General features: G+C 52.1%; 181 protein-coding genes, 1 other RNA gene, 7 pseudogenes and 1 other annotated feature (2 of these 190 cut by a window edge). Of the genes and pseudogenes, 73 read left to right on the plus strand and 116 right to left on the minus strand.

Annotated features, from left to right (window positions below; all coding sequences use genetic code 11):
* From ACK8NJ_RS17305 to glsA, 5 genes are all read right to left on the minus strand, one after another.
* On the minus strand, window positions 1–1,509 hold the 5' portion of the coding sequence (locus ACK8NJ_RS17305) for a type I secretion system permease/ATPase (RefSeq protein ID WP_411961827.1). 654 nt of this gene lie to the left of the window's left edge; 1,509 of the gene's 2,163 nt are visible here — the first part of the coding sequence; it begins with the start codon at window positions 1,507–1,509; its stop codon lies off the left edge, out of view.
* A 3-nt stretch (window positions 1,510–1,512) separates the two neighbouring features.
* Window positions 1,513–22,290 (minus strand): BapA-related adhesin SiiEA, encoded by a 20,778-nt coding sequence (gene siiEA, locus ACK8NJ_RS17310; RefSeq protein ID WP_411961828.1) that lies wholly within the window; start codon window positions 22,288–22,290, stop codon window positions 1,513–1,515.
* A 102-nt stretch (window positions 22,291–22,392) separates the two neighbouring features.
* Complete coding sequence (locus tag ACK8NJ_RS17315) at window positions 22,393–23,748, minus strand: TolC family outer membrane protein (protein ID WP_411961829.1); 1,356 nt, start codon at window positions 23,746–23,748, stop codon at window positions 22,393–22,395.
* A gap of 337 nt (window positions 23,749–24,085) precedes the next feature.
* A complete protein-coding gene (locus ACK8NJ_RS17320; protein WP_000982143.1) occupies window positions 24,086–25,378 on the minus strand; it encodes an APC family permease in 1,293 nt (430 codons plus the stop codon).
* Window positions 25,379–25,380: 2 nt separating this feature from the next.
* Window positions 25,381–26,313 carry a glutaminase A gene (gene glsA / locus ACK8NJ_RS17325; RefSeq protein ID WP_411961830.1) on the minus strand — a complete coding sequence of 311 codons (933 nt, stop codon included), beginning with the start codon at window positions 26,311–26,313 and terminating at the stop codon, window positions 25,381–25,383.
* Window positions 26,314–26,575: 262 nt separating this feature from the next.
* Here glsA and copA point away from each other — a divergent pair, with 262 nt between their 5' ends.
* The 3 genes from copA to ybaK all read left to right on the plus strand — a co-directional run bounded on the left by copA (window position 26,576) and on the right by ybaK (window position 30,986).
* Window positions 26,576–29,080: a copper-exporting P-type ATPase CopA gene (gene copA / locus ACK8NJ_RS17330; RefSeq protein ID WP_411961831.1), complete on the plus strand. Its 2,505-nt coding sequence runs from the start codon at window positions 26,576–26,578 to the stop codon at window positions 29,078–29,080.
* A 428-nt stretch (window positions 29,081–29,508) separates the two neighbouring features.
* Window positions 29,509–30,303, plus strand: coding sequence for a TraB/GumN family protein (locus ACK8NJ_RS17335; RefSeq protein WP_409023481.1), 795 nt, complete (start codon window positions 29,509–29,511; stop codon window positions 30,301–30,303).
* A 203-nt stretch (window positions 30,304–30,506) separates the two neighbouring features.
* Window positions 30,507–30,986, plus strand: coding sequence for a Cys-tRNA(Pro)/Cys-tRNA(Cys) deacylase YbaK (gene ybaK / locus ACK8NJ_RS17340; protein ID WP_000186631.1), 480 nt, complete (start codon window positions 30,507–30,509; stop codon window positions 30,984–30,986).
* Window positions 30,987–31,022: 36 nt separating this feature from the next.
* Here ybaK and ushA read toward each other — a convergent pair whose 3' ends face one another.
* Window positions 31,023–32,675, minus strand: coding sequence for a bifunctional UDP-sugar hydrolase/5'-nucleotidase (gene ushA, locus ACK8NJ_RS17345; RefSeq protein WP_409023482.1), 1,653 nt, complete (start codon window positions 32,673–32,675; stop codon window positions 31,023–31,025).
* Window positions 32,676–32,892: 217 nt separating this feature from the next.
* Between ushA and fsr the strand changes: the two genes are divergently transcribed.
* Together fsr and ybaL are read left to right on the plus strand one after the other, a co-directional pair.
* Window positions 32,893–34,113: a fosmidomycin MFS transporter gene (gene fsr, locus ACK8NJ_RS17350; RefSeq protein ID WP_001251634.1), complete on the plus strand. Its 1,221-nt coding sequence runs from the start codon at window positions 32,893–32,895 to the stop codon at window positions 34,111–34,113.
* Window positions 34,114–34,350: 237 nt separating this feature from the next.
* Entirely contained in the window at window positions 34,351–36,027 is a 1,677-nt protein-coding gene (gene ybaL, locus ACK8NJ_RS17355; RefSeq protein ID WP_000546253.1) for a YbaL family putative K(+) efflux transporter, read from the plus strand.
* Between the two features lie 88 nt (window positions 36,028–36,115).
* Here ybaL and ACK8NJ_RS17360 read toward each other — a convergent pair.
* A protein-coding gene (locus ACK8NJ_RS17360) for an IS3-like element IS1397 family transposase (protein ID WP_411961832.1) occupies window positions 36,116–37,464 on the minus strand; the annotation gives its coding sequence in 2 pieces (ribosomal slippage) (window positions 36,116–36,984 and window positions 36,984–37,464; 1,350 coding nt in all).
* Between the two features lie 131 nt (window positions 37,465–37,595).
* Window positions 37,596–38,900 (minus strand): inosine/guanosine kinase, encoded by a 1,305-nt coding sequence (gene gsk, locus ACK8NJ_RS17365; protein WP_000671574.1) that lies wholly within the window; start codon window positions 38,898–38,900, stop codon window positions 37,596–37,598.
* 151 nt (window positions 38,901–39,051) lie between these two features.
* On the opposite strand from gsk, the gene aes reads away from it, so the two are divergent.
* Complete coding sequence (aes, locus tag ACK8NJ_RS17370; RefSeq protein WP_000764314.1) at window positions 39,052–40,011, plus strand: acetyl esterase; 960 nt, start codon at window positions 39,052–39,054, stop codon at window positions 40,009–40,011.
* Here the strand turns inward: aes and hemH are convergent.
* The 8 genes from hemH to ACK8NJ_RS17410 form a co-directional block, all read right to left on the minus strand.
* The gene (gene hemH / locus ACK8NJ_RS17375) at window positions 40,008–40,970 is read right to left on the minus strand and encodes a ferrochelatase (RefSeq protein ID WP_242791821.1); all 963 of its coding nucleotides are present in this window, start codon (window positions 40,968–40,970) and stop codon (window positions 40,008–40,010) included. The genes aes and hemH overlap by 4 nt on opposite strands.
* Window positions 40,971–41,101: 131 nt before the next feature.
* Window positions 41,102–41,746: an adenylate kinase gene (gene adk / locus ACK8NJ_RS17380; protein WP_001220233.1), complete on the minus strand. Its 645-nt coding sequence runs from the start codon at window positions 41,744–41,746 to the stop codon at window positions 41,102–41,104.
* A gap of 180 nt (window positions 41,747–41,926) precedes the next feature.
* Window positions 41,927–43,801 carry a molecular chaperone HtpG gene (htpG, locus tag ACK8NJ_RS17385; RefSeq protein ID WP_000678201.1) on the minus strand — a complete coding sequence of 625 codons (1,875 nt, stop codon included), beginning with the start codon at window positions 43,799–43,801 and terminating at the stop codon, window positions 41,927–41,929.
* A 109-nt stretch (window positions 43,802–43,910) separates the two neighbouring features.
* On the minus strand, window positions 43,911–44,516 hold the full coding sequence (recR, locus tag ACK8NJ_RS17390; protein ID WP_001195025.1) for a recombination mediator RecR: 606 nt from the start codon (window positions 44,514–44,516) through the stop codon (window positions 43,911–43,913).
* The gene (locus tag ACK8NJ_RS17395) at window positions 44,516–44,845 is read right to left on the minus strand and encodes a YbaB/EbfC family nucleoid-associated protein (RefSeq protein WP_000467098.1); all 330 of its coding nucleotides are present in this window, start codon (window positions 44,843–44,845) and stop codon (window positions 44,516–44,518) included. Before ACK8NJ_RS17395 ends, recR begins: the two co-directional genes overlap by 1 nt.
* A gap of 52 nt (window positions 44,846–44,897) precedes the next feature.
* Window positions 44,898–46,829 (minus strand): DNA polymerase III subunit gamma/tau, encoded by a 1,932-nt coding sequence (gene dnaX, locus ACK8NJ_RS17400; protein ID WP_411961833.1) that lies wholly within the window; start codon window positions 46,827–46,829, stop codon window positions 44,898–44,900.
* Window positions 45,501–45,565 (minus strand) — a sequence feature (DnaX frameshifting element). It overlaps the preceding gene by 65 nt.
* 128 nt (window positions 46,830–46,957) lie before the next feature.
* The gene (apt, locus tag ACK8NJ_RS17405) at window positions 46,958–47,509 is read right to left on the minus strand and encodes an adenine phosphoribosyltransferase (protein ID WP_000127356.1); all 552 of its coding nucleotides are present in this window, start codon (window positions 47,507–47,509) and stop codon (window positions 46,958–46,960) included.
* A 152-nt stretch (window positions 47,510–47,661) separates the two neighbouring features.
* Window positions 47,662–48,039, minus strand: coding sequence for a DUF454 family protein (locus ACK8NJ_RS17410; RefSeq protein WP_001188905.1), 378 nt, complete (start codon window positions 48,037–48,039; stop codon window positions 47,662–47,664).
* A 69-nt stretch (window positions 48,040–48,108) separates the two neighbouring features.
* Here ACK8NJ_RS17410 and priC point away from each other — a divergent pair, with 69 nt between their 5' ends.
* Window positions 48,109–48,636: a primosomal replication protein N'' gene (gene priC / locus ACK8NJ_RS17415; RefSeq protein ID WP_001589812.1), complete on the plus strand. Its 528-nt coding sequence runs from the start codon at window positions 48,109–48,111 to the stop codon at window positions 48,634–48,636.
* 13 nt (window positions 48,637–48,649) lie between these two features.
* Window positions 48,650–48,811: a pleiotropic regulatory protein RsmS gene (gene rsmS, locus ACK8NJ_RS17420; RefSeq protein ID WP_000051146.1), complete on the plus strand. Its 162-nt coding sequence runs from the start codon at window positions 48,650–48,652 to the stop codon at window positions 48,809–48,811.
* A gap of 211 nt (window positions 48,812–49,022) precedes the next feature.
* Here the strand turns inward: rsmS and mscK are convergent, their stop codons facing one another.
* Complete coding sequence (gene mscK, locus ACK8NJ_RS17425; protein ID WP_000177742.1) at window positions 49,023–52,385, minus strand: mechanosensitive channel MscK; 3,363 nt, start codon at window positions 52,383–52,385, stop codon at window positions 49,023–49,025.
* A gap of 127 nt (window positions 52,386–52,512) precedes the next feature.
* Complete coding sequence (gene acrR / locus ACK8NJ_RS17430) at window positions 52,513–53,160, minus strand: multidrug efflux transporter transcriptional repressor AcrR (protein WP_000101736.1); 648 nt, start codon at window positions 53,158–53,160, stop codon at window positions 52,513–52,515.
* 141 nt (window positions 53,161–53,301) lie between these two features.
* Between acrR and acrA the strand changes: the two genes are divergently transcribed.
* The 7 genes from acrA to pdeB all read left to right on the plus strand — a co-directional run bounded on the left by acrA (window position 53,302) and on the right by pdeB (window position 61,854).
* Complete coding sequence (acrA, locus tag ACK8NJ_RS17435; protein WP_001295833.1) at window positions 53,302–54,495, plus strand: multidrug efflux RND transporter periplasmic adaptor subunit AcrA; 1,194 nt, start codon at window positions 53,302–53,304, stop codon at window positions 54,493–54,495.
* A gap of 22 nt (window positions 54,496–54,517) precedes the next feature.
* Entirely contained in the window at window positions 54,518–57,667 is a 3,150-nt protein-coding gene (acrB, locus tag ACK8NJ_RS17440) for an efflux RND transporter permease AcrB (protein WP_001132469.1), read from the plus strand.
* A gap of 545 nt (window positions 57,668–58,212) precedes the next feature.
* Window positions 58,213–58,587: an Hha toxicity modulator TomB gene (tomB, locus tag ACK8NJ_RS17445; protein ID WP_000344800.1), complete on the plus strand. Its 375-nt coding sequence runs from the start codon at window positions 58,213–58,215 to the stop codon at window positions 58,585–58,587.
* Window positions 58,588–58,612: 25 nt separating this feature from the next.
* The gene (locus tag ACK8NJ_RS17450) at window positions 58,613–58,831 is read left to right on the plus strand and encodes an HHA domain-containing protein (protein WP_001291435.1); all 219 of its coding nucleotides are present in this window, start codon (window positions 58,613–58,615) and stop codon (window positions 58,829–58,831) included.
* Between the two features lie 171 nt (window positions 58,832–59,002).
* Entirely contained in the window at window positions 59,003–59,554 is a 552-nt protein-coding gene (maa, locus tag ACK8NJ_RS17455; protein ID WP_064225671.1) for a maltose O-acetyltransferase, read from the plus strand.
* A 115-nt stretch (window positions 59,555–59,669) separates the two neighbouring features.
* Complete coding sequence (locus tag ACK8NJ_RS17460) at window positions 59,670–60,140, plus strand: YlaC family protein (protein WP_000136192.1); 471 nt, start codon at window positions 59,670–59,672, stop codon at window positions 60,138–60,140.
* A 163-nt stretch (window positions 60,141–60,303) separates the two neighbouring features.
* Entirely contained in the window at window positions 60,304–61,854 is a 1,551-nt protein-coding gene (gene pdeB, locus ACK8NJ_RS17465) for a cyclic-guanylate-specific phosphodiesterase PdeB (protein WP_064225683.1), read from the plus strand.
* A 41-nt stretch (window positions 61,855–61,895) separates the two neighbouring features.
* On the opposite strand, the gene ACK8NJ_RS17470 is transcribed toward pdeB, so the two are convergent.
* Both ACK8NJ_RS17470 and ffs read right to left on the minus strand, forming a co-directional pair.
* Entirely contained in the window at window positions 61,896–62,249 is a 354-nt protein-coding gene (locus tag ACK8NJ_RS17470) for a DUF1428 domain-containing protein (RefSeq protein WP_000878140.1), read from the minus strand.
* Between the two features lie 119 nt (window positions 62,250–62,368).
* An RNA gene (ffs, locus tag ACK8NJ_RS17475) (signal recognition particle sRNA small type) lies at window positions 62,369–62,465 on the minus strand.
* A gap of 162 nt (window positions 62,466–62,627) precedes the next feature.
* Here ffs and ACK8NJ_RS17480 point away from each other — a divergent pair.
* Entirely contained in the window at window positions 62,628–62,939 is a 312-nt protein-coding gene (locus tag ACK8NJ_RS17480; RefSeq protein ID WP_000409911.1) for an MGMT family protein, read from the plus strand.
* 30 nt (window positions 62,940–62,969) lie between these two features.
* On the opposite strand, the gene ACK8NJ_RS17485 is transcribed toward ACK8NJ_RS17480, so the two are convergent.
* Window positions 62,970–63,542 (minus strand): YbaY family lipoprotein, encoded by a 573-nt coding sequence (locus ACK8NJ_RS17485; protein WP_000779831.1) that lies wholly within the window; start codon window positions 63,540–63,542, stop codon window positions 62,970–62,972.
* A gap of 216 nt (window positions 63,543–63,758) precedes the next feature.
* Here ACK8NJ_RS17485 and tesB point away from each other — a divergent pair, with 216 nt between their 5' ends.
* On the plus strand, window positions 63,759–64,619 hold the full coding sequence (gene tesB / locus ACK8NJ_RS17490) for an acyl-CoA thioesterase II (RefSeq protein WP_000075876.1): 861 nt from the start codon (window positions 63,759–63,761) through the stop codon (window positions 64,617–64,619).
* 48 nt (window positions 64,620–64,667) lie between these two features.
* On the opposite strand, the gene amtB is transcribed toward tesB, so the two are convergent.
* From amtB to cof, 6 genes are all read right to left on the minus strand, one after another.
* Window positions 64,668–65,954 (minus strand): ammonium transporter AmtB, encoded by a 1,287-nt coding sequence (gene amtB, locus ACK8NJ_RS17495; protein ID WP_191651491.1) that lies wholly within the window; start codon window positions 65,952–65,954, stop codon window positions 64,668–64,670.
* Window positions 65,955–65,983: 29 nt separating this feature from the next.
* Complete coding sequence (glnK, locus tag ACK8NJ_RS17500; protein WP_000780338.1) at window positions 65,984–66,322, minus strand: P-II family nitrogen regulator; 339 nt, start codon at window positions 66,320–66,322, stop codon at window positions 65,984–65,986.
* Window positions 66,323–66,502: 180 nt separating this feature from the next.
* Window positions 66,503–68,284, minus strand: a complete 1,782-nt coding sequence (locus ACK8NJ_RS17505; RefSeq protein WP_411961834.1) for a SmdB family multidrug efflux ABC transporter permease/ATP-binding protein — start codon at window positions 68,282–68,284, stop codon at window positions 66,503–66,505.
* A complete protein-coding gene (locus ACK8NJ_RS17510; RefSeq protein WP_089705541.1) occupies window positions 68,277–70,049 on the minus strand; it encodes a SmdA family multidrug ABC transporter permease/ATP-binding protein in 1,773 nt (590 codons plus the stop codon). Before ACK8NJ_RS17510 ends, ACK8NJ_RS17505 begins: the two co-directional genes overlap by 8 nt.
* Before the next feature lie 29 nt (window positions 70,050–70,078).
* Entirely contained in the window at window positions 70,079–70,537 is a 459-nt protein-coding gene (gene decR / locus ACK8NJ_RS17515) for a DNA-binding transcriptional regulator DecR (RefSeq protein ID WP_000884589.1), read from the minus strand.
* 152 nt (window positions 70,538–70,689) lie between these two features.
* On the minus strand, window positions 70,690–71,508 hold the full coding sequence (gene cof, locus ACK8NJ_RS17520) for an HMP-PP phosphatase (protein ID WP_001305489.1): 819 nt from the start codon (window positions 71,506–71,508) through the stop codon (window positions 70,690–70,692).
* 99 nt (window positions 71,509–71,607) lie between these two features.
* On the opposite strand from cof, the gene ACK8NJ_RS17525 reads away from it, so the two are divergent.
* Both ACK8NJ_RS17525 and queC read left to right on the plus strand, forming a co-directional pair.
* Window positions 71,608–73,308 carry an SgrR family transcriptional regulator gene (locus ACK8NJ_RS17525; RefSeq protein ID WP_411961835.1) on the plus strand — a complete coding sequence of 567 codons (1,701 nt, stop codon included), beginning with the start codon at window positions 71,608–71,610 and terminating at the stop codon, window positions 73,306–73,308.
* A 64-nt stretch (window positions 73,309–73,372) separates the two neighbouring features.
* On the plus strand, window positions 73,373–74,068 hold the full coding sequence (gene queC / locus ACK8NJ_RS17530; RefSeq protein ID WP_000817227.1) for a 7-cyano-7-deazaguanine synthase QueC: 696 nt from the start codon (window positions 73,373–73,375) through the stop codon (window positions 74,066–74,068).
* 51 nt (window positions 74,069–74,119) lie between these two features.
* Here queC and fadM read toward each other — a convergent pair whose 3' ends face one another.
* From fadM to bolA, 9 genes are all read right to left on the minus strand, one after another.
* The gene (gene fadM, locus ACK8NJ_RS17535) at window positions 74,120–74,518 is read right to left on the minus strand and encodes a long-chain acyl-CoA thioesterase FadM (protein ID WP_411961836.1); all 399 of its coding nucleotides are present in this window, start codon (window positions 74,516–74,518) and stop codon (window positions 74,120–74,122) included.
* Between the two features lie 93 nt (window positions 74,519–74,611).
* Window positions 74,612–74,983, minus strand: a complete 372-nt coding sequence (locus ACK8NJ_RS17540; RefSeq protein WP_094308354.1) for a helix-hairpin-helix domain-containing protein — start codon at window positions 74,981–74,983, stop codon at window positions 74,612–74,614.
* A 150-nt stretch (window positions 74,984–75,133) separates the two neighbouring features.
* Window positions 75,134–77,005 (minus strand): peptidylprolyl isomerase, encoded by a 1,872-nt coding sequence (gene ppiD, locus ACK8NJ_RS17545; protein WP_000969372.1) that lies wholly within the window; start codon window positions 77,003–77,005, stop codon window positions 75,134–75,136.
* 191 nt (window positions 77,006–77,196) lie between these two features.
* Window positions 77,197–77,469 carry a nucleoid-associated protein HU-beta gene (hupB, locus tag ACK8NJ_RS17550; RefSeq protein WP_001043542.1) on the minus strand — a complete coding sequence of 91 codons (273 nt, stop codon included), beginning with the start codon at window positions 77,467–77,469 and terminating at the stop codon, window positions 77,197–77,199.
* 208 nt (window positions 77,470–77,677) lie between these two features.
* Window positions 77,678–80,032, minus strand: coding sequence for an endopeptidase La (gene lon / locus ACK8NJ_RS17555; RefSeq protein ID WP_001295325.1), 2,355 nt, complete (start codon window positions 80,030–80,032; stop codon window positions 77,678–77,680).
* Between the two features lie 187 nt (window positions 80,033–80,219).
* On the minus strand, window positions 80,220–81,494 hold the full coding sequence (gene clpX / locus ACK8NJ_RS17560) for an ATP-dependent protease ATP-binding subunit ClpX (RefSeq protein ID WP_000130305.1): 1,275 nt from the start codon (window positions 81,492–81,494) through the stop codon (window positions 80,220–80,222).
* 125 nt (window positions 81,495–81,619) lie between these two features.
* Entirely contained in the window at window positions 81,620–82,243 is a 624-nt protein-coding gene (clpP, locus tag ACK8NJ_RS17565) for an ATP-dependent Clp endopeptidase proteolytic subunit ClpP (protein ID WP_000122253.1), read from the minus strand.
* A gap of 245 nt (window positions 82,244–82,488) precedes the next feature.
* Complete coding sequence (gene tig, locus ACK8NJ_RS17570) at window positions 82,489–83,787, minus strand: trigger factor (protein WP_001198386.1); 1,299 nt, start codon at window positions 83,785–83,787, stop codon at window positions 82,489–82,491.
* A gap of 343 nt (window positions 83,788–84,130) precedes the next feature.
* Complete coding sequence (gene bolA, locus ACK8NJ_RS17575) at window positions 84,131–84,448, minus strand: transcriptional regulator BolA (RefSeq protein ID WP_000973449.1); 318 nt, start codon at window positions 84,446–84,448, stop codon at window positions 84,131–84,133.
* 304 nt (window positions 84,449–84,752) lie between these two features.
* On the opposite strand from bolA, the gene ACK8NJ_RS17580 reads away from it, so the two are divergent.
* The 8 genes from ACK8NJ_RS17580 (at window position 84,753) to ACK8NJ_RS17615 (ending at window position 93,618) form a co-directional block, all read left to right on the plus strand.
* Window positions 84,753–85,331 (plus strand): lipoprotein, encoded by a 579-nt coding sequence (locus ACK8NJ_RS17580; protein ID WP_001295326.1) that lies wholly within the window; start codon window positions 84,753–84,755, stop codon window positions 85,329–85,331.
* 43 nt (window positions 85,332–85,374) lie between these two features.
* Window positions 85,375–86,850 carry a muropeptide MFS transporter AmpG gene (gene ampG, locus ACK8NJ_RS17585; RefSeq protein ID WP_000098415.1) on the plus strand — a complete coding sequence of 492 codons (1,476 nt, stop codon included), beginning with the start codon at window positions 85,375–85,377 and terminating at the stop codon, window positions 86,848–86,850.
* Between the two features lie 459 nt (window positions 86,851–87,309).
* Window positions 87,310–88,257 carry a cytochrome o ubiquinol oxidase subunit II gene (cyoA, locus tag ACK8NJ_RS17590; RefSeq protein ID WP_407228080.1) on the plus strand — a complete coding sequence of 316 codons (948 nt, stop codon included), beginning with the start codon at window positions 87,310–87,312 and terminating at the stop codon, window positions 88,255–88,257.
* Between the two features lie 21 nt (window positions 88,258–88,278).
* Window positions 88,279–90,270: a cytochrome o ubiquinol oxidase subunit I gene (gene cyoB, locus ACK8NJ_RS17595; RefSeq protein WP_000467180.1), complete on the plus strand. Its 1,992-nt coding sequence runs from the start codon at window positions 88,279–88,281 to the stop codon at window positions 90,268–90,270.
* The gene (locus tag ACK8NJ_RS17600; RefSeq protein WP_000179819.1) at window positions 90,260–90,874 is read left to right on the plus strand and encodes a cytochrome o ubiquinol oxidase subunit III; all 615 of its coding nucleotides are present in this window, start codon (window positions 90,260–90,262) and stop codon (window positions 90,872–90,874) included. The genes cyoB and ACK8NJ_RS17600 overlap by 11 nt, the downstream gene beginning before the upstream one ends.
* Window positions 90,874–91,203: a cytochrome o ubiquinol oxidase subunit IV gene (locus ACK8NJ_RS17605; RefSeq protein WP_000019869.1), complete on the plus strand. Its 330-nt coding sequence runs from the start codon at window positions 90,874–90,876 to the stop codon at window positions 91,201–91,203. Before ACK8NJ_RS17600 ends, ACK8NJ_RS17605 begins: the two co-directional genes overlap by 1 nt.
* An 11-nt stretch (window positions 91,204–91,214) precedes the next feature.
* Window positions 91,215–92,105 (plus strand): heme o synthase, encoded by an 891-nt coding sequence (gene cyoE / locus ACK8NJ_RS17610; protein WP_000971336.1) that lies wholly within the window; start codon window positions 91,215–91,217, stop codon window positions 92,103–92,105.
* A 148-nt stretch (window positions 92,106–92,253) separates the two neighbouring features.
* A complete protein-coding gene (locus tag ACK8NJ_RS17615) occupies window positions 92,254–93,618 on the plus strand; it encodes an MFS transporter (protein WP_001000953.1) in 1,365 nt (454 codons plus the stop codon).
* Between the two features lie 127 nt (window positions 93,619–93,745).
* Here the strand turns inward: ACK8NJ_RS17615 and yajQ are convergent, their stop codons facing one another.
* Complete coding sequence (gene yajQ / locus ACK8NJ_RS17620; RefSeq protein WP_411961837.1) at window positions 93,746–94,237, minus strand: nucleotide binding protein YajQ; 492 nt, start codon at window positions 94,235–94,237, stop codon at window positions 93,746–93,748.
* Window positions 94,238–94,404: 167 nt separating this feature from the next.
* Between yajQ and panE the strand changes: the two genes are divergently transcribed.
* A complete protein-coding gene (gene panE / locus ACK8NJ_RS17625) occupies window positions 94,405–95,316 on the plus strand; it encodes a 2-dehydropantoate 2-reductase (protein ID WP_000705837.1) in 912 nt (303 codons plus the stop codon).
* Window positions 95,279–95,869, plus strand: coding sequence for a protein deglycase YajL (yajL, locus tag ACK8NJ_RS17630; RefSeq protein ID WP_001276309.1), 591 nt, complete (start codon window positions 95,279–95,281; stop codon window positions 95,867–95,869). The genes panE and yajL overlap by 38 nt, the downstream gene beginning before the upstream one ends.
* Window positions 95,870–95,922: 53 nt before the next feature.
* Here yajL and ACK8NJ_RS17635 read toward each other — a convergent pair whose 3' ends face one another.
* Window positions 95,923–97,371, minus strand: a complete 1,449-nt coding sequence (locus ACK8NJ_RS17635; protein WP_000668662.1) for a tRNA 4-thiouridine(8) synthase ThiI — start codon at window positions 97,369–97,371, stop codon at window positions 95,923–95,925.
* A 205-nt stretch (window positions 97,372–97,576) separates the two neighbouring features.
* Between ACK8NJ_RS17635 and xseB the strand changes: the two genes are divergently transcribed.
* The 5 genes from xseB (at window position 97,577) to ACK8NJ_RS17660 (ending at window position 103,437) form a co-directional block, all read left to right on the plus strand.
* Complete coding sequence (gene xseB / locus ACK8NJ_RS17640; RefSeq protein ID WP_001124935.1) at window positions 97,577–97,819, plus strand: exodeoxyribonuclease VII small subunit; 243 nt, start codon at window positions 97,577–97,579, stop codon at window positions 97,817–97,819.
* Window positions 97,819–98,718 carry a (2E,6E)-farnesyl diphosphate synthase gene (gene ispA / locus ACK8NJ_RS17645; protein WP_000347217.1) on the plus strand — a complete coding sequence of 300 codons (900 nt, stop codon included), beginning with the start codon at window positions 97,819–97,821 and terminating at the stop codon, window positions 98,716–98,718. The genes xseB and ispA overlap by 1 nt, the downstream gene beginning before the upstream one ends.
* Window positions 98,719–98,742: 24 nt before the next feature.
* The gene (dxs, locus tag ACK8NJ_RS17650; protein WP_000006831.1) at window positions 98,743–100,605 is read left to right on the plus strand and encodes a 1-deoxy-D-xylulose-5-phosphate synthase; all 1,863 of its coding nucleotides are present in this window, start codon (window positions 98,743–98,745) and stop codon (window positions 100,603–100,605) included.
* Between the two features lie 54 nt (window positions 100,606–100,659).
* On the plus strand, window positions 100,660–101,634 hold the full coding sequence (gene yajO / locus ACK8NJ_RS17655) for a 1-deoxyxylulose-5-phosphate synthase YajO (RefSeq protein WP_001199800.1): 975 nt from the start codon (window positions 100,660–100,662) through the stop codon (window positions 101,632–101,634).
* Window positions 101,635–101,865: 231 nt separating this feature from the next.
* Complete coding sequence (locus ACK8NJ_RS17660) at window positions 101,866–103,437, plus strand: pentapeptide repeat-containing protein (RefSeq protein WP_411961838.1); 1,572 nt, start codon at window positions 101,866–101,868, stop codon at window positions 103,435–103,437.
* A gap of 176 nt (window positions 103,438–103,613) precedes the next feature.
* Here ACK8NJ_RS17660 and pgpA read toward each other — a convergent pair whose 3' ends face one another.
* From pgpA to nrdR, 6 genes are all read right to left on the minus strand, one after another.
* On the minus strand, window positions 103,614–104,129 hold the full coding sequence (pgpA, locus tag ACK8NJ_RS17665; RefSeq protein ID WP_000154043.1) for a phosphatidylglycerophosphatase A: 516 nt from the start codon (window positions 104,127–104,129) through the stop codon (window positions 103,614–103,616).
* Window positions 104,107–105,084, minus strand: a complete 978-nt coding sequence (gene thiL, locus ACK8NJ_RS17670) for a thiamine-phosphate kinase (RefSeq protein WP_001558704.1) — start codon at window positions 105,082–105,084, stop codon at window positions 104,107–104,109. Before thiL ends, pgpA begins: the two co-directional genes overlap by 23 nt.
* A gap of 77 nt (window positions 105,085–105,161) precedes the next feature.
* Window positions 105,162–105,581 (minus strand): transcription antitermination factor NusB, encoded by a 420-nt coding sequence (gene nusB, locus ACK8NJ_RS17675; RefSeq protein WP_000801125.1) that lies wholly within the window; start codon window positions 105,579–105,581, stop codon window positions 105,162–105,164.
* Window positions 105,582–105,600: 19 nt separating this feature from the next.
* The gene (gene ribE, locus ACK8NJ_RS17680) at window positions 105,601–106,071 is read right to left on the minus strand and encodes a 6,7-dimethyl-8-ribityllumazine synthase (protein WP_001021161.1); all 471 of its coding nucleotides are present in this window, start codon (window positions 106,069–106,071) and stop codon (window positions 105,601–105,603) included.
* Window positions 106,072–106,159: 88 nt separating this feature from the next.
* Complete coding sequence (gene ribD / locus ACK8NJ_RS17685) at window positions 106,160–107,263, minus strand: bifunctional diaminohydroxyphosphoribosylaminopyrimidine deaminase/5-amino-6-(5-phosphoribosylamino)uracil reductase RibD (protein ID WP_411961839.1); 1,104 nt, start codon at window positions 107,261–107,263, stop codon at window positions 106,160–106,162.
* A 3-nt stretch (window positions 107,264–107,266) separates the two neighbouring features.
* Window positions 107,267–107,716, minus strand: a complete 450-nt coding sequence (nrdR, locus tag ACK8NJ_RS17690) for a transcriptional regulator NrdR (protein ID WP_000543535.1) — start codon at window positions 107,714–107,716, stop codon at window positions 107,267–107,269.
* Between the two features lie 150 nt (window positions 107,717–107,866).
* On the opposite strand from nrdR, the pseudogene ACK8NJ_RS17695 reads away from it, so the two are divergent.
* A pseudogene (locus ACK8NJ_RS17695) lies at window positions 107,867–107,995 on the plus strand (DUF3251 domain-containing protein); the annotation flags it as partial.
* Window positions 107,996–108,039: 44 nt separating this feature from the next.
* On the opposite strand, the gene ACK8NJ_RS17700 reads toward ACK8NJ_RS17695, so the two are convergent.
* Window positions 108,040–109,248 (minus strand): RNA-guided endonuclease InsQ/TnpB family protein, encoded by a 1,209-nt coding sequence (locus ACK8NJ_RS17700; protein WP_411961840.1) that lies wholly within the window; start codon window positions 109,246–109,248, stop codon window positions 108,040–108,042.
* 7 nt (window positions 109,249–109,255) lie between these two features.
* On the opposite strand from ACK8NJ_RS17700, the pseudogene tnpA reads away from it, so the two are divergent.
* From tnpA to tsx, 3 genes and pseudogenes are all read left to right on the plus strand, one after another.
* Window positions 109,256–109,681: pseudogene (gene tnpA / locus ACK8NJ_RS17705) on the plus strand (IS200/IS605 family transposase); the annotation flags it as partial.
* 62 nt (window positions 109,682–109,743) lie between these two features.
* Window positions 109,744–110,154, plus strand: a pseudogene (locus ACK8NJ_RS17710) (DUF3251 domain-containing protein); the annotation flags it as partial.
* 297 nt (window positions 110,155–110,451) lie between these two features.
* Window positions 110,452–111,336, plus strand: coding sequence for a nucleoside-specific channel-forming protein Tsx (gene tsx / locus ACK8NJ_RS17715; protein ID WP_001295328.1), 885 nt, complete (start codon window positions 110,452–110,454; stop codon window positions 111,334–111,336).
* Window positions 111,337–111,373: 37 nt separating this feature from the next.
* Here the strand turns inward: tsx and yajD are convergent, their stop codons facing one another.
* The 6 genes from yajD to queA all read right to left on the minus strand — a co-directional run bounded on the left by yajD (window position 111,374) and on the right by queA (window position 117,315).
* Window positions 111,374–111,721: an HNH nuclease YajD gene (yajD, locus tag ACK8NJ_RS17720; protein ID WP_000974813.1), complete on the minus strand. Its 348-nt coding sequence runs from the start codon at window positions 111,719–111,721 to the stop codon at window positions 111,374–111,376.
* 128 nt (window positions 111,722–111,849) lie between these two features.
* On the minus strand, window positions 111,850–112,821 hold the full coding sequence (gene secF, locus ACK8NJ_RS17725; protein ID WP_000046637.1) for a protein translocase subunit SecF: 972 nt from the start codon (window positions 112,819–112,821) through the stop codon (window positions 111,850–111,852).
* A 10-nt stretch (window positions 112,822–112,831) separates the two neighbouring features.
* Window positions 112,832–114,679, minus strand: a complete 1,848-nt coding sequence (secD, locus tag ACK8NJ_RS17730) for a protein translocase subunit SecD (RefSeq protein WP_000934822.1) — start codon at window positions 114,677–114,679, stop codon at window positions 112,832–112,834.
* Window positions 114,680–114,706: 27 nt separating this feature from the next.
* Complete coding sequence (gene yajC / locus ACK8NJ_RS17735) at window positions 114,707–115,039, minus strand: preprotein translocase subunit YajC (RefSeq protein ID WP_000007629.1); 333 nt, start codon at window positions 115,037–115,039, stop codon at window positions 114,707–114,709.
* Between the two features lie 22 nt (window positions 115,040–115,061).
* Window positions 115,062–116,189, minus strand: a complete 1,128-nt coding sequence (gene tgt, locus ACK8NJ_RS17740) for a tRNA guanosine(34) transglycosylase Tgt (protein ID WP_000667319.1) — start codon at window positions 116,187–116,189, stop codon at window positions 115,062–115,064.
* Window positions 116,190–116,244: 55 nt separating this feature from the next.
* The gene (queA, locus tag ACK8NJ_RS17745; protein WP_001266492.1) at window positions 116,245–117,315 is read right to left on the minus strand and encodes a tRNA preQ1(34) S-adenosylmethionine ribosyltransferase-isomerase QueA; all 1,071 of its coding nucleotides are present in this window, start codon (window positions 117,313–117,315) and stop codon (window positions 116,245–116,247) included.
* 295 nt (window positions 117,316–117,610) lie between these two features.
* Here queA and acpH point away from each other — a divergent pair, with 295 nt between their 5' ends.
* Window positions 117,611–118,192 carry an ACP phosphodiesterase gene (acpH, locus tag ACK8NJ_RS17750; RefSeq protein ID WP_001009884.1) on the plus strand — a complete coding sequence of 194 codons (582 nt, stop codon included), beginning with the start codon at window positions 117,611–117,613 and terminating at the stop codon, window positions 118,190–118,192.
* A 20-nt stretch (window positions 118,193–118,212) separates the two neighbouring features.
* On the opposite strand, the gene ACK8NJ_RS17755 is transcribed toward acpH, so the two are convergent.
* The 6 genes from ACK8NJ_RS17755 to phoB form a co-directional block, all read right to left on the minus strand.
* A complete protein-coding gene (locus ACK8NJ_RS17755) occupies window positions 118,213–119,670 on the minus strand; it encodes a hypothetical protein (protein ID WP_220418419.1) in 1,458 nt (485 codons plus the stop codon).
* 187 nt (window positions 119,671–119,857) lie between these two features.
* Window positions 119,858–121,675, minus strand: coding sequence for a maltodextrin glucosidase (gene malZ, locus ACK8NJ_RS17760; protein ID WP_281989077.1), 1,818 nt, complete (start codon window positions 121,673–121,675; stop codon window positions 119,858–119,860).
* Between the two features lie 155 nt (window positions 121,676–121,830).
* Window positions 121,831–123,204 carry a proline-specific permease ProY gene (gene proY / locus ACK8NJ_RS17765; protein WP_001295329.1) on the minus strand — a complete coding sequence of 458 codons (1,374 nt, stop codon included), beginning with the start codon at window positions 123,202–123,204 and terminating at the stop codon, window positions 121,831–121,833.
* A 75-nt stretch (window positions 123,205–123,279) separates the two neighbouring features.
* Window positions 123,280–124,599, minus strand: coding sequence for a branched-chain amino acid transporter carrier protein BrnQ (gene brnQ, locus ACK8NJ_RS17770; RefSeq protein ID WP_000149639.1), 1,320 nt, complete (start codon window positions 124,597–124,599; stop codon window positions 123,280–123,282).
* Between the two features lie 406 nt (window positions 124,600–125,005).
* Window positions 125,006–126,301, minus strand: coding sequence for a phosphate regulon sensor histidine kinase PhoR (gene phoR / locus ACK8NJ_RS17775; RefSeq protein WP_000893603.1), 1,296 nt, complete (start codon window positions 126,299–126,301; stop codon window positions 125,006–125,008).
* A gap of 57 nt (window positions 126,302–126,358) precedes the next feature.
* Window positions 126,359–127,048: a phosphate response regulator transcription factor PhoB gene (gene phoB, locus ACK8NJ_RS17780; protein WP_000113933.1), complete on the minus strand. Its 690-nt coding sequence runs from the start codon at window positions 127,046–127,048 to the stop codon at window positions 126,359–126,361.
* Window positions 127,049–127,237: 189 nt separating this feature from the next.
* Here phoB and sbcD point away from each other — a divergent pair, with 189 nt between their 5' ends.
* From sbcD to araJ, 3 genes are all read left to right on the plus strand, one after another.
* Window positions 127,238–128,440, plus strand: coding sequence for an exonuclease subunit SbcD (gene sbcD / locus ACK8NJ_RS17785; protein WP_411961841.1), 1,203 nt, complete (start codon window positions 127,238–127,240; stop codon window positions 128,438–128,440).
* Window positions 128,437–131,580, plus strand: coding sequence for an exonuclease subunit SbcC (gene sbcC, locus ACK8NJ_RS17790; RefSeq protein WP_411961842.1), 3,144 nt, complete (start codon window positions 128,437–128,439; stop codon window positions 131,578–131,580). The genes sbcD and sbcC overlap by 4 nt, the downstream gene beginning before the upstream one ends.
* 125 nt (window positions 131,581–131,705) lie before the next feature.
* On the plus strand, window positions 131,706–132,890 hold the full coding sequence (gene araJ / locus ACK8NJ_RS17795; protein ID WP_024193078.1) for an MFS transporter AraJ: 1,185 nt from the start codon (window positions 131,706–131,708) through the stop codon (window positions 132,888–132,890).
* Window positions 132,891–133,025: 135 nt separating this feature from the next.
* Here the strand turns inward: araJ and mak are convergent, their stop codons facing one another.
* Window positions 133,026–133,934 (minus strand): fructokinase, encoded by a 909-nt coding sequence (gene mak / locus ACK8NJ_RS17800; RefSeq protein ID WP_001219310.1) that lies wholly within the window; start codon window positions 133,932–133,934, stop codon window positions 133,026–133,028.
* A 124-nt stretch (window positions 133,935–134,058) separates the two neighbouring features.
* Here mak and rdgC point away from each other — a divergent pair, with 124 nt between their 5' ends.
* Entirely contained in the window at window positions 134,059–134,970 is a 912-nt protein-coding gene (gene rdgC / locus ACK8NJ_RS17805) for a recombination-associated protein RdgC (protein ID WP_001298537.1), read from the plus strand.
* A gap of 77 nt (window positions 134,971–135,047) precedes the next feature.
* Here rdgC and ACK8NJ_RS17810 read toward each other — a convergent pair whose 3' ends face one another.
* From ACK8NJ_RS17810 to ACK8NJ_RS17840, 7 genes and pseudogenes are all read right to left on the minus strand, one after another.
* Window positions 135,048–135,131 carry a protein YkiD gene (locus ACK8NJ_RS17810; RefSeq protein ID WP_120795376.1) on the minus strand — a complete coding sequence of 28 codons (84 nt, stop codon included), beginning with the start codon at window positions 135,129–135,131 and terminating at the stop codon, window positions 135,048–135,050.
* Window positions 135,128–135,469, minus strand: a pseudogene (locus tag ACK8NJ_RS17815) (DUF2773 domain-containing protein); the annotation flags it as partial. The gene ACK8NJ_RS17810 and the pseudogene ACK8NJ_RS17815, both read right to left, overlap by 4 nt.
* 147 nt (window positions 135,470–135,616) lie before the next feature.
* Complete coding sequence (ppnP, locus tag ACK8NJ_RS17820) at window positions 135,617–135,901, minus strand: pyrimidine/purine nucleoside phosphorylase (protein WP_000941942.1); 285 nt, start codon at window positions 135,899–135,901, stop codon at window positions 135,617–135,619.
* Window positions 135,902–135,972: 71 nt separating this feature from the next.
* Window positions 135,973–136,650 carry an AroM family protein gene (locus ACK8NJ_RS17825; RefSeq protein WP_001276411.1) on the minus strand — a complete coding sequence of 226 codons (678 nt, stop codon included), beginning with the start codon at window positions 136,648–136,650 and terminating at the stop codon, window positions 135,973–135,975.
* A 257-nt stretch (window positions 136,651–136,907) separates the two neighbouring features.
* The gene (gene yaiA / locus ACK8NJ_RS17830; RefSeq protein ID WP_001142439.1) at window positions 136,908–137,099 is read right to left on the minus strand and encodes a protein YaiA; all 192 of its coding nucleotides are present in this window, start codon (window positions 137,097–137,099) and stop codon (window positions 136,908–136,910) included.
* A 49-nt stretch (window positions 137,100–137,148) separates the two neighbouring features.
* A complete protein-coding gene (gene aroL / locus ACK8NJ_RS17835; RefSeq protein ID WP_000193395.1) occupies window positions 137,149–137,673 on the minus strand; it encodes a shikimate kinase AroL in 525 nt (174 codons plus the stop codon).
* Between the two features lie 182 nt (window positions 137,674–137,855).
* Complete coding sequence (locus ACK8NJ_RS17840; RefSeq protein WP_411961843.1) at window positions 137,856–138,314, minus strand: YaiI/YqxD family protein; 459 nt, start codon at window positions 138,312–138,314, stop codon at window positions 137,856–137,858.
* Between the two features lie 119 nt (window positions 138,315–138,433).
* Here ACK8NJ_RS17840 and proC point away from each other — a divergent pair, with 119 nt between their 5' ends.
* Window positions 138,434–139,243 carry a pyrroline-5-carboxylate reductase gene (proC, locus tag ACK8NJ_RS17845; protein WP_001295331.1) on the plus strand — a complete coding sequence of 270 codons (810 nt, stop codon included), beginning with the start codon at window positions 138,434–138,436 and terminating at the stop codon, window positions 139,241–139,243.
* 16 nt (window positions 139,244–139,259) lie between these two features.
* Here the strand turns inward: proC and adrA are convergent, their stop codons facing one another.
* The 5 genes and pseudogenes from adrA to ACK8NJ_RS17870 all read right to left on the minus strand — a co-directional run bounded on the left by adrA (window position 139,260) and on the right by ACK8NJ_RS17870 (window position 143,076).
* Complete coding sequence (gene adrA, locus ACK8NJ_RS17850; protein WP_000484048.1) at window positions 139,260–140,375, minus strand: diguanylate cyclase AdrA; 1,116 nt, start codon at window positions 140,373–140,375, stop codon at window positions 139,260–139,262.
* A 101-nt stretch (window positions 140,376–140,476) separates the two neighbouring features.
* Window positions 140,477–140,797: a phosphate starvation-inducible protein PsiF gene (psiF, locus tag ACK8NJ_RS17855; RefSeq protein WP_001295332.1), complete on the minus strand. Its 321-nt coding sequence runs from the start codon at window positions 140,795–140,797 to the stop codon at window positions 140,477–140,479.
* Window positions 140,798–140,915: 118 nt separating this feature from the next.
* A complete protein-coding gene (phoA, locus tag ACK8NJ_RS17860; protein ID WP_042063842.1) occupies window positions 140,916–142,331 on the minus strand; it encodes an alkaline phosphatase in 1,416 nt (471 codons plus the stop codon).
* 100 nt (window positions 142,332–142,431) lie between these two features.
* Window positions 142,432–142,692 carry an anti-adapter protein IraP gene (gene iraP, locus ACK8NJ_RS17865; RefSeq protein WP_000792975.1) on the minus strand — a complete coding sequence of 87 codons (261 nt, stop codon included), beginning with the start codon at window positions 142,690–142,692 and terminating at the stop codon, window positions 142,432–142,434.
* Between the two features lie 181 nt (window positions 142,693–142,873).
* A pseudogene (locus ACK8NJ_RS17870) lies at window positions 142,874–143,076 on the minus strand (hypothetical protein).
* Window positions 143,077–143,153: 77 nt separating this feature from the next.
* Here ACK8NJ_RS17870 and ddlA point away from each other — a divergent pair.
* Entirely contained in the window at window positions 143,154–144,248 is a 1,095-nt protein-coding gene (gene ddlA, locus ACK8NJ_RS17875) for a D-alanine--D-alanine ligase (protein WP_000413676.1), read from the plus strand.
* A gap of 23 nt (window positions 144,249–144,271) precedes the next feature.
* Here ddlA and ACK8NJ_RS17880 read toward each other — a convergent pair whose 3' ends face one another.
* Window positions 144,272–144,484 (minus strand): DUF2754 domain-containing protein, encoded by a 213-nt coding sequence (locus ACK8NJ_RS17880; RefSeq protein ID WP_001295334.1) that lies wholly within the window; start codon window positions 144,482–144,484, stop codon window positions 144,272–144,274.
* A 259-nt stretch (window positions 144,485–144,743) separates the two neighbouring features.
* Here ACK8NJ_RS17880 and ACK8NJ_RS17885 point away from each other — a divergent pair, with 259 nt between their 5' ends.
* Window positions 144,744–145,052, plus strand: a complete 309-nt coding sequence (locus ACK8NJ_RS17885) for a YaiY family protein (RefSeq protein ID WP_000763151.1) — start codon at window positions 144,744–144,746, stop codon at window positions 145,050–145,052.
* A gap of 57 nt (window positions 145,053–145,109) precedes the next feature.
* Here ACK8NJ_RS17885 and yaiW read toward each other — a convergent pair whose 3' ends face one another.
* Both yaiW and sbmA read right to left on the minus strand, forming a co-directional pair.
* On the minus strand, window positions 145,110–146,204 hold the full coding sequence (yaiW, locus tag ACK8NJ_RS17890; protein ID WP_000092043.1) for a surface-exposed outer membrane lipoprotein YaiW: 1,095 nt from the start codon (window positions 146,202–146,204) through the stop codon (window positions 145,110–145,112).
* Window positions 146,205–146,216: 12 nt separating this feature from the next.
* Complete coding sequence (sbmA, locus tag ACK8NJ_RS17895) at window positions 146,217–147,437, minus strand: peptide antibiotic transporter SbmA (protein WP_411961844.1); 1,221 nt, start codon at window positions 147,435–147,437, stop codon at window positions 146,217–146,219.
* A gap of 351 nt (window positions 147,438–147,788) precedes the next feature.
* Here sbmA and ampH point away from each other — a divergent pair, with 351 nt between their 5' ends.
* Window positions 147,789–148,946 carry a D-alanyl-D-alanine-carboxypeptidase/endopeptidase AmpH gene (ampH, locus tag ACK8NJ_RS17900; protein ID WP_000830741.1) on the plus strand — a complete coding sequence of 386 codons (1,158 nt, stop codon included), beginning with the start codon at window positions 147,789–147,791 and terminating at the stop codon, window positions 148,944–148,946.
* Here the strand turns inward: ampH and iprA are convergent, their stop codons facing one another.
* Together iprA and ehaB are read right to left on the minus strand one after the other, a co-directional pair.
* Window positions 148,947–149,570 (minus strand): hydrogen peroxide resistance inhibitor IprA, encoded by a 624-nt coding sequence (gene iprA, locus ACK8NJ_RS17905; protein ID WP_001295817.1) that lies wholly within the window; start codon window positions 149,568–149,570, stop codon window positions 148,947–148,949.
* 85 nt (window positions 149,571–149,655) lie between these two features.
* Complete coding sequence (ehaB, locus tag ACK8NJ_RS17910) at window positions 149,656–152,604, minus strand: autotransporter adhesin EhaB (RefSeq protein WP_042063847.1); 2,949 nt, start codon at window positions 152,602–152,604, stop codon at window positions 149,656–149,658.
* A 525-nt stretch (window positions 152,605–153,129) separates the two neighbouring features.
* Here ehaB and hemB point away from each other — a divergent pair.
* Window positions 153,130–154,104 carry a porphobilinogen synthase gene (gene hemB / locus ACK8NJ_RS17915; RefSeq protein ID WP_001521979.1) on the plus strand — a complete coding sequence of 325 codons (975 nt, stop codon included), beginning with the start codon at window positions 153,130–153,132 and terminating at the stop codon, window positions 154,102–154,104.
* Between the two features lie 39 nt (window positions 154,105–154,143).
* On the opposite strand, the gene tauD is transcribed toward hemB, so the two are convergent.
* Genes tauD through tauA form a run of 4 tightly spaced genes read right to left on the minus strand, consistent with a single transcriptional unit; the run spans window position 154,144 to window position 157,558 of the window.
* Window positions 154,144–154,995, minus strand: coding sequence for a taurine dioxygenase (tauD, locus tag ACK8NJ_RS17920; RefSeq protein ID WP_000004027.1), 852 nt, complete (start codon window positions 154,993–154,995; stop codon window positions 154,144–154,146).
* Window positions 154,992–155,819 carry a taurine ABC transporter permease TauC gene (gene tauC / locus ACK8NJ_RS17925; RefSeq protein ID WP_001599448.1) on the minus strand — a complete coding sequence of 276 codons (828 nt, stop codon included), beginning with the start codon at window positions 155,817–155,819 and terminating at the stop codon, window positions 154,992–154,994. Before tauC ends, tauD begins: the two co-directional genes overlap by 4 nt.
* Window positions 155,816–156,583, minus strand: a complete 768-nt coding sequence (tauB, locus tag ACK8NJ_RS17930) for a taurine ABC transporter ATP-binding subunit (protein ID WP_001586727.1) — start codon at window positions 156,581–156,583, stop codon at window positions 155,816–155,818. Before tauB ends, tauC begins: the two co-directional genes overlap by 4 nt.
* A gap of 12 nt (window positions 156,584–156,595) precedes the next feature.
* Entirely contained in the window at window positions 156,596–157,558 is a 963-nt protein-coding gene (tauA, locus tag ACK8NJ_RS17935) for a taurine ABC transporter substrate-binding protein (RefSeq protein ID WP_072648451.1), read from the minus strand.
* Window positions 157,559–158,166: 608 nt separating this feature from the next.
* Here tauA and ACK8NJ_RS23895 point away from each other — a divergent pair.
* Window positions 158,167–158,529, plus strand: a pseudogene (locus ACK8NJ_RS23895) (PIG-L deacetylase family protein); the annotation flags it as partial.
* Window positions 158,530–158,703: 174 nt separating this feature from the next.
* Here ACK8NJ_RS23895 and ACK8NJ_RS23900 read toward each other — a convergent pair.
* The gene (locus tag ACK8NJ_RS23900) at window positions 158,704–158,823 is read right to left on the minus strand and encodes a hypothetical protein (RefSeq protein WP_123059036.1); all 120 of its coding nucleotides are present in this window, start codon (window positions 158,821–158,823) and stop codon (window positions 158,704–158,706) included.
* Between the two features lie 24 nt (window positions 158,824–158,847).
* Between ACK8NJ_RS23900 and ACK8NJ_RS17945 the strand changes: the two genes are divergently transcribed.
* The 6 genes from ACK8NJ_RS17945 to fghA all read left to right on the plus strand — a co-directional run bounded on the left by ACK8NJ_RS17945 (window position 158,848) and on the right by fghA (window position 163,907).
* Window positions 158,848–160,044 (plus strand): glycosyltransferase, encoded by a 1,197-nt coding sequence (locus ACK8NJ_RS17945; RefSeq protein WP_001521974.1) that lies wholly within the window; start codon window positions 158,848–158,850, stop codon window positions 160,042–160,044.
* On the plus strand, window positions 160,022–160,603 hold the full coding sequence (locus ACK8NJ_RS17950; protein WP_282647623.1) for an acetyltransferase: 582 nt from the start codon (window positions 160,022–160,024) through the stop codon (window positions 160,601–160,603). The genes ACK8NJ_RS17945 and ACK8NJ_RS17950 overlap by 23 nt, the downstream gene beginning before the upstream one ends.
* A 1-nt stretch (window position 160,604) precedes the next feature.
* Window positions 160,605–161,378: a YaiO family outer membrane beta-barrel protein gene (locus ACK8NJ_RS17955; RefSeq protein ID WP_411961845.1), complete on the plus strand. Its 774-nt coding sequence runs from the start codon at window positions 160,605–160,607 to the stop codon at window positions 161,376–161,378.
* A gap of 184 nt (window positions 161,379–161,562) precedes the next feature.
* Entirely contained in the window at window positions 161,563–161,838 is a 276-nt protein-coding gene (gene frmR / locus ACK8NJ_RS17960) for a formaldehyde-responsive transcriptional repressor FrmR (protein ID WP_001141271.1), read from the plus strand.
* 34 nt (window positions 161,839–161,872) lie between these two features.
* On the plus strand, window positions 161,873–162,982 hold the full coding sequence (gene frmA / locus ACK8NJ_RS17965) for an S-(hydroxymethyl)glutathione dehydrogenase (protein ID WP_411961846.1): 1,110 nt from the start codon (window positions 161,873–161,875) through the stop codon (window positions 162,980–162,982).
* Between the two features lie 91 nt (window positions 162,983–163,073).
* Window positions 163,074–163,907, plus strand: a complete 834-nt coding sequence (gene fghA, locus ACK8NJ_RS17970) for an S-formylglutathione hydrolase (RefSeq protein ID WP_411961847.1) — start codon at window positions 163,074–163,076, stop codon at window positions 163,905–163,907.
* Between the two features lie 122 nt (window positions 163,908–164,029).
* Here fghA and ACK8NJ_RS17975 read toward each other — a convergent pair whose 3' ends face one another.
* The 8 genes from ACK8NJ_RS17975 to ACK8NJ_RS18010 all read right to left on the minus strand — a co-directional run bounded on the left by ACK8NJ_RS17975 (window position 164,030) and on the right by ACK8NJ_RS18010 (window position 172,332).
* Complete coding sequence (locus ACK8NJ_RS17975; RefSeq protein ID WP_001096703.1) at window positions 164,030–164,569, minus strand: DUF2058 domain-containing protein; 540 nt, start codon at window positions 164,567–164,569, stop codon at window positions 164,030–164,032.
* Between the two features lie 101 nt (window positions 164,570–164,670).
* Complete coding sequence (gene mhpT / locus ACK8NJ_RS17980; RefSeq protein WP_089573867.1) at window positions 164,671–165,882, minus strand: 3-(3-hydroxy-phenyl)propionate transporter MhpT; 1,212 nt, start codon at window positions 165,880–165,882, stop codon at window positions 164,671–164,673.
* Between the two features lie 179 nt (window positions 165,883–166,061).
* A complete protein-coding gene (gene mhpE, locus ACK8NJ_RS17985; protein ID WP_001013507.1) occupies window positions 166,062–167,075 on the minus strand; it encodes a 4-hydroxy-2-oxovalerate aldolase in 1,014 nt (337 codons plus the stop codon).
* Window positions 167,072–168,022 (minus strand): acetaldehyde dehydrogenase, encoded by a 951-nt coding sequence (mhpF, locus tag ACK8NJ_RS17990; protein ID WP_000044314.1) that lies wholly within the window; start codon window positions 168,020–168,022, stop codon window positions 167,072–167,074. The genes mhpE and mhpF overlap by 4 nt, the downstream gene beginning before the upstream one ends.
* A complete protein-coding gene (mhpD, locus tag ACK8NJ_RS17995; protein WP_411961848.1) occupies window positions 168,019–168,828 on the minus strand; it encodes a 2-keto-4-pentenoate hydratase in 810 nt (269 codons plus the stop codon). The genes mhpF and mhpD overlap by 4 nt, the downstream gene beginning before the upstream one ends.
* Window positions 168,829–168,837: 9 nt before the next feature.
* The gene (gene mhpC, locus ACK8NJ_RS18000; protein ID WP_411962547.1) at window positions 168,838–169,704 is read right to left on the minus strand and encodes a 2-hydroxy-6-oxonona-2,4-dienedioate hydrolase; all 867 of its coding nucleotides are present in this window, start codon (window positions 169,702–169,704) and stop codon (window positions 168,838–168,840) included.
* A 17-nt stretch (window positions 169,705–169,721) separates the two neighbouring features.
* Window positions 169,722–170,666, minus strand: coding sequence for a 2,3-dihydroxyphenylpropionate/2,3-dihydroxicinnamic acid 1,2-dioxygenase (gene mhpB, locus ACK8NJ_RS18005; RefSeq protein WP_000543457.1), 945 nt, complete (start codon window positions 170,664–170,666; stop codon window positions 169,722–169,724).
* 1 nt (window position 170,667) lies between these two features.
* Window positions 170,668–172,332, minus strand: a complete 1,665-nt coding sequence (locus tag ACK8NJ_RS18010; protein ID WP_411961849.1) for a bifunctional 3-(3-hydroxy-phenyl)propionate/3-hydroxycinnamic acid hydroxylase — start codon at window positions 172,330–172,332, stop codon at window positions 170,668–170,670.
* A 190-nt stretch (window positions 172,333–172,522) separates the two neighbouring features.
* Here ACK8NJ_RS18010 and ACK8NJ_RS18015 point away from each other — a divergent pair, with 190 nt between their 5' ends.
* The 5 genes from ACK8NJ_RS18015 to lacA all read left to right on the plus strand — a co-directional run bounded on the left by ACK8NJ_RS18015 (window position 172,523) and on the right by lacA (window position 179,694).
* On the plus strand, window positions 172,523–173,356 hold the full coding sequence (locus ACK8NJ_RS18015; protein WP_001305468.1) for a DNA-binding transcriptional regulator: 834 nt from the start codon (window positions 172,523–172,525) through the stop codon (window positions 173,354–173,356).
* A 76-nt stretch (window positions 173,357–173,432) separates the two neighbouring features.
* Window positions 173,433–174,515, plus strand: coding sequence for a DNA-binding transcriptional repressor LacI (lacI, locus tag ACK8NJ_RS18020; protein ID WP_000805904.1), 1,083 nt, complete (start codon window positions 173,433–173,435; stop codon window positions 174,513–174,515).
* Window positions 174,516–174,637: 122 nt separating this feature from the next.
* Window positions 174,638–177,712: a beta-galactosidase gene (lacZ, locus tag ACK8NJ_RS18025; protein ID WP_411961850.1), complete on the plus strand. Its 3,075-nt coding sequence runs from the start codon at window positions 174,638–174,640 to the stop codon at window positions 177,710–177,712.
* Between the two features lie 51 nt (window positions 177,713–177,763).
* The gene (lacY, locus tag ACK8NJ_RS18030) at window positions 177,764–179,017 is read left to right on the plus strand and encodes a lactose permease (RefSeq protein WP_000291549.1); all 1,254 of its coding nucleotides are present in this window, start codon (window positions 177,764–177,766) and stop codon (window positions 179,015–179,017) included.
* Between the two features lie 65 nt (window positions 179,018–179,082).
* Entirely contained in the window at window positions 179,083–179,694 is a 612-nt protein-coding gene (gene lacA, locus ACK8NJ_RS18035; RefSeq protein WP_411962548.1) for a galactoside O-acetyltransferase, read from the plus strand.
* Between the two features lie 87 nt (window positions 179,695–179,781).
* On the opposite strand, the gene cynX is transcribed toward lacA, so the two are convergent.
* The 3 genes from cynX to cynT are packed head-to-tail and all read right to left on the minus strand — an operon-like array spanning window position 179,782 to window position 182,129.
* A complete protein-coding gene (cynX, locus tag ACK8NJ_RS18040; protein WP_000927942.1) occupies window positions 179,782–180,936 on the minus strand; it encodes a cyanate transporter CynX in 1,155 nt (384 codons plus the stop codon).
* 32 nt (window positions 180,937–180,968) lie between these two features.
* Entirely contained in the window at window positions 180,969–181,439 is a 471-nt protein-coding gene (gene cynS / locus ACK8NJ_RS18045; protein WP_000616241.1) for a cyanase, read from the minus strand.
* Window positions 181,440–181,469: 30 nt separating this feature from the next.
* Window positions 181,470–182,129, minus strand: coding sequence for a carbonic anhydrase CynT (gene cynT / locus ACK8NJ_RS18050; protein WP_048970492.1), 660 nt, complete (start codon window positions 182,127–182,129; stop codon window positions 181,470–181,472).
* Between the two features lie 109 nt (window positions 182,130–182,238).
* Between cynT and cynR the strand changes: the two genes are divergently transcribed.
* Window positions 182,239–183,138, plus strand: coding sequence for a transcriptional regulator CynR (gene cynR / locus ACK8NJ_RS18055; RefSeq protein WP_000952490.1), 900 nt, complete (start codon window positions 182,239–182,241; stop codon window positions 183,136–183,138).
* A gap of 39 nt (window positions 183,139–183,177) precedes the next feature.
* On the opposite strand, the gene codA is transcribed toward cynR, so the two are convergent.
* The 6 genes from codA to prpB all read right to left on the minus strand — a co-directional run bounded on the left by codA (window position 183,178) and on the right by prpB (window position 191,462).
* The gene (gene codA / locus ACK8NJ_RS18060) at window positions 183,178–184,461 is read right to left on the minus strand and encodes a cytosine/isoguanine deaminase (protein WP_001308426.1); all 1,284 of its coding nucleotides are present in this window, start codon (window positions 184,459–184,461) and stop codon (window positions 183,178–183,180) included.
* Window positions 184,451–185,710: a cytosine permease gene (codB, locus tag ACK8NJ_RS18065; protein ID WP_000076233.1), complete on the minus strand. Its 1,260-nt coding sequence runs from the start codon at window positions 185,708–185,710 to the stop codon at window positions 184,451–184,453. Before codB ends, codA begins: the two co-directional genes overlap by 11 nt.
* 236 nt (window positions 185,711–185,946) lie before the next feature.
* Entirely contained in the window at window positions 185,947–187,833 is a 1,887-nt protein-coding gene (prpE, locus tag ACK8NJ_RS18070; protein ID WP_411961851.1) for a propionate--CoA ligase, read from the minus strand.
* A gap of 39 nt (window positions 187,834–187,872) precedes the next feature.
* On the minus strand, window positions 187,873–189,324 hold the full coding sequence (prpD, locus tag ACK8NJ_RS18075) for a 2-methylcitrate dehydratase (protein WP_411961852.1): 1,452 nt from the start codon (window positions 189,322–189,324) through the stop codon (window positions 187,873–187,875).
* A 33-nt stretch (window positions 189,325–189,357) separates the two neighbouring features.
* Window positions 189,358–190,527 (minus strand): bifunctional 2-methylcitrate synthase/citrate synthase, encoded by a 1,170-nt coding sequence (gene prpC, locus ACK8NJ_RS18080; protein WP_001285909.1) that lies wholly within the window; start codon window positions 190,525–190,527, stop codon window positions 189,358–189,360.
* Between the two features lie 44 nt (window positions 190,528–190,571).
* Window positions 190,572–191,462, minus strand: a complete 891-nt coding sequence (gene prpB, locus ACK8NJ_RS18085) for a methylisocitrate lyase (protein WP_000052172.1) — start codon at window positions 191,460–191,462, stop codon at window positions 190,572–190,574.
* Between the two features lie 238 nt (window positions 191,463–191,700).
* Here prpB and prpR point away from each other — a divergent pair, with 238 nt between their 5' ends.
* Window positions 191,701–193,287 carry a propionate catabolism operon regulatory protein PrpR gene (prpR, locus tag ACK8NJ_RS18090; protein WP_411961853.1) on the plus strand — a complete coding sequence of 529 codons (1,587 nt, stop codon included), beginning with the start codon at window positions 191,701–191,703 and terminating at the stop codon, window positions 193,285–193,287.
* A 100-nt stretch (window positions 193,288–193,387) separates the two neighbouring features.
* On the opposite strand, the gene yahO is transcribed toward prpR, so the two are convergent.
* A complete protein-coding gene (yahO, locus tag ACK8NJ_RS18095; RefSeq protein WP_000691953.1) occupies window positions 193,388–193,663 on the minus strand; it encodes a DUF1471 family periplasmic protein YahO in 276 nt (91 codons plus the stop codon).
* Window positions 193,664–193,809: 146 nt separating this feature from the next.
* Between yahO and ACK8NJ_RS18100 the strand changes: the two genes are divergently transcribed.
* Window positions 193,810–194,481 (plus strand): LysE family transporter, encoded by a 672-nt coding sequence (locus tag ACK8NJ_RS18100; protein WP_000976977.1) that lies wholly within the window; start codon window positions 193,810–193,812, stop codon window positions 194,479–194,481.
* 16 nt (window positions 194,482–194,497) lie between these two features.
* Here ACK8NJ_RS18100 and yahM read toward each other — a convergent pair whose 3' ends face one another.
* The 14 genes from yahM to ACK8NJ_RS18170 all read right to left on the minus strand — a co-directional run bounded on the left by yahM (window position 194,498) and on the right by ACK8NJ_RS18170 (window position 209,645).
* Window positions 194,498–194,743 carry a protein YahM gene (gene yahM, locus ACK8NJ_RS18105; protein ID WP_000290610.1) on the minus strand — a complete coding sequence of 82 codons (246 nt, stop codon included), beginning with the start codon at window positions 194,741–194,743 and terminating at the stop codon, window positions 194,498–194,500.
* Window positions 194,744–195,155: 412 nt separating this feature from the next.
* On the minus strand, window positions 195,156–195,971 hold the full coding sequence (gene yahL / locus ACK8NJ_RS18110; protein WP_001558667.1) for a protein YahL: 816 nt from the start codon (window positions 195,969–195,971) through the stop codon (window positions 195,156–195,158).
* 242 nt (window positions 195,972–196,213) lie between these two features.
* Window positions 196,214–197,263: an NADPH-dependent aldehyde reductase YahK gene (gene yahK, locus ACK8NJ_RS18115; protein ID WP_001558665.1), complete on the minus strand. Its 1,050-nt coding sequence runs from the start codon at window positions 197,261–197,263 to the stop codon at window positions 196,214–196,216.
* An 86-nt stretch (window positions 197,264–197,349) separates the two neighbouring features.
* On the minus strand, window positions 197,350–198,306 hold the full coding sequence (locus ACK8NJ_RS18120; RefSeq protein ID WP_001558664.1) for an ABC transporter permease: 957 nt from the start codon (window positions 198,304–198,306) through the stop codon (window positions 197,350–197,352).
* Complete coding sequence (locus ACK8NJ_RS18125) at window positions 198,303–199,274, minus strand: ABC transporter permease (RefSeq protein WP_000818889.1); 972 nt, start codon at window positions 199,272–199,274, stop codon at window positions 198,303–198,305. The genes ACK8NJ_RS18120 and ACK8NJ_RS18125 overlap by 4 nt, the downstream gene beginning before the upstream one ends.
* Window positions 199,267–200,751: a sugar ABC transporter ATP-binding protein gene (locus tag ACK8NJ_RS18130; RefSeq protein WP_000447333.1), complete on the minus strand. Its 1,485-nt coding sequence runs from the start codon at window positions 200,749–200,751 to the stop codon at window positions 199,267–199,269. The genes ACK8NJ_RS18125 and ACK8NJ_RS18130 overlap by 8 nt, the downstream gene beginning before the upstream one ends.
* A gap of 48 nt (window positions 200,752–200,799) precedes the next feature.
* Window positions 200,800–201,783, minus strand: a complete 984-nt coding sequence (locus ACK8NJ_RS18135; RefSeq protein ID WP_001042105.1) for an autoinducer 2 ABC transporter substrate-binding protein — start codon at window positions 201,781–201,783, stop codon at window positions 200,800–200,802.
* A gap of 253 nt (window positions 201,784–202,036) precedes the next feature.
* Window positions 202,037–202,447: an ASCH domain-containing protein gene (locus ACK8NJ_RS18140; RefSeq protein ID WP_001595371.1), complete on the minus strand. Its 411-nt coding sequence runs from the start codon at window positions 202,445–202,447 to the stop codon at window positions 202,037–202,039.
* A gap of 297 nt (window positions 202,448–202,744) precedes the next feature.
* Complete coding sequence (locus ACK8NJ_RS18145) at window positions 202,745–204,127, minus strand: amidohydrolase family protein (protein ID WP_411961854.1); 1,383 nt, start codon at window positions 204,125–204,127, stop codon at window positions 202,745–202,747.
* A gap of 9 nt (window positions 204,128–204,136) precedes the next feature.
* Window positions 204,137–205,087, minus strand: a complete 951-nt coding sequence (locus ACK8NJ_RS18150) for a carbamate kinase family protein (protein ID WP_085008420.1) — start codon at window positions 205,085–205,087, stop codon at window positions 204,137–204,139.
* 94 nt (window positions 205,088–205,181) lie between these two features.
* Complete coding sequence (locus tag ACK8NJ_RS18155; RefSeq protein ID WP_001558661.1) at window positions 205,182–206,600, minus strand: DUF1116 domain-containing protein; 1,419 nt, start codon at window positions 206,598–206,600, stop codon at window positions 205,182–205,184.
* Window positions 206,600–208,147 (minus strand): acyl-CoA synthetase FdrA, encoded by a 1,548-nt coding sequence (gene fdrA / locus ACK8NJ_RS18160; RefSeq protein WP_411961855.1) that lies wholly within the window; start codon window positions 208,145–208,147, stop codon window positions 206,600–206,602. The genes ACK8NJ_RS18155 and fdrA overlap by 1 nt, the downstream gene beginning before the upstream one ends.
* On the minus strand, window positions 208,137–209,000 hold the full coding sequence (locus tag ACK8NJ_RS18165) for a DUF2877 domain-containing protein (RefSeq protein WP_001309284.1): 864 nt from the start codon (window positions 208,998–209,000) through the stop codon (window positions 208,137–208,139). Before ACK8NJ_RS18165 ends, fdrA begins: the two co-directional genes overlap by 11 nt.
* Before the next feature lie 39 nt (window positions 209,001–209,039).
* Window positions 209,040–209,645 (minus strand): ankyrin repeat domain-containing protein, encoded by a 606-nt coding sequence (locus tag ACK8NJ_RS18170; RefSeq protein WP_001521940.1) that lies wholly within the window; start codon window positions 209,643–209,645, stop codon window positions 209,040–209,042.
* Between the two features lie 257 nt (window positions 209,646–209,902).
* Here ACK8NJ_RS18170 and ACK8NJ_RS18175 point away from each other — a divergent pair, with 257 nt between their 5' ends.
* Entirely contained in the window at window positions 209,903–210,400 is a 498-nt protein-coding gene (locus ACK8NJ_RS18175; RefSeq protein ID WP_001013882.1) for a DUF1097 domain-containing protein, read from the plus strand.
* 91 nt (window positions 210,401–210,491) lie between these two features.
* On the plus strand, window positions 210,492–211,424 hold the full coding sequence (locus tag ACK8NJ_RS18180) for a LysR substrate-binding domain-containing protein (RefSeq protein ID WP_001084390.1): 933 nt from the start codon (window positions 210,492–210,494) through the stop codon (window positions 211,422–211,424).
* A 41-nt stretch (window positions 211,425–211,465) separates the two neighbouring features.
* Here ACK8NJ_RS18180 and ACK8NJ_RS18185 read toward each other — a convergent pair whose 3' ends face one another.
* From ACK8NJ_RS18185 to betT, 3 genes and pseudogenes are all read right to left on the minus strand, one after another.
* Complete coding sequence (locus ACK8NJ_RS18185) at window positions 211,466–212,554, minus strand: EAL domain-containing protein (protein WP_328115288.1); 1,089 nt, start codon at window positions 212,552–212,554, stop codon at window positions 211,466–211,468.
* Between the two features lie 141 nt (window positions 212,555–212,695).
* Window positions 212,696–216,679, minus strand: a pseudogene (gene ehaA / locus ACK8NJ_RS18190) (autotransporter adhesin EhaA).
* Between the two features lie 573 nt (window positions 216,680–217,252).
* Window positions 217,253–219,286 carry a choline BCCT transporter BetT gene (gene betT, locus ACK8NJ_RS18195; RefSeq protein ID WP_328117077.1) on the minus strand — a complete coding sequence of 678 codons (2,034 nt, stop codon included), beginning with the start codon at window positions 219,284–219,286 and terminating at the stop codon, window positions 217,253–217,255.
* 128 nt (window positions 219,287–219,414) lie between these two features.
* Here betT and betI point away from each other — a divergent pair, with 128 nt between their 5' ends.
* The 8 genes from betI to ykgH all read left to right on the plus strand — a co-directional run bounded on the left by betI (window position 219,415) and on the right by ykgH (window position 230,056).
* Window positions 219,415–220,002 carry a transcriptional regulator BetI gene (betI, locus tag ACK8NJ_RS18200; protein WP_096132926.1) on the plus strand — a complete coding sequence of 196 codons (588 nt, stop codon included), beginning with the start codon at window positions 219,415–219,417 and terminating at the stop codon, window positions 220,000–220,002.
* A 13-nt stretch (window positions 220,003–220,015) separates the two neighbouring features.
* Window positions 220,016–221,488 carry a betaine-aldehyde dehydrogenase gene (gene betB / locus ACK8NJ_RS18205; RefSeq protein WP_000089090.1) on the plus strand — a complete coding sequence of 491 codons (1,473 nt, stop codon included), beginning with the start codon at window positions 220,016–220,018 and terminating at the stop codon, window positions 221,486–221,488.
* Window positions 221,489–221,501: 13 nt separating this feature from the next.
* Window positions 221,502–223,190: a choline dehydrogenase gene (gene betA / locus ACK8NJ_RS18210; RefSeq protein ID WP_411961856.1), complete on the plus strand. Its 1,689-nt coding sequence runs from the start codon at window positions 221,502–221,504 to the stop codon at window positions 223,188–223,190.
* A gap of 1,066 nt (window positions 223,191–224,256) precedes the next feature.
* Entirely contained in the window at window positions 224,257–224,820 is a 564-nt protein-coding gene (gene ipbA, locus ACK8NJ_RS18215) for a tyrosine-type DNA invertase IpbA (protein ID WP_001295805.1), read from the plus strand.
* Between the two features lie 329 nt (window positions 224,821–225,149).
* Window positions 225,150–225,944 (plus strand): LuxR family transcriptional regulator HyxR, encoded by a 795-nt coding sequence (gene hyxR, locus ACK8NJ_RS18220; RefSeq protein ID WP_328115074.1) that lies wholly within the window; start codon window positions 225,150–225,152, stop codon window positions 225,942–225,944.
* A 153-nt stretch (window positions 225,945–226,097) separates the two neighbouring features.
* Window positions 226,098–226,859 (plus strand): protein HyxA, encoded by a 762-nt coding sequence (hyxA, locus tag ACK8NJ_RS18225; RefSeq protein ID WP_411961857.1) that lies wholly within the window; start codon window positions 226,098–226,100, stop codon window positions 226,857–226,859.
* A 41-nt stretch (window positions 226,860–226,900) separates the two neighbouring features.
* On the plus strand, window positions 226,901–229,204 hold the full coding sequence (gene hyxB / locus ACK8NJ_RS18230; RefSeq protein WP_328115070.1) for an outer membrane autotransporter HyxB: 2,304 nt from the start codon (window positions 226,901–226,903) through the stop codon (window positions 229,202–229,204).
* Between the two features lie 183 nt (window positions 229,205–229,387).
* Window positions 229,388–230,056: a protein YkgH gene (gene ykgH / locus ACK8NJ_RS18235; RefSeq protein ID WP_328115068.1), complete on the plus strand. Its 669-nt coding sequence runs from the start codon at window positions 229,388–229,390 to the stop codon at window positions 230,054–230,056.
* 242 nt (window positions 230,057–230,298) lie between these two features.
* Here ykgH and ACK8NJ_RS18240 read toward each other — a convergent pair whose 3' ends face one another.
* Window positions 230,299–230,686: the 3' portion of a LutC/YkgG family protein gene (locus ACK8NJ_RS18240; protein WP_024216461.1), read on the minus strand. 308 nt of this gene lie beyond the right edge of the window; only the last 388 of its 696 coding nucleotides appear in the window; its start codon lies off the right edge, out of view; its stop codon occupies window positions 230,299–230,301.

Genomic DNA, 230,686 nt, shown 5'->3' on the forward strand with positions numbered 1-230,686 from the left:
CTCTCCGGCCTGAATGTTGAGTTTGCCAATCGCCACATCGGCAATTTTCTCTTCTTCGTCGTAATAAAACACCGCGTTGCTGAACTGATAATTGCCATGCAGCACCGCTTTATGCACCAGTTTGCCGTGTTCCGGCTGATCCACCGGGCGCTTCATCAGTTCATCGAGGCCGTTGCGCGCCACTTTTGCCTGCTGCCAGCGCGAGAGCACGCCGGATATCTGCGACAGCGGCGCGATGGTGCGCGAAGCCAGGATCGTCGTCCCGACCAGTGCGCCGGTAGTCATGTCGCCGTTCATCACCATAAAGCAGCCCACCAACAGCACCACCACGTAGACGATGGATTGCACTTCCTGGGTCCAGGTGAGCAGTAGCCCGGTGAGAAAACGTTGCTTCATGCTGATGGACGAGGCCACATCGTTGGTGTGGTTCCACTGATTCTGAAAACGCTGTTCGGCGCGCAGCAGTTTAATATCTTCAATCGACTGCACTGCTTCCACCAGCGTAGCGTTGCGTACCGCTGACTCGCGCATTCCTTCGTTCGCCAGCCGCGCCAGCGGGCGTTGCACCAGCAGGCCGGGGATCACCAGCAAGGGCAACGCCAGCAAAACCACCAGCACCAACCAGCCGCCGATCATCCACAGAATAAAGACAAACAGCAGGAAGAACGGCAGATCCGCCACCGCGCCGATGGTAGTGGAAGTAATCAGCTCCCGCACCGATTCCAGCTCGCGGATCTGCGAGATAAACGATCCGGTAGATTTCGATCGCACGTTATTTTTCAGCCGTAATGCGTGACCAAAAACGCGATCCGAAATGCGCAGATCCGCCCGCTTACCGATCACATCGGAAAGGTGCGTGCGCACCATACGCATACAAAACTCAAACAGGATCGCCATCATCACCCCGGCGAACAGTACCCACAGCGTCGGGTAGGACTGCGCCGGAACGACGCGGTCGTAAACCTGCATCGAAAAAATCATCGCCGCCAGCGCCAGCACGTTCGCCACCAGCGAGGCCAGCATAATATCGCCATAGCGCCGCCAGTCTTTTAGCGAGAGATTCCAGAACCAGTTCGCCTGATACGGTCGAATATAGTCATCTACCCGCGCGTCAGGGATGGCGCTGAGCGGGCGCAGTAGCGCCAGTTCAACGATGTTATCTTCAATATCCGCAACGTTGAGCGTGGTTTCCAGCCCTTCGTCACCGCTGAACTGAACGCTGATATTGTCGTGGTTGTCGCGGCGGGTGATCACGCCAATCTGCTGATTATCAAACACGGCGATCAACGGCAGTCGCCACGGATTAAGCGAATCGGCGGAAAACTCCACCAGCCGTAACCCCATTCCCAACTGCCGCGCCATATCGGTGAGCAACTCTTCCCGCTTGCTGTCGCGCTCCCAGTTGACGGTTGCGCGCACGTTCTCCTGAGAAAAATCGAGGCGGTAATAACGCGCCACGGCGATCATCGCCTCCAGCCAGGCTTCCACGGACTGGGCATTTTTTTTCATTCTCTACACCACCATCAACTGATGATTCGCCAGCAAAGTGGCAAGGTCGGTATGCACGCCCGTCAGCGTGACCACGTTAGTTGTCGCAAAAGTGCCGCCCGTGCCGTCGCGGTCGATCTGCACGATGGTGTCGCTGCCGCTCTGGGTGACTTTGACAAAATCACCGATGTTTCCGGCCTGCGCATCCAGCGTTGCCACGCCGTTGACGTAGCTGGCTTTGCCGTTGCCGGTGTAGCCGCTGCCCTGTAACAACTCGCGGATATCAATGCGATCGGTGTCGGCGGTGCCTTCCCATGTCCCTACCGTAAAGCCATTCACCACATCCGAGCCGTTACCCCCGGTGGCGTCGCTGGCGTTGAGCAGTTTATAGAGCAAGGTGTCGTGACCGCCGTTGCCGATGTTGAGCGTGTCGTTGCCGCCGCGCCCTTCCAGTTGGTTATCGCCGCTGCTGCCGGTCAGAGTGTCGTTAAAATTCGAGCCGGATATCCCTTCGATATTGGTAAATGTCGAGGTGTTAAAGCCGGTGGCCTGCGCGGCGGTGCTGCTTAAGTTCGCGGTCACGCCCACCGTCGAGAGGCGGAAATCAACCACGTCCATGCCGCCGTTCGCAAGCCAGGTTCCGGTGCCGGAGCTGTACACCCAGCCGCCGGAACCGTCGTAAGTGTCGGTGCCTGCGGTGGCAAAGAAGGTGTCGTTATAGCCGGTGCCGACAAACTTGCCGTTGTTGCTCGCGGTACCCGCTTCGGCGCTGAGGTCGTAAGCGTGAGTGGCATCGGTGGCCTGTAAGCCGCCCCAGCTGGTGTTGACCGTCTGGTCGATATTGCTGGCGGTGGTGCCAGTGGATTTGATCAGCACCGCGTTGTAGGTTTCTCCGGCATTCAGCCCGTAGAAGTTGACCAGCGCCGAGGTGTCGTTAACCCCCATCCCCGACTGCGGGTTAATGATTTGCGTGGCGACCAGCACCCCCGCCGAGTTATACAGTTTTACGGTATTACCGTAATAGACGTTAATGCCGTTGGGATCGGTGATGCGCAGGTGTAGCGAAGTGCCGTAGCTCACCGTGTTGGTGTTGCGGATCAGGAACACGCTGCCCGACTGTTTGGTCACCAGTACATCCACCGCGCCGTCCCAGTCGTAGTCCATTGCCGCCACGCCGCTGGTGGTACCACTCTGGCTGCCGCCGAGGGCCGATTGTGTCCAGTTGCTGGCACCACCAACGTTGGTGTAAAGATACGATTGTCCGGTCTGGGCGATACGGGCGATATCCATCAGGCCGTCATGGTTCCAGTCCACCGCCAGGCTAAACTGGCTGGCGTAGGTGGTTGCCGTAGCCCCCACCGCCACCGGACTGCCCAGCACGCCGTTGGTGTTGAATAACAGGGAGCCGTAGTTAGCTCTTCCCTGGCTGGCGGGCAGGAAGAGATCCATATCGCCATCACCATCGAAATCGGCCCAGGTCATGGAAACGCTGCTGCTCATAGCGCCACTACCCGCCCCGCTCAGGAAGGTATTGGTGGTGTTCTGCCCCCAGACAAACGTGCCATTCCCTTGGTTGATGAGCGAAGACAGTGTGTAATAGTTATTCAGGTTATAGGTGTGCTGAACCAGGTCGATCCTGCCGTCATTATTCAGATCGACGCCAGAACCTTCGTTGAGCGAAAGATACCCTGTCACCGCCCCGCCCACCGTGGCGCTACCGCCGCTGTTCGACGTGGTGGAGTTACCTACCAGCGTACCTGCGTTGTTCCACAAGAAGGTGTTGGAGTCCGGCCCGCCAGCATCACCAATCCAGAAGTCGAGATAGCCGTCGCCCTCTTTATCAAATGCCACAATCGAGCCGTACCACGTCAGGGTGCCGACGGTGACCTGAATAGCGCTGGAAAAGGTGCCATCGCCGTTATTGGTAAAGCCGTTGATATAGCCTGTACCGTAGTCATCACGGGTGATAAACAGATCGCCCGTGCCGTTACGGTCGTAATCGGCGATGGAGCTGGTGGCGTAGTTGTTGCCGCTCTGATACAGCGTCAGCGCGGTCTTCGACCAGGTGAGTGGGTCAGTCGATTGCATTACCTGCTGGTTTGCCAGCACCGTCCACATCCCGTGCGAGTCGAGGCCGTAGGTCAATCCCCAGGCGGTGGTTTTGCTGACGGTGGTCCAGGTCGGTGTGTAATCAATCGCTGCGTTAACCGTCACCGTGCCGTTGCTAATATTGGCGTTATTGCCGTTACCCGCCGAACTTTTTACCTGCGCAGTAACGGTATAGGCGGTCGCGGAAACTGTCAGCGCATCGGTATCCGGCAACTGTACATACCAGGTGTTGTGCGCCGGGTCGACCACCACTGCGCCGCCCGGTTCAGAGGTGTAGGTTTTGCCGTTGATCACCACTTCAACATACTGCCCACTGGCGAGTGCCGCCGTGATTACCCCGCTGATAATCGGCGTGGTATCGCGCGTGGTCTGGCTGGTAATTTGCGCCAGCGTGGTTGGAATAGAGGTATCGACCGTCAGGACAAAATCACTGGAGGCGGTGATATTCCCCGCCAGATCCACCACTCGCGCACTGTAGGTGTAGGCACCGCTCACCAGCCCGCTGTCGCTGTAGGTCCAGTTCAGTGCGCCTACCATCGTTACCGCGCCTAACAGCAGGCCGTTACGGTAGAGGTAAACCACTTCACCGCTGGCAAGCGGGCCGGAGAGCACGCCGTTCAGCAACGGCGTAGTGTCGTCGGTGGCCTGCGAACTGCTTAACGTCCCCTGCCGCTGCCCGACGTCATCAGTGTACGACACAATGGTCGGCGTCGCGGTGGGGTTAATCGTATCGACCACCACCGTTTTCGACACCACCGGGCCAGTATTCCCCGCCAGATCCAGCACCCGCACCTGGTAAACGTAGCTGCCGTCGGTCAGCGTGCGGCTGTCGGTGTAAGTCCACTGCGTACCGTTGGTGGTGAGGGTGATCCAGGTCGCGCCGCCATCGAGGCTAATCTGCGCCACTTCGCCGCTGGCAAGCCCCGCCCCCAGCGAACCGGTTAGGGTGAGCGTGGTGTCACTGGTGATAAAGTCAGTTGCCGAACTCCCCGTGTCGGTGCTGATGCTGGCGATGGTCAACACCTGCGCCGGGTTAACGGTGTCGATCTGCGCCGACTGGCTGCTGGTTGCGCCAACGTTACCCGCAAGATCGACCACCCGCACCTGCCAGGTCGTCGTGCCATTCGTTAGCGTGCGTCCGTCAACGTAACTCCAGTTCAGGCCGTCTGCGGCGACGGTCACGTTCACCCAGGTTGCGCCGTTGTCGGTACTGATTTGCGCGAACTCATTAGCGCCGAGCGCCGCGCCCAGCACGCCGCGCACGGTAAGCGAGGTGTCGCTGGTAATAAAATCGCTGCTGCTGGTTCCGGTGTCATCGCTGATACCGGTAATGGTGATACTTTTCGCCGCTTCCGGGCTGGTGGTGTCGACCACCACGTTTTGCGTCGCAGTCTGCCCGACGTTCCCCGCCAGATCCACCACCCGCACCGTGTAGTTCCAGGTGCCGTCGGTCAGTGTGCGACCATCGGCATAGCTCCAGCTGGTGCCGATAACGGTTAAGGTGGTCCAGGTAACGCCACCGTCGAGGCTGATTTGCGCCCGTTCATCGGCGGCAAGCGCCGCGCCGAGCGTGCCGCGCACGGTCAGCGTGGTGTCGCGAGTAACAAAATCGCTGCTACTTAACCCAGTGTCATCGCTGATGCCCGCAATGGCGATGGTTTTGCTCGCCAGCGGCGCGGTGGTGTCCACAGTGACTATCTGGCTGGCGGTCGCGCCGATATTTCCGGCGGTGTCGATCACCCGTACCTGATAGTTGTAGTTGCCGTCGCTCAGCGTGCGCCCGTCAAGATATGTCCAGGTCAAACCGCTTACCGAAAGATTCTGCCAGGTGGTGCCGCCGTCGATACTGATTTGCGCGAACTCACCGGCAGAAAGCGCCGCACCCAGAGAGCCGCTCACCGCAAGCGTCGTGTCGCTGGTGACAAAATCGTTAGTAATCAATCCGGTATCGGTGGTGATCGCGCTGATGGCGATGGTTTTCACCGCTGGATCTGGCGCGGTAGTGTCGATCACCACATTCTGGCTGTCGGTGGCCCCGACGTTGCCCGCCGCGTCAATCACCCGCACCTGATAGAGATAGTTGCCATCGGTCAGCGTGCGGCTGTCGTTATAGCGCCAGCTCGTGCCAGTGACGGTAAGCGTGGTCCAGGTTACGCCGCCGTCGATACTGATTTGCGCCGTCTCGTTACTGGCAAGCGCGGCGGTGAGCGAGCCGTTGACCACCACCGGGCTGACGCTGGTGATAAAGTCGCTGGCGCTAAGGCCAGTGTCGGCTTGCAGGGAATCGATATTAATGCCCATCGCCGGGGCGCTGAGATCGACAGTAATGGTGTGATTGCTGCTACCGGTATTGCCAATGGCGTTGCTCACCGAGGCGTTAATCACATAGGCATCGCCGTCCGCCAGTGCGGTGACATCGGCGCTGCCGAGGGTGTAGCTCCAGCTACCGCCCGTTTGCACCGTAGTGGTGTAGGTTTTGCCGTTTAAAGTCAGGGTCAGCGTCTGCCCGATGGGTGCGGTGGTGGTGCCGCTGATCACCAGCGACGAGCCGTGCTCCGCTGCATTCACCACATCGTCGCCCGCAAAGGTGTTGATGGTGACGGTAGGCACATCGCCGTTCAACGTCACGCCACGGCTGGCGCTGCCGGAGTTTCCGGCCTGATCGCTGACCGTCGCGCTAATGGTGTAGCTGCCGTCGCTTAATCCAGCAAACTGCTGCGCCGGAATAAACACCGACCAGCTTCCGCCGCTGCCGACCGTGGCGGTCCAGGTTTGCCCGTTAAAGGTAACGGTCACCGTCTGGCCCACTTCGGCGGTGGTGGTGCCGCTGATGGTCTGCCCGGCAAGCTGCTCGGCGTTGTTGATAATATCGTCACCCGCCACCGTGGCGATGGTGACCGTTGGCGCAACGGTATCGACGATCAGGGCGTGCGTGGTTTGACCGGGATTGCCCGCGCGATCGTTCACGCTGGCGGTAATAGTCTGTGCGCCCTGCCCGAGCGCGGCAAGATCCGCCGCAGGCACGTTAAGCGCCCAGGTGCCATTGGCGGCAACCGTGGCGGTATAGGTTTTGCCGCCAAAGGTGACGGTGACCGTCTGCCCTACTTCCGCGCTGGTCGAGCCGTTAAGGGTTAACGGCTGCTGTTGTTCGGCGGCGTTGAGTCGGTCGTCCGTCGAAACGGTGTTGATGCTGATAACCGGCGCGGTGAGATCCACCGCCACGCTGCGCGAGGCCGTGGCGCTGTTTCCGGCGCTGTCCTGCGCGGAGGCGCTAACCGTGTAGCTGGTGCCATCCGCCAGTGCTGCAACGTCCGCCGCAGGCACGTTCACACTCCAGCTCCCGTTGTTCTGAATGGTAGCGCTGTAGCCTTTGCCGTTAAGCAATACGGTCACTACTGTACCTGCGGCAAAGTTCGTTCCTGTGCCGCTCAGGGTCAGCGCACTGCCCGCTTCGGCGGCGTTAATAATATTATCGCCGCTGATGGTGCTGACCGAGAGCGACACTGCCGCCGTGTTTACCTGCACGTTGTGCGTCTGCGTACTGCTGTTGCCTGCGCTATCGGTAATGGTGGCGCTGATGGTCACCGTGCCGTCCGCAAGGCCGGAAATCACGCTGGCAGGCACGCCGACGCTCCAGTTGCCGCTGGCATCGGTGCTGGTGACATACTGCTGCCCGGAGATGGTCACCACCAGGCGGTCGCCCGCGACCGCGCCCGTGGCGGTACCGCTGATAATCTGCGCCTGAGTGTGTTCGACGTTGTTAATCACATCATCGCCCGCCACGGTGTTAAAGCTGATGACGGGCGCGGTGGTATCGACGGTCACACCTTTGCTGGCGCTGCCAGGGTTACCCGCCAAATCGCTGACCGAGGCGGTCAGGGTGTAGCCGTTATTGGCAAGTGCGGTTAAGTCGCTGGCGGGCAGCGTTAAACTCCAGCTGCCGTCTGCCTGCACCGTGGTCTGGTAGTTAGTGCCGTTAAGCGTGACGATCAGCGTCTGCCCCGTCTCCGCCGTGCTGGTGCCGGACACCGTTACGCCCGCCGCCGCTTCGCTGGCGTTGATGATGTTATCACTGGCAATGGTGTTGATGGTCACCGTTGGCGCGGCGCTATCGACGCTGTATTCATGCGTTGCCGTGGCGCTGTTGCCGTTGACGTTAGTCACCCGCACCTGGGCGCTGGCATCGCCGTCACGCAGGGCCGCCATATCCGCCGCCGGAACGGTGGTGCTCCAGCTACCGTTTGCCGCCACCGTGGTGGTGTAGGTTTTACCGCCAAAAGTAATGGTAACGGCTTGCCCCGCTTCGACGCCGGACGTGCTGCCGGAGAGCGTTAATGCCGCGCCTTTTTCGGCGGCGTTAATCACATCATCGCTGGTGATGCTGTTTATGCTGACGGCGACGGTGGTGAGATCAACTGTCAGCGGATGGGTAATGCTGGTTTGCGTTCCGGCACTGTTCGCGCCGCTAACGGTAATGTTCAGCGTTCCCGCAGGCCAGTTGCTGACATCCGCCGCCGGAACGCCGACGCTCCAGCTGCCGTTTGCCAGCACCATGGCGGCGTAAGTTTGGTTATTAATCACCACCGTCAACGCCGTACCTGCGGCAAAACCGGAACTGCTGCCAGTAATCACCTGCGCCTGGGCGTGTTCGATAATATTCACCACATCATCGCCCGCGACGGTATCCACCCGCAGGCCGGGTAGACTGGCATCGATGGTGATATCGCGCGTGCCGCTACCGGTGTTGCCAACGGCGTTGGTCACCGAGGCATTAACCGTTAACTCACCGTTACCCAGCGCCTGCCAGTCGGCGGCAGGTACGCTCACACTCCAGCTTAAATCAGCCTGCACGGTGGCGGTGTAAGTTTTACCGCCCAGTTCAACGGTGACGGTGCTGCCCGCCGCCGCACCGGTTACCTGGCCGCTGATGGTTTGTGCGCTGCCCGCCTCTGAAGCGTTGATAATATCGTCCGTCGCCACCGGATTAATGGTGACGCCCGGCAGCGCGGTATTGACCTGCACGTTATGGCTGGCGGTACTGCTGTTGCCCTGAGCGTTGGTAACGCTCGCCGTGACGCTATATGTGGCTTCGCCCAGCGCACTGACCGCCGAGGCAGGAACGGTGACGCTCCAGTTGCCAGAGGAGTCGGTGGTGGCGCTGTAGTTTTGTCCGTTCAGCGTAACGGTGATCGCCGTGCCCGCAGGCTGATCGCTGGTGCCGGAAAGCGCCAGATCGGATCCTTTTTCCATCGCGTTGATCACATCATCGCCCGCGATGGTGTTGATGCTAATCACTGGCGCGCTGAGGCTGACGGTCACGGTGCGGCTGGCGTCGTCGCTATTACCCGCCCGATCGCTGACGCTGGCGGTGATGGTCTGTGCGCCGCTACCGAGTGCCACAACATCCGCTGCTGGAACGCCAACGCTCCAGTTACCGGAGGCATCCAGCGTGGTGGTGTAGGTTTTGCCGTTGAGCACAACGCTCACCACATCGCCCGCTTCCCCGCCGCTGCTGGTGCCGGAAATCACCAGCGCCTGGGCGTGTTCAGCATCGTTGATGATGTCATCGCCTGCCACGGTGTTAATGGTGAGAACCGGCGCGGTGGTGTCTACCGCCAGATTATGGCTGGTGCTGCCGGGGTTGCCCGCTTTGTCGTTGACCGTGGCGCTGACGGTGTAATTGCTTGCGGTCAGCGCGCCTAAGGCTGAAGGGGGAACGCTGACGCTCCAGCTACCGTCTGCCTGCACATTACCGCTGTAGGTTGCGCCGTTAAGGGTTACGGTGACCGTCTGCCCGGTTTCGGCGGTGCTGGTGCCGCTGATGGTGAGCGGGCTTCCCGCCTCCGTGGCGTTAAGAATATCGTCGCTGGCAATGGTGTTAATGGTGAGCGTCGGTGCGCTGGCGTCAACGCTGTACGCATGGGTCGCCGAGGCACTGTTACCGCTCGCGCTGCTGACACTGGCCTGCACGTTCGCCGCGCCGTCTGGCAGAGTTGCCAGATCTGCCGCTGGAACGTTCACACTCCAGCTACCGTTGGCGGCGACGCTTGCAGTGTAGGTTTTACCGCCAAAAGTGACGGTAACGGTTTGCCCGCTTTCAATTCCGCTGGTGCTGCCAGAAAGGGTCAGGTCGGTGCCTTTTTCGGCGGCGTTAATTACGTCGTCGCTGGCAACGGTGTTGATGCTGATTGCCACCGCCGTTAAATCGACGGTGAACGGATGGCTGACGCTGACCGGATTTCCGGCGCTGCTCTGGCCTGCCACGTCAACGGTTAACGCCCCCGCAGGCCATGCGCTGACGTTTGTCGCCGGAATGCCGACGCTCCAGCTCCCGTCTGCCTGTACCGTGGCGGAATAAGCCGTGCCGTTAATCGTGATCGTCAATGGCACGCCTGCATTCAGGCCGCTACTGCCGCCAGTGATCACCAGCGCCTGCCCGTGTTCAATGCTGTTGACGATATCATCGCCCGCTACCGTATCCACGCGCAGCCCTGGCAGGTTAGCGTCAATGGTGATATCCCGCGTACCGCTGCCCGTATTGCCATTCGCGTTGGTGACCGAAGCGTTAATGGTCAAATCGCCATTGCCCAACGCCTGGAGATCGGCTGCCGGAACGCTGATACTCCAGCTTAAGTTGCCCTGTACCGTGGTGGTGTAAGTGTTGCCGCCCAGCGTGACGGTAACCGTATCGCCAGCGGCGGCACGAGTGACCACCCCGCTGATGGTTTGATCGGCCCCGGCTTCGGCGGCGTTGATAATATCATCGCCCGCCACGGTGTTGATGGTAACGCCCGGCAGGCCGCTATCGATCAGTAAATTCGCCTGGCTGCTGGCGGTGTTACCCGCCGCACTGGTGGCACTGGCGCTGACGGTATAGTTGGCCTGACCTAGAGCCGCCAGATCGCTCACCGGCACGGTTAAGGTCCAGTTGCCCGCCGCGTCGGTGGTGGCGCTGTAGTTATGACCGTTGAGCGTGACGGTGACCTCTGCGCCGGTCGCCAGCCCCGTACTGCTACCGCTAATGGTCAACGGCTGGCCTTTTTCATCGGCGTTCAGGACGTTATCGCCGCTGATGGCGTTAAAGGTAATTGACGGCAGGCCAGTATTGACCGTCACCTGATGCGTGGCGCTGCCGCTGTTTCCGGCGGCATCGGTGACGCTGGCGTTAATGGTCACCGTGCCGTTCGCCAGCGCCGAGACGACGCTTGCCGGAACGCCGACGCTCCAGTTACCGCTGGCATCCAGCACGGTGGTGAAGGTATTTGTGCCGATAGTCACCGTCACGGTGCTACCGGTTGTAGCACCCGTGGCGGAACCGCTGATAATCTGCGCCTGGGCGTGTTCCGTCGCGTTGATCACATCATCGCCTGCCACCGTGTTGATGGTGACGACCGGAACGGAAGTATCCACCGTCAGGTTGTGATTAACCGAGGCCGGGTTTCCGGCTTTGTCGCTCACCGCCGCGCTAACGGTGTAGTTGCTGGCGGTCAGGGCGCTTACGTCGGCTTGAGGCACACTGACGCTCCAGCTACCGTCCGTTTGAACCGTGCCGGTATAGTTTTCGCCATTGAGGGTGACGGTCACCGTCTGCCCCGCTTCCGCAGTGCTGCTGCCGGTGATGGTCAGCGCAGCTCCGGCTTCGGCAGCGTTAAGAATATCGTCACCCGCAATGGTGTTAATGGTCACCGTTGGCACGCTGGCATCGACGCTGTAAGCGTGAGTCGTGGTGGCGCTGTTGCCGTTAACATTGCTGACGCTGGCCTGTGCGCTGGCATCGCCATTACGCAGGGCCGCCATATCCGCCGCCGGAACCGTGGTACTCCAGGAACCGTTCGCAGCCACCGTGGCGCTGTAAGTTTTGCCGCCAAAGGTCACGGTGACCGTTTGTCCGGCCTCCACACCAGAAGTGCTGCCGGAGAGCGTTAACGCCGCGCCTTTTTCAGCGGCGTTGATGACATCATCGGCGGTAATGGCGTTGATGCTGACCGCCACCGCAGTGAGATCGACAGTCACCGGATGCGTAACGCTCACCGGGTTTCCGGCGGTGGTGTTGCCGCTCGCCGTAATTGTGACCGTCCCCGCAGGCCAGGCGCTGACATCTGCCGCCGGAACGCCGACGCTCCATGAGCCATCCGCCAGTACCGCCGCAACATAGGTTTGCCCGTTAATGGTCAGCGTGACGTTGCTGCCCGCTGCCAGATCAGAGCTGCTGCCGGTAATCACCAGCGCCTGATCGTGCTCGATAATATTGACCACATCATCGCCCGCCACGGTATCGACCCGCAGACCTGGCAGATTCGCGTCGATGGTGATTTCGCGCGTGCCGTTGCCGGTATTGCCTACGCTGTTTGTCACCGAGGCCGAAATGGTCAGTTCACCGTTGCCCAACGCCTGTAGCGCGGAGGCCGGAACATTAACGCTCCAGCTTAAATTCGCCTGCACCGTGGCAGTGTAAGTCGCCCCGCCGAGCGTGACGGTTACCGTGTCGCCCGCCGTAGCACCCGTCACCTGCCCGCTGATAGTTTGATCTGCCCCTGCTTCGGCAGCGTTAATAATATCGTCCGTTGCCACAACGTTAATGGTTACGCCCGGCAGCGCGGTATTTACCTGCACGTTATGGCTGGCAGAACCGCTGTTGCCATCGGCGTCAGTGGCGGCGGCGGTTACCGTGTAAGTGGCTTCACCGAGGGCGCTCACCCGTGACGCCGGAACGGTCACGCTCCAGTTACCGGATGCATCGGCAGTGGTGGTGTAATTTTGCCCGTTGAGCGTAACGGTTACCTGCGTGCCCGCAGGCTGGTCGCTGGTGCCGGAAATCGCCAGATCCGCGCCTTTCTCCGTGGCGTTAATGATGTCATCAACGGCAATGGTGTTGATGGCAAGCACCGGAGCACCGAGCGCCACGGTGACAGTGTGCGAGGCCGTGCCACTGTTGCCTGCGGAGTCGGTAACCGTGGCGGTAATGGTGACATCACCCTGCGCCAGTGCGGAAATCACGCTGGCAGGCACGCCGATGCTCCAGTTGCCGTTGGCGTCCAGCACGGTGGTGTAGGTGGTCGTGCCAATCGTCACGGAAACCGTGTTTCCCGTAGTCGCGCCCGTTGCTGAGCCGCTGATAATCTGCGCCTGTCCGTGTTCCGTGGAGTTAATGATGTCATCGCCCGCTACCGTGTTGATGGTAACGACCGGCGCAACGAGATCCACCGTCAGGTTATGCGTCGCCGAAGCCGGATTTCCGGCTTTGTCGCTGACCGCCGCGCTCACCGTATAGGGGCTGACGGTAAGGTTGGCTAAATCGCCAGTTGGTACGCTGACGCTCCAGCTCCCGTCTGCCTGCACGTTGCCGCTGTAATTGACGCCGTTTAGCGTCACGGTCACCGTCTGCCCGGCTTCCGCCGTGCTGGTGCCGCTGATGGTCAGCGCCGATCCCGCTTCGTCGGCGTTAAGAATATCGTCCGTGGCGATGGTGTTGATGGTAACGGAAGGCGCGGTGGCATCGACGCTGTAAGCATGCGTTGCCTGGGCGCTGTTACCTGCGACGTTGCTGACGCTGGCCTGGACGTTTGCTGCGCCGTCAGGCAAGGTTGCGAGATCGGCTGCTGGGATTGTCAGCCCCCAGGTGCCGCCCGCGGCAACCGTGGTGGTGTAGCTTTTGCCGCCGAAGATAACGGTGATGGTTTGCCCCGCTTCCACATCGGAGGTGGTGCCGGAGAGCTGCAAATCGCTGCCTTTTTCGGCGGCATTAATCACATCGTCAGTGGAAAGGGTGTTAATGGTAATCGCCACGGCCGCGAGATCGACCGTGACCGGATGGCTAATGCTGGTTGTGGTTCCGGCGGTATTGGTGCCAGAAACGGCAATATTGACCGTTCCCGCAGGCCAGTTTGTGACATCTGCCGCAGGAACACCGACGCTCCAGGTGCCATCGGCGAGTACCGTTGCGCCGTAGGTGACGCTATTGATAACCACCGTCAACGCCGCCCCCGCCGCCAGTCCGCTACTGCTACCGGTGATCACCAACGCCTGAGTGTGCTCAATGCTGTTAATCACATCATCGCCTGCCACGATATCGACCCGCAGGCCAGGCAGGTTGGCATCTATCACGATATCGTGCGTTGCGGTGCCAGTATTATTTGCGGAATTGGTCACCGAGGCGCTGATGGTCAGTTCTCCGTTGCCCAGCGCCTGCAAAACGTTCGCCGGTACGCTGACGCTCCAGCTTAAATCTGGCTGCACGGTGGCGTTGTATTGATTGCCGCCAATAGTGACAATCACCGTATTCCCCGCAACCGCTGTTCCCGTGACCTGACCGCTGATGGTCTGCGCCACAGCGATTTCAGCGGCATTGATAATGTCATCGCCCGCCACCGTATTAATGATCACCCCAGGCAGGAGCGATTCGACATTCACCGTATGGGTGGTGCTGCCGTTGTTGCCCGCGCTGTCGGTGGCACTGGCGCTAATCTGGTATACCGCCTCGCCCAGTGCGCCGACCGCCGAAGCAGGCACGGTAACGCTCCAGTTACCGGAACCGTCGGTGGTGGCGCTGTACGCCAGGCCGTTCAACATCACGGTGACCGTAGTGCCTGCCGCCAGACCGCTGGAGCCACCGCTGATGGTCAGATCCTGGGTTTTCTCTGCATTATTAATAATGTCATCACCGGAGACGGTGTTAATAGTCAGCGTCGGGCCGCTGAGATCAACGGTGACATTATGGGTAGCGCTGTCGCTGTTGCCCGCGCGATCGCTCAGGCTGGCAGTGATGGTCTGGCTTCCGGTTGCCAGCGCCGTCACATCTGCCGCCGGGATACCGACGCTCCAGTTACCAGAGGCATCCAGCGTGGTGGTGTAGTTTTTGCCGTTGAGCGAGACGGTCACCACATCGCCTGCCGCCGCGCCCGTGCTGGTGCCGCTCACCACCAGCGCCTGCCCGTGTTCGATAGCGTTGATGATGTCATCGCCCGCGACGGTGTTAATGGTGAGATCCGGCGCGGTAACGTCCACTGCCAGCGCATGATCGGCGCTTGCCGGGTTGCCCGCTTTGTCGCTCACCGTCGCAGTCACGGTATAACTGCTGGCGGTTAATCCGCTTAAATCCGTTGCCGGAACGTTCACGCTCCAGGTGCCATCCGCGAGAACGGTGGTCTGGTACGTGTTGTTATTGAGCGTGACGGTCAGCGTCTGCCCGGCCTGCGCCGTGGTGGTGCCGCTGATGGTGATCCCCGCGCCCGCTTCGCTCACGTTAAGAGTATCGTCGCTGGCGATGGTGTTGATAGTAATAAGCGGCGCGGTGGCATCGACGCTATACGCGCGATCGGCCTGGGCGCTGTTGCCGTTAATATTGCTGACGCTCGCCTGCACGTTGCCCGCGCCGTCCGGTAGCGCAGCGAGATCGGCAGGCGGCACATTCACCGTCCAGCTGCCGTTGGCTTCCACAGTGGTGGTGTAATTTTTACCGCCAAAGGTGACGGTCACCGTCTGCCCAGCTTCCACACCGCTGGTGCTGCCGCTTACGACCAGCGTTTCGCCTTTCTCCACGGCGTTGATCACATCATCGCCGGAAAGGGTGTTAATGGTGATGGCGACCGCCGCCAGATCGACGGTAACCGGATGGGTAATGGTAGAGGTTGTTCCGGCGCTGTTGGTGCCGCTTACCGTAATATCCACCGTACCCGCAGGCCAGTTGCTGACGTCTGCCGCCGGAATACCGAGGCTCCACGTGCCGTCGGCTAATACCGTCGCGCCATAAGTAACGTTGTTAATCTCGACCGTTAACGCCGTTCCCGCCGTTAACCCGGTGCTGCTACCTGTTATCACCAGCGCCTGATTGTGCTCAATGCTGTTAATAACATCATCGCCCGCCACGGTATCGACCCGCAAGCCAGGCAGATTGGCATCGATCGTGATATCGCGCGAGCCGCTGCCGGTGTTGCCCACGCCATTGGTGACCGAGGTGTTAACTGTCAGGTTGCCGTTACCCAGCGCCTGAATATCCGCCGCCGGAACGCTGACACTCCAGCTTAAATTGGCCTGCACTGTGGCGGTGTAGGTGTTGCCGCCCAGCGTAACGGTAACCGTATCCCCCTGCGCTGCGCCCGTCACCTGCCCGCTGATAGTCTGGGCATTTCCCGACTCGGCATCGTTAATAATATCGTCGGTCGCCACCGCGTTAATAGTGACGGCAGGCAGCGCGCTGTTGACCAGCACGTTATGGCTGGCGGAATTGCTGTTGCCTGCGCTATCGGTGACGTTCGCGGTTACCGTGTAGTTGGCTTCCCCCAGCGCGCTAACCGCCGAGGCTGGCACCGTGGCGCTCCAGTTGCCGTTGCTATCGGTCGTCGCGGTGTAATTTTGCCCGTTCAACGTCACCGTAATGGTGGTGCCCGCAGGCTGATTACTGGTGCCGGTAATTTGCAGATCCGCGCCTTTTTCCGTGGCGTTAATCACGTCATCGCTGGCGATAGTGTTGATGCCAATGGTTGGCGCGGTCAGATTCACGGTGACCGTGCGGCTGGCATCATCGCTGTTGCCTGCCGCGTCGGTAATGGTAGCTGTGATGGTTTGCGGGCCGCTGCCCAGCGCGGTGACATCTGACAGCGGAACGCCGACGCTCCAGTTGCCGGAAGCGTCCAGCGTGGTGGTGTAGGTTTTACTGTTTAACGTGACGGTGATGACATCGCCCGCTTCCCCGCCAGTGCTGGAGCCGGAGATCACCAGCGCCTGTCCGTGTTCGGCGGCGTTAATAATGTCATCGCCGGAGACGGTGTTGATGGTTAATACGGGAACGGTGAGATCCACCGCCAGCCCATGAGTGGCGGTTGCCGGGTTACCCGCTTTATCGTTGACCGAGGCGCTGACCGTGTACTGGCTGGCGGTCAGATTGCTGAGATCCGCCGTCGGCACGCTGACGCTCCAGCTCCCGTCCGCCAGGACGGTGCCGGTGTAAGTCACGCCATTAAGCGTGACAGTTACCGTCTGCCCCGCTTCGGCGGTGCTACTGCCGCTGATGGTTAGCGGATTGCCCGCCTCGGCGGCGTTCAGAATATCGTCGGTGGCGATGGTGTTAATGGCAAGCGTCGGTGCCGTGGCATCGACGCTGTAGGCGTGGGTTGCAGAAGCCGTGTTGCCGTTAACGTTACTGACGCTGGCCTGCACCGAGGCGTCGCCGTCGCGTAACGCGCTGAGATCGGCGGCAGGCACGGTGGTTGTCCAGCTACCATCGCCCGCTACGGTAGCGGTGTAGGTTTTCCCGCCAATGGTAACGGTGACCGTTTGCCCCGCTTCCACACCGGAGGTGCTGCCTGAAAGGGTTAAATCTGCACTTTTTTCAGCGGCATTAATCACATCGTCGCCGGAAACGGTGTTAATGGAGATCGCCACAGCTGCCAGATCGACGGTGACTGGATGGGTGATGGTGACCGGGTTTCCTGCGCTAGTGGCACCTGAAACCGTGATATTCACCGTACCCGCAGGCCAGTTGCCCACATTTGCCGCCGGAACGCCAAGGCTCCATGTGCCATCGGCTAATACTGTCGCGCCATAGGTGACGTTATTGATCACCACCGTCAACGCCGCGCCCGCCGCCAGCCCGCTGCTGCTACCAGTTATCACCAGTGCCTGACTGTGCTCGATGCTGTTGACCACATCATCGCCCGCCACGGTATCGACGCGCAGGCCAGGCAAATTAGCGTCGATAGTAATATCTCGCGAACCGCTGCCGGTATTGCCAACACCGTTGGTCACCGAGGCATTAACTGTCAGGTCGCCATTGCCGATGGCCTGAATATCCGCCGCCGGAACGTCCACGCTCCAGCTTAAATTGCCCTGCACGGTAGCGGTGTAGGTTTTCCCGCCAAGCGTTACGGTAACCATATCGCCCGCCGCCGCACCCGTCACCTGGCCGCTGATGGTCTGCGCCACGCCCGATTCGGCGGCGTTAATAATGTCGTCGCTCGCCACCGGATTAATGGTGACGCCAGGCAGCGCGGTATTGACCTGCACGTTATGGCTGGCGGAATTACTGTTACCCGCGCTGTCGGTGACGTTCGCCGTCACCGTATAACTGGCTTCGCCCAGCGCACTGACGGCGGAGGCTGGCACCGTGGTGCTCCAGTTGCCTGCGGCGTCCGTCGTGGCGGTGTAATTTTGCCCGTTAAGCGTCAGCGTAATTGTGGTGCCTGCTGGCTGATTACTGGTGCCGGAAATTTGCAGATCCGCGCCTTTTTCGGTGGCGTTAATCACGTCATCGGTAGCAATGGTGTTAATGCCAATGGTCGGCGCAGCAAGGTTAACGGTAACCGTGTGCGTCTCGTTATCGCTATTACCCGCCGCATCAGTCACCGTGGCGGTAACAGTTTGCGGGCCGCTGCCCAGTGCCGTGACATCCGCCGCCGGAACGCCGACGCTCCAGTTGCCGGAAGCATCCAGCGTCGTGGTGTAGGTTTTACTGTTTAGCGTGACGGTGACGACATCCCCCGCTTCTCCGCCAGTGCTGGAACCGGAAATCACCAGCGCCTGCCCGTGTTCGGCGGCGTTAATAATATCGTCGCCCGCAATGGTGTTGATGGTAAGTACCGGAACGGTGAGATCCACCGCCAGATTATGCGTGGTGCTCGCCGGGTTGCCCGCTTTGTCATTGACCGTGGCGGTCAGGGTGTGGCTGCCATCGGTCAATGCCTCAAGATCTGCCGCCGGAATATTGATGCTCCAGCTGCCGTCCGCCTGCACCGTTGCCTGATAGGTCTGCACGGTCGGGCTATTGAGCGTTATCGTAACAATCTGCCCTGCCTCGGCAGTGGTGCTGCCGCTCACCGTCACACCCGCATCGGCTTCGCTGGCGTTGACGATATTGTCGCTGGCAACGGTATTGATAATGATGGTCGGGACACTGCTGTCGACGCTGTAGTTATGCACCGCCGAGGCGCTATTGCCGTTAATATTGCTGACGCTGGCCTGCGCGGAGGCGCTGCCCTCTGGTAATGCTGCCAGATCGGCGGCGGGAACGGTGGCAGCCCAGCTACCATCGCTCGCCACGCTGGCAGTGTAATTTTTCCCGCCAAAGGTGACGGTGACGGTTTGACCGGATTCTACGTTAGTGGTGGTGCCGGAAAGGGTTAAATCAGCGCCTTTTTCTGTGGCGTTAATCACATCATCCGTGGCGATGGTGTTGATGGTGATCGCCGCCGGAGTGAGATCGACCATAACCGGATGCGTAATGCTCACCGGATTTTCGGCGCTACTTTCCCCGGACACGGTAACCGTTACTGTTCCCGCAGGCCAGGCGCTAACCTGCGCCGCCGTGACGCCCACGCTCCAGCTACCATCGGCCTGCACCGCAGTGGTGTATTCCACATTGTTAATCGTAACGGTAAGCGGCGTGCCTTCAGCCAGCCCCGAGCTGCTGCCGCTGACCACCAGCGCCTGCCCGTGCTCGATGATATTGACCACATCATCGCCTGCCACCGTATCGACCCGCAGACCGGGCAGATTGGCGTCGATGGTGATATCCCGCGTGCCGCTGCCGGTGTTGCCGTTTTGATTGGTGACCGAGGCGCTCACCGTTAAATCGCCATTACCCAGCGCCTGAATAGCGTCCGCCGGAATGCTCACGCTCCAGCTTAATCCCGGCTGTACGGTGGTGGTGTAGGTATTGCCACCCAGCGTAACGGTTACCGCGTCGCCAACGGCGGCTCCAGTCACCTGCCCGCTGATGGTTTGCGCGACGCCCGCTTCGGCGGCGTTAATAATATCGTCGGTTGCCACCGGGTTAATGGTCACGCCGGGCAGCGCGCTGTCAACCAGCACGTTATGGCTGGCGGTGGCGCTGTTGCCGATATTACTCGTCACCGCCGCCGTTACCGTGTAGTTGGCCTGGCCCAGTGCGGTTACCGCCGATGCCGGAACGGTGACGCTCCAGTTGCCGGAGGCGTCGGTCGTGGTGGTGTAATTTTGCCCGTTCAGCGTCACGGTGATGGCGGTATTGGCTGGCTGATCGCTGGTACCGGTAATCTGGACATCAGCCCCTTTTTCGCTGGCGTTTATCACATCATCGCCAGCAATGGTGTTAATACCAATTACTGGCGCGGCGGTATTGACCGTGACAGTCAGTGACTGGCTGCCCGTGTTTCCGGCGCGGTCAGTCACTGACACGTTGATCGGATAACTGCCATCCACCAGTCCGCTGACAACGGAAGCCGGAACGCCCAGGCTCCAGTTGCCGGAACCATCCACCACCGTGGTGTAATCCACATTATTCAGCGTCACGGTGACGATATCGCCCGCCTGAGCGCCAGTAACCGTGCCGCTGATGATTTGCGCCTGGGTGTGCTCCGGCGTGTTGATGACGTTATCGGTCGCCACCGGATTAATGGTTACCACCGGCGGCGTGGCATCGACCAGCGCCACGCGTGAGACGCTGGTCGGGTTACCGGCGATATCGTTCACGCTGGCGGTGACGGTGGCGTTGCCGTCAGCCAGTGCGCCAACGTTGGCGGCGGGAACGGTCACGCTCCAGGTGCCGTCTGGCTGCACGACGCCCTGGTACGTCTGCCCGTTCAGCGTCACCGTTACCGTCTGCCCCGGCTGGGCGTCGGTGGTGCCGGTGATTTGCAGATCCTGACCACTTTCGGCGGCGTTAATGATGTTATCAGCGGTCAGTGGATCGATACTTAAGGCCGGGGCCTGGCTGTCGACGGTAATGGTGCGAGAGGTGTTGCCGGTATTGCCGCTGAGATCCGTCACAGAAGCGGTAATCGCCACCGCGCCGTCAGGCAGATTTCCCATCGCGGCGGCAGGTACCGTCAGACTCCAGGAGCCATCAGCCTGCACGGTAGTAGTAAAACTCTGTCCAGCCAGGGTTACTGTGACGGTTTGTCCTGTCTCGGCCTGTTGAGTGCTACCGGTAAGGGTCAGTGGCGCACCTTTTTCTGCGCCACTGATAATGTCATCGCCGGAGACGGTGTTAATGGTGATTAACGGAGAGACACCGACCAGCGTGATTGCTCGAGACGCCGCGCCGGTATTTCCTGCAGTATCTGTCACGGTGACGAAAATCGTATTGGCTCCGCGATCCAGCGTGCGGGTTACCGCTGGGTCCAGCGCCACATTCCAGCTGCCATCTGCCAGCACAATGCCCGTCAGGACATGAGTGCCCAATTTCACCGTTACCGTATCGCCAGGAGAAGCACCGCTGACTTGTCCGGAGATGATCTGCGCGACGGCCTGCTCAGCATTATTAAGAATATCGTCGCCCGCTACGGTATTAACACTGACCACGGGTGCTGAGGTATCTACCGTGAAATTCGCGCTGTGGCTGGTGCTGTTCCCAGCCCGATCGCTGACACTGGCATTGACAGCGTAATTACCCTCCGCCAGCGCCTGGACTTCCGTGGCTGGCAGCGTCACTTGCCAGGTTCCGTCGCTACCGACGGTTGCTGTATGGCTTTTCCCGTTGACGGTCAGTGTTACGGTTTGCCCCGCTTCTGCATTCGACGTGCCGCTCAGTACCAGCGCGACGTTATGTTCCGCAGCACTGATGATGTTGTCCTGAGCGATGGTGTTGATGGCAAGCGTTGGCGGTTGGGTATCGACCGTTAAAAGCTGCGCGCCGGTGACCGTATTGCCTGTGGCGTCTTTCCCGCTGACCAGCACTGCCTGATTCCCTTCGCCTAACGCCTGTGCATCGGCGGTCGGCACCTGCACGCTCCAGGCACCGTTAGCGCCTACGCTGGTGGTGTAGGTTTTGCCGTTTAGCGTAACGGTGAGTTCTGTTCCCTGCGCCAGATGGCTACTGGTACCAGAAAGCGTAAACCCGGCGGCCTGTTCGCTGGCGTTAATAATGTTATCGCCTGCGGTGGTGGCAACCTGCACGCTGGCCTGACTATTGTCGATGGTTAACGTTATCGAACCGGCGTCAGTGATGGTACTGCCGACAATTTGCACCACTGACCAGGTATGTTCACCTGCACTTTGCGTGGGTAACGAGACACTCCAGTGACCGTTGTTGTCTACCTGAGTACTGGCAATAGTATTGCCGTTACTGTCTTTAATCTGAATAGTCGCCCCCGCCTGCCCGCTGCCGCTAAAGGTTGGCGTGGTGTCATCGGTGATGTCATTGGTGGCGAGAATGCCGCGCTGATCGCCCTGATTATCGGTAACTAAAAATGATGGTGTGGCGTTGCCAGGCTCAGCGGGTGGCGGAGGGTTATTAATCACTTCCGTTTTCGAGTCGCCATCACCACCGCTTGCCAGCAGTGCACCAAGCGCACCACCACCTACCGCCGCCCCCGCCAGCCATCCCCACGGGAAGGCGCTGGTCTGAGCAACGGTATCAAGAAATGGCGCAATGCTTTCAATCGCAGTGGTCTGGGCAGTCAGTTCTACGGGGGCTAATCCACCCGCAGCAGCATCGGCGAAGGTGACATGGGTTAGCTGTTGCCCATCGGCAAACACCAGTTCCGATTGTTCAGCTGTATTCGCCGCTTGCAGGAAATAACCGTTGCAGCGGATCACCGTGCCGTCCTGCATATAGATCAGCAGGTCATTTCCTTCACGGACGTAACGCGCAACGGCAGAGGCCTGAGCATGAACCTGCACCACGGAAGGCTCATAAATAACAACCGTGACATCGCCAGGATTAATCAGCGTTTGTTTGACGGATGTTTTACGCGAAATAACATCAATAATCAGGCTCATAATGGCATTCCTGATAAATGGCGCACATCCTTAGCGAGTCCATTTATCTAAATAAGACAAAGGTAATCACTTAACAACGCCCCACTATTAATAATGGCAGGATTATTTCAAGTCGGGTAAGTCGTTGTATAAGCCCTGTTTAATTCCCGCTAATGGAATAAGGTTATTCACCGCAGCGGCATAATTTACGGCGGCGACCCAGCCATCATAATTGGCATTTATTTCAGCCGATTGCGCCTGAAAGACATCTTGCTCGACGGTTAATAGATCATTCAGACTGCGTTTGCCCAATTTATATTCATTTTGGTACACATCTCGCGTTTTGTGCGCACTTTCGGATTGTGCTAAACCGGCTTCTTCGCGACCCCGTGCGCCGGTCCAGTTCGCATATGCCACAGACGCTCGTTGCAGCACATCCAGTTTTGCCTGTTCGACCTGCGAGGCAGAGATTTTTTGTTGCCCTTCGGCCTGTTGCACCTGGGCAGAAACCGCGCCGCCCTGAAACAGCGGCGCGTTAACGTTCAGTTGTAGCTGATCATCCCAATACGAGCGGTCGCTGGTCTGGTAGCGCGTTTTACCCCCCTGAATACTGAGCGTTGGCCAGTATTGCGCTTTCGTTTTTTCCACGCCGTACTGTGCTGACTGGCGTAAGTTTTCTGCCGCCAGCACCAGCGGGATGGACTGGTAATCAATATTCTTCAGCGATACCGGCTGCTCGGCTAATTCAGCAGGTGGCGCGGCTATCGCCTCCGGCTGTACGCCAGTGAGCACCGCCAGTTGCGCTTTGGCGCTCGCCATCTGCGCCTGATATTGCTCCAGCGTTGAGCGCATTCCAGCAATACGCGTCTGGGCCTGTAATTCATCCGACGATGAGTTCAGGCCAGCGTTAGCGCGCAATGCCGCCATGTTGTAGACGTTTTCCAGCGAGTGAATATTGCGTTGAGCCGCATCGCACAAAGCCTGATAACGACTGACTTCCATATAGGCAGTCGCCGTTTTCTCTGCAACATCGGTTAAGGTAGCCATCAATTTAAAGCGGTAGCTGTCACGGGCGGCAGTTTGCAGATTGATATCGTTGTTAGTTTTACCAAAGTCATACACCAGTTGTGTCAGGGTTATGCCATACGAAACGTTGTTATCAAGCCTGCCGCTGGAGTCCGTTTGTCGGGACGGCCCCGCGTTGCCGGTTAATCCAACGTGCGGATACCAGGCACTTTTGGCTTCATCAATTTGCGCTTCGCCAATGCCTATCTGCGCCGCCTGTTGAGTGACGTCGGGATTTCGCGCAAAGGCGCGTAATATACTTTCCTGTAAAGATAATTGGGCAACTGGCGTTACCGCTGGGGCATTCGCCCATTGTGGCAGCGGTGCAGCAATTGCAGCTTCTCCCATCACCATAAAACTTATAAAAAAAATAAGTCCATTATTTTTACGGTTTTTAAACTGGAATCGCGCCATAGATAAGTCACTTCCTTCCAGGTCATTATTTTAACTGGTTTTTATAACCAATCTCATTTTATTAAGAAGGGTAATAACTTGTGCATCTCTTGTGTCGATCATTGATATGGGCAAAGAAATGCAGCTAAAAAGCTTATACGTTATTTATTTAGAATACACTACGACTTTTAGATTACCATCATACACATTAAGAATAATCCACGGTAATAAGTGATTAGCATCACAGATTTATCGCGTATATATCATTTTTTTGTGACTTAATTATTAAAGGAATAAGAAAGGTAATTTGAATTAAAGACAAAGGCGCAGTACAGGCAGTACTGCGCGCAGAGAGGTGTTATACGGTTTTATTGCGCTTCATGACCATTGCCACAATAAGGCTGAGTAAGATTGCACCAATAATCCATATCAACGCACGGCTGCCCTGGGACCACAGGCTGTAGATAAAGCCAACGATCACCAACAACATCACCAACGTACCTACGATAAGAATCGGCAACGAGGCGTGAATATCATGACGCAGGCGGATCGCCACCACAAACACCGCCAGATAGCAAATCAAAAAGGTGGCGCTGGCAACACTGGCGAGTGAGCCTAAATTTAGTGCCGCCGTCATCAGCATAATCAACACCACGACAATGATGTTGCCCCAGGTACTCTGCCGCCACAGGGATTTATTCATTAGCTTCGGCAGTTCGCGTTCGCTGCCCATGTTGTCCATGATGTTAAACACGGCGAACAGGTTCGCGTTGATGGCTGAAGCCGTCGCCAGTAAAGCGCCGATGACGACGATCACATAACCCACATGCCCGAGCAGCGGAGAAGCTGCCTGCGCTACGGCGGTATCGGCATATTTTTCTAACTCTAATGCCGATACATCGCTAAGCAAAACCAGCGCCAGCGAGATATAAAGCAACGTGGTAACGCCAATCGCCACCAGAAACGCCCGTGGCATAATGACCTGCGGATCTTTCACTTTATCCGCCGCGTTCGCCATCATGCCAAAGCCCGCATAGGCAAGGAAGGTTATCCCGATACAGGAGAAGAACGCACCGGAGCTGGGGGGCGCAGAGACGGAAATATGCGCCGGTTGCAGCGACCAGACACCTGCAATGATCAGCAATAACAGGATCATCATTTTAATGCCGACGAGGATCACTTCCAGCCGCCCTACCGCATGGTTGCTTAAGGAGTTGAAAAGCGTCATCACCGCAATGATCCCCAACGCGTAGAGCAATATAAGGTGCTCCTCCTGACTGCCTTCATGCAAAAACTGCACGGCATAAGCGCCAAAAGCACGGGCGACCATGGCGATGCTCACCGCCAGCGTCAACAGGTACAATAACGAGAGTGCCAGCGAAAAGACGCCGTTGCCTAATCCGCGACGAAAGAAGTCGATAATACCGCCATTGCTGGGATAGCTCGCCCCCAGGCGCGCATAGGCATAACCAGAAAACATCGCCACAATACCGCCAAAAGCAAAGGCGACCCAGGTCGAGGCTTCCATTAGCAACGCAGCCTGCCCCAGCAGCGCGAAGATCCCCGCCCCCACCATTGCCCCAATACCGATGGAAACGACGTTCCATAGACCGAGGGGTTTGTTATCGTTATTACCTTCCGTGTTCATCATGATCAGCCCTTAAACACGTTATAGCCGAGTTGCTTAGCGACCGATGCCACCATTTTTTGACCGCGAACACTGTTGCCTTCTTCGTCCAGCGGTGGTGAGAACGCGGCAATTCCCATCACGCCAGGGACGACCGCCAGAATACCGCCACCTACACCGCTTTTGCCCGGTAAACCAACGCGATACGCCCAGTCACCGGAGCGACCATACAGCCCTTCCATCATCATTTCAGCCAGAATGTACGGCACGTTGTCGGCCTGAAGAACGCGTTTATGCGTCAGCGGATTCACACCACCCGCCGCCAGCGTCGCGCCAAGCGTTGCCAGTTCAACAGTATTGATGAGCGTGGAGCACTGACGGGTGTACACGTCACAGGCTTCCATTGCATCACAATAGAGATATCCGGCGGAGTACAGCAGCCAGGCAATGGCCCGGTTATGGAAGTTGGTTGTTTGTTCCGACTGGTTTACTTCGTCAGAGAGCGCTACCTGCTCACCAGCCAGTTGTTGTTGGATATGTAAAATTCGCTGCCAGCGTTGTTCGGCATTTTCAGCGTTAATCAGGCTGGTGGTGGCAATAGCGCCAGCATTTACCAGTGGCGACAGCGGTTTGCCGCCATGCAACTCTAAGGCGATAACTGAGTTAAAGGGCAATCCGGTCGGGTCAGCGCCAACTTTGTCCTGTACCGCCTGCGGGCCGACATCTTCTAACGCAAGGGCTAACGTACAGACTTTCGAGATGGATTCCAGCGCAAAGCGGTAATCACTATCACCCGCGCGATAGATGTTGCCATCGCAGGTCACAATAGCCACTGCTGCCAGTTGACCAGGTACATTCGCCAGAAAGGGAATGTAGTCGGCATTTTGTCCGCCGTTAAGTGAGTGAAATTGGGTGTAAGCCTGAGCCACTGCCTGCTGTAATTTGTTTGCATCTAACATCTTTTGTTAACTCCTTTTTATAGATGCGGGAGGTAATTCCTCACCCCGGTGCCGATTTTCAGGCATCCTGATTTAACTTAGCACCCGCAACTTAACTACAGGAAAACAAAGAGATAAATGTCTAATCCTGATGCAAATCGAGCCGATTTTTTAATCTTTACGGACTTTTACCCGCCTGGTTTATTAATTTCTTGACCTTCCCCTTGCTGGAAGGTTTAACCTTTATCACAGCCAGTCAAAACTGTCTTAAAAGGAGTGTTTTATGTCACAAACTATCGACCTGACCCTGGACGGCCTGTCCTGCGGTCACTGCGTTAAACGCGTGAAAGAAAGTCTCGAACAGCGCCCGGATGTTGAGCAGGCGGATGTGTCTGTCACTGAAGCGCACGTTACCGGGACTGCCAGTGCAGAACAGCTGATCGAAACCATCAAACAAGCGGGTTATGACGCATCTGTAAGCCACCCAAAGGCTAAACCGCTGGCGGAGTCATCAATCCCGTCGGAAGCACTGACAGCGGTTTCTGAGGCGCTTCCGGCAGCGACCGCCGATGACGATGACAGCCAGCAGTTGCTGCTGAGCGGCATGAGCTGCGCCAGCTGTGTCACCCGCGTACAAAATGCGCTGCAAAGCGTACCGGGCGTCACTCAGGCACGGGTAAACCTGGCGGAGCGTACTGCGCTGGTGATGGGCAGTGCCTCCCCACAAGATTTAGTGCAGGCGGTGGAAAAAGCGGGCTACGGCGCGGAAGCGATTGAAGATGACGCTAAACGCCGCGAGCGCCAGCAAGAAACCGCCGTCGCTACGATGAAGCGCTTCCGCTGGCAGGCGATTGTCGCACTGGCGGTGGGTATCCCGGTGATGGTCTGGGGGATGATCGGCGATAACATGATGGTCACCGCCGACAACCGCAGCCTGTGGTTGGTTATCGGCCTGATAACCCTGGCGGTAATGGTTTTCGCCGGCGGGCATTTTTACCGCAGCGCATGGAAAAGCCTGCTGAACGGTGCAGCGACGATGGATACGCTGGTGGCGCTGGGTACTGGCATGGCGTGGCTCTATTCGATGAGCGTCAACCTGTGGCCGCAGTGGTTCCCGATGGAAGCGCGACATCTTTATTACGAAGCCAGCGCGATGATTATCGGTCTAATCAATCTCGGTCATATGCTGGAAGCGCGCGCACGTCAGCGTTCTTCAAAGGCGCTGGAGAAATTACTCGATTTAACCCCACCGACGGCGCGCCTGGTTACTGACGAAGGTGAAAAAAGCGTGCCTCTGGCAGAAGTGCAGCCAGGTATGTTGCTGCGCCTGACGACCGGCGATCGCGTGCCGGTAGATGGCGAGATTACCCAGGGCGAAGCATGGCTGGATGAAGCGATGCTGACGGGCGAACCAATCCCGCAGCAAAAAGGCGAAGGCGATAGCGTCCATGCCGGGACAGTGGTACAGGACGGCAGTGTGCTGTTTCGTGCCAGTGCGGTCGGCAGCCATACTACGCTGTCACGAATCATTCGCATGGTGCGCCAGGCCCAGAGCAGCAAGCCTGAAATCGGCCAACTGGCGGATAAAATCTCCGCTGTGTTTGTGCCGGTGGTGGTAGTCATTGCGCTGGTCAGTGCGGCAATCTGGTATTTCTTTGGCCCGGCACCGCAAATTGTTTATACCCTGGTGATTGCCACCACGGTGCTGATTATCGCCTGTCCGTGTGCGCTGGGACTGGCGACGCCGATGTCGATTATTTCGGGCGTCGGGCGGGCGGCTGAGTTTGGTGTGCTGGTGCGGGACGCCGACGCGCTGCAACGCGCCAGTACGCTCGACACCGTGGTGTTCGATAAAACCGGGACGCTGACCGAAGGGAAGCCGCAGGTTGTCGCAGTAAAAACATTTGCTGATATTGATGAAGCGCAAGCATTGCGTCTGGCGGCGGCGCTGGAGCAAGGTTCCAGCCACCCGCTGGCACGGGCGATCCTCGATAAAGCAGGTGATATGCAGCTACCGCAGGTCAACGGTTTCCGCACATTGCGCGGGCTGGGTGTGAGCGGTGAAGCTGAAGGTCATGCGGTATTGCTGGGCAATCAGGCGCTGTTAAATGACCAGCAAGTTGATACTAAAGCGATTGAGGCAGATATTTCAGCTCAGGCATCGCAAGGGGCAACGCCTGTGCTGCTGGCGGTTGACGGGAAAGCGGTGGCCTTGCTGGCAGTACGCGATCCGTTGCGTAACGATAGCGTGGCGGCGCTGCAACGTCTGCATAAAGCGGGATATCGTCTGGTGATGTTGACCGGGGATAACCCAACCACCGCCAATGCGATCGCCAAAGAAGCAGGGATTGATGAGGTGATCGCCGGGGTGCTGCCGGACGGTAAAGCCGAAGCGATCAAACGTCTGCAAAGTGAAGGACGTCAGGTGGCAATGGTGGGCGACGGCATTAACGACGCGCCAGCGCTGGCCCAGGCGGATGTCGGTATTGCGATGGGTGGCGGCAGTGATGTTGCCATTGAAACCGCGGCGATTACCCTGATGCGCCATAGCCTGATGGGTGTTGCAGATGCGCTCGCGATTTCCCGCGCAACGCTGCGCAATATGAAGCAGAACCTGCTCGGTGCGTTTATCTACAACAGCATTGGTATTCCGGTCGCCGCCGGTATTTTGTGGCCGTTCACTGGAACACTGCTTAACCCGGTGGTTGCCGGAGCGGCAATGGCGCTATCGTCGATTACCGTAGTGAGTAACGCCAACCGGTTACTGCGGTTTAAACCGAAAGAGTGATTGGTATTTACTTAATGCGTTTGTGAGATCCAGTTCTTGTTGCGCTCCTTTTATGAGTCATGCCATATAAAGTGACTGGCGCAGGGAGCGCGCAGGGGGCGGCCAATCGCCGCCGCCCCCTGCACCCCCGGGCTCTGGCGAACAAAATCGCCGCTGCGCGGTACCCTCAGCTTATCCCTTGCGGCTACCGGGTCGGGCGCGAGGTAACATCCCTGTAAAACGCGCCCTCAGCCCACATCCATGTGGGCTGCCCCGGCCTTCAGGGAACGCCTCGGCGATTTTGACGCCACCAACACCGGTGCAGTCTTTCGTTTCAAAGCAAAAACAATTTTTCGATCATATTTAAGCTACCACTGAACAAGCCTCATAACTCCATTTGCGCCATCCCTCCCTGCGCGCTAGCATGATATTTCACAAAGGGAGGTCGTATGGATCTGTTGTACCGGGTAAAAACGCTTTGGGCCGCGCTGCGCGGTAATCATTACACCTGGCCTGCTATCGATATCTCTCTTCCCGGCAATCGCCATTTTCATCTGCTCGGCAGTATTCATATGGGTAGCCACGATATGGCTCCCCTGCCCACCCGTTTGCTCAAAAAGCTCAAAAACGCCGATGCGCTGATCGTCGAGGCGGATGTTTCCACCAGCGATACGCCTTTTGCTAATTTGCCTGCCTGCGAGGCGCTGGAAGAGCGCATTAGCGAGGAGCAACTCCAAAACCTGCAGCACATTAGCCAGGAGATGGGCATTTCTACCTCACTCTTTTCTACCCAACCGCTGTGGCAAATCGCGATGGTTCTTCAGGCGACACAGGCGCAAAAACTGGGGCTGCGGGCAGAGTATGGTATCGATTACCAGCTATTGCAGGCGGCGAAGCAACAACATAAATCCGTGATTGAACTGGAAGGGGCAGAAAACCAGATTGCCATGTTGCTCCAGCTCCCTGACAACGGACTGGCGCTGCTGGACGATACGCTGACCCACTGGCACACCAATGCACGGTTGCTGCAACAAATGATGAGCTGGTGGCTGAACACGCCGCCGCAAAATAATGAAATAACGCTGCCTAATACGTTCAGTCAGTCGCTGTACGATGTGTTGATGCATCAGCGAAATCTCGCCTGGCGGGATAAATTACGCGCCATGCCGCCGGGGCGATATGTGGTCGCGGTCGGTGCACTACACCTGTATGGAGAAGGGAATTTACCGCAAATGTTGCGCTAAAAAAATGGCCAATATCGCTATTGGCCCGTCAAAGAGGAATTTCATTTTTTTATTATTATGCCGTCACTTTAAGCGACGGTGTAACTCGATTGTCGCTCAATCTCACCATCCTGCCAATACTCTTAGGCAAGATGACTCTTTTTTTTGGACCGCCATCAGGCGTATGCTTGCTTCGTTTTTTTGTTTAAGGCAGGAAAATTACCATGACACCCGCAGTTAAATTACTCGAAAAAAACAAGATTTCGTTTCAAATCCATACCTACGAGCACGATCCGGCTGAAACCAATTTTGGCGATGAAGTCGTCAAAAAATTAGGTTTGAATCCGGATCAGGTCTACAAAACGCTGCTGGTGGCAGTGAACGGTGATATGAAACACCTTGCCGTGGCCGTTACGCCGGTTGCAGGTCAACTGGATCTTAAAAAAGTAGCAAAAGCGCTGGGTGCCAAGAAAGTTGAGATGGCCGATCCGATGGTCGCGCAGCGTTCAACGGGATACCTGGTTGGGGGGATTAGCCCACTGGGACAGAAAAAACGTCTGCCAACGATTATCGACGCCCCCGCACAAGAATTTGCCACTATTTATGTTTCCGGCGGCAAGCGCGGACTGGATATCGAACTGGCGGCAGGCGATCTGGCGAAGATCCTCGATGCCAAATTTGCTGATATCGCCCGCCGCGATTAAGCATTGTGCCGGATGCGAACATCCGGCACTTTCGGATTACTGCCAGTTCACCTCACCTTTCGGTTCATAGACACTCACATCCAGCGGCGAGCTCTTCTGGATATACGCTTTCAGCACTTCGGCATCAATAAAGCCGGTATTCACATAGCCCGGTTTGTTATCAAGGCGCGGATAGCCATCACCGCCGGTGGCATTGAAGTTTAATGTCGCCATACGGTAAGTTTTCGCTGGATCGACCGGTTCGCCTTTGATTTTAAGGTCGTTCAGTTTGCCGTCTTTCGCCACAAAGCTAACGTTGGCAAATTGCGGGTAGGCACCTGAATCTGGCTTCATTTGTGCGACGGCGGTCAGGTAATCAATCACCTCTTTACCGGTCATGTCGGCATACACCACCACATTGCCGAATGGCTGCACTTTCAGCACGTTTTTATAGCTGATATCGCCTGCTTCGATAGAATCACGAATTCCGCCTCCACTCATCACCGCAAAGTCAGCACCAGTGCGATCCATTTGTGCTGCCAGAATTAACCGCCCCATATTGGTCTGTACAAAACGCACTTTGTCACGATCGCCTTCCAGACGACCATTGGTTTCGCCTATTTTCACTTCCAGCTGCGCTTTGCCTTTGTTCTGGAACGGCGATAACAGCGAGATCATTTGCTGGTTTTCAGCGATTTCAGGGGTGTACAGCACGCGCTCGCTTTTCCCGTCTTCCCAGGTCACTTTCTTCTTCAGGTTCACCGGAATCAGCTGGTAGTTAACCATTTTCATTTCGCCATTACGAAACTCAAAATCAGCCCGTCCCACGTATTTGCCCCACTCATGCGCCTGCACAATCCAGATGCCGTTTTGTTGATCCGGTTTGCATGGCGTACCCGGCACGTAATCGACCTGTTTTTTGTTTTCTGCCGCCATGCAGACCGGATCTTGCGAGTGACCACCGACGATCATCGCCAGCGATCCGGCAGGCAGCGCGCGCGCCATCTCCACATCGCCCGGTGCGTTAGAGCCGTGCTCACCATTGTCGTAATGCCCCATATGGGTCGCCGCGATAATAATGTCTGGCTTTTCTGTCTGTTGCAGCTCCTGAATCACCAGCTTCGCTTCATCGGCGGGCTTACGGAACTCAATATCGGTGAAGTTTTCTGGGTTGCCTAACTTCGCTGTGTCATCCGTCGTCAGACCAATAACGGCAATTTTCAGATCCTGACGCTTAAACAGCGCCCATGGTTTAAACAGGCGCTCGCCGGTACTTTTCTGGTAGATATTCGCGGAAAGCAACGGGAACTTGGCCCACTTTTCCTGCTGGCGTAATACGGTGAGCGGATTATCAAATTCATGATTACCGATCGCCATCGCGTCATAGCCCACCAGATTCATACCGCGAAAATCAGGTTCGGCATCCTGTAAGTCGGACTCGGGCACGCCAGTGTTAATGTCGCCACCGGAAAGTAGCAGCACGCTACCGCCTTCAGCCGCAACCTCTTTGCGGATACCATCCACCAGCGTTTTTTGCGCCGCCAGACCATATTCGCCATATTCATTGCGCCAAAAATGCCCATGATGATCATTGGTATGCAGAACTGTAATTTTGTAGGTTTTATCCTGCTCATACGCCAGAGCAGTTTCACTCGCCAGTGTAAATGTGGTTAACAGTGCTAACGCCACGCCCCGCTGCAATAATTTCATACTTCTCTCCCTGACCTGATTTCAACGTGTTGAAAAATAGTATGACGCGACATCATAGACAAGTCTGCGTCCGGTGAAGATAAATCTGCATCCAGATTAGAAATTCTGTATTCGGCGTTGAGACTTCCTTCAGGCGACGCATACAGGTATGTTAGTCGGGTAATAATCACAAATAAGATCATTCTTTACATCGCAACCCTGAAAAAGTGACTTTCCTATGGCAATGAGTGAACAAACCCAGCCTGTGGCGGGCGCGGCTGCGTCAACGACCAAGGCCCGAACATCGTTTGGTATTTTAGGTGCTATCAGCCTCTCACATCTGCTGAACGACATGATCCAATCGCTGATTCTGGCGATTTATCCGCTGCTTCAGTCAGAATTTTCTCTGACATTTATGCAGATTGGCATGATAACCCTCACCTTCCAGCTCGCCTCTTCGCTACTGCAACCAGTGGTCGGCTACTGGACCGATAAATATCCAATGCCATGGTCGTTGCCAATTGGCATGTGCTTTACCTTAAGTGGTCTGGTGCTGCTTGCGCTGGCGGGCAGTTTTGGCGCAGTTCTGCTGGCGGCGGCGCTGGTCGGTACCGGTTCATCGGTCTTTCATCCGGAATCTTCTCGCGTAGCCCGTATGGCTTCCGGCGGGCGGCATGGCCTGGCGCAATCTATCTTTCAGGTCGGCGGCAACTTTGGCAGTTCCCTGGGACCCTTGCTGGCGGCGGTGATTATCGCGCCTTATGGCAAAGGCAACGTTGCCTGGTTTGTGCTTGCGGCACTGCTGGCGATCGTGGTGTTGGCGCAAATCAGCCGTTGGTACTCGGCACAGCACCGAATGAATAAAGGAAAACCCAAAGCGACGATTATCAATCCACTGCCGCGCAATAAAGTTGTACTGGCGGTCAGCATTCTGTTAATCCTCATTTTCTCGAAATATTTCTATATGGCGAGCATCAGCAGCTATTACACCTTTTATCTGATGCAAAAATTCGGATTATCTATCCAGAATGCTCAGCTTCATCTGTTTGCCTTCCTGTTTGCCGTTGCGGCAGGTACGGTGATCGGCGGGCCTGTAGGGGATAAAATTGGGCGGAAATATGTGATTTGGGGCTCTATCCTCGGCGTTGCGCCGTTTACGCTGATTTTACCCTACGCCAGCCTGCACTGGACGGGGGTTTTAACGGTGATTATTGGATTTATCCTCGCTTCGGCATTCTCTGCCATTCTGGTCTACGCTCAGGAGCTGCTTCCGGGACGTATCGGTATGGTTTCTGGACTCTTTTTCGGTTTTGCTTTCGGCATGGGAGGTCTGGGAGCGGCAGTTCTGGGGCTTATCGCCGACCACACCAGCATCGAGTTAGTCTATAAAATCTGTGCTTTCCTGCCACTATTGGGGATGTTGACCATATTCCTGCCTGATAACCGGCATAAAGACTGATTTCATTGCAGCCAAAGGCAAACTTTGGCTGCATCGTTTTACAGTCGCCATAAGCCTTTCCTCTGTTAAACCGCCTTCTGTTTTCCGATACGTGCTTTTTTTGCAGCTAATTCCATTTTTCTGCAAAATTCAACAATTATTCATAAACATCATCAATGAAATTGTCATAAACTATTACCTGTAATTTTGGTTTTCCCGGCCAAAAATGGACAATAACCACCAGGAAAAGGAGACGGAATGCATCACGCCACCCCGCTTATCACCACCATTGTTGGCGGCCTTGTGCTCGCCTTTATCCTCGGCATGCTGGCCAATAAACTACGTATTTCTCCTCTGGTGGGATATCTGTTAGCGGGTGTGCTGGCAGGACCATTCACTCCGGGCTTTGTTGCCGATACCAAGCTTGCGCCGGAACTGGCTGAACTGGGCGTTATTTTGCTGATGTTCGGCGTCGGTTTGCATTTTTCGCTCAAGGATTTGATGGCGGTAAAGTCCATCGCCATTCCCGGCGCGATCGCCCAGATAGCCGTGGCGACGCTGCTGGGTATGGCGCTCTCCGCCGTGCTGGGCTGGTCGTTAATGACCGGTATCGTGTTCGGCTTATGTCTTTCCACCGCCAGTACCGTGGTGTTACTGCGCGCACTTGAAGAACGGCAATTAATAGACAGTCAGCGTGGGCAAATCGCCATCGGTTGGTTGATTGTGGAAGACCTGGTAATGGTTCTGACGCTGGTGTTGCTGCCCGCAGTGGCAGGAATGATGGAACAGGGCGATGTGGGCTTTGCCACTCTTGCAGTCGATATGGGGATCACCATCGGCAAGGTGATCGCATTTATCGCCATTATGATGCTGGTAGGTCGCCGTCTGGTGCCGTGGATTATGGCACGCAGCGCGGCAACCGGTTCTCGCGAGCTGTTTACCCTGTCGGTGCTGGCGCTGGCGTTAGGGATTGCCTTTGGTGCGGTAGAGCTGTTTGATGTCTCCTTTGCACTCGGTGCGTTCTTTGCCGGGATGGTACTGAACGAGTCTGAACTGAGTCACCGTGCCGCCCACGATACGTTGCCATTGCGCGACGCGTTTGCGGTGCTGTTTTTTGTCTCCGTCGGGATGTTGTTTGATCCGTTAATTCTGATTCAGCAACCGCTGGCAGTGCTGGCGACGCTGGCAATTATTCTGTTTGGTAAATCGGTCGCGGCCCTGTTCCTTGTGCGTCTGTTTGGTCACTCCCAGCGCACGGCATTAACCATCGCCGCCAGCCTGGCGCAGATTGGTGAGTTCGCGTTTATCCTGGCGGGACTGGGAATGGCATTGAATTTACTGCCGCAGGCCGGACAAAACCTGGTACTGGCAGGGGCGATCCTGTCGATTATGCTCAACCCAGTACTGTTCGCACTACTGGAGAAATATCTGGCGAAGACCGAAACGCTGGAAGAGCAGACGCTGGAAGAGGCAATCGAAGAAGAGAAGCAGATCCCAGTGGATATTTGCAACCATGCGCTACTGGTTGGTTACGGTCGTGTAGGCAGCCTGCTGGGGGAGAAATTGCTCGCCTCTGATATTCCGCTGGTGGTGATTGAGACGTCACGAACCCGTGTTGATGAGCTGCGAGAGCGTGGGGTCCGCGCTGTATTGGGCAATGCGGCGAACGAAGAAATTATGCAACTGGCGCATCTGGAATGTGCAAAATGGCTGATCCTGACGATCCCCAACGGTTATGAAGCAGGCGAGATTGTGGCATCTGCCCGCGCGAAAAATCCGGATATTGAGATTATTGCCCGCGCCCATTATGACGATGAAGTGGCGTATATCACCGAACGTGGCGCGAATCAGGTAGTGATGGGTGAACGTGAAATTGCCCGTACTATGCTGGAACTGCTGGAAACGCCACCGGCGGGTGAAGTGGTGACGGGGTAAACGGTTGTTGCCGGATGTAAAATATGAAAAATATGTAGGCATGATAAGACGCGCCATGAACTGAACCCCAAAACCTGGACAGTTTCAGTTAACCGGCTTTTTGATGCTCAGTCCGGTATTCTACCGGACTGAGTCCCCCAAGACTGAGTTTTATTCTTTTTTGATTCCAGTAAGTTATGTATTCGTTAACGGCATTTTCCAGCTCTTCTACATTTCTGTAGTCCCGGCGATAGTACATTTCTTCTTTCAGGTGACCAAAGAAGTTCTCCATTACCGCATTATCAAGACAGTTGCCCTTGCGCGACATGCTCTGCACTAACCCTTTGTCTGCCAGGGCAGACTGATAACTTTTTATCCGGTAATGCCACCCTTGATCACTGTGGAGCAGCGGTTTTTCTCCTTCTGCAAGGCTTTCCAGCCCCTTATTTAACATGCGCTTCACCAGCTCCTCTGTAGGCCTGCAGGCCGTTTCCCACGCCACGATTTCCCCGTTAAACAAATCAAGTATCGGGGACAGGTACAGTTTTTGTCCGCCAGCCCTGAATTCGGTGATATCTGTCACCCATTTCTCACAGGGAGCTTCCGCTTTGAACTGCCGCTGAAGGATATTTTCTGCAGCGAGTCCCATATTTCCCCGGTAAGACCGGTATTTCTTCAGGCGCACAGGAGACTTCAGGCCGAGCTGTTGCATCAGTTTTCGCACCGTTTTGCCACTGAACTTAAGACCTCTTTTCTGAAGCTCACAATGGATCCGCCGGTACCCATAACATCCCCGGTGTTCATGGAAGATGGAGGCTATGAGCTGTTTCACATCAGCATACTTGTCCTTAGCCTTCTGCAGTGACAGCTGGTAGTACAGCGTGCTTCTGGCCAGCCCTGCAGCCTTTAACAGGTCAGACTGGCAGTGTCCGCACCTCAGGCTCCGGATGACTTTCGTTTTTTCTCCAGCTCCTGGCGCTTTTTTTCCAGGAGATGCTCCTGCATGGCTTTCAGATATGCATTTTCTGCGCGAAGATAACGCAGCTCATTCTTCATCTCTTCCGGCGTCATGTTTGCCTCGTTTTCATGGGTATCATCAGAACGGGTCATGCTTTTCTCCTTCCTGCGCCTGATAAAGGCCTCATCACCAGATTTGCGGTAGCCTTTTATCCAGTTTTTAACCGTGTTGTGGCTGGGAATGTTAAACCGGGCAGCTACCCGGGGTAGAGACTCAGAATGCCCGAGAGCATAAAGAACCACGCAAAGTTTATCTTCAGGAGAATAGCTACGCTTGTGTCTGCAATCCAGTGCCCGAGGACCGTGAAGAAGAAAAAGATTAATCCAGTGTGAGAGGCTGGTGTGAGAAAGTTGAAAGAGTTTTGCCGTAGAAATGATGCCTGCATGACCAGCCAGGTAATGATTTACAGCGGCAAGTTTTACTTCAAATGAATGTTTCATAAACTGCACCTTCAGATGTCAGATTATGTCCAACATTTGGGGTGCAGTTCAGCCAGCGTCGCATCAGGCATCGAGAGCCAAATGCCAGATGCGGCGTGAACGCCTTATCTGGCCTACGAACCGACGATAACTTAACGATCCCAGTAAGACTCTTCCAGGCTGTCTTCACGCTCCGGCAAGCCGCGCGTTAAACGAGGTGAATGCTGGTTCAGTACCTGATAGCTCACACGGTTAGCATATTTACACACCTGCGCTAACGATGAATAAGTTAACCAGGTGAATTTATGTTTGCTGGAGTTTGGTACGTTGCTACGATGGTAGCTGTTGGCGGTAATGTCATGCAGCAACGCTGCCAGTGCGCCATCCCCCGCTCCATTAGTGTTCATGATTTTTTCCGGCCCGCCCATGTACGGCGCAATGTGCGAATATACACGCAGCGGATTCTGGCAATCCTTGTGGCGCATGGCGCGGCTAAACTCATACTGGTTGAATTCCGCTATAGCGCCCGGCAGCAGCGGATGCTGGGTTTTACGTTTCGCTTCGTCTTCGGTAAAGCCCGCCATATACAAGCCGATTGGCCCGGCGGTGCACAGCACCAGATCTACCCAGTCCAGCGCCTTGTCAGATGCCAACAACGGATCGCTTTCTCCGGTCAACGCTTCGGCTTCATCTTCGTTCATCGCAAGGATAGAGACGTGGTCTTTGAGGAATTGCTGCCACCACTGCGGATTCTCGGCAATGACAAACTTAGTTCCCAGCGTCAGCACCACCGGTACGTTATATTTCTTCGCGTACTCAATGGCTTTCATGGTTGCTTCCGGCATGGGTTCACCCGGCTTGCAACGCACCAGATAAGAGGTGAGAACCAGTGCCGAGGCTCCGGCAATCACATCTTCCGGAATACTTTCAGCCCGCAGCTGGTTCATGTGGCCAGGACTGATAGCAAAGGTACGTTCCCCGGACTCGCCAATCAGCGTAAAGCAACGACCAATCGGGCCATCCACGCCTTGTAGATAGTTAAGATCGGTACGGCTGGAGGTGTTACACAGGTAACGATAGGCATAGCTGCCAATTTCAATATTGCTGCACATGACGCCCAGCAGCACCGAACGGTCGTCCGCGAGCACCGAGTAGTTGTGCATGGTGTTACCAATAGTGCCACCCGCAAATTGATGGGTAATCAGGTTTTTCTGTTTTAGTTCCTGATAAAGCGCTTCGGCTACGTCATCCTCAATCACCAGTGAATGCCCGGCGCTTAATCCATAACGCTCAATGAATTCATCATCCACTTTCGCTTCAATATCGACCAGCGTTTGATCGATACCCACTACCCAGGCAGCGCTGGTTTCGTTTTCTGGCTGGAATTGCTGAAGCAGCGGATCGCGTGCATTTACGGGGAAGTAATGTTTGGATTTACGTTTACCGGGAAATTTCATGGTTGTTTTTACGGGTGGTTAACTGAGCGGCGAATGTTAACACAATCTGACGGGAGCGCGCGAGACGCAGCCAGTTTCAATATCAGCAGGCGGGATCGCATTTTCATGGCAGTGGTTCCTTACAATGACGTAATTTGAAAGGAGTTTTTGCATGAAGCTGGAAAACAAATTACCCGTTCTGGACCTTATTTCTGCTGAAATGAAGACCGTTGTGAATACTCTTCAGCCGGATTTACCGCCCTGGCCCGCAACGGGAACGATTGCTGAGCAACGACAGTATTACACGCTTGAGCGCCGATTCTGGAATGCGGGCGCTCCAGAAATGGCAACCAGAGCTTACATGGTTCCAACAAAATATGGGCAGGTGGAAACACGTCTCTTTTGTCCGCAGCCAGATAGTCCGGCGACGCTATTTTATTTGCATGGCGGCGGTTTTATTCTCGGCAATCTCGATACCCACGATCGCATCATGCGCCTGCTGGCAAGCTACAGCCAATGTACGGTGATTGGCATTGATTACACCCTTTCACCTGAAGCGCGTTTTCCGCAAGCAATAGAGGAAATTGTGGCTGCCTGTTGTTATTTCCACCAGCAGGCGGAAGATTATCAAATCAATATGTCCCGCATTGGCTTTGCCGGTGATTCCGCAGGTGCCATGTTGGCGCTCGCCAGTGCGTTGTGGTTGCGTGATAAACAGATCGATTGCGGTAAAGTTGCGGGCGTTTTGCTGTGGTATGGGCTTTACGGATTACGGGATTCCGTGACTCGTCGTCTGTTGGGCGGTGTCTGGGATGGCTTAACGCAACAGGATTTACAGATGTATGAAGAGGCGTATTTAAGCAACGACGCGGACCGCGAGTCGCCGTATTACTGCCTGTTTAATAATGATCTCACTCGCGAAGTTCCGCCCTGTTTTATTGCCGGGGCGGAGTTCGATCCGCTGCTGGATGACAGCCGTCTGCTTTACCAGACGTTAGCGGCGCATCAGCAGCCCTGTGAGTTCAAACTCTACCCAGGCACGCTGCACGCCTTTTTGCATTATTCACGGATGATGAAAACCGCCGACGAGGCTCTTCGTGACGGCGCTCAGTTCTTTACCGCTCAGCTTTAGCGATACGCGGCAACAAGATTAGCCATCATCTCGATATGTTCCGGCGTGGCATTAAGCGCCGGAATATATTCATATTTTTTCCCGCCCGCACCGAGGAAGACCTCACGGTTTTGCTCGGCAATCTCTTCCAGCGTCTCCAGACAATCCGCAGCAAAGCCCGGGCACATCACCTGTATATGACCTACGCCTTTTTCTCCGAGCATTTTCAGCGTTTCGTCGGTATAAGGCATCAGCCAGGGTTCCCGCCCAAAGCGCGACTGAAAGGTCATCATCACTTTTTCCGGTGCCATCCCCAGTGCGGAAGCCAGTTCGCGAGTCGTTGTGCGGCAACGTTGCGGATAATCATCGCCTTCATCGGCATAACGCTGGGGAATGCCATGATAAGAGAGCAGCAGCAGATCCGGTTCGCCATGTTTGGCAAAAGAAGCACGTACGCTGTTCGCCAGTGCATTAATGTAATCGTGGTTATCGGCGTAATCACGAATAAACGATATCCCTGGAATGCTACGTTTGCGTGCCAGAATGCGTGCCAGTTCATCCCATACCGCACCGACCGTAGAACAGGAGTATTGCGGATAAAGCGGCAGCACCATAATATGATCTACATGCTCTGCCAGGAGTTCATCTACGGCGCTTTCCAGTGATGGCGAGCCGTAGCTCATTCCCAGCGCTACGGGCGTCTCCGGTAAACGTTGTGCCAGCGCCTGCTGTTGCTGGCGGCTGTAAACCATCAGTGGCGAGCCACCTTCCATCCAGACAGAGGCATACAGCTTCGCCACACGCGGCGAGCGCAGCGGCAAAATCACGCCGCGCAGCAACGGCCACCATAACAACCGTGAGGTATCAACCACGCGTCTGTCGCTTAAAAATTGTTTCAGATAGCGTTTTACCGCTTCAGGTGTGGGGGCATCGGGCGTACCCAGGTTTGCCAGCAGGATACCGGTTTTAGTCTGACGCATTACCGCCTCTTATCGATTCAACTTGTTGATAATTGTAGCGGAAAAGTGAAGAAGAAGAACTAATTGCTGTGAGAGGTATTGCCTGAGGAGGATGAGCAGACCTGCCCGAAAGCAGATCTGCTGCGGCTTGATTAGCCGAGGATTTTTTCCAGATCAGCGCGAACTTCAGCAACCGGCTTGGTGCCGTCAACTTTCGCGTATTTGGTGTTACCCGCTTCCGCTTCTTTGGAGTAGTAGCCGATCAGCGGTGCAGTCATCTGATGGTATTCAACCAGACGTTTACGTACGGTTTCTTCCTGATCGTCTTTACGGGTAGTCAGTTCTTCACCGGTAACGTCGTCTTTGCCTTCTACTTTCGGCGGATTGAATTTAACGTGATAAACACGACCAGACGGCGCATGAACGCGGCGGCCTACGATACGATCAACAATCAGTTCGTCCGGTACGTCGAATTCCAGAACGTAATCAACATTGATGCCCGCTTCTTTCATCGCGTCTGCCTGCGGAATGGTACGCGGGAAGCCGTCCAACAGGAAACCATTACGGCAGTCTTCCTGAGCAATGCGCTCTTTAACCAGCGCGATCACCAGTTCGTCGGTGACCAGTTTGCCAGCATCCATAATGTCTTTTGCTTGTTTACCCAGCTCGGAGCCAGATTTGACCGCAGCACGCAGCATATCGCCAGTGGAGATTTGCGGAATACCATATTTCTCCATGATGAACTGAGCCTGAGTCCCTTTCCCCGCGCCCGGAGCGCCAAGCAGAATGATACGCATTGCGAAAATCCCCTTAAAATGTGTCGAATTTTTTGAAAAAGCGATAAACGATACCACCAACAGGCGATTGCCTCAAGAAAGGCACCTGGGGCTGAAACGGTTAATGGCGAGATAATTTGCGGAAAGTGCAGATAATGAAAAGAAAAATGCCGGATGACACGAAGGTCATCCGGCATGACATCAGGAAACCAGCAGCTGGTTCATACGACGAATAAACAGGTTCGGATCTTCCAGCGTGCCGCGTTCTGCCAGCAGCGCCTGATCCAGCAGCAGTTCTACCCACTCGCTGAACTTCGCTTCATCTTCAGTATCCGCCGCACGTTTCACCAGTACGTGATCCGGGTTCAGTTCGAAGATGTATTTCACTTCTGGCACTTTCTGGCCCGCTGCGGCAAACAGTTTCGCCATCTGGGTGCTCATTTCGTCCGCGTCGGTAGAAACGATCGCTGGCGTATCGGTCAGACGGTGAGTCAGACGGACATCTTTCACGCGCTCGCCGAGCAGGGCTTTCACACGGTCGATGAACGGAGTCAGGGCTTTCTCCGCTTCTTTCGCGCTCTCATCAACTTCGTCAGCCAGTTTTTCCAGCGACTCGTCAACTTTAGACACAGACTGGAACGGTTTACCGTCGAACTCAGTCAGATAGTTCATCATCCACTCATCGATGCGGTCGGAAAGTAGCAGAACTTCGATGCCTTTCTTACGCAGCAGTTCCAGGTGCGGGCTGCTCTTCGCTGCCGCATAGCTGTCTGCAGTGATGTAGTAGATTTTCTCCTGCCCTTCTTTCATGCGGGAAACGTAGTCTTCCAGAGACACGGTCTGCGCAGAAGAATCGGTATGGGTAGAAGCAAAACGCAGCAGTTTGGCGATCGCTTCCTGGTTAGCGAAATCTTCCGCCGGACCTTCTTTCAGTACCAGGCCAAACTGTTGCCAGAAGGTCTGGTATTTTTCCGCGTCGTCTTTCGCCAGTTTTTCCAGCATTTGCAGCACACGCTTGGTCAGCGCATTGCGCAGGTTACGCGTTACCGTGCTGTCCTGGAGGATTTCACGGGAAACGTTCAGCGGCAGATCGCTGGAGTCAATCAGACCACGCACGAAGCGCAGATAGTTCGGCATGAACTGTTCTGCGTCGTCCATGATGAACACACGCTGAACATACAGTTTCAGGCCGTGTTTATGATCACGGTTCCACATATCCCACGGAGCCTGGGACGGGATGTACAGCAGGCTGGTGTACTCCTGCTTACCTTCAACGCGATTGTGGCTCCAGGTCAGCGGATCGTTAAAGTCGTGGGCGATGTGTTTGTAGAACTCTTTGTACTCTTCATCGGTGATTTCCGACTTGTTACGAGTCCATAGCGCCTGCGCTTTGTTGATTTTTTCCCAGGAGATAACGGTTTCGCCATCTTTCTCTTCGCGTTTTTCGATCTCTACCGGCAGCGCGATATGGTCGGAGTATTTGCTGATGATGGAACGCACGCGCCAGTCATCGAGGAACTCGTCTTCGCCTTCACGCAGATGCAGGGTGATTTCAGTACCACGATCTTCTTTGGTGATGTCGGCAACGGTGTATTCACCTTCACCAGCCGATTCCCAGAAAACACCGTTTTCTGGTTTTTCGCCTGCCGCGCGAGTACGCACGGTCACTTTGTCGGCCACGATAAACGCAGAGTAGAAACCAACACCAAACTGACCGATCAGCTGGCTGTCTTTCGCCTGGTCAGAACCCAGGGATTCGAGGAATGATTTGGTACCGGATTTAGCGATAGTCCCCAGATGGTCAATCACTTCGTCGCGGGTCATCCCCACGCCGTTATCGGAGATGGTCAGCGTGCGCTTGTCTTTATCGAAAGAGACACGAACGCGCAGTTCGCCATCACCTTCGTACAGGTCCGGGTTAGAGAGCGCACGGAAACGCAACTTGTCCGCCGCATCGGAGGCGTTAGAGATAAGCTCACGCAGGAAGATTTCTTTATTGGAATAGAGAGAATGGATCATCAGGTGCAGAAGCTGTTTCACTTCTGACTGAAAACCACGAGTTTCTTGTCCTTTCATGTAGGTCTACCTCAATAATGCCATTTTAAGGTTAAAAACAGGATGTGGGAGAGATGGGGACAAGGGAGAATAATTTCAAGCGAGAGCAGGTGATCCTGCTCTCGTTTGCTTAAAAACGAATCTTATGACGCCCGGCAAGGGAGTGTGACAGCGTGGTGCCATCGACCATTTCCAGTTCGCCGCCAACCGGTACGCCATGAGCGATTCGGCTGGCTTCCACGTCATATTGCGCGCAAAGCTCGGCAATGTAGTTAGCGGTAGCTTCACCTTCAACCGTGGGGTTGGTGGCGAGGATCACTTCAGTGATTTTTTCCTCTGCCAGACGCTGTTCCAGACGATCAAGCCCGATATCATCCGGACCGATGCCGTCCAGCGGTGACAGGTGCCCCATCAACACAAAATAACGGCCTGAAAACTGCCCCGTCTGCTCAATGGCGTAGATGTCCGCCGGACTCTCCACCACGCAGATTTGACCGTTTTCCTGACGACGCGGATTCGAACAGATGTTACAGACTTCCTGTTCGGTGAAGGTGCGGCAATCGGCGCAGTGGCCGATTTCCGACATCGCCCGGGTGAGCGCCTGCGCCAGACGCATCCCGCCGCTACGATCGCGCTGAAGCAGCGTGAACGCCATACGCTGCGCCGACTTCGGGCCAACGCCCGGCAGACAGCGCAGTGCTTCCATAAGCTGTGTTAACAGCGGGCTGGTTTGCATCAGAACGGCATCTTAAAGCCAGGCGGCAGCTGCATTCCGGAGGATACAGAGGCCATTTTTTCTTTCTGCGTTTCTTCAATACGACGTGCCGCGTCGTTGAATGCTGCAGCCACCAGGTCTTCCAGCATCTCTTTGTCGTCTTCCAGCAGGCTCGGGTCGATCTCTACGCGACGGCAGTTGTGTGCACCGTTAATGGTCACTTTTACCAGACCTGCGCCAGATTCGCCGGTGACTTCCAGCTGCGCGATCTCTTCCTGCATTTTCTGCATTTTTTCTTGCATCTGCTGGGCTTGCTTCATCAGGTTACCCAGACCGCCTTTACCAAACATAGGTTTCTCTCTCAATCACGTTAAGGATGACGAACGTAAGCTGTGCTTACGATCAAATGGGGCGGATACTTTCTTCATCCAGCTCCGCATCGAAGAATCGACGCAGGGTCTGAATATTATTATCCGCAATAATGGACTCGCGCGCCTGCGCAAGTTTTTCTTCGTATATCGCCTGACGCCATTCCAGCGGCGTACGCACCGCGGGATTATCATCTTCAACGATAGTCAGTTCAACCGTTGAACCTTTTAACGTGCTCAACGCTTCAGCCAGTTTTTGCTGTGCGCCGCTGTTATTCAGATGACGCTGAGAGGAGCGCAAATGCAGACACACCGTGTTGCCGTTCTCCTCTTTCCAGGCATTTAACGCCACCTGTTCGACCAGTTTTGGTAGCGAAAGTTGACTCACCTGAGCCGCCCACGGGTCGCGCTCAATGGCTTCTGCCGCCAGCTTCGCCGCCAGTTCCGGCGTTTTTTCATGTTCCAGCGCTTTTTTTAGCGCCTTCGGCGTGGCGACCACTTCTTTTTGCTGCATCACTGGAGTGGTAGCCTTCCAGCGATACGCTTCTTTTTTGGCTGGCGCTTTTTCCAGCGCCGATGGCACCGGACGCGCCTGAACGCGATCGGTGACCGAAGCCAGTCTTTCCAGCGCAGCGTTATTCACCGGCCGCGCGCGGGTAGCGGCTGCCGGTTCACTCTTTTTTGCTTTGGTTGCTCCCTGCACGCGCTGCAACTGCTGGCGCGCCGCCAGCACCTGGCTGGTGGTTTCCGGGAGCGGTACAGTCGGTGCCTGCTGCGGCGCTGATTGCGGTTGCGGCGGCACCTGGGTTGGCGTCATTACTGCCGTTGGCGCGACGGGCGCAAAGGACTGGCGTGGCACTTCTGGCTCAGGCAGTGGCATACGCGGATGGAACGCCAGCGCGCGAAGCAGCGTCATCTCAACGCCCATACGGCGGTCTGGCGCATACGGTAATTCTTTGCGACCAATCAACAGCGTCTGATAGTAAAGCTGAATATCCGTCGGCGGTATGGTGCGCGCCAGTTCACGCATCCGCAGCTCGATGGCGGCCATATCGTTGCCAAGTGCAGCAGGCGAAAGTTGTACCATCGCAATACGATGCAACAGACCGAGCATTTCCACCAGCAACGCTTCCCACTCGATACCACGGGCAGCGGCTTCATTAATCAGCGCCATTACGCTCTCGCCGTTGGCCTCGACCATCGCTTCAACCAGCGACAGCGCCTGATCGTCGTCAAGCGTACCCAGCATCGCACTGACCGCCTGGGTTGAAACCTGGCCGTCACCGCTGGCAATCGCCTGGTCGGTCAGACTTAAGGCATCTCGCAGGCTGCCTTCAGCGGCGCGCGCCAGCAATTGCAGCGCCCGCGGCTCGTGAGCGATATGTTCTTCGTTGAGGATGTGCTCAAGCTGATGGCGAATTTGCTCGACATCCAACGCCTTGAGATGAAATTGCAGACAGCGTGACAAAATCGTCACCGGCAATTTCTGCGGATCGGTCGTCGCCAGCAGAAACTTAACGTGCTCCGGCGGCTCTTCAAGGGTTTTTAACAGTGCGTTAAAGCTGTGGCGCGACAGCATATGCACTTCGTCGATCAGATAAACTTTGAAACGACCACGCGCCGGAGCGTACTGGACGTTATCCAGCAGGTCGCGAGTGTCTTCAACTTTAGTGCGCGAGGCGGCGTCGATTTCAATCAGATCGACAAAGCGCCCCTGCTCGATTTCACGACAGTTATCGCACACGCCGCACGGCGTCGCGGTAATGCCGGTTTCGCAGTTTAGCCCCTTCGCCAGCAGTCGGGCGATAGAGGTTTTTCCGACGCCACGGGTGCCGGAAAAAAGATAAGCATGATGAATACGCCCTAACGACAAGCCGTTCGCCAGTGCGGTCAGCACATGTTCCTGGCCGACGACGTCAGCAAAGGTTTGTGGGCGCCATTTTCGGGCTAAGACCTGATAACTCATTGGCAGGCTCTGAAACGCTGGAAGGTGGATTCACGAAGGGGTAATGCTAACACAGCCCCGTCAGAACGGCGAGGCTGAATGCACATCTTGTGCTGTCCGTAGCGTGGGCAGCACAAGACTGGCGATAATTAATGGCCCGGGAACGGAACAAGGCTGTAGCTGGTAATGCCCTGTTTTTCGAGACGCTGTTCGCCGCCGAGATCGAACAGATTGATAATGAACGCAGCATCAGCCACTTCACCACCCAGACGACGGATCAGTTTAACGGTCGCTTCGATAGTGCCGCCGGTTGCCAGCAGATCGTCCACCACCAGAACTTTGTCGCCCGGTTTGATGGCATCAACGTGGATCTCCAGCTGATCGGTGCCGTACTCCAGGTCGTAAGTTTCACTGATGGTTTCACGCGGCAGTTTGCCCGGTTTACGGACCGGTACAAAGCCAACGCCCAGACCCAGAGCTACCGGAGCGCCAAACAAGAAGCCACGCGCTTCGGTGCCGACAACTTTGGTAATGCCCGCATTTTTGTAACGCTCAACCAGCAAGTCGATGCTGAGAGCGTAAGCTTTCGGGTCTTCCAGTAAGCTGGTGACATCGCGGAAAAGAATGCCGGGTTTTGGGTAGTCCTGAATGCTTTTGATGCTATTTTTGAGATACTCAAGCTGCTGTGCAGTCGCGGTCATAAGTGTATGCCTGCTTGTTACGGTGGTACTCACGGCGCGTTTTAAACGTATCAAAAGTAACAGTTGTTTAACCTTTGACCGCCTGCGCCTGTGCTCGAAAACGCCAGAATGTACTGGCTGTACGCAATAATTGCAACTGCGATTGTTGTGCTTCAGTGCTTTTCTTGCTTTTCATCAATCACCGGAATTCGCCACATATAAAAAAGCAAACAGGCGAGAATTACCAGCAACATGATGCGCACCCATGGCATCTGGACGAACCACAGAGAAATGGCAAACGTGAGCAAAATAAGCAAAATCGCCCGCGGTTTGACGCCGCGCGGCATCGCATGATGTTTCTGCCAGAAACGTAGATAGCTGCCAAACCATGAGCGGTACAGCAACCAGGCGTGAAAGCGCGGGGAAGAACGGGCAAAGCACCAGGCCGCCAGCAGGATAAACGGCGTCGTCGGTAATACCGGTAATACCACGCCCAGCGTACCCAGCACTACCGCCAGCCAGCCAATGATGATTAAAATGATTCGTTGCATATTGAGTGTTGTCAGCTTACAGAGTTGCTACTTTAGCATAACAATTATCATTTTCATTGAGGTCTTATCGTGAAAACCGCCCTGCTGCTGGAAAAACTGGAAGGACAGCTCGCTACGCTGCGCCAGCGTTGTGCCCCGGTAGCGCAATTTGCCACGCTAAGCGCCCGTTTTGACAGGCACCTTTTTCAGACTCGTGCGACAACACTGCAGGCTTGTCTCGATGAGGCAGGCGATAACCTGGCTGCGCTTCGTCATGCCGTTGAGCAACAGCAACTGCCGCAAGTCGCCTGGCTGGCGGAACATCTGGCGGCGCAACTGGAGGCTATAGCGCGTGAAGCCACAGCCTGGTCGCTACGCGAGTGGGATAGCGCACCACCCAAAATTGCCCGCTGGCAGCGTAAACGTATTCAGCATCAGGATTTTGAGCGGCGGCTAAGTGAGATGGTTGCTGAACGTCGAGCCCGCCTGGCGCGGGTGACCGATCTCGTGGAACAGCAAACGCTGCATCGTGAAGTGGAAGCCTATGAAGCGCGCCTGGCACGCTGCCGCCATGCGCTGGATAAAATCGAAAACAGGCTAGCGCGTTTAACCCGCTAGCAATGGAGAAAGTATGTCACTGGAAAATGCCCCTGACGATGTCAAACTGGCTGTCGATTTGATTGTGCTGCTGGAAGAAAATCAGATCCCAGCGCGCACCGTGCTGCGCGCGCTGGATATTGTAAAACGCGATTATGAAAAGAAATTAACGCGCGATGATGAGGCGGAAAAGTGAGAAATAAATGGGGCCGCTAAATGTCCCCTAAGATTGCGGGCAAACGCAAAACTGCCTGATGCGCTACGCTTATCAGGCCTACACCGCTCCTGCAATATATTGAATTCTTACGGTTTCGTAGGCCGGATAAGGCGGTCACGCCGCATCCGGCATGAACAACGCGCACTTTGTCAGTAATCTCGGGGCAACTAAATGTCGCCCCCTTTGGTTATTACCCAACCGCTGGTGTCGGATCGTCGCCTTTGTAGTCGCGTTTTACTTCCGTCACCTCATCGCCCTTCTCGTTGTGCAGATGCACTTCAAGCTGGTTAAAGGCAATGTTGATGTCGTTTTCACGGCACAGCTGATCGATAGTACGGTTCAGCTCATCGACAGTACGGCTACGGTCACGCAGTTCACGCACATACAGACGCAGCTCATGATCCAACGTGCTGGCACCAAACGCCGTAAAGAAGACTTCCGGCATTGGTTCGTGCATCACCCTTGGGTGCTCAGTCGCCGCCTTCAGTAACACTTTACGCACTTTTTCCAGATCGGAGCCATAGGCCACGCCGAGACGGATCACCAGACGCGTAGTAGTGTCAGTCAACGACCAGTTGATCAGACGCTCGGTAACAAACGCTTTGTTCGGGATGATCACTTCTTTGCGATCGAAATCGGTAATCGTTGTCGCACGAATACGAATCTTACTTACCGTCCCAGAGAAGCTACCAATGGTTACCGTATCGCCAATGCGTACCGGACGTTCGAACAGAATGATCAAACCGGAGACGAAGTTACCGAAGATCTCTTGTAAACCAAAACCAAGACCTACGGATAATGCTGCCGCCAGCCACTGGAGTTTATCCCACGAGACGCCCAGCGATCCGAACACCGTCATCGCACCAACGGCAATAATGATGTAGTTAAGGATGGTAGTAATGGCATACGACGCGCCCTGGCGCATGTTCAGGCGCGAGAGCACCAACACTTCCAACAGACCAGGCAGGTTGCGAATCAACGCCCAGGCTACCATTGAGGCGATGATCGCAAACAACAGACTGCCCATGGTGACGTTTTTCACCACCGCAGCGCCAGCTTCAGTGCCGTTGTAATGCCAGAGCGTGATGCTGTCGAGATAGCTGAACACGGTGATCAAATCGGACCAAATTGCCCAGAACATGACACCGAACAGCGCAAACATCAGCAACATGGTAATACGCAGCGTCTGCTGGTTAACCTGCTCCAGTGCAATGGTGGGTTCTTCCGGCGGTTCAGCACCTTCCGCGCCCTCTTTCACCAGATTCTGCCGACGCGCCAGCGCACGACGCCAGGCGATACGCCGCGCCGCTACGCTTAAGCCACGCAGTACTGTCTGGTACAGCAGGTTCCAGATGATCACCAAATAAACGGTTTCAATCCAACGCCCGGAGAGACGCAGCGTGGTGTAGAAATAACCCGTGGCGGTCAGCACCATCAACGCAATCGGGATAATCGACAGCACGGTAATGGTGACCAGTCGCATGGTGTGCGACTCTTTATCACGCCAGCTTTCGCGGCACATCGGCCATACCAGGAAGGCAATCAGCAGCAGGTTGAAGAAAATCATCGCCTGCCCCAGCACATCATCCATCAGATGCAGCGGGGAAAGTTCTGCCACCACAGACCAGAAATGGATAGGCAGCAACGCGAGACTGATGCGGACAATTTGCCGACGCCAGTGGCTGGTCTGCTGTTCCGGCATGCCGAAGTGACGCACGGCAACGCCATTTTTCTCCAGTACCTTCCAGCACAGGCCAAACACCAGCCAGAAAATCGCCAGTTTTTTGCTGAACGACCATAGCAGTTCGCTGATGTTGAGTTGCATGGTCAACAGAATCAGACCAACCGCGAGAATAATCAGGCACACCGGCAGCGCGCGGATCAGGTCGATAAGGATCGCTTTTGGTGTGTTGAGCTGGCTGTCGTTACGCAGGGAACCCACAGCGGAAGCCAGTTTTTGTTGATACGCTTTCAGCCAGCCCAGACGCCAGTGGATCAGCCCGGCAATCAACAGCAGCGGCAAACCGGCGAGGAAAGCGATAAAAACGGCAGGCCAGGCTTTTTCCCAGTTCACCGTGATTTTCATCGACTTAAATTCATCTTTCAGGCTTTGCGGGAACGCTTTGATCCAGTCCCAGTCCATTGGACGGTTACTGTTCACCCAAAAGATTTGCTGAGTCAGGATGGATTTCAGGTTTTTCGACACACTCATTAACTGCTGCTGGTTAATTTGCAGGTTAATGGCCATCATCAGCTGATTACCCAACTGTTTGTTGAGTTGATCCAGCAATTCGCGACGCATATCAACCACTTGCAATAACGCATCGTGAACTTCGCTGTTGACTTCGTTGGCGTGACCTTCTTCCAGTTTGTTGACGAACGCATCGCTCTGGAAGAGTGCATCACGCTGCTGGTTGACTTCAAACTGTTCGAGACGCAAATCCGCGATGCGGTTGGTCATGTTTTCCAGTTCATCCGCCGAGGGCAGCGTTTGTTGTTGCTGGTAAAGGATACGAGACAACAGCAGGCTGCCCTTCAGGACGGCAATCTGCTCTTTAATATTGCGTTCCGATTGCAGCGCCCGCTCCAGCCAGTTTTTGACTTTAATGTTTTGCTGCATCAACTGATTACCGTTTTCAGTCGCGGTAATCAGACGCTGACTTAACTGCTGGTTAATTTCCAGTTCCTGCTTCACCAGCGGATTAGCCTGAATACGCGCGGCTTCATCCGGGGAGACGGCTTCCTGCGCCGTTTTTTCGGTTAAAGTCAGGCGCTTGCTGTTTACTGCTTCTTGCAACAGCTGCAACTGGTGCTCCAGACGGGCGCTGTTCGCCGTCACGTAATCCCGTTGCTTTTGCAAGGTATCCTGTAAGACTGTGTTCCCTTCTAGGCTTTTACGCTGTTGATCAATCTCGGCATTCAGCAAAGCCTGCTGAGCCTGCATTAACACTTTCTGGCTGGGACGTAAGGCAGTCTCGCCGACATCAGTCCCATCCAGACGACTGCGAATTTGTTGCAGCTGCTGCGAAGCGTTATACATCGCATTTTGCACGCGTTCGGGCTGCGTCTGTAACGAAACCAGCTGGCTGTTATAAGACGCCAGATCGTTTTGTGCGTTTTGCAAATCGTCCAGCGCCTGGGCAACGCGAGTTTCCAGCTGGCGCAACGAAAGCGTACTCAGAATTTTGCGAGTTTCTTCGTCGTTATCGACATCGCTAAGTGCTGTTAACGCTGCGGTCGCCTGACGCATTTTTTCCGGCGCTTCAGCGACTTTTTGCCGTAGCTGAACTGTCTCTTCTTTTACGCGATCGATTTTATCGAGGGTGGCTAATGTATCTGTCAGATCCTGCTGCACCAGTTTGTCCTGAGCAGAAAGATCTTTTTGTTTATTCAGTGAGTCAAGTTGTGCCTGCAGGTCCGCTTTTGTCGGCAGATCACCATTCGATGACGCCCGCGCAAACGCCGTGTTCTGGCATAACAAGACAAAAACAAAAGCAATAAATGCTGAAAAAACAAAATGCCGTGATCGTTTGTAATACTGGAACATAGTCATGATGAATGAAGGTTTCTGAACCTGAAGAACGACCTGAAAAAGTCAAACCGCAAGAATATCACGACGCAGTGAACCAGAATAGCAACGACGAAAATGTCCAGGAAAAATCCTGGAGTCAGATTCAGGGTTATTCGGTAATGGCAGGGTTACGAAGCGTGGGACACAGGAGATACATCTCCAGTAAGATGGCGACGTAATCGCGGGCTTCTTTTTTAAGATCAAAAGATTGCGGGGCAAAGAGCCAGTTTTCCATCAGGCCGGAAATATAGCCGCGCATAATAATTGCTGCCCGACGCGTCATTAAATCCGCAGGCAACATTTTCGCTTCAATACAATGTTTTAACGTTTGTTCTATACGGTCATAACTTTCCAGACAGAGATTACGTTGTGCCTGTTGCACAACAGCCATTTCTCCGACAAATTCGCATTTGTGGAATATAATCTCCATCAATAATCGACGCCGTTCTTCTGTCACCGTGGATTCAAGAACATGAATTAATATCTCTCTTAATACTGAGAGTGGATCGCCAGGGAATTTTGCCTGATACTCAAGCTCTAGTTCACCAATATTGGATTCTGACAGTTCCCAGATCTCACTGAACAAATCCGACTTGTCTTTAAAATGCCAGTAGATTGCACCGCGCGTAACGCCAGCTGCTTTTGCAATCTCACCCAGCGAGGTGGATGATACCCCCTGCTGTGAGAAAAGACGTAGAGCCACATCGAGGATGTGTTGGCGCGTTTCTTGCGCTTCTTGTTTGGTTTTTCGTGCCATATGTTCGTGAATTTACAGGCGTTAGATTTACATACATTTGTGAATGTATGTACCATAGCACGACGATAATATAAACGCAGCAATGGGTTTATTAACTTTTGACCATTGACCAATTTGAAATCGGACACTCGAGGTTTACATATGAACAAAAACAGAGGGTTTACGCCTCTGGCGGTCGTTCTGATGCTCTCAGGCAGCTTAGCCCTAACAGGATGTGACGACAAACAGGCCCAACAAGGTGGCCAGCAGATGCCCGCCGTTGGCGTAGTAACAGTCAAAACTGAACCTCTGCAGATCACAACCGAGCTTCCGGGTCGCACCAGTGCCTACCGGATCGCAGAAGTTCGTCCTCAAGTTAGCGGGATTATCCTGAAGCGTAATTTCAAAGAAGGTAGCGACATCGAAGCAGGTGTCTCTCTCTATCAGATTGATCCTGCGACCTATCAGGCGGCATACGACAGCGCGAAAGGCGATCTGGCGAAAGCCCAGGCTGCAGCCAATATCGCGCAATTGACGGTGAATCGTTATCAGAAACTGCTCGGTACTCAGTACATCAGTAAGCAAGAGTACGATCAGGCTCTGGCTGATGCGCAACAGGCGAATGCTGCGGTAACTGCGGCGAAAGCTGCCGTTGAAACTGCGCGGATCAATCTGGCTTACACCAAAGTTACCTCTCCGATTAGCGGTCGCATTGGTAAGTCGAACGTGACGGAAGGCGCATTGGTACAGAACGGTCAGGCGACTGCGCTGGCAACCGTGCAGCAACTTGATCCGATCTACGTTGATGTGACCCAGTCCAGCAACGACTTCCTGCGCCTGAAACAGGAACTGGCAAATGGCACGCTGAAACAAGAGAACGGCAAAGCTAAAGTGTCGCTGATCACCAGTGACGGCATTAAGTTCCCGCAGGACGGTACGCTGGAATTCTCTGACGTTACCGTTGATCAGACCACCGGGTCTATCACCCTACGCGCTATCTTCCCGAACCCGGATCACACTCTGCTGCCGGGTATGTTCGTACGTGCACGTCTGGAAGAAGGGCTTAATCCAAACGCTATTTTAGTCCCGCAACAGGGCGTAACCCGTACGCCGCGTGGCGATGCCACCGTACTGGTGGTTGGCGCGGATGACAAAGTGGAAACCCGTCCGATCGTTGCAAGCCAGGCTATTGGCGATAAGTGGCTGGTGACAGAAGGTCTGAAAGCAGGCGATCGCGTAGTAATAAGTGGGCTGCAGAAAGTGCGTCCTGGTGTCCAGGTAAAAGCACAAGAAGTTACCGCTGATAATAACCAGCAAGCCGCAAGCGGTGCTCAGCCTGAACAGTCCAAGTCTTAACTTAAACAGGAGCCGTTAAGACATGCCTAATTTCTTTATCGATCGCCCGATTTTTGCGTGGGTGATCGCCATTATCATCATGTTGGCAGGGGGGCTGGCGATCCTCAAACTGCCGGTGGCGCAATATCCTACGATTGCACCGCCGGCAGTAACGATCTCCGCCTCCTACCCCGGCGCTGATGCGAAAACAGTGCAGGACACGGTGACACAGGTTATCGAACAGAATATGAACGGTATCGATAACCTGATGTACATGTCCTCTAACAGTGACTCCACGGGTACCGTGCAGATCACCCTGACCTTTGAGTCTGGTACTGATGCAGATATCGCGCAGGTTCAGGTGCAGAACAAACTGCAACTGGCGATGCCGTTGCTGCCGCAAGAAGTACAGCAGCAAGGGGTGAGCGTTGAGAAATCATCCAGCAGCTTCCTGATGGTTGTCGGGGTTATCAACACCGATGGCACCATGACGCAGGAGGATATCTCCGACTACGTGGCGGCTAATATGAAAGATGCCATCAGCCGTACGTCGGGCGTGGGTGACGTTCAGTTGTTCGGTTCACAGTACGCGATGCGTATCTGGATGAACCCGAATGAACTGAACAAATTCCAGCTAACGCCGGTTGATGTCATTACCGCCATCAAAGCACAGAACGCCCAGGTTGCGGCGGGTCAGCTCGGTGGTACGCCGCCGGTGAAAGGCCAACAGCTTAACGCCTCTATTATTGCTCAGACGCGTCTGACCTCTACTGAAGAGTTCGGCAAAATCCTGCTGAAAGTGAATCAGGATGGTTCCCGCGTGTTGCTGCGTGACGTCGCGAAGATTGAGCTGGGTGGTGAGAACTACGACATCATCGCAGAGTTTAACGGCCAACCGGCTTCCGGTCTGGGGATCAAGCTGGCAACCGGCGCGAACGCGCTGGATACCGCTGCGGCAATCCGTGCTGAACTGGCGAAGATGGAACCGTTCTTCCCGTCGGGTCTGAAAATTGTTTACCCGTACGACACCACGCCGTTCGTGAAAATCTCTATTCACGAAGTGGTTAAAACGCTGGTCGAAGCGATCATCCTCGTGTTCCTGGTTATGTATCTGTTCCTGCAGAACTTCCGCGCGACGTTGATTCCGACCATTGCCGTACCGGTGGTATTGCTGGGGACCTTTGCCGTCCTTGCCGCCTTTGGCTTCTCGATAAACACGCTAACAATGTTCGGGATGGTGCTCGCCATCGGCCTGTTGGTGGATGACGCCATCGTTGTGGTAGAAAACGTTGAGCGTGTGATGGCGGAAGAAGGTTTGCCGCCAAAAGAAGCCACCCGTAAGTCGATGGGGCAGATTCAGGGCGCTCTGGTCGGTATCGCGATGGTACTGTCGGCGGTATTCGTACCGATGGCCTTCTTTGGCGGTTCTACTGGTGCTATCTATCGTCAGTTCTCTATTACCATTGTTTCAGCAATGGCGCTGTCGGTACTGGTGGCGTTGATTCTGACTCCGGCTCTTTGTGCCACCATGCTGAAACCGATTGCCAAAGGCGATCACGGGGAAGGTAAAAAAGGCTTCTTCGGCTGGTTTAACCGCATGTTCGAGAAGAGCACGCACCACTACACCGACAGCGTAGGCGGTATTCTGCGCAGTACAGGGCGTTACCTGGTGCTGTATCTGATCATCGTGGTCGGCATGGCCTATCTATTCGTGCGTCTGCCAAGCTCCTTCTTGCCAGATGAGGACCAGGGCGTATTTATGACCATGGTTCAGCTGCCAGCAGGTGCAACGCAGGAACGTACGCAGAAAGTGCTCAATGAGGTAACGCATTACTATCTGACCAAAGAAAAGAACAACGTTGAGTCGGTGTTCGCCGTTAACGGCTTCGGCTTTGCGGGACGTGGTCAGAATACCGGTATTGCGTTCGTTTCCTTGAAGGACTGGGCCGATCGTCCGGGCGAAGAAAACAAAGTTGAAGCGATTACCATGCGTGCAACACGCGCTTTCTCGCAAATCAAAGATGCGATGGTTTTCGCCTTTAACCTGCCCGCAATCGTGGAACTGGGTACTGCAACCGGCTTTGACTTTGAGCTGATTGACCAGGCTGGCCTTGGTCACGAAAAACTGACTCAGGCGCGTAACCAGCTGCTTGCAGAAGCAGCGAAGCACCCTGATATGTTGACCAGCGTACGTCCAAACGGTCTGGAAGATACCCCGCAGTTTAAGATTGATATCGACCAGGAAAAAGCGCAGGCGCTGGGTGTTTCTATCAACGACATTAACACCACTCTGGGCGCTGCATGGGGCGGTAGCTATGTGAACGACTTTATCGACCGCGGTCGTGTGAAGAAAGTTTACGTCATGTCAGAAGCGAAATACCGTATGCTGCCGGATGATATCGGCGACTGGTATGTTCGTGCTGCTGATGGTCAGATGGTGCCGTTCTCGGCGTTCTCCTCTTCTCGTTGGGAGTACGGTTCGCCGCGTCTGGAACGTTACAACGGCCTGCCATCCATGGAAATCTTAGGCCAGGCGGCACCGGGTAAAAGTACCGGTGAAGCAATGGAGCTGATGGAACAACTGGCGAGCAAACTGCCTACCGGTGTTGGCTATGACTGGACGGGGATGTCCTATCAGGAACGTCTCTCCGGCAACCAGGCACCTTCACTGTACGCGATTTCGTTGATTGTCGTGTTCCTGTGTCTGGCGGCGCTGTATGAAAGCTGGTCGATTCCGTTCTCCGTTATGCTGGTCGTTCCGCTGGGGGTTATCGGTGCGTTGCTGGCTGCCACCTTCCGTGGCCTGACCAATGACGTTTACTTCCAGGTAGGCCTGCTCACAACCATTGGGTTGTCGGCGAAGAACGCGATACTTATCGTCGAATTCGCCAAAGACTTGATGGATAAAGAAGGTAAAGGTCTGATTGAAGCGACGCTTGATGCGGTGCGGATGCGTTTACGTCCGATCCTGATGACCTCGCTGGCGTTTATCCTCGGCGTTATGCCGCTGGTTATCAGTACTGGTGCTGGTTCCGGCGCGCAGAACGCAGTAGGTACCGGTGTAATGGGCGGGATGGTGACCGCAACGGTACTGGCAATCTTCTTCGTTCCGGTATTCTTTGTGGTGGTTCGCCGCCGCTTTAGCCGCAAGAATGAAGATATCGAGCACAGCCATACTGTCGATCATCATTGATACAACGTGTAATCACTAAGGCCGCGCAAGCGGCCTTTTTTATGCATAACCTACGAACATTAAGGAGTCATTGAACCACCAACTCAGGATCTCATACGAAAACCAGTATTAAACACGTATAAAATTCATAAAAAATACTGATTGTTAGTTAATTTATATTAAGTAGCGCTAATAGATTTAATAATCCATAATCATTTAGAGGCTATTCTTAATTATTTGCGGTAATTCTTTATTCATTCCTCGGTTATTACGTCATATTCAGAGCAATCCTGGTATTAGTGTTACCAATTTCATCTGGCGATAATCCTGAAATGTTATGAACAGTTCGAGCAAACTGCTTTTACCTGCTGCGGGTTAGTGCTAGTATGAAAAAGTAAGTCCTGTCCCGCTTCCTTCCTAATTGTAATTTTTCGTAATAATGCGATGAAAACCTGCAAAGAGTGGCTTATAGTTAAGCTAACAAACGAGAGGGCAAGTCCAGGTCAGTAAGTTTTTTCCATCCCGAAAGGTGTCCGTTAGTTCAACCACTAAGAAGGGGACGCGTTATGGATGAATACTCACCCAAAAGACATGATATCGCACAGCTTAAGTTTCTCTGTGAAACCCTGTATCATGACTGTCTTGCAAACCTTGAAGAAAGCAATCATGGCTGGGTTAACGACCCAACCTCGGCGATCAACCTCCAGTTGAATGAACTGATTGAGCATATTGCGACCTTCGCACTTAATTACAAAATTAAGTATAATGAAGACAATAAGCTCATTGAGCAGATCGACGAATATCTGGATGACACCTTTATGTTGTTCAGCAGTTATGGTATTAATATGCAGGATCTTCAGAAATGGCGGAAGTCAGGTAATCGACTATTCCGTTGTTTTGTCAATGCGACGAAAGAGAATCCTGCGAGTTTATCTTGTTAGAATTATTACAACCATGGGTAGAAGTATGTCCGAAAAACCTTTAACAAAAACCGATTATTTAATGCGTTTACGTCGTTGCCAGACAATTGACACGCTGGAGCGTGTTATCGAGAAAAATAAATACGAATTATCAGATAATGAACTGGCGGTATTTTACTCAGCCGCAGATCACCGCCTCGCCGAATTGACCATGAATAAACTGTACGACAAGATCCCTTCCTCAGTATGGAAATTTATTCGCTAATAAATAATTCGCTTTCGGAGCTATAACCGGCTGTTTATTAAGAATTTTATACTTTTTCGCCATGAAGACGTACCCTATGTGATCTTTATCACACAGATGTAATGGGAACGTTCTCTTCACTGACTTTTCGTCTTACTGTGTTGCCGCATTTTCAGCAACCGGAGGTCAGTAATGAGCACAGAAAAAGAAAAGATGATTGCTGGTGAGTTGTATCGCTCGGCAGATGAGACGTTATCTCGCGATCGCCTGCGCGCTCGTCAGCTTATTCACCGATACAATCATTCCCTGGCGGAAGAGCACACATTACGCCAGCAAATTCTCGCTGATTTATTCGGTCAGGTGACAGAGGCTTATATTGAGCCAACGTTTCGCTGTGATTATGGCTATAACATTTTTCTCGGCAATAATTTTTTCGCCAACTTCGATTGCGTGATGCTTGATGTCTGCCCTATTCGCATCGGTGATAACTGTATGTTGGCACCAGGCGTTCATATCTACACGGCAACACATCCCATCGACCCTTTAGCACGTAATAGCGGTGCTGAACTGGGGAAACCCGTCACCATCGGTAATAACGTCTGGATTGGCGGACGCGCGGTCATTAACCCTGGTGTGACCATTGGTGATAACGTCGTGGTAGCCTCAGGTGCAGTTGTCACAAAAGATGTCCCGGACAACGTTGTCGTGGGCGGTAATCCAGCCAGAATCATTAAAAAATTGTAATCGGTTTTTCGCGACTGTTATGCAAAATTGTGGTAAATCTGTTACTTCCCCTCTACTATTCCCACGTTAAAATAGGGTGTTCCCTGGAAAGTTGCAGATACCACGAAGGCAAACGATGACCGAAATACAACGCCTGCTGACCGAAACAATTGAGTCTCTAAATACCCGCGAAAAACGCGACAACAAACCCCGCTTTAGTATCAGTTTTATCCGTAAACATCCGGGGCTGTTTATCGGTATGTACGTTGCTTTTTTTGCCACCCTGGCAGTGATGTTGCAGTCCGAAACGCTTTCAGGCTCTGTCTGGTTACTGGTTGTATTATTTATCCTGCTTAATGGTTTCTTCTTTTTCGATGTCTACCCACGCTACCGCTATGAAGATATCGACGTGCTGGATTTCCGCGTTTGCTATAACGGCGAATGGTACAACACGCGCTTTGTACCTGCCGCGCTGGTTGAAGCCATCTTGAACTCTCCGCGTGTCGCGGATGTTCATAAAGAACAACTGCAAAAAATGATCGTCCGTAAAGGTGAACTGTCTTTTTACGATATTTTTACCCTCGCTCGCGCCGAATCAACATCTTAAATTAGGGTTACATACCAGGCGTAAAGCTCTGCGCCTGGTCAAATGACAACGATCGTTTCCACCCATCACTTCATGAAATCCCGGCTCTACCTCCTTATCTCCTGCCAGCCTTTTTCCACAATCAGATATACTTTCCCTACACTGTGTTAATAAGGATATGCTGGTGAGAACACGACATCTGGTCGGCCTTATTTCGGGAGTACTGATTCTTTCAGTATTGCTGCCTGTCGGCTTAAGCATCTGGCTGGCCCATCAGCAGGTAGAAACATCATTTATTGAAGAGCTGAATACGTATTCCTCCCGCGTCGCTATTCGGGCCAATAAGGTGGCGACACAAGGGAAAGATGCGCTGCAAGAGCTGGAAAGATGGCAAGGCGCTGCCTGTAGCGAAGCCCATCTCATGGAAATGCGTCGGGTATCTTACAGTTATCGCTATATTCAGGAAGTGGTTTATATCGATAACAACGTTCCCCAGTGTTCGTCTCTGGAGCATGAAAGCCCGCCCGATACCTTCCCCGAGCCAGGTAAAATTTCGAAAGATGGTTATCGTGTCTGGTTAACATCGCATAACGATTTAGGCATTATCCGTTACATGGTTGCCATGGGAACGGCACATTATGTCGTCATGATCGACCCCGCTTCCTTTATTGATGTCATTCCCTATAGCTCATGGCAAATTGATGCCGCCATTATTGGCAATGCCCATAACGTTGTGATAACCAGCAGCGATGAAATTGCTCAGGGAATTATTACCAGACTACAAAAAACACCCGGTGAGCATATCGAAAATAATGGAATCATTTACGATATCCTGCCCTTCCCGGAAATGAATATTTCGATCATCACCTGGGCTTCAACGAAAATGTTGCAGAAAGACTGGCATCGGCAAGTCTTTATTTGGTTACCGCTCGGGTTGGTGATTGGCCTGCTGGCAGCGATGTTTGTGCTGCGTATTTTGCGCCGTATCCAGTCACCGCATCATCGGCTGCAGGATGCTATCGAAAATCGTGATATTTGCGTGCACTATCAGCCGATTGTCTCCTTAGCCAATGGCAAAATTGTCGGTGCTGAGGCACTGGCGCGCTGGCCGCAGACAGACGGTAGTTGGTTATCACCAGATAGTTTTATTCCGCTGGCACAGCAAACGGGCCTTTCTGAGCCATTGACGCTACTGATTATAAGAAGCGTCTTTGAAGATATGGGCGACTGGCTGCGTCAGCATCCACGGCAGCATATTTCGATCAATCTTGAATCCACCGTGCTCACCTCGGAAAAAATCCCGCAATTGCTGCGTGAAATGATCAATCACTATCAGGTTAATCCCAGACAGATCGCGCTTGAACTCACTGAACGCGAGTTTGCCGATCCGAAAACCAGCGCCCCGATAATTTCTCGCTACCGGGAGGCGGGCCATGAAATTTATCTTGATGATTTTGGTACGGGGTATTCAAGTTTAAGTTATTTACAGGATCTGGATGTCGACATTCTGAAGATCGATAAATCTTTCGTTGATGCGCTGGAATATAAAAATGTCACGCCGCATATCATCGAAATGGCAAAAACACTGAAACTGAAAATGGTAGCGGAGGGAATCGAAACCAGTAAACAAGAAGAGTGGTTACGCCAGCATGGCGTGCACTACGGTCAGGGCTGGCTCTACAGCAAGGCATTACCGAAAGAAGATTTCTTACGCTGGGCCGAGCAACATTTGTGAATTGTAGGGCTGACGGCACGCCGCACAGCCCGTCACGCTACCTATTCGTCGATGATTGACTCGAATCCGCCATAAATCATTCGCTTACCATCAAACGGCATGGACTCGCCGAACTCTTTCATCCGTGGGTCCGACATCATCTTTTGATTAGCAGCGTCGCGGACCTCTTTTGAAGGGTATTCAATCCAGCTAAAGACAACCTCTTCATTCTCTTCAGCTTTTACCGCCATACGAAAATCGGTCACTTTGCCATCCGGTACATCGCTGGCCCAGCATTCGACAATACGAAGCGCGCCAAACTCTTTAAACAATGGCGCAGCCTTAGCAGCCATTTCCCGATAGGCATCCTTTTTATCGGCAGGAACGGCAACCACAAAACCATCAACATACTTCATCAGACATACCTCCGAAGCGTACTGCGCAGCCAGACAATTCTTGCGACGTCAGTTGTGGTTAAAGTTTAGCCATATTGGGATTTTTTGACGAAACGGGGGGAAGCAGAAATGGGTGGGGGCCCTGCCAGCTACATCCCGGCACACGCGTCATCTGCCTTGGCTGCTTCCTTCCGGACCTGACCTGGTAAACAGAGTAGCGTTGCGGGAGAACCAACAGAGCCCCCATTGAGAGCGTTGAGAACCAACGCGCAGGCGCATTATCACTGCTGCCCCGGCTAATTGCAACCCATTGCGTGCCGGATGCTGGTTTCTTGCGCAATGCGACTTCACTCGGGCGTTTTTCCAGATTATGCTGAAAAATTACCTCAGGAAGAAAAGATGGAAAAAGAAGATTCATTTCCCCAACGCGTCTGGCAAATCGTCGCCGCTATTCCCGAAGGCTATGTCACCACTTACGGTGATGTGGCGAAACTGGCAGGATCGCCCCGCGCCGCGCGCCAGGTGGGCGGTGTGTTAAAGCGTCTCCCTGAAGGCAGCACCTTACCCTGGCATCGGGTGGTTAATCGCCACGGCACAATTTCGCTAACCGGACCGGATTTACAGCGTCAACGACAGGCATTACTGGCAGAAGGTGTGATGGTATCGGGAAGCGGGCAAATCGACTTGCAGCGTTATCGCTGGAACTACTAACCCTCTCCGGGCGGAGAGGGTTAACTGCGCTTAATATTGCGTAGGAGCTGGAACTGCCGAAGACGGATTCACCTGAGTTGGTGAAGTCGAAGGTACAGTAGTCGTTGCGCCACCGCTGGCCTGAACCGGCACGGCGGTTTGCTGCACCGGCACCAATGTCAGGTCGGCTTTAGTTCCGCCCTGGTTGATCACCGGCTGAACGGTATCGGTAATAAATACCAGTTTGTCATTCACGGTAATCGCCGCACTCAACAAAATACGCGCATTCGGCTGAACATCTGCCGGGTTAAATGGCAGAACAAAGCTGAATGGTGACTGTTTGCCTTCGGTACGCACCGCTTTCTGCGCCAGTACTTTTGACGGTGCATCGGCTAACGACGCGTCAGAAAGTGTCACGGTCAGCACAGCATCAGGCGGCAGTGCGACTTTCTGACGGATCCAGACGGTACCGGAGACATTCGGTTGCTGGATAGCAGGTTGTTGTGTTGCTGAAATAGACGTATTTGCAGCCGGTGCTGGCGTCTGAATATCCGCGCTTTTATCTGCGCAAGCCGCCAACGCAATCGCAACCGCTAAACCACTGGCCATGTGCACGAGTTTCATTCACTTCTCCTTATTATCAATGCACCAGCGGGCTAACTTTCCTCGCCGGAGAGTGGTTAACAAAATAGTAACGTCAACAAGTGTGGCACACATCACGCATTTCTGCCTGTAATTAGCCCGTAATTCAGACCATTGCACCCATCGGACCAGTGGCAAATTTGCGTTATACTCAACTCACTTTGGCTTGCTGCGGCAGCTTTGTTACTGGAGAGTTATATGAGTCAGGCGCTAAAAAATTTACTGACATTGTTAAATCTGGAAAAAATTGAGGAAGGACTCTTTCGCGGCCAGAGTGAAGATTTAGGTTTACGCCAGGTGTTTGGCGGCCAGGTCGTGGGTCAGGCCTTGTATGCTGCAAAAGAGACCGTCCCTGAAGAGCGGCTGGTACATTCGTTTCACAGCTACTTTCTTCGCCCAGGCGATAGTAAGAAACCGATTATTTATGATGTCGAAACGCTGCGTGACGGTAACAGCTTCAGCGCCCGCCGGGTTGCTGCTATTCAAAACGGCAAACCGATTTTTTATATGACTGCCTCTTTCCAGGCACCAGAAGCGGGTTTCGAACATCAAAAAACAATGCCGTCCGCGCCAGCGCCTGATGGCCTGCCTTCGGAAACGCAAATCGCCCAATCGCTGGCGCACCTGCTGCCGCCAGTGCTGAAAGATAAATTCATCTGCGATCGTCCGCTTGAAGTCCGTCCGGTGGAGTTTCATAACCCACTGAAAGGGCACGTCGCAGAACCGCATCGTCAGGTGTGGATCCGCGCAAATGGTAGCGTGCCGGATGATCTGCGCGTTCATCAGTATCTGCTCGGTTACGCTTCTGATCTTAACTTCCTGCCGGTAGCTCTACAGCCGCACGGCATCGGTTTTCTCGAACCGGGGATTCAGATTGCCACCATTGACCATTCCATGTGGTTCCATCGCCCGTTTAATTTGAATGAATGGCTGCTGTATAGCGTGGAGAGCACCTCGGCGTCCAGCGCACGCGGCTTTGTGCGCGGTGAGTTTTATACCCAGGACGGCGTGCTGGTTGCCTCGACCGTTCAGGAAGGGGTGATGCGTAATCACAATTAAAAAAATAGCCGGAGGTGAAAACCGTCCGGCTGTTTTTTGCAGTGCTTGTTACGCGTTATAGGCATTCTCGCCGTGGCTGTTGACGTCCAGCCCTTCTCGCTCTTGTTCTTCCGGCACACGCAGGCCAACCGTCAGATCCGCCAGTTTGTAGCCAATAAATGCCACCACACCGGACCAGACGATCGTAATGGCGATGCTTTCCAGCTGTACCAGCAACTGATGGCCCATCGTCACACCTTCAGCTAAGCCCACGCCACCCAGCGAACTGGCGGCAAAAATCCCGGTCATGATACAGCCGACAATGCCACAAACGCCGTGCACACCGAAGACATCGCAGGGATCATCCACCCGCAGCAAGCGTTTGAGCATGGTAACGCCCCACAAGCCCGCCAGACCAGCTACCACGCCGATAATCAACGCGCCGCCAACCCCAATGTAGCCACAGGCTGGCGTCACGCCGACCAGACCGGCAATCGCGCCTGAACACGCTCCCAGCAGTGAAGGCTTACCGCGCAGCGCCCATTCACCGAAGATCCAGCCAAGAATTGCCGCCGCCGTTGCGACCACAGTATTCACAAATGCCAGTGCTGCGATTTCATTCGCCGTGCCCGCTGACCCGGCATTAAAGCCAAACCAACCGATATAGAGAATGGCAGTCCCGGTGAAGACCATCGGCAGGTTGTGCGGTTTAAACGCCTCTTTGCCGAAGCCCACGCGTTTGCCTACTAGATATGCGCCCACCAGACCGGCGATTGCGGCGTTAATGTGGACCACCGTGCCACCCGCGAAATCCAGTGCACCGTGAGAAGCCAGCAAACCGCCGCCCCAGACCATATGCGCAATCGGAATGTAGGAGAGCGTCAGCCATACCACCACGAAAATCAACACAGCTGAGAAGCGGATTCGTTCCGCCAGTGCTCCAACTATCAAGCCTACGGTAATGCAGGCAAACGATCCCTGAAACGCTACGTGGATATACTGATAAATGCTGCCCATCACCGCCGTCAGTTCGATGTTTTTCAGCATCAACCAGTTAATGTTGCCGAAGAAGTTGTTTCCCTCACCAAACGCCAGCGAGTAACCGTAAACCACCCAGAGAATACAGACCAGTGCAAACGTCACCGTCACCTGCGTCAGCATCGACAGCACGTTTTTGCCGCGAATCAACCCACCGTAAAACAGGGCAATCCCCGGAATAGTCATAAACAGCACCAGCGCAGTACAAATCATCATAAACGCATTGTCGGCTTTATCGGCCACCGCAGGTGCAGCCATTACCAGTCCCGGCAGCATCGCCAGTGAAGCAAGCCCAGTTTTTATCGTCGCTATCTTCATTTTTCGTTCCTGTTGCTGTGTGCCAGAGATTACAGCGCCGCTTCGTCGGCTTCGCCGGTACGAATACGAATGACGCGTTGCAATTCAGCGACGAAGATTTTGCCGTCGCCAATTTTTCCGGTGTAAGCCGCTTTGCTGACGATATCGATCACTTCATCGAGTTGGTCATCAGCAATCGCCACATCAATTTTTACTTTTGGCAGGAAGTTGACGCTGTATTCCGCCCCCCGGTACAGCTCGGCATGCCCTTTCTGACGCCCGAAACCTTTCACTTCGGTGACGGTCAGGCCCTGAATACCAATGGAAGATAACGCTTCACGAACGTCTTCCAGCTTGAATGGTTTGATTATCACGGTCACCAGCTTCATAGATCCCCTCCGGTCAGAATTCGGTAATGGTTCTGCTACACGAAGAAGATATTGCAAGCGGTGTGCCAGAAATGAAAAATGAGAAAGAGAGCAGGAAGTTAAGAAGATTGAAAATGAAAACGCACTATGACAGTGCACAGTGCGTTACATTTTTGCACCAACGATGAAATATTGCGCTATTCAGGCGCTCAATGATTCCTCTTCACGCACGCTGGCTGCCAGCTCTTCGCCCGCAAGTTGCAGTTGATACATCTGCCAGTAGCGTCCCTGGGCCGCCAGCAGTTGCTGGTGAGTGCCCTGCTCCACAGCTTGCCCACGATGAAGCACCAGAATGGTGTCGGCATCAACAATAGTTGATAAGCGGTGAGCAATCACCACCAGCGTGGTATGTTCACGCACTGCCGCCAGAGCATGTTGAATCGCCTGTTCAGTACCGGAGTCAATGCTGGCGGTTGCCTCATCAAGGATCAGGATTTGCGGCGTCTCCACCAGCACGCGTGCCAGTGCCAGCAGTTGCTTTTGCCCGACGGAGAGATTATTCCCCTGCTCTCCCAGCGGCGTATAAATACCATCACTCATGCTGCGCGCCAGCTCCGCCAGTTGCACGGTTTCCAGCGCCTGCCAGACGCGTTCTTCGGAGATATCACGTCCCAGCGTCACGTTGGAGAGAAAGGTATCCGCCAGCACTACCGGATCTTGCTGCACCATCGCCACGCCCTGACGCAGCGCGCTGTGACTTAACGAACTTAATGGACGACCATCAAGGCGAATCTCACCTTCCGTTAGCGGGTAATAGCCCATCAATAAACTGGCGAGGGTACTTTTACCACTGCCGGTATGCCCGACCAGCGCCACAAAGTTGCGCGAAGGCACCGAGAGATTAATGTTCTTCAGTACCAGATTGTCATCGCGATAAGCAAATGACACGTTATCGACTTCAATGGTGCCGCTCTGTAAGGGGCGATCATCATTACCATATTGCTGGCGCGGTCCGTCCATCAGCTCAAACACGCGCTCACCAGCAACAACAGCCTGTTGCAGCATCGCCTGTTGCGTGGTCAGTTCGATTAAGGGTTCGTTAAGTCGCCCAAGATAGCTGATAAACGCATACAGTACGCCCACTTCAATGGTGCCGCTGGCAGAGAAGCCAAACAGCATCAACAATCCACAAAGAATGAGCGATGAAAACAGACTCAGCAGCGGACGCAGCAGAAAACCGTCGAGGCGCAGGGTTTGCATCCTCGCCATATAGTGTGAACGACTGGCCTCACCCATACGTTCGCCAAATCGCGCCTGCTGACGGAACTGCTGGATGACGCTCATGCCATTGATGATTTCGTTAAAGCCGTCGTTGATATCCGCCAGATAGGCGCGTACACGGCGGACAATCGGCGTGCTGTAACGCTGATATATCACCATTACCACCAGCACCACCGGGAAAATCATTATCGCCACCAGCGCCATTCGCCAGTCGAGGCTGAACATCGCCACCAGCATCGCGCCCACCAGTGCGGCGCTACGCAGGACAGTTGCCACTACGGTAACGTAGAGGTCGCGGATCACTTCAGTGTCATTAGTGACGCGGGAAATCACCTGCCCGACAGGTTGGGTATCAAACTCGCTTAATGGCTGGCGTAACGCAGCATCCATCACGTCGGTACGCAACTGTTGCACTACGCCTACTGCCGCCCGATTAAACAGCAGCGACTGCGCGTAATGTAGCCCGGCGGCAAACAGTTGTAGCCCAACATACGCCGCAGCCAGCCCGGCAACCACTTTCAACGGCAGGTTATTTTTCGCTACCATATTGTCGATAAAATAGCTGATAAGCAGCGGCCCGCTGACTTCTGCCGCCGCCGCAACCCACATCATCAGGACCGCAATCCCCAGCGGTTTACGCCACGGCGAACCGTACGCTAACAGACGCTTGAGAGTCGGCCACAGTTGGCTAAAACTACGCATCAACGGCCTCCTCGCGAATTTCCGGAGCGTCGTCGAGCGCCGCCTCCAGTTGTTGATAGCGATACATATCGCGATACCAGCCGCTTTGTTGCGCCAGCTCATCATGATTGCCACGCTGAGCGATATGTCCGTGCTGCATCACAATAATTTCACTGGCTTCCGTCAGTGCCGAAAGGCGATGGGCACTGATGATTACCGTTCTTCCCTGCCCCCACTGACGCAGGTTATGCAGGATCTGGTGCTCTGTGCGTCCGTCTACTGCCGAAAGCGCATCATCAAGGATGAGGATTTCCGCGTTGACTAATAACGCACGAGCAATGGAGATACGCTGTTTTTGCCCACCGGAAAGCATCACGCCGCGCTCGCCCACTTCTGTATCGTAACCTTGCGGTAAACGCAAAATATCGTCATGCACGCTGGCTAACCGCGCGACATGCTCAATCTCTTGCTGGGTGGCATTCGGGCAACCCAACGCGATGTTGTTCGCTACGGTGTCGGAAAAAAGGAACGGTGTCTGGCTAACTACCGCCAGGCGGCTACGCCAGCTATCGAGTTGTAACTTCGTCAGAGGAATATCATGAAAGCGGATATCCCCCTCGCTGACGTCGAAATGACGCTGAATGAGCGACAACAGGGTACTTTTGCCGGAACCAGTCGGCCCGCAAATACCTAGCATCTGACCGGGTTTCAGGGCGAAATTGACGTTTTCCAGCGCAGGATGGTCAGTCTGCGGATACGTGAACTGGTGAATATTTACATCCAGTTCACCACGACCTTCTGGCACCTTATCACTACCATCAATAACGACTGGCGCTTCGGCCAGCATGGTACGAATTCGGCTATACGCCGCGCTGCCACGCTCCACAATGTTAAACATCCATGCCAGCGCCAGCATCGGCCAAATCATCAAACCAAGGTACATCATAAAACTGGTAAGCTGGCCCAACGTTAAGCTGCCCTGCACGACCATCCAACTACCGCCGCCAATCGCCAGCAAGTTCGCCATACCAATCGCGATATAGATGGTCGGGTCGAAACGAGCATCAATACGCGCCACCCGCATGTTTTTTTTGCCGGTATCTTCGGCATCCGCGGCAAATAGCGCCGACTGACGATCTTCCAGACCAAAGGCTTTGATCATGCGGATACTGGTGAGGCTTTCCTGGGTGCGGTCATTAAGACTGGAAAACGCCGCCTGTGCTAGCTTAAAGCGTTCATGCAAGGCATCGCCGTTGCGCTTAATCATGATCGCCATCACTGGCATCGGTAACAGGGCAAATAAGGTCAACTGCCAGCTAATTTGCGTAGACATCATAATCAACACAGCGCAGCCCATCACCAGTGAATCCACCAGCGTCAGCACCCCTTCTCCGGCGGCAAACACGACCCGATCGACGTCATTGGTCGCACGAGCCATGAGGTCACCCGTGCGATGACGCAGGTAAAACTCAGGATGCTGCCGGCTTAGCTGACGGTAATAATCTTCACGCAGTTCAACAGCCAGTTGATAAGACGCACCAAACAGCAATACGCGCCAGACGTAACGCAGGAGATAAACCACAACGGCAATCAGCACCATGGTGGCGATCCACATCAGGATCTGCCCGGTAGTAAAGTGTTGTTCTGTCACGCCATCGACAACAATACCAACCACTTTTGGCGGAACCAGTTGCAGCATCGCGATAATGACAAGCAAGGCGACAGCCCCGAGATAGCGACGCCATTCCCGACGGAAATACCAGCTTAATTGAGCAAATAATCGCACGCGTTGTGTCCTGACCTGATTCTGGATATTTATTCGATGGGTAAAGAAGTGGTGTATTTAATCTGTTCCATCGCGAAGCTGGAAGTGACGTCCGACAGCCCCGGCACGCTGTTTACCAGACGCTTATAAAATTCGTCGTAGCGTTTCATGTCGGCAACCTGGACGCGCATCAGATAATCGTATTCACCGGCCATGCGCCAGAACCCCAGCACTTCTGGCATTTCGGTAACCACCGTGACAAAGCGGCAATACCATTCGCTGCTGTGATGTTGCGTTTTTATCAGCACAAAGGCGGTCAGGCCGAGGCCTATTTTTTCCGGATCCAGCAGGGCGACTTTGCCGATAAGGATACCGTCGTCCTCCAGCCGTTTCAGACGCTTCCAGCACGGGGTGGTTGTCAGATTAACGGCTTCAGCCAGTGCCTGCAAAGAGAGGGTGCAATCCTGCTGTAGTAAGGCCAGCAGCTTACGGTCAATTTTATCTAACATAGCCCTTCCACGGAGAATTTTTTTCTCTTTTAATTCTATTTTAAAGGTGAAATCGCGACAATTTATTCTGTGCGGTTTAAACACCACGGCACAAAATGACAAATTCAACGCAAAAAAAACCGGGCAATTGCCCGGTGCTGGAAGGGATCTCGTTATTCGGGGGAATAAGGTAGATGTGGATAGTCCAGCCAGTGCGTCAAATAGTGAGAGACAGCCTGATTTCGGCAATGTCCAATCACCGGTAAATGCGGGAGTTCCGCGCGCAGTTGCGGCATCGCATTGCCCATAATAAAGCCGCTACCGACGCTGCCTAACATTTCGCGATCGTTCATCGCATCACCAAAGGCCATGCAATCGCGCAACGATAAACCTAAATGTTGGGTCAGCACCGTCAATGCTGCGCCTTTATTGCAGCCCACCGGCAGCACTTCGAGGCAATCCGTGGCGGAAAAACATAAATGTGCACGCTCGCCTAATGCTTCGTGTAGCTGGATCTGCAAGCGTGTAAGATCGTCGTGATCGCCACAGAAGCAGATCTTGGTGACGCTGCCGAGTGGCATTTTTTTGACATCGATTATCTGATAACGAAAACCGCTATAGACAAATGCCTGCAACAACGCAGGGATCTCTTTCCCGGTAAACCAACCATCGTCATTGAAGATATGCATGCTGGCTCGGGTATCCCATTGCTGATACAGCACCAGCTCCGCGACATCCGCAGGTAAATCATCACGATGTAAAAGTTCACCTTCCAGAGAATGTACGCGCGTTCCGTTGCCAGTAATCAAATATGCATCCAACGATAGCGCCCCGAGAATATGCTGCATCTCCAGCGCATGACGCCCCGTGGCAAAAGTGAGGGTAATGTCGCGTTCACGCAGCCGCGCCAAAGTAGAGAGGGTTTTCTCACCTAAATGATGGTCAGGCATCAATAAAGTGCCATCCATATCAAATGCTGCCAGACGAGCCATTTCTTTCTCCACTCTGTGACACGGTTAATGGTGATTGAGTATCACCTGATATATACGGAAGTAATAGTGAATAGTTAAATAATATTGTTCCGGGTTTATATGCGACTGCTCAACCGTCTTAACCAGTATCAACGTCTGTGGCAACCTTCCGCCGGAAAGCCGCAAACCGTCACCGTCAGCGAACTGGCCGAACGCTGTTTTTGCAGCGAACGCCATGTTCGTACGCTGTTACGCCAGGCACAGGAGGCGGGATGGCTGGAGTGGCAGGCGCAGTCAGGACGCGGAAAGCGCGGGCAACTACGCTTTCTGGTCACGCCAGAATCGCTACGCAATGCGATGATGGAACAGGCGCTGGAAACCGGAAAGCAGCAAGATGTGCTGGAGCTGGCGCAACTGGCCCCAGGTGAGCTGCGCACTCTGTTACAGCCGTTTATGGGCGGACAATGGCAAAACGATACGCCCACGTTGCGTATTCCCTACTATCGCCCGCTCGAACCGCTACAACCGGGCTTTTTGCCCGGCCGTGCCGAGCAGCATCTCGCCGGACAGATATTTTCCGGCCTGACCCGCTTCGATAATAATACCCAACGCGCGATTGGCGATTTAGCGCATCACTGGGAAACCTCTGCTGACGGGTTACGCTGGGACTTTTATCTTCGTTCAACCCTACACTGGCATAACGGCGATGCAGTAAAAGCCTCACACTTACACCAGCGATTATTGATGCTGTTACAACTGCCAGCACTGGATCAATTATTTATTAGCGTGAAGCGTATTGAAGTCACCCATCCGCAGTGTCTGACCTTCTTTTTACATCGCCCCGATTACTGGCTTGCGCACCGGCTGGCGAGCTATTGCAGCCATCTGGCGCATCCGCAATTCCCCCTGATCGGCACTGGTCCTTTTCGCTTAACACAATTCACAGCGGAACTGGTGCGCCTGGAGAGTCATGATTATTACCATTTACGTCATCCGCTGCTTAAAGCGGTTGAGTACTGGATAACTCCGCCGCTTTTCGAAAAAGATTTGGGAACCAGTTGTCGGCATCCCGTGCAAATCACTATCGGCAAACCTGAGGAGCTGCAACGGGTCAGCCAGGTCAGTAGTGGCATCAGTTTAGGTTTTTGCTATTTAACGTTGCGCAAAAGTCCCCGACTGTCCCTCTGGCAGGCGCGAAAAGTGATCTCCATTATTCATCAATCCGGTTTATTACAAACGTTAGAAGTCGGAGAAAACCTGATCACCGCCAGTCATGCATTACTGCCAGACTGGACTATTCCACAATGGCAAGTACCGGATGAAGTCAAACTACCGAAAACCTTGACGCTGGTTTATCACCTACCGATAGAACTTCATACCATGGCAGAACGCCTACAGGCGACACTGGCAGCGGAAGACTGTGAACTTACAATTATTTTTCATAACGCAAAAAACTGGGACTACACGCCCCTACTGGCACACGCAGACCTCATGATGGGCGACAGATTAATTGGCGAAGCACCGGAATATACCCTGGAGCAATGGCTGCGTTGCGATCCACTGTGGCCACATGTTTTCGACGCTCCAGCATATGCACATTTGCAATCGACCTTGGACGCGGTGCAAGTAATGCCTGATGAGGAAAACCGATTTAATGCCCTGAAAGCGGTTTTTAGCCAGTTAATGGCAGATGCGACGCTGACGCCGCTGTTCAACTATCACTATCGCATTAGCGCCCCTCCCGGCGTGAACGGTGTGCGACTGACACCGCGAGGCTGGTTTGAATTTACCGAAGCCTGGCTTCCCGCGCCGTCGCAATGAATAGCTGGTCCGGGTTAATCGCAGGCGTTACCATAACGCTTTTATTGTTCAAGCAGGATTATCTATGAAACGTGCTGTCGTTGTGTTCAGTGGAGGCCAGGATTCCACCACCTGTCTGGTGCAGGCATTACAACAATATGATGAAGTCCATTGCGTGACGTTCGATTACGGTCAGCGGCATCGCGCAGAAATCGACGTGGCACGCGAACTGGCGCTGAAACTGGGGGCACGTGCGCATAAGGTTCTTGATGTAACGCTGCTCAACGAGCTGGCGGTCAGCAGCCTGACGCGTGACAGCATTCCGGTGCCTGATTATGAGCCTGAAGCTGATGGCATCCCGAATACGTTTGTCCCTGGGCGTAATATTTTGTTCCTGACACTGGCGGCAATATATGCGTATCAGGTAAAAGCAGAAGCCGTAATTACCGGCGTCTGCGAAACGGATTTCTCCGGCTACCCGGATTGTCGTGATGAGTTTGTGAAAGCACTGAACCATGCCGTCAGTCTGGGTATGGCGAAAGATATTCGTTTTGAAACGCCGCTGATGTGGATTGATAAAGCGGAAACCTGGGCGCTGGCTGATTATTACGGCAAACTGGATTTAGTCCGTAACGAAACGTTGACCTGCTATAACGGCATTAAAGGCGACGGTTGCGGTCATTGTGCGGCGTGTAATTTACGCGCCAACGGTTTGAATCATTATCTGGCCGATAAACCGACGGTGATGGCAGCGATGAAGCAGAAAACCGGGTTGAAGTAATTATTCCGGGTGTCGCCGGATGCGGCTTGAGCATCCGGCACCACAAAACGTTTACCTCACCATCTGCACAAGCTTTTCACGTAGTTCCCCTTCCAGGGCTAACGCTTTCTGCGTTTTAAGATCGATACAAACAAACGTAATAAGCGCATCCGCTACCACCTGCCCTTCCGGCTCCAGTGTAATGACCTGGCTTAGGATGCCGCTTTTACCGTTTAATTGCTGTAACTGACTGGTAATGGTTAACAGGTCGCTTAATACCGCCGGGCGACGATAGTTAATATTGATATTGACCACCACGAAAGCGATGTTATGGGCCGTCATCCACTGAAAACTGTCGCTATTTTCCAACCCATCCCAGCGGGCTTCTTCGAGAAACTCAAGGTAGCGAGCGTTGTTAACGTGCTGGTAAACATCGAGATGATATCCACGAACTTTGATTTGTGTTTGCATAGCGCGAGAACCTTACGTTGTTGTTATAAGTACGGAGGTCATAACTGGTATGACCTCTTCAGTCTGGCAAAAAATTGCCACTATGCAAATTAATTACAGGGTTAATACCGCCAGATTACGCTCCACCAGCGAATTGCCCATCCCCGGCACCTGCTTTAGATCCTCCACCGTTTTAAACGGACCGTACTCTTCGCGATAACTGACAATCGCCTGCGCTTTCTTCAGGCCAACGCCATTCATCGCGCGGGCTAACTCTTCCGCGCTGGCATTATTAATGCTGACCCGGATGCCTTCTTCGTCACTGGCTTTCGCCGGTACTGCTGCTTTACTTTGTGCTGCAGGAGCTTCCGCTTTGGTTTCTACCGTTGTCGGTTTCGCCGCAGGAGCTGCCGCCAGAGCACTATGAGACATTCCGGCACAGGCCAGGGACAGGGTAATGAGCAGTGCTTTAATTCCGTGTTTCATACTGTTTTCTCCTTGTTTGTTAACAGTGGAATCACCTTAACGGCAGTGAAAACAGGAAACAAATGGCAATGTTCAGAAATGGAAAAGGCCGCGAAAGCGACCTTTTCTTGTTACAGCTGCAAAGCATTTTTTTGCGAGGCGGCTTCAGGATTATTGCTGTTCCAGCGCATCGCCAATTTTGATTTTCGCCTCTTTACGCAGGTTACTCATCAGCGCTTCAAAGACGATTTGTGCGTTGTTCTGGGTGATACCCTGCACCATCGCTTTTTTCTGATCTTCCGGCATTGAACCTTGTTTCACTTCGTCCAGCGCCAGCAGAACCACATTACCTTGCATATCGGTCGCCATACCGTAGCTCGGTTTGTCTTTCGCTGGCAGTGGTAGTGCAAACGCCGCCTGGCTAATCGGGTCACGACCGGAACGGCTTAAGGTTTTCGGCTCGCCAAATTTCAGACCGGCAGCCTGCATAGCTTCCGCACCTTTGCCGGCTTTCAAATCAACCAGCAGTTTCTCAGCATCCACTTTCGCCTGTTGTTCAGCTTTGTTGTGCTGAACCAGTGCCTTAACTTGTTCCTGAACATCTGCCAACGGTTTCACCGCTTCCGGTTTGTGCTCGCTGATGCGCAGCACGAATGCGCGGTCGCCGTCTACGGTGATGATGTCAGAGTTGATGCCCGGCGCGCCGTTTTCACCTACCAGACCGCCGTTAAAGATAGCGTCGGCAACCGGCTTGAAGTTCAACTCTTCCGGCAGGTTATCTTTGCTGAACCAACCCGTCTGAGTGGCTTTAACGCCGGCTGCTTGCTCTGCACCGGCCAGAGACTCGGTGTCGTTGCTTGCCGCATCGCTCACTTTCTGCTGCAGCGCATAGTACGCATCGAGGGCTTTTTCGTGTTTCACTTTCGCCGCAATGTCGTCACGTACTTCGTCTAACGATTTCACTTTCGCTGGCTGAATGTCGTCCAGACGTACAATCAGGAAACCGACCGAAGATTTGATGACACCAGACAGTTGGCCTTTCTCTTTCAGACCAGCATTTTTCAGTTCGTCCGGGATAGTGGCATCTTCTAACCAACCCATATCGCCGCCGTTACGAGCAGAGATAATATCGGCAGATTTTTCTTTGGCTAATGCAGCAAAATCACCGCCTTTATTCAGCTCATCAAGTACCGCTTTCGCTTCATCTTCAGTTTTGGTCTGGATGATGCTGTAGCGGGTACGCTGCGGCTGGGTGAATTGATCCTGATGCTGATCGTAGTAGCTCTGGATATCCGCATCGCTAACCGGTTGCTGCATCGTTGCGGCATCCAGCTTGATGTAACTCACGCGGAATTGTTCCGGCGTCATGAAATTGTTTTTGTTTTGTTCGTAGTAGCTGGCAATTTCCTGTTCGGTCACAGGCTGCTTCGCCGCCAGCGCGTTAACATCGATAGTCGCTTCACGCACCACGCGTTGTTGAGCTACCAGTGCCGCCAGCTCGTCGGTTTCACCTTTCAGCATAAAATCGGTACCGGCAACGCCGTTAATCAGCTGTTGGGTAGTGAGCTGGTTACGCAGCGCCTGGGCGTACTGATCGGCGGTCATCCCCATCTGGTTGAGGATACCGTTATAGCGGCTGTTATCAAATTTGCCGTCAACCTGGAAGGCTGGGGTCGCGAAAATCGCCTGTTTAACCTGCTCATCGCTGATACCCAGTTTCAGCTCACGAGCGTACTGATCCAGCAGCGCCTCGTCGATCAGACGATTCAGCACCTGTTGACGCAGGGTTTTCATATAGCCTTCGTTCGCTGCAAGCTCAGAGTATTGATCGCCCAGCTGTTGCTGCATGCGATTACGCTCGCTGTTGAAGGCGTTCTCGAATTGCCCACGGCTGATTTCCTGGTCATTCACTTTTGCGGCGTAGTTATTGCCTCCGCCAATCAGGTAACCACTCACGCCGGTCAATATGAACGACACGATAATGATACCGAAAATAATCTTGAGCACGAGACTGTTTGCAGCCGTGCGTAAGCTGTCCATCATGGTGTAACAACACTCCGCTGTAGATGACTGTGTACCTCACGCAACGTATCGATGCGCGCAAAGGCCTATTGTGACAAGAAACGGGGGCAATTGTCAGCCCACAAGACGCAGAAAGTCACCGAATACAAATAAAAAAGGCACATCAGTAGATGCGCCCTTGAACTTCGTCACATCCCCACTGGGGACAACGCTTAGTTTACCGCGTCTTTCAGTGCTTTACCTGCACGGAAGCTCGGTACTTTAGCGGCAGCGATGGTGATCTCTTTACCGGTCTGCGGGTTGCGGCCAGTACGGGCAGCACGCTCTTTAACGGCAAAAGTACCAAAACCTACCAGTGCTACATCATCCCCTTCTTTCAGAGATTCAGTTACGGAAGCAATAATAGCATCTAACGCACGGCCAGCCGCAGCTTTAGAGATATCAGCCCCTGCAGCAATCTTGTCGATCAATTGAGATTTATTCACTCTTCTCTTCCTCTTTATAATTTATATCGCACTTGAATCCTTCAAGGTACGAACGCGCAGCAGTTATATCAGGCCAGCCATCCCCTTACAACACCCCTTAATAAGGGCAAGCCCGATCCGCCATCTAACTTAGCGAGACAAAAAAAGGCTGGCAAGCCCGAATTAGCCTGCCAGCCCTGTTTTTATTAGTGCATTTTGCGCGAGGTCACTATTTTGCAGTCACAACCTGCATGCCAGACGGTTCATTTTGCAGCGCCAGAGTCAGAACTTCCTCAATGCGCTTCACAGGATGAATGTCCAGATCGGCAATTACGTTGTCAGGAATCTCTTCCAGATCGCGTTTATTTTCGAACGGAATTAGCACTGTTTTAATCCCGCCGCGATGCGCTGCCAGTAGTTTTTCTTTCAAACCACCGATCGGCAGTACCTGACCACGCAGAGTGATCTCACCGGTCATTGCCACATCGGCACGAACCGGGTTACCGGTCAGGCAAGAAACCAGCGCGGTGCACATAGCAATACCGGCACTCGGACCATCTTTCGGCGTCGCACCTTCCGGTACGTGGACGTGGATGTCGCGTTTTTCGTAAAAATCAGGGTTGATCCCCAGTTTTTCCGCACGCGCACGAACCACCGTTAACGCCGCCTGAATGGACTCCTGCATCACTTCACCGAGCGAACCGGTATAGGTCAGTTTGCCTTTCCCCGGAACGCACGCGGTTTCAATGGTCAGCAAGTCACCGCCCACTTCCGTCCACGCCAGACCGGTTACCTGACCGACACGGTTTTCGTTATCCGCGCGTCCATAGTCGAAACGCTGAACACCGAGATAGTCATGCAAGTTATCGCCGTTAATTTCGATATGTTTTAATGACTTATCGAGCAGTAACTGCTTAACCGCTTTGCGACACAGTTTGGAGATTTCACGCTCCAGACCACGCACGCCCGCCTCACGGGTGTAGTAACGAATAATGCCGATAATGGCGCTATCGTCGACGGTCAGCTCACCTTTTTTCAGTGCATTACGTTCAATCTGCTTCGGCAGCAGGTGACGTTTGGCGATGTTCAGTTTTTCATCTTCGGTATAACCGGAGAGGCGAATCACTTCCATACGATCCAGCAGCGGTGCCGGAATGTTCATGGAGTTCGACGTCGCGACAAACATCACGTCGCTAAGGTCGTAATCCACTTCCAGGTAGTGGTCGCTGAACGCTACGTTCTGCTCTGGATCCAGCACTTCAAGCAGTGCGGAAGCCGGATCGCCTCGCATGTCAGAAGACATTTTGTCGATCTCATCGAGCAGGAACAGCGGGTTTTTCACGCCCACTTTCGCCATTTTCTGGATCAGTTTACCCGGCATAGAACCGATGTAAGTACGGCGGTGACCACGGATTTCCGCTTCATCACGCACGCCGCCCAGCGCCATACGGACATATTTACGCCCGGTGGCTTTGGCGATGGACTGACCCAGGGAGGTTTTACCTACCCCCGGCGGCCCTACCAGGCAGAGGATCGGTCCTTTGATTTTGTTGACACGGCTTTGAACCGCAAGATACTCAAGGATACGATCTTTCACGCGCTCCAGACCATAATGGTCGGTATCAAGGATTTCCTGCGCCTGACGCAGGTCTTTTTTGACCTTGCTACGCGCATTCCACGGCACCTGTACCATCCAGTCGATATAACCACGCACTACGGTCGCTTCTGCCGACATCGGAGACATCATTTTCAGCTTCTGCAACTCTGCTTCCGCTTTCTCTTTTGCCTCTTTCGGCATTTTCGCCGCGTCAATTTTGCGCTTCAGGGCTTCGTTTTCGTCCGGCGCGTCGTCCATTTCACCGAGTTCTTTCTGAATAGCTTTCATTTGCTCGTTCAGATAGTACTCACGCTGGGATTTCTCCATCTGCTTTTTAACGCGGTTGCGAATGCGTTTCTCAACCTGCAGCAGATCGATTTCCGATTCCATCATTGCCATCAGATATTCCAGACGTTCGTTAACGTCGGACATCTCCAGAACGGACTGTTTGTCAGCCAGTTTCAGCGGCATATGTGCAGCAATGGTATCCGCCAGACGCGCCGGGTCGTCGATGCTATTCAGCGACGTCAGCACTTCTGGTGGGATTTTTTTGTTCAGCTTGATGTAGCCTTCGAACTGGCTGATTGCAGTACGCACCAGCACTTCCTGTTCCCGCTCATCAATGGTCGGCGACTCCAGATACTCCGCCTTCGCAGAAAAGTGTTCGCCATTGTCAGAGAGCGCAGAAATACGCGCGCGCTGTAACCCCTCGACCAGCACTTTGACGGTGCCGTCAGGCAGTTTCAGCATCTGCAATATAGAGGCCACGGTCCCGACGGTGAAAAGATCGTTTACACCCGGCTCATCCGTTGAAGCTTCTTTCTGCGCGACCAGCATAATTTTTTTATCATGGTCCATCGCCGCTTCCAGACAACGGATAGATTTTTCCCGCCCGACAAATAAGGGGATGACCATGTGCGGATAAACCACCACATCGCGCAGCGGCAATACGGGGATTTCAATGCGTTCAGAACGCTCAGGATTCATAGAGCTCTCTCTTAGTTTAATTTCCGCCAGGTAATCAGATGACACGACTGTGCTTCACGCCATCTATTAACATGTACGTCAGTATATGGGGATGTTTCCCCCACATTCAACGCCGAGAATAGAGGAAAAATTAAAGGGGAGATAAAATCCCCCCTTTTTGGTTAACTAATTGTATGGGAATGGTTAATTATTCACCAGATGCCTGTTGCGCTTCCGGCTTGCCATAAATCAGCAACGGTTTGCTTTGACCATCAATTACCGACTCGTCGATAACCACTTTCTCGACATCTTCCATGGACGGCAGATCGTACATGGTATCGAGCAGTGCGGCTTCTACGATGGAACGCAGGCCACGGGCACCGGTTTTACGCGCCATCGCTTTCTTAGCGATAGCATCCAGCGCCTCGTCACGGAATTCCAGATCCACGCCTTCCAGATTAAACAGCGCCTGATACTGCTTGGTCAGGGCGTTTTTCGGCTCTTTGAGGATCTGAATCAGAGCTTCTTCGCTCAGTTCATTCAACGTTGCTACAACCGGCAGACGACCAATGAACTCAGGGATCAGACCAAACTTGATCAGATCTTCCGGTTCAACCTGCGCCAGCAGCTCGCCTTCGCTTGCTTTGTCGGACTTCGCTTTTACCGTCGCGCCAAAACCAATGCCGGAGCCGGTTTCTACACGATGGGAAATCACTTTATCCAGACCGGCAAACGCACCGCCACAGATAAACAGGATCTTAGAGGTATCAACCTGCAAGAATTCCTGCTGCGGATGTTTACGCCCACCTTGCGGCGGAACAGCAGCTACCGTACCTTCGATCAGTTTCAACAGTGCCTGCTGTACGCCTTCACCGGAAACGTCTCGGGTAATGGACGGGTTGTCTGACTTGCGAGAAATCTTGTCGATTTCATCGATGTAGACAATCCCGCGCTGCGCTTTCTGTACGTCGTAATCGCACTTCTGCAACAGCTTCTGAATGATGTTTTCAACGTCTTCGCCCACATAACCGGCTTCGGTCAGCGTGGTTGCGTCGGCCATGGTGAACGGGACGTCCAGCAGGCGCGCCAGCGTTTCGGCCAGCAGCGTTTTACCGGAACCGGTCGGACCGATCAGCAGAATGTTACTTTTGCCCAACTCGACACCATTGCTGGTATCGCCGTTGCGCAGACGTTTGTAGTGGTTGTATACCGCGACCGCCAGCACTTTTTTCGCCTGTTCCTGGCCGATAACGTAATCGTCCAGGTGGTTACGAATTTCATGCGGCGTCGGTAGCGCACTGCGTTCACGATGCGGTGCAACTTCTTTAATCTCTTCGCGAATGATGTCGTTACATAAATCAACACATTCGTCGCAGATATACACGGATGGACCGGCAATCAGCTTGCGCACTTCATGCTGGCTTTTGCCGCAAAAAGAGCAATACAGCAATTTGCCTGAGCCATCTTTGCGTTTATCTGTCATGGGTCAAAACCTCTTCTTTGTTCTTTGTGCCGCACACGACGACGCAAATGCCATTCTCAGGCGCAAGCCGCTTACAGCGTTGTGCCGCCCTGGATAAGTATAGCGGCACAGTTGCGCCTCTGGCATCAATTACGATGGGTCAGAATCGAATCGACCAGACCGTATTCCACCGCTTCAGGGGCGGAAAGGAAGCGATCGCGCTCGGTATCACGTTCAATCTGTTCTAATGATTGACCCGTATGAAGCGCCATAAGTTCATTCATGCGCCCTTTAACTTTCAGAATTTCACGGGCATGAATTTCGATATCGGTCGCCTGGCCCTGGTAGCCGCCCAACGGCTGGTGAATCATCACGCGCGAATTCGGCAGGCAGAAACGTTTACCTTTTGCCCCTGCAGTCAGCAAGAAAGCGCCCATCGAAGCCGCCTGGCCCATACAGATGGTGCTGACATCAGGCTTGATAAACTGCATGGTGTCATAGATAGACATCCCGGCAGTGATCACCCCGCCAGGGGAGTTAATGTACAGATAGATATCTTTTTCTGGGTTTTCTGCTTCCAGGAACAGCATCTGCGCCACAATCAGGTTAGCCATGTGGTCTTCAACCTGGCCAGTCAGAAAAATGACGCGTTCCTTAAGTAGACGAGAATAGATATCAAAAGAGCGCTCACCTCGTGAGGTCTGTTCAATGACCATCGGCACCAGCGCCATATGGGGTGCAAAGTTATCTCGTTCGCCGCTGTATGACATTTCCGTCTCCTGGATAAAATTGAAAAAACCTGCTGTACCGATTGTAACCTTATGGACGGATTATCAGCTAGTCCCTGTGTTATGGGTACGGCATCACCATATTTCAAGCATAACAATCTTTTGTTGTTACGCTAACACCGAAAGAGGCTTTTCGCACGGTTCCATGCAAAATTCATGACAAAAAAAAGCCCACCACCTGGCGGTGACGGGCTTTTGTGCGAATTTAGCGCGTTATGCTGCGTAAATTACGCCTGCTGGTTCATCAGCTCGTTGAAAGTGGTTTCTTTTTCAGTCACTTTCGCTTTTGCCAGTACAGCTTCAACAGCCTGTTCTTCCAGAGCAACATTGCGCATGTTGTCCATCAGTTCTTTGTTTTTGCTGTAGAACTCGATAACTTCTTTCGGATCTTCGTACGCAGAAGCCATCTCTTCGATCAGGCCTTTCACGCGCTCTTCGTCAGCTTTCAGCTCGTTGGTGCGGATAACTTCGCCCAGCAGCAGGCCAACAACTACGCGACGTTTAGCCTGTTCTTCGAACAGTTCGCGTGGCAGTTCCAGAGCTTGTTTTTCGTTGCCACCGAAACGCTGTGCAGCCTGACGACGCAGAACGTCGATTTCACTGTCGATCAGCGCAGCCGGTACGTCGATGTCGTTAGCTTTTACCAGACCTTCGATCGCCTGAGACTTAACGCGGTTACGGATGGCGCTCTTCAGCTCGCGTTCCATGTTTTTACGCACTTCAGCGCGCAGACCTTCTACGGAACCATCTTCAACGCCGAAACGTTTGATGAATTCTGCAGTCAGTTCCGGCAGTTCACGCTCTTCAACTTTCTTCAGGTTGATAGCGAATTTCGCTGCTTTACCTTTCAGGTTTTCTGCGTGGTATTCTTCCGGGAAGGTCACGTCGATGGTAAACTCTTCGCCAGCTTTGTGGCCTTTGATACCGTCTTCAAAGCCCGGGATCATACGACCCTGGCCCATCGCCAGTACGAAATCAGACGCTTTACCGCCTTCAAACTCTTCGCCGTCTACAGAACCGGTGAAGTCGATGGTTACGCGGTCTTCTGCTTCAACAGCGCCGTCTTTTTCTTTCCAGGTCGCCTGCTGTTTACGCAGAGTATCCAGCATGCCGTCAACGTCAGCGTCGGTCACTTCAACGATCGGTTTTTCAACTTCGATCGCTTCCAGACCCTGCAGTTCAACTTCCGGATAAACTTCAAACTCTACAGAGTAGGTGAAGTCTTCACCCAGCTTGTATTCGCCCGGAACATAAGTCGGTGCGCCAGCCGGATTGATTTTTTCTTTAATGATGGCGTCAATGAAGTTACGGCTCATCAGGTCACCCAGAACGTCCTGGCGTACAGACGCGCCATAACGCTGAGCAACGATATTCATTGGCACTTTGCCTTTGCGGAAGCCGTCAATACGTACTTTTTTCGCAACGTTGACCAGCTCGCTTTTAACAGCGGTCTCGATGCTGTCAGCAGCGATAGTAATCGTTACACGGCGGCCAAGGCCTTGAGTGGTTTCAACTGAAACTTGCATCTTGTTACCTCAAAAAATCACAGTGCTCGGTCAACTCTTACCCCGCAAGCACAGGTTGTTGGCTTCGCGGAACCGGGATGTTCTTATAATCAATCACATTCCCTGTTACCAGAATCATCCCGAAAGCATTCAAATAGGACGCGGCATTATAGCGGCATCACTTTTATGAGTCGAGAACGGTTATTGCGCGCTGTCGCGTATTTTTTCACAATTCCCGGGCGATTTTCGTCTGAATGCTGGGCAAAAAGCGCAAAATCCAGACAAAACAAAACGGCCCGCAGGCCGTTTTTCATAAAATCTTTAGCAACATACTGGAAAAGCGCCGACAGTTGCAAATGCGTTTTTACACGATGCTTCCTGCTCCACGACAGGGAGGAGAGGCAAAGACGGTGTCCTGCAACCCTTCCCACTCCTTAATAGTGTAAGTATGCAGAGCCAGCGCATGAACGGTAGTAGAGAGTTCCTCCGCTAAAGTACTGTAAATCATTCGATGACGATTCAGAAAACGTTCACCCGTAAAACGATCGCTGACCAGCACAACTTTAAAATGGCTTTCAGAGCCGGCTGGGACATTGTGACGATAGCTTTCATCCACTACTTCGAGGAATACGGGTTGGAACGCCGCCCTTAATTTTTCTTCTATCCGCTCACGTATCATCATGAAATATCTCCTCCGACAACGCTGAGATGTCATCCATCCCTTTAAATACTAGCCGCTTTTACCGTTTCCATTGCAGCTTAACAACAAATATTTAGGTTTCGTCCTGGTTTTTCTGTCAAGCGTATGAAGTTTACTGATTTAAAGATTGAAACACAGGCCTCGCATCAGCGTTTCTTTTACCAGGGGCGATTATTTCGTCAACATGATGAATTTACATGCCTTACCCACTTCCCCTCGCCGTTGGCAATGTTATGATGGCGGGAATTTTTACCAAACACGCTTAAGAGTCTCTGAGAGCCCGAACATGTTCAAAAAAATCCTCTTCCCGTTAGTTGCTCTGTTTATGCTTGCAGGATGCGCAAAACCGCCAACAACTATTGAAGTTTCCCCGACGATTACACTGCCACAGCAGGATCCAAGCCTGATGGGCGTCACCGTAAGCATTAATGGTGCCGATCAGCGTACCGATCAGGCGCTGGCAAAAGTCACCCGCGATAATCAAATCGTTACCCTGACCGCTTCCCGCGATCTGCGCTTCCTGCTGCAAGAAGTGCTTGAAAAACAGATGACCGCGCGTGGTTACATGGTCGGTCCGAATGGCCCGGTTAATCTGCAAATCATCGTTAGCCAACTGTATGCTGATGTGTCCCAGGGCAACGTGCGCTATAACATCGCGACCAAAGCGGATATCGCCATCATCGCTACCGCGCAGAATGGCAACAAAATGACCAAGAACTATCGTGCCAGCTACAACGTTGAAGGTGCGTTCCAGGCCTCCAACAAAAATATCGCCGATGCGGTTAACAGTGTGCTGACCGATACCATCGCTGATATGTCTCAGGACACCAGCATCCACGAATTCATCAAGCAGAACGCGCGTTAATTTCTGCCCTCTGGCCCGGTGCAAGCCGGGCCTGTAGACGCCCATGTCCAGTCAATATTTACGTATTTTTCAACAGCCGCGTTCAGCCATATTGCTGATCCTGGGTTTTGCTTCCGGGCTACCGCTCGCCCTGACATCCGGCACCTTACAGGCCTGGATGACGGTCGAGAATATCGATCTTAAAACCATTGGTTTCTTCTCTCTGGTAGGCCAGGCTTACGTTTTTAAATTCCTCTGGTCACCGCTGATGGACCGCTACACGCCCCCATTTTTCGGGCGGCGGCGCGGTTGGCTGCTCGCCACGCAAATCCTGTTATTAGTCGCCATTGCGGCGATGGGTTTTCTCGAACCAGGCACCCAGCTCCGCTGGATGGCGGCACTGGCGGTGGTGATCGCTTTTTGCTCTGCCTCCCAGGATATTGTCTTCGATGCGTGGAAAACCGATGTGCTTCCGGCAGAAGAGCGTGGTGCGGGCGCGGCAATCAGCGTGCTGGGTTACCGTTTAGGGATGCTGATTTCCGGCGGCTTAGCCCTGTGGCTGGCAGATAAATGGCTGGGCTGGCAGGGCATGTACTGGTTGATGGCGGCGCTGTTGATCCCCTGTATTATCGCGACGTTACTTGCACCAGAACCAACCGACACCATTCCAGTGCCCAAAACGCTGGAACAAGCGGTTGTTGCACCTCTGCGCGATTTCTTTGGTCGCAATAATGCCTGGCTTATTTTGCTTCTTATCGTGCTGTATAAGCTGGGCGACGCATTCGCCATGAGCCTGACAACCACGTTTTTGATTCGCGGCGTCGGGTTTGATGCGGGTGAAGTAGGCGTGGTTAACAAAACGCTTGGCTTACTGGCGACCATTGTTGGCGCATTGTACGGTGGTATTTTGATGCAGCGCCTGTCACTGTTCCGGGCGCTGCTGATTTTCGGCATTTTACAAGGTGCGTCTAACGCCGGTTACTGGCTGCTGTCGATTACTGATAAGCATCTCTACAGCATGGGCGCAGCCGTCTTTTTCGAAAACCTCTGTGGCGGGATGGGTACATCAGCCTTTGTCGCGCTGTTAATGACGCTGTGTAATAAGTCATTTTCCGCTACTCAATTTGCCCTGCTCTCAGCGCTTTCTGCTGTAGGGCGAGTTTATGTCGGCCCCGTGGCGGGTTGGTTTGTTGAAGCACACGGCTGGTCGACATTCTATCTGTTCTCCGTCGCCGCTGCCGTACCAGGGCTTATTTTGCTGCTGGTTTGTCGCCAGACGCTTGAATATACACGAGTAAATGACAACTTTATCTCCCGTACCGAATATCCGGCAGGTTATGCCTTTGCCATGTGGACACTGGCGGCGGGCGTCAGCCTGTTGGCCGTGTGGTTACTCCTGTTGACGATGGACGCGCTGGATTTGACGCACTTCTCTTTCCTGCCTGCTCTGCTGGAAGTCGGGGTTTTAGTCGCCCTTTCTGGCGTCGTGCTTGGTGGTTTACTGGATTATCTGGCGCTACGAAAAACGCATCTGACGTAATCTGTAAATATTATTTAGCTGTAGTAATCACTCGCCGTAATTATTACGGCTAAATAAACATCAGCATCGCTTATTAATATTTGTTCTTTTGTGCGACTTAGCGTCTGGAAATTATTGACGCCATTTATGAATTCTATTTTTCTTACACGATTCAGCTAATGAGTCTTTATTTTCTCACTACCAAGTTGTCACCTTAATGATAATTATTTGTTAAATAATTGTTTTATTTCGCATTGGTTATACCAATTGCCCGCCCAGACTCCTTCTGCACTCCCCTTTTGTTATAACGCCCTTTTGCAACAGCTTCTTAAAATCAACCTGATATGTTTTGCAACATATGTGACCTGGAAGCCAAATCCAAGTAACAGGAATTTAATCATGTTTACAGTAATGTAACCTTCCCGTAAAATGCCCACACACTTTAAACGCCACCAGATCCCGTGGAATTGAGGTCGTTAAATGAGACTCAGGAAATACAAAAAAAGTTTGGGATGGTTGTCATTATTTGCAGGCACTGTATTGCTCAGTGGCTGTAATTCTGCGCTGTTAGATCCCAAAGGACAGATTGGTCTGGAGCAACGTTCACTGATACTGACGGCATTTGGCCTGATGTTGATTGTCGTTATTCCCGCAATCTTGATGGCTGTTGGTTTCGCCTGGAAGTACCGTGCGAGCAATAAAGATGCTAAGTACAGCCCGAACTGGTCACACTCCAATAAAGTGGAAGCTGTGGTCTGGACGGTACCTATCTTAATCATCATCTTCCTTGCGGTACTGACCTGGAAAACCACTCACGCTCTTGAGCCTAGCAAGCCGCTGGCACACGACGAGAAGCCCATTACCATCGAAGTGGTTTCCATGGACTGGAAATGGTTCTTCATCTACCCGGAACAGGGCGTTGCTACCGTGAATGAAATCGCTTTCCCGGCGAACACTCCGGTGTACTTCAAAGTGACCTCCAACTCCGTGATGAACTCCTTCTTCATTCCGCGTCTGGGTAGCCAGATTTATGCCATGGCCGGTATGCAGACTCGCCTGCATCTGATCGCCAACGAACCCGGTACTTATGACGGTATCTCCGCCAGCTACAGCGGCCCGGGCTTCTCAGGCATGAAGTTCAAAGCTATTGCAACACCGGATCGCGCCGCATTCGACCAGTGGGTCGCAAAAGCGAAACAGTCGCCGAACACCATGTCTGACATGGCAGCATTCGAAAAACTGGCCGCGCCTAGCGAATACAACCAAGTGGAATATTTCTCCAACGTGAAACCAGACTTGTTTGCCGATGTGATTAACAAGTTTATGGCTCACGGTAAGAGCATGGACATGACCCAGCCAGAAGGTGAGCACAGCGCACACGAAGGTATGGAAGGCATGGACATGAGCCACGCGGAATCCGCCCATTAAAGGGGTTGAGGAAGAATAAAGATGTTCGGAAAATTATCACTTGATGCAGTCCCGTTCCATGAACCTATCGTCATGGTTACGATCGCTGGCATTATTTTGGGAGGTCTGGCGCTCGTTGGCCTGATCACTTACTTCGGTAAGTGGACCTACCTGTGGAAAGAGTGGCTGACCTCCGTCGACCATAAACGCCTCGGTATCATGTATATCATCGTGGCGATTGTGATGTTGCTGCGTGGTTTTGCTGACGCCATTATGATGCGTAGCCAGCAGGCCCTTGCCTCTGCGGGCGAAGCGGGCTTCCTGCCACCTCACCACTACGATCAGATCTTCACCGCGCACGGCGTGATTATGATCTTCTTCGTGGCGATGCCTTTCGTTATCGGTCTGATGAACCTGGTGGTTCCGCTGCAGATCGGCGCGCGTGACGTTGCGTTCCCGTTCCTCAACAACCTAAGCTTCTGGTTTACCGTTGTTGGTGTGATTCTGGTTAACGTTTCTCTCGGCGTGGGCGAATTTGCGCAGACCGGCTGGCTGGCCTATCCACCGCTATCGGGAATAGAGTACAGTCCGGGAGTCGGTGTCGATTACTGGATATGGAGTCTCCAGCTATCCGGTATAGGTACAACGCTTACCGGTATCAACTTCTTCGTTACCATTCTGAAGATGCGCGCACCGGGCATGACCATGTTCAAGATGCCAGTATTTACCTGGGCATCACTGTGCGCGAACGTACTGATTATTGCTTCCTTCCCAATTCTGACGGTTACCGTTGCGTTGTTGACCCTGGATCGCTATCTGGGCACCCATTTCTTTACCAACGATATGGGTGGCAACATGATGATGTACATCAACCTGATTTGGGCCTGGGGCCACCCGGAAGTTTACATCCTGATCCTGCCTGTTTTCGGTGTGTTCTCCGAAATTGCGGCAACCTTCTCGCGTAAACGTCTGTTTGGTTATACCTCGCTGGTATGGGCAACCGTCTGTATCACCGTGCTGTCGTTCATCGTCTGGCTGCACCACTTCTTTACGATGGGTGCGGGCGCGAACGTAAACGCCTTCTTTGGTATCACCACCATGATTATCGCCATCCCGACCGGGGTGAAGATCTTCAACTGGCTGTTCACCATGTATCAGGGCCGCATCGTGTTCCATTCTGCGATGCTGTGGACCATCGGTTTTATCGTCACCTTCTCGGTAGGCGGTATGACTGGCGTGCTGCTGGCAGTACCGGGCGCGGACTTCGTTCTGCATAACAGCCTGTTCCTGATTGCGCACTTCCATAACGTGATCATCGGCGGCGTGGTCTTCGGCTGCTTCGCAGGGATGACCTACTGGTGGCCTAAAGCGTTCGGTTTCAAACTGAACGAAACCTGGGGTAAACGCGCGTTCTGGTTCTGGATCATCGGCTTCTTCGTTGCCTTTATGCCGCTGTATGCGCTGGGCTTCATGGGCATGACCCGTCGTTTGAGCCAGCAGATTGACCCGCAGTTCCACACCATGCTGATGATTGCAGCCAGCGGTGCAGTACTGATTGCGCTGGGTATTCTCTGCCTCGTTATTCAGATGTACGTTTCTATTCGTGACCGCGACCAGAACCGTGACCTGACTGGCGACCCGTGGGGTGGCCGTACGCTGGAGTGGGCAACCTCTTCCCCGCCTCCGTTCTATAACTTTGCCGTTGTGCCGCACGTTCACGAGCGTGATGCATTCTGGGAAATGAAAGAGAAAGGCGAAGCGTACAAAAAGCCTGACCACTATGAAGAAATTCATATGCCGAAAAACAGCGGTGCAGGTATCGTCATTGCAGCTTTCTCCACCATCTTCGGTTTCGCCATGATCTGGCATATCTGGTGGCTGGCGATTGTTGGCTTCGCAGGCATGATCATCACCTGGATCGTGAAAAGCTTCGACGAGGACGTGGATTACTACGTGCCGGTGGCAGAAATCGAAAAACTGGAAAACCAGCATTTCGATGAGATTACTAAGGCAGGGCTGAAAAATGGCAACTGATACTTTGACGCACGCGACTGCCCACGCGCACGAACACGGGCACCACGATGCAGGCGGAACCAAAATCTTCGGATTTTGGATCTACCTGATGAGCGACTGCATTCTGTTCTCTATCTTGTTTGCTACCTATGCCGTTCTGGTGAACGGCACCGCAGGCGGCCCGACAGGTAAGGACATTTTCGAACTGCCGTTCGTTCTGGTTGAAACTTTCTTGCTGTTGTTCAGCTCCATCACCTACGGCATGGCGGCTATCGCCATGTACAAAAACAACAAAAGCCAGGTTATCTCCTGGCTGGCGTTGACCTGGTTGTTTGGTGCCGGATTTATTGGGATGGAAATCTATGAATTCCATCACCTGATTGTTAACGGCATGGGTCCGGATCGCAGCGGCTTCCTGTCAGCGTTCTTTGCGTTGGTCGGCACGCACGGTCTGCACGTCACTTCCGGTCTTATCTGGATGGCGGTGCTGATGGTGCAAATCGCCCGTCGCGGCCTGACCAGCACTAACCGTACCCGCATCATGTGCCTGAGCCTGTTCTGGCACTTCCTGGATGTGGTTTGGATCTGTGTGTTCACTGTTGTTTATCTGATGGGGGCGATGTAATGAGTCATTCTACCGATCACAGCGGCGCGTCCCATGGCAGCGTAAAAACCTACATGACAGGCTTTATCCTGTCGATCATTCTGACGGTGATTCCGTTCTGGATGGTGATGACAGGAGCTGCCTCTCCGGCCGTAATTCTGGGAACAATCCTGGCAATGGCAGTGGTACAGGTTCTGGTGCATCTGGTGTGCTTCCTGCACATGAATACCAAATCAGATGAAGGCTGGAACATGACGGCGTTTGTCTTCACCGTGCTAATCATCGCTATCCTGGTTGTAGGCTCCATCTGGATTATGTGGAACCTCAACTACAACATGATGATGCACTAAGAGCGGCGGTTATGATGTTTAAGCAATACCTGCAAGTAACGAAACCAGGCATCATCTTTGGCAACCTGATCTCGGTGATTGGGGGATTCCTGCTGGCCTCAAAGGGCAGCATTGATTATCCCCTGTTTATCTACACGCTGGTTGGGGTGTCACTGGTTGTGGCGTCGGGTTGTGTGTTTAACAACTACATCGACAGGGATATCGACAGAAAGATGGAAAGGACGAAGAATCGGGTGCTGGTTAAAGGCCTGATCTCTCCTGCTGTCTCGCTGGTGTACGCCACCTTGCTGGGTATTGCTGGCTTTATGCTGCTGTGGTTTGGCGCGAATCCGCTGGCCTGCTGGCTGGGGGTGATGGGCTTTGTGGTTTACGTCGGCGTTTATAGCCTGTACATGAAACGCCACTCAGTCTACGGCACATTGATTGGTTCGCTCTCCGGCGCTGCGCCGCCGGTGATCGGCTACTGTGCAGTAACCGGCGAGTTCGATAGTGGCGCAGCGATCCTGCTTGCTATCTTCAGTCTGTGGCAGATGCCTCACTCCTATGCCATCGCCATTTTCCGCTTTAAGGATTACCAGGCGGCAAACATTCCGGTATTGCCAGTGGTAAAAGGCATTTCGGTGGCGAAGAATCACATCACGCTGTATATCATCGCCTTTGCCGTTGCCACGCTGATGCTCTCTCTTGGCGGTTACGCTGGGTATAAATATCTGGTAGTCGCCGCGGCGGTGAGCGTCTGGTGGTTAGGCATGGCTCTGCGCGGTTATAAAGTTGCTGATGACAGAATCTGGGCGCGCAAGCTGTTCGGCTTCTCTATCATCGCCATCACTGCCCTCTCGGTGATGATGTCCGTTGATTTTATGGTGCCGGACTCGCATACGCTGCTGGCTGCTGTGTGGTAACACAACCTCTCAGTTAAAAAGGTGCTACGGCACCTTTTTTCTTAGCATTAGAATCATATCCCTCTCGAAATATTTACTAAAAAATCCGCATGTTTACCCCATTCGTTTGCCGCTTTACACTAGTCGCGAATTTAAAACAGAGGTGGTAATGAACGATTATAAAATGACGCCAGGTGAGCGACGCGCGACCTGGGGTTTAGGGACCGTATTCTCGTTGCGCATGCTGGGCATGTTCATGGTTCTGCCGGTTCTGACCACGTACGGCATGGCTCTGCAAGGTGCCAGCGAAGCATTAATCGGTATTGCCATTGGTATTTATGGTCTGACTCAGGCCGTTTTTCAGATTCCGTTTGGCCTGCTTTCCGACCGCATTGGTCGCAAACCATTAATTGTCGGTGGGCTGGCAGTGTTTGCCGCCGGTAGCGTTATCGCTGCGCTCTCTGACTCCATCTGGGGAATTATTCTGGGCCGGGCGCTACAAGGCTCCGGTGCGATTGCCGCTGCCGTTATGGCGCTGCTTTCCGATCTCACGCGCGAACAAAACCGCACCAAAGCAATGGCGTTTATCGGCGTGAGCTTTGGCATTACCTTTGCCATTGCGATGGTGCTTGGCCCGATCATCACTCACAAACTTGGGCTGCACGCGCTGTTCTGGATGATCGCTATTCTGGCAACGACCGGCATTGCGTTGACCATTTGGGTTGTGCCCAACAGTAGCACTCACGTACTTAATCGTGAGTCCGGAATGGTGAAAGGCAGTTTCAGTAAAGTGCTGGCGGAACCGCGGCTGCTGAAACTCAACTTTGGCATTATGTGTCTGCATATTTTGCTGATGTCGACGTTTGTTGCCCTGCCCGGACAACTGGCTGATGCGGGGTTCCCGGCGGCTGAACACTGGAAGGTCTATCTGGCGACAATGCTAATCGCCTTTGGCTCGGTCGTGCCTTTCATTATCTACGCTGAAGTTAAGCGCAAAATGAAGCAAGTCTTTGTCTTCTGCGTTGGGTTGATCGTGGTTGCGGAAATTGTGTTGTGGAACGCACAAACGCAGTTCTGGCAACTGGTGGTCGGCGTGCAGCTTTTCTTTGTAGCGTTTAATTTGATGGAAGCCCTTCTGCCTTCACTTATCAGTAAAGAGTCGCCAGCAGGTTACAAAGGTACGGCGATGGGTGTTTACTCCACCAGCCAGTTTCTTGGCGTGGCGATTGGCGGTTCGCTGGGCGGCTGGATTGACGGCATGTTTGACGGTCAGGGAGTATTTCTCGCTGGCGCAATGCTGGCCGCAGTGTGGCTGGCAGTCGCCAGTACCATGAAAGAACCGCCGTATGTCAGCAGCTTGCGCATTGAAATCCCGGCGGACATTGCCGCAAACGAGGCGTTAAAAGTGCGTTTGCTGGAAACCGCGGGCGTCAAAGAAGTGTTGATTGCAGAAGAAGAACATTCAGCTTATGTGAAAATCGACAGCAAAGTGACGAATCGCTTTGAGGTTGAACAGGCAATTCGTCAGGCATAAAAAACGAGGCGAATTGCCTGCTGCGCTACGCTTACCAGGCCTACAAAGTTCTTGAGTTACAAATCGTTGTAGGCCGAATTAGCTGTTCATGCTGCATTCGGCATGAACAAAACGCACATTGTCGCGATTAATCGCGGAAGTTTTTGAACTGGAACGGCTGACCCGGATCGCCACCACGTACCATCGCCATGACAGCCTGCAAATCATCACGAGATTTACCCGTTACGCGGATCTCATCACCCTGAATTTGCGCCTGCACTTTCAGTTTGCTGTCTTTGATCATCTTGACGATTTTCTTCTGGGTCGCACTCTCAATGCCCTGTTTCAGTTTCGCTTCCACAAACCAGGTTTTACCGCTATGAACGATATTTTCCGGTACATCCAGCGAACTGCCTTCAATGCCGCGCTTCAGCAGCTTGGCACGCAGAATATCCAGCAACTGATTGACCTGGAAATCGGACTCGCTCAACACTTTGATGGTTTTGCTGGCGTCGTTCAGCTCAAATGAGGCTTCAACATTACGGAAGTCAAAACGGGACTCCACTTCGCGGCTCGCGTTATCGACCGCGTTACGTGCTTCCTGAAGATCAACTTCAGAGACAATATCGAAAGATGGCATCTTTTCCTCTCCCTTCATTTTTGATGCGAAGCATAATACCTGCAAAGTTAAATAACCAACAGTCCTGCACCAGGACGTATCCCTTAATTGTGCATAGTCGCAACAGCATGCACAATTAAGGGATAGCCTTATTGAACACCCGGAGTGGTTGCGGGTGAGGAGGAACAATGAAAATTACCGTATTGGGATGCGGTGCCTTAGGGCAATTATGGCTTACAGCACTTTGTAAACAGGGTCACGACGTTCAGGGCTGGCTGCGCGTACCGCAACCTTATTGTAGCGTGAATCTGGTTGAGACAGATGGTTCGATATTTAACGAATCGCTGACCGCCAACGATCCCGATTTTCTCGCCACCAGCGATCTGCTCCTGGTGACGCTGAAAGCATGGCAGGTTTCCGATGCCGTCAAAAGCCTCGCGTCCACACTGCCTGTAACTACGCCAATACTGTTAATTCACAACGGCATGGGCACCATCGAAGAGTTGCAAAACATTCAGCAGCCATTACTGATGGGCACCACCACCCATGCCGCTCGCCGCGACGGCAATGTCATTATTCATGTGGCAAACGGTATCACGCATATTGGTCCGGCACGGCAACAGGATGGCGATTACAGTTATCTGGCGGATATTTTGCAAACCGTGTTGCCTGACGTTGCCTGGCATAACAATATTCGCGCCGAGCTGTGGCGCAAGCTGGCAGTCAACTGTGTGATTAATCCACTGACTGCCATCTGGAATTGCCCGAACGGTGAATTACGTCATCATCCGCAAGAAATTATGCAGATATGCGAGGAAGTCGCGGCAGTGATCGAACGCGAAGGACATCATACTTCAGCAGAAGATTTGCGTGATTACGTGATGCAGGTGATTGATGCCACAGCGGAAAATATCTCGTCGATGTTGCAGGATATCCGCGCGCTGCGCCACACCGAAATCGACTATATCAATGGTTTTCTCTTACGCCGCGCCCGCGCGCATGGGATTACCGTACCGGAAAACACCCGCCTGTTTGAAATGGTAAAAAGAAAGGAGAGTGAATATGAGCGCATCGGCACTGGTTTGCCTCGCCCCTGGTAGTGAAGAGACTGAAGCCGTCACCACTATCGATCTGCTGGTTCGCGGCGGTATCAAAGTCACCACTGCCAGCGTCGCCAGCGATGGCAACCTGGCGATTACCTGCTCGCGCGGCGTGAAGCTGCTGGCGGATGCGCCGCTGGTCGAAGTAGCTGATGGCGAATATGACGTGATCGTGCTGCCTGGAGGCATTAAAGGCGCAGAGTGTTTTCGCGATAGCACCCTGCTGGTTGAAACCGTTAAACAGTTCCACCGTTCCGGGCGTATCGTCGCGGCTATTTGCGCCGCACCAGCCACCGTGCTGGTCCCGCACGATATCTTCCCGATTGGCAATATGACCGGCTTCCCGACGCTGAAAGACAAAATACCCGCCGAACAATGGCAGGACAAGCGCGTCGTCTGGGATGCACGGGTAAAATTGCTGACCAGTCAGGGGCCGGGTACAGCTATCGACTTTGGTCTGAAAATTATCGACCTGCTGGTTGGGCGTGAAAAAGCCCATGAAGTGGCATCACAACTGGTGATGGCGGCAGGGATTTATAATTATTACGAGTAGTGGCGGATGCGGCAAACGTCGCATCTGACCAGATGCGACGTAAAAACCACAAATTACGGGCGATATACCTTCACATTGTTAAAGCCCTGCTCGCGCAGATAGAGCGCCTGCAGGCGGCTCATCACCCCGCGCTCACACCACAACAGCCAGGTTTTGTTCTGGTCGAGATCGCCAAATTTGGTGCTCAGTTTATAGAACGGCAGAGAAACCACATCAATCCCTTCGACTTTCAGCGGCTTATCTTCCTGTTCATCGATAGAACGGATATCGAGGATCACGTCGTTCGGGCCGAAGCCATTGACGGTTTCCACTTCCACCACTTCCTGCTCGGTCTGCTGGGCGATTTCGCGGATATCAACGTTATTCGCTTCCTCAACCACTTTATCGAGAATGCTGAAGTCGAACTTCTCTTCTTCCGCTTCAATCTTCGATTTAACCGCTTTCACCGTCGGGCTTTTGGAGATCACACCGCAATATTCGGGCATCGTGCGGGCAAAGTCTTCAGTGCCAATCTGGCGAGCCAGGTTGATGATGTGCTCTTTGTCGTAAGAAATCAGCGGACGCAGGATCAGCGTGTCGGAGACGTTATCAATCAGGCGCAGGTTAGTCAGCGTCTGGCTGGACACCTGGCCCAGTGCTTCGCCAGTGACCAGCGCCTGTACACCGTAACGTTCAGCCACTTTAGACGCGGCACGCACCATCATACGTTTGAGGATAACACCCATCTGACCGTCGTCGATTTTCTCGAGAATTTCCCCGACGACAGGTTCGAAATTAATAGCGACAAAACGCACGCGGTGGGAGCTGCCAAAGCGGTTCCACAGATAATGCGCCACCTGACGCACGCCAATTTCATGCGCCGCGCCGCCGAGGTTAAAGAAGCAGTAATGCACGCGGCAGCCGCGACGCATCAACATATAGCTGGAAACGCCGGAGTCGAAACCACCGGAAATGAGCGACAGCACATCTTCCTGGGTACCAATCGGGAAACCGCCAATACCTTCATAGCGACCTTTAATCAGCAGGAGACGATCGTCTTCCACTTCCAGATGGACAGTGACATCCGGGTTAGTCAGCTTCACGCGCGCGGATTCAATATGCTGATTTAAACCGCCGCCGACGTAACGTTCCACATCAATCGAGCTAAAATCATGTTTGCCGCGGCGCTTCACGCGTACGCAGAAGGTTTTCCCTTCCAGCTGATCGCGATACTGAACCAACGCTTTCTCAAAAATATCGTGCATGTCGGTAAACGGCACGTCTTCGACTTCGAGAATATGGTGGATACCCGGAATACGGGTCAGGGCGTCGCGAATGGCCAGACGCTGGTTTTCATCTTTTGCGCGAACTTCGATGTTATCCCAGTGGCGGACGACAGCGAGCGTCTCATCATAGTGCTTTAAAACGTTACGAATGTTCCCGGTAAGGATTTTTATAAAGCGCAAGCGCACAGATTGGCTTTTGATGGTGATTTCCGGGAACAATTTAATGATAAACTTCATGGCGGCAATGGTTCGTTGGCAAGCCTTAAGCGACTTGTATAGGGAAAAATACAGCAGCCCACACCTGCGGCTGCATCCAGGCGCGGAAGTATACCACTAACATCGCTTTGCTGCGCACATCACCTTACCATTGCGCGTTATTTGCTATTTGCCCTGAGTCCGTTACCATGACGGGGCGAAAAATATTGAGAGTCAGACATTCATTATGCCGAAGAAAAATGAGGCGCCCGCCAGCTTTGAAAAGGCGCTGAGCGAGCTGGAACAGATTGTAACCCGTCTGGAAAGTGGCGACCTGCCGCTGGAAGAGGCGCTGAACGAGTTCGAACGCGGCGTGCAGCTGGCACGTCAGGGGCAGGCCAAATTACAACAAGCCGAACAGCGCGTACAAATTCTGCTGTCTGACAATGAAGACGCCTCTCTAACCCCTTTTACACCGGACAATGAGTAATGGACTTTCCGCAGCAACTCGAAGCCTGCGTTAAGCAGGCCAACCAGGCGCTGAGCCGTTTTATCGCCCCACTGCCCTTTCAGAACACTCCCGTGGTCGAAACCATGCAGTATGGCGCATTATTAGGTGGTAAGCGCCTGCGACCTTTCCTGGTTTATGCCACCGGTCATATGTTCGGCGTTAGCACAAACACGCTGGACGCACCCGCTGCCGCCGTAGAGTGTATCCACGCTTACTCATTAATTCATGATGATTTACCGGCAATGGATGATGACGATCTGCGTCGCGGTTTGCCAACCTGCCATGTGAAGTTTGGCGAAGCAAACGCGATTCTCGCTGGCGACGCTTTACAAACGCTGGCGTTCTCGATTTTAAGCGATGCCGATATGCCGGAAGTGTCGGATCGCGACAGAATTTCGATGATTTCAGAACTGGCGAGCGCCAGCGGTATTGCCGGAATGTGCGGTGGTCAGGCATTAGATTTAGATGCGGAAGGCAAACACGTACCTCTGGACGCGCTTGAGCGTATTCATCGTCATAAAACCGGCGCATTGATTCGCGCCGCCGTTCGCCTTGGTGCATTAAGCGCCGGAGATAAAGGACGTCGTGCTCTGCCAGTACTCGACAAGTACGCAGAGAGCATCGGCCTTGCCTTCCAGGTTCAGGATGACATCCTGGATGTGGTAGGAGATACTGCAACGTTGGGAAAACGCCAGGGTGCCGACCAGCAACTTGGTAAAAGTACCTACCCTGCACTTCTGGGTCTTGAGCAAGCCCGGAAGAAAGCCCGGGATCTGATCGACGATGCCCGTCAGTCGCTGAAACAACTGGCTGAACAGTCACTCGATACCTCGGCACTGGAAGCGCTAGCGGACTACATCATCCAGCGTAATAAATAAACAATAAGTATTAATAGGCCCCTGATGAGTTTTGATATTGCCAAATACCCGACCCTGGCACTGGTCGACTCCACCCAGGAGTTACGACTGTTGCCGAAAGAGAGTTTACCGAAACTCTGCGACGAACTGCGCCGCTATTTACTCGACAGCGTGAGCCGTTCCAGCGGGCACTTCGCCTCCGGGCTGGGCACGGTCGAACTGACCGTGGCGCTGCACTATGTCTACAACACCCCGTTTGACCAGTTAATCTGGGATGTGGGGCATCAGGCTTATCCGCATAAAATTTTGACCGGACGCCGCGACAAGATCGGCACCATCCGTCAGAAAGGCGGTCTGCACCCGTTCCCGTGGCGCGGCGAAAGCGAATATGACGTATTAAGCGTCGGGCATTCATCAACCTCCATCAGTGCCGGAATTGGTATTGCGGTTGCTGCCGAGAAAGAAGGCAAAAATCGCCGTACCGTCTGTGTCATTGGCGATGGCGCTATTACCGCTGGCATGGCGTTTGAAGCGATGAATCACGCGGGCGATATCCGCCCTGATATGCTGGTGGTTCTCAACGACAATGAAATGTCGATTTCCGAAAATGTCGGTGCGCTCAACAACCATCTGGCGCAGCTGCTTTCCGGTAAGCTTTACTCTTCACTGCGCGAAGGCGGGAAAAAAGTTTTCTCTGGCGTTCCGCCCATTAAAGAGCTGCTCAAACGTACCGAAGAACATATTAAAGGCATGGTGGTGCCTGGCACATTGTTTGAAGAGCTGGGCTTTAACTACATCGGCCCGGTGGACGGTCACGATGTGCTGGGGCTTATCACCACGCTGAAGAACATGCGCGACCTGAAAGGCCCGCAGTTCCTGCATATCATGACCAAAAAAGGTCGTGGTTATGAACCGGCAGAAAAAGACCCAATCACCTTCCACGCCGTGCCTAAATTTGATCCCTCCAGCGGTTGTTTGCCGAAAAGTAGCGGCGGTTTACCAAGCTATTCAAAAATCTTTGGCGACTGGTTGTGCGAAACGGCAGCGAAAGACAACAAGCTGATGGCGATTACTCCGGCGATGCGTGAAGGTTCCGGTATGGTTGAGTTTTCTCGTAAATTCCCGGATCGCTACTTCGACGTGGCAATTGCCGAGCAACACGCAGTGACCTTTGCGGCGGGTCTGGCGATTGGTGGGTACAAACCCGTTGTCGCGATCTACTCCACTTTCCTGCAACGCGCCTATGATCAGGTGCTGCATGACGTGGCAATTCAAAAGCTTCCGGTCCTGTTCGCCATCGACCGCGCGGGCATTGTTGGTGCTGATGGTCAAACCCACCAGGGCGCTTTTGATCTCTCTTACCTGCGCTGCATACCGGAAATGGTCATTATGACCCCGAGCGATGAAAACGAATGTCGCCAGATGCTCTATACCGGCTATCACTATAACGATGGCCCGTCAGCGGTGCGCTACCCGCGTGGCAACGCGGTAGGCGTGGAGTTGACGCCGCTGGAAAAACTGCCAATTGGCAAAGGCATTGTGAAGCGTCGTGGCGAGAAACTGGCGATCCTTAACTTTGGTACGCTGATGCCAGAAGCGGCGAAAGTCGCTGAATCGCTGAACGCTACGCTGGTCGATATGCGTTTTGTGAAACCGCTTGATGAAGCGTTAATTCTGGAAATGGCCGCCAGCCATGAAGCGCTGGTCACCGTAGAAGAAAACGCCATTATGGGCGGCGCAGGCAGCGGCGTGAACGAAGTGCTGATGGCCCATCGTAAACCAGTACCCGTGCTGAACATTGGCCTGCCTGACTTCTTTATTCCACAAGGAACGCAGGAAGAAATGCGCGCCGAACTCGGCCTCGATGCCGCTGGTATGGAAGCCAAAATCAAGGCCTGGCTGGCATAATCCCTACTCCACTCCTGCTATGCTTAAGAAATTATTCATGGCAGGAGTGGCAGCATGCAATACAACCCCTTAGGAAAAACCGACCTTCGCGTTTCCCGACTTTGCCTCGGCTGTATGACCTTTGGCGAGCCAGATCGCGGTAATCACGCATGGACACTGCCGGAAGAGAGCAGCCGTCCCATCATTAAACGCGCGCTGGAAGGCGGCATAAATTTCTTTGACACCGCCAATAGCTATTCCGATGGCAGCAGCGAAGAGATCGTCGGTCGCGCACTGCGGGATTTCGCCCGTCGTGAAGACGTGGTCGTTGCCACCAAAGTGTTCCATCGCGTTGGTGATTTACCGGAAGGATTATCCCGTGCGCAAATTCTACGTTCTATTGACGACAGCCTGCGCCGTCTCGGCATGGATTATGTCGATATCCTGCAAATTCATCGCTGGGATTACAACACGCCGATCGAAGAGACGCTGGAAGCCCTCAACGACGTGGTAAAAGCCGGGAAAGCGCGTTATATCGGCGCGTCATCCATGCACGCTTCGCAGTTTGCTCAGGCGCTGGAACTACAAAAACAGCACGGCTGGGCGCAGTTTGTCAGTATGCAGGATCACTACAATCTGATTTATCGCGAAGAAGAGCGTGAGATGCTGCCGCTGTGTTATCAGGAAGGCGTAGCGGTGATTCCGTGGAGCCCGCTGGCGCGGGGCCGTCTGACACGTCCGTGGGGAGAAACTACCGCACGACTGGTGTCTGATGAGGTGGGTAAAAATCTCTATAAAGAAAGCGATGAAAATGACGCGCAGATCGCAGAGCGGTTAACGGGCGTCAGCGAAGAACTCGGTGCAACACGAGCACAAGTTGCGCTGGCCTGGTTGTTGAGTAAACCGGGCATTGCCGCACCGATTATCGGAACTTCGCGGGAAGAACAGCTTGATGAGCTGCTGAACGCGGTGGATATCACCTTGAAGCCGGAACAGATTGCTGAACTGGAAACGCCATATAAACCGCATCCGGTCGTAGGATTTAAGTAAATCTCGCTTTTCAGCCATTTTATCTGCTGAATTCCCCATCGTCTGCGATGATGGGGACAACGTACCTCCCATCACCTTCTGTAACCATAATCCACCTCTGCAACAAAAAATTCTTGGTGATTAAATTTACAGCTATTCATCGTCTTCATCCCTTTGAGCGATTTTTGATAGTTTCTCCAGGTAATATCCCCTAAAACTGTCTTATTTAGTCAACGTAAGAGGATTACAATCATGATGAAAACTATCACCAAACAACCGATCCTGTTTACTGATGTACCGGTTGCAGATTTAAGAAACTCAATGAAGCACGATTTAAATCAAAATCTTATCGAAAGGCTATGGAACAAAATTCGTGATTTTTTTCTGGACAGTGATAAACAAAAAGCATTTAAATCGATTCATAAATACATCAATACATTGTCAGTTCTAAATTATAATTCAGCGTTAACTCCAGATCCCAATTTTAATATAGATGCATCGTCAGATTTAGACTCATATTTAAACCTGAAATTTGATAACCTCTCGCCCAAACAAAAGCAGACCACGCTTTGTTGCTTTTGGAATAAAATTGCATCCTCATTGCCAGAGCCATACAACAGCACCATCAAACATAACATTATTTTTTATAAAGTCGGAGAAAATCTGATGATACGTGGAACTATCTCTATTGTTAACGAGGTAGTAAAGACTTATTCACTCCCAATAGAAAAGGATGACAATGGATATTACGATTTCAGCGGTCTATATCTAGCACACAGCAATATTTCCGGTAAAGATCCCAATAAAGATGCCGATATAGATTTCGGTATAGATCTGGGAAACTGTAACTGCTCAAATGTCAACTTCGAACATACTTATTTTGATAGCGTCAAGTTTACAAATACGAATTGTACAAATGCGAATTTTAACAGTTGTAGATTTATCAAATGCGATCTAACAAATATGAATTGCACTGGCGCAATTCTTGATAATGCGGTGATATATGGTAAAGAAAAAGAACCTGAGATGCAATATCCAGAAGCAGATCAAATAATACAAAGGATAACTTATCAGAAATCACATGGGAATGAAACGAAAGGGATGATTCTAACTAACTGCTCCTGTGTTAAAACCACTTTCAATTGGGCAGATTTATCAGAAAGTGATTGCCAAAATGTGGACTTTAGCGAGGCTAATCTTTCAAACACTATTCTTCCTGACATCGTCAGGATGAAAGGCACGAAACTTTACCGTACCGACCTTTTTAATCCGATATTAAAAGCAGAAGCAGAATCAACAGAAGAAAAAGATATTAGCCCATTAGCAAAAATTATTCTTGACTATATTGAATCAGATAAAAACCCTGAGTCATTAAAATTTGATGAAAAATCAACAACCACTAAAATAATACAAGATATCGATAATTTTATTTTCTATAATCAGCATTTAAAGAGCATATTCAATCAAGCAATGAATCTTGAAGGAAAAATAAGCAGAAAAAAATACAATGAGATTTTTAACTATAAACAAGAACAAGCCAGGCAATATTTCATCGGCCAGTATAAAATAACAAAAAATGATTATTTAAAGAAAATACCTTTAACTGCACAATTAATTGCAAAATACAAAATGGATGATCAATTGGACCAACTTTTGGTTACCCGTGAAATTCAAGATGAAATAAAACCAAAGATTCAAGACAAAATAGATGAACTTTCTAAAAATTTATTCAACACTATAAACCAAACCATTAAGGATAACTTTGATGATATTTTTCGGCAACAGTCAGAGAATATGAGCAATTATTATGAGTTCGTCGACTGACGATATTTGAGTGTACGTGAATTATGAGTGACAAAGATACACCTTAAAATATCGCCGTATAATATATTCGGTGATGTCGGGTTTTACTTTAACAGAGTGCCCCAAAATTGGGGCACTGTTCATTTATAAATCAAACCGGGTGGTCTGGAATCGCCTACACCTCCCGGTCAATGGCATTAAAGAATACCCAGCGGCCAGTGATGACCGATAAAGTACAGGATGCCTGCGGAAATTACCCCGGCGACAATATCGTCGATCATGATCCCCATGCCGCCATGTACATTGCGGTCAAACCAGCGGATCGGCCACGGTTTCCACATATCCAGGATACGGAAAATCACAAACCCGGCGGCGACCCACTGCCAGTCATTGGTCGGCAGCGCCATGAGCGTGATCCACATACCAATAAATTCGTCCCAGACAATGCTGCCGTGATCGTGCACGCCCATGTCTTTCGCCGTTTGATGACAAAGATAGACGCCGATACAGATCCCCAGCATCACCACCAGCGAATAGAGCTGCCAGGGCAAAAAGGTCATCAGATACCAGAACGGAATCGCCGCCAGCGATCCCATCGTGCCAGGAACGATTGGGCTTAATCCACTTCCGAATCCGACAGCAAGCAGATGCCACGGATTACTCATCTTCAGGCGACTTTTCGCGACATCTTTATGGCGTGGCAAAATGGTCATATCCTTTCCAGTCGAACGTGACAGGTTCGCCGTCACGAATAAAACAAAGCCCTTCGATATCGGCGGTCATTTGCCCGATACAGGTAAACGGTACGCCCAGATGACCGAGAGCCACATCCAGCGCGCCACGGTTCAGTTCCGGCACCGTGAAACACAACTCGTAATCTTCACCGCCAGAGAGCGCCCAGCGCAGCGCCTGTTCCGGCTCAACATGGCGAGAAAGCGCATCAGAAAACGGCAGCAATCCCAGGTCAATACGTGCGCCACAGTCGCTGGCTTTCACGATATGCCCGAGATCGGAAATCAGACCGTCAGAGAGATCGATAGCTGAATTTGCCAGATCGCGCAGTGCCTGTCCCTGTAAAATACGCGGCGACGGACGGAGATGACGTTTGATCAAGTAGTCCGCATCTTTAGCATCGGCAACCTGCAAACGGTTTTGCAAAATCGCCAGCCCGGCGGCGCTATCGCCCGGTGTACCGGTCACATAGATCCAGTCACCAGGTTTCGCCCCAGCGCGCGTTAAGGCTCGTCCCATCGGAACAAAGCCGTGGATACCCAGCGTCATTGATAATGGCCCACGCGTGGTATCGCCGCCAATGAGTTGCATATCGTAATAATTGAGAAGATCAAACAAACTGTCGCTGAAGGACTCAAGCCACGCTTCGTCGACGTCCGGTAAGGTTAATGCCAGCGTCAGCCAGGCTGGATCGGCCCCCATCGCTGCCAGATCGCTTAGGTTCACCGCCAGTGCTTTATACGCCAGATCAGCAGGATCGATATCAGGGAGGAAGTGGTTGCCCGCCACCAGCGTATCAGTGCTGATCGCCAGGGTCTGTTTCTCGGGGATATTGAGAAGTGCGCAATCGTCGCCAATGCCCAGTTCGACATCAAGACGAGAACTTCTTACACGGTCAAAATAACGGGCAATCAGGGAGAACTCGCCACATGCCATACGTTATGCCTCAGCAGGTAAAAAAGAAAAGGCCGGCGATCGCGGAACGGTCTTCCGTGAATCTACCGGCCTGGATATCACTTTTTGTTAGGGCGAATCACAGGTGCTGCTTTATCGAGTACGCCGTTGACGAACTTATGGCTGTCTTCTGCGCCGAACGATTTCGCCAGTTCGATCGCTTCGTTAATGGCCACTTTGTATGGCACATCGCTACGTTTAGACAGTTCGTACAGCGCAATGCGCAGTACTGCTTTTTCTACCTGGCCCAGTTCTTCCAGCAGGCGGGACAGGTATGGCTTCATCAGTCCGTCGAGGTATGCGGTGTTAGTCGCCACCCCGGCCAGCAGCTCACGGAAGTACAGGACGTCAACGTCTTTTACATCCTGTTCAGCCAGGAACTGGTATTCAACATCAGCGATGTCGTTCTGGGACAACTGCCAGGAGTAGAGCGCCTGGACGGCACACTCACGAGCGCGGCGACGAGCAGCAGGTTTCACGGATTTCCCCTTACTAATTTCAGGCCTTGATGGCTTTCAATACATTAATCATTTCAAGCGCGGTCAGTGCAGCTTCTGCACCTTTGTTGCCAGCTTTGGTGCCAGCACGTTCGATCGCTTGTTCAATGCTTTCAGTGGTCAGAACACCAAAAGCAACCGGAATTTCGCTGTCCTGGGCAACATGCGCCAGGCCGTTGCTTGCACCACCAGCGACATATTCAAAGTGGGCAGTGCCACCACGAATAACCGTACCCAGCGCAATCACCGCGTCGTATTTACCGGTTTTAGCCAGTGCACCCGCCGCCAGCGGCAGCTCATAGGCACCAGGCACCCAAACAACGGTAATGTTTTCATCTTTTACCTGACCGATACGTTTCAGTGCGTCAATTGCACCTTCCAGCAGGCTGTCATTGATAAAGTTGTTGAAACGCGCGATGGTGATGGCGACGCGAGCGTCCGGGGTAGCAACGTTAGCTTCAATAATGTTCATTTTCTTCCTTCGGGTTCGAGTATGGCCCCGCAGGGGGGCGGATTTTAGCATAATATTTCGTGCGCTGCTTCCCTTTCGAGCCGGGAGATCATGCACCCACTAAATGCAGGCAAACATCCGGGCCTACATGACGTATCTCTTTGAATTTAAATTGGGGGGCATCGGCTAATTTCTCAAGCCCTGGCAGCGAGCATAATCCACGGGCGTCGTTGCCTAATAGTTTAGGTGCGATATAGACAATCAGCTCATCAACTAAACCAGCCTGTAGCAATGCGCCAGCGAGCGTTGGCCCCGCTTCCACCCAGATGCTGTTAATTTGCTGTTTACCCAGTTGCATCATCAGTACAACCAGATCCAGATGACCTTTATGCTCTGGAATCAGCAAGGTACGCACCGTTTCCGGCCACTCACGAGAATCTTCCTGCGTACGCGCGAACCAGGTTTCGCCGGGCTGCTGCACAATGCGATGTTCCGGCGTCACGCGATTTTGGCTATCAATCACAATACGTACCGGCTGGCGGAGATTGTGTTGCGGGTAGAGCCTCTGAGTTTGTTCATCCAGTTCAGACCAACGCACCGTTAAGGCTGGATCATCCGCCAGCACCGTGGCGCTGCTGGTTAAAATGGCATGACTTTGTGCGCGCTGTCGTTGTACGTCGCGCCGCGCCTGGGGCGAAGTGATCCACTGGCTTTCGCCGCTCGCCATCGCTGTGCGACCATCAAGCGATGCGCCAAGTTTTAATTGAATATAAGGAAAGCCGGTGCGCATCCGTTTGAGAAAGCCTTTATTCAATTGCTCGGCTTCACTCATCATCAGCCCGTGGCTGACGTCAATGCCAGCCTGTTGCAGACGGTAAAGTCCACGTCCAGCGACCTGCGGATTGGGGTCTTGCATTGCAGCAACCACGCGCGCCACGCCCGCATCAATTAACGCATCACAACACGGTGGCGTACGACCATGATGGCTACAGGGTTCGAGTGTGACATACGCCGTTGCGCCTTTGGCTTTTTCGCCGGCCATGCGCAACGCGTGTACCTCGGCATGCGGTTCACCCGCTCGTTGATGGTAACCTTCACCGACAATTTCGCCATCTTTGACAATGACGCACCCGACATTCGGGTTGGGATGCGTGGTAAAACGTCCTCGTTGCGCCAGCTTTAGCGCCCGCGCCATGTAATACTCGTCCTGCACGGCTTAGTCCTCCAGGCGCGCTATCTCTTCGCCAAATTCTTTGATATCTTCGAAACTGCGGTAGACAGAGGCAAAACGGATATAGGCGACTTTATCGAGCTTTTTCAATTGCTCCATCACCAGATTGCCAATCATCTTGCTCGGCACTTCGCGCTCACCGGTGGCGCGCAGCTGCGATTTTATATGATTGATTGCCATTTCGACGTCATCGGAACTCACCGGACGCTTTTCCAGCGCCCGCAGCATTCCGCTACGCAATTTCTCTTCATTAAACGGTTCACGCACGTCGTTGCTTTTTACAACGCGCGGCATAACCAGCTCCGCCACTTCAAAGGTGGTGAAACGTTCATTACACACCAGACACTGCCGACGGCGGCGTACGGATGAACCCTCGCCCACGAGACGAGAGTCAATTACCTTAGTGTCCACGGCGAAACAGAATGGGCAATGCATACGGCGTCCTGACCAGGTGGTTAACAGAAATCTATTTTACCCTGAACTGACGATACAACAAAGGCGCAACGCTTTTGAGATAAAGGATCGATGCTTTCGCTGCTTTTACCCTCTACCATTAGGCTAATTGCGACGAGAAAGGGACGACCTATGAATACTAACGTTTTTCGACTGCTCCTGCTGGGAAGCCTGTTCAGCCTTAGCGCCTGTGTGCAGCAAAGCGAAGTGCGACAGATGAAACACAGCGTCAGCACGCTGAACCAGGAGATGACGCAACTCATTGACATCCTCCACGCCCTGAAGGACGTGGATCCCTGCTACGTTCAGGCTGTCGCCTGAATCATTTCGGTGGGTTCCTGCTTCAACGGGCGGCCTGACTGCACCATCCCTCCACAGGCAAGAACGGCGTGCCCCGCCGCTAAAATGTTACGAGCGCCATTTACATCGGCGTTCGCTGTATATCCACATACCTGGCATCTGAATTTACTTTGTGACAGGCGATTTTCTTTCGCTGTATGACCACAGCACGTGCAACGCTGGCTTGTGTACGCTGGCGAAACAGCAAGCACCTGACCGCCACGCCAGAGCTGCTTGTACTCAAGCTGGCGGCGCATTTCATACCAGCCCTGATCCAGTATCGAACGGTTTAAACCTGATTTTGCCCGGACATTGCGCCCCGGCTGGCTGACCGTACCCGCTGCTGACTTTGACATGTTGCTGACCTTCAAATCCTCAATGACTATCATTGCGTGTTTTTTGCTGACGGTCGTTGTGACTTTGTGAAGGTAGTCCCTGCGGATATTTGCGATACGGGAATGCAGTCGCTGTATTTTGCGTTTCTGCTTCTGCCAGTTGTTGCTGAATTTGACCTTGCGGCTTAACTGTCGCTGAAGTCTCGCCAGCTTCTTCTGGTTTTTCTGAAAACTGTTTACAGGCTCAAAGACTGTGCCATCTGACAGCGTGGCGAGTTTAGCCACGCCAGCATCCAGCCCGACCATTGATGCTGAAGGGTGAACCGGAGTTGATACTTCACTTTCTGTCTGAATACTGATGTACCACTTACCGCTGGACTGGCTGACCGTGACATTTTTCACAACTCCCGTGACCTGACGGCTATTCCGGTAGCGCATCCAGCCAAGTTTCGGCAGAAAAATACGGCTGTTTTCCTGATCGAGCTTAACGCCCTGCGGGTAGCGGAATGCATCATTCTGTCCCCGCTTTTTGAATCGGGGAAAAGCAGCCCGCTTCCGGAAGAAGTTTTTGTAAGCCCGCTCAAGGTCTTTCAGTGACTGTTGCAATGGCTGTGAGGGCGAATCTTTAAGCCATTGCGTTTCAGTGGCGTTTTTCCACTCAACCAGCCAGGAAGCCATTTTCCCGTAAGGGATGTATTTATTACCGGCCTCATGATTCTCATTCTGAAGCGCCAGAGCACGATTGAAAACGAAACGACATGCGCCTGCGAAGCGCCTCATTTCACGCTCCTGTTGACCACCTGGTCTTAACTGGAATTTAAATGCCTGTAGTCGTTTCACAGGCCAAATGATACTTTGGTCTGTGAAAAAAGAAACCGATATCCGGCGTGGAAGGCATTGTGTTTTCCTGATGCATGTTCACCTGGTCTTTGTCACCAAATACCGACGTCAGATTTTTGACCATGACGCGACAGAAAAACTACGCACTTACTTTTCAAATGCATGTGCTGATTTTGAAGCTGAACTGGTTGAAATGGATGGCGAACCAGATCACGTCCATTTGTTAATTACCTATCCTCCCAAACTGGCGATATCCAGTCTGGTAAACAGCCTCAAAGGCGTATCGGGTAGGTTACTGCGACGAGATCGACCAGATATTGCAGTCAGGTATTACTACAAAGGCGTTTTGTGGAGTCCTGGCTATTTTGCCAGTAGCTGCGGAGGTGCGCCAATATCCGTCATCCGCCAATACATTGAACAACAGCAAACACCTGGTCAGGTGGAAAACCGCGCCTTATATCCCCGCCCTGAAGGACGGGGTTTTACGGCGCACCGGATAAAGAAACAGTCAAAATCACTCAGCAAAACAGGCTGAATGCAAAATCCAGCAGTGGGGTTTACCTTCTGCCTGGAGCGAAAACACCAGCAAGACTGGAAAGCCAGATCGGTACTTTACGTATGTCGCTGGTGAATATTACGCCTGATACAGATGGCACCACCCTGACGCTACGTATTCAGGGCGAGTCGAATGATCCCTTGCCCGCATTCAGCGGAACTGTTGAATATGGGCAAATTCAGGGAACAATAGACAACTTTCAGGAAATCAATGTGCAGAATCAATTGATTAACGCCCCTGCCAGCGTCCTCGCCCCCAGCGATGTTGATATTCCGTTACAGTTAAAGGGTATTTCTGTGGATCAGTTAGGCTTTGTACGTATCCACGACATTCAACCTGTTATGCAGTAAACGTATCGCAGGGCGTTTTGTGCGTCCCGCAACATCTTTCCCCATCATTTTGTTACTCTGCTTACATCACCCAGATTGATAGTAAAAGTTTGCAACAAGGGTGAAAGTCAGTACAATCCCCGCCCGAATGTGTGTAAACGTGAACGCAATCGATTACGTAAATGATAGAACTGTGAAACGAAACATATTTTTGTGAGCAATGATTTTTATAATAGGCTCCTCTGTATACGAAATATTTAGAAACGCAATTTGCGCCTTTTTCACTCCCGCAAGGGATTTTCAAACAGTGGCATACATATGAAAAAAACATTACTGGCAGCCGGTGCGGTACTGGCGCTCTCTTCGTCTTTTACTGTCAACGCAGCTGAAAACGACAAACCGCAGTATCTTTCCGACTGGTGGCACCAGAGCGTTAACGTTGTCGGAAGCTATCACACCCGTTTCGGACCGCAGATCCGCAACGATACCTACCTTGAGTACGAAGCATTCGCTAAAAAAGACTGGTTCGACTTCTATGGTTATGCGGATGCGCCGGTATTCTTCGGCGGTAACTCCGATGCAAAAGGTATCTGGAACCACGGTTCTCCGCTGTTTATGGAAATCGAACCACGTTTCTCCATCGACAAGCTGACCAATACTGACCTTAGCTTTGGTCCGTTCAAAGAGTGGTACTTCGCGAACAACTACATTTACGACATGGGTCGTAATAAAGATGGTCGCCAGAGCACCTGGTACATGGGTCTGGGTACCGATATCGATACTGGCCTGCCGATGAGCCTGTCCATGAACGTCTATGCGAAATACCAGTGGCAGAACTATGGCGCAGCGAATGAAAACGAGTGGGACGGTTACCGTTTCAAAATTAAATACTTTGTGCCGATTACCGATCTGTGGGGCGGTCAGCTGAGCTACATCGGCTTTACCAACTTCGACTGGGGTTCCGATTTAGGGGATGACAGCGGTAATGCAATCAACGGTATTAAGACCCGTACCAATAACTCCATCGCTTCCAGCCATATTCTGGCTCTGAACTACGATCACTGGCACTACTCTGTCGTAGCTCGTTACTGGCACGACGGTGGTCAGTGGAACGACGATGCAGAACTGAACTTCGGCAACGGCAACTTCAACGTTCGCTCTACCGGCTGGGGTGGTTACCTGGTAGTAGGTTACAACTTCTAATTGTGAGAATGCCGGATTCCATATCCGGCATTTTTTATCACTTCTTCTTATTCATCATCGCTTTTAAATCAGCGAATGGGTTGTACTTCGCTTCACCAACATCTTTCTGCGCATCTTCCCCTGCGATAACGGTCGTACCATACTGATCTGCTTCGGTATATTTTGAATGCTCGTGATCGTGGCAATAAAGACACAATAACTCCCAGTTACTGCCGTCTTCCGGGTTATTGGTATGGTCGTGATCAATGTGGTGAACGGTAAGTTCACGCAGGTTGGAATAAACAAACTCGCGAGAACAGCGACCGCAGACCCACGGATAGATTTTTAATGCTTTTTCGCGATAGCCGCTTTCTAACCGCGCATAGTTTTTAGGGATGATAGCCATGAAAAGTTACCTGGATGAAATGTAGGGTTACGCGCAGTTTCCCAAGATGCGGGGATTTTCGCAATCTCCATACATCAAAAAAAATCCCGATCTTCTGACCGGGATTTTCAACATCAACGGGAACTTGATTACGGCAGAATTGACGGCTGATCCGCCCCTTCTTTTTCCACTTTCTGTTGCAGCATATGCTCACGCTTCATACCCAATTTCAGGGCCAGCGCCGATGCCACATAGATGGAAGATGCAGTACCGATGGAAACACCAATCAGCATGGTCAGCGAGAAGCCTTCCAGTACCGGACCACCGAAGAGGTACAGCATCAGGATAACCATCAAGGTAGTACCGGATGTGATCAAGGTACGGTGCAGCGTCTGGGTCAAGGACACGTTAAAGATTTCGTAAGGCGTACCGCGACGGATCTTGCGGAAGTTTTCACGAATTCGGTCCGATACCACGATACTGTCGTTAAGCGAGTAACCGATAACCGACATCAACGATGCCACAATGGTCAGGTCAATCTCGATATGGAATAACGACAAAATACCCAGCGTAATGATAACGTCGTGCGCCAGCGCAATAACCACCCCTGCCGCCAGTCGCCACTCAAAGCGGAAACCTACGTACACGAGGATAGACAGCAGCGCTGCCATCAACGCCATCGCACCGGTTTGCGCAAGGTCTGCCCCCACGCTCGGACCGACGAACTCAATACGCTTCACTGCTGCATTCTGATTGGTGGATTCGTTAATCACCTTCAGAACCTGGCTGCCCAGCACCTGACCGCCGGTTTCGCCTTCAGCAGGCGGCATACGGACCATGATGTCGTGGCTGCTACCAAAGTTTTGCAGCATCGGCTCTTCAAAACCGGCTTTTTGCAATGCATCACGCATTACGTCAATTTCAGCCGGTTTTTCGAGCGTAATTTCAATAACCGTACCACCGGTGAAATCCAATCCCCAGTTAAAGCCACGCACGCCCATAATAACGATAGCGGCGATTAAAAGCAGACCAGAGATGCCAAAAGCCCAGTAGTCCCAGCGCATAAAGTCATAGACTTTACGGCCGTGGTTTAGTTGTTCAACAGTATATTCCTGTGCCACATCGCACTCCTCAGATTGACAGCTTCTTGACGCGCTTGCCGCCATATAGCAGGTTTACGATGGCACGCGTACCGACAATCGCGGTAAACATCGACGTCGCCACACCGATACCGGTAGTAATCGCGAACCCTTTAATTGCCCCGGTACCCACTGCGTACAGGATGATGACTTTAATCAGCGTGGTGATGTTCGCATCGAAGATAGAACTGAATGCGCCACGATAACCTTCATCAATTGCCTGTTGAACAGTACGTCCGTTGCTCAACTCTTCTTTAATACGTTCGTTGATAAGTACGTTCGCATCGACCGCTACCGCAAGGGTTAAGACGATACCCGCGATACCTGGCATACTCAGCGTTGCGCCTGGCAACAGCGACATAATGCCGACGATCAAGATCAAGTTGGCAATCAGAGCACTGGTCGCAATCAGACCAAACTTCTTATAGAAGATGATCATGAACAGAATAGAAACCAGCAGACCGGCAAGGCAAGCCTCCAGCCCCTGCTCAATGTTCTGCATACCCAGGGTCGGGCCAATGGTACGTTCTTCAACAATCTGAATCGGCGCGATCAACGCACCGGCACGCAGCAGCAGTGACAGCTGACGGGCTTCGTTCGGGTTGTTGATGCCGGTGATACGGAAGCTGTTACCCAGACGAGACTGGATGTTGGCGATGTTAATCACCTCTTCCTGTTTCACCAGAACCGCACGACCGTTTGCATCTTTCTTACCGCTGTCTTTGTACTCCACAAACAGGGTCGCCATCGGTTTGCCGATGTTGTCCTTGGTGAAGTTAGACATAATGTTGCCACCTGCGCTGTCGAGCGAGATGTTAACCTGCGGCTGGTTGTATTCGTCCTGGCTGGAAGTTGAGTCGGTGATATGGTCACCGGTCAGAATTACGCGTTTGTACAGCACAACTGGCTGACCTTCGCGGGTCTGTTTCACTTCAGAGTCGCCCGGTACGCGGCCGGAAGCCGCTGCGGCCTGATCAACGTTAGTGTTTACCAGACGGAATTCCAGCGTTGCCGTCGCACCCAGAATCTCTTTCGCACGCGCGGTGTCCTGAATACCTGGCAGTTCAACAACGATACGGTCAGCACCCTGACGCTGAACCACCGGCTCCGCCACACCAAGTTGGTTTACACGGTTACGCAGGATATTAATGTTCTGCTGCACCGCATATTCACGCGCTTCACTAAGGCGAGCATCGCTCATTACCGCACGCAGCTGGTTGCTGCCCTGGCTACTAATCACCAGGTCCGGATGACGCTTGCTCAAATACGCAATGGCTTCATCACGAGCTTTAGCATCGCGGAAAGTGATGCTCAGGCCGTAGTTGTTTTCTTTACGAACGGTGGTATACGGGATGCCTTTTTCGCGCAGGTCGCTGCGCAGGCTATCGATATTTTGTTCCTGGAGTTTGCCAAGCGCGGTGTCCATATCCACTTCCATCAGGAAGTGAACGCCGCCACGCAGGTCAAGGCCGAGCTTCATCGGCTCAGCGTGAATAGCTGCCAGCCAGCGCGGCGTTGCCGGGGCAAGGTTAAGCGCCACGACGTATTTGTCACCCATAACGCCCATTAATGCTTCACGAGCGCGCAGCTGGGTGTCAGTGGAGTCGAAGCGCGCAAGAATAGCGCCCTCTTCCAGTGCCACAGACTTAGCAGTTATTTTTTCTTCTTGTAACGTTTTCTGGACCTGGATCAGCGTTTGCTCACTGGCGGCGACTCCGCGCGCACCAGTGATCTGAACAGCCGGATCCTCACCAAACAGGTTGGGAAGCGCATACAGCAGACCGATGACAATCACCACGATCAGCATGACGTACTTCCACAAAGGATAACGGTTTAACACGGCAATTCCCTTAGGGAAAAATTTTAATTACAGCGCCTTCATGGTGCCTTTCGGCAGGACGGCAGCTACGAAGTCACGTTTAATAACTACTTCAGTGGTGTCATTCAGCGCGATAGCAATGTAGCCGTTTTCCGCTACTTTGGTTACGCGACCAACCAGGCCACCGTTCGTCAGAACTTCATCACCTTTGGCAATGGAGTCCATCAGCTTTTTGTGTTCTTTGGTGCGCTTCTGCTGTGGACGCAGGATCATGAAATAGAAAATCAGACCGAATACCACCAGCATCAAAATCAAAGACATTGGGCTACCTTGCGCCGGTGCACCCGTTGCCGCTACCGCATCAGAAATAAAAAAGCTCATTAAATTTCCCTCATTATTAATATTAATCAACGTTCAAAGGTGGTACTTCTCGCCCCTGACGCTGGTAAAAATCAGTTACGAAGCTCTCTAATTTACCCTCTTCAATAGCCTTGCGTAAACCCGCCATCAAACGCTGGTAGTAACGAAGGTTATGAATGGTGTTGAGTCGCGCGCCTAATATTTCGTTGCAACGGTCGAGATGATGCAAGTAAGCGCGTGAATAATTGCGACAGGTGTAGCAATCACACTCAGGATCGAGTGGGCCAGTATCGCTCTTATACTTCGCATTGCGGATTTTCACCACGCCATCGGTCACGAACAAATGACCATTTCGGGCGTTGCGGGTTGGCATTACGCAGTCAAACATATCGATACCGCGACGCACGCCTTCAACCAGGTCTTCTGGTTTACCAACGCCCATCAGGTAACGCGGTTTGTCTGCCGGAATTTGCGGGCATACATGCTCCAGAATGCGGTGCATATCTGCTTTCGGCTCACCCACAGCCAGACCGCCGACAGCGTAGCCATCAAAACCGATATCTACCAGACCTTTAACAGAAATATCACGTAAATCTTCGTAAACGCTGCCCTGAATGATACCAAACAGCGCATTTTTGTTTCCGAGACTGTCAAAACGCTCACGGCTACGCTTCGCCCAACGCAGAGACATCTCCATGGAGCGTTTTGCGTAATCCCAGTCAGCAGGATACGGCGTACACTCATCAAAGATCATGACGATATCCGAACCAAGATCGTACTGAATCTCCATCGACTTTTCCGGGTCGAGGAAAATCGGGTCGCCGTTGATCGGGTTACGGAAGTGAACGCCCTGTTCGGTGATTTTACGAATATCACCAAGGCTGAAGACCTGGAAGCCGCCGGAGTCGGTAAGGATTGGTCCTTTCCACTGCATAAAATCGTGCAGATCGCCGTGCAGTTTCATGATTTCCTGGCCCGGGCGCAGCCACAGGTGGAAGGTGTTGCCGAGGATAATTTGCGCGCCAGTGGCTTCAACTTCTTCCGGCGTCATCCCTTTTACGGTGCCGTAGGTGCCAACAGGCATAAAACAAGGCGTTTCCACTACGCCACGATCAAAGACCAGGCGGCCACGGCGTGCGCGACCGTCGGTGGTGTCCAGTTCAAATTTCATTTTTTCTCCACTACGTCAGAAAAACAGTCCAACGTTTTAAACCAGCGCCGCGGAATTACTCCCCGACGCGCTCATTAATTGCCTGCGGATTGTACGTGATAAACATCGCATCACCGTAACTAAAAAAGCGATATTTCTCTTCTACCGCTGCTTTATAGGCGTTCATGGTGTGTTGATAACCGGCAAAGGCCGAAACCAACATAATCAGCGTCGACTCTGGCAAGTGGAAGTTCGTCACCAGCGCATCGACCACTTTGTACTGAAAGCCCGGATAGATAAAGATTTGGGTGTCGTCAAAGAACGGTTCGATGAGATCGTTTTTCGCCGCCTGAGCCGCGCTTTCCAGTGAACGTACCGAGGTGGTGCCAACCGCAATCACCCGGTTACCGCGCGCTTTCGCCGCCAGTACCGCGTCTACCACATCCTGCGGCACTTCAGCGTATTCCGAGTGCATGATGTGATCTTCAATGGTGTCGACGCGCACCGGCTGGAAAGTACCCGCACCAACGTGCAACGTCACAAACGCCATCTCCACGCCTTTGGCGCGCAATTTTTCCAGCAAAGGCTCGTCAAAATGCAGACCAGCGGTCGGGGCCGCAACCGCGCCCGGTTTTTCGCTATAAACGGTTTGATAAAGTTCGCGGTCAGCGTCTTCGTCCGGACGGTCGATATACGGCGGCAGCGGCATATGGCCGATGCTGTTGAGGATATCCAGTACCGAACGATCATCATTAAATTCGACTTCAAACAGTGCGCCGTGGCGCGCGGTCATTGTTGCGTTGATACTTTCGTCATCGCCCAGCAGCAGTTCTGCGCCAGGTTTTGGCGCTTTCGAGGCGCGAATATGCGCAAGAATGCGTTTGTCGTCGAGCATCCGCTCAACCAGCACTTCAATCTTGCCGCCGCTGGCTTTACGCCCAAACAGGCGCGCCGGGATCACGCGGGTATTATTAAAAACCAGAAGATCGCCGGGGTTGAGCTTATCGAGTAAATCGGTGAAAGTACCGTGCGTCAGCGCGCCCGTCGGCCCGTCCAGCGACAGTAAACGACAGCTACTGCGTTCAGGCATGGGATAGTGGGCAATCAGGGATTCGGGCAATTCAAAGGAGAAATCGGTAACGCGCATGACACTGACTCAGACTAAAATAAGAGGCGGGTAGTCTAGTGCCGGGGCGCTCTCCCTGCAACCTTTACCCTCCTTGATGGATGACATAATCTATACACAAAATCATTCAAGATGCATCGAGATGGCAACTGAATGAGTCCCCAGGAGCTTACATTAAGTAAGTGACTTGGGTGAGTGACAAATCTGTCCGGAACAGATTTGAACACCGTGTAACGGTGGCCCGTAAGGGCGAGGCTCATGGATGAGCCGAGTAACTAGCAGCCAACGAAGAGGCAGTTTGAAGGATGAAGTGTATATGAATTTTTTAGCTCACCTGCATCTAGCTCACCTGGCGGAAAGCTCGCTTTCTGGCAATTTACTGGCTGATTTCGTACGCGGAAATCCTGAAGAAAGTTTTCCGCCCGACGTCGTGGCTGGCATTCATATGCATCGGCGCATTGATGTACTAACCGACAATCTGCCGGAAGTCCGCGAAGCACGGGAATGGTTTCGTAGTGAAACCCGCCGCGTTGCGCCTATTACCCTGGATGTCATGTGGGATCACTTTCTTTCCCGCCACTGGTCGCAGCTGTCGCCGGACTTTCCGCTACAGGAGTTTGTCTGTTATGCCCGCGAACAAGTGATGACGATTTTGCCGGACTCACCGCCGCGCTTTATCAATCTGAACAACTACTTATGGTCAGAGCAGTGGCTGGTGCGCTATCGCGATATGGATTTCATCCAGAACGTGTTAAACGGCATGGCAAGCCGTCGGCCACGTCTGGATGCCCTGCGTGACTCCTGGTACGATTTAGACGCCCATTACGATGCCCTGGAAACCCGCTTCTGGCAGTTTTATCCGCGGATGATGGCACAGGCGTCACACAAGGCGCTCTGAAACTTCAAGCTCCGGCGTCACTATTTTTTAGCATTCGCATCCAGCGGGGCGGCATAACAGCTGTAAGAAAAACATTCGCTGGAATGATTGGCGATATCTTTAAAGTTGCTTTCAGCAACCCCCTCGAACATGAGTACCGTTCTGGACAACTCTCCGTTTTCATTTATATATGGAAAATCAAATTGTGTACTGAATCGCCATACATCTGTCTTTTCTGGCTCGCTGTTCACAGAGATACGTCGATGGAAGACTCCTCCTGAAAACGTGCGCCAGAACAATTGTTGATCAAAATCTTGTAATATCGCACACTTGGATGCTATTTGACGTAGTAAACCTGCATACCGTGGACTGCCATTACGAGCAACATTATACAAACCCTGACTAAAAGCATCAAACAAACAATAGATATGATCACTAGTGAAAAAAGGTCTTAATTTTTTTTGTTCTTCATCGCTGTAATCCAGGAGCATCTCATTGATTTCTTCCGGTGAGAATTTTAAGACAAAATTATCCTCAGGATTTGTTTCTTTCTTGTTTTTTTCACTATTCTTCTCCTCAATGGTCTTCGCATTTTGTTTCGCAATTTTTTTCGCATTTTCTTCCTCAGTTTTTTTCGCAATTTTTTCCGCAATTTTTTCCCGAGTTTTTGGTTTTAGACTAACACCATCGATGTCAACCGGTGTTGTTTTCAGATCTCTCTGCGCGTCTTCCAAATTTGTCTTATAGAGATCGGGTACTTTATCGGCAGATAAGTATCCGGATGAAGATATCTGGTGTGTTCGCATGGGGGGCTGTTCACAAAGCATCGAGGCTATATCGTCTTTAAACTCTTTTACATTAAAGTTATCGGCATTAACCTTCCCTGCTATAAACCCCGCATCGGCAATTTTCTTCTCTAATTGTTTTGTACGTTTAGAATAATAAGCGTTGTTATCATAAAACTTTTCAAGAAGGGCCCACTCCTCAAGTTGCCTTATGTGATTTTTCAACTGTTGATGATCTATTTTATATTCATGTGTACTAGAATCATTTTGGTTGCAGGGGTTACAGATTTTTAAGCATAATTTTCCATCATAATTATTATCTATGGTATCAGTGAAAATATAGGACACTTCAATACTCTGCCCGTTCTTATCAGTCATCTCATATGACCATTGCCCCGTTCGTTTCGCATTCTTAATGAGTTCGATGGACTCTGCAGGACAACCATGAAGAATGGGCAGAATTTTCTCAGGATGCTTAATGAGTAAAATTATTATATTTACAATATTTGAAAAGAAATCTTTGCTATTTTTTATTTCATCGATTTTTTCCGCTGAAATGTTTACTAAGTTTTCATTTCCGGAAATGAAAAGCAATTTGCCATGGGGGCTTTTTTTAAATTGTTCTTCTGTTTTAGAAAAGACATCCTCTTTAAAAGGTGGCAACTCAGTACCAGTAATAAACGGTTTCAATAAATTCGAATTTGAAATTGTCATATCTTTGCTCCAATACAGGGTTATCCTGGAGCAGGTTGTACCTAACCTCATGGGCAAAGAATACCAAAAATCGCTCATATCGATCGGGACAAATATTTAACAAACTCAGCCCTGACATTGAGCAGCTTTTTTGCGCTGCGTAGTGTCAGGGCTGATGACTAATGACGTAACAAATAAAACAGATGCTTTAGTTCATCCATACCGTAGCCGAAATGGCAGGCAAAGCCAGAATCCCGTCTGTCAGTTGCCCATGGCCTTCTTTGCGTTGCCATTGCGCAACATTAAGCAACGGTGACGCGGGTAGCACCACTTCACAGGCTTCTCCACGGTTGATTGCCACCAGTACACGCTGCTGATTCAGCACGCGGACAAATACCACCACGTTATCTTCCGCATACAGCACCTGACAGCCGCCACGACGCAGCGCCTGACTTTTCTTACGCAGCGCAATCATTCGCTGGTACAGCGCGAATAACGCCGTATCCTGCTTTTCCACCTGCCAGGGGAACGGTTTACGGCAAAACGGATCGTTTTTACCATCCAGTCCCACTTCATCACCGTAATAAATGCACGGTACACCAGGCCAGGTGAACAACCAGACCACCGCCAGCGGCAGGCGCGCAATATCCCGACCGAGCAGCGTTTTAAATCGCGCAGTATCGTGGCTATCGAGCTGATTAAACATACGCAGTTGCTGTTGATGAGAAAGTCCGGCGCGGTAATTATCCATCCAGGCCATACAGGTTTGGGCGTCAATTTGCTGCGGATCATAAGAGATATCGGTATTGGCGAGAAATCCCCACAACGGGAATGTGAAGCCGCGATAGTTCATGGCGGCATCTTCCACATCGGCCTGTAACCATTGCCGTGCATCGCCAAAATGCTCTCCAACTATATACGCTTCCGGCTGGGTTTCTTTCGCCGCTTCGGTGATCCCGGCAACGTGCTGCAAATTATTGCGCGCCCCACCCGCTTCCCCCAGCATATGCACCACATCCAGCCGCCAGCCGTCCATATTCCACGGCGCTTTCAGCCAGTGGCGGACAATACTGTCTTCCCCGCGATAAATTTCATTCACCAGACTTTCCGACTGATAATCCAGTTTCGGCAAGCTGGCATAGCCCAGCCAGTCGAGCGCCGTGCCATCGTCACTAAACGAGTACCAGTCGCGCCAGGGCGATTCGGGGTTGTGACAAGCACCACCCGTCCCGCGATTGTGTCTGTCAAACCAGGCATGGGAATCGCCACTGTGGTTAAACACGCCGTCCAGCACCAGCCGCATTCCCAGCTGCTGCGTATTGTGTCGCAAACGCAACAACGCCCCATCACCGCCAAACTGCGGATCGACATGGCGATAATCCTCGGTATCGTATTTATGTACGCTGGGAGCTTTAAACACCGGATTGAGATACAGCGCCGTCACGCCGAGCTTTTTCAGATACGGCAGTTTTTCGCTTATCCCGTCCAGATCGCCGCCATAGAACGTTGATCCGCCCGCCTGCGCCGTGATCGGTTCATCCCAGTCACGCAATATGATCTCTTGTCCGGCTGCGTGATGATAATAGACATGATCCTGTTCAGCTTCACGAGGAAGACTACGGGCGAAACGATCAGGGAAGATCTGATAAAAAATCTGATCCGCAGCCCATTGTGGGCCGATATCCGGTACATCGACGGCAAACTGCTCCAGTCGTGCCGGCGGCATTCGGCTGAAGCCCTGCGGTGTAAACCAACGCTGGCGATCGTGCCACAGCAGTTTGAAACTGTAACGCCGTCGAGGTTGTCCGCTGGAGAGATCGATCGCCGCCCGCCATGCGGTGACGCCAGGCTGCGGCTGACCGCGCTGCTTATGCATCGGTACTGACATTTCTTCGTTATCGTGTTCTGTACGCAGCATAATGCGCTGCGGTGGGTCTTCGCCCGTCAGCCACAGTGTAATGAGCAGTTGATCTTTGCTTTGCTTAACAAATGGGGGCACCGGCAGGTGCCATGCATTTAACATCATAATTCCCCTGTGATGAAAATCTGATCACCTTGCCATAGCCTAATGCAGGATCACTCATCATCTGAAGGATATTTGGGGGAGGAGGACGGGGGCGGATAACTTTCAGAATAGCCGGATCAGGATTTCCTCCTGAACCGGCTTACAGAACGCAAGGATTACTGGTTTTCAGCCAGCTGACGATCGTGGCGGCGCTTAAACATCCAGCCAATCAACAGCACAACAATCCACGCGAAACCGACATACAGCGAGATACGCGTATCCGGGTGATAACCAATCAACCCGATAATAAAGAGCAGGAAAATCAGCCCGCCGATGGTCGTTGCTACCCCACCCGGCACTTTAAATTTCAGCGCCTTAACTTCTTCTGGCGGCAAACGGCGACGGAAGGCGATTTGCGACAGCAGGATCATAATCCACACCCACACCGTGGCGAAGGTTGCCAGCGAAGCGATCACCAGGAAGACGTTTTCCGGCATGATGTAGTTCAGATACACAGCAAACAGCAGCGCGGTAGTCATCACCAGCACCGTAACCCACGGAATACCGCGACGCGACGTTTTGCTGAAAATTTTTGGCGCGCTGCCCTGCTCTGCCATACCGTGGAGCATACGGCCTACGCCAAATACGTCACTGTTAATTGCCGAAAGCGAAGCGGTCAGCACAACAAAGTTAAGAATGCTGGCGGCAAAGGTAATCCCCATATGCTGGAACGTCAGTACGAACGGGCTACCGGCAGTGCCAACCTGATTCCACGGGTAGATAGACATAATGACGAACAGCGTACCGACGTAGAACACCAGAATACGCATCGGCACGGAGTTAATCGCACGCGGAATCGATTTCTCAGGATCTTTCGCTTCACCGGCGGTAATCCCGATAATTTCGATCCCACCGTAAGCAAACATCACCATTTGCAACGACATCACCATCCCAAGCCAGCCGTTACTGAAGAAGCCGCCGTTGCTCCACAGGTTATGAATACCGGTCGGTTGCCCGCCGTTGCCAATCCCCCAGATGATGATGCCGAAACCGGCGACAATCATGATGATGATAGTGGCGACTTTAAAGAACGAGAACCAGAATTCCAGCTCACCGAATACCTTCACGCTCATCAGGTTTACGGCGCAAATGATCAGCACCACGCTCAGTACCCAAATCCAGTGCGGCACCGTCGGGAACCAGACACCCATATAGATACCAAAAGCGGTCACATCGGCGATGGCGACAATAAGGATTTCAAAGCAGTAGGTCCAGCCGGTAATGTAACCTGCCAGCGGGCCGAGGTTTTCCTGCGCATAACGCGAGAAAGAGCTGGCGGCCGGGTTATGTACCGACATTTCCCCCAGCGCACGCATAATGATATACGCCGCGATACCACCGATAATATAGGCCAACAACACGCTCGGACCGGCCATTTTGATGGCGTCTGCCGAACCGTAAAACAACCCGGTGCCAATTGCTGAACCCAGTGCCATAAAGCGTATGTGGCGGGTACTTAGCCCACGCTTTAGCTTGTTCTTACTTTCCATCAATTCCTAACCCATCAACACAATAAAAAACCACGGGGCATCGCAGCCCCGTGGTTAAAACAAATGTTCAGTGATTTAGTGAGCGCTGGAGGTCACCTGACGACCTGCCGCGCGATCCCAGATAATGGCCAGAACCACCATCACCACTGTTGGCATTAACCACGCCAGACCTTGTTCGGCCAGCGGTAAACGCTGCGCCCAGGACGGTAAGATATCGCTGAATGCAGATGCTTTGATCCCGTCGAGAATACCAAAAAGCAGGCTGATAAACATCGGCGGAGCAATCACGCGGGACGAATTATGCCACCATGAGCGTGTAAAACTTAATACAACCAGTGCGATACACGGCGGATAAATAGCGGTCAGCACCGGTACGGAGATCTGGATCAGCTGGCTTAAGCCGAGGTTAGACACCACCATCGAGAAGCCGCCGAGGATAAACACCAGCGTACGATAAGAGAGCGGTACGTACTGGGCAAAGAATTCTGCACAAGCACAGGTCAGGCCAACTGCCGTGACCAGGCAGGCGATGAAGATTAACGCCGCCAGCAGGAAGCTACCGCCGCCGCCAAAGGTATGCTGAACGTAAGCATGCAGGATCGCCGCACCGTTTGCAGACTGATCGACCAGCGACGCGCTGTCTGAACCCAGACGGAACAGCGCCAGGTACAGCAGAGTCAGACCAACACCCGCCATCAGGCCAGCCCAGACGGTATAACGGGTCAGCAGACGCGCTTCGGTAACGCCACGAGAACGCGCCGCGTTAACAATAACGATACCAAACACCATCGCGCCCAGCGTATCCATGGTCAGATAGCCGTTGACGAAGCCGTTAGAAAACGCAGCGTTTTGATAAGCCTCAGTCGCCGTGCTGATAGAACCCGCCGGCCAGACAATCGCGGCAACAGACAGGATGACCAGCGCGATAATTTTCAGCGGCGCAAGGAAGTTGCCCACGGTATCCAGCAGCTTGCCCGGATAGAGCGAAACCAGAATAACGATAGCGAAATAGACCAGGCTGTAGATAAACAGCGGCAGTGCGGAATCACCCGTCAGCGGCGCAATACCCACTTCAAAAGAAACGGTAGCTGTACGCGGCGTAGCGAACAGCGGCCCCACCGCCAGGTAACAAACCGTTGCCAGCAGTACGCCAGCAACTTTACCGATTGGCGTGCTGAGGCTGTCAACACCGCCGCCAACTTTTGCCAGCGCCACCACCGTTAATACCGGCAGGCCAACGGCAGTAATGAGGAAGCCGAATGCCGCAGTCCAGACGTGTTCGCCTGCCTGCAAGCCGACCATTGGAGGGAAAATAATGTTACCTGCGCCGACGAACAACGCAAATGTCATAAAGCCCAGAGCGATGATATCGCGCGATCTTAATTGATGGGTCATAAATCATACTGCCTGTGGATGTGGTGTTGTAACGTTAAATTTTTGTGCCAATCCCTGGGGATGATACAGCGGTATATTTAAACAATTTTAGCGGGAAATACTCCCAACCAGGCGCGGCGAAGAATAGTTTTTCGATTTACCGCGTGAATGCAGTCAGTATGACAGCACCTGAAGCGCAATTTAAACGCTTATAACGTTTTAAAGCAAGAAGGGATCTAAAAACCAGAGGTATATAGCGATAAGAAATCACCAACCAGTATAAAACACTATTTCCGTGAAAAAGACATGGCTAATCATGCGAACAAAAAATCACCAACCGTTGTAAAATCTAACGCCCGTATTTTGACTGCAAAGAAAATAAGCCAGCATCGGCTGGCTTATGACAATAAAAGATGACAAAGGCGGATTAATCGCTGTTTTTGGCAATTAAACGTTCCGGGATAACAAAACTGAAACGTGTTCCTTTTCCTACTGTACTCTCAATATTCAGGCGACTTTCGTGATGATTCACCGCATGTTTCACGATCGCTAACCCTAATCCGCTACCGCCGGTTTGCCGGGAACGCGCTTTATCAACGCGATAAAAACGCTCGGTCAGGCGCGGAATATGCTCCGGTGCAATGCCCGGTCCGTTATCTTCAACGCTAAATTCGGCACCGTGCGGCACTCGCTGCCAGCGTACGGTGATATGCGTGCCTTCTGGCGTATGATTTACGGCGTTATAGACCAGGTTCGAAATCGCACTGCGTAGCTGATCTTCGTTGCCAGACACCTTGAGGCCGTTATCTATCTCAAAGGTAAATGTCTGTTTTTTCTGACTCAGAGTCTGAGCCTCGCGCTCAACAACGCGCAGCATCATTGGCACATCAACCTTTTCATTGAGCAAATGCGTCGGTGCGGCTTCTATTTTCGACAGCGTCAGCAATTGCTTCACCAGCCCTTCCATCCGCTGGGTCTGCTCGCGCATGGTGTGCAACGCTTTTTCACGTACCGCGCCTTCCAGCGGTTGCTCATCCATCATCTCCAGGTAACCCTGTAACACAGTCAATGGCGTACGTAACTCATGGCTCACGTTGGCAAAAAAGTTACGCCGCGCCCCTTCCAGTTGATGCATTTGCGTGACATCACGCGCCACCATCAGCAACTGTTTGTGGGTATAAGGCATGACGCGAATTTCCAGATGCCGCCCGGTGTTGAGCACCAGATTAAGCGGGCGAGAAAAATCACGCGTTTTCAGATATTGCGTAAACTCCGGGTAACGCAGCAAGTTAAGGATGTTCTGCCCGTTATCTTCCGGCCAGCGCAAGCCAAGAATCTGTTGCGCCAGACCGTTGCACCAGAAAATACCGCCCTCTTCCGTGGTCAGCACCACCGCGTCGGGCAGCGACTCCGCGCCGCTACGAAAGCGTTTAATCAGATTGCCCAGTTCGCGGCGGCGTTTTTTATTTCGTAACTGCATCTGGTGTAATCCGTATAGCAGCGGTTCCCAGCTACCACGTCCCGGTGGCGGGGTCATACTACGATCCACCCACAGCCACCATGAAAGGCGCAATAAATTCCAGAAATGCCAGATAAGCAGTCCTGTTACCGATGCCAGCAAAAACCAGGGCAGGTAACCAAAAAATGCACCCAGGATGAAAGCCGGGAGGCAGCAAAGTAGCAGCTCCAGCACCAGCCTTTTCCACGACAGCCGTTCCAGCACGTAAGATACTCCAGTTAAGAAATCATAAGCCCTGCTCTGCGTCCGATGAGCAAGGCGTTAAAAGCGGGTTGAAAAACGATATCCTGTACCGCGCACGGTCTGCACCATGCGGTCATGCCCGCCGGGCTCCAGTGCTTTACGCAGGCGACGAATGTGGACATCGACCGTACGATCTTCCACATACACGTTGGTTCCCCAGACGTGGTTTAACAGCTGCTCGCGGCTGTACACGCGCTCAGGATGCGTCATAAAAAAGTGCAGCAGTTTAAATTCTGTCGGCCCCATCTCCAGCGGCTCTTCGCCCGCCATCACCCGGTGAGATGTCGGGTCGAGACTTAGTCCCTGCATCTCAATCACCTCTTCCACCGCCATCGGCGAAATACGGCGCATTACCGCTTTGATTCGCGCCACCAGCTCCTTCGGCGAAAACGGCTTGGTGATATAGTCATCCGCGCCGGTTTCAAGGCCGCGCACGCGATCTTCTTCTTCCCCTCTGGCGGTCAACATCACCACTGGAATATCCCGGGTCATCGACTCGCGCTTGAGGTGTTTGATGAACTGGATACCGGAGCCGCCAGGTAACATCCAGTCAAGGAGAATTAAATCCGGCCAGGGTTCATTCAGTTGATTCACAGCACTGTCATAATCTTCCGCTTCGACCGGCTGAAAGCCATTTTGTTCGAGCACGAAGCAGACCATTTCGCGAATTGGTGCTTCATCTTCTACGACCAGAATACGTCTCGCCATGATTTGCCCTGTTGTAATAAATAGGTTGCGATCATTAATGCGACGTCATTATGCGTCAGATTTATGACAGATTTATGAAAAGCTCGTCGCACATATCTTCAGGTTATTGATTTCCGTGGCGCAGAAAAAAGCAAATGGCACATCTGTTTGGGTATAATCGCGCCCATGCTTTTTCGCCAGGGAACCGTTATGCGCATCCTTCACACCTCAGACTGGCATCTCGGCCAGAACTTCTACAGTAAAAGCCGCGAAGCTGAACATCAGGCTTTTCTTGACTGGCTGCTGGAAACAGCACAAACCCATCAGGTGGATGCGATTATTGTTGCTGGTGATGTTTTCGATACCGGCTCGCCGCCCAGTTACGCCCGCACGTTATACAACCGTTTTGTTGTCAATTTACAGCAAACTGGCTGTCATCTGGTGGTACTGGCAGGAAACCATGACTCGGTCGCCACGCTGAATGAATCGCGCGATATCATGGCGTTCCTCAATACGACCGTGGTCGCCAGCGCCGGACATGCGCCGCAAATCTTGCCTCGTCGCGACGGGACGCTAGGCGCAGTGCTGTGCCCCATTCCGTTTTTACGTCCGCGTGACATTATTACCAGCCAGGCGGGGCTTAACGGTATTGAAAAACAGCAGCATTTGCTGGCAGCGATTACTGATTATTATCAACAACACTATGCCGATGCCTGCAAACTGCGCGGCGATCAGCCTCTGCCCATCATCGCCACGGGACATTTAACGACCGTGGGTGCCAGTAAAAGTGATGCCGTGCGTGACATCTATATTGGCACGCTGGACGCGTTTCCGGCACAAAACTTTCCACCAGCCGACTACATCGCGCTCGGGCATATTCACCGCGCACAGATTATTGGCGGCATGGAACATGTTCGCTATTGCGGTTCCCCCATTCCACTGAGTTTTGATGAATGCGGTAAGAGTAAATATGTCCATCTGGTAACATTTTCAAACGGCAAATTAGAGAGCGTGGAAAACCTGAACGTACCGGTAACGCAACCCATGGCGGTGCTGAAAGGCGATCTGGCGTCGATTACCGAACAGCTGGAACAGTGGCGCGATGTATCACAGGAGCCACCTGTCTGGCTGGATATCGAAATCACTACTGATGAGTATCTGCATGATATTCAGCGCAAAATCCAGGCATTAACCGAATCATTGCCTGTCGAAGTATTGCTGGTACGCCGGAGTCGTGAACAGCGCGAGCGAGTGTTAGCCAGCCAACAGCGTGAAACCCTCAGCGAACTCAGCGTCGAAGAGGTGTTCAATCGCCGTCTGGCACTGGAAGAACTGGATGAATCGCAGCAGCAACGTCTGCAGCATCTTTTCGCCACAACGTTGCATACCCTCGCAGGAGAACACGAAGCATGAAAATTCTCAGCCTGCGCCTGAAAAACCTGAACTCATTAAAAGGCGAATGGAAGATTGATTTCACCCGCGAGCCGTTCGCCAGCAACGGGCTGTTTGCCATTACCGGTCCAACCGGCGCGGGAAAAACGACCCTGCTGGATGCCATTTGTCTGGCGCTGTATCACGAAACTCCGCGCCTTTCTAACGTTTCACAATCGCAAAATGATCTCATGACCCGCGATACCGCCGAATGTCTGGCGGAAGTGGAGTTTGAAGTCAAAGGTGAAGCGTACCGTGCGTTCTGGAGCCAGAATCGGGCGCGTAACCAGCCGGACGGTAATTTGCAGGTGCCACGCGTTGAGCTGGCGCGCTGTGCCGATGGCAAAATTCTCGCCGACAAAGTGAAAGATAAGCTGGAACTGACGGCGACGTTAACCGGACTGGATTACGGGCGCTTCACCCGTTCGATGCTGCTTTCGCAGGGGCAATTTGCTGCCTTCCTGAATGCCAAACCCAAAGAACGCGCGGAATTGCTCGAGGAGTTAACCGGCACTGAAATCTACGGGCAAATCTCGGCGATGGTTTTTGAGCAGCACAAATCGGCCCGCACTGAGCTGGAGAAGCTGCAAGCGCAGGCCAGCGGCGTCGCGTTGCTCACGCCGGAACAAGTGCAATCGCTGACAGCGAGTTTGCAGGTACTTACTGACGAAGAAAAACAGTTACTTACCGCGCAGCAGCAAGAACAACAATCACTAAACTGGTTAACGCGTCTGGACGAATTGCAGCAAGAAGCCAGCCGCCGTCAGCAGGCCTTGCAACAGGCGTTAGCCGAAGAAGAAAAAGCGCAACCTCAACTGGCGGCGCTCAGTCTGGCACAACCGGCACGAAATCTTCGTCCGCACTGGGAACGCATCGCAGAACACAGCGCGGCGCTGGCGCATACTCGCCAGCAGATTAAAGAAGTAAATACTCGCTTACAGAGCACAATGGCGCTTCGGGCGAGCATTCGCCACCACGCGGCGAAGCAGTCAGCAGAATTACAGCAGCAGCAACAAAGCCTGAATGCCTGGTTACAGGAACACGACCGCTTCCGTCAGTGGAACAACGAACTGGCGGGTTGGCGTGCGCAGTTCTCCCAACAAACCAGCGTTCGCGAGCATCTGCGGCAATGGCAGCAACAGTTAACCCATGCTGAGCAAAAACTTAATGCGCTTACGGCGATCACGTTGACGTTAACCGCCGATGAAGTTGCTACCGCCCTGGCGCAACATGCTGAGCAACGCACGCTGCGTCAGCGCCTGGTCGCGCTGCATGGACAGATTGTTCCCCAACAAAAACGCCTGGCGCAATTACAGGTCGCTATCCAGAATGTCACGCAAGAACAGACGCAACGTAACGCCGCACTTAACGAAATGCGCCAGCGTTATAAAGAAAAGACGCAGCAACTTGCCGATGTGAAAACTATTTGCGAGCAGGAAGCGCGCATCAAAACGCTGGAAGCTCAACGTGCACAGTTACAGGCGGGTCAGCCTTGTCCACTTTGTGGTTCCACCAGCCACCCGGCGGTCGAGGCGTATCAGGCGCTGGAGCCTGGCGTTAATCAGTCTCGATTACTGGCGCTGGAAAACGAAGTTAAAAAGCTCGGTGAAGAAGGTGCGACGCTACGTGGGCAACTGGACGCCTTAACAAAGCAACTTCAGCGTGATGAAAACGAAGCGCAAAGCCTCCGACAAGATGAGCAAGCACTTACTCAACAATGGCAAGCCGTCACGGCCAGCCTCAATATCACCTTGCAGCCACAGGACGATATTCAACCGTGGCTGGATGCACAAGATGAGCACGAACGCCAGCTGCGGTTACTCAGCCAACGGCATGAATTACAAGGGCAGATTGCCGCGCATAATCAGCAAATTATCCAGTATCAACAGCAAATTGAACAACGCCAGCAGCAGCTCTTAACGGCATTGGCGGGTTATGCACTGACATTGCCACAGGAAGATGAAGAAGAGAGCTGGTTGGCGACGCGTCAGCAAGAAGCGCAGAGCTGGCAGCATCGCCAGAACGAATTAACCGCGCTGCAAAACCGTATTCAGCAACTGACGCCGATTCTGGAAACGTTGCCGCAAAGTGATGAACTCCCGCACAGCGAAGAAACTGTGGTGCTGGAAAACTGGCGGCAGGTTCATGAACAATGTCTCGCATTACACAGCCAGCAGCAGACGTTACAGCAACAGGACGTTCTGGCGGCGCAAAGTCTGCAAAAAGCCCAGGCGCAGTTTGACACCGCGCTACAGGCCAGCGTCTTTGACGATCAGCAGGCGTTCCTTGCGGCGCTAATGGATGAACAAACACTAACGCAGCTGGAACAGCTCAAGCAGAATCTGGAAAACCAGCGCCGTCAGGCGCAAACGCTGGTCACTCAGACAGCAGAAGCGCTGGCACAGCATCAGCAACACCGACCTGACGGGTTGACTCTCACTGTGACGGTGAAGCAGATTCAGCAAGAGTTAGCGCAAACTCACCAAAAGTTGCGTGAAAACACCACCAGTCAGGGCGAGATTCGCCAGCAGCTGAAGCAGGATGCAGACAACCGTCAGCAACAGCAAACCTTAATGCAGCAAATTGCTCAAATGACGCAGCAGGTTGAGGACTGGGGATATCTGAATTCGCTAATAGGTTCCAAAGAGGGCGATAAATTCCGCAAGTTTGCCCAGGGGCTGACGCTGGATAATTTAGTCCATCTCGCTAATCAGCAACTTACCCGGCTGCACGGGCGCTATCTGTTACAGCGCAAAGCCAGCGAGGCGCTGGAAGTCGAGGTTGTTGATACCTGGCAGGCAGATGCGGTACGCGATACCCGTACCCTTTCCGGCGGCGAAAGTTTCCTCGTCAGTCTGGCGCTGGCGCTGGCGCTTTCGGATCTGGTCAGCCATAAAACGCGTATTGACTCGCTGTTCCTTGATGAAGGTTTTGGCACGCTGGATAGCGAAACGCTGGATACCGCCCTTGATGCGCTGGATGCCCTGAATGCCAGTGGCAAAACCATCGGTGTGATTAGCCACGTTGAAGCGATGAAAGAGCGTATTCCGGTGCAGATCAAAGTGAAGAAGATCAACGGCCTGGGCTACAGCAAACTGGAAAGTGCGTTTGCAGTGAAATAACTATTCAGCAGGATAATGAATACAGAGGGGCGAATTATCTCTTGGCCTTGCTGGTCGTTATCCTGCAAGCTATCACTTTATTGGCTACGGTGATTGGTAGCCGTTCTGGTGGTTGTGATGGTGGTATGAAAAAAGTCATTTTATCTTTGGCTCTGGGCACGTTTGGTTTGGGGATGGCCGAATTTGGCATTATGGGCGTGCTCACGGAGCTGGCGCATAACGTAGGAATTTCGATTCCTGCTGCCGGGCATATGATCTCGTATTATGCGCTGGGGGTGGTGGTCGGTGCGCCAATCATCGCACTCTTTTCCAGCCGCTACTCACTCAAACATATCTTATTGTTTCTGGTGGCGTTGTGCGTCATTGGCAACGCCATGTTCACGCTCTCTTCGTCTTACCTGATGCTCGCCATTGGTCGGCTGGTTTCCGGCTTTCCGCATGGTGCATTTTTTGGCGTCGGCGCGATCGTGTTATCGAAAATTATCAAACCCGGCAAAGTCACCGCCGCCGTGGCGGGGATGGTTTCCGGGATGACAGTCGCCAATTTGCTGGGCATTCCGCTGGGAACGTATTTAAGTCAGGAATTTAGCTGGCGTTACACCTTTTTATTGATCGCTGTTTTTAATATTGCGGTGATGGCATCGGTCTATTTTTGGGTGCCGGATATTCGCGACGAGGCGAAAGGGAAGCTACGCGAACAATTTCACTTTTTGCGCTGCCCGGCCCCGTGGTTAATTTTCGCCGCCACCATGTTTGGCAACGCAGGTGTGTTTGCCTGGTTCAGCTACGTAAAGCCATACATGATGTTTATTTCCGGTTTTTCGGAAACGGCGATGACTTTTATTATGATGTTAGTTGGGCTAGGGATGGTGCTGGGGAATGTGCTAAGTGGCCGGATTTCAGGACGTTATTCACCACTGCGCATTGCGGCAGTAACTGACTTTATTATTGTGCTGGCACTGCTGATGCTCTTTTTCTTCGGCGGCATGAAAACAACGTCGCTTATTTTTGCATTTATTTGTTGCGCGGGATTATTTGCCCTTTCAGCACCACTGCAAATATTGTTACTGCAAAATGCCAAAGGCGGAGAGTTATTAGGTGCCGCAGGTGGGCAAATAGCGTTTAACCTCGGTAGCGCCGTCGGCGCATATTGCGGTGGTATGATGCTGACGCTGGGGCTGGCATATAATTACGTGGCGCTGCCTGCCGCCCTGCTTTCGTTTGCTGCGATGTCGTCGTTGCTGCTGTATGGTCGCTATAAGCGCCAGCAAGCGGCGGATAGTCCGGTGCTGGCGAAACCACTGGGGTAGATTACTGTCACGGTGCGCGTTGCTTATTGCCGGATGAGGCGTGAACGCGTTATCGGCCTGCGGTTCCGGCACATTTTGCAGGCCTGATAAGACGCGGCATCGCATCAGGCATGATGCGCCAATTGCCTACGTTTTTTACTCTTGTGGCCATAACCACGCAGCGCCGCGTACGCCGCTGGAATCACCGTGCTTCGCCTTACGCACCGGCGTTTCACATTCGCCGCCGAAGACAAATTGTTTAATCAACTGCGGAACCGTTTGATATAAACGGTCTACATTGCTCATCCCGCCCCCCAGCACAATCACATCCGGATCGAGAATATTCACGACATGTGCCAGCGATTTTGCCAGCCGCAGCTCGTAGCGACGCAATGCCAGTTCCGCTACCGGATCGCTTTCTTCAACCAGGCGGATAATTTCACTGCCTTTCAGCGCATGTCCGCTCAAACGATGATAATCCGTCGCGAATCCCGTGCCCGAAATAAAGGTTTCAATACAACCTTGTTTACCGCAATAACAAGGGACTTCCTCGCGATAACGCAGTTCGTCTTCGTCCATCCACGGTAGCGGATTGTGTCCCCACTCACCTGCCGTGCCATTGCCGCCGATATGCGCCCGCCCATTGAATGCCACGCCCGCGCCGCATCCCGTGCCGATAATCACGGCAAATACCGTCTGCGCTCCCGCTGCCGCGCCATCTACCGCTTCTGAAACCGCCAGACAGTTGGCGTCATTTGCCAGCCGCACTTCCCGCTGCAACCGCGCGCTTAAGTCTTTATCGAATGGCTGACCGTTGAGCCAGGTTGAATTGGCATTCTTCACCACGCCGGTGTAAGGCGAAATTGAGCCAGGAATGCCCATCCCCACTGTTCCGCGCTGCCCTGTCGCCTGCTCCGCCATATCAACCAGCGTGGCGATCGTTTCAATGGTCTGGCGGTAATCATCACGCGGCGTGGGCAGACGATGGCGGTACAACTGCTCCCCTGCATCGCCCAGTGCAATCACTTCAGTTTTGGTGCCGCCTAAATCGATACCTATACGCACGGTACTCTCCTTATTTTTTTCAATATCAATAGCGTAGAGACGGACAACCGGATTGGCAATGCAAGCCCGCCGACAATTCGTTATCATGCCCGCTAAATTTAACGACAAGGCCGTGGAAATTATCATGCTGTGGTTCAAAAATTTAATGGTTTACCGTCTTAGCCGCGAGATTTCGCTGCGTGCAGAAGAGATGGAAAAACAGCTAGCCTCGATGGCATTTACCCCATGCGGCAGCCAGGACATGGCGAAGATGGGCTGGGTTCCTCCGATGGGATCGCACAGCGATGCGTTAACGCACGTTGCCAATGGTCAAATTGTTATCTGCGCGCGCAAAGAAGAAAAAATCCTCCCGTCTCCGGTGATTAAACAGGCGCTGGAAGCGAAAATCGCCAAACTGGAAGCGGAACAGGCGCGTAAGCTGAAGAAAACCGAAAAAGATTCGCTGAAAGACGAAGTGCTGCACTCTCTGCTGCCGCGTGCTTTCAGCCGTTTTAGCCAGACAATGATGTGGATCGACACGGTTAATGGTTTGATTATGGTGGACTGCGCCAGTGCCAAAAAAGCGGAAGATACGCTGGCATTACTGCGTAAAAGCCTGGGGTCGTTACCGGTTGTACCATTGAGCATGGAAAACCCGATTGAACTGACGCTGACCGAATGGGTACGCTCCGGCAGCGCGGCACAGGGCTTCCAGCTGCTTGATGAAGCCGAGCTGAAATCGCTGCTGGAAGATGGTGGAGTGATCCGCGCGAAGAAACAAGATCTGACCAGCGAAGAGATCACCAATCACATTGAAGCCGGAAAAGTGGTGACTAAACTGGCGCTCGACTGGCAGCAGCGCATTCAGTTTGTGATGTGCGACGATGGTTCGCTCAAGCGTCTGAAGTTCTGCGACGAGCTGCGCGATCAAAACGAAGATATCGACCGTGAAGATTTCGCCCAGCGTTTTGATGCCGATTTCATCCTGATGACTGGTGAACTGGCAGCGTTAATTCAAAACCTGATTGAAGGATTAGGTGGCGAAGCACAACGTTAATTGCTGATTTACCTTTAATGCCGGATGCGACGCCTGCCGCGTCTTATCCGGCGTACGAAGCCACACCAGGCATATAATTATTCGCTACGGCGGGCAATAATTTTTAGCGCAGCAATATTATGCGTTTTACGCTGTAACTTGCTCCATGGGCGTTGTGTCATTGTTTTTCCTCAAGCCGGTGACGCGCTTCACTGCGAATTTTCCGCGTTGCCCCGGTTTTCACTAAATCACGTAACAGCGAAAGATCGGGTTGATCGACAAATAAGAGTAATGATGGATCATCTTTTAACCACATCGTTTTCACATCGGCAGCCAACTGTGGATTATTAATAACCAACGCCCGATCCTGAGGCTCAGTCAATGCCGTTAACAACGACGCCGGGGTATGTGCGTTGCGCAATGCCGTTTGGCGCAAATGATCATTGCGACTTTGCAGCAATGCACGCCACCATTCATCATCTGATTTATCTTTTATCGTCGCCAGTTCCGCAACAATATCTGGAGATCTTCGCTGATATTTATATCAACCTTGATGAATTATGAATATATCGGAAATCGAAAAAATCGCAGCAAAGGAAATATTATTATGGGTTTATGAGAGAACATTTCAGAAAAATGCCCTCCCGTTCAAGGGGAAGGCGAGGAATTACAGATAGCGGCACAGATAAGAGGTGGGTTCGGCAACTTGCAGATGAAACTCACTGTGACCGGGAACATTAAACACCGAACCGGCTTCATACACTTGCCAGTCGGTCGCGTCAGGCAGTAACACATTCAGCGCGCCACTGATTACCGTCATCTCTTCCGGCTCAGCGGTGCTGAAGGTGTATTCGCCTTCAACCATAACACCCACGCTGGCGCGACCAGTGCTGCTGCTGGAAAAGCCGATCGATTTCACTTTGCCGGAAAAGTACTCATTACTTTGAAGCATAAACTGGCCCTGTCTGGTAGTTGAACATCTACTTCACTATAGGGGCCAGAGGCGCTGGCTGTCACGCAAAATTACACCAGTAATTCCGCAGCCAGCCGTGCAATCAATACGTTAGAGAGCAAGACAGGAACATCGAGCTGTTTTTGCAGTAAATCGCGATGACGCTGGTTAAATCCCAAACAATCCAGCATGATGACATCAGCCCCTTTTGCCAGTAATTCTTTCCCGGCATCAATGATTTTTTGTTCTGAATCATGAATGGGGTTACCCAATGAAAATACTGGCGGTTTCTGCAAAATTTGCCATTTTTGCGCCTGAACGGTCAGCAACTCCTCAACCGGTACGATAACCCCCACCTGATGATCTTCAACAATAGAGGAAACCAGCGGTGGCAATATCCGCGACGGCTCAAGAAAGATCGTATTACGCGCGGTCATACTACTAATGTTTGCTGTACTCATTAATATAATGACGTCGTAACCCTGATTATCGAGCACTTCAACCACACCTTGCAGGTCTCGTTCCACTTTACGACGCGAAACATGGGCCAGCTGGTTGTCATTTAATAATGTGAGAATTGTGTCTTCGCCTGCTTCTGGCGCGTACTCCGCCATCACTTCTTCGCGGCTTAACTTCCCCAGCAGGCTATGATGGGAAATATTATCTTCGTCAATGTATTCTGTCAGGAGCGGCAAAACTTCCTGCATAGGTACAATGCCGATGGTCAGGATCGCCAACGACGCACTCATTGTTCTTCCACCTTACTTTTATTTCGTCGTTAATTACCGGGCAAGCGCTAAGCACCACTGCTGACACTTACCTGTGCTACAAATGACAAAAAGCGTAGCAGCAGACCTGCACGGCATAATGTAAAGATTCCAAATGATTCCAGTAATGGATTGTTATTGTTTAATATTCTAATTATTTGAAAAACATGAATTGTGAAAAATGTGACGCAGATCCCTTGTGGTGGCACTCAGAATCCCTTCCGAGCAGTCTGATGCGGTCACTCTTTGTCAGGATCCTCATAGCGTTTTTTCGCATCCATCGCTTCCTGAGCGGTCGGATGTTCACTGATCAACGAGTCTGGTTTAGGATGATCGGCTCTGAGTTGGTACCAGGTTACCGTCTGTCCTGGTTTTCCTTTTTCAATCGTCACTATATATGCTTCACGAGGATAAGGCGGTTTCGTTGGCATCGTTCTTCCTTATTTCACGGGATGAACGTTAAGTATAGGCGCTCGAAAATCAACAATTGATCGTCTGTGCCAGGGCACTGCGAATTTCAGAAATCACCTGGCTGGGTTCGTTTGTTGCGTCGATGATAATATGCGCAACTTCGCGATATAGCACATCGCGTTCTTCCAGCACTTCCTGAACTTCTTCGCTCAACGGTTTTCCCGTTAAGGTTGGCCGTAAATCTTCTTCCGGTGCAGCTTGCAGTCGGTTAACCAGGACTGATACTGGCGCACACAAATAAACCACGATCCCGTTATTTTGCATGAAGTGACGATTAAATTCCGTCAGAATAATGCCGCCGCCTGTAGCGATAACGGTGGATGGCGCAGTTACCGCTTCCAGCGCCGCCGTTTCTCTGGCGCGGAATCCCGCCCACTCTTCCCTTTCGACGATCTCCGCGACCGTCATATTGAGCTGTGATTGCAACCACTGGTCGGTATCGACAAATCGACGGTTAAGCGAATCGGCAAGGGCCATTCCGACCGTTGTTTTACCACAGCCCCGAGGCCCGATCAGAAAAAGAGGTTGTGTCATCGTGGGTTTTCCCCAATAGGTCGCAATGCGGCGAAAGCCGGTATCATGAGAATAGCGATCATACCATCAAACTAGTACAATTTCGATTGTAAAGAAAAAATTCCACTTAAAGTGAAAATCTCAATACACCCCTTACTATACCAATAAATATTCAAGAATGAAGTGTAAATAATAAATTACATTTAGCCATGACTACGTTGCACTTCCAGCCACCACTTCTCCAGCTCTGCGACAAAGGTCTGGCGGTCACGTTGTGAAAGGCTATCTGGTCCTCCGGTCTGGATCCCACTGGCACGTAAGGTATCCATAAAATCGCGCATCGTCAGGCGCTCACGAATGGTCGCTGGCGTATAACGTTCGCCGCGAGGATTAAGCGCCGCCGCGCCTTTCTCGATGGCTTCAGCAGCCAAAGGTATATCTGCGGTGATCACCAAATCGCCCGCTTCACACTGCCGGACAATTTCGTTATCGGCAACGTCGAAACCTGCCGCGACGCGCAGCGTACGAATAAATCGCGATGGCGGCACGCGTAAACTCTGGTTTGCTACCAGTACCAGCGGCATCTGCATACGTTCCGCCGCGCGATACAAAATCTCTTTAATTACATTGGGACACGCGTCGGCATCCACCCAAATTGTCATAAAGTCATCCTTTGTTGGGTAATCCTCTATTGTGTCGCGCTTTTGCCTTCCGGCATAGTTCTGTTTATGCTTCTGCCAGCGATTATCAAAACAATGAATTTCACGGCAGGAGTGAGGCAATGGAAAAGAAAATCGGTTTTATTGGCTGCGGCAATATGGGAAAAGCCATTCTCGGCGGTCTGATTGCCAGCGGTCAGGTGCTTCCAGGGCAAATCTGGGTATATACCCCCTCCCCGGATAAAGTCGCCGCCCTGCATGACCAGTTCGGCATCAACGCCGCAGAATCGGCGCAAGAAGTGGCGCAAATCGCCGACATCATTTTTGCCGCCGTTAAACCAGGCATCATGATTAAAGTGCTTAGCGAAATCACCTCCAGCCTGAATAAAGACTCTCTGGTCGTTTCTATTGCAGCAGGTGTCACACTCGACCAGCTTGCCCGTGCGCTGGGCCATGACCGGAAAATTATCCGCGCCATGCCGAACACTCCCGCGCTGGTTAATGCCGGGATGACCTCCGTAACGCCAAACGCGCTGGTAACCCCAGAAGATACCGCTGATGTGCTGAATATTTTCCGCTGCTTTGGCGAAGCGGAAGTAATTGCTGAGCCGATGATCCACCCGGTGGTCGGTGTGAGCGGTTCTTCGCCAGCCTACGTCTTTATGTTTATCGAAGCGATGGCCGACGCCGCCGTGCTGGGCGGGATGCCTCGCGCCCAGGCGTATAAATTTGCCGCTCAGGCGGTAATGGGTTCCGCAAAAATGGTGCTGGAAACGGGAGAACATCCGGGGGCACTGAAAGATATGGTCTGCTCACCGGGAGGCACCACCATTGAGGCGGTACGCGTACTGGAAGAGAAAGGCTTCCGTGCCGCAGTGATCGAAGCGATGACGAAGTGTATGGAAAAATCAGAAAAACTCAGTAAATCCTGATGACTTTTGCCGGACGTCAGGCCGCCACTTCGGTGCGGTTACGTCCGGCTTTCTTTGCTTTGTAAAGCGCCAAATCTGCCGATTTCAACCACTCACGATAGTGACTCATTTGTGGGTTCAGCGGCGCAACCCCCACACTAATCCGTAAAGTTACCTGTGGCGTATTCGGCAGACGTAATGTATTTAGCCCTTCATGCACCCGTAACATGGCGGTAATGGCGCTCTCAGCTGGCGTACCGGACATGATTACCGCAAACTCATCGCCGCCAAACCGACCAATCACATCGCTACCGCGCAGGGTTATTTGTAACTGTCGGGTAAGCGCCACAATCGCTTCATCGCCCACATCATGGCCCCAGGTATCGTTGATGCTCTTGAAATGGTCGATATCGATAATCAGTAATGTCGCATCGCGGTTATGCCGCCGACAGTTATCAAATTCATTGCGTAACATAGTTTCCCAATGACGTCGGTTATACACGCCCGTCATACCGTCGCGGGTACTCATGACCTGCAACCTGCGTTTATGTTCCGCCAGTTTAGTCGCCGTCTGGTAGCTGACCCAGCCAAACAGCAGAGGATAAATGACGATAATGGGAAGGGAGAGCCACCATTCCAGCGGCGCACTATTGAACGACACGGTGATGCCCGTCAGTTCAAGGGTGACAAGACAGGAAACCACCATCAATACCAGACCCGCGACAAACAGACGGGGGCCGCCTGCCCCCATCAAATTCAGACACATAATCATCAACATCGCGGTGGAAGGCAGCACGTTTACGCCCATTACGCCTACCCACATTCCCGCTAATACTGCATCGGTTTTTAAGTTGTAAATTTCCCGGCTAAGCGGATCGACGGCCCTGCTCGCTATCTGCCAGGCTAAATGCGGCCAGACGAACGCCCAGCCGACCAACACCAGCCACCACCAGCCCGGCGGCGGGTGCGAAACCAGCGTTGAAGCAATCGGTAAGAACATGCCAGCCAGGCCAACCGCGCGGGGTAGTCTGACGCGACGGGCGAAGCGCAGCCCGGATCGCTGATGTTCGTTTTGAGGAGTTAAAGGAGGTTCCTCCCCATGCGCCGCCGCTTTTTTGAAAAAGTTTTCATCATTCATTATTTTTGGGAACATTCAGAAACAATTTTCCCAAATTATAGAGACGGGGCTAAAGGCAGTAGTATGAAATTTCGGGTGAGCCATTTTCGTAGCTCACCCGTTAGCACTATCAGGTATCAGGCGGCTTTCTTGAGGCAGGCGCTCATAAACTTATTACGATCATCACCTTTCAGAGATTGTTGCGTTGCTTGATTATTACATTCGCGCATCTTTTGCTGCTGTGGCGTCAAACTTTTTTCACCAGGCGCAGACTTGCTGTTCTTCAGGCAATCACTCATGTAGGTCTTACGAGCATCCCCTTTCAACGCCTGCGCCGTCGCCTGCTGATTACAGGAGGTCATACGCTGTTGTTGCGGGGTTAAGGTTCTCTCGGCAGCGCCGACGGTGGTTAAAAAAACCAGACCGAAAAGCAAGGTAACCAGTAATGTTATTTTCATAGCACCATCCCTCTTCATGTTTTAACCATGAGCGTGTGCGCCCGTGATCTTCCATTAAGTCTGGTTGCTAACAGCAAAAAAACCACCCGACAGCGAAAATTCACCGCCGGGCGCGGTTTTATTTCAGCCCCAGAGCGGCTTTCATGGTGTAGAAGAGATCGGTCTGGTCGGTCAGTCCAACGACATTGGCAGCATGTGGGCCATACGCTGCAATACGCAACTGACTGCCGGTATGTTCTTGTGAATCCTCTTCGGAGTTCCCGTAACTCATCACCATCACTGCGCCATCTTTTGTATTTAGCGCCTGGGTGAGGCCCGGCGCTTTGGTGTCCGGCGCGACAATCTGGCTGGCGTGGGCGTGATCAGCGGTGACTATGACCAGCGTGTTGCCATCCTTTTTAGCGAATTCCAACGCCCGTTGTACGGCTTCGTCGAGATCGACCGTCTCGCCAATTTGCCCACAAGGATTCGCAGCGTGATCCTGTTTATCGATTGATGCACCTTCAACTTGCAGGAAAAAGCCTTTCTCATTTTTACTCAACAATTCAATGGCTTTGTCGGTCATCTGCGCCAGGGTCGGTACGCTGTCATTACGTTGCGGATTAGGCGTACAGGTAACTGCGGGCTTGTCGATATTGCCGTGGTACGTTGCTTTCGGTCCTTGCCAGCGCACTGGCATATTGCCGTCAGCAAACAGTCCTAGCAGGGGTTTTTGCTGGTTCGCTTCCGTCACCGCATTCAGTGAGGCAGCATCGCTCACCAACTGATAACCACGCGCCTGTGCCTGTTCACGCAGCGTTTTTCCCTGCCATTCACCGGCGGTTGCCGTTTCAGCAAAGGTTTTTGCGCCGCCGCCAAGCGTAACATCGGCACGAGCGTTAAGCAGCTGTTCGGTAATCGATCCTCTCCCGCCTTTTTCCAGAGCATTACCCGGACATTTTTCACTGGTCGCGCTCGGACCGTAGCATTTGCGCGAGGTCACATGCGCCACCAGCGCAGCGGGCGTGGCATCCTGCAACTCTGCGGTAGAAACGTTACCGGTCGCCAGACCTGCGGCTTTTGCCATTTCCAGAATCGTTGGGTGATCTTTTTCGTGAATATCGACGCTCAGCGCACCGTTATAGGTTTTGACACCAGTTGACCAGGCGGTTGCTGATGCAGCCGAGTCGGTAACGTAGTCCGGTTTGCCGGTTTTTTTATTCAGCGCATAGTGAGTGTATTGCCCGGTAAGCGGTAAGGCATCGATACCTTTAAAAAAGCCGCCCGCACCTTCGGCATAATTGCGTGCAGCAGTAATTTCCGAGTCCCCCATCCCATCGCCAATCAGCAAAATAATATTTTTGACGGGTTTATCGCTAAGAGAATCACGCAGAGCGGCGGTCTGATCACCCGTTAAGCGGCGAGCACCGCCGGGTGCAGTAATATCTCCCTGAGCAGCCCGGTTTTCCAGAACAGGCATTTCTGGTGTCCGGGCTTTTGTCACAGGGGTAAACAGTAACGGTAAGAGTGCCAGTGCAATAGTGCTTTGTTTCACTTTATTTTCTCCATGTACAAATACATTAAAAAATAAAAACAAAGCGACTATAAGTCTCGGCCGTGACAGCTTTATGACAGCTGTTGAAAAGATTAACTTTTTACTGACGAGGATGCTTCAATAACTTCTTTACATAATTGCGCAGCAGCTCCGTATCGTCGTCAGGAATGCTGGCATCGGGCTTTACCTCGTACAGCGCCCCCTCTACCTGATCAATCAACCTCTGTTGGTCATTTTGCGCCATATTGCGAAGCATTGCAGTGACGATAATCTCCAAAGCTTCTACCTGCGCGCACAGTTCTTTCGACTCTTCTTCTTTTTGGGCAAGCTTAAATAACAACTCAGCAATGAGATTTTTCATGTCTGTATTTCCTTATCCAAAGTATGGAGAAGTTAACATTATGTTTCACAACTTCATAGTGTCTGGAAGTATTATTTTTATGACAAAGGAAATACTTTGCGCAAATATTTTTTGTTTGATTACCAGCGAAACGTTTCTCTTATTTAAATAATTACCCTCACAAAATATAGGCTTTTAATTATCAACCTTTATTATAAATAAAAGTTATGAAATATATTCTCTTCGTTAACTTATAATTAAGAGAAAAAACTCACTGCATGGCCATTTAAGCCAGGAATAAATTAGCTTCCCGTTCATCATTTTTGTGATCTTGCGCACATCATTGAGATAACGCACTTTCTTCACCAGTACGTTGCACGCTTTGTCAGCAGAAGATTGCAACATTCTGTCAGAAGGCCGCGAATCCCCCGTTTTGTCGTGGTAATGTATGCACTTTGTGTTAGACGGGATAGGTTTTTAAGATGGAAAAACTGCGGGTAGGAATCGTTTTTGGTGGTAAATCAGCGGAACATGAAGTGTCTCTGCAATCGGCAAAAAACATTGTCGATGCCATTGATAAAAGTCGCTTCGACGTTGTGCTGCTGGGCATTGATAAACAAGGGCAATGGCACGTCAGCGATGCCAGCAATTATCTGCTAAATGCAGACGATCCTGCCCATATTGCGTTGCGCCCTTCGGCGACCAGCCTTGCGCAGGTGCCTGGTAAACATGAACATCAGCTTATCGACGCGCAAAACGGTCAGCCGTTGCCGACGGTGGATGTCATTTTCCCGATTGTCCACGGTACGCTGGGCGAAGATGGTTCCTTGCAGGGAATGCTGCGGGTCGCCAATTTACCGTTTGTAGGTTCTGATGTTCTGGCTTCAGCGGCCTGTATGGATAAAGATGTCACCAAACGTCTGCTGCGCGATGCCGGGCTGAACATTGCGCCATTTATTACCCTGACGCGCGCTAATCGTCACAACATCAGTTTTGCCGAAGTGGAGTCTAAACTGGGGTTACCGCTGTTTGTAAAACCGGCTAATCAGGGCTCTTCTGTTGGTGTCAGCAAAGTAACCAGTGAAGAACAGTACGCAATTGCCGTCGATCTGGCGTTCGAGTTCGACCATAAAGTGATCGTTGAGCAAGGGATCAAAGGTCGTGAGATCGAATGCGCAGTTCTGGGCAACGACAATCCGCAAGCCAGCACCTGTGGCGAGATCGTACTCACCAGCGATTTTTATGCCTACGACACCAAGTACATTGACGAAGATGGCGCGAAAGTGGTAGTTCCGGCAGCCATTGCGCCAGAAATCAACGATAAGATCCGGGCGATTGCCGTTCAGGCTTATCAGACGTTGGGATGCGCAGGCATGGCGCGTGTAGACGTGTTTTTAACCCCAGAGAACGACGTGGTGATCAACGAGATCAACACACTGCCTGGCTTCACCAACATCAGTATGTATCCGAAGCTGTGGCAAGCCAGCGGTCTGGGTTACACCGACCTGATCACCCGTTTGATTGAGCTGGCGCTGGAGCGTCACGCTGCGGATAACGCATTGAAAACCACAATGTAATTTTTAAATGCCCGATAATATTCTTATTGGGCGTTTTCAGTTTCTTCATCGCGACGACGAATAATCAGCCCCGCCAGCCAGAAACTAATCACCCACGTCACCAGACCGACGGCATAGGTCTGCCAACCTTTTGCTTCAAATCCCAGTAAACCCACCACGCCATTAAGAATGAATATAAGGCCAATGGCGAACGCATAGTAGTGCCAGTCACGGCGGATTTTTACAGGCAAGTTCATGGCAGCTCCGTTAACGAAAAACAACATCCTTGCATATTCTGCAACATCCGTCTGTGCCGTAGACAACATTTCCGTAATTGTTAATAAATTTAACTTAAGGTTGTCATTTTGTGACTCACGACGAAGATTCACGCTTCGGGAATATTCCCAACATCAATTTACCATGATTCTGATATTGACAATCTTAATGACCTGTCAGACTTGCCATAAGCCGCTGGTATCACACCAGAAGAGAAGCAGATGACTTCCGGAGGTTTTTATGGCTGATTTCACCCTGTCAAAATCGCTGTTTAGCGGAAAATATCGCAATGCCTCTTCAACGCCTGGCAATATTGCCTATGCGTTGTTTGTGCTGTTTTGCTTTTGGGCTGGGGCGCAATTGCTGAACCTGCTAGTGCATGCGCCCGGCGTCTATGAGCGTTTAATGCAGGTCCAGGAAACAGGTCGCCCACGGGTGGAAATTGGTTTAGGTGTCGGCACCATTTTCGGGCTGATCCCGTTTTTAGTTGGCTGCCTCATTTTTGCAGTAGTGGCGCTATGGCTGCACTGGCGACATCGCCGCCAGTAAGATTTACTTGCCAGATAGGACCTAAAACGCTTTATCTGGCATGACATTCCTGTTTGATCACTGTTTCATACAACGCGCCCGCCGTTCGTCTACGCGCTTCGCAAACCAGGCCGTAGTCAGGTTGCGGGTGATTTTCGGGCTTTCCAGTTGAATGCCAGGCAACATTTCGCGGGGTAGTGATTTACCCGTTTTCGCTTCGGCAAGTTGATAAACTTTCTTGTACAGCGCCGTCTCCTCAAAAGAGAAGCTGTCCCCTTTCTCTAACTGGCGGCGAATTTCACTGTCGCTCATCCCCAGTTTTCCCGCCAGTTTGCGCGTTGCCAGTTCGGTTTTCCCGGGCTCTTTACTGTCGTAACGAATTAAATCACCGTCCAGTGCCAGCTTCACGCCGCTGGCCTTACTGACCGCGTTCTGAAACGCGGCATTACGGCTGGCGTACCAGCCAGCGTTAAAATCAGCAAAACGGTATATCGGCGCGCTATAGCTGGCGGGATAATTCAGTAAATGGTAAGTACCAAACCACAACCCGCCGCGACGACTGAAGACTTCCTGACGGACTGTACCGTCCATTTTCCACGGATATCCTTTGGTATGCTGTTCGGCAAAAGCAATGCTGACCTGCATCGGCCCACCGGTGCGCACCGGATTAAGCGAACCAAACAACGTCTGCCCCATTGGCACCATGCTGATCAGATCGTCAAAAATCGCGCTCAATTGCTTTTCTGTACGCACCGAATCTAACCGTTCGCTATAGCTTTTGCCGTTTGGCGATTTGATTTTTAGCGCGGTATGCACCAGAAAAGCAGGAATGTGCATCCGTTCAGCACGACGGTCAATCTCTTGCCAGGCGATCTTGCTTAAGCCCGGAACGGCCGGATCTGCCTGATAATTTGACTCCTGCTGCGCCACCGCCAGCACCGAGCAGACGTTTTCCAGCGTCGGTGCCAGCCCCTGACTTTCAAACGTGGTGGCGAGATCTTTCGCCCAGGCATCGCGGTCTTTCACGCTCGCAGGCATCTTCTGCCGCACGACGCTCGCCACATCTATCGCTTTTTCGCCCTTTTTCAACGGTTGCGGAGCCTGACTACTACACCCCGCTAAAACCAGAACCGCCAACAATGACAGCGAAGATAGATGATTGACGCGCGACATTACTTCTCCTTTTTAGCTCAAGGTATGGGTTACTTCCTGAATTTTGTCACCATCCAGCTCATGTTCAAAGCTGCGCAGACGTTTGTAGATAGACATCAACTCAACCAGTGTGGTCCATGAGTTAATCAGGTACTGGAAAGCTCCGCGAACCTGACCAAAAACGTTGGTAATCTGCGTCATCAGGCCGAGCGTAATCGTACCGGCAACAATTGACGGAAACAGCAAGAACAAACCGAAAACGTTATCGACCTGCAAATAGAGAATGCGAGCGATGTTGAAATACATATAGTGAAAATAGAGGCGGAAATAGTTTTTCCGTACAGCGCTAAACAGCTCGCGTACCGTAGGCGGCGTCGCGCGCGTGGCATCGTCTTCACCATAAACCAGCTCTTTACGGTAGGCAGCCTCTGCTCGCTGGTTTTTAAACTCCAGCCCCGGCAGTTTGATCCCTACCACTGCCAGTAATCCGGTCCCCATCAGCGACCAGACGATAGCGGCAATCACCAGACCATACGGAATGTGCCCGACAATCGGCAGCTCCGGCACATGCGCGGAGAGCGTTACCAGCACCGGCAGGAAGGCGATCAACGTCATGATAGCGTTGATAAAGCTGACGCCCATATTCTCCAGCGTTGAAGCAAAACGCATGGTGTCTTCCTGCACACGTTGGGCGGCACCTTCGATATGACGCAGTTGTTGCCAGTTCGCCATGTAATATTCGTTCATCGCTGTACGCCAGCGGAACACGTAGTGACTGACAAAGAAGTTGTTCAGCACACTGATCACTACCGCGATCAGCGCAATCCCCAGAAAGACGCCCACTTCGCGGTAAAATTGTTCGATGGTGACTTTATGCGGCGAACTTAGCGCGGTTTGAATCAGATCATAGAACGGCGCATACCAGGCGTTGACGGCGACCCCGACTTCCACCAAAAACCAGGTGACGAAGATGATCAGTGCAGTACCGAGTATTGACCAGTATTGCCAACGATGCGGGCTGTAGATAAACCAGAACAATGCAAAAAGTCCTACGCAAACAATGTAGTAAGCGTAAAAAATCAGGAAATCCAACGACCAGAAACGTGCAGCGCTAATCGGGATCTGCCCGGAAGCTCCGGTGATACGCGCCACCCAGTCACCCCCACCTGCTTGCCAGAAGATAACGGCAATCAATGCCCAAACGAAGGCCGAGAGAAAAAACGTTCCCGGCTTTGGGAAAAAAGACTTAAACATATGCACTCCTGCTAACTTCTTATCGTTTTAACAACTGCTGTGTATTAACCGCATGACCGCTACAAAGCGTCAGCCAAATGAAACCGCCCATTGTGACCCATAGCAAGGCGCTTAGTTCGCCAGCCTGACCATAAGAATTGTTTCGACGGATTTCACAAACCAAAGATTGTTTACATAAGCGGATTAACACGCGCAGGATCACAAATGCAGGCATTGGTGAGCAGGAAAAAGATCGTGTTTACGCGCCGTTACGTTTTTAACACTATTATTGCACTAATTCGCCCTTTGCAATCCATCAATGAGTAGTATAAATACGCTCAGTTACCTTCATTCAATCTATGGACACCACCGTTGAAACGTAGTCTGCTTTTTTCTGCCGTGCTGTGTGCGGCGTCATTGACCTCCGTCCATGCGGCGCAGCCGATCACTGAACCGGAGTTCGCCTCTGATATTGTCGATCGTTATGCCGATCATATTTTTTACGGCAGCGGTGCCACGGGGATGGCGCTGGTTGTTATCGACGGTAACCAGCGCGTCTTTCGTAGTTATGGCGAAACGCGACCTGGTAATAACGTTCGCCCGCAGCTGGATTCGGTCGTGCGTATTGCTTCCCTCACCAAGTTAATGACCAGTGAGATGCTGGTGAAATTGCTCGATCAGGGGACCGTGAAGTTAAACGATCCGCTAAGTAAATATGCTCCGCCAGGCGCACGCGTACCGACTTACAATGGGACGCCCATTACGCTGGTGAATCTGGCAACCCATACCAGCGCCCTGCCCCGTGAACAGCCCGGTGGCGCGGCACATCGTCCGGTATTTGTCTGGCCAACGCGCGAGCAACGCTGGAAATACCTTTCCACTGCCAAACTAAAAGCCGCGCCGGGCAGCCAGGCCGCGTACTCCAACCTCGCATTCGATCTGCTGGCAGATGCACTGGCGAATGCGTCCGGCAAGCCTTATACCCAGTTGTTTGAAGAGCAGATTACCCGTCCATTGGGGATGAAAGACACCACCTACACCCCCTCGCCGGATCAGTGCCGCCGTTTAATGGTTGCTGAGCGCGGTGCCAGTCCGTGCAATAACACGCTGGCGGCAATTGGCAGCGGCGGAGTCTATTCCACGCCTGGCGATATGATGCGCTGGATGCAGCAGTATTTGTCATCTGATTTTTATCAGCGCAGTAACCAGGCAGATCGCATGCAGACGTTGATTTATCAGCGCGCGCAGTTTACGAAAGTGATTGGCATGGATGTCCCCGGCAAAGCGGATGCGCTTGGTTTAGGCTGGGTATATATGGCCCCGAAAGAGGGTCGTCCAGGGATTATTCAGAAGACAGGTGGTGGTGGCGGTTTCATTACCTATATGGCGATGATCCCGCAGAAGAACATTGGCGCATTTGTGGTGGTCACTCGTTCGCCATTGACGCGCTTTAAAAATATGAGCGATGGCATCAATGACCTGGTGACCGAACTGAGCGGGAATAAACCGTTGGTCATCCCCGCGTCCTGATTAATACTCTGAAGGCAAACGGTTGATAGCGACCAGTTTGCCTTTATTCATTTCGATATAGCCGCCTTTACGTAAAGCAGCGAGAACTTCTGCGACGACAGAACGCGATATGCGTGTACGTTGATGAATATAATTCATCACACCAATACGTGAGCGTAATTCTTCATTCCAGTCAATCATTGATAATAACGTTGCGCGGATTTGTTCGTAGGAATTATGCCCAATGAGCTGTACGTCACGTAATTCCAGAATTCTATTTTGCCAGGCTAACCAGTAAAAAGCATCTCGCCAGAGTTGATTTTGTTCAATAAGGGTAATGGTTTGTTTGGCTGGTAGATGATATCCCGTACAATTTCCTTCTGATATTAATTTGTATGGTATATCGTTTTTCATTAACCCATCAGCCAGTCCCATAATATAAGGAGCCTGGGTAATACCGATAAGTACGTTTTCTTCTCTACGCAGAGAGATAACGCCCTCTAAAATAACGAAAGTATCTTCGCTATTGACATCACTTGAAAATATAACTTGCTTTTCATTATTAAACTCGAAGCGCGTGCCATATCTGGACAAACATTTATCGAGCTTACCAAATTCCTGAAGAGGTTTAACTACAGATAACATTTGCGCGTCCTTTGCAGTAATGCCCGTCAAATCCTTGACGGGCATTATTTAGATTAAATAACCTATTTCTTCAGAGTGAAGAATGTTACCAGGTATATTTAACACCCACGTTCGCGGACCAGTCTTGATCTACGTCACCACCACCGAGGTAGTTAGCATCGGTATAGGCGCTGAAGTTCTTGGTGAAGCTGAACTGAGTACCCAGACCAACACGTACCGCAGACCCTTCAGTACCGTTATCGATGGAATCACCGTTCACATCGTTATCGTTGTTAGAGTCGTCGTAGACGTAAGCCAGTTTGAAGTACGGAGTCAGAGCCTGGTCTTCGCTGTAGGTGAAGGTATAACCTGCATCTACACCCAGTTCATAACGCATGCTGTCGTAAGACTGACCGTCAACTTTCATGTCGTTGCTCAGCTGGTAGTCATCACCAGACTGGAACAGACCAGAAATGCTGCCGTAAGGAGTCACGTAACCAGCATCACCCAGTTTGAAGTCGTAACCGGCTTTTAAACCGAAGCCCCAAGCGTCGGAGTTGGTGCTACCGTCAACGTAAGTACCGTTGCTCATGGTTGCAGACAGGTCGTTGTTGAAGTGAGAGTAGCTCAAGCTACCATCAACAAAGACGTTGTTCGCGAAGTGAGCAGAAGAGTAGATGTAGGCAGTCTGGCTGTCTTGATCCACCTGACCAGAACGGTCATTCATGTCACCTTTAGCGAAACCTGCAGCCGCACCGACGATCCACTTAGCGTTGTTACCGTCAATTTTGGTATCAACACCGACCATGATGCCGTTAACATCCTGATCATAGTTGATGGTGCCGTTGTCGCCGTTGAAGTTACCACCGAAGTAGCTTACCCATGCGCCGCCGTTATCAGCCAGGCCATGACGAGAGTTGGTCAGACGAGTACCAACGGTGTCTTGTTCCAGGTTCCAGATATTGGTGTTCGCAGACGGGATGCTCAGCGCCATGTTAGCGTAGTCGGTCAGCTCCATCTGTTGCAGAACAACGGTGTTACCACGCTGCTCAGCCTGATAGGTGTATGCACCCAGGTCAGCTTTGTTAGCAGCAGAGAAGGTCGCGTTGCTGTTTTTGTCGTTAACGTAGATCAGTTCGTTACCGTTGTAGTCAGCGATAGAACCAGCACCAGTAGCGTTGTCGATACGAACTTTGTAGTTACCGGTTGCAGCTGCAACATGGTCACCGTTGTTATCAACTTCGTTCTGACCAGCTTCGATAGAAGCAGTGTTGTCGTTATCGCCGTTACCGTTAATGGTCAGGTGACCATCAGAGTTCATTGCGATTAAACCATAACCGTAGTTTGACTTGGTAGTATCGTTGGTACGGTCGTTGGTCAGGTCGGCATCAAGTACGAAGCGGTTGCTTTCGATGTTGAACACACCAGCGTGAATGTTACCACTGGTATCAGTAGTGCTGGTCAGGTTCAGAGTATCAACCTGCAGAGCATTCGCCGCAGTGTTACCGACATTCAGAATACCGTCGTTAGTCACTTTGATGTTGTTGGCATACAGAGCAGCATCACCTACAGCCCAACCAGCAGAAACTTCATCAGAAATGGTTACGGTACTGTTGTCGACAGTCAGTGAATCAGTTGCAACATGACCATCTTCGTTGATGTTCAGCGCAGAAAGACCTGTCAGAGAGATAGAGTCAGAAATCAGCGTTGAATCAGCAACATTAACCGTTGAACCACTGTTGATGCTCAGAGTATCAATCAGAGAAGTTTTGGTGGTATCCCACTGTGAACCGGTGTTCAGGGTCACATTGAACAGACCGCTCTGGTAAACTTCGTTACCGATGATGTGATCAAATTCGCTGTATTCAGAGTCGCTGTTTTCTACACCAACAGTTGATGAAGGCCACAGGCTGTTAGCTGCGATGTCGATCAGAGTTGCAGTGGCTTCAGTATTGATTCCATATGTATAGGAGTCATTTACACCATCGTCATCAGTATCAACACCAATCTGATGCGCAGACATTGCCGCACCAACCCACTTGCTACCATTATTCAGGGTCAGATCAAGGCGATCAGTACCATCCCAACCGTTAGTATCTACATCACCGTCAGCATCACGATAGCTATCACGACCATGCGGGAAGAAGTTCTCATCAAAGTTACTTGAGAAGAATACATCGCCCATCAGTGTGGAATTATCGAATGTTGCAGTGGTTTGCATGGCGTTATCAGCAGCAGGATGTGCAATAACAGCTAATGCGATATCGTCAGCGTTCCAACCTTTACCATTGTAATCGCTGGCATTACCTGTATTACCGAACCAACCAGTTGTACCTTCATCAGTCCATGAACCAGAGGTCACGGTAGAATCTTTAACAGTGATGGTGTTATTAAATACTTCGCTGCTGTTTACACCAGTGCTGACAGTGTTGTCGTCGATATCTTCCCACTCATAACCCTGAGTCAGAGTAATACCTGCGACGTGAGAGTTATTAGAGATGGACAGATCAACTTCCTGATCCAGAGTGATGGCAGTACCGATGTTAAATACATTTACAACATGAGTGTCAGCGGCATTATTGTAGGTGCCGTTATATGTGTAGTGTTCGTAGTTGTCATCGATCGTTGAATTATCAACGGTCAGCGCCAGACGATCATGGTAGTAGTCATCCGCACGATCAGCACAATCAGTTGTCATGCACTCGGAATAAATCATACCGTGAATAGTGCTGTTTTTGATTGTCAGACTATTGGCATTGGTATTGGTAGAAATACCGTCGTCCAGATAGTAGGTAGAAATCACGCCGTTAACAGTAGCGTTATTAATGACCGGGTAGATATCGCCGTTGTAATAGCTATCAGCGGCATAGTTGTTCCAGCCTACATAACCATCATAGTAAACGTCATCAGCATAGGTGGCGTCGTTGTAGTGATGAAAAGTATTGTAAGTTTGACCAGAAATATCGTTGGTCGCTGCATTAGCCTGAGAGGTGATAGCCAGAGTGCAAGCCAATGCTAATTGTGATACTACAAGTTTCTTTTTCCAGGAGTGCATTTGTCATCCCTCCTCAGGGACGTAATAAGTTGATCCATCAATTATCAATGCATAGAAAACATATTATGTTTCGCGTTGACGATTATGCGGCGTTATAGAGGAATGGTTCAATTATTCTTTCCCCTAAGTCCGATTGCGGACATATATAAAGCACGTGAACACACACACAGAAAGAAATAACAAAAACACAATATTTCAATACGTTAATGAAAGCGTTAATTTTAAAACATAGACCATGAAAATATAAAGCAACTAAAACAGACAAATAATGTATCAATAAGCAATGAACTTTAAGTTATTCACTTTTTGAAAACGTCACCAAATTCCCAAAAACAATAATCTATGGCTATAAATAAAAATTAAAAATATTTTCAGTGAATATGAAATTATTGCTGCTTCTATTACAAAGATGTCCTGGTCTCTCTTTCATTCTCTTCTTGTCAACATCGCGACAACTTTCGTAAAACATCCCCACCCTGCTTCAGGTATACTATGCCCCTTGATTCCACAAACATCAGGCAGACCATGACAGACTTAATCCAACGCCCTCGTCGCCTGCGCAAAACTCCTGCGCTGCGCGCTATGTTTGAAGAGACAACACTTAGCCTTAACGACCTGGTGTTGCCGATCTTTGTTGAAGAAGAAATTGACGACTACAAAGCCGTTGAAGCCATGCCAGGTGTGATGCGCATTCCAGAGAAACATCTGGCACGCGAAATTGAACGCATCGCAAACGCCGGTATTCGTTCCGTGATGACTTTCGGCATTTCCCACCATACCGATGAAACCGGCAGCGACGCCTGGCGGGAAGATGGACTGGTGGCGCGGATGTCGCGCATCTGCAAGCAGACTGTGCCAGAAATGATCGTCATGTCAGACACTTGTTTCTGTGAATACACTTCTCACGGTCACTGCGGTGTGCTGTGCGAGCATGGCGTCGACAACGACGCGACTCTGGAAAATTTAGGCAAGCAAGCCGTGGTTGCAGCTGCTGCAGGCGCAGACTTCATCGCCCCTTCCGCCGCGATGGACGGCCAGGTACAGGCAATTCGCCATGCGCTGGACGCTGCGGGCTTTAAAGATACGGCGATTATGTCGTATTCGACCAAGTTCGCCTCCTCCTTTTATGGCCCGTTCCGTGAAGCTGCCGGAAGCGCATTAAAAGGCGACCGCAAAAGCTATCAGATGAACCCAATGAACCGTCGTGAGGCGATTCGTGAGTCACTGCTGGATGAAGCCCAGGGCGCAGACTGCCTGATGGTTAAACCTGCTGGAGCGTACCTCGACATCGTGCGTGAGCTGCGTGAACGTACTGAATTGCCGATTGGCGCGTATCAGGTGAGCGGTGAGTACGCGATGATTAAGTTCGCCGCGCTGGCGGGTGCTATAGATGAAGAGAAAGTCGTGCTCGAAAGCTTAGGTTCGATTAAGCGTGCGGGTGCGGATCTGATTTTCAGCTACTTTGCGCTGGATTTGGCTGAGAAGAAGATTCTGCGTTAATGTTCATTATGCCGGGTTATCCAACCCGGCATTTCCCCCTTACCCCGCCCGATAAAACGGTTTATCCCCAAGGATCGTCGCCCGATGCATAATCCGCCGCTGTGGCAGGTAATCCGCATTGGCATAGTGCTGAGTCACGCGATTATCCCAAATCGCAATATCATTCGGTTGCCAGCGCCAGCGCACCTGAAACTCCGGTTTGGTGATATGGGCAAACAAAAAACTTAACAAGGCTTCGCTCTCTTTCTCGCTGACATCAACAATTCGCGTAGTAAAGCCTTCATTCACAAACAGCGCCTGTTTACCGCTCACCGGATGCGTTCGCACCACCGGATGTAGCAACGGCGGGTTTTTCGCGACCGCCTCGCGCCAGCGTTGATGCTCCTCCTCGGTTTTGCGGTATTTGTATTCCGGGAACGATTTACGGAAATCATGCTCCGCACGCAGCCCGCTCAACAGTTGGCGGAAGGGAACAGAGAGCGCCTCATAGGCCGCAATACCGCTGGTCCAGAGCGTATCGCCGCCGGTCGAGGGTAACTCTTTTGCCGCCAGAATCGCCCCTGCGGGTGGCGTTTCAATAAATGTCACATCGGTATGCCAGTTGTCGTTATCCGGCGGATTATCGTTATGAGTATCCAGCACGATGATCTCGTCAACCCCTTCGGCATGAGGGTAAACAGGGTGAATATGCAGTTCGCCAAAACGCTGGGCCAGCGCGCGTTGCTGCTGCGGCGTAATAGCTTGATCGCGCAGAAACACCACCTGATGGCGCAGCACCGCATGGTAAAGCTGTTCAAACTGATTATCGCTTAACGGGCGCGTCAGGTCGGCACCCGAAATTTGTGCGCCAATATACGGCCCCAGCGGGGTAATGCTCAGACGTTCACTCATTGTACTTCTCCATGCCAGGGCGTCAGGCGGCGCTGTAACGCGCGCAAACCCAGTTCTAAAAGAAAAGCGATAATCGCAATCACCGCGATCCCCGCCAGCACCACGTCAGTCGCGAGAAATTCACCCGCTGACTGAACCATAAATCCTAAACCGCGCGTCGCGGCAATCAGCTCCGCCGCTACCAGCGTAGACCAGCCCACACCCAGACCAATGCGTAATCCGGTGAGGATTTCCGGCAGCGCGCCGGGCAAAATGACAAACCACAGCACCTGCGCACGACTGGCACCCAGCGACTGGGCGGCACGAATGCGAACCTGCTGCGCGCTTTTCACCCCCGCCAGCGCCGACATCGCCACCGGTGCAAAAATCGCTAAATAGATCAGTAAGATCTTCGAGGTTTCACCAATACCAAACCAGATCACCATCAGCGGCAAATACGCCAGCGGCGGCACCGGACGATAAAGCTCGATTACCGGATCCAGAATGCCGCGCACCGTCGGGCTTAGTCCCATGGCGATCCCGACCGGAATGCCGATCAACACCGCCGCAAGTAGCGCCAGCACAATGCGCGTCAGGCTGGCTGCCAGATGCTGCCACAGGGTGGCGTCCATAAATCCCTGCGGCCCGGCAATGGTGAGCAGTTTTGCCAGTACCTGTTGCGGTGGCGGCAAAAACAGCGGGCTAATCAGGTGCAGCGCCGCCACTGCCCACCATACAGTGAGTAAAATCGCTAACGTGCCAATGCTTAAGGTCACCTGACGCGAGAGCGGCCAGCGCCATTTCAGCCGATGCGAATGCAGTTTTTCATTAATGAGCACACTCATGAGAACGCCTCCCGTTGCTCAAATACGCGGCTTAAAACATATTCGCGCATGGCGATGAATTGTGGATCGGACTTGATGCTGCGGCTCGACTCTCCCGCAACAAAGCGGCGAGCAAAGTTGAGCGGCAGCCGCTCCAGCACGCGGCCAGGGCCGGGTGAAAGCAGAACCAGTTCAGTCGCCATAAACACCGCTTCTTCTATATCGTGGGTAATCAACAGCACCTGCTTGCCCGTCTCCTGCCAGAGTTTCAGCAGCAGAGTTTGCATCTGATCGCGGGTGAAGGCGTCCAGCGCGCCAAACGGTTCGTCGAGTAATAACAGCTGGGGATTCGCCGCCAGCGCGCGGGCAATCCCTACCCGCTGACGTTGACCGCCGGAAAGCTGCCAGATATAGCGTTTTTCTGCGCCTTCCAGCCCCACTTTTTTCAGCATCTGGTGCGCGATTTCCAGGCGCTGTACTTTCTCTACACCTGCCAGTTGCAGGCCGAACGCCACGTTGTCTACCACATTACGCCACGGCAACAGCCCTTCATTCTGAAAAACCACGCCCCGCTCTGCGCCCGGTCCCTCAATGCACTTACCCGCCAGTTGAATGCTGCCATGCTGATAAGGCACAAAACCGGCAATCAGATTCAGCAAGGTGGTTTTGCCGCAGCCAGACGGTCCCAGAACCACCAGTAGCTCGCCGCTTTCCAGCGTCAGGTTGATATCTTCCAGCGCCGGTTTGCCGCCATAATCGGCATAGAGATGAGAGATTTGCAGCATCTGCGCCTCCTTTTATTGCACGAAGCGCGAGGTCACGTACTGGCTGTAATCTTTCGCTACAGCCGGGACTTTGCCCTGCTCTTTCAAAAACTGCGCGGTGTCGATGATCGCTTTGTTCACCGGTCCGGTCAGTTCTGCCGTTTGCTGCTGCGGCGTCAGATAGGTATTCCCCTTCACCAGCCCCGGAACGTCACCTTCAGGTACGCCGCTTAAACGTGCCAGTTTGCTGATGTTTTCCGGCTGTTTCAGCCACGCGTCTGGATTAGCAATGTACGGTTGTTGAGCATCGATGGCGCTTTTAGCGAACGCTTTCACGACCTCAGGATGTTTCTCGGCAAAATCTTTGCGCACCACCCAGACGTCCAGCGTTGGCGCGCCCCACTGCCCGACCTGTTCAGAATCGGTCAACACCTTGCCGTCTTTTTCCAGGGCGTTAACCGCCGGTGCCCAGACATAAGCACCATCAATGTCTCCCCGTTGCCATGCGGCGATAATCGCGGGTGGCTGCAGGTTCACTATCTCCACTTGTCCGGGTTTTATACCCCAGTGTTTCAGCGCCGCCAGCAGGCTGTAGTGGGTGGTGGAGATAAACGGTACGGCGATGCGTTTGCCAATGAGATCTTCCGGTTTGCTGATAGTTTTCTTTACCACCAGCGCTTCGGAGTTACCCAGTTTTGACGCCAGTAAGAAGACTTCAATCGGCACCTGTTGGTTGGCTGCCACCGCTAATGGGCTGGAACCGAGGTTACCGATTTGGACATCGCCTGAAGCCAGCGCCCGCACGATGCTGGCTCCGCTGTCAAACTTGCGCCAGTCCACCGTCGCCCCGCTCTCTTTAGCAAAGGTGTTATCAGCCTGAGCCACTTTCGCCGGTTCAGCGGAGGTTTGATAGGCCACGGTGACGTTCACCGCCTGTGCCTGAAAAGCGATGAATGCCAGTGCGGCAAGAAGTGTGTTACGCGATGAAATTGCCATGATTGTCTGCTCCCCTGTCTTGTTATAGGAGCAGTATTCAGGAATAAAAACATTCATTAAAAGAATTAGTCGTTATCGCACAGATGATTTTATTCTTAGCAAAAAAGCGGCAAAGGAAAGATTAAATATGCAATTACACCCACTCTGACAATTCAGTAAGTTACTGCACTTCATTTTTATTAATGCATAAACAAGCAGAACATAATGTCTTTTATTTTATTAACAGCAATACATATAATGAAATCATTATATTCACATTGCATATATAACTGTATCATTCTCAATCAACCACATAATACATTCACATAATGTATATAATCCATATTTGTGCCTAGAACATATTTTTAATATGTAATTAATTGACAAACTAAATCACATCTAAATACAATATATAAAACAAAATAACTATACAAACCAAACACACAAACACTTAACATATGAACTACATAAAAGATTACGCAGTCGTATCCCCGTACCTGAAAGCCCCTTATTTTTCAGCTATCAGTAATTTTTAACACTTAAAAATTAGCATCTGTCTGTGCCAGAGATTACGTCTCTGCGGGCATCGTTGTGCTTGTAGTATAATAAATAAAATGGAGTGTCATTAAGTGGATAAGGTTTTAGATTCAGCCATCCTTTCTTCGGCAAATAAAAGAAAGGGTATCCTTGCTATTGGCGCACATCCTGACGATATAGAATTGGGCTGTGGCGCGTCGCTTGCTCGTCTTGCGCAAAAAGGAATTTATATCGCAGCCGTGGTGATGACTACCGGCAACTCTGGCACAGATGGAATAATCGATCGCCATGAAGAATCGCGCAACGCCCTAAAGATATTAGGGTGCCACCAAACTATTCATCTTAATTTTGCTGACACCCGCGCGCATTTACAGCTCAATGATATGATTTCCGCCCTGGAAGATATCATTAAAAATCAAATTCCTTCTGATGTTGAAATCATGCGGGTATATACCATGCATGATGCCGACCGCCATCAGGATCATCTCGCTGTTTATCAAGCTTCAATGGTTGCCTGCCGCACTATTCCACAAATTCTCGGCTACGAAACCCCGAGTACCTGGCTTTCATTTATGCCTCAGGTTTTTGAATCCGTTAAAGAAGAATATTTCACAGCCAAACTTGCTGCATTAAAAAAACATAAAAGCCAGGAACGACGCGATTATATGCGTCATGATCGCCTGCGTGCAGTTGCACAATTTCGCGGGCAACAGGTCAATAGCGATCTGGGTGAAGGCTTTGTAATTCATAAAATGATTCTTTGAGCAAATTGCATGAAAACCTGGATATTTATATGTATGGCCGTAGCAATATTGCTATGGTTCCTGAGTACGTTAAGGCGTAAGCCCAGCCCAAAAAAAGGTTGTATTGACGCCATTATACCTGCGTATAACGAAGGCCCGTGTCTGGCACAGTCACTGGATAATCTACTGCGTAACCCTTATTTTTGCCGGGTAATTTGCGTTAACGACGGCTCCACGGACAATACCGAAGCGGTCATGGCGGAAGTCAAACGCAAATGGGGCGACCGCTTTATTGCCGTCACGCAAAAAAATACCGGTAAAGGTGGTGCGCTGATGAATGGCCTCAATTACGCCACCTGCGACCAGGTTTTTTTAAGTGATGCCGACACCTATGTTCCGCCCGATCAAGACGGAATGGGCTATATGCTGGCAGAAATAGAGCGCGGTGCTGATGCCGTAGGCGGCATTCCCTCTACTGCGTTGAAAGGCGCGGGTCTGTTACCGCACATCCGCGCGACCGTAAAGTTGCCGATGATTGTTATGAAGCGCACGCTACAGCAGCTCCTGGGCGGCGCACCGTTTATTATCAGCGGTGCCTGCGGGATGTTCCGTACTGATGTATTGCGTAAGTTCGGTTTCTCCGATCGTACTAAAGTCGAAGACCTTGATCTCACCTGGACATTGGTGGCAAACGGCTATCGTATTCGGCAGGCGAATCGCTGCATCGTATACCCACAGGAATGCAACAGCCCGCGTGAGGAGTGGCGTCGCTGGCGGCGTTGGATTGTGGGCTACGCGGTCTGTATGCGCCTGCATAAAAGGCTTTTATTTAGCCGCTTCGGTATCTTCAGTATATTTCCTATGCTGTTGGTTGTGCTTTATGGCGTTGGGATTTATCTCACTACCTGGTTTAATGAATTCATTACCACCGGGCCGCATGGTGTGGTGTTGGCAATGTTTCCGCTTATCTGGGTCGGCGTAGTTTGTGTTATTGGTGCTTTTAGCGCCTGGTTTCATCGTTGCTGGTTGTTGGTGCCTTTAGCACCGCTTTCCGTTGTGTATGTATTATTAGCTTATGCCATCTGGATTATTTATGGACTTATTGCCTTTTTTACTGGACGCGAACCTCAGCGCGACAAACCCACCCGCTATTCCGCACTGGTGGAAGCGTCAACCGCTTATTCCCAACCTTCTGTCACAGGAACTGAAAAACTTTCTGAAGCTTAATGTTAAAGAGAAAAATATTCAGATTGCAGACCAGGTAATTATTGATGAAACTGCAGGTGAAGTTGTTATCGGCGCGAATACCCGTATTTGTCACGGTGCCGTTATTCAGGGTCCGGTAGTGATTGGCGCAAACTGCCTGATAGGTAATTATGCGTTTATTCGTCCTGGCACAATAATCAGCAATGGCGTAAAAATTGGTTTTGCCACCGAAATTAAAAATGCGGTTATTGAAGCGGAAGCAACGATTGGTCCGCAATGCTTTATCGCCGACTCGGTAGTTGCAAACCAGGCATATTTGGGCGCACAAGTACGTACCAGTAATCATCGTCTGGATCAACAGCCCGTATCTGTTCGAACTCCAGAGGGAATTATCACTACCGAATGCGATAAATTAGGTTGTTATATCGGGCAGCGTTCACGCCTTGGCGTACAAGTTATTATTTTGCCTGGGCGAATTATTTCCCCGAACACGCAACTTGGCCCGCGCGTGATTGTAGAACGTAATTTACCTACCGGAACTTATTCACTCCGACAAGAACTTATCCGTACAGGAGATTAAAATGATAAAACGGACGTTATTAGCGGCAGCAATTTTTAGCACATTGCCCGCTTATGCCGGGTTAACTTCCATTACCGCGGGCTACGATTTTACCGATTATTCTGGCGATCATGGCAACCGTAATTTAGCGTATGCTGAACTGGTGGCGAAAGTTGAAAACGCAACGCTGCTTTTTAATCTTTCCCAGGGGCGTCGTGATTATGAAACTGAACATTTCAATGCCACTCGCGGTCAGGGTGCGGTCTGGTATAAATGGAATAACTGGCTGACAACCCGAACGGGTATTGCCTTTGCGGATAATACGCCGATCTTTGCCCGCCAGGATTTTCGTCAGGATATTAACCTGGCACTGTTGCCAAAAACGCTTTTCACGACCGGTTATCGCTACACGAAATATTACGATGATGTCGAAGTCGATGCCTGGCAAGGCGGCGTATCACTCTATACTGGCCCGGTGATCACCAGCTATCGCTATACCCATTATGACTCCAGCGATGCAGGTGGTAGTTACAGCAATATGATTTCCGTGCGTCTGAATGACCCGCGCGGCACTGGTTATACGCAACTATGGCTAAGCCGCGGAACAGGTGCTTACACCTATGACTGGACGCCAGAAACACGCTACGGCAGCATGAAGAGCGTCAGTTTGCAACGTATTCAACCGCTGACTGAGCAACTTAATCTCGGGCTGACGGCAGGTAAAGTGTGGTACGACACCCCAACCGATGATTATAACGGTCTGCAACTTGCAGCCCATCTGACCTGGAAATTCTGATTCCTTCTGCCGCCCGCTATCCGGGGCGGCCTTCCCTGTCGATTAGGCCCCTCTTTACTTTTTGTTATCCGACTACATTCACCGGATAAATTTTATTCTCCAGTGTTATATACTATAGGGGGGTATGCATTGACATATAGCATACCCCCCTATAGTATATTGCGTGCAGATGATGAGGTGCGAAATGCCCAGTACTCCGGAAGAGAAGAAAAAGGTCCTTACTCGAGTTCGTCGTATTCGGGGGCAAATTGATGCTCTGGAACGGTCGCTGGAGGGTGATGCCGAATGCCGTGCCATACTCCAACAGATCGCTGCCGTTCGGGGCGCGGCTAACGGGCTGATGGCAGAAGTGCTTGAAAGCCATATCCGGGAAACGTTTGACCGAAATGACTGCTACAGCCGCGAAGTCAGCCAATCCGTTGACGACACTATTGAACTGGTTCGTGCCTATCTTAAATAGCTGAATCTATTACCATATTGAGGAAGAGCGAGAGATGAAATCACGTGCTGCCGTTGCATTTGCTCCCGGTAAACCGCTGGAAATCGTTGAAATTGACGTTGCACCACCGAAAAAAGGTGAAGTGCTGATTAAAGTCACCCATACCGGTGTTTGCCATACCGACGCATTTACCCTCTCCGGCGATGACCCGGAAGGTGTATTCCCGGTAGTTCTCGGTCACGAAGGGGCCGGCGTTGTGGTTGAAGTCGGTGAAGGCGTAACCAGCGTCAAACCTGGCGACCATGTGATCCCGCTTTACACCGCAGAGTGCGGCGAGTGTGAGTTCTGTCGTTCTGGCAAAACCAACCTCTGTGTTGCGGTTCGCGAAACCCAGGGTAAAGGCCTGATGCCAGACGGCACCACCCGTTTTTCTTACAACGGGCAGCCGCTTTATCACTACATGGGATGCTCTACATTCAGTGAATACACCGTGGTCGCGGAAGTGTCTCTGGCCAAAATTAATCCAGAAGCAAACCACGAACACGTCTGCCTGCTGGGCTGTGGCGTGACCACCGGTATTGGTGCGGTACACAACACGGCTAAAGTCCAGCCAGGTGATTCTGTTGCCATATTTGGTCTTGGCGCGATTGGTCTGGCAGTGGTTCAGGGCGCGCGTCAGGCGAAAGCGGGACGGATTATCGCTATCGATACCAACCCGAAGAAATTCGATCTGGCGCGTCGCTTCGGTGCTACCGACTGCATTAACCCGAATGACTACGACAAACCGATTAAAGATGTCCTGCTGGATATCAACAAATGGGGTATCGACCATACCTTTGAATGCATCGGTAACGTCAACGTGATGCGTGCGGCGCTGGAAAGTGCGCACCGCGGCTGGGGTCAGTCGGTGATCATCGGGGTAGCTGGTTCTGGTCAGGAAATCTCCACCCGTCCATTCCAGTTGGTCACCGGTCGCGTATGGAAAGGTTCCGCGTTTGGCGGCGTGAAAGGTCGTTCCCAGTTACCGGGTATGGTTGAAGATGCGATGAAAGGCGATATCGATCTGGAACCGTTTGTCACGCATACCATGAGCCTGGATGAAATTAATGACGCCTTCGACCTGATGCATGAAGGCAAATCCATTCGAACCGTAATTCGTTACTGATTTCCCGCAGGTTTACCCGTCCAGTTCAGACGGGGTTCTTAATACTCTCCCCGGGCAGCCGTCCGGGGGATTAACCGTGAGATAATGACTGATGGAACTCATTGAAAAACATGCCAGCTTTGGCGGCTGGCAAAATGTGTATCGGCATTATTCCCCATCACTGAAATGTGAAATGAATGTCGGCGTCTATCTCCCACCAAAAGCCGCAAGTGAAAAATTGCCGGTGTTGTACTGGCTTTCAGGGCTGACTTGCAACGAGCAGAATTTCATTACTAAATCGGGGATGCAACGTTACGCGGCTGAGCACAACATTATTGTTGTTGCGCCAGACACCAGTCCGCGAGGCAGTCATGTCGCAGATGCCGACCGTTACGATCTCGGGCAAGGTGCCGGGTTTTACCTGAACGCAACGCAAGCGCCGTGGAATGAACATTACAAAATGTATGATTATATCCACAACGAGCTGCCGGATTTAGTGATGCAACATTTTCCGGCAACGACCAGAAAGTCTATTTCAGGTCATTCTATGGGCGGGCTGGGCGCGCTGGTGCTGGCGTTACGTAACCCAGATGAATATGTCAGCGTCTCAGCGTTTTCGCCCATTGTCTCCCCATCGCAAGTACCGTGGGGACAGCAAGCCTTTACCGCATATCTTGGTGAAAATAAAGAAGCCTGGTTGGATTACGATCCGGTGAGTCTTATTTCACAAGGTCAACGCGTTGCGGAAATAATGGTTGATCAGGGGTTGAGTGATGATTTTTACGCAGAACAGCTGCGGACTCCAAATCTTGAAAAGATCTGCCAGGAGATGAATATCAAGACGTTAATCCGTTATCACGAGGGTTATGATCACAGCTATTATTTTGTCTCCAGTTTTATTGGCGAGCATATTGCCTACCACGCCAATAAACTGAATATGCGGTAATAATAGCACGACTGCCGGATGCGGCGTGAACGCCTTATCCGCCTACATTTCGCCCGCAGGCCGTAGGCATGATAAAACGCGCATAGCGTCGCATCAGGCATCTGCGCACGACTTATCTATGTTTACCACATCAAATCATCAGGCACTTTGAAGTCGGCATACGGATCGTCTTCATCCTGCTCTTCGGCGCTGAGCGCGCTGTGCAACACAATACTGCTGGCATCACGCTGAGCAATTTTATCGGCAACGCTGGCGGGAATAATGGCGTATTCACCTTCGCTATTGTTATCGAGCAACAAGCGGGCAATCGCCAGACGACCATTAATCAACTGCGCTTGCGTGAGCTTATCGACAAAGATTTTCTTAATCAGATTACCGTCAGTAAAGTTAAAACCAATATCGCCATTGGCAATGGTGATTCGGTTCATTTCGATAAGCTGCTTCACCTGAGCTTTATATTCTTTCGCCAACGCCGCTTGTTTTTGCTGCTCGCTAAGCTGTTTATCACGTTCAAGCTGTGCCTTTTTATTTTCTTCTACCGCCGCCCGAGCTTCACGCGCCTGAACGCGCGATTTTTTCGCCGTTCTCTCGACCTTCGCCGCTTTTTTGCTGGTGACTAATCCTGCTTTGAGCAACTGCTCTTGTAAGGTAAGTTTTGCCATCTTTGTTTCCAAACCCGCTGAATAATTTTTAGCGAGTATACCTGTAAACGCCGTAGGTGTATTGGGGGCAAGTCCCTTTCGCCCCTACTTAATAAGGCGCGTCAGGCATCGGCGCACGGCTGTATTCGTGATCTCCGGCTCATCAAAATAAACACCGCCAACCCCGCAACAAGAATACCCGGCGCAGAAGCGGCCATTACGCCAACTGTACCAGTACCTAATGCCAGCATTTTCCCGGCCAGTAACGGACCGCTCATAGCCCCCAGACGCCCTACCGCCACGGCTGTTCCCACACCTGTTGCGCGGATCTGCGAACTGTAAAACAACGGTGCCAGGGCATACAAAACGCTTTGCCCACCTGTCGCAAACAACCCCGCGACGAATCCCGCCAGCAACATACCGTTAAATGACGACACCGTTCCCAGCGCCAGCAGCGAAGCTAACATGCCGCTATAAATCAGTAGCGACATGGTTACTGGACGCAGCTTATCCATCAATGCGCCCAACATTAACGTCCCGCTTGCCGCCCCCATTTGCAGTGCAAACATCACCCCTGCCGCCTGCGATGGCTGGAATCCTTGCTCCACCAAAAGCAGCGGTAGCCAGTTGATCAACATGTAGACCACCAGCAGAGTGAAGAAATAACACAACCACAGCAGCAGCGTCGCGGTGGCCGTTTCTGGCGCAAATAACGCACGCAGTGGAGGCGCGGCCTGTTTTTCGCCAGCGAAAACCGCCGACTCTGGCAGCCAGCGCATTAATAGCGGCACCAGAATCAACGGCACCACACCACCTACCCAAAACACCGTTTGCCATGCTAAGTTTGCCCCCGCGAAACCCAGTGTCGCCGCCAACGCCGCGCCAATGGGGACACCGCAATACATCAGGCTCACTGCCGTCCCACGAAAACGTGGCCCCGCGGCTTCAGACGTCAGGGCGATCAGATTCGGCAACGCCGCCCCCAGCCCGACACCGGTCATCAGTCGCGCAAAGACCAGTGAGGGGAAATCCCAGGCAATCGCCGTTGCCAATGAGAACAAACCAAACAGCGCAACTGAGCTAATTAAAATACGCTTACGACCATAACGGTCCGCCAGCATTCCGCCAACCAGCGCGCCGGGTAGCAAACCGAGTATTCCGGCGCTGAATATCCAGCCCATTTGCATTTTATCGAGTGCGAAAGCCTGGGCGATGCCACCCGCCGCAATGCCAGCCGCCTGAAGATCCAGTCCTTCCATCAGAGCGACCAAAAAACAAAGCCCGATGGTCAGCATCAGGCGGGATGAAGATGATGAAGGGGTACGAGTCGACATAAGATGAACCTCGTTGCGAGTGCAGGTGAATCGCGGCTGATACATTGCCAGCCGCGTAATCAGAACCATTTAATGACTGCCTACAGGCGAAGAAAATGTAGGCCGAACAAGGCGTTTACGCCGCATCCGGCAGTCGTGCTGGGATGGGCATACAAAATGCACGTTCTCGGCAGTCATCATTATTTGTTGTTGCGCAGATCCAGCGCCACGTCGACGATCATATCCTCCTGGCCGCCAACCATCCGGCGTTTGCCCAGCTCAACGAGAATATCCACCGCGCTTAAGCCATAACGCGCCGCCGCCGTTTCACAGTGACGCAGGAAGCTGGAGTAAACACCGGCGTATCCCAGCGCCAGCGTTTCGCGATCGACTCGTACCGGACGATCCTGCAACGGACGCACCAGGTCGTCAGCGGCATCCATTAACGCATAGAGATCGGTCCCATGCTGCCAACCCAGTTTATCCGCGGCGGCAATAAACACTTCCAGCGGCGCGTTACCTGCGCCCGCGCCCATTCCCGCGAGGCTGGCGTCGATTCGGTCGCAGCCCTCTTCCACCGCCGCGATAGAGTTCGCCACGCCAAGACTCAGGTTATGGTGAGCGTGCATGCCGGTTTGCGTTTCTGGTTTCAGCACTGCTTTCAGGGCGCGGAAACGGTCACGGATATCGCTCATGTTCATCGCACCGCCAGAATCCACCACATAAATACAGGTCGCACCGTAGCCTTCCATCAGCTTTGCCTGCTTTGCGAGATTCTCCGGCGTGGTCATATGGCTCATCATCAGAAAACCAACGGTGTCCATTCCGAGCTCGCGGGCATACTGAATATGCTGGGCGGAAACATCAGCTTCGGTACAGTGCGTAGCCACACGAACCACCCGCGCGCCAGCCTGCCAGGCATTTTTCAGATCGTGAATAGTGCCGATTCCTGGCAGCAACAACGTCGCGATTTTGGCGTGCTTCACCACATCCGCCGCTGCTTCAATCCATTCAAGGTCGCTATGTGCGCCGAAACCATAGTTAAAGCTGGACCCCTGCAAACCGTCGCCATGGGCCACTTCAATCGAATCCACGCGGGCATCGTCCAGTGCTTTGGCAATCTGGCGAACGTTTTCCAGCGAATACTGATGACGAATGGCGTGCATACCGTCACGCAACGTGACGTCCGAGATATAAAGTTTTTTACCGTTCATGCCGCTTCTCCTGCCTTGCGCGCCAGTGACTGGGCCATTTTTTCCGCTGTCGCCAGCGCACTGGAAGTCATAATGTCGAGGTTGCCCGCATAGGCAGGCAGATAATGCGCTGCGCCTTCGACTTCCAGCCAGACCGCCGTTTTCAGTCCGGAGAACTGCCCCACGCCCGGCAAATTAACCGGTTTATCCTGCGGGATAACTTCAAACTGCACGCGCTGTTTCAGGCGATAACCCGGTACGTAAGCCTGCACCGCCTCAGCCATTTCATTGATTGAGGCTTCGATATCATCTTGTGAAGCTTCGTCGCTCAATACATACACCGTGTCACGCATCATCAACGGTGGCTCTGCTGGGTTAAGCACAATAATCGCCTTCCCTTTTGCCGCGCCGCCCACCACTTCAATGGCTCGAGACGTGGTTTCTGTAAATTCATCGATATTGGCACGCGTGCCAGGTCCGGCAGATTTACTGGCAATAGAAGCGATAATTTCGGCGTAATGAACACGCGCCACGCGTGAAACTGCCGCTACCATTGGAATGGTGGCCTGGCCGCCGCAGGTGACCATGTTGACGTTCAGTTGATCGACATTCGCCTCGAGATTAACGACCGGCACGCAGTAGGGGCCGATGGCAGCAGGCGTCAGGTCAATTAAGCGAATATCCGGTTTCGCTTCGCGCAAAGCGGCATCGTTTTTCACATGCGCACCCGCGCTGGTCGCATCAAATACAATGTCGATATCAGCAAATTCAGGCATGTTCATCAGCCCGATCACCCCTTCATGGGTGGTGGCGACGCCCATACGTCTGGCACGCGCCAGACCGTCGGACTGAGGATCAATGCCGACCATCACCGCCATCTCCAGATGCTGACCGTGACGCAAAATTTTAATCATCAGATCGGTGCCAATGTTGCCAGAACCGATAATGGCGACTTTACGCTTACTCATGACAGACTTCCTTTTGGGGCTGCACTTGAAAATGTCGCAGCAACTGAACCTATGCCTTCGATATGGGCTTCAAAACGATCGCCCGCATTCACCGCCACCATCGGACCTAATGCCCCGGTAAGAATGATATCTCCGGCGCGCAGCGGTTCACCCAGACTGGCCATTTTGCGTGCCAGCCAGACGGCGGCATTAAGCGGATGTCCCAGGCATTCGCTGCCGCGCCCGCTGGAAACCTCTTCGTTATTACGCGTCATCTTCATGGCGCAGTTTTTCAGGTCTAACCCCGCCGGACGTTGCGCCGGACCGCCGATGACATACACCCCGCAGGAGGCGTTATCTGCCACGGTATCGACAAACTGAATCGACCAGTCGCGAATGCGGCTACCCACCACCTCCAGCGCCGGAAGTACCCATTCAATGGCGTTATACAGTTCGTCGAAGGTGATATCGGTTGCGGGCAAATCGCGGTTCAACACCAGTGCGATCTCCGCTTCAATTCGGGGTTGCAGAACGCGGGAAAAAGGAATGGTTTCGTTATCGCCATAACACATGTCGGCAAATAATGTCCCGAAATCCGGTTGATCAACGCCCAGTTGTTGCTGCACTTTCGGATGCGTCAGGCCCACTTTACGCCCCACCACGCGACGCCCCTGCGCAACGTCATGTTGCACATTGATGCGCTGAATGGCGTAGGCCGCTTCAGCGTTTTCAATACCAATCAGATCGCGCAGCGGCGCAATCGCTTCGCCCAGCTCTGCGGCGCGGCGTAAATCCGCCGCCAGTTGCTCAAGAGTATGCTTCGTCATGACCGTTCCTTAAGGGCGTGCGAGGAAATTCAGCACCAGTTGATTGAAAGCGTCGGCATGTTCCCACTGCGCCCAGTGACCACAGTCGCGGAAGATATGCAGTTCAGAACCGGCAATGCCGGACAGCAGACGCAGACCCGCATCCATCGGCACAAAGCGGTCGTTGCGCCCCCAGACAATCAGGGTTTGCGCTTTGATTTCCGCCAGACGTGGGCCAAAATCCGGGAACTGTTTCGGATTAGCTTCCAGGCTCTTAACGAAGTTTTCCAGGTGATCGCGGCGCGACAGCATATTATTCAGGCGCGCTTCAAACAGGGCGTCGGTCAAATCGCTGGTATCAAAAACGAAGATATCCATCATCAGCTTCAGGTTTTCGATAGTCGGCTGACGATAAAGCTGATTCAGTCGCTTAATACCTTCGGTTGGCATCGGCGTAAACAAACTCATGCCGCCCGTACCGCCGCCCATCAGCACCAGTTTGCCGACGCGCTCCGGCCAGTTAAGGGTGAACGCCACAGAACTGTGGCCGCCCATCGAGTTGCCTAGCAGGTGGATTTTGGCGATATTCAGTTGATCCACCACGCTTTTCAGGATTCGTGCATTAAGATCCGATCGCGAACCACTATTAACGATCGAATCGCTCTTACCCCAACCCGGGCAATCCAGCAGGATCACCCGATAGCCCGCCTCTACCAGCGGATCGATATTGCGGCTGAAGTTCGCCCAGCCAGTAGCACCCGGGCCGGAACCATGCAGCAGGACAACGGTTTCGTCGCCTTGTCCGCAGTCATTAAAATGGATGCGCAGCGTTTTACCCGCTTCTTCTACATTCAGAAAACGGCTGGTGGTGGCTTCGGTTTGTGGCTGATAACTCATCATCTTCTCCTGCATATTCAGTTCTCTGTTCTGGCGCTTAACGAGCCAAATCCGGCAATCCACTCCGGGATTGGGCGGTAATAACGCCCTTCGCTACGCCAGTTGCCAAACGCAGAAATAGCGGCAAAAGCGGCGACCCAGGTTTTGATTTCATGTGTCGACTTTCCGGCAATGGCGGAAAGCTCTTCGTTACTGACGGCATCCAGTTCCTGTATGCGTCCCTGCTCCAGCAAAGTCATGAACTGGTTATCCCAAATCGGGTTGAGCGGATGCAGCGTTCTCTGATCCTCAACAAACTTCTCAGCGGCGCTAATCACCCGTTGCTGACGCAATTCGCGCTCACTGGCGGGTAAATCTTTCCCGCTCCCCAATAGACGGTCGCGCATATGGGCATCGGCTTTCGCCAGTTCTGGCACCGGCGGCTGATGGGAAAGCCCACCGGACCCCAGGAACAGCACGCGTTTATTGAGAGTGCTGGTGAAACGTCCAATGGCTTCACCCAACATGCGGGTACGCTGGAAACCGGGCAGCGGCGTGGCGACACCGTTGATGAACACAGGCAGAACTGGCACCTTATCCAGCCCACCGAGCAGGAACTCCAGCGGCTGGGCGAACCCGTGGTCCACCTGCATACAGTAAGAAACGGCAAGATCGATTCCGCTCTTCATGACGGCATGCGCACAGGCCTCCGCCAGCTCCACAGGCACGGGCAGCTCACCTGCCGCACTGCCGAAATCACCAATTGCCGTCGCTCCAACGCCTAAACAGAACGGTGGCATCACGTCATAGAAAAAGCCGTTGTAGTGATCTGGCGCAAACAGCACCACCAACTCAGGGGAGAAAGCCGCAATACGCTCGCGGGCGCTGGCAATCACGCCATTGACCTCATCGAGTACCTCTTGTGCCGGGTCGACATACCCCACCAACGGCGAGTGGGAAAGACAGTGAAGATAAGCGTGCATATCAGGCTACCTTTTCGACAGAAACGTCGGCATCAGGGCGGGTCAGCGTCATCACCGACGCCAGTTTATTCAGGGTCTTGCCCAGAGTTTGCGGAATGGCGGTGGCGGCAACAAAGCGATCCGGGCGCATCACCACCAGCGAAGCATTGTGTTGCGCGAACCAGCTACGCAGGCGACCTTGCGTATCGCCCACGCGTAGTACGCCGTCCTGGTTATCCTGTGCGGTATGAATTTGCACTTCCGGCACCACCTGAATGAAGCGTGTGCCCAACGCGCGCCACTGCTGGATTTGCTCGTCGCTCATCCCCCACAGTGGATTGCATCCCCAGCCAATTACCGCGAAGTTCGCGCCGATCGCGTTATCGAGCAGCGTCACGTCGCCGTTTTCCAGCGTGACTTTCGGCTGAATAAACATCTTGCCGACCGGAGAGTGCTTCGCTTCGCCCTCACGCACCAGCGCACCGCCGTAATATTGCGGCATCGGCTTGAAGCGCATTTCGAGGAAGTAGCGTTTTACTGGCGGCAGATAATTCAACAGCCAGGAAACGCTGTCACGTAACATCCCCTGCCAGCGTTTCGGCGGAGCCAGCACATTGCCCGCCGTCACAGACAGGTCAATCATCGCTTTGGCGTGATCGCGACGTTCTTGTTGATAGGTATCGAGTAGCGCATCACGGGCTTTCCCCTGGATAACCAACGCCAGTTTCCAGGCGAGGTTAAAGGCGTCGCGCATACCACTGTTATAGCCCTGCCCCTGCCACACCGGCATGATGTGCGCGGCATCGCCCGCCAGCAGTACGCGATCAATACGAAAACGTTGCGCCAGTCGCGCGTTGTGGGTGTAGACACGCTGGCGAATCAATTCAACATTGTCCGGATTAGGCAGCACTTTGCTTAACAGCTTGCGCATATTTTGCGGCTCACGCAGCTGTTCTTCGGTTTCTCCCGGCATCACCATAAATTCAAAGCGACGTACCGCATGAGGCAGCGCGGCAGAAACATACGGGCGCACCGGATCACAACACAAATAGATATGCGGCGTACTTAACGGATCGTTGGCGATATCTACCACAATCCACTGATTTGGCGCAGTTTTACCTTCAAACGGCACATTCAGGGTGCGACGGACAAAACTTGCCCCACCATCACAGGCCACCAGCCACTGAGCTTTGACCGTTTCCCGCTGCCCTTCTGCCGTTTTCAGGTGCAAGGTCACTTCGTCATCTTGCTGGCTGAAGGCCTCCAGCTCGCGGGAAAACAAGCAGCGCACATTCGGAAAACGCGACAATCCTTCCAGCATCACCGCATCGACCTGCGGCTGAATGAAGGCGTTACGGCGCGGCCAGCCAAATTCATCGGTCATTGGCTGAATATCAGCAAAACAGCGGCCTTTTGGGGTAAGAAAACGCATCGCATGCCACGGCGTAGTGTGCGGCAGAACATTATCGACCAGGCCAACCGACTGCATGGTGCGCAGCGCCTCGTCATCAATACCAATCGCACGCGGGTAGTCGATCAACTTATCGAGTTTCTCCACCACCAGCACGTCAATGCCCATCTGGCCGAGATAGTTCGCCATCATCAGCCCGACCGGACCGGCACCAGCGATCGCCACCTGAACGCTATGGTTAACAGCAGGCTGGATGTCAGGGTGTTGTATTGCCATTTCAGTACCTCACGACTCGGACAAAATGCCGTTGCGCGCACAGTACAGCGCAACTTATTTTGTTAAAAACATGTAAATGATTTTTTATTGTGCGCTCAGTATAGGAAGGGTGTTTTCGGCTACAATCAAAACATGCCCGAATGTGCACCAGGTGCACAACGTTGTTTTAACTATAGAAATGTCAATTAATATGCAGAACAATGAGCAGACGGAATACAAAACCGTACGCGGCTTAACCCGCGGTCTAATGTTATTAAATATGTTAAATAAACTTGACGGCGGTGCCAGCGTCGGGCTGCTGGCGGAACTCAGCGGCCTGCATCGCACCACTGTGCGGCGACTGCTGGAGACGCTGCAGGAAGAGGGATATGTCCGGCGTAGTCCCTCCGATGACAGTTTTCGTCTGACCATCAAAGTGCGGCAATTAAGCGAAGGATTTCGTGACGAACAGTGGATTTCTGCACTGGCGGCCCCGCTGCTGGGCGATCTGTTGCGCGAAGTGGTTTGGCCAACAGATGTGTCCACCCTGGATGTTGATGCAATGGTGGTACGCGAAACCACCCACCGTTTCAGCCGCTTATCCTTTCACCGGGCAATGGTCGGGCGACGTTTACCGCTTCTGAAAACCGCCTCGGGCCTGACCTGGCTGGCCTTTTGCCCGGAACAAGAACGCAAGGAATTAATCGAAATGTTAGCCACCCGTCCCGGTGATGACTATCAACTGGCACGGGAACCGTTAAAACTGGAAGCCATTCTGGCGCGGGCGCGCAAAGAGGGGTACGGACAGAACTACCGCGGCTGGGATCAAGAAGAAAAGATCGCCTCTATTGCCGTACCGCTGCGCAGTGAACAACGGGTGATTGGCTGTCTGAATCTGGTGTATATGGCGAGCGCAATGACCATTGAACAGGCAGCGGAAAAGCATCTTCCGGCGCTACAACGGGTGGCAAAACAGATCGAAGAAGGGGTTGAATCGCAGGCTATTCTGGTGGCCGGAAGGCGAAGCGGCGTGCATTTACGTTGACACCATTGAATGGCGCAAAACCTTTCGTGGTATGGCATGATAGCGCCCGGAAGAGAGTCAATTCAGGGTGGTGAATGTGAAACCAGTAACGCTATACGATGTCGCAGAGTATGCCGGTGTCTCTTATCAGACCGTTTCCCGCGTGGTGAACCAGGCCAGCCACGTTTCTGCGAAAACGCGGGAAAAAGTGGAAGCGGCGATGGCGGAGCTGAATTACATTCCCAACCGCGTGGCACAACAACTGGCGGGCAAGCAGTCGTTGCTGATTGGCGTTGCCACCTCCAGTCTGGCCCTGCACGCGCCGTCGCAAATTGTCGCGGCGATTAAATCTCGCGCCGATCAACTGGGTGCCAGCGTGGTGGTGTCGATGGTAGAACGAAGCGGCGTCGAAGCCTGTAAAGCGGCGGTACACAATCTTCTCGCGCAACGCGTCAGTGGGCTGATCATTAACTATCCGCTGGATGACCAGGATGCCATTGCTGTGGAAGCTGCCTGCACTAATGTTCCGGCTTTATTTCTTGATGTCTCTGACCAGACACCCATCAACAGTATTATTTTCTCCCATGAAGACGGTACGCGACTGGGCGTGGAGCATCTGGTCGCATTGGGTCACCAGCAAATCGCGCTGTTAGCGGGTCCATTAAGTTCTGTCTCGGCGCGTCTGCGTCTGGCGGGCTGGCATAAATATCTCACACGCAATCAAATTCAGCCGATAGCGGAACGGGAAGGCGACTGGAGTGCCATGTCCGGTTTTCAACAAACCATGCAAATGCTGAATGAGGGCATCGTTCCCACTGCGATGCTGGTTGCCAACGATCAGATGGCGCTGGGCGCAATGCGCGCCATTACCGAGTCCGGGCTGCGCGTCGGTGCGGATATCTCGGTAGTGGGATACGACGATACCGAAGACAGCTCGTGTTATATCCCGCCGTTAACCACCATCAAACAGGATTTTCGCCTGCTGGGGCAAACCAGCGTGGACCGCTTGCTGCAACTCTCTCAGGGCCAGGCGGTGAAGGGCAATCAGCTGTTGCCCGTCTCACTGGTGAAAAGAAAAACCACCCTTCCGCCCAATACGCAAACCGCTTCTCCCCAGGCGTTGGCAGATTCTTTAATGCAGTTGGCGCGACAAATTTCCCGACTCGAAAGCGGGCAGTGAGCGCAACGCAATTAATGTGAGTCAGCTCACTCATTAGGCACCCCAGGCTTTACACTCTACGTGTCCGGCTCGTATGTTGTGTGAAATTGTGAGCGGATAACAATTTCACACAGGATACAGCTATGACTATGATTACGGATTCACTGGCCGTCGTATTACAACGTCGTGACTGGGAAAACCCTGGCGTTACCCAACTTAATCGCCTTGCGGCACATCCCCCTTTCGCCAGCTGGCGTAATAGCGAAGAGGCCCGCACCGATCGCCCTTCCCAACAGTTGCGCAGCCTGAATGGTGAGTGGCAATTTGTCTGGTTTCCGGCACCAGAAGCGGTGCCGGAAAGCTGGCTGGAGTGCGATCTTCCTGACGCCGATACTGTCGTCGTCCCCTCAAACTGGCAGATGCACGGTTACGACGCGCCCATCTACACCAACGTGACCTATCCCATTACGGTCAATCCGCCGTTTGTTCCCGCGGAGAATCCGACGGGTTGTTACTCGCTCACATTTAATGTTGATGAAAGCTGGCTACAGGAAGGCCAGACGCGAATTATTTTTGATGGTGTTAACTCGGCGTTTCATCTGTGGTGCAACGGGCGCTGGGTCGGTTACGGACAGGACAGCCGTTTGCCGTCTGAATTTGACCTGAGCGCATTTTTACGCGCCGGAGAAAACCGCCTCGCGGTGATGGTACTGCGCTGGAGTGACGGCAGTTATCTGGAAGATCAGGATATGTGGCGGATGAGCGGCATTTTCCGTGACGTCTCGTTGCTGCACAAACCGACCACACAAATCAGCGATTTCCATGTTGCCACTCGCTTTAATGATGATTTCAGCCGCGCGGTACTGGAGGCAGAAGTTCAGATGTGCGGCGAACTGCGCGATGAGCTGCGGGTGACGGTTTCTTTGTGGCAGGGTGAAACGCAGGTCGCCAGCGGCACCACGCCTTTCGGCGGTGAAATTATCGATGAGCGTGGTGGTTATGCCGATCGCGTCACGCTACGTCTGAACGTCGAAAACCCGGCGCTGTGGAGCGCCGAAATCCCGAATCTCTATCGTGCGGTGGTTGAACTGCACACCGCCGACGGCACGCTGATTGAAGCAGAAGCCTGCGATGTCGGTTTCCGCGAAGTGCGGATTGAAAATGGTCTCCTGCTGCTGAACGGCAAGCCGGTGCTGATTCGCGGCGTTAACCGTCACGAGCACCATCCTCTGCATGGTCAGGTCATGGATGAGCAGACGATGGTGCAGGATATCCTGCTGATGAAGCAGAACAACTTTAACGCCGTGCGCTGTTCGCATTATCCGAACCATCCGCTGTGGTACACGCTGTGCGACCGCTACGGCCTGTATGTGGTGGATGAAGCCAACATTGAAACCCACGGCATGGTGCCAATGAATCGTCTGACCGATGATCCGCGCTGGCTACCGGCGATGAGCGAACGCGTAACGCGAATGGTGCAGCGCGATCGTAATAACCCGAGTGTGATCATCTGGTCGCTGGGGAATGAATCAGGCCACGGCGCTAATCACGACGCGCTGTATCGCTGGATCAAATCTGTCGATCCTTCCCGCCCGGTGCAGTATGAAGGCGGCGGAGCCGACACCTCCGCAACCGATATTATTTGCCCGATGTACGCGCGCGTGGATGAAGACCAGCCCTTCCCGGCTGTGCCGAAATGGTCCATCAAAAAATGGCTTTCGCTGCCTGGAGAACTGCGCCCGCTGATCCTTTGCGAATATGCCCACGCGATGGGTAACAGTCTTGGCGGCTTCGCTAAATACTGGCAGGCGTTTCGTCAGTACCCCCGTTTACAGGGCGGCTTCGTCTGGGACTGGGTGGATCAGTCGCTGATTAAATATGATGAAAACGGCAACCCGTGGTCGGCTTACGGCGGTGATTTTGGCGATACGCCGAACGATCGCCAGTTCTGCATGAACGGTCTGGTCTTTGCCGACCGCACGCCGCATCCGGCGCTGACGGAAGCAAAACACCAGCAGCAGTTTTTCCAGTTCCGTTTATCCGGGCGAACCATCGAAGTGACCAGCGAATACCTGTTCCGTCATAGCGATAACGAGCTCCTGCACTGGTCGGTGGCGTTGGATGGCAAGCCGCTGGCAAGCGGTGAAGTGCCTCTGGATGTTGCTCCACAAGATAAACAGTTGATTGAACTGCCTGAACTACCGCAGCCGGAGAGCGCCGGACAACTCTGGCTTACGGTATACGTAGTGCAACCGAACGCGACCGCATGGTCAGAAGCCGGACACATTAGCGCCTGGCAGCAGTGGCGTCTGGCGGAAAACCTCAGCGTGACACTCCCCTCCGCGCCCCACGCCATCCCGCATCTGACCACCAGCGAAACGGATTTTTGCATCGAGCTGGGTAATAAGCGTTGGCAATTTAACCGCCAGTCAGGCTTTCTTTCACAGATGTGGATTGGCGATGAAAAACAACTGCTGACGCCGCTGCGCGATCAGTTCACCCGCGCACCGCTGGATAACGACATTGGCGTAAGTGAAGCGACCCGCATTGACCCTAACGCCTGGGTCGAACGCTGGAAGGCGGCGGGCCATTACCAGGCCGAAGTGGCGTTGTTGCAGTGCACGGCAGATACACTTGCCGACGCGGTGCTGATTACGACCGCTCACGCGTGGCAGCATCAGGGGAAAACCTTATTTATCAGCCGGAAAACCTACCGGATTGATGGTAGTGGTCAAATGGCGATTACCGTTGATGTTGAAGTAGCGAGCGATACACCGCATCCGGCACGGATTGGCCTGACCTGCCAGCTGGCGCAGGTCGCAGAGCGGGTAAACTGGCTCGGATTAGGGCCGCAAGAAAACTATCCCGACCGCCTTACTGCCGCCTGTTTTGACCGCTGGGATCTGCCATTGTCAGACATGTATACCCCGTACGTCTTCCCGAGCGAAAACGGTCTGCGCTGCGGGACGCGCGAATTGAATTATGGCCCACACCAGTGGCGCGGCGACTTCCAGTTCAATATCAGTCGCTACAGCCAACAACAACTGATGGAAACCAGCCATCGCCATCTGCTGCACGCGGAAGAAGGCACATGGCTGAATATCGACGGTTTCCATATGGGGATTGGTGGCGACGACTCCTGGAGCCCGTCAGTGTCGGCGGAATTCCAGCTGAGCGCCGGTCGCTACCATTACCAGTTGGTCTGGTGTCAAAAATAATAATAACCGGGCAGGCCATGTCTGCCCGTATTTCGCGTAAGGAAATCCATTATGTACTATTTAAAAAACACAAACTTTTGGATGTTCGGTTTATTCTTTTTCTTTTACTTTTTTATCATGGGAGCCTACTTCCCGTTTTTCCCGATTTGGCTACATGACATCAACCATATCAGCAAAAGTGATACGGGTATTATTTTTGCTGCTATTTCTCTGTTCTCGCTATTATTCCAACCGCTGTTTGGTCTGCTTTCTGACAAACTCGGGCTGCGCAAATACCTGCTGTGGATTATTACCGGCATGTTAGTGATGTTTGCGCCGTTCTTTATTTTTATCTTCGGGCCACTGTTACAATACAACATTTTAGTAGGATCGATTGTTGGTGGTATTTATCTTGGCTTTTGTTTTAACGCCGGTGCGCCAGCAGTAGAGGCATTTATCGAGAAAGTCAGCCGTCGCAGTAATTTCGAATTTGGTCGCGCGCGGATGTTTGGCTGTGTTGGCTGGGCGCTGTGTGCCTCGATTGTCGGTATCATGTTCACCATCAATAATCAGTTTGTTTTCTGGCTGGGTTCTGGCTGTGCACTCATCCTCGCCGTTTTACTCTTTTTCGCCAAAACGGATGCACCCTCTTCCGCCACGGTTGCCAATGCGGTAGGTGCCAACCATTCGGCATTTAGCCTTAAGCTGGCGCTGGAACTGTTCAGACAGCCAAAACTGTGGTTTTTGTCACTGTATGTTATCGGCGTTTCCTGCACCTACGATGTTTTTGACCAACAGTTTGCTAATTTCTTTACTTCGTTCTTTGCCACCGGTGAACAGGGTACGCGGGTATTTGGCTACGTAACGACAATGGGCGAATTACTTAACGCCTCGATTATGTTCTTCGCGCCGCTGATCATTAATCGCATCGGTGGGAAAAACGCCCTGCTGCTGGCTGGCACTATTATGTCTGTACGTATTATTGGCTCATCGTTCGCCACCTCAGCGCTGGAAGTGGTTATTCTGAAAACGCTGCATATGTTTGAAGTACCGTTCCTGCTGGTGGGCTGCTTTAAATATATTACCAGCCAGTTTGAAGTGCGTTTTTCAGCGACGATTTATCTGGTCTGTTTCTGCTTCTTTAAGCAACTGGCGATGATTTTTATGTCTGTACTGGCGGGCAATATGTATGAAAGCATCGGTTTCCAGGGCGCTTATCTGGTGCTGGGTCTGGTGGCGTTGGGCTTCACCTTAATTTCCGTGTTCACGCTTAGCGGCCCCGGTCCGCTTTCTCTACTGCGTCGTCAGGTGAATGAAGTCGCTTAAGCAATTAATGTCGGATGCGGCGCGAGCGCCTTATCCGACCAACATATCAGGACGGAATGATCGCAATGAACATGCCAATGACCGAAAGAATAAAAGCAGGCAAGCTATTTACCGATATGTGCGAAGGCTTACCGGAAAAAAGACTTCGTGGGAAAAGGTTAATGTATGAGTTTAATCACTCGCATCCATCAGAAGTTGAAAAAAGAGAAAGCCTGATTAAAGAAATGTTTGCCACGGTAGGGGAAAACGCCTGGATAGAACCACCTGTCTATTTCTCTTACGGTTCCAACATCCATATAGGCCGCAATTTTTATGCAAATTTTAATTTAACTATTGTCGATGACTACACGGTAACAATCGGTGATAACGTACTGATTGCACCCAACGTTACTCTTTCCGTTACGGGACACCCTGTACACCATGAATTGAGAAAAAACGGTGAGATGTACTCTTTTCCGATAACGATTGGCAATAACGTCTGGATCGGAAGTCATGTGGTCATTAATCCTGGCGTCACCATCGGGGATAATTCTGTTATTGGCGCGGGTAGTGTCGTCATAAAAGACATTCCACCAAACGTCGTGGCTGCTGGCGTTCCTTGTCGGGTTATTCGCGAAATAAACGACCGGGATAAACACTATTATTACAAAGATTATAAAGTTGAACCTTCAGTTTAAATAAGCACTGAAATAAATGTCGGATGCGCCATTGGGCACATCCGACAATAATTCACTCTTCCATTATCTGGCGAAAAAAGCGTCGCATCATGCCTCTTTGACCCACAGCTGCGGAAAACGTGCTGGTGCAAAGCGCAGGGTTATGATCATCAGCCCAACGACGCACAGCGCATGAAACGCCCAGTCCATCAAGTAATTGCCACTGATACTACGCAGCACGCCAGAAAACCACGGGGCAAGCCCGGCGATGATAAAACCGATCCCCTGCATAAACGCCACCAGTTTGCCAGCAATAGCGGGTTGCGCAGAGTGATCGAGCGCCAGCAGCAAACAGAGCGGAAATGCGCCGCCCAGACCTAACCCACACACCATTGCCCACAATACCGGCAATTGCAGCGGCAGCCAGATAAAGCCGCAGAAACCCACCAGTTGTAACGCCAGCGCCAGCATCAAAAGTTTGCGCCGATCCTGATGGCGAGCCATAGCAGGCATCAGCAATGCCCCTGCTGCTTGCCCAAGCGTCATCAATGCCAGCAAGGAACCGCTGTACTGCGCGCTGGCACCAATCTCAATATAGAAAGCGGGTAACCAGGCAATCAGGCTGGCGTAACCACCGTTAATCAGACCGAAGTAAACACCCAGCGTCCACGCGCGGGGAGTAAATACCACGCGAACCGGAGTGGTTGTTGTCTTGTGAGAAGAGGCGACCTCGCGGGCGCTTTGCCACCACCAGGCAAAGAGCGCAACAACGGCAGGCAGCGCCCACCAGGCGAGTGTTTGATACCAGGTTTCGCTATGTTGAACTAACCAGGGCGTAATGGCGGCACCAAGTCCACCGCCGCCCATCAGAGCCGCGGACCACAGACCCATCACCAGTGGCGTACGGTGCTGAAACCGCCGCTTAATTACCGAAGGCATCACTGCCTGAATGATGCCGATCCCCACTCCACCAAGCAGTGCGCTGCTAAGCAGCAGCGCACTTTGGGGGTAAAGCTCACGCATCAATGCACCGACGGCAATCAGTAACAAACTGATGGCGACGCTGCGACGTTCGCTGACATGCTGATGAAGCCAGCTTCCGGCCAGCGCCAGCCCGCCCATGGTAACCACCGGCAGAGCGGTCAACAGGGCAGCCACACTAAAGCTCATTCCGCTTGCCTGGCGCAATTGCGGTAGCAGTGGCCCGACGGAGGTGAGCAGTGGTCGCATATTAAGACCAATCAGCACCAGAACCAGCAGCATCGTGAACGTCTTTTGATGGTTACGCATGGCTGTCAGAACGGTTTGGTCGGCAGATATTTACCATCTAAGGTGATGACCGCACGTTCGCCACCTTCCGGGTCCGCCACTTTCTTAACGTCGAGTTTGAAGTTAATCGCGCTGATAATGCCATCGCCAAACTTCTCATGAACCAACGCTTTCAGGGTTGTGCCGTACACCTGCAACATTTCATAGAAACGATACATCGTTGGGTCGGTTGGAATACGGTCATCAATGCAGCCACGCAGTGGAATCATCTGCAACAGTAGAATGGCGTCTTCGTCGAGATCCAGCTTCGCCCCGACCAGGCGGGCGGCGTCGGCAGGAAGCGCCTGCTGCCCCAGCAAAGCCGCGGTTACAAAGGCTTCTGCCAGACCGGTGCCGTCGGCAATCTCGGCAAATGAGAGATCTTTTTTAGCTTTGCTGAGCAAAATGGCATCGGCAAGATCAAGACGAATATTGCGGTTAATTTGCGACTGAATCATGGTGGATCTCCTGATGGTTTAAAAATAAGGTTACGCTGCGGTCGGTTGGCGTAGCGGTATGGCACAAACGCGAGGATTAGCGGCCAGTGGCACAAACTGGCGGGTTGCGCCGTCAAAAGCTGCGATGCTGCCGCTTTCAATGTCGTAGACCCAGCCGTGCAGGGCGATCCGCCCCTCTTCGAGCGCCAGGCGCACCGATGGATGAGTTTGCAAATTAGCCAACTGAGCAATGACGTTTTCACGTACCATCGCCGCAGCTTTTGACGGTAAATCGGGATGCGGGCGCGCCTCATTAACGACGCGGGCTGAATCGGCATAACGCAGCCAGTGGGAGACGGCAGGCATATGGTCCATGCACTGACAGCTGGCAATGGCGGTCATCGCGCCACAGTTGGAATGACCGCAAATCACAATGTCAGATACCCGAAGCGCGGCGACGGCATACTCCACCGAAGCAGAGACGCCACCGGGTTCCGGCCCGTAGGAAGGGACGATATTGCCCGCGTTGCGAATAACGAACAGATCGCCAGGTTCACGTTGCGTCACCAGCTCAGGGACCAGACGGCTGTCGGAGCAGGAGATAAAAAGTGTGCGCGGGTTTTGCTGTGTCGCCAGCTGTTTAAACAAGGCTTCCCGCTTCGGAAATGCCTCGCGCTGGAATTTAAGGAATCCATCAATAATCTCTTTCACCGTTAACCTCTGTCTGTCTCTGGAATGAGAGGCAGACTACTCGCCGATTGTCATAAGGTAAAAGTCTCATTTATGATAAGTTCTATTGGATTTACTTATAGGTTGGCGAATGCTCTCTCGACATATCAATTATTTTCTTGCCGTGGCTGAACATGGCAGCTTTACCCGTGCCGCCAGTGCGTTGCACGTCTCCCAGCCTGCGCTTTCCCAGCAGATTCGCCAGTTAGAGGAGAGTTTAGGCGTGCCGCTGTTTGACCGTAGCGGGCGAACTATTCGTCTCACTGATGCAGGAGAAGTCTGGCGACAGTACGCCAGCCGGGCGTTACAGGAACTGGGGGCGGGTAAACGGGCGATTCATGATGTTGCCGATCTGACGCGAGGATCGCTGCGTATCGCCGTCACCCCCACCTTTACGAGCTACTTTATCGGCCCTTTAATGGCAGATTTCTATGCGCGCTACCCCGGCATCACGCTCCAGCTACAGGAAATGTCGCAGGAGAAAATCGAAGATCTGCTTTGCCGCGACGAGCTGGACGTTGGGATTGCCTTCACGCCTGTGCATTCGCCGGAGCTGGAGGCAATTCCTTTACTGACAGAAAGTTTAGCGTTAGTCGTGGCGCAACATCATCCGCTGGCTGCCTGTGAACAGGTGGCGTTGAGTCGCTTGCATGATGAAAAACTGGTCCTGCTCAGCGCGGAATTTGCCACCAGAGAGCAAATTGACCACTACTGCGAGAAAGCGGGGCTACATCCACAGGTGGTCATTGAGGCGAACTCAATTAGCGCGGTTCTGGAGCTGATTCGCCGCACTTCCCTTTCCACATTGTTGCCAGCAGCGATTGCCACACAACATGACGGGCTTAAAGCTATATCCCTTGCCCCACCGTTACTGGAGAGAACGGCGGTTTTGTTACGGCGGAAAAATAGCTGGCAGACAGCCGCCGCGAAGGCATTTTTACACATGGCGTTGGAAGAATGTGCGGATGTTGGCGGGCATGAATCACGGTAGCCACTGACACAGGTCAGTGGCTCTTCAACGCAGAGGAAATTACCGTTTGTAATCGATGGCTTCTGGCTGCTCCAGATATACGGTAGTTTGTGCTGGTTGGGTGCTGGCAATCACCTTACCGCCACGTACCGAATAGCGCACCGGAACCTGACGGCGCAGCGCATCAAACCCATTTTCAGCCGGCAGGATAATCAGGTTGGCGCTGTTTCCGGCGGCAATGCCGTAATCCTGCAAATTCAACGTCCTGGCGCTATGGTGGGTGATTAAATTCAGGCCGTCGTTAATCTGCCCGTAGCCCATCAACTGACAAACATGCAGCCCCATATGCAGCACTTGCAGCATATTCGCCGTTCCCAGCGGATACCACGGATCGAAGACATCATCGTGACCAAAGCAGACGTTAATGCCGGACTCCAGCATCTCTTTAACGCGCGTGATGCCGCGACGTTTTGGATAGGTATCGAAACGTCCTTGCAGATGAATATTGACCAGCGGGTTGGCGACAAAGTTAATACCGGACATTTTCAGCAAACGGAACAAGCGTGAGGTATACGCCCCGTTATAGGAGTGCATTGCCGTAGTGTGGCTGGCGGTGACTCGCGCGCCCATGCCTTCACGGTGCGCCAGGGCAGCAACGGTTTCGACAAAGCGCGACTGCTCGTCATCGATCTCATCACAGTGAACGTCGATGAGACGGTCGTATTTTTGCGCCAGGGCGAAGGTTTTATGCAGCGACTCCACGCCGTATTCACGGGTAAATTCAAAATGCGGAATCGCCCCCACTACGTCTGCCCCTAAGCGTAACGCCTCTTCCAGCAACGCTTCACCGTTGGGATACGACAAAATCCCTTCCTGCGGGAAGGCGACGATTTGCAGATCAATCCACGGCGCGACTTCCTGCTTCACTTCCAGCATTGCTTTCAGCGCAGTCAGCGTTGCATCCGAAACATCGACATGGGTACGCACATGCTGAATGCCGTTGGCAATCTGCCATTTCAGCGTTTGCCAGGCGCGTTGTTTCACATCGTCATGGGTTAATAACGCTTTGCGCTCGGCCCAGCGTTCAATGCCTTCAAACAGCGTGCCGGACTGATTCCAGTTCGGTTGTCCGGCGGTTTGCGTGGTGTCCAGGTGAATATGCGGCTCCACAAACGGCGGTAAAACTAAACCTTGTTCGGCATCCAGGCTGTTTTCAGTTACGGGCATCACCCCGGATTGCGCATCAATGGCGCTGATTTTTCCGTCCAGCAGATGAATCTGCCACAGCCCCTCTTTGCCGGGTAACCGGGCGTTAATAATTGTCTGTAAAGCGTTATTCGACACTGTTAGCCTCCACATGCGTCATTGCAGCCGTCGTTTTGCGATTCAAAATCGGGTTAAGGATCAGATAGCTCAGCGCGCCACCTAATACCGCGTTGACCGGAACAATACCCGGTAACCAGTGGCCTGCGGCAATCCCCAAGGCGACCGCCAGAATCGCCACCCAATTGACACTCATCATACGCGTGGTCGCAAAGTGCTCATAGCGGCGACGGTTCATCAGATAGTCAGCGATGATCACGCCCCCTACCGGAGGAATAGCTGCCGAAAGGAAGGTCAGCCAGCCGACAAAATTGTTATACAGCCATAGTGCGCAGACCGTACCGATAATACCGTTGATTACCGAAAGGGTTTTGCTCGACATCCCGGTAATGTTGGCGAAACCTAAGCCCGACGCATAGAGCGCGTTATCGTTGGTGGTCCAGATATTCAGCCCCAGCACCACAATCGCAGGCAGCAGCAGGCCCTGAGCAATCATCACATCAGAGATATCCGCCATACCCAGTGCCGCAGCGCCCGCTGCACCGAAAATAAACATCAACGAGTTGCCGAGGAAAAAGGCCACCATCGCCACCAGTACCGCCAGTTTGGCATTGCGACCAAACCGGACAAAGTCAGCGGTGAGCGTACCCGCACTGATAAATGACCCCACAACCAGCGCCAGCGCGACATTGAAATCTAGCGGTTGTGCAGGAACGACCGCTTTTAAGGCGTCCAGACCGCCCATGCCGTTAACGGCCAGCCACACGGAATAACCGCCCAGGCAGGCGATGGCCGGAACCGCAATCACCGAAAGAACGGTCAGCGCCGAAATACCAAAGAAGACGGTGACGGTCATCAGTAAACCGGAGACGGCAATCAGCAAATTAATATCCAGCCCAGTTGCCTTGCCCACCGGAATGGCAAACATCGCCACGCCAACGCCAAACCAGCCAACCTGGGTGCCGCCCAGCAGCAGTGAAGGCAGCCATGAGCCTTTAACACCAAAAGAGAAGCGAGCAAGAAGATGAGTGGTCAGGCCGGTTTTTGCGCCAATGTAACCAAGAAATGAAGTGTAAATACCGAGGAGAAGATTACCGATGAGGACTGCGAGGAAGAAATCATGATAGCTAAGACCGGTTCCGAGAGTGCCGCCGGTCCACATACTGGCGGAAAAGAAGGTTAATCCCAGCATGACGAACGTCAATGCCAATACCCCTTTCCGCGCCGACTGCGGGACTGGCCCCTGGCTAAAGTTGTTATCTTGCGACACGAAATTCCCCCTTTTTGCTGTTTGAAACCCAAAAAATCCGCCGCATTCTATTCATCTGAAGATAAAAAGCAATCGTTTTCGTGGGGAAATATATTTTTTATATGAATGAGTGCAAAAAGGTGGGGGAAAAATTATCGGTGTAAAAACAGTGGGTAGCCATAATAAGACGCGGTAAGCGTCGCATCAGGCATCGGCGCATGGTGTCGGATGCGCCAGGCGACGCATCCGACAATAACCTACTCTTCCATCGCCTGGCGGATCTGATCCAACGACGCAGGATCATCAATGGTCGTCAGATCCCCAGGATCGCGTCCTTCGCAAATCGCCTGGATCGTGCGGCGCAGCATTTTTCCGGATCGCGTTTTTGGCAATTGCGAGACAAACCAGACGTGCGCCGGGCGGCCAAAGTTGCCAATCTGGCTGTCCACCAGCGCCATAATCGCCTTCTCTTGCGAGTGCGCCACCTCACGGTCTTCCAGACTGTCGCTCTCTTTCGGAATGACAAACGCCACCGCCACCTGCCCTTTCAGCGCATCTTTCACCCCAACCACCGCCACTTCGGCAACGCCCGGATGACTGGAGATACTCTCTTCAATCTCGCGCGTCCCCAGCCGATGCCCGGCAACGTTAATCACATCGTCAGTGCGCCCGAGAATAAAGTGATAACCGTCAGCATCGCGGATACCCCAGTCAAAAGTGGCGTACACCGGACGGGAAAACAGCGACCAGTACGTCTTCACAAAGCGGTCGTCGTCGCCCCAAATGGTCTGAATACACCCCGGCGGCAGCGGCCCTTCCACCACCAGCATCCCTTTCTCGTTGACGCCACACGGTTCGCCGGTGACTTCATTAAGCAACTGCACGTTATAGCCATACATCGGCACGCCGGGGCTTCCCAGACGCGTCGGCCTGTCGTCCAGACCGCGAGCAATCGCCATAATCGGCCAGCCGGATTCGGTCTGCCAGTAGTTGTCGATGACCGGCACATCCAGCGTATTGCTCACCCAACTGGCGGTCGGCTCGTCCAGCGGCTCCCCCGCCAGATACAGTGCTTCCAGCGAGGAAAGATCGTGTTTGCGAATTTCAGCGGTAGGGAATTTTTTCAGCACGCGAATAGCGGTCGGCGCTGAGAACATCCGGCTAACCTGATATTTCTCGACGATTTTCCACCACACACCGCAGTCCGGCCAGGTCGGCAATCCTTCGTAAACGATAGTCGCCATCCCCGCCAGCAGCGGCGCGTAGACGATATACGAATGCCCCACCACCCAGCCGATATCCGACGCGCAAAAGAACACACCGCCCGCTTTGCCGCCAAAAATGGTGTCCATCGAGGTCGCCAGCGCCACCGCATATCCGCCGACGTCACGCTGCACGCCTTTAGGTTTGCCGGTCGTGCCGGAGGTGTAGAGAATGCAGGAGGTTTCGTTGGATTCCAGCCACGCCACCGGTACCCGCGCGCCGATGTGTTGATGGCGCAACGACGCGAAATCGACATCCCGCCCGCTAACGCGCGCCATTTTCGCCAGCCCGCGATCCACCAGCAAAACATGGCGTGGCTGGTGCTGCGCCTGACTTATCGCATCGTCGAGCAATTTTTTATAGGGAATTATTTTGCCACCGCGCGCTCCGGCATCAGCCGAAACAATCAGCACCGGTTTAGCATCATCAATTCGCGCCGCCACGCTGTGCGAGGCAAATCCCCCAAACACCACCGAGTGAATAGCACCAATGCGCGCGCAGGCCAGCAGAGTAATATGCGCTTCGGCAATCATCGGCATATACACCAGCACCCGATCGCCACGCTGCACGCCCAATGAACGCAACATTGAGGCCACCGCGTTCACTTCGTCATGCAGCTGGCGAAAGGTAAAGGTGCGCTCTTCTTCTGTTTCCGAAGAGACGGCAATCAGCGCCAGCGCCTCTGGCTGTTTCTCCAGCCAGCGGTCGATAGCGTTGTGGCACAAGTTGGTTCGGCCTTCACAAAACCAACGGGCAAACGGCGGATTGCTGTGATCGAGCGTTTGCGTAAAGGGCGTCTGCCAGTCAATACGCCGGGCCTGCTCGGCCCAGAACTGCTCCGGTTCGTTAATCGAACGCTGATAAAATTCGCTAAAAGACATAATGCTCTCCTGTTGAACTTACGCCTTACCGCCGTTTACTTAAATGACATACAGGTCGAGATACTCATTGACCGGCATCTGTTCCAGGCGAGCTCTGTCGAGAGAAACCTCCAGAATGCGCTGCTGCTGGCGAGTCGGGAACTGGCGCGTGAGATTGATTTTGAATTTATCGACCAGTTTCGGAATGCCATCCTGACGGCGGCGAGCATGACCAATTGGGTACTCCACTACCACTTCTTCAAATCGCGTGCCGTCGGTGAACTCAAGGGTAATGGCATTGGCGATGGCGCGTTTTTCCGGGTCGTGGTAGTCAGCAGTAAATGCCGGCTCTTCAAAGCAATTGATCTTCTCGCGCAGGGCGTCAATGCGTTTATCTTGCGCAACGTTGTCCTCGTAATCTGCCGCCGTTAAGCGCCCGAATAACAGCGGGATCGCCACCATGTACTGAATGCAGTGGTCGCGGTCAGCCGGGTTATTGAGCGGCCCTTTTTTGTCGATGATGCGAATACAGGCTTCGTGGGTGCGAATGGTCACTTTTTCGATATCTGCCGCCGTTTTGCCTGCTGCCTGCATCTGTTCATAGAGCGTCATCGCTGCTTCAACTGCCGTCTGGGAGTGGAACTCCGCCGGGAAGGAGATTTTGAACAGCACATTTTCCATCACGTAAGAACCGTACGGGCGCTGGAAGCGGAACGACTCACCTTTGAAGGAGACGTCGTAGAAGCCCCACACAGGCGCAGTCAGGGCTGACGGGTAACCCATTTCGCCCGTTTTCGCCATCAGTGCCAGACGTACCGCGCGGGAAGTGGCATCGCCCGCCGCCCAGGATTTACGCGTGCCGGTGTTCGGCGCATGGCGATAGGTGCGCAGCGACTGACCGTCCACCCACGCCAGCGAAATGGCGTTGAGAATTTCCTCGCGGGTCAGGCCGAGCATTTCGGCGACCACGGCGGTGGAAGCCACTTTCACTAACAGAACGTGGTCGAGGCCGACGCGGTTAAAGGAGTTTTCCAGCGCGATGCAGCCCTGAATTTCATGGGCTTTGATCATTGCAGTCAGCACCTGTTTCATGGTCAACGGCGCTTTGCCGCTGGCGACCGCGTTGCGCGAAAGCCAGTCCGCCGTTGCCAGAATGCCGCCGAGGTTGTCGGAAGGATGGCCCCACTCCGCCGCCAGCCAGGTATCGTTGAAATCGAGCCAGCGGATCATCGCGCCGATGTTAAATGCCGCCTGGACGGGGTCGAGCTGGAACTGAGTTCCGGGGACGCGCACGCCGTTGGGGACGACAGTGCCAGGAACAATTGGCCCCAGCAGTTTTTTACAGGCCGGGTATTCGAGAGCTTCAAGACCGCAGCCGAGCGTGTCGAGCAGGCAGTAATGGGCGGTGTCGTAGGCTACTCTGGAGCTGATTTCGTAGTTCATCACGTAATCGACGATATCAACGATTTCACGATCAAATTCCGGGCGGATGTTGTTGATTTGAGCTGACATTGGGTACGTTTCCTTATTGTTATTCGTAGAGGTTTACTGGCGCTTATCCAGCGCGACAAACTGGCGGTCTTCCGGTCCAACATAATTGGCGGAAGGACGGATAATTTTATTGTCCTGACGTTGTTCGATAATGTGCGCCGCCCAGCCGGTGACGCGGGCGATAACAAACAGTGGTGTGAACATCTCGGTGGGAACGCCCATCATGTTGTAGGAAACAGCGGAGAACCAGTCGAGATTGGGGAACATCTTTTTGCTCTCCCACATCACTGTTTCCAGGCGATCGGCGATGTTGTACATCTTCAGCGAGCCGCCTTCCTGCGAGAGCTGCTTCGCCACACGTTTGATCACCTGATGACGCGGGTCGGCGATGGTATAAACCGGATGACCAAAACCAATGACCACTTCTTTGTTTTCCACCCGCTTGCGGATATCGGCTTCGGCTTCGTCCGGCGTTTCGTAGCGTTGCTGGATCTCCAGCGACACTTCATTCGCCCCGCCGTGCTTCGGCCCGCGCAGTGCACCAATCGCGCCAATAATCGCGGAATACATATCAGAGCCGGTGCCCGCAATCACCCGGCTGGTAAAGGTGGAGGCGTTAAACTCGTGTTCGGCGTACAGCACCAGCGAAATATGCATCGCCTTTTCCCAGCTTTGCGACGGCTTTTCGCCATGCAGCAGATGCAGGAAGTGACCGCCTATTGAGTCGTCATCGGTTTCTGGCTGGATGCGTTCGCCGTTGTGGCTGTAGTGATACCAGTAGAGAAGAATCGAGCTAAGCGACGCCAACAGTTTGTCGGCAATATCCCGCGCACCAGAGACGGTATGACCCTCTTTTTCTGGCAGCGTGCAACCGAGTGCGGAGACGCCGGTGCGCATAACATCCATCGGGTGCGACGCCGCGGGTAAGGCTTCCAGCACGGTACGCACGTTAGCCGGTAAACCGCGCAGGGCTTTCAGTTTCGTTTTGTAGGCGGCGAGTTCGTCACGGGTCGGCAGTTTGCCGTGGATCAGCAGGTGCGCCACTTCTTCAAATTCGCAATGTTCCGCCAGATCAAGAATATCGTAACCGCGGTAATGCAGGTCGTTGCCGCTTTTACCCACGGTGCAGAGCGCCGTATTGCCCGCCGGAACGCCGGATAGTGCCACAGATTTTTTCGGTTTAATGACATGGGTACTGTTTTGCAGGATCGTTGTGTCGCTCATGTTGTCCTCGTCATTTGTAGGGTCGAGATATTTTTCGTTGTGTTTTATTTCGCCTGGCTACGGGCAAACAGGTCGTCGAGCTTCTCTTCGTACTGGTAGTAGTTGATGCTTTCGTACAGCTCGTTGCGGGTTTGCATGGTGTCGATGACACTTTTCTGCGTGCCTTCCTGACGCAGGACGTTGTAGACATGTTCGGCGGCGCGGTTCATGGCGCGAAACGCTGAAAGCGGGTACAGCGCCATTGCAACATGGGCGCTGCGTAATTCGTCGGTGGTAAACAGCGGTGTTGCGCCAAATTCGGTGATGTTGGCGAGGATCGGCACCTGCACCGCATCGGCAAACTGGCGGTACATGGCGAGTTCGGTAATCGCCTCCGGGAACAACATCTCGGCACCCGCTTCAACATAGGCCTGCGCACGCTCGATCGCCGCATCCAGCCCCTCTACCGCCAGCGCATCGGTGCGCGCCATGATCACAAAATCAGGATCGGTTTTCGCATCCACCGCCGCGCGGATCCGATCCACCATCTCCTCTTTCGAGACGATCGCTTTGTTCGGACGATGACCGCAGCGTTTCGCACCAACCTGATCTTCAATATGCAGTCCTGCCGCACCGGCTTTAATCATCGATTTCACGGTGCGCGCCACGTTAAAAGCAGAAGAACCAAAACCGATATCCGCATCCACCAGCAGCGGCAGCGAACAAACGTCGGTGATACGACGAATGTCGGTCAGCACATCATCAAGGGTAGAAATACCGAGATCGGGCAGCCCCAGCGACCCTGCCGCCACGCCACCGCCGGAGAGATAAATTGCCTGATATCCGGCACGCTGCGCCAGCAGCGCATGGTTGGCGTTAATGGTGCCAACAATCTGCAATGGATTTTCTTTAGACAGTGCAGCGCGAAACGCTTTACCTGGAGAGTGTAGAGACATAGCCCATCCTTTGTTATCAACTTGTTATTTGCGTTGATAAAGACAAAGCAAGGGGTGTGCCACAATTGCCTTAATAAAATTAAATGTTTAATTTCAATTTGTTATAAATAAAGTCATGAAGTAATCCGCAAATATGCGTTTCAGTTAACGTTTCAGGCAATGTTTCACCGCGTTTCATTGCAACAATTATGAAACAAGACTAAACCCAATATTCGGTTTCTTAACTTTGCGGTGCGCTATGGCACATCCACCACGGCTGAATGACGACAAACCGGTTATCTGGACGGTATCTGTAACGCGCCTGTTCGAGCTGTTTCGCGATATCAGCCTCGAGTTTGATCATCTGGCGAACATTACCCCTATTCAGCTTGGCTTTGAAAAAGCAGTGACCTACATCCGCAAGAAACTGGCCAGCGAACGCTGCGACGCCATCATCGCCGCTGGCTCTAACGGCGCGTACCTGAAAAGCCGCCTGTCAGTGCCAGTTATTTTGATTAAACCGAGCGGCTACGATGTGTTACAGGCACTGGCAAAAGCCGGAAAACTCACCTCTTCTATCGGCGTTGTCACTTATCAGGAAACTATTCCGGCACTGGTGGCGTTTCAAAAAACCTTTAATTTGCGCCTCGACCAACGTAGCTACATTACCGAAGAAGACGCACGCGGGCAGATTAACGAGCTGAAAGCTAACGGCACCGAAGCGGTGGTCGGCGCGGGGCTAATTACCGATCTGGCAGAAGAAGCCGGAATGACCGGAATTTTTATCTATTCCGCCGCCACCGTGCGCCAGGCATTCAGCGATGCGCTGGATATGACGCGCATGTCGTTACGCCATAACACTCACGATGCCACCCGCAACGCCCTGCGTACTCGTTACGTGCTGGGCGATATGCTCGGTCAATCACCACAGATGGAACAGGTACGGCAGACTATTTTGCTGTATGCCCGCTCCAGTGCAGCGGTGTTGATTGAAGGGGAAACGGGGACGGGCAAAGAGCTGGCGGCCCAGGCGATTCATCGGGAATATTTTGCCCGCCACGATGCGCGACAGGGCAAAAAGTCGCATCCGTTTGTTGCCGTCAACTGCGGGGCGATTGCCGAATCGCTGCTGGAAGCAGAGCTGTTTGGCTATGAGGAAGGGGCGTTCACCGGCTCGCGACGTGGAGGTCGCGCCGGGCTGTTCGAAATTGCCCACGGCGGTACGCTGTTTCTGGATGAGATTGGCGAAATGCCGCTACCTTTGCAGACTCGCCTGTTACGGGTGCTGGAAGAAAAAGAGGTCACCCGCGTCGGCGGGCATCAGCCTGTTCCGGTGGATGTGCGAGTCATTAGCGCCACTCACTGCAATCTGGAAGAAGATATGCGGCAAGGGCAGTTTCGCCGTGATCTGTTTTATCGGCTGAGTATTTTGCGTCTGCAATTGCCACCACTGCGCGAGCGGGTGACGGATATTCTGCCGCTGGCGGAAAGCTTTTTGAAAGTGTCTCTGGCGGCGCTCTCCGCCCCGTTTTCTGCCGCATTACGCCAGGGGTTACAGGCAAGTGAAACTGTGCTGTTGCGCTACGACTGGCCGGGCAATATTCGAGAACTGCGCAATATGATGGAGCGACTGGCGCTGTTTTTAAGTGTGGAACCGACGCCGGATTTAACGCCGCAATTTTTGCAGCTGCTACTGCCGGAACTGGCGCGCGAGTCGGCGAAAACTCCCGCTCCACGCTTACTGACACCACAACAGGCACTGGAGAAATTTAAAGGCGATAAAACAGCAGCGGCGAATTATTTAGGTATCAGCCGGACGACGTTCTGGCGGCGGCTGAAAAGCTGAACTGCCGAATGCAGCGCGAACGCTTTATCCGGCATAAATTTCAATAGATGATGATCACCGATAAACTTACGCATCGGGGATGTTTACATAGGATTCAGAATTACTTCTTCTTATAAATATTTGCCGTGCCGTGGATCTTATTGTCAGTTTGACCGGAGGTCAGTACCAACACATCAGCCCCTTTTTCATCCGCTTTTTTGATCAAATCTTCTTTCGCATCTGCGGTCGACATTTCATTACTGGTTGAAATATCACCTATTTTTTCATATTGCGATTCAACCTTTTCAAATTCCGCTTTGGTCATTAATTCTGCGGCATAGACATTGGTAACGGCAAACGCTAACGCACCGACTAACATTTTAGAGATTATTTTCATATTACGGCTCCAGAGTTGTTATCACACTATCACCCACCCACATTATTGGGTTGATTAATAATTAGTTCAGTCAGGGCATAAACGCCAGTAACCGGAAATAAGACACTTTGTGATCTCTCTCGCACCCGATTATTTTTGGTAGAAATATGATGAAGTTACTTCACTTATTTATGGATGAAATCACTATGGATCCTTTGCACGCCGTTTACCTGACCGTAGGACTGTTCGTGATTACTTTTTTTAATCCGGGAGCCAATCTCTTTGTGGTAGTACAAACCAGCCTGGCCTCCGGTCGACGCGCAGGGGTGCTGACCGGGCTGGGCGTGGCGTTGGGCGATGCATTTTATTCCGGGTTGGGTTTGTTTGGTCTTGCAACGCTAATTACGCAGTGTGAGGAGATTTTTTCGCTTATCAGAATCGTTGGCGGCGCTTATCTCTTATGGTTTGCGTGGTGCAGCATGCGCCGCCAGTCAACACCGCAAATGAGCACACTACAACAACCGATTAGCGCCCCCTGGTATGTTTTTTTTCGCCGTGGATTAATTACCGATCTCTCTAACCCGCAAACCGTTTTATTTTTTATCAGTATTTTCTCAGTAACATTAAATGCCGAAACACCAACATGGGCACGTTTAATGGCCTGGGCGGGGATTGTGCTCGCATCAGTTATCTGGCGCGTTTTTCTTAGTCAGGCGTTTTCTTTGCCCGCAGTGCGTCGTGCTTATGGGCGTATGCAACGCGTTGCCAGTCGGGTTATTGGTGCAATTATTGGTGTATTCGCGCTACGCCTGATTTACGAAGGAGTGACGCAGCGGTGAGCAGATAATTTACTCTCTACGTAATCAACCTGATTTGCCGAATCCCGACCATCGGCGATGATAGCCCCCGTAATGCGTGGTCCTTATTTCCGATAAGTTTACTTGAGTCTTTAGCTTCCCATTTCAGCCCACTCTCCCCTGTGTGGGCTTTTTTCATTGCTCTGACCCGTCCTGAATAGCCAAACAATGGCAATGTTCCACTTTGCAGGGATGATAATAAGGGGATCTGATTCAGAAGAGTTTTGAAAAGTTGGACCGCCATCGAGGCCTCGAACCCCGTACCATACAACAATCCTGGTTGTCGTCTGCTCTTCCTGATGAGCTAATGGCGGTTTTTGATATGAGCCTTACAGCATATTTTCTGTCAGGCTTGAGTGCGATGCGTAAGATACAGAAAAGACCCCACACAAACATGATGGAATTATGATTTTTTTCATATGAATGTCAACCCACACATTCACAAAACATCTGCATGAGATCATTTTTTATACACCGCATAGCTGCGAAACCACTGCTGATGCTTTTTTAAGCGAAGTGTCGCCGATCACAACAAAATATCGGCGAAAAAAGAGATGGAATGCCAGTTGGCATACAGATATACAGATGAAATGATTACCTGCATTGCGATTCACTCTCTGGTGGAATAACAACTTGCAGGTGGAACCCTTTCTGAACTAAAGAGTGTAGCGGATTTTAACGTGCTTATTTACAGGATAATATCTGTCACCTAATTCCTGCACTCTATTAGATATCCATTGATTTAATCGCGCATCATCTCTGTATGTTTTTACGTCCAGAACAGAGAGCAATAACCTCACCAGCGATTCAGGAAAAACAGGGTAGATATTTTTTAAGTGTAATAATAATCCATGCGCAAGCGCCTGCTTAATGGGCGCGTCTGTCTCCGGAATAGACGACATTTCGCGAAGCCATTTTTCCACATGCATACACTCTTTCCCTTTAGGGAAAAGTCTCAGCAAAGGCATATGGTGTTCAAGAAGAATACATTTGCAATCTGTTCGCACTGAATCGATAAACTGCACTAATTTCTTAAGCCCGGTAAAGCGTCCAGCCTGCACGTTTGCTTTAATATCAAGAAACGCATCATCCTGGTCATATACCCAAACTGTCCCTTTTTGATTTTCAAGTATGCGAAAAACAAACTTAACCGGGTGATCAGGGTAATCCATCCAGTCATAAAATCCAGGGAAATCATTAAACTGCACATTTATGGTGAGTGCGTTATCGTCTGACCACTCACAGTCTCGTACGGCAGCCATGAGATGAATGAGTTTGTCGTCATCGACTAAATCATCACGACAATCATAAGGATAATCATAATATTGTTTAATCAAAACCTTGAATATATCGACACAGGAAACCAGGGAGCTTTTGATATCCTCTGGTAACTGATTGTTTTTTACTGTATTAAGTATGCTTTGTTGCGTATATGGCATCAAATTATTGTGCGGAGCTTTTAATGATATCATCTCGATCTCTCTTAAATAAAAATAAACGTCGCAGATAATAAAGCTCTGATTAAACCAGGCACTATCAGAAATCGCTCATAACTAACGAGTGAAGTATTGTGTCCTGGAGGGAGTTAATTTAACAATTTGAATTTACGTTATAGGTTTTACTGCTACTTTGATATTATTTCGCTCTCCTTAACTAAAAAGTTAAGTGGAGAGTGAAATTAATATGTTAAACCACAGGATATTTATTAATTTTTTCAGTCTGTTAGTGTGCGATTATCGATAACAAAACGATATTTCACATCACCACGCAGCATTCGCTCATAGGCTTCATTAATTTGATCGGCCCGAATCATCTCTATATCAGCCACGATGCCATGTTCGGCGCAAAAATCGAGCATCTCCTGAGTTTCTGGAATGCCGCCAATCATAGAGCCGGCTATCGCGCGGCGTTTCATGATCAGGTTGAAAACTTCCGGCGATTTATGCGGTGTCGCAGGCGCACCAACCAGCGTCATGGTGCCATCGCGCTTCAGCAAGGTGGTAAAATCGTCGAGATTATGTGGCGCAGCTACTGTATTCAAAATGAAATCGAAACTCTTCAGATGAGCCGCCATCTCATCGGCATTGCGTGAGTTAACAACTTCATCGGCCCCCAGGGCTTTTGCCGCTTCGCGTTTTGACTCCGAAGTGGTAAATGCCACCACATGTGCCCCCATCGCGTGGGCCAGCTTAATCCCCATATGTCCCAGACCGCCGATGCCAACCACGCCCACTTTTTTACCCGGCCCGGCCTGCCAGTGACGTAGCGGCGAGTATGTGGTGATCCCTGCACACAATAAAGGAGCCACCGCCGCCAGCTGCTCTTGCGGGTGACGAATACGTAGAACATATCGCTCATGAACGACGATCTGTTGTGAGTAGCCGCCCAGCGTATGGCCCGGTTCGTCCGGCGTCGGCGAGTTATAGGTGCCGGTCATGTGATCACAGTAGTTTTCCAGCCCGTCTTCACACTCTTCGCAATGTTTACAACTGTCGACAATGCAGCCGACACCGACCAGATCGCCCGTCGCATGTTTTTCTACCTGATCACCAACAGCTACCACACGCCCTACAATTTCATGGCCCGGCACGCAGGGATAAACCGTCCCCGCCCACTCGGAACGGACCTGGTGGATATCGGAATGGCAGACGCCACAGTAAGCGATTTCAATTTTGACATCATGCGGTCCCGGTTCACGCCTGGTAATATCCATCGGTTCCAGCGGTTGTTTAGCGGAATATGCACCAACAGCTTTGATCTTCATTGTGTTTACTCCTGATTAGCTATGTGTATTTGGCGATGCCTGATATGTCATCGCGGCAAAACGCGTCCATTGAATATAGCCAATATTTAAACCACCCGATCCAGCCCCAACATGCCGCGAGCCTGAATGAAACAGAGCAGCAACGTTCCCCATAAGGCCATCGTCAGGTAGGGGCTTATCCCGAGAATATTGAAGCCGCTTTCAATAATTTGCAGAAGAAACAGCGCCAGCACCATACCAATTATCCGCCCGCTGCCGCCGTCCGGATTAACCCCGCCGAGTACTGCCGCGAGGATTGACACCAGCAAGTACGATTCGCCATAAGAGGCCTTAGCCGAGTTGAGTTTCGACATCATCAAAAATGCCGCTACCGCACAAAGCAAGGCGGAAATGACATAAACCCAAATCAGCACCCGACGAGTGTTAATGCCGGAGTAAAGTGTTGCTCGTTCGTTAGACCCAATCAGGTAAATGGCTTTACCGAGCGGCGTTTTCTCCAGCAATATCCACAGCCCCAGCGCCACTGCGGCAAACAACCACATCGGTAGCGGAATACCGAACCACTGTGCATGATTCAACCACAGCACCCATGAGGGATAATTGGCAATGGCGCTACCGCCTGTCACCAGAATATTTACCCCTTTGAGCAACGTCATCATCCCGAGTGTTGCAAGTATTGGCGACACTCGAATACCAGCAATCAATACGCCGTTACATAAACCGATTATCACCGCCGCGCCAGCGCCCGCCAGCAGCGTAGCGACAACCGTAGCAATACCCGGTGGATACTGAGTCGCCACCCACGCCATCACCAGTGAACAGGCGTTAGCAGTGGCTATAATTGACAAGTTAATGCCACCGCAAAGCATGGTCACCGCCATAGCCAACGCCAGAATGCCCAGCACGGGCATTTGCGAAGCGACGGACTGGAAATTACTTATCGACCAGAAAATCTCCGGCATAGTAATGCTGAAGGCGGCAACAGTTAGTACCAGCAGGCCGATCAAGTAAAACTCAACGTTATTACGCCACGATTTTTTCATAGCAGACTCCGGTTCTGATGCTGACTCCACGCCGTGGCGCTAATGCTGGCAACGATGATGATGCCTGTGATCAATGTTTGCCAGTAAGACGAGACTCCCAATAAATTTAGCCCGTTTTGCATCACTGCCAACAACACCACGCCGAGCAAAGTACCGGTTAACGTGCCGCGCCCGCCGAGCAAACTAGTGCCGCCAAGCACCACCGCAGCCAGTACTGTCAGCTCATAACCCAGAAGAGAATCGGGGGCGACAGTCATCACCGTCCACGACTGCACTACACCCGCAGCACCAGACATCAATCCCATATAGCCGTAAACGAAAAGTTGCAGTTTCAGCACGCTAAAGCCGATGCGACTGGCTGATTCACGGTTCCCGCCAAGGGCATAAATTTTGCGCCCTACACTGGTGAAATTCATGATAAACGCTGTTAGCAGCACCACCGTAATCATGGCGATCAGCGGCAGACCAAGGCCATAGTCATAGCCGTCAGCATCGGTGTACTTGAACAACATTACCCCCTGCTCAAACCACGGCGGAAAGTCGTACAGCCACACACCTTTACTCAACCATAACAGCAGGCCATAGAAAATATTCAGCGTCGAAATGGTGATGATGATAGACGGCACCCGTAGGCGATTAACCAGTAAGGCGTTTATTAAGCCAAGTAAAATGCCGATGCCGCCCGCCAGGGCAAACGCAACAGCAAAGTTGCCACCAATTTTTTGCAGCAACAGCACCATGCCGTATTGCGCAATGATGGTCATTGCCGGAAACGAAATATCAATCCCACCGGAAATTAACACCACAAACAAACCACAGGCGAGAATAGTCAACATGGCATAGTTATTGGCGAGATCGTACAAATTACCGAATGTCAGAAACTCGTCGCTGCGCCAGGCAAGGCCGACAAACAGCCCCACAATCAGTAATGCCAGCCAGAATTCATGACGTTTTTTCAGTTCAGCCATTTACCACCTCCGCAATCCTGGCCTGAGAACTGCTGTCAGGCAGGAAGCTATGGGTGATCTGACCTTTTTGCATTACCAAAATCCGGTGGCTTTGATACCACGCTTCTTCAATTTCATCGCAGATCATCAATACCGCAATGCCATGAGCCGCCAGATCGCTGATAATGCCGTATATTCCTGCTTTGTTGGCGATATCAACACCGACAGTCGGGCTATCGAGAATCAACAGTCGTGGCCCAATCGCCAGCCATTTGGCGATCGATACTCGCTGCGCGTTACCCCCGGAAAGCGTATTCACCGGGAGATGTGGGTCAGAGACTTTGATGGTCAATGCCTTGATTAGCCTGTCCACCAGGTCACGCACTTTAGCTTCACTCAGAAAGCCGAAGCGATCTTTTACCTTGTGAAAAACAGTGCTAATGATGTTGTCTTCAATAGATTGCGCCATCACCAAACCGCGCGACATGCGATCTTCCGAAACATAACCAATACCGTGGCGGATGGCGTCCTGGTTACTATGCAGTGTAACCGGCTGACCGTTGATGAGGATCTCACCAGCATCCGGTCGGGTCATACCAAACAGACTCAGACATAATTCCGTGCGCCCCGCACCAAGCAGGCCAACAATCGATACCACTTCGCCCGCTTCCACCCGCAAGTTAATATTTAGATATTCCCCATGACGACTTAAATTACGCACCTCCAGCACCGGGGTGCTGGATTTTCCCTGCCACAACTCTCGCACCTGATATTCGAACTCCTGGCCGGTCATCAGAAAACCGAGTTGTTTTGTGGTCATCTCTGCGGCCGGAAAGGTCCCGACCAGCTCACCATCTTTCAGCACTGAAATACGGTCGGAAACTTCCATCACTTCTTCCAGACGATGACTGACGAAGACCACGCAGATCCCGCGTTCCCGCAATTGATGCACCACCTGTAATAACCCTTGCACTTCCTGATGGGTCAGCGAAGCGGTTGGTTCATCCATCACGATCAACCGTGCGTCCTGCGCCAGTGCACGGCAAATTGCCACCAGCTGACAGCGGGCAATTGAAAGCTCAGAAACGAGCGTATCCAGTGGCAATGTGACGTTAATACTGGTCATTGCCGCCTGCGCCACCTCACGCAGACGACGGCGGTTAACAAACAGACCGTGGTGATAGTGATTCACGGCGATATTCTCCCAGACACTCAGGTTAGGAAATAAAGAGAGGTCCTGATAAATCACCTGAATCCCCTGCGCCACCGAAGCGGCGGGTGTCAGCTTTGACCAGTTTTTCCCACCAAGCGTAATTTCTGCTCCCTCATCCGGGCGATAAACACCGGACATAATTTTAATCAACGTCGATTTACCACAGCCGTTTTGCCCGGCAAGGCAGTGCACCTCACCCGACATAAAGTCGAGAGAAACATCGCGCAGCGCTCGCGTGGCATGAAACGTTTTGTTGATATGACGAAGGGAAAGGAAGGTTTCCATAGCATCCCCTGGCAATAAGAATCGGGGCTTTCGCCCCGAAGAAATGGATTAATAAAGTGAGTCGATATTGTCTTTGTTGACCAGTAATACCTTATGGAAACGGATAATTCGCTTATCCATATCTACGTCGGCCTTACCGAGATTCTCCATTTCTAATCCAGGTTTGATCTCTTCACCCTTCAGCAACGTGCTGGCGACGGCTGCGAGTGCGTAACCTGCAGAGGCCGGATCGTAAGTAATCCCTTCGGTGATATCACCACTTTTAATCAGTGATGCCGCCTGTGAAGGGATCATCATGCCATAGACTGCGACTTTATTTTTCGCCCGTTTCTCTTTCACTGCACGTCCCGCGCCAATCGGACCGTTTGAACCAAAGGAGACAACCGCTTTCAAGTCAGGATAGGTTTTCATCAGGTCCAGTGTGGTACGACGTGAGTCATCCACACTCTCGGCAACCGGCATGCGGCGGGTAACTTCATGCATATCCGGGTAATGCTCTTTCTGGTATTTCACCAGCAAGTCAGCCCATAAGTTATGCTGCGGCACGGTCAAACTACCCACGTAAATCACATAGCCGCCCTTGCCACCCATGCGTTTCGCCATATGCTCAACATATTCAGCGGCAAATTTTTCGTTATCAATGATTTCGATATCCCAGTTAGCACTTGGCTGACCGGGGGATTCGTTGGTCAGAACCACAATTCCGGCATCTCGCGCTTTTTTGAATACCGGTTCCAGCACGTTGGCATCGTTTGGCACAATTGTAATTGCATTAACCTTACGGGCGATTAAATCCTCAATGATTTTAACCTGTTGCGGAGCATCAGTACTTGAAGGCCCCACCTGTGAGGCATTAACACCAAAGGCTTTACCCGCCTCGACCACACCTTCGCCCATGCGATTAAACCAAGGCATACCATCGACTTTAGAGATATTCACCACGACTTTTTCCGCTGCCTGGAGCGGCGCAGAAATTAGCGCAGCGCCTAATAACAGCGAAGACACCATATTGATAACAAAACGTTTATTCATCATTTCAGCCTCATTGCAGGGTAGTCAGGAAGTGTTCGCCCAAATTAGCGCGCTGGAGAGAATAAGAATTTTCGAATATTTTTATGCAGAATAAACAGCCCTATTTCAGGCAGCTATTAAAAATTTGGTTATAAATATGGACAAAACGGGCAGTAACAATAAGTGTGACAATCATCACGTAAAAAACAGCAAAATAAACAAAATTAGCGATACTTTATGTTTGTGAGCTTATTTCGCGTAGAAAAATAGTTATCTACACAACGTCAATAAGGGCATATTCTTCAAAGATAACGTCCATTTCTGGTGAATAGCATCCTTCTGTCTGGAAAAAACGACGGTGTTCATTACGCCAATATTCAAGACTGAGGTCACCTTCACCTTCCTTACGGGCAAGCTCTGCGGTGACATCAGAAAAGCGCAGTAAATGCAGGCCAATCACTCTGATAACACAGACAGGCTCACCACGGCTATTTTCTACAATCTTATACTCACCAATCATCGGAAATGCGTTGTCTTCAATACATCCCGCCAGCGAACCACAGGAAGCTGTTTTAACACCTGTCGCAATCAACGTTGCGAGGTGATCGGCCAACGCTGCTGAATCGCCAAAAGTACAAAAGGAAGCATGGGGATATTTTTGTGAGATTTTTTCTTTTATGGTCATGAGAATATTTTCGCGATTACGGAAAAAAATCACATCTTAATTACTGTTGATAACCATCAGCAAGAGGATCATTGGTTTTTCTATGTTTAATCTTTTTTATCCGAAGCCGGTCACATTTATGGCTTGATAAATACCTTTGTTAAAACTCACTTTTGTGTATTTCTCTCAAATAATCCCCTGGAAATTATGCCGGGAGATTATAAAGTTCAGGATCATTCATTAGCAAACCATTGCTGCCCCACTCCCTGGGGCTTTAAATCTCTTACGATTCACCATTGCAGGCGTTTCAAATGCGTATCAACCTGCCACACTCCCCCACACCAGTTGCCCTTTATGGAACGTCGCCGTTCTCGGCGAGATACGCGCCACCGCCTCGGCGGAACAGGAGGCGTCCACCAGCACAAAGCTGGCATCATCCTGCGCTTTGGGCCACACGCGCTCGCCTTTTTCGTTGAGCGGCAATACATCGCCAGTGGCTAAAAACAGCGAGCGGGAGAGGTTCTGTTCGTTAGGACGAATATAGAGCTGCGCGTACAGATTGGCTTTTTCCAGCATGTCGCCCAGGCCGTAAGGCGACCAGTGGTCGATAACGCTGTCGGTGCCGGTCATCACTTTTACGCCTTTGTCGTGCAACTGTTTGAGCGGCATATGCAGCGTGCCAATCGGCACCGTCGAGGCGATAGAAATTTGCTGCGCCGCCATCCGGTGCGCCAGTTCATCTACCTGTTGCTCATTGAGCGTTGCCAGCGCAAAGGCGTGGCTGATGGTCAGCTTGCCCTTCAGTTGCGGCGTTTTCTCCACCGTTTCAACCATATAATTGATGGCTGCCACGCCTGCCGGAGTGGTTTCGTGCAGGTGAATATCAACGCCTTTGTCGTAGTCCAGCGCAATCTGGAACATGGTGTCGAGGGATTTTTCCATCGCGCCATCAACACTGGTCGGGTCCAGCCCGCCGACGTAATGCGCCCCCGCCTGCATCGCTTCGCGCATTAAGGGTTCTGATTTCGACAGCAGCAAACCGTGCTGCGGGAAGGCGACAATTTCACACTCGAAGCCCGCCTGACGTCGCGCCAGAACCGCCTGCAAATTTTGCAGATTTTTCAGGCCGGAAACCGGTTCGATATTGCAGTGGCTGCGGGCAATGGTAGTGCCTTTCGACTGCAATAAATCAATCAGTTTTTCCGCCCTTTCCTGAGTGTACGATTGCAACTCCGGCAGCATTTTCTGCTCGAGTTTGATCATGTCCTGGATGGTGGTGCCTGCCGGACGATTGAGCGAGCGCCACGGCCCGCCGTAGAAGGTTTTGTCGAGATGAATATGCATGTCGCGGGTGGTGGGCAGCATCAGCTTACCGCCAGCGTCATAGTGCGGCAGCGTGGCGTCCGGATGCTGATTGTTCTCGCGCAGTGCAACAATTTTGCCGTTCTGAATTTCCACAGTCTGGCGCGCCGTGCGGGTCTGCACCGCCACGCCATTTTCGTAGTCAAAACCGGTTTCCAGCAACACGTTGTCGAGATAGTAGTGCGGGTCAGTGATTTTCATGGTGTTATTCGCGTCGCAGTGGGTTGTGCCAGAGACTGCCGCATGGGCGAGCGGCACAGAGGTACCAAACAGCGCGGCGGCGGTGACCATCTTACCGCTCTGGCTCAGAAACTCACGGCGGCTATTGTTTTCTTTCATCTTACGTCCTTACGTTTTAATAATATGGGTGCCCGTTTCACCACGCAGCGCCGCAGGCAGGCATTCCGGCGTGGTGATAATCACTTCTTTACCGCCCTGTTCCAGGAACGTCAGGCTGGCGATGATTTTTGGCAACATGCTGCCAGGCGGAAAATGCCCTTCCTGCATATAGCGGGTCATGGTGGCAATATCCACCCGATCGAGCGCCTGCTGCTGCGGTTTACCAAAATGAATACACACTTTTTCCACGCCAGTGGTGATCACCAGAATGTCGGCGTGAATTTCACGGGCCAGCAGCGCGGTAGAGAGATCTTTGTCGATAACCGCGTCCACGCTTTGGTAATCCCCCGCGTCAGTACGCACTACCGGAATTCCACCGCCGCCCGCGCCAATCACCACAAAGCCTTGTTGGATCAGCGCCTTAATGGCAGGTGCCTCGACAATACGTTTCGGTTCCGGCGAGGCGACCACGCGGCGATAGCCCCGTCCGGCATCTTCAACAAAACGCCAGTCAGGGTTTGCTTTTTGTAATTCGTCACGCTGGCTTTCACTGAAGAATGCGCCGATGGGCTTGGTGGGATGAGCAAAACCCGGATCGTTTTTATCCACTTCCACCTGAGTCACCACGGTGACGGCTTTTTTCTCGCCGTGACGCGCCAGTCGGTTATTCAGCGCCTGTTGGATCAGATAGCCAATGCCGCCTTGCGTATCCGCCACACAGTTCGCCAGCGGCGTTAAGGGCAGCCCTTCGCGCTCGTGAGCAATCTCCGCGCGGCGTAAATCCAGCCCGACCTGCGGCCCGTTACCGTGGGTCAGCACAATGTCGTAATCGGAAGCCAGCATTTCCAGCACCGTATCGGCCACGGCTTTCACCGCCTCCGCCTGATGCTCAATCGACTGGCTGGCGTTATCTTTGATAATGCTGTTGCCACCAATGGCAACGACCACAAGTTCTTTCATGTTGTTATGTCCGCTACAGAGGGTGATGGGGTTATGAGAGTGAGGTTGCCCCTCTCCCCAGAAGGGAGAAGGGATCGTAAGGTGCGTTTGCAGGTCAGACGCCGTAACGTTCGCACCAGCCGAGAATGGCTTTCTCGAAGCAGGCGAATGGTGGATGCACAATGCCCGCACCAATCATGCCGACGCCCGCATCTTTATGGGCGATGGCGGTGTTGATCACCGGCAGAATGCCGCTGCTGCCCACGCGGGTGATGTCGATTGCCGACGGCACGCCCATAAAACCGAGCAGCGGAATGGTGACGTTGGGGTTTTCACCGAGAGTGATTTCACGCATCTGGCGGGAGAAATCGATAGCCTCTTCCACCGTACCGCCCACCAGCGCGACGATAGCAGGCGCGGTCGCCATGGCAAATCCGCCAATGCCGTAGGTTTCAGTGATGGCGCTGTCGCCGATATCCAGCCCCGAATCTTCCGGCTTATAACCGGCAAACATCGGGCCGATCACCTGCTGCGCCGGGCCGGTAAACCATTGCCCCGGCAGGCCGCTGACCCGCAGGCCGAACTCGACGCCGTTACGCGCCATGGTGGTGACCACGGTGCTGTATTCGATGCCGTGCGCCGCATCCATCGCCGCTTTACACATCGCCATCCACGTCGGGCCGGAGAAGTAGTCACTGCTGGCGACAAACTCAAACACTTCGCGCTGTTGCTCGACGGAATAACCCGCCTGAATAATCCCTGGCGTCAGCGCCTGAATCAGCAGCGTCGTCCCGGCGTTATTGCGGTTATGGCACTCATCGCCCATATGCAGCGCCTGCGCCAGCATTAAGCGCAGATCGATCTCGCCGATAATTTTCATCGCATCGCGCAGCATTGGCCCCTGCACATCACGCATCCAGTTGAGGCGGTCGATCACGCTCTGGTCGTTAGCGCCCATACGCAAAATCTTCGCCATCTGCTCGCTCATATTGGTGTAAGCGATGTTGCCGTAGGTTTTGTTTTTCACGATGTGCATAAACATCGAGGCCGAGGTAACACCCGCCATCGATCCCACACAGTCGTGTTCATGGCACGGCGAGAAGGTGATCTCCCCGGAGGCCGCCAAGTCAGCCGCCTCGTCGAGATCTTTCGCCAGCCCTTCGAACACCAGCGCCCCGGTGACCGCGCCTTTCATCGCGCCGCACATTTTTTCCCAGGTCACTGGCGGCCCGGCGTGAAGAATGGTTTTCGGCGTCATGCCCGGCACCACGTTAATCGCCTGATCAAAACCAATCAGCACCGGATGCGACTGGATAATGCGCTCAAGCGCCTGCTGATTCGCGGAGGCGATTTTGTCTGCCAGCGGCGAATCGGCAATGTTATCCAGCGCCTGCACCACCTGCATATTGCCCTGCCCCGGCGGCGTCCAGTCGAGTTGGGTCACTTCTACATGCTGCTTTTTCAGATCATCGCTAAACATGGCGATGCCGACGTTAATAACGTTCAACGGTTGGCTAAACAGTGACTGGCTCATCAGGCTTCCTCCCCTTTGCAGATAAATTCACGCGCCAGCAATCCGGTATTGGTGCTACTGCTGGCCAGAATCACTCCGGCATCAAGCAGCATCTGGCTTTGTTGTTCTAATGATGGCGTATCAAGATCGGTACCCAGCACATAGGCGAGAATGATCAACTCACGTCCTTCGGCAGCGGCGATCGCTTTCGCCTCTTTGATCGCCTCGATGGTGGAACCGACCGGATCTTCATGCGATCCAAACCCGAGCACAAAATCCATCACGATCACCGCCACTTCTGGATCGCGCGCCTCTTCGATCAAGCGACTGATGCGGTTGGTGGGGTCAATCATTGGATGCGGCTTGCCGTTGGTGAAGTCGTCATCGCCAAAGTCGAGGAAGGTGTGTTTGATGCTGCGGTTGATATCTTGCAGGCGGAATTCAGGATCGGGCTGGATATTGCTGTAGACATCGCCGTGTTTTTCCATCACCGCGAACATGGTTTCGTCACACAGCGTGCCGCCGCAGAACAGGCCACGAATGTATTTCTGCTGCGGTTGCAGACGCACACGCACGTCAGCAATCAACGGCTGGTTCAGGGTATGCAAGTCGAGATGTTCTTGTTTCACACCGGAGAGCATCACCGCTTTTAGTGCCGCCTCTTTGCTGCCGCGAGCAAACTGTAGCCCCTGCTCATCCACTGGCGTTTCGCCACGACCGAGGAAGCAGACTACCACCGGCTTGCGGCAGGCACGTGCGCGTTCCAGCACTTTGCGGGCCACCGCAGGCGCAGGCGGTTTGGAGATAAGCACAATGATTTCAGTTTGCGGATCGTTTTCCAGCATCCCGATAGCGTCGAGCATCATCAGGCCGCCGATTTTCTCGCTCAGGTCGCGCCCGCCGGTGCCGATCAGTTGCGAAACGCCGCCGCCAAATTCATGAATGCGGACGCTCAGCTCCTGGCTACCGGTGCCGGATGCGCCAACAATGCCGATGTTGCCACGACGCACGGCGTTACCAAAGCAGAGCGCCGCGCCGTTGATAATCGCCGTACCGCAGTCTGGCCCCATCATCAGCAGCCCTTTTTCGTGGGCCAGCTGCTTGAGCGCCAGTTCATCTTCAACTGAGACGTTATCGGAAAACAGCATCACGTTAAGATCGTTTTGCAGCGCCTGACGCGCTTCGCGCGCAGCAAACAGGCCGTTGACCGAAATCACTGCCAGGTTACTTTCCGGGATATGCTTTTTGGCGCTGGCAATAGTGGCGTAACGTGCCTCGTGCGAGCCGCTTTGCGCTTTGGTGTTGAACAGCTCTTCAATCTCCACCAGCAACTGCTCGTTGTCCACACCCGATTTACCATTGATGACAATCATCAGGTCGCCGTTTTTCGCCTGCTCCAGCTCCGGCGTCAGCAGTCCTAAATTCTTCAGCACGCCTTTGTTCATTTCGGTCGCCATCGCCACAAATGCCTGCTCGACGCCGTCGAGTTTATTTGCACGCGTGGAGATAGACATCAGCGAGACAGAATCAAAATAGGTATTCGGTTTAATGACTATTTTAACTGACATAATTCCCTCCGTAGGTTTGGCTCAGCGCACAACCATCGGCCATGCCATACAGCATGTCGCAGCCGGAACTGGAGCCAATATGTTTAATTTTTTCTATTGCCTGAGTTGCGTTCCCAGGGATGTCATAAATAATGTTATGAATAAAACGATGAATATTTTCCCGGCAGCGTTGTTGTAATGCGGCTTCCAGCGTTATGGCACTTAATAACGTGGTATTATTTCTGCCGCGTTGCAGACCGCGATAAAATTCCTCTTTGTATTTTTCTGCCGGATGCCCGGAAATAAATAAAATAAGCGCCAGACCTGTTAAATAATCATCGGCTGATGGCGTAAGGCCAATCCCTAAGCCCATCATACTGGCGACTGCTGAGGCGATATTTTGTTTATCGTTTACTGCCTGAATAACTGCCCGACGTTTAATATGTAGTGCTTTATTTAACGCCTGATAAAACGGATTATCGCCGCGATAATTAAACAGGGTTTCATTTTCCCCCAGGTGCTGATGAATAATGTCATGCCACTGTTGCCAGGCGATAAGGTGAAAATTCACAGCGGCCATTTGCAAGGTTGGGGACAGCCAACGCAGGCAATGACTCATCTCTATATGAAGATGTTGACCAATCGTAATGCCTTGATCGTCAAACTGAACCTTATCACCATGCCGGAACAGACCATCAAAGTGAGTGAGTGCCAACCGACAACTGTTTGGCGCATTGTCGTACTCTTCACAAAGCAGCGTCAGCAACTGCTGGCGGGCCGGAAGTGCGATATTTACCGCTCTGGCAAAGACCTGTTCAACCTGTCCTTGCCCCCGCTGCGCCAGAAAATCAGCATCCGCAGTTAGCGCCCACACACACCGTCTTTCTGGTGTGTTGATAGCAAGCCTCCCGGTTTATGCACCTGCGGCAATCAGTAACTGCGCAATCTCTTCAAAGCCTCGTTCCCGCGCCAGTTCCAGCGGCGTTTTGCCATATTTATCCGTCATGTGCGGGCTGGCACCGTGTTCCAGCAATAACTGGACAATCGCCTGCTGTTTAATCCCGCCATCATTAAGCACAATTGCTTCCAGTAGCGGCGTCCAGCCAACATGGTTGGTCTGGTTAACGTTAATCTCCGTATGCGCCAAAAGCTCTTTTACAATATTTAAATGGCCTTTTTCACAGGCAGGCGTCAGGCCGACACCGCCAAAACGGGTTACGCAATTAAGATCGGGTTTAGCAGGTAAAATAATCCGTAACAGGGTTAAATCGCCGGTCAGGCAGCTAATTAAAAAAGGATTTGAACATATCTGATCTTGCTTATTAATATCCGCTCCGGCATCAATTAATGCCTGAACGCAAGCATATTGCTGATATAAACTTGCCAGCGTAATTGCCGTTTTCCCCTGACGATCGCAGGTATTAATATCGACACCCAGCGCAAGGCAGGTTTTTACTTTATCGATATCACCCTGTTGCGCAGCCAATAAATAGTCGGCAGGTAGATTTTTTATAGTCATTCACATTCCCCTGGTTATTGTGGCTGTTTTCGATGAATTGAGAATAGCAACGATAATCTGATAAAAGAACCCGCTTAAATTTAATTCGCCGTATTTCGCCTTTTTGTTGAATGATGTTCAACAATCTTTTCGCAGTGTGCGGTAGTGCAATATTTGTTTCTTTGACCCGATACCCTTTCACTCAATCAGGTTTTATTTCTCTATAGTCTGCACATGTAAGAGTAGCTTTCGTCCATGTCTAACCAGAGGGGAACAAGATGAACGGACTCACGGCAACGGGTGTCACCGTCGGTATTTGTGCAGGGCTTTGGCAGTTAGTGTCTTCACATGTCGGGCTCTCTCAGGGATGGGAATTATTAGGAACCATTGGCTTCGTCGCCTTTTGCAGTTTTTATGCCGCAGGCGGCGGTAAATCGGGGTTTATCAGAAGTCTGGCGGTTAATTATTCCGGGATGGTGTGGGCGTTTTTCGCCGCGCTGGCTGCCGGCTGGCTGGCCTCGGTGAGTGGATTGTCCACGTTCTGGGCGAGCGTGATTATGACTGTCCCCTTCTCGGCGGTGGTGGTCTGGCAAGGACGTTTCGGTTTATTGTCTTTTATTCCCGGAGGCTTTCTCGGCATGACGCTATTTTTTGCCAGCGGGATGAACTGGACAGTGACATTACTGGGTTTTCTGGCGGGTAACTGCGTGGGGATAATTTCAGAATATGGCGGACAAAAATTAAGCGAAGCGACGACTAAACGCGACGGGTATTAAAAGTTATTCAAAAATGATTATCTATCTTTAACCGATACCTCTACAGTCATGGCTGGAGAAATTCATATTCGATAATGGCGGGAATGGTTTAATGAACTCAATTTTTACCGAAGAGAATCTGTTGGCATTTACTACCGCTGCGCGTTTTGGCAGTTTCAGTAAAGCCGCAGAAGAGTTGGGTTTAACCACTTCCGCCATTAGCTACACCATCAAGCGAATGGAAACAGGGCTGGATGTGGTGCTGTTCACTCGCAGTACCCGAAGCATTGAGTTAACGGAGTCCGGGCGTTATTTTTTCCGCAAAGCTACCGACCTGCTGAATGATTTTCACGCCATCAAACGCAGCATCGATACTATTTCGCAGGGTATAGAAGCACGGGTGCGCATTTGTATTAACCAACTGCTTTATACGCCCAAACACACCGCACGCTTATTACAGGTACTGAAAAAGCAGTTTCCAACCTGCCAGATTACCGTGACGACCGAAGTGTATAACGGCGTCTGGGATGCGATTATTAATAATCAGGCGAATATTGCTATCGGCGCACCCGACACGCTGCTGGACGGTGGCGGCATTGATTACACGGAGATTGGCGCAATTCGCTGGGCTTTTGCTATCGCCCCGGATCACCCATTAGCCTTTGTGCCGGAGCCGATCGCCGAAAGCCAGCTGCGTCTTTACCCCAATATCATGGTGGAGGACACCGCGCATACGATTAATAAAAAAGTGGGCTGGTTGCTGCATGGGCAAGAGTCGATTCTGGTGCCAGATTTCAACACCAAATGTCAGTGCCAGATTTTAGGTGAAGGAATTGGTTTTTTGCCGGATTACATGGTCCGCGAGGCGATGGCGCAATCCCTGCTGGTTACCCGACAAATCCATAATCCGCGCCAGGATTCACGCATGTTACTCGCAACTCAGCATTCTGCTACGGGTCAGGTGACGCAGTGGATTAAAAAACAATTTTCGCCAAATGGCATATTAACGGGGATCTATCAGGATTTACTGCATCGGGAGAATTAATCGCTGCCAACCTCCCGATGCGCTGTGAATAGCGGTTTACATCAACCACCAGCTTTCATTACCCATTCAGAAACAAATTTATTACCCGGTACTGGCGGAGAGTACAAATAGCCCTGCAAAAAGTGAACGCCTTTACCGATCATTAAATCCGCCTGCTCCTGGGTTTCTACCCCTTCCGCCACGATACTCAGACCAGGCTTACGCGCCAGTTCGACAATATTGTCCACAATATGACCGGATATTTCGTCGACACTCGCCATTTGCACAAACGACTTGTCAATTTTAATAAAATCGACCGGAAACGCCTGCAGATAACGATAGGTCGCATAACCCGTACCAAAGTCATCCAGCGCAAAGGTAATATTGTGCTGATGAAGGCTGTCAAATATCGCTCTGGCTTCTGGCGTTACCGGTATAGGATTACGTTCCGTTAGCTCGAGAACCAGTTTGATTTTATCGTTACCTAATTTCTTAACCAGGTTCAGACACTCTTTTTCAAATCCCGCAGCCAAAAAACAACCTGCCGAGACGTTGATGCCAATATGGAAATTGTCCGGCAGCAAATGTTTTACCGGCATCAGAATATCCGCAGTCTGTTTCATCAACTGGCGAGTCATTATGACGATAAGACCAGATGACTCCGCCAGAGGAATAAACTGATCCGGTGGGATAATTCCCGTTTGTGGATGTTCCCAGCGGACAAGCACCTCACAGCCCGTCAGTATCCCAGTCTGCGCGCAGAAAACCGGTTGGATCCACGGTTTAAATTCATGGTTTTCCAACGCCAGACTGATGGCTTCAGGCGTGACGATATGGTGACAACGGTTATCAGGGATATAAAAATTATTTTTATTTCCCGTGCCACTGATGACTTGCGGATGATATTGAAAAAAGATATCCCGCCAGAAGGTAATATCACTCTGGATGCCTAGTTTTTCATACAGCTGCTTCTTTTGATGTGAAATTGTCTTTGCACTGCGATTTCTGTACTGTGAGATTTCTGTAACCGACATTCCCTCCATTAGCAGCTTGAGTAAAAGCCGTTCTTTTTCGGACACGATACCAGGCAACGTCAAATTCACCGTTGCCCCGAACTCTTCCAAAAAAACACTCAAATCATGCGAAGCCATTGAACACACCTTGATTAAATCTTGTGCGCCAGCTAAATCTGCGAGTCTTCACTCTGACTGATAAAGCTGGCTGCAAGAAAATGACACAGAGAGCCGAATTATCTCCCGTTCGGCTCTCTCTCCTTTTACTCATTATTCAGATCAGAATTGCCACTTAATGCCAACCATTGCAGAGGTGTCATTATATCCCCTATCGGCAACCTGAACGCCCACATTCCCCCAGACATTCAGGTTGGCATTTAGCTGTCCTTCCACCCCGGTTTTTATCTCAGCAATATTTCGGGCTCCATCCTGAGTGACGGACACGCCATCCATACTGGTGCTGAAATCCTTACTGTTATGCAGCCAGTTCACTTCTACAAACGGCTGGAACTCGCGGGATTTACCGTCATCCATTTTATGGTGGCTCTTCAGCCAGGTTTTTACGCCAAGTCGGGTTTGAACATTGCCATCACCGTTGCTATGAACGAGGGTTCCATTGCTTTCGCGGTGCTTATCGGCTTTGACTCCCATCCAGGTAACCTGTGCTTGCGGCTGAACATACCATTCATTACGCGTTCCCTGGCTGCCATTAAATTCAGCTAATTTGTGTTTGTATCCAGCTTCCAGTGAAGCGGTAAATCCTTTTGATTTATAGGATTCACTTTGTAAATCATCACCTTTCACTGTGTTATCAAACCAGCTGTACTGCGCCCAACTGTCGAGATACGCGCCATTACGCGACTCGTCATCGGCATACCAGGTGGCATAGAGGCCTGTGCTATATCCGTTCACACTCGCTTTAGCACGATAACCAGTTCGCGAGGAAATGGTTTTGCTGTCGCTGTTGCCATATCCCGCCATGCCCCCAACATGCCAGCTGTCGCTGCCGTTTTAGCTCCACTGCGCGATATCGCCTCCCAGTTGCAGAACATAGCGATTGCTTTGGGTTTTCAGCTGGCCGCTGCCATCACGCCATTTATTATGACCACCTTCATGGCGCATCCACATAGTGGTTTGTTTCTGCTCACCCGTCACCATGTCGGTATAGTACGTATTACCCAGACGCTCATGCAGACGCGTGGTGAACATGGTATTCGCTGCTGCAAGGTTCGCAATGTAGCTACCCGCCTCCGGTCGCAGGTCATTATCCACATTCAGATCCGGACCCGGCGTAGGTGTCGGGTTAGGGTTCGGCTCTGGATTCGGGTTTGGCTCCGGATTCGGCATCGGGTCTGGCTCCGGCTGCAGTTCAGGAGAATCACTGCCGCTGGTCAGATACCAGTTACCACTATTTGCCCCTTGTCCACGCGCGAGAGTGTAGTCATATGCCCCCGCAACGATACGCCCAGCCTGAACAAATTCGCCCTCAGACTTACCGTCAACATGGATAAGTTCGATACCGTTAAGGGTTTTCGCACCTGTACCGCCAGCGTTATTCACCGTAACGGCAGTCGTGCCGCTAGTATCGCCCTCGACAACCAATTTATCGGTTACTGAGTCATCGCCATTCAGTACCGTATTCATTACTAGTTGACCGTTATTACCGTGGTAGTTCCCCTTCACCACTAACACGTTGCCAGCTTGCTGTCCTGACATTCCGGTCATCAGCGTACCGTTGTTGGTCAGATTGCCGCCCAGGGTGTAATTCACAGACGCAGCCGCTCTTTTTTCAGCGCTATTATTCAACGCCAGGGTACCGTTGTTCTCAACGTTTGCGCTACCCAATCCCTGCGCATGACTTACCAGGACATTAGCCGAATTAGCAATGTTCACATTCGCCGTCAGGTTGCTGTTATCGCCCGCGATGTCCAGCGTGCCGCCCTGAATATTCAGCTCTCCGCTCCCCGTTAACGAACCGGTTGAAGTGCCCCCGTTGGTAACCGTCAGACTGCCGCCATTTAAGCTCAGCAGTGAATCGGCGCTGCCATTGAGCGTGCCCACGGTCTGGCTGTGACCATTCATATCCAGTTCAGTCTCTGCCGCCAGACGCAGTTCATGGGTATTACCCAACACGTTATCGTTATTCAACAAAAGCGTCCCACTGCGCAGATCGGTAACACCGGTATAGTCGTTGTCTTTGTTAGAAAGCGATACGGTCTGACCCTTCTGGCTGCTGAATGCCAGGTCACCACTGCCGGTAATCTTTGCGCTGAGATCGGCGGCATTCTCGCTTTTACCGTTAGAGCTCAGCACCAGAGCATCGCTGTCGGTAGCGTGTAAATCAAGCTGGGTCAGGCCGTAACCGATATACAGACCGTCATTGTTTACCCCACTCGTCAGACGATAGTCGTAAGTGCCGACGGCCGCTTTTTGCCCATTCTGCTGAATATCACGTTGGGCGCTGCTGGAGAGGATTTGCCCTTTTTTATCCTGCAATTGCAGATTGCCCGCATCGCCCAGAACTTCCGCACCTTGCGCATCAACCAACTTAATGGTGCTGTTACCATCATCGACTTCAGTGAGCGATAACGCAGAGTCAATATCACGAGATACAGAGCGGACAACGTCACTGTCAGAAACCTGAATCACACCCTCGCCACGCAAATCCAGCGTTTTACTAACGTTGACTGTCCCTTCTGTCATCTGTGCACCAGCTGCCAGGGCACCAAAATCAACCGTTCCGCCGGAGAATCCCAAAGTGCTAATGGAGTGAGCGCCCTTACCCACTGTTACCTGGCTTCCCTGACCCGCAGTGATCCCGCCTCTCTGCAGAAACTCAGCATTCTTTTCCAGGTTAAATGTCGTGTTCTGGAACGCCAGTGAACCCTGGAACCAGTCTGTATAAGCAAACTCATCGAAGGAGAATTCGTGATTCCCCATGTTTATTTCAACAATGCCTCTACCTTCAAGATCGTTATCAAATACCCAATCTTTATTGGCATTGATTTGCAGTTTGCCATCAACATCCAGTTCTGCACGGCCGATGTTCTTGTCTTCAGAAATAACAGCTACAGCATCGGAAGCAACATCAATATATCCGTAGAATGCATAGTTATTGCCGGTCAACTCCACCGTCCCACTGTCGATACTTATTGTACCGTTGCCGGAGATCTTATTGGCAAAGGTCATGCTATCCTCAGCCTTCAGGTGTAATTTCCCGCGGTTGGTGATCTCTGCTGTACCTATATTTTGGGTGATCCCTAAAGCGCCATTTTGCTCAATTTTGACTTTACCGCTAAAGGCAGAGTTATCACCGGTTAAGTAAGTCGTGCCATTGAGCGCATTGATATAGCCCAGGCCCTCGCTGCCACTGACAATATCCGCGGAAATAGTCGCGTCTTTATCCGTGTGGTTTAAGGTGATTTTCTTATCGGATGTCGAAGCCCACACAAACTCAATTTTTTCGGCATCAATAATCCCTGCAGCCTTCGCTGCGCTTCCTTCCTGTGCACCTAACGCCAACTCAGAGTTGGTGCTTAAACTAATAGTCGGCGCAGAAATTTTACCACCTTCCGAAACAGCAAGTGTTGTATCGGAGACTTGATCATAATAGCCCAGGCTAATTTTTTCACTGGCATTAACTTCACCGCCGTTATTAACTGACAGGTACTGATTGCCACCGTAACTGCCGTAAACGCCCATAAAGAAGGTTTTAGAATTTACCTGGCTGCCTTCACCGCTGACATTTCCCTGCAAATAGGTCAGACGGCTGGTGCCCTTAACATGGATTTTGCCGCCGTTGGAAACATTAAAATAGCCGCGATCGTGTCTCATGCCTGAGTTTGATTCATACAAATCATCAGCATATAACTCGCTGCCAGCATTGGAGACATTCAGGAACCCCGTACCTTTCAGCAAAAAGTTAAGTGGGCCATTGATTGTTACCTTTCCTCCGGTAATATCCAACCCACCACCAGAAGCGAGAGTCAGACGCGGACGGGAAGTATCTGTCGCATTGATTACCAGATTGGCATTGTCAGTCACCGTAATACGGTAATCGATGCTCTGGTTCTCTTTGCCAAAATCAATAGTTTTATCCTGGTTTACGATGACATCATCGGCGAATACCAGAGATGAATATAAACTTATCGCGCTAATTAAAACAGCCCGGGACTTTTTTCCTTTTATTCTGCTCCCCAGCTCCGAGCAGACGCTCCAACAGTTACGGGACCTGTTCCACTTTAGCCGATATATTTTATTCATCACAATCTCCAGCAATACATCCAAATAAAACCAAGATTGCATAAACAGCAACGCATTAAATGCCATTCCGGTTACTGTTCATCGCATATAAAAATTCAAAAATTTTGCATAGCATTGGCAACCACATATCTGAGTATGTAGTTCAGAGGGTAATAAAATAGCAAGTTACTACTGAAAACTTATTTTAAGTTAACACTCTTAACTTTATCATTACATTCCCCCCCAGTCTCTAATACCTGCGCATTATATGTATCCAGGAACTCAAATCAACTCAAAATATAAACAAAAGCAAGAGAAATACATTTAATATACAGCCGGTAAAAGTGGTAACTCTTATTAGGTATCCAAATATAAGAATCGTCTTATTAATAAATATATAACCCTATAGGACTGAATCCATTCAGCTAATACAAAATAAAATCGTTAATTAATAAAATATAAAATCATGAAGTGATACAAGAGGAATTTCAGGATATGACATGACAATCACATATAATATATGCATAATTTTTTACAGCGAGTCAATGATTCCCGCGCCATATGCAGACATGGCGCGGTTTTATGCAATAACAATCACGCGTCCGGGAACATCACGCTATGGCCCGGCGCTTCACGATGGAGATGGATAAAGTTAAGGTGCCGCTCGTACTGGTCGAGAATATCGGTGATCACCTGCTCTTTACTGTAGTCCATCAGGTCGTTGCCCTGGCTGCCTTCTAACAGGAAGGTTTCCAGCCGGTAGTAGGTCGATTTCCCACTACGTGCGCGGTAGGTAAAGCCCGGCACCGAATATTGCTGCGGCCAAATCTGATAGACAAAGTTTTGCTCTTCGCCCATATGCACCAACAAATCCAGATGCCCCAACTGTTGTCCCTCTTCCGGCGGCAGGCTTTTTAGCTCCACGTACGCGCCGCGTAACCGCAGCTCCTGCGCCACTTCTTCCATTGCCGGGTAACAGACCGTCTCCATCATCTGTTTAGTGTAACGCGTGCCCGGATAATTCATCAGGCGCGAGAGACGTTTTTTCCAGCTCAGGCGATCCTGAAGCCCCAGCGGTCGCGGCGCGGTATCACGGTTGGCACTTTCACGGCGGTAATCTTCTACCTTCAGAGATTTATACAACCCCGCCATCACGAAGAAAATCACAAAGCTGAACGGCAGCCCCATGATTACCGTGGTGTTTTGCAGCGCGGATATCCCGTTGGTCATCAGCATGCCAAGCGTCAGCAGACCAATCGCCACCGACCAGAAGACGCGCAGCCAGCCGGGGGCGTCGCTGTTGATATCTTTAAGCTGCGAGGTGAAATTCCCCAGCACCAGCGCGCCGGAGTCCGCCGAGGTCACATAAAACAGCAAGCCAGTAATGGTGGCGACGGAGGCGCTAAAGGTAAACGCCGGATATTGCGCCAGCAGGCTGTAGAAGCCGCGCTCCGGATGGACCATCGCTTCCTCGGCAAATGCCGCGCCGCCGTGGATGATTTCATACAGCGCGCTATTGCCGAATACCGAGAGCCATAACAGCGTGAAGGTAAACGGAATAATCAACGTACCCAGCACGAACTGGCGAATGGTACGCCCACGCGAGATACGCGCCAGGAACAGGCCGACAAACGGCGACCATGCCACCCACCATGCCCAGAAGAAGAGCGTCCAGTTATTCATCCACTCAACCGGACGGTCGAAGGCAAAACTGTTGAGCGTCATGCCCATAAAGCGATTCACATAGTCGCCAACGTTCAGCACCAGCGCATTAAGCAGGAACGAGGTGTCGCCCATAAACAGCACGAACAGGATCAACCCCAGCGCCAGCGCAACGTTGAGTTCCGATAACACGCGAATGCCCTTATCGACACCGGAGGTGACAGAGATCGTGGCGATGATCACCGACAAGGCGATCAGTGCCGCTTTCGCCGCCATTGAATCGGGAATATCAAACAGTACGCTCAAGCCATAGTTAAGCTGTACAACACCGATACCGAGCGTAGTGGCAATACCGAAGATGGTGCCGATTACCGCTGCAATATCCACTGAATGACCAATCGGCCCGTTAATCCGTTTACCGAAGATCGGGTACAGCGCCGAGCGGATGGTGAGCGGCAAATTATAACGATAGCTAAAGTATCCGAGCGCCATGCCCATCAGCGCATACATCGACCAGCCGGTTAAGCCGTAGTGAAACAGCGTCCAGACCATCGCCTGACGCGCAGCCTCAATCGTCTGACCCGCGCCTTCCGGCGGCTGCATATACTGCGTTACCGGTTCGGCTACGGAGAAGAACATCAGGTCGATACCGATCCCGGCAGCAAACAGCATCGCCGCCCAACTCAGCAGACTGAATTCCGGTTTGGATTGTTCTGGCCCGAGCTTCACCGAACCAAAACGCGAACAAGCGATGCAGACCACAAAGACAATATAGAGCGTTGCCGCCAGCAAATAGTACCAACCGAAGGTTTTAGAGACCCAGTCCAGCGTGCGGCCAATCCACAGGGCCGAGAAGTCGCGAAACAGGATCGTTGTCAGGGAAAACAACAAAATCAGTCCGGCGGAAGTGTAAAACACCACCGGATTGATTTTGTCCTTTTTCCTGCTGTGTGAAAGGTCTGTCATCCAGTATCCCCACTGTTATTGTTACCATTTAAAATCAAATTCGTAACAATTAAGACACATTTTATATTGAACGTCCAATCAATAACCGCTTTAATAGATAAACAACGCTGATGAATGGAGTGGCGAAAATGCCCAAATTGGGGATGCAGTCGATCCGGCGCAGACAACTGATCGACGCCACGCTGGAAGCAATAAATGAAGTGGGCATGCACGATGCAACGATCGCGCAGATCGCCCGCCGTGCAGGCGTTTCTACGGGGATCATCAGCCACTATTTCAGGGACAAAAATGGTCTGCTGGAAGCAACCATGCGCGATATCACCAGTCAGCTGCGTGACGCGGTTTTGAATCGATTACATGCACTTCCGCAGGGCAGTGCAGAGCAGCGATTACAGGCGATTGTTGGCGGAAACTTCGATGAAACGCAGGTGAGCAGTGCGGCGATGAAAGCCTGGCTGGCGTTCTGGGCCAGCAGTATGCATCAGCCGATGCTCTATCGTTTACAGCAGGTCAGCAGCCGCCGCTTGCTGTCGAATCTGGTGAGCGAGTTTCGCCGCGAATTGCCGCGCCACCAGGCACAGGAAGCGGGCTACGGCCTTGCCGCGCTGATTGACGGATTATGGCTGCGCGCGGCACTGAGCGGCAAAGCGCTGGATAAACCTCTCGCACACTCGCTGACCCGTCACTTTATTACTCAGCATTTACCCACCGATTAACCGAGGAGACGTGATGTCCCGAATGGCAGAACAGCAGCTTTATATACATGGTGGTTATACCTCCGCCACCAGCGGTCGCACCTTCGAGACCATTAACCCGGCCAACGGTAACGTGCTGGCGACCGTGCAGGCCGCCGGGCGCGAGGATGTCGATCGCGCCGTGAAGAGTGCCCAACAGGGGCAAAAAATCTGGGCGGCGATGACCGCTATGGAGCGCTCGCGTATTCTGCGTCGGGCCGTTGATATTCTGCGTGAACGCAATGACGAACTCGCAAAACTGGAAACCCTCGACACCGGAAAAGCGTATTCGGAAACATCAACCGTCGATATCGTTACCGGCGCGGACGTGCTCGAGTACTACGCCGGGCTGATCCCGTCGCTGGAAGGCAGCCAGATCCCATTGCGTGAGACGTCATTTGTTTATACCCGCCGCGAACCGCTGGGCGTAGTGGCAGGGATTGGCGCATGGAACTACCCGATCCAGATTGCCTTGTGGAAATCCGCACCGGCGCTGGCGGCAGGCAACGCGATGATTTTCAAACCGAGCGAAGTCACCCCGCTTACCGCGTTAAAGCTGGCCGAAATTTACAGCGAAGCGGGCCTGCCGGACGGCGTATTTAACGTGCTGCCGGGCGTAGGTGCGGAAACCGGGCAGTATCTGACCGAGCATCCGGGCATTGCCAAAGTGTCATTTACCGGCGGTGTCGCCAGCGGCAAAAAAGTGATGGCTAACTCGGCGGCTTCCTCCCTGAAAGAAGTGACCATGGAGCTGGGCGGTAAATCACCGCTGATCGTTTTCGACGATGCGGATCTCGATCTCGCCGCTGATATCGCCATGATGGCGAACTTCTTCAGCTCCGGTCAGGTGTGTACCAACGGCACCCGCGTGTTTATTCCGGCGAAATGCAAAGCCGCATTTGAACAAAAGATTCTGGCTCGCGTTGAGCGCATTCGCGCGGGCGACGTTTTCGATCCGCAAACTAACTTTGGCCCGCTGGTCAGCTTCCCGCATCGCGATAACGTGCTGCGTTACATCGCCAAAGGCAAAGAGGAAGGCGCGCGCGTACTGTGCGGCGGCGATGTACTGAAAGGCGATGGCTTCGATAACGGCGCATGGGTTGCACCGACCGTGTTCACCGATTGCCGCGACGAAATGACCATCGTGCGCGAAGAGATCTTCGGTCCGGTGATGTCGCTTCTCACTTATGAATCTGAGGACGAAGTGATTCGCCGCGCCAATGATACCGACTACGGCCTGGCGGCGGGCATCGTGACGGCGGACCTGAACCGCGCGCATCGCGTCATTCATCAGCTGGAAGCGGGTATTTGCTGGATCAACACCTGGGGCGAATCCCCTGCTGAGATGCCCGTTGGCGGCTACAAACACTCCGGCATTGGTCGCGAGAACGGCGTGATGACGCTCCAGAGTTACACCCAGGTGAAGTCCATCCAGGTTGAGATGGCTAAATTCCAGTCCATATTCTAACCAGGAGGTTTATTTGCAATTTGACTACATCATTATTGGTGCCGGCTCAGCCGGCAACGTCCTCGCTACCCGTCTGACTGAAGATCCGAACATAACCGTGCTGCTGCTTGAAGCAGGCGGCCCGGACTATCGCTTTGACTTCCGCACCCAGATGCCCGCCGCGCTGGCATTCCCGTTACAGGGTAAACGCTACAACTGGGCCTATGAAACGGAGCCCGAACCGTTTATGAATAACCGTCGCATGGAGTGCGGACGCGGTAAGGGGCTTGGCGGGTCATCACTGATCAACGGCATGTGTTACATCCGTGGTAACGCGCTGGATCTCGATAACTGGGCGCAAGAACCCGGTCTGGAGAACTGGAGCTACCTCGACTGTCTGCCCTACTATCGCAAGGCCGAGACTCGCGATGTGGGCGAGAACGACTACCACGGCGGTGATGGCCCGGTGAGCGTCACCACCTCCAAACCCGGCGTCAATCCGCTGTTTGAAGCGATGATTGAAGCGGGCGTGCAGGCGGGCTACCCGCGCACGGACGATCTCAACGGCTATCAGCAGGAAGGTTTTGGCCCGATGGATCGCACCGTCACGCCGCAGGGCCGTCGCGCCAGCACCGCGCGTGGCTATCTCGATCAGGCCAAATCGCGCCCTAACCTGACCATTCGTACTCACGCCATGACCGATCGCATCATTTTTGACGGCAAACGCGCGGTGGGCGTCGAGTGGCTGGAAGGCGACAGCACCATTCCGACCCGCGCGGCGGCGAATAAAGAAGTGCTGTTATGTGCAGGCGCGATTGCTTCACCGCAGATCCTGCAACGCTCCGGCGTCGGCAACGCTGAACTGCTGGCGGAGTTTGATATTCCGCTGGTGCATGATTTACCCGGCGTCGGCGAAAATCTTCAGGATCACCTGGAGATGTATCTGCAATATGAGTGCAAAGAACCGGTTTCCCTCTACCCTGCCCTGCAGTGGTGGAATCAGCCGAAAATCGGTGCGGAGTGGCTGTTTGGCGGCACCGGCGTTGGTGCCAGCAACCACTTTGAAGCAGGCGGATTTATTCGCAGCCGTGAGGAATTTACGTGGCCGAATATTCAGTACCATTTCCTGCCAGTGGCGATTAACTATAACGGCTCGAACGCAGTGAAAGAGCACGGCTTCCAGTGCCACGTCGGATCGATGCGCTCGCCAAGCCGTGGGCATGTGCGGATTAAATCCCGCGACCCGCACCAGCATCCGGGAATTCTGTTTAACTACATGTCGCACGAGCAGGACTGGCAGGAGTTCCGCGACGCAATTCGCATCACCCGGGAGATCATGCATCAACCGGCGCTGGATCAGTATCGTGGCCGCGAAATCAGCCCCGGTGTCGAATGCCAGACGGATGAGCAGCTCAATGAGTTCGTGCGTAACCACGCCGAAACCGCCTTCCACCCGTGCGGTACCTGCAAAATGGGTTATGACGAGATGGCAGTGGTTGACGCCGAAGGCCGCGTACACGGGCTGGAAGGCCTGCGCGTGGTGGATGCGTCAATTATGCCGCAGATTATCACCGGCAATTTGAACGCCACGACGATTATGATTGGCGAGAAAATGGCGGATATGATTCGCGGGAAGGATGCGTTGCCGAGGAGCACGGCGGGATATTATGTGGCAAATGGGATGCCGGTGAGAGCGAAAAAAATGAGTCGTGATTTGAACTGACTCAGGAACCTATCAGATTGAGAGTTACCGTTCTACTATGAGGACCGAATCCTTATATAAAACACTGAGGTAACTCTCATGCTTCATCGTGACAATCTCGCCAGCAAATTCTAAGCTGACTTGCTCAATCTGGCTGATGAAGGTGCTATGCATACACAGATAAACTACAGATGAAATACCACTCAGCTTAAGAATTACGCCGCTAATGTTCCTGGCTATGGTTACCTGTTCATTCCCGCTCACGGTTAGCATGTACGAAAAGGGTTCTTGTAACGAGTACAAAAATAAGTCAGACCAAAACCACATGGAGCTTTAAACACAGCTCGTATAATTTATTAGCAGCGATTTATTTTTACTCTTCTTTAATTAATCATCATGCTTAAATATTTTTTAGCACACGATTATCGCTTCGCTAACATTTTATTTTACATTCATCATCAATTGATAATAAAAAATTGTTAATAATTTTTTGCAAAAAACAAAAAGTGTTGGAATACTCTCCATCAAATGAATGCAAAATAAACAAATTGAGATATGCAAAAAGTAAAAACCATTTAAATGAATATTTTTAATTTATGAGCAGAACCCATTAACAATGATTTACTCACGACCAGAAAAGTAAATAACACCTTGCAATAATATGTATTTATAAATTTATATCATTGATATTAAACCAATCTTACTTTCTACCCTCCAACTTTATGTGTCAAAAAAAACAAAAGTAAAATCAATTAGATGCACAACAAGGCGATCTCACAGGAAATGATGTTAAATATCTCAAAACTAATAAAAAATTACTAAAACATTAGACGTAATACACATCCCACACGACCTGTCACTCATAGTTTTAACATTTATTTTTTCACATTATAGTAGATAAAAACACGCATTAAAAATGACTTGTAGAAAAGCTGCTCAATAAATAGTTCATATTTAATCTGTTGCGTAGAACTACTATTCAAAAAATCTTATTAATGAGATAATGAGATTACATCGATAACGTTCTGATTGCAGGCATACTTATCTGGGTGTGCCTCTTTTTTTTTACAACTGTACACGGTGGCGTATGACGAGAAAATATCTCACACAGGATGAAGTCTACAGGCTGATGGATGCAGCCCAGAGCATGTCCTTTCCTGAAAGAAATCGCTGTCTGATTATGATGGCTTTCATTCACGGTTTTAGGGCCAGTGAACTTCTTGATTTACGTTTATCCGATATTGATGCATCAGGAAAACAACTTAATATTCGGCGTATTAAAAATGGTTTCTCGACGACACATCCTCTTCTTCCTGATGAATATAATTTGATCAAGTTATGGCTTAAGCAGAGGAAGTTAATTGAAAACGGAGTTGAAGGAGACTGGCTTTTTCTCTCCCGGAAACGCCGCCCTATCAGCAGACAACATTTTTTTTCTATCATTCGTGAGGCTGGAAAACGTGCAGGGTTAGCTGTAAAAGCACATCCTCATATGTTACGTCATGCCTGTGGTTTTGCTCTGGCTGACAATGGTGTCGATACCCGACTACTTCAGGATTATCTGGGTCATCGAAATATCCAGCATACTGTCAGATACACAGCCAGTAATGCTGCTCGATTTAAAGGGGTGTGGAAAAAAAAGCCTCGTTAAAACAGTACCTTCTGATTCAAAATGTCAGATTCCTACGTTTTCCTCAATTCTTCCATAAAAAAACAACCCATTCAATTAAATAAAACACATAACATGTTGATATTTCTCGCTAAAGTAAAATAACCCCATGATTTGAAATGATTAACCACCAAGGTCATACCAGTGATTAACTTTCACTCACATTGTTAAATAACACAAAATTAAAAACAATAAAAATCAAACAAATTAGATTTATATTCCAAGAAAATTAAATATTCAGGCTATTAAACCAAACCTGACATTTTGAATCAAAATGTCAGGTTTTGTAGCAATGGCGTGGACGAGTCTGAATGAAGAAGCCTCTGGTTATTATCAGTGCCTGTCAGTTCACCAGGCTGGCACTGGAGTCTCTCATCCCAACGGACAGGTATATCGTGCGGGTGTACAGCAACGTCACTACAGAGGTTGAATTCGTTTTAAAGACCTCCTGTGGCTACCTGTTAGCTGATATCCCATCGCTTCCTTCGGGGGAGTTGGTTCTTCTGGCTTGTCTTGTCCGCTTGCGGAGTGATGCCGGGCAATGGCAGGTCTGCCTGACCGGTGACTCCGACTGGTTCGATAATGCTCCTGCTGCAAGTCTGTATAACGGCTTCCCACGCATAAGCACCCTGCTGACAGCGAGTCGTTATCAGAATCAAATTATCCGCTGGTTACTACGTCCTTTGCCCGGCGATATGAGTGATTTCTGGCTCCTGACTGCACGGGAGTTGAGCGTGCTTAAGATTCTGATGCAGGGCATGAGTTTCAGTGAGATTGCCCGTTATGAACAACGCAGTTCAAAGACCCTGCATGCGATTGCCACACGGGCATTAATGAAACTTGGACTGGGAACTCTGAGCGATTTCAGGCTGCTCTATACGGGATGCGGTGACAGCAGAGTGAAACGGAATATACGGCTACATGCAAGATATGTCGGACAACATTCCGCTCATCGACTCACTCAGTATGTGCAGAACATGGTATCCGGAATTCTTTATCCAGAGAAAGTTGCCGTTGGTGAATCAATAAATTCTGACGCCATTTCCGGAAAAGTACTTTCCGGACAAAGAAAAAATATGTCTAAAAAAAGACCAGGATTGTTATGACACAGCAGCGTTGTTACTACCACCCACTGCGGCGCATACGGACTCGCTACAGTGTAGGAGCCAAAATATTTCTACTGCTCTGGGCTGCAGGATTGGGAGGCACGCTGTACAGCCTGTACAGCGTGCTGGCGTACTGACATCTGTGAGGGAAGGATGCGTTTCGTTCTTTTCTGTCCCTCAGGAATTGTACCAGCGCAGTTCGCAGCTCTATCAACCGGTTCTGTCGGCAATGTTACCTGCATCAGAACAGAAGAGGAGTTACGCAATAAATTGCGGCACAGGCCACAGAGTGTCGTGATATCGGCAGGGCGACCTGCCGAATGCGCTGAAATGTGGTTCCGATTTTATCGGGATCACTCATTCGTGGTGGTGTTGTGCGTCGCGCCCTTTTTTCTGCCACCGGATGTGAGTATTTCTGGCGTTCTCAAAAACTTGAGGTTACTGAAACCAGGAATGTCAGTAGAGCGTGTCATCAGTATTGCAAATGCCTCTGGTGGGTTTTCAGGACTGAAACATGCAGAAATTTTGCCAGTTATGGACAGTTACTCTGTCTTTATGAAAGAGGTGAATAACCGCACAAAGACAATCGTCATGTCAGAACGCTTCCCGGAAAAGCAAAAGAAGGTGTTGTCGTTGCTTCTTGCCGGACACAGCTGGGAATACAGTGCGCAGTTTCTCAAAACGGGGATAAGACAGATATGGCTTGCCGAGCAGTCGCTAAAAAAGCGTTGGGGAATACCGGACAGCATGTCATTGCGGGAAGCCCTGCTGCTTGGCAGCAATAAATTTCACGGTGATGGAAATGCATTGGAAAAAACGAATGCCATGACATTGCGTGAAAACGGAAATACCAACAGGTATTCCGTGGTGGTAAATGCAGGGACGCAGGCTTTATCTCTGCATAAATATAAATAAGTGGGAAATTGAAATTAGTTACCAGAATGGAGAATTTCTTCATGAAAAACAGTAAGGCATTTTACCGCAGCGCATTAGCAACAGCTATTGTTATGGCTCTTTCTGCCCCAGCATTCGCTGCTGATAACGCGGTATCAACTACACCGGTTAGATTGGATAAAGATAAGACAACTCTGGATCAAGATGTTGTTATTAAAGGTGATAACAAGATTACAGCCGTAACAATTGAAACGTCAGATTCAGATAAAGACCTTAATGTTACTTTTGGCGGTCACGATATTACCGCCGCATCAACGGTAAACCAAGATTTCGTTGAAGGTGTAAAAGTTAGCGGTGACAAAAATGTTGTGATTAATGCTACAGGCTCCACCATCACAGCTCAAGGTGAAGGCACCTATGTCCGGACTGCAATGGTCATTTCTTCAACAGGCGATGTTGTTGTTAATGGCGGTAACTTTGTTGCAAAAAATGAAAAAGGTAGTGCGACAGGGATATCTCTGGAAGGGACCAAGGGAAATAATGTAACGCTCAATGGCACAACCATAAATGCTCAAGGTAAAAATGATTCGAGCAACAGCTCTACGGCAATTTTTGCTCAAAAGGGTAGCGTATTGGATGGGCATGGCTTTAGCGGTGATGCAACCGACAACATTACCCTTGCTGGCTCAAATATTATTAATGGCCGGATTGAAGCAATACTTATTGCTCAGGAGAATACGGGAACTCATACAGTCAACCTGAATATTAAGGATGGCTCAGTAATTGGGGCGGCTAATAATAAACAAACAATTTATGCCTCTGCTTCGGCACAAGGCGCAGGTTCAGCAACGCAAAATTTAAATTTGTCTATTGCTGATTCAACCATCTACTCTGATATCCAGGCCCTTTCTTCAAGCAATAGTTCAGTCGGTACCACAACAAATGTAAACATGAACGTTGCCCGCTCTTACTGGGAAGGTAATGCTTATACCTTCAATAGCGGCGATAAAGCGGGTAGTAATCTGGATATAAATCTTTCCGATAGTTCAGTCTGGAAAGGCAAAGTTTCAGGGGCAGGAGATGCCAGTGTATCTCTGCAAAACGGGTCTGTCTGGAATGTTACGGGATCCTCAACTATTGATGCTCTGGCAGTAAAAGACAGTACGGTTAATATCACGAAGGCTACGGTCAATACTGGCACGTTTGCTTCTCAAAACGGCACTCTGATTGTTGATGCCTCTTCTGAAAACACCCTGGATATCAGCGGTAAAGCGAGCGGTGACTTGAGTGTTTACAGTGCGGGTTCATTGGATCTTATCAATGAACAAACGGCATTTATTTCTACCGGCAAAGACAGCACTCTAAAAGCCACAGGCACAACGGAAGGTGGTCTGTATCAATATGACCTGACACAGGGAGCTGATGGTAACTTTTATTTCGTAAAAAACACGAATAAAGCATCCAACGCCAGCTCCGTGATTCAGGCAATGGCAGCTGCTCCGGCTAACGTCGCTAATCTGCAGGCTGACACGCTCTCCGCCCGTCAGGATGCTGTCCGTCTGAGCGAAAATGACAAGGGTGGCGTATGGATTCAGTACTTTGGCGGTAAACAGAAACATACCACCGCGGGAAATGCATCCTATGACCTGGATGTAAACGGTGTAATGCTGGGTGGTGATACCCGCTTCATGACTGAAGATGGTAGCTGGCTGGCAGGTGTAGCGATGTCTTCTGCGAAAGGTGACATGACCACCATGCAGAGCAAAGGCGACACTGAAGGTTACAGCTTCCACGCTTACCTGAGCCGCCAGTATAACAACGGTATCTTCATTGATACTGCTGCACAGTTTGGTCACTACAGCAACACGGCAGATGTTCGCCTGATGAATGGTGGCGGTACCATCAAAGCTGACTTTAACACCAATGGTTTCGGTGCGATGGTTAAAGGCGGTTACACATGGAAAGACGGTAATGGCCTGTTTATTCAGCCATATGCCAAACTGTCTGCGCTGACGCTGGAAGGTGTGGATTATCAGCTCAACGGCGTGGACGTTCATTCTGACAGCTATAACTCTGTGCTGGGTGAGGCCGGTACGCGCGTGGGTTATGACTTCGCTGTGGGCAACGCGACCGTTAAACCTTATCTGAATCTGGCCGCACTGAACGAATTCTCTGATGGCAACAAAGTCCGTCTGGGTGATGAGTCTGTCAATGCCAGCATTGACGGTGCAGCATTCCGCGTGGGTGCAGGTGTACAGGCTGATATCACCAAAAACATGGGAGCATATGCAAGCCTTGACTACACCAAAGGTGACGACATTGAGAACCCGCTACAGGGTGTAGTTGGTATCAATGTGACCTGGTAAGAATAAAGCAGTCGGTTCCCCTGTCGACTGTTATACCCCCTGCAGGCAGCATACTGCTGCCTGCAGGCCATAAATATCCAGTATTCATGATGCTGGTTTTTTGCTGATATTTAACCCGAACACTCCTGATACAGACTATTAATACAACCTTATCTGCGACAGATTTCATTTTCTGGATATATTATGAGTGAACAAATCAAACAGGATATCGATCTGATTGAGATTTTATTTTATCTGAAGAAAAAGATTCGTGTTATCCTTTTTATTATAGCTATCTGTATGGCAATGGTGCTTTTATTTCTGTATATCAATAAAGATAATATAAAAGTGAGTTACAGCCTAAAAATAAATCAGACAACACCAGGCATACTTGTTAACTGTGATAGCAATAATAACTTTGCCTGTCAGACCACAATGACTGAAGATGTTATACAGCGAATTACTACATTTTTTCACACCAGCCCAGATGTCAAGAACAGAGAAATAAAGCTGGAATGGTCAGGAGATAAGAGCGATTTACCAACTGCTGAAGCGGAAATATCTCGCGTGCAGGCGTCTATTATCAAATGGTATGCGTCAGAATATCATAATGGCAGGCAAGTTCTCGATGAGATACAAACGCCTTCAGCAATTAACAGTGAGCTTTATACAAAAATGATATACCTGACCAGGAACTGGTCATTGTATCCGAACGGTGATGGCTGTGTAACTATAAGCTCACCAGAAATAAAAAATAAATACCCTGCTGCCATTTGCCTGGCTCTGGGATTTTTTCTAAGCATTGTAATTTCTGTAATGTTTTGCCTTGTCAAAAAAATGGTAGATGAATACCAACAAAACTCTGGGCAGTAATAAACAGCATTCTGATAGAGAGTGCCTGTATAAAACTGAAGTGACAATGACCGGGAAGGGAACCCGTTTTCAGGAATGGATGCCTGTCTTTTTCACTGTAAATATCCTGGCATTACTAATGCCAGGATATTTACAGAAGAGCAGCATAACCATGACGGAACGGGGTTAAGTCAGGTTGTCCTTAACGCTATTCACAACCTCGTATGCCGCCTTCAGGTTTATGTCCAGACTTCATATCTCTCTCAGCAATCCTCAATAATCAGATACACCGCTTTCACCGGGCCATGAACCCCGACGACTTTGATAAGCTCAATATCCGCCGTTGAACTAGGGCCGCTAATGATGTTAATGCAGGACGGCATTCGTTCACCGGCCTGCGCTTTCTGATGCAATTTTTCTGCGAGTTGCGCTACACGCGGCAGGATTGTGCTTTTACGCAGGATAAAAAGAGAAGATTCCGGGAGCAGGCTCAATGAACGCCCGCGCTCGGCGGCGGAAAAAAGAACCACGCCTCCCGATTCGGTTAAACCATATTCAGCATACACGACACCCACTTTAGCCTGCTCTGCCTGCGAGATATTCTCGGCACCTTTCGCCGGATCCCAAACAACGGCATTGCATTCCTGCTGC

This window comes from Escherichia sp. F1 (assembly GCF_046764225.1).
GTDB lineage: Bacteria > Pseudomonadota > Gammaproteobacteria > Enterobacterales > Enterobacteriaceae > Escherichia > Escherichia coli.

Excerpts from the sequence above, each read along its gene's own strand:
- hemH (WP_242791821.1), bottom strand. The coding sequence starts at position 40,970 with ATGCGTCAGACTAAAACCGGTATCCTGCTGGCAAACCTGGGTACGCCC.
- bolA (WP_000973449.1), bottom strand. The coding sequence starts at position 84,448 with ATGATGATACGTGAGCGGATAGAAGAAAAATTAAGGGCGGCGTTCCAA.
- nrdR (WP_000543535.1), bottom strand. The coding sequence starts at position 107,716 with ATGCATTGCCCATTCTGTTTCGCCGTGGACACTAAGGTAATTGACTCT.
- betB (WP_000089090.1), top strand. The coding sequence starts at position 220,016 with ATGTCCCGAATGGCAGAACAGCAGCTTTATATACATGGTGGTTATACC.
- ACK8NJ_RS17825 (WP_001276411.1), bottom strand. The coding sequence starts at position 136,650 with ATGAGTGCGTCGTTGGCGATCCTGACCATCGGCATTGTACCTATGCAG.
- ACK8NJ_RS17840 (WP_411961843.1), bottom strand. The coding sequence starts at position 138,314 with ATGACAATTTGGGTGGATGCCGACGCGTGTCCCAATGTAATTAAAGAG.
- fsr (WP_001251634.1), top strand. The coding sequence starts at position 32,893 with ATGGCAATGAGTGAACAAACCCAGCCTGTGGCGGGCGCGGCTGCGTCA.
- ACK8NJ_RS18175 (WP_001013882.1), top strand. The coding sequence starts at position 209,903 with ATGAACGGACTCACGGCAACGGGTGTCACCGTCGGTATTTGTGCAGGG.
- ACK8NJ_RS17485 (WP_000779831.1), bottom strand. The coding sequence starts at position 63,542 with ATGAAACTCGTGCACATGGCCAGTGGTTTAGCGGTTGCGATTGCGTTG.
- ACK8NJ_RS17580 (WP_001295326.1), top strand. The coding sequence starts at position 84,753 with ATGTTCAAAAAAATCCTCTTCCCGTTAGTTGCTCTGTTTATGCTTGCA.
- apt (WP_000127356.1), bottom strand. The coding sequence starts at position 47,509 with ATGACCGCGACTGCACAGCAGCTTGAGTATCTCAAAAATAGCATCAAA.
- panE (WP_000705837.1), top strand. The coding sequence starts at position 94,405 with ATGAAAATTACCGTATTGGGATGCGGTGCCTTAGGGCAATTATGGCTT.
- cyoB (WP_000467180.1), top strand. The coding sequence starts at position 88,279 with ATGTTCGGAAAATTATCACTTGATGCAGTCCCGTTCCATGAACCTATC.
- ACK8NJ_RS18185 (WP_328115288.1), bottom strand. The coding sequence starts at position 212,554 with ATGGCTTCGCATGATTTGAGTGTTTTTTTGGAAGAGTTCGGGGCAACG.
- ehaB (WP_042063847.1), bottom strand. The coding sequence starts at position 152,604 with ATGCACTCCTGGAAAAAGAAACTTGTAGTATCACAATTAGCATTGGCT.
- hyxA (WP_411961857.1), top strand. The coding sequence starts at position 226,098 with ATGCGTTTCGTTCTTTTCTGTCCCTCAGGAATTGTACCAGCGCAGTTC.
- rdgC (WP_001298537.1), top strand. The coding sequence starts at position 134,059 with ATGCTGTGGTTCAAAAATTTAATGGTTTACCGTCTTAGCCGCGAGATT.
- thiL (WP_001558704.1), bottom strand. The coding sequence starts at position 105,084 with ATGGCATGTGGCGAGTTCTCCCTGATTGCCCGTTATTTTGACCGTGTA.
- lacA (WP_411962548.1), top strand. The coding sequence starts at position 179,083 with ATGAACATGCCAATGACCGAAAGAATAAAAGCAGGCAAGCTATTTACC.
- recR (WP_001195025.1), bottom strand. The coding sequence starts at position 44,516 with ATGCAAACCAGCCCGCTGTTAACACAGCTTATGGAAGCACTGCGCTGT.
- clpX (WP_000130305.1), bottom strand. The coding sequence starts at position 81,494 with ATGACAGATAAACGCAAAGATGGCTCAGGCAAATTGCTGTATTGCTCT.
- hyxR (WP_328115074.1), top strand. The coding sequence starts at position 225,150 with ATGAAGAAGCCTCTGGTTATTATCAGTGCCTGTCAGTTCACCAGGCTG.
- proC (WP_001295331.1), top strand. The coding sequence starts at position 138,434 with ATGGAAAAGAAAATCGGTTTTATTGGCTGCGGCAATATGGGAAAAGCC.
- htpG (WP_000678201.1), bottom strand. The coding sequence starts at position 43,801 with ATGAAAGGACAAGAAACTCGTGGTTTTCAGTCAGAAGTGAAACAGCTT.
- ushA (WP_409023482.1), bottom strand. The coding sequence starts at position 32,675 with ATGAAATTATTGCAGCGGGGCGTGGCGTTAGCACTGTTAACCACATTT.
- malZ (WP_281989077.1), bottom strand. The coding sequence starts at position 121,675 with ATGATGTTAAATGCATGGCACCTGCCGGTGCCCCCATTTGTTAAGCAA.
- ACK8NJ_RS17480 (WP_000409911.1), top strand. The coding sequence starts at position 62,628 with ATGGAAAAAGAAGATTCATTTCCCCAACGCGTCTGGCAAATCGTCGCC.
- frmR (WP_001141271.1), top strand. The coding sequence starts at position 161,563 with ATGCCCAGTACTCCGGAAGAGAAGAAAAAGGTCCTTACTCGAGTTCGT.
- yaiA (WP_001142439.1), bottom strand. The coding sequence starts at position 137,099 with ATGCCAACGAAACCGCCTTATCCTCGTGAAGCATATATAGTGACGATT.
- ACK8NJ_RS18015 (WP_001305468.1), top strand. The coding sequence starts at position 172,523 with ATGCAGAACAATGAGCAGACGGAATACAAAACCGTACGCGGCTTAACC.
- yajD (WP_000974813.1), bottom strand. The coding sequence starts at position 111,721 with ATGGCTATCATCCCTAAAAACTATGCGCGGTTAGAAAGCGGCTATCGC.
- ykgH (WP_328115068.1), top strand. The coding sequence starts at position 229,388 with ATGAGTGAACAAATCAAACAGGATATCGATCTGATTGAGATTTTATTT.
- ddlA (WP_000413676.1), top strand. The coding sequence starts at position 143,154 with ATGGAAAAACTGCGGGTAGGAATCGTTTTTGGTGGTAAATCAGCGGAA.
- mhpF (WP_000044314.1), bottom strand. The coding sequence starts at position 168,022 with ATGAGTAAGCGTAAAGTCGCCATTATCGGTTCTGGCAACATTGGCACC.
- frmA (WP_411961846.1), top strand. The coding sequence starts at position 161,873 with ATGAAATCACGTGCTGCCGTTGCATTTGCTCCCGGTAAACCGCTGGAA.
- tauC (WP_001599448.1), bottom strand. The coding sequence starts at position 155,819 with ATGAGTGTGCTCATTAATGAAAAACTGCATTCGCATCGGCTGAAATGG.
- ybaK (WP_000186631.1), top strand. The coding sequence starts at position 30,507 with ATGACACCCGCAGTTAAATTACTCGAAAAAAACAAGATTTCGTTTCAA.
- hemB (WP_001521979.1), top strand. The coding sequence starts at position 153,130 with ATGACAGACTTAATCCAACGCCCTCGTCGCCTGCGCAAAACTCCTGCG.
- aroL (WP_000193395.1), bottom strand. The coding sequence starts at position 137,673 with ATGACACAACCTCTTTTTCTGATCGGGCCTCGGGGCTGTGGTAAAACA.
- xseB (WP_001124935.1), top strand. The coding sequence starts at position 97,577 with ATGCCGAAGAAAAATGAGGCGCCCGCCAGCTTTGAAAAGGCGCTGAGC.
- ACK8NJ_RS17525 (WP_411961835.1), top strand. The coding sequence starts at position 71,608 with ATGCGACTGCTCAACCGTCTTAACCAGTATCAACGTCTGTGGCAACCT.
- ACK8NJ_RS18125 (WP_000818889.1), bottom strand. The coding sequence starts at position 199,274 with ATGGCTGAACTGAAAAAACGTCATGAATTCTGGCTGGCATTACTGATT.
- ipbA (WP_001295805.1), top strand. The coding sequence starts at position 224,257 with ATGACGAGAAAATATCTCACACAGGATGAAGTCTACAGGCTGATGGAT.
- ampG (WP_000098415.1), top strand. The coding sequence starts at position 85,375 with ATGTCCAGTCAATATTTACGTATTTTTCAACAGCCGCGTTCAGCCATA.
- lon (WP_001295325.1), bottom strand. The coding sequence starts at position 80,032 with ATGAATCCTGAGCGTTCTGAACGCATTGAAATCCCCGTATTGCCGCTG.
- cynX (WP_000927942.1), bottom strand. The coding sequence starts at position 180,936 with ATGCTGCTGGTTCTGGTGCTGATTGGTCTTAATATGCGACCACTGCTC.
- prpD (WP_411961852.1), bottom strand. The coding sequence starts at position 189,324 with ATGTCAGCTCAAATCAACAACATCCGCCCGGAATTTGATCGTGAAATC.
- ACK8NJ_RS17460 (WP_000136192.1), top strand. The coding sequence starts at position 59,670 with ATGACCGAAATACAACGCCTGCTGACCGAAACAATTGAGTCTCTAAAT.
- ACK8NJ_RS18155 (WP_001558661.1), bottom strand. The coding sequence starts at position 206,600 with ATGAGCCAGTCACTGTTTAGCCAACCGTTGAACGTTATTAACGTCGGC.
- dnaX (WP_411961833.1), bottom strand. The coding sequence starts at position 46,829 with ATGAGTTATCAGGTCTTAGCCCGAAAATGGCGCCCACAAACCTTTGCT.
- yajQ (WP_411961837.1), bottom strand. The coding sequence starts at position 94,237 with ATGCCATCTTTCGATATTGTCTCTGAAGTTGATCTTCAGGAAGCACGT.
- ACK8NJ_RS17975 (WP_001096703.1), bottom strand. The coding sequence starts at position 164,569 with ATGGCAAAACTTACCTTACAAGAGCAGTTGCTCAAAGCAGGATTAGTC.
- ribE (WP_001021161.1), bottom strand. The coding sequence starts at position 106,071 with ATGAACATTATTGAAGCTAACGTTGCTACCCCGGACGCTCGCGTCGCC.
- acrA (WP_001295833.1), top strand. The coding sequence starts at position 53,302 with ATGAACAAAAACAGAGGGTTTACGCCTCTGGCGGTCGTTCTGATGCTC.
- araJ (WP_024193078.1), top strand. The coding sequence starts at position 131,706 with ATGAAAAAAGTCATTTTATCTTTGGCTCTGGGCACGTTTGGTTTGGGG.
- tomB (WP_000344800.1), top strand. The coding sequence starts at position 58,213 with ATGGATGAATACTCACCCAAAAGACATGATATCGCACAGCTTAAGTTT.
- betI (WP_096132926.1), top strand. The coding sequence starts at position 219,415 with ATGCCCAAATTGGGGATGCAGTCGATCCGGCGCAGACAACTGATCGAC.
- queC (WP_000817227.1), top strand. The coding sequence starts at position 73,373 with ATGAAACGTGCTGTCGTTGTGTTCAGTGGAGGCCAGGATTCCACCACC.
- iprA (WP_001295817.1), bottom strand. The coding sequence starts at position 149,570 with ATGTTATCTGTAGTTAAACCTCTTCAGGAATTTGGTAAGCTCGATAAA.
- lacY (WP_000291549.1), top strand. The coding sequence starts at position 177,764 with ATGTACTATTTAAAAAACACAAACTTTTGGATGTTCGGTTTATTCTTT.
- gsk (WP_000671574.1), bottom strand. The coding sequence starts at position 38,900 with ATGAAATTTCCCGGTAAACGTAAATCCAAACATTACTTCCCCGTAAAT.
- ACK8NJ_RS17470 (WP_000878140.1), bottom strand. The coding sequence starts at position 62,249 with ATGAAGTATGTTGATGGTTTTGTGGTTGCCGTTCCTGCCGATAAAAAG.
- ACK8NJ_RS18180 (WP_001084390.1), top strand. The coding sequence starts at position 210,492 with ATGAACTCAATTTTTACCGAAGAGAATCTGTTGGCATTTACTACCGCT.
- tgt (WP_000667319.1), bottom strand. The coding sequence starts at position 116,189 with ATGAAATTTGAACTGGACACCACCGACGGTCGCGCACGCCGTGGCCGC.
- amtB (WP_191651491.1), bottom strand. The coding sequence starts at position 65,954 with ATGAAGATAGCGACGATAAAAACTGGGCTTGCTTCACTGGCGATGCTG.
- cynR (WP_000952490.1), top strand. The coding sequence starts at position 182,239 with ATGCTCTCTCGACATATCAATTATTTTCTTGCCGTGGCTGAACATGGC.
- ACK8NJ_RS18120 (WP_001558664.1), bottom strand. The coding sequence starts at position 198,306 with ATGAAAAAATCGTGGCGTAATAACGTTGAGTTTTACTTGATCGGCCTG.
- ACK8NJ_RS17505 (WP_411961834.1), bottom strand. The coding sequence starts at position 68,284 with ATGCGTAGTTTTAGCCAACTGTGGCCGACTCTCAAGCGTCTGTTAGCG.
- prpB (WP_000052172.1), bottom strand. The coding sequence starts at position 191,462 with ATGTCTCTACACTCTCCAGGTAAAGCGTTTCGCGCTGCACTGTCTAAA.
- prpE (WP_411961851.1), bottom strand. The coding sequence starts at position 187,833 with ATGTCTTTTAGCGAATTTTATCAGCGTTCGATTAACGAACCGGAGCAG.
- queA (WP_001266492.1), bottom strand. The coding sequence starts at position 117,315 with ATGCGCGTTACCGATTTCTCCTTTGAATTGCCCGAATCCCTGATTGCC.
- adrA (WP_000484048.1), bottom strand. The coding sequence starts at position 140,375 with ATGTTCCCAAAAATAATGAATGATGAAAACTTTTTCAAAAAAGCGGCG.
- ybaL (WP_000546253.1), top strand. The coding sequence starts at position 34,351 with ATGCATCACGCCACCCCGCTTATCACCACCATTGTTGGCGGCCTTGTG.
- betT (WP_328117077.1), bottom strand. The coding sequence starts at position 219,286 with ATGACAGACCTTTCACACAGCAGGAAAAAGGACAAAATCAATCCGGTG.
- ACK8NJ_RS17755 (WP_220418419.1), bottom strand. The coding sequence starts at position 119,670 with ATGACAATTTCAAATTCGAATTTATTGAAACCGTTTATTACTGGTACT.
- ACK8NJ_RS17945 (WP_001521974.1), top strand. The coding sequence starts at position 158,848 with ATGAAAACCTGGATATTTATATGTATGGCCGTAGCAATATTGCTATGG.
- ACK8NJ_RS17335 (WP_409023481.1), top strand. The coding sequence starts at position 29,509 with ATGGATCTGTTGTACCGGGTAAAAACGCTTTGGGCCGCGCTGCGCGGT.
- ACK8NJ_RS17880 (WP_001295334.1), bottom strand. The coding sequence starts at position 144,484 with ATGAACTTGCCTGTAAAAATCCGCCGTGACTGGCACTACTATGCGTTC.
- lacZ (WP_411961850.1), top strand. The coding sequence starts at position 174,638 with ATGACTATGATTACGGATTCACTGGCCGTCGTATTACAACGTCGTGAC.
- ACK8NJ_RS18100 (WP_000976977.1), top strand. The coding sequence starts at position 193,810 with ATGATGAAGTTACTTCACTTATTTATGGATGAAATCACTATGGATCCT.
- ACK8NJ_RS17395 (WP_000467098.1), bottom strand. The coding sequence starts at position 44,845 with ATGTTTGGTAAAGGCGGTCTGGGTAACCTGATGAAGCAAGCCCAGCAG.
- tauD (WP_000004027.1), bottom strand. The coding sequence starts at position 154,995 with ATGAGTGAACGTCTGAGCATTACCCCGCTGGGGCCGTATATTGGCGCA.
- phoB (WP_000113933.1), bottom strand. The coding sequence starts at position 127,048 with ATGGCGAGACGTATTCTGGTCGTAGAAGATGAAGCACCAATTCGCGAA.
- sbcD (WP_411961841.1), top strand. The coding sequence starts at position 127,238 with ATGCGCATCCTTCACACCTCAGACTGGCATCTCGGCCAGAACTTCTAC.
- ACK8NJ_RS18130 (WP_000447333.1), bottom strand. The coding sequence starts at position 200,751 with ATGGAAACCTTCCTTTCCCTTCGTCATATCAACAAAACGTTTCATGCC.
- decR (WP_000884589.1), bottom strand. The coding sequence starts at position 70,537 with ATGTTAGATAAAATTGACCGTAAGCTGCTGGCCTTACTACAGCAGGAT.
- ACK8NJ_RS17605 (WP_000019869.1), top strand. The coding sequence starts at position 90,874 with ATGAGTCATTCTACCGATCACAGCGGCGCGTCCCATGGCAGCGTAAAA.
- ACK8NJ_RS17635 (WP_000668662.1), bottom strand. The coding sequence starts at position 97,371 with ATGAAGTTTATCATTAAATTGTTCCCGGAAATCACCATCAAAAGCCAA.
- mscK (WP_000177742.1), bottom strand. The coding sequence starts at position 52,385 with ATGACTATGTTCCAGTATTACAAACGATCACGGCATTTTGTTTTTTCA.
- yahO (WP_000691953.1), bottom strand. The coding sequence starts at position 193,663 with ATGAAAATAATCTCTAAAATGTTAGTCGGTGCGTTAGCGTTTGCCGTT.
- tsx (WP_001295328.1), top strand. The coding sequence starts at position 110,452 with ATGAAAAAAACATTACTGGCAGCCGGTGCGGTACTGGCGCTCTCTTCG.
- tauB (WP_001586727.1), bottom strand. The coding sequence starts at position 156,583 with ATGCTGCAAATCTCTCATCTCTATGCCGATTATGGCGGCAAACCGGCG.
- ACK8NJ_RS17810 (WP_120795376.1), bottom strand. The coding sequence starts at position 135,131 with ATGACACAACGCCCATGGAGCAAGTTACAGCGTAAAACGCATAATATT.
- ppnP (WP_000941942.1), bottom strand. The coding sequence starts at position 135,901 with ATGCTTCAAAGTAATGAGTACTTTTCCGGCAAAGTGAAATCGATCGGC.
- ACK8NJ_RS18010 (WP_411961849.1), bottom strand. The coding sequence starts at position 172,332 with ATGGCAATACAACACCCTGACATCCAGCCTGCTGTTAACCATAGCGTT.
- cyoE (WP_000971336.1), top strand. The coding sequence starts at position 91,215 with ATGATGTTTAAGCAATACCTGCAAGTAACGAAACCAGGCATCATCTTT.
- ispA (WP_000347217.1), top strand. The coding sequence starts at position 97,819 with ATGGACTTTCCGCAGCAACTCGAAGCCTGCGTTAAGCAGGCCAACCAG.
- ACK8NJ_RS18135 (WP_001042105.1), bottom strand. The coding sequence starts at position 201,783 with ATGAATAAACGTTTTGTTATCAATATGGTGTCTTCGCTGTTATTAGGC.
- hyxB (WP_328115070.1), top strand. The coding sequence starts at position 226,901 with ATGAAAAACAGTAAGGCATTTTACCGCAGCGCATTAGCAACAGCTATT.
- glnK (WP_000780338.1), bottom strand. The coding sequence starts at position 66,322 with ATGAAGCTGGTGACCGTGATAATCAAACCATTCAAGCTGGAAGACGTT.
- rsmS (WP_000051146.1), top strand. The coding sequence starts at position 48,650 with ATGTCACTGGAAAATGCCCCTGACGATGTCAAACTGGCTGTCGATTTG.
- yaiW (WP_000092043.1), bottom strand. The coding sequence starts at position 146,204 with ATGTCGCGCGTCAATCATCTATCTTCGCTGTCATTGTTGGCGGTTCTG.
- mhpT (WP_089573867.1), bottom strand. The coding sequence starts at position 165,882 with ATGTCGACTCGTACCCCTTCATCATCTTCATCCCGCCTGATGCTGACC.
- cynS (WP_000616241.1), bottom strand. The coding sequence starts at position 181,439 with ATGATTCAGTCGCAAATTAACCGCAATATTCGTCTTGATCTTGCCGAT.
- acrR (WP_000101736.1), bottom strand. The coding sequence starts at position 53,160 with ATGGCACGAAAAACCAAACAAGAAGCGCAAGAAACGCGCCAACACATC.
- yahL (WP_001558667.1), bottom strand. The coding sequence starts at position 195,971 with ATGATATCATTAAAAGCTCCGCACAATAATTTGATGCCATATACGCAA.
- tauA (WP_072648451.1), bottom strand. The coding sequence starts at position 157,558 with ATGGCAATTTCATCGCGTAACACACTTCTTGCCGCACTGGCATTCATC.
- ACK8NJ_RS17955 (WP_411961845.1), top strand. The coding sequence starts at position 160,605 with ATGATAAAACGGACGTTATTAGCGGCAGCAATTTTTAGCACATTGCCC.
- prpC (WP_001285909.1), bottom strand. The coding sequence starts at position 190,527 with ATGAGCGACACAACGATCCTGCAAAACAGTACCCATGTCATTAAACCG.
- iraP (WP_000792975.1), bottom strand. The coding sequence starts at position 142,692 with ATGAAAAATCTCATTGCTGAGTTGTTATTTAAGCTTGCCCAAAAAGAA.
- ppiD (WP_000969372.1), bottom strand. The coding sequence starts at position 77,005 with ATGATGGACAGCTTACGCACGGCTGCAAACAGTCTCGTGCTCAAGATT.
- aes (WP_000764314.1), top strand. The coding sequence starts at position 39,052 with ATGAAGCTGGAAAACAAATTACCCGTTCTGGACCTTATTTCTGCTGAA.
- ACK8NJ_RS18170 (WP_001521940.1), bottom strand. The coding sequence starts at position 209,645 with ATGACTATAAAAAATCTACCTGCCGACTATTTATTGGCTGCGCAACAG.
- cyoA (WP_407228080.1), top strand. The coding sequence starts at position 87,310 with ATGAGACTCAGGAAATACAAAAAAAGTTTGGGATGGTTGTCATTATTT.
- mhpC (WP_411962547.1), bottom strand. The coding sequence starts at position 169,704 with ATGAGTTATCAGCCACAAACCGAAGCCACCACCAGCCGTTTTCTGAAT.
- fdrA (WP_411961855.1), bottom strand. The coding sequence starts at position 208,147 with ATGTCAGTTAAAATAGTCATTAAACCGAATACCTATTTTGATTCTGTC.
- mhpD (WP_411961848.1), bottom strand. The coding sequence starts at position 168,828 with ATGACGAAGCATACTCTTGAGCAACTGGCGGCGGATTTACGCCGCGCC.
- ACK8NJ_RS18145 (WP_411961854.1), bottom strand. The coding sequence starts at position 204,127 with ATGAAAGAAAACAATAGCCGCCGTGAGTTTCTGAGCCAGAGCGGTAAG.
- ACK8NJ_RS17315 (WP_411961829.1), bottom strand. The coding sequence starts at position 23,748 with ATGGCGCGATTCCAGTTTAAAAACCGTAAAAATAATGGACTTATTTTT.
- yahK (WP_001558665.1), bottom strand. The coding sequence starts at position 197,263 with ATGAAGATCAAAGCTGTTGGTGCATATTCCGCTAAACAACCGCTGGAA.
- ACK8NJ_RS17615 (WP_001000953.1), top strand. The coding sequence starts at position 92,254 with ATGAACGATTATAAAATGACGCCAGGTGAGCGACGCGCGACCTGGGGT.
- glsA (WP_411961830.1), bottom strand. The coding sequence starts at position 26,313 with ATGTTAGATGCAAACAAATTACAGCAGGCAGTGGCTCAGGCTTACACC.
- proY (WP_001295329.1), bottom strand. The coding sequence starts at position 123,204 with ATGGAAAGTAAGAACAAGCTAAAGCGTGGGCTAAGTACCCGCCACATA.
- fadM (WP_411961836.1), bottom strand. The coding sequence starts at position 74,518 with ATGCAAACACAAATCAAAGTTCGTGGATATCATCTCGATGTTTACCAG.
- brnQ (WP_000149639.1), bottom strand. The coding sequence starts at position 124,599 with ATGACCCATCAATTAAGATCGCGCGATATCATCGCTCTGGGCTTTATG.
- yajC (WP_000007629.1), bottom strand. The coding sequence starts at position 115,039 with ATGAGCTTTTTTATTTCTGATGCGGTAGCGGCAACGGGTGCACCGGCG.
- mhpE (WP_001013507.1), bottom strand. The coding sequence starts at position 167,075 with ATGAACGGTAAAAAACTTTATATCTCGGACGTCACGTTGCGTGACGGT.
- pgpA (WP_000154043.1), bottom strand. The coding sequence starts at position 104,129 with ATGACCATTTTGCCACGCCATAAAGATGTCGCGAAAAGTCGCCTGAAG.
- dxs (WP_000006831.1), top strand. The coding sequence starts at position 98,743 with ATGAGTTTTGATATTGCCAAATACCCGACCCTGGCACTGGTCGACTCC.
- yajL (WP_001276309.1), top strand. The coding sequence starts at position 95,279 with ATGAGCGCATCGGCACTGGTTTGCCTCGCCCCTGGTAGTGAAGAGACT.
- fghA (WP_411961847.1), top strand. The coding sequence starts at position 163,074 with ATGGAACTCATTGAAAAACATGCCAGCTTTGGCGGCTGGCAAAATGTG.
- tig (WP_001198386.1), bottom strand. The coding sequence starts at position 83,787 with ATGCAAGTTTCAGTTGAAACCACTCAAGGCCTTGGCCGCCGTGTAACG.
- maa (WP_064225671.1), top strand. The coding sequence starts at position 59,003 with ATGAGCACAGAAAAAGAAAAGATGATTGCTGGTGAGTTGTATCGCTCG.
- acpH (WP_001009884.1), top strand. The coding sequence starts at position 117,611 with ATGAATTTTTTAGCTCACCTGCATCTAGCTCACCTGGCGGAAAGCTCG.
- yajO (WP_001199800.1), top strand. The coding sequence starts at position 100,660 with ATGCAATACAACCCCTTAGGAAAAACCGACCTTCGCGTTTCCCGACTT.
- ACK8NJ_RS17600 (WP_000179819.1), top strand. The coding sequence starts at position 90,260 with ATGGCAACTGATACTTTGACGCACGCGACTGCCCACGCGCACGAACAC.
- ACK8NJ_RS18140 (WP_001595371.1), bottom strand. The coding sequence starts at position 202,447 with ATGACCATAAAAGAAAAAATCTCACAAAAATATCCCCATGCTTCCTTT.
- ACK8NJ_RS18150 (WP_085008420.1), bottom strand. The coding sequence starts at position 205,087 with ATGAAAGAACTTGTGGTCGTTGCCATTGGTGGCAACAGCATTATCAAA.
- siiEA (WP_411961828.1), bottom strand. The coding sequence starts at position 22,290 with ATGAGCCTGATTATTGATGTTATTTCGCGTAAAACATCCGTCAAACAA.
- prpR (WP_411961853.1), top strand. The coding sequence starts at position 191,701 with ATGGCACATCCACCACGGCTGAATGACGACAAACCGGTTATCTGGACG.
- ACK8NJ_RS17540 (WP_094308354.1), bottom strand. The coding sequence starts at position 74,983 with ATGAAACACGGAATTAAAGCACTGCTCATTACCCTGTCCCTGGCCTGT.
- sbcC (WP_411961842.1), top strand. The coding sequence starts at position 128,437 with ATGAAAATTCTCAGCCTGCGCCTGAAAAACCTGAACTCATTAAAAGGC.
- ACK8NJ_RS17885 (WP_000763151.1), top strand. The coding sequence starts at position 144,744 with ATGGCTGATTTCACCCTGTCAAAATCGCTGTTTAGCGGAAAATATCGC.
- cof (WP_001305489.1), bottom strand. The coding sequence starts at position 71,508 with ATGGCTCGTCTGGCAGCATTTGATATGGATGGCACTTTATTGATGCCT.
- psiF (WP_001295332.1), bottom strand. The coding sequence starts at position 140,797 with ATGAAAATAACATTACTGGTTACCTTGCTTTTCGGTCTGGTTTTTTTA.
- clpP (WP_000122253.1), bottom strand. The coding sequence starts at position 82,243 with ATGTCATACAGCGGCGAACGAGATAACTTTGCACCCCATATGGCGCTG.
- ACK8NJ_RS17450 (WP_001291435.1), top strand. The coding sequence starts at position 58,613 with ATGTCCGAAAAACCTTTAACAAAAACCGATTATTTAATGCGTTTACGT.
- ACK8NJ_RS17660 (WP_411961838.1), top strand. The coding sequence starts at position 101,866 with ATGATGAAAACTATCACCAAACAACCGATCCTGTTTACTGATGTACCG.
- ACK8NJ_RS17320 (WP_000982143.1), bottom strand. The coding sequence starts at position 25,378 with ATGATGAACACGGAAGGTAATAACGATAACAAACCCCTCGGTCTATGG.
- tesB (WP_000075876.1), top strand. The coding sequence starts at position 63,759 with ATGAGTCAGGCGCTAAAAAATTTACTGACATTGTTAAATCTGGAAAAA.
- mhpB (WP_000543457.1), bottom strand. The coding sequence starts at position 170,666 with ATGCACGCTTATCTTCACTGTCTTTCCCACTCGCCGTTGGTGGGGTAT.
- copA (WP_411961831.1), top strand. The coding sequence starts at position 26,576 with ATGTCACAAACTATCGACCTGACCCTGGACGGCCTGTCCTGCGGTCAC.
- ACK8NJ_RS23900 (WP_123059036.1), bottom strand. The coding sequence starts at position 158,823 with ATGAATTACAAAGCCTTCACCCAGATCGCTATTGACCTGTTGCCCGCG.
- yahM (WP_000290610.1), bottom strand. The coding sequence starts at position 194,743 with ATGGCGGTCCAACTTTTCAAAACTCTTCTGAATCAGATCCCCTTATTA.
- acrB (WP_001132469.1), top strand. The coding sequence starts at position 54,518 with ATGCCTAATTTCTTTATCGATCGCCCGATTTTTGCGTGGGTGATCGCC.
- adk (WP_001220233.1), bottom strand. The coding sequence starts at position 41,746 with ATGCGTATCATTCTGCTTGGCGCTCCGGGCGCGGGGAAAGGGACTCAG.
- sbmA (WP_411961844.1), bottom strand. The coding sequence starts at position 147,437 with ATGTTTAAGTCTTTTTTCCCAAAGCCGGGAACGTTTTTTCTCTCGGCC.
- ACK8NJ_RS17410 (WP_001188905.1), bottom strand. The coding sequence starts at position 48,039 with ATGCAACGAATCATTTTAATCATCATTGGCTGGCTGGCGGTAGTGCTG.